Below are 229459 nucleotides of genomic sequence, written 5' to 3' on the forward strand. Positions count from 1 at the left end.
CCGGACCGACGACGACGAGCTCGATGCCGTTGTCGCTCGCGAAGTCGGCCACCAACGCCGGGTTCTCCGGGTCGAGGGAGATCGTCGTCACGTCGTCGGCGATGCCGGCGTTCCCGGGGGCGGCGATCACGTCGTGGTCGGCGTCCTCGGCGAGAAGGGCGGTCACGATGGCGTGCTCGCGCGCACCGGAACCGAGCAGGAGGATTCGCACCCCCACAGGCTACCGGCAGCGCTCGCCGCGCGTGTTCAGTTAACGTTGAGCGATGGGCAGGTCGAGGATCGTGGCTGAAGCCGGTGGGGCCGCCGTACTGGCGGTCCTCGAGCGCGGCAGTGGGGATCGCGACGCGACAGCGATGGCTGTGCGGTACCTGCTCCAGCTGCTGGCGGATGCCGCACCGGGCAACACGCTCGAGGTGCGGGTCCCTCCCTTCGGCGCCGTGCAATGCGTCGAGGGACCGAACCATACCCGCGGGACTCCTCCGAACGTGATCGAGATGGACGCGGAGACGTGGGTCGCACTCGCCACCGGCACGCTCGGATGGGCGGCGGCGGTCTCTGCGGATCGGGTGTCGGCATCCGGCTCGCGGGCGAGCCTGGACGGCATGCTTCCTCTCGAATGGAATGCGGGACAATAGACCCATGAGCGACTCACCGCGCGAGGCCGACGAGGAAGAGCGCACGACCGTCACGATCCGCCGTGCGCCGAAGTTCTCCGTCTTCGTCGTCGTCGGCGCGCTCGTCGGCATCATCGCCGCGCTCGTGCTCGCGTCGATCTACCCGGCCGATCCCGCCGTCGGGTTCGGCGCGACGTTCGGCCTCCTCTCCCTCTTCGGGATCGCGTTCGGCGGACTCATCGGAGCGGCAGTGGCGATCCTGTTCGACCGGAGGGCAAGTCGTCGGGCGACGCAGGTCATCGCCGGTAAACTGGCGGTGCGTGTCGACGACGAGCAGTCCGAGACAGAGGACGACGCTCCACAAGACGACGGATAGGGGCTTGGTTTTGGCCGGTGGCGATGGTCGGCTTGGTCACGAACTTCTCCCGGGGGAGAAGGGCCCTCAGGATGCCTGCGGCGTCTTCGGTGTCTGGGCGCCAGGCGAAGAGGTGGCGAAGCTCACCTACTTCGGCCTGTACGCACTGCAGCATCGCGGGCAGGAGTCCGCGGGAATCGCCACGAGCGACGGTTCGAAGATCCTCGTCTACAAGGACATGGGCCTCGTCTCGCAGGTCTTCACAGAGTCCTCGCTCAACACTCTCGTCGGCCACCTCGCGGTCGGCCACACCCGGTACTCCACCACGGGCTCGTCGAGCTGGCAGAACGCCCAACCGACCCTGGGGCGCACGGCAGGCGGAACGGTCGCACTCGGCCACAACGGCAACCTGACGAACACTGCGGAGCTGCTCGCACTCGTGCACGAGCGGCATCCGGAATCCGACGGCGAACTCGCCAGGGGGAACACGACGGACACCGCCGTCATCACCGCACTGTTCGCCGGCGACCTCGACCACACTCTCGAAGCCACTGCGCTCGAGGTGCTTCCGCTGCTGAAGGGCGCGTTCTGCCTCGTGTTCATGGACGAGACGACCCTCTACGCCGCGCGCGATCCCCAGGGAGTTCGCCCGCTCGTGCTCGGACGGCTGGAACGTGGATGGGTGGTCGCGAGCGAGACCGCCGCGCTCGACATCGTGGGCGCATCCTTCGTGCGCGAGGTGGAGCCGGGTGAGCTCATCGCGATCGACGAGAACGGGCTGCGGACGCAACGCTTCGCGCCGGAGAAGCGGGCGGGCTGCGTCTTCGAATACGTCTACCTCGCCCGGCCGGACACGACGATCGCCGGTCGCGGCGTGCACGAGGCGAGGGTCGAGATGGGGCGCCGTCTCGCGCAGGAGCATCCCGTGGAGGCGGATCTCGTGATCCCGACTCCCGAGTCCGGCACGCCGGCGGCGATCGGATACGCGGAACGCTCCGGAATCCCGTACGGCCAGGGACTCGTCAAGAACGCGTACGTGGGGCGGACGTTCATCCAGCCGTCGCAGACGATACGCCAGCGCGGTATCAAGCTCAAGCTCAACCCGCTGCGTGAGGTCATCAAGGGCAAGCGGCTCATCGTCGTCGACGACTCAATCGTCCGAGGGAACACCCAGCGGGCGCTCGTCGCGATGCTGCGCGAAGCGGGGGCCGCTGAAGTGCACGTGCGGATCTCGAGCCCGCCGATCACCTGGCCGTGCTTCTACGGGATCGACTTCGCGTCGCGTGCGGAGCTGCTGGCAACGGGTTTGAGCGTCGACGAGGTGCGCCAGGCGATCGGGGCCGACTCCCTCGGCTACCTGTCCGAGGACGGCATGATCGAGGCGACTGAGCAGCCGAGGTCTGCGCTGTGCACGGCCTGTTTCACGGGCGTGTACCCGATCCCGCTTCCGGATGCGAACCTCATCGGCAAGAACCTGCTCGAGCGGGTGTCGTCAGAGCCGGAGCTCGCCCCCGTCTTCGGCGACCCCGGGCGGCAGGAGTGACGAACGACGCCTACGCGGCGGCGGGCGTCGACACCCGCGCGGGCGACCTCGCGGTCGAGCTCATGAAGTCCGCGGTCGCGAAGACCCACGGTCCCGAGGTGCTCGGTGGCGTCGGAGGATTCGCCGGACTGTTCGACGCCTCGGCGCTCACCGCGTACCGGCATCCGCTTCTCGCCTCGTCGACGGATGGCGTGGGCACGAAGGTCGCGATCGCCCAGGCGCTCGACAAGCACGACACGATCGGGCAGGACCTGGTCGGCATGGTCGTGGACGACATCGTCGTGGTGGGCGCGAAGCCGCTGTTCATGACCGACTACATCGCGTGCGGACGGGTCGTGCCGGAGCGCATCGCGGCGATCGTCGCCGGGATCGCCCGCGCGTGCGCGGAGACCGGCACTGCGCTCGTCGGCGGAGAGACGGCAGAGCATCCGGGGCTCCTCGGCCCAGAAGACTACGACGTGGCCGGCGCCGCCGTCGGCGTCGTCGAAGCGGATGCGGTGCTCGGTCCGGAGCGCGTGCGCGGCGGCGATCTCGTGGTCGCGCTGGCCTCCTCCGGCCTCCACAGCAACGGATTCTCACTGGTGCGGCACATCCTTGCGGAGCGGGGCGTCGGGTTTCGCGACCGCACCGACGAGCTCGGGGTCGTCGGCGAGACGCTGCTCGAGCCGACCCGGCTGTACACGCGGGCGATCCTCGACGCGCTCGCGCAGCATCCGGATGCCGTGCACGCGCTCAGCCACGTGACCGGCGGCGGGATCGCGGCGAACCTCGCCCGCGTGCTCCCCGTCGGCTCGTGGGTCGAACTCGACCGGGCGAGCTGGTCACCTCCCGCGGTGTTCCGCGTGCTGGCGGAGTGGGGCGGGCTCGCGCTCGCGGAGACCGAGGGCACCTGGAACCTCGGCGTCGGCATGATCGCGATCGTGTCCCCGGATGCCGCGGATGCGCTCGCGGCGCAGTGGACGGCAGACGGCATCCCTGCCTGGGTCGTCGGCGAGGTCTCGACCACGCCACGCTCACTCGACGGCTTCGAGCAGGGTGCGAAGGGCGTGTCCGGCGGTGCCGTGCGCCTCGCCGGCTCCTACCGGGACTGACTCCGGCGCGCTACTTGCCGCCCTGTTCGGTGTCCTCGCCGGCGTGGCTGTATTCCGGCCACTTCTCCATGGCCTCGTTCTGCTCGGCATGAGTCAACTCGCGTTCGAGCGCGTCATAGTTGGTGTTGGGACTGAAATACTTCAACTCCCTGGCAACCTTGGTGTGCTTGGCCTTCTGGCGACCACGTCCCACGGGTGACCCCCTTACGATTCCAGCCTGAGTACACACGAAGATGCTCAGAATTCGCCTACAAGGATTCCAAAACTAACTTCCAACTTTAGCATGCAGGAGGTGACCCGCGGCGTCGGGCGGATGGCCGGGTAACGTAAGTGTGTGAGCCCCGCTTCGTCGCATCCTTCTGCCGTCGTCATCGGTGGCGGTCAGGCCGGCCTGTCCGTGGCGTACTACCTCAAACGACTCGGTCTGGAGCCGGGGAGCGACTTCATCGTCCTCGATCGCGGCCCGGGCACGGGCGGCGCCTGGCAGCTGCGATGGGAGGCCCTGCGAGTGGGCTCAGCGCATCGCATCAACGACCTCCCGGGGATGGACGCGCTCGGCTTGAGCTTCGAGGAGGCGGATCGAACCCTGCCCGCGAAGACCGTCGTGGCCGACTTCTACCGCCAGTACGAAGAGTTCTACGAGCTCGACGTGGTGAGACCGGCCGACGTGCAGTCGGTTGCGAATCGTGACCTCGACCTCATCGTGACGTGGGAGGACGGCGCGCGCGGGATGCACGAGGTCGTGACGGATGTCGTGGTGAACGCGACGGGTACCTGGGGTTCCCCCTTCATCCCCTGGTACCCCGGGAGGGATACCTTCGCGGGCCGCCACCTCCACACCGCGGACTACTCCTCCGCCGAAGAGCTGCGGGACAAGAGCGTGATCGTCGTCGGCGGGGGGACATCAGCGATCGGATTCCTCATGGAGCTCGAAGGGGTCGCCGCCGAGCTCACCTGGGTCAGCAGGAGTCCGATCGAATTCCTCGACGAGAGCGAACTCAACCTCGAGGCACGCAGCGCAGCGGTCGCCATGCAGGATGAGGCGGCGCGCTCGGGGCGCGCCCTTCCGAGCATCGTGAGCGGAACGGGAGTTCCCCGCACGCGTCGGATCCAGGCGGCCATCGACCGGGGTCTGCTGCAGGTGAAACCCATGTTCGCGTCGATCGAGCCGGATGGCGTTCGCTGGGCCGATGGTGCATTCCAGAGGGCGGATGCAATTCTCTGGTCCACAGGATTCCGCCCGGAGCTGCGCCATCTCGCCCCGCTCAGACTTCGCGAGAAAGAGGGCGGTGTCACCGTCGGCAACGGCTCGTCATGGAAGGACCCGCGTATATTCTTCGCTGGCTATGGGCCGCAGGCGAGCACCATCGGCGCGAACCGTGCCGGACGCCAGATCGCTCGCCAGGTGATCGCGACCCTGAGCAACCTCTGACCGGAGGGCCGGCCCGGCCGGCCCGATCAGGCCGCGAGGAAGGCGTCGAGGCTCGCGAGAAGCCGGTCGACGTCATCCGCATTGGTGTATGGCGCGAGGCCGACGCGCAGCCCGCCGGCGTCTCCGAGCCCGAGTCGCCGGCTCGCCTCGAGCGCGTAGAAGTTCGAGGACGGCGCATCGACGCCGCGTCCGGCCAGGAATTCATAGGCGTCCACGGTGTCGCGTCCCTCGATCGTGAGCAGCAGGGTGGGAGTGCGGTGTGCTGCGCGCGAGTGCACGCTCACGCCCGGCAGGGACCGGATGCCGTCCTCGAGCCTGGTGAGCAGCGCATCCTCGTACTCCTCGAGTCGGGCGAGCGAGGCGACGAGTTTCTCGCGACGCGTGCCGGCGGGGCCTGAGCCGCTCGAGGCCGGGTAGCCGATCGTGGACAGGTAGTCGACGGCGGCAGCGACACCGGCGAGCAGCTCGTACGGGAGCGTGCCGAACTCGAAGCGCTCCGGCACCGCGTTCGTCGACGGCAGCAGCTTGTCCGGGATCAGGGAATCCAGGAGTGCGGGGGACGCCGCGAGCGCGCCGAGGTGCGGCCCGAGGAACTTGTACGGCGAGCACGCGAAGAGGTCCGCGCCGAGCGCGGCCAGGTCGATGCTCGCGTGCGCGGTGAGGTGAACCCCGTCGAGGTACACGAGGGCGCCGGCGGCGTGCGCGGCCGCCGCGATCGACGCGACGGGCGGCTTCGTTCCGATGAGGTTGGATGCGCCGGTCACGGCGACGAGTCTGGTGCGATCGCTCAGGACCGTGGCGACGTCGTCGAGTTCCGAAGTCTCGGGGTCGAAGTCCAGCCAGCGCACCCTCGCGCCGGTGCGCTCCGCGGCCTGAACCCAGGGGCGGACGTTGGAGTCGTGATCGAGGCGTGTCACGACGACCTCGTCGCCCGCGCCCCACGAGCGGGAGATCCACCGGGAGAAGTCGTAGCACAGCTGCGTCGCACTCCGCCCGAAGACGACGCCGCCCGGGTCGCCGCCGACGAGGTCCGCGATCGCGCCCCGCGCATCCGCAACCGTCTGCTCAGCGCGGGACTCCCCGGCCGTCAGCGTCCCACGGTTCGACAGCGGGCCCCGCAGGGCGCCGGCGATGGCGTCGATCACGGGAGTCGGCGTCTGCGTTCCTCCCGGCCCGTCGAAGTGGGCGGAGCCGTCCGCGAGGGCGGGGAAGTCGGCGCGAACCGAGTCGATGTCGTAGGTCATGCCTCGAATCTAGCCGGATGCGCGGTGCCCGTCGGCCTGCACCTCCCGTCGGACGTCAGCGGACCTCGATCGTGGCACCCGACCCGTACGCGACTTCCCCGTCAGGTGTGACCCGCACCGACACGGAGTCCCCGCGGAATCGGATGCCGGAGACATCGAGCATGCCGACGACCCCGGAGGGCGACATCCGCAGCACGCCCTCCTGGGCATCCGGATCGAGTCCGAGCACACTCGCGAGGACGGACACGGATGCAGCAGCCGACCACGCCTGGGGACGGCAGGCGGCCGGATAGGGGACGGGGACCGCGAGACGGGTGGCCGTGTCGCCCGAGTGCAGCTCCGGCATGCGGAAGTCGAAGCCGGCTGCAGCGGCAAGGAGCCCGGCGACGAGCGTTCCCGCCTCCGCCGAGTGACCCTCGCGCACGAGACCTGCGATGGCGATCGCCGTGTCGTGCGTCCAGACGCTTCCGCCGTGATAGCTCAGCGGCCAGTACCCGTCGGAGTCGGTGGACATCGTCCGCAGTCCGAATCCCGAATTCAACTCGGGGGAGACGAGCCGTCGCGCGACAAGGCGGGACTGGCGTTCGTCGAGCAGGCCGGTTCCGAGGAGGTGGCCGAGGTTGCTCGTGACGGTGTCGACAGGCCGCTTGGCAGCATCCAGCGCGATGGCGGGGTACGCGCCTTCCGGCGAGTCGATCCAGAAGGATTCGTGGAACTTCTCCTTGAGGGCGGATGCCCACGAGCGCCACTCTGAGGCGCCCTCCAGACCGAAGTGGTCCAGCAGCTCGGCGGCGTGGGTCGCAGCCTCATAGGCGTACGCCTGCACTTCGCACAGGGCGATCGGACCCTCGGCGAGCGAACCGTCTCGCCACTGGACCGAATCGCCGGAATCCTTCCAGCCCTGGTTCGCCAGGCCGTGTCCGGTCCTGTCGACGTATTCGAGCAGACCGTCGCCGTCGGCATCCCCGTAGTCACGCATCCAACCGAGAGCTGCCACCATGTTCGGCAGGAGCTCGCGCACTCGCTCGTCGGGCAGGCCCCACTTCCAGGCGTCGAACAGGAGGCAGATCCACAGTGCCGTCGCGTCGACGGTTCCGTAGTACAGCGGAGGAAGAGCAATCGCTTCATCCGGGATGCGCAGGGTTTCTCGCCGGAGCTCGTGCATGATCTTGCCGGGCTGCTCCGCGCTCGCCGCCACGTCCCTCCTGCCCTGCAGGCCCGCGAGGACACGGAGGGTGTCGTCGGCGAGTTCCGTTCCGAGCGGGAGCATGAAACGCGCAGCCCAGATCGAGTCACGGCCGAAGAGGGTGAAGAACCATGGCGCGCCGGCGGCGAGGAACACGAGGTCAGGCTCATCGACTGTGGCCATCCGCAGCGCGTCGAGATCTCCCAGAGCGGTGTCCAACCAGCGCGGCAGGCGTTCGTCATCGGCGCCGATCTCCGGGGTCGACCACTTCTGCGGACCATCCACCCCGATGACGACCGCCTGGTCGTCGTGGGCACTGATCGTCCAGCTCACACTCGATTCGCCGTGGGGTGGTACCTCCAGTGGCCAGCGGAGCTCGACGCGTCCATCGACTGCGCTGACCGCCGCGCCGGGGGCATCCAGCCGAGCATGGACGGATTCGTTCGACCAGGATGCCGACTCCCCCCGGATCTCCACCGCCGGGTTCGCGGCGACGGAGACTCCGGCCTTGACGGAGTCCATGTCCGACAGGTCGGCGGTGAACCGGACAACCGCTTCGGTGGAGATGGGATCGTCGAGGTGGGAGGTGACGGAGAGCACACCCCGGATCGTCGTCGGTGTCGCTGTGCGGGTGTGGTTCAACCGCACCTTCGGGTCTGCCGCCCGATCGTCCAGGTGGCGGAGCAGTGTGACGAAGCTCGTCGAGTCTGCCGCGAGCGGTTCGGTGGCGATGTGCTCCCCCACCTGTCCGCCGACGAGAGCCGAGAGTTGCGAGACGACCCGCACATCCGAGAAGTACAGGCCGTGGATGGGGGCGCTTCCGATGGAGCCGTCGCGTGACGACCAGGCCTGGGTCGGCGCGCGGAGGACGACGTGCTCATTGTGCAGCAGCGGCTGCAAGGGTGCGGACATGTCTCGCTGCTCCTTGCTGTGCGTCGGTGACCATCGGAATCGAGTGCGCGCCGGAAAAGCATTGACAATCGATTCGCTTGAGGTAATGTAACACCAAGCATTTGAACGATCAAACCCCTGAAGAACCGAAAGCGTCCGGTGTTCCCGGGATCAACGCTTGAACGATCAAATCTCAACGGTGAGGAGGCGTGATGCAGCAGCTGCCCACAGTCGAAGACGTGGCGCGCGTTGCCGGAGTCTCTCGGCAGACGGTATCCAATGCCCTCAACTCGCCGCACATCGTCAAGCCGGAGACCATGACGAGAGTCAAGGCGGCGATTGCGGAACTCGGCTATCGTCCGCACGCCTCCGCCCGACGACTGCGCACCCGCAAGTCATCCACCATCGGCGTTCGCCTCGACCCGATGACCAACGGAATCTCCGGGTCGCTTCTCGACCGGTTCCTGCACGCCCTCACCGAGCAGGCGGCCGAGCGGGACCTGCGCATCATGCTGTTCACGGCGCAGGGCCCCGAGGGCGAGATCGAGGAGTTCCGTCGCCTCCGCGATGGAGCGGATGTCGATGCCTTCGTGCTGACCTCGACGATGCACGAGGATCCCCGCACAGCCTGGCTCCGCGATCACGAGTTCCCGTTCGTCACCTTCGGGAGGCCATCGGCAGCGGACGACCTCGGCGACCCCATCCACCCCTGGGTCGACGTCGACGGATTCAGCGGAGCTGAGCAGGCCACCCGCCACGCCATTGACGGTGGCGCACGCCGAGTCGGCTACATCGGATTCGATGACGACACGACGACGGCACGCGAGCGGCGAGCCGGCTGGGCTGCGGAGAGTGCGGCAAGGCTCGGACTCGGTTCCGCAGAACTCGACACTCTCGCGCGGGCGGTGGTCGACGGGGTTCCGCAGGGCATCGCGGCGGCATCCGCCCTGCTCGATCTTCCGAACGCCCCCGATGCCCTGGTCTGCGCCAGCGACTCACTGGCTCTGGGCGCGCTGATGGCGGCGGCGACCCTCGGCCGACCTGGGATTCCCGTCGTCGGTTACGACAACACCCCTGTTGCGGCGGCCATCGGCTTCTCGAGCGTCGATCAGCCGCTCGATCTCGTTGCCGCGAGCGCTCTCGAACTGCTGTTCGGAGACTCCGGCAGCTCCATCGTCGCCAGAAAGCATTCGGCAGCCGATCCCCTGTATCGGTTGCTCACTCCGACTCTCGTTGCGCGCACGTCCACGCAACTGACGCACATGGAGGAACCCGGTTCCCCCGTGGCCGGCAATCACAACGAAAGGTAGGCCAACCACATGAATACGAAGAAACTCGGGGCCGGCATCGCTGCCGTTGCCCTCGTCGCAGGTCTTGCGGCGTGCTCGTCGGGAGGGCCCGACACCTCCGGTGACATCTCGGGGCAGAAGCTCACGATGCTCATCGGGTCGAGCGGCGATGCGGAGACGGCGGCCGTCCAGGCCGCGGCGGATGCGTGGGCCAAGAAGAGTGGAAGCACCGTCGAGGTGGTCGCCGCGAGCGACCTCACCCAGCAGTTGAGCCAGGGATTCGCCGGTGGCAACCCGCCGGATGTCTTCTACATGGGCTGGGACCAGTTCGGCACCTACGCGCAGAACAAGTACCTCGAGCCCTACGCGAAGGATCTCCCCAACTCGGGTGATTTCTACAAGTCGCTCAAGGACACGTTCACCTACAAGGGCACGTTCACCTGCGATCCGAAGGACTTCTCCACGCTCGGTCTCATCATCAACACCGACATGTGGAAGGCAGCAGGCCTCACTGATGCGGACATCCCCACCGATTGGGCGGGCCTCGAATCCGCGGCGAAGAAGCTCACGACCGACAAGGTCGCTGGGCTCTCCTTCGGCCTCGAATATGCCAGGGTCGGCGTCTTCATGAATCAGGCCGGCGGGTCGCTCATCAGCGCGGACGGCAAGACTGTCACGGCCGACACCCCCGAAAATCTCGCGGGGCTCAAGGAGGTCCAGAAGCTCCACGATGACGGGGTTCTGAAGTTCCCGTCGGAGATCGATTCCGGATGGTCCGGTGAGGCGCTCGGCAAGGGCGCTGCAGCGATGGTCATCGAGGGTCCGTGGATCAAGGGCATCCAGGGCGACTTCCCCGACACCCACTACCAGGCGTACGAGCTGCCCGCCGGTCCCGGCGGAAAGTCCACCTTCACGTTCACGAACTGCTGGGGCATCCCGGCGGGATCGAAGACAACGGCCGCCTCGGAGGACCTCGTGAAGTTCCTGACGAGCGATGAGCAGCAGCTCAAGTTCGCCGACGCCTTCGGCGTGATCCCTTCGACGGAGTCCGCGGCGAAGGAATACGCGACGAAGTTCCCGGAGAACGCATCCTTCGTGAAGAGCAACGACTACGCGGTGAGCCCGGTGAACTTCGCCGGCTCCGCGACCGTGATCACCGATTTCAATGCTCAGCTTGCGAAGTTGATCGGCGGTGACGCCAAAGCGATTCTCGCGTCGCTGCAGACCACGTTGCAGGCGGCACTGGACGAGGCCAATTCGAAGTAGTCGATCGGTCCGGATGCCGGCCGCCCGTCGGCATCCGGACCCAACCACCAGGGGAGCGCCATGGCCAAGGGAATCCGGGGCGGTGAAGCCAGTCGCGGTTGGCTGTTCATCTCGCCGGCCCTCGTCATCATCGGCCTGTTCCTGGTCCTGCCGATCGTTCTCGCCCTGTGGGTCAGCTTCAGCGACTGGAACGGCCTCGGCTCCCCACTCGGCGGCAACACGAGTTTTGTCGGAACCAAGAATTACGAAAAGCTGATCCTCGACCCCGGGCTCTCCCAACGCGACTTCGGCACGTCGATCCGGAACAACTTCTATTACGTTCTCTTCGTCGTGCCGCTGCAGACCGCTCTCGCCCTGTTCCTCGCCGTTCAGGTGAACCGGCGCATTCTCAAGGCGCGCGGATTCTTCCGCACCGCTTTCTACTTTCCGTCGGTGACGAGCTCCATCGCCATCACCGGGATCTTCATCTTCCTGTTCTCCGCCTCCGGCGCGATCAACGCCCTGCTCGGCTGGCTCGGGATCAACGGGCCGAACTGGCTCGCGGATCCGAGCGGTGTCTTCCACAACTTCCTCACGCTGTTCGGAGTCAATTCGCCGCCTGCTGCCCTCGCCGCCGGCGGGCCGCTCGGAATCAGCTGGTGGGAGTGGTTGTCCGGCCCCTCCGTCGCCATGTGCATGCTCATCGTGCTCGCCGTCTTCACGACATCCGGCACGTTCATGCTGATCTTCCTCGCCGGCCTCCAGGGCATCGGCGCCGAGATCGACGAAGCAGCGCTCATGGATGGCACCGGCCCGTTCCGCAAGTTCTTCTCCATCACCCTGCCGATGCTGAAGCCCACCCTGTTCACGGTGATCACCCTCGGCCTCATCGGTACCTGGCAGCTGTTCGACCAGATCTATCTGACCGGTGGCGGGAAGCCAGGCAAGACTTTGCTCACTCCCGCCTACCTCTCCTACCAGACGTCATTCAACGAGTTGAACTGGGGTCCTGGCGCGGCCATGGCGTTCCTATTGTTCGTGCTCATCGTCCTGCTCACGCTCCTGCAGCGATATGTCCTCCGGGATCGGAACAAGGGCGAAAAGCTCGACAAGGAGCTGCAGCGCCAGATCGCCATCCAGGCCTCCATCAGGAGCGGGAAGACATCATGACGAGGCTCCGGGCGAGCGCGATCGCCAGCTACCTCATGCTCGTCATCCTGGCGCTCATCTACATCTATCCGTTCCTGCTGTCGCTGGCGGGCAGCTTCAAGACGGATGCCGACGCGACGAACAATCCGCTGTCGCTGCTTCCGCAGACCTGGTCGTTCGCCGCGTACGAGCGCCTGTTCACCCAGGTGCCCCTGCCGTTGTGGGCCATGAACTCGGTGATCGTCGCGGTCATCGTCACGCTGGGCCGGGTGTTCCTGGACTCGCTCGCGGGATACGCGCTGTCCCGGTTGCAGTTCCGCGGCCGCACCGTGGTGTTCGCGGGCCTCATCGCCGTCATGGCGGTTCCGAATGTCGTCCTGCTCATCCCCCGGTTCCTCATGATCAAGGAACTCGGGATCTACAACACCTACGCGGGCATGATCATCCCGCTGCTCGTGGACGCGGCGGGCATCTTCATCATGAAGCAGTTCTTCGAGTCGATCCCGGTGAGCATCGAAGAGGCGGCACGCATCGACGGGGCGGGCATCTTCCGCACGTTCTGGACGATCGTGCTGCCGATGGCGCGACCAGCACTCGTGACCCTCTTCATCCTGAGCTTCCAGGGTTCGTGGAACGAGTTCGCGCACTTCATCATCTCGAGACAGAGCACCGACCTGAACACGCTCACGACGGGCGTCGCGTCGCTGTTCTCTGGTCAGCTCGGGAGCGGCAACCAGTTCCCGCTCAAGCTCGCGGCGGCGGTGCTCATGACGATTCCCGTCGCGGTTCTGTTCTTCATCTTCCAGCGCAAGATCATGAGTACGACGGAGGGTGCGGAGAAGGGCTGACCGCATCCGGTACGCGGAGAGGGTCGGTGCGGGCCGAGGTCAGGCGGCGAGCAGGTAACCAGCGGTGCAGGCGCCGATCCCCACGACGAGGTTGAGCCCGACGCTCAGGCACGCGGCGCGCCAGCGGCCGTGCGTGAGGAGCTGGATGGTCTCGACGCTGAAGGTGCTGAACGTCGTCAGCCCGCCGCACACACCGGTCAGGACGATGAGCTGGATGTCGGGGGAGAGCGCGGCATGCCGGGCGAGCCCGAGAACGACGCCGCCCAGCCCCGATCCGACCACGTTGACGATGAGCACCGCCCACGGGAAGCTCTCCGCCTTCGACACGCGAGCGGTCGCGACGGAGAGGAGGTAGCGCGCGACGGCCGCGACACCACCCGCTGCCAGGGTCACGACAACGAGAGCCGGACTCATTCGTCGACCCAGTCGATCGGCGTCGAGACCCGCCCGACGCGCAGGCCGATCGCGGCGGCGCCGAAGCCGAGGACGAGCGAGAGCACGAGGTAGACCGCGGCGAGCAGCCAGAGCCCGGAGCCGGTGAGCGCGACGGCCGAGACCATGAGCGCCGAGAAGGTCGTGAAGGAGCCGAGGAGCCCTGTCCCCAGTCCCGCCTTCAACCACAGTGGGGCCGCCGACCAGAATCTCGCGACGATCAAGCCGAGCAGGAACGAGCCGAGCACGTTGATGATGAGCGTTCCGAGCGGTAAGTCGTCCGCGCCGTGCGGGAGTAACGTGTCCACCCCGAGCCGGATCCCCGTGCCGAGGATCCCGCCGACGAGCACCGCGAACAGCTGGCTCACGTCAGCGTCGACGGGTCGATGACATCCCGGCCGGTGGAAGCGGCTTGCGAATGACGGCGCGACGCACCGGTTCCCCGCGTCGCTCCTGGCCCGGGAGGGGGCGCCCAGGACGCGAGTACAACACCTTCGAGGAGTCGAGCAGCCACGGTACGAGGGCGATGGTGACTCCGTGGCACAACATGAGTTTATGGCGGATGCGTCGCGCCTTGTGGTTGTGAAGCAGGTTCTCCCACCAGTGCCCGACGATGAACTGGGGCATATAGACGGTCACGACTTCGGAGCCGTGCGATTCACGCCGCTTCTTGATGTATTTGATGAGCGGGAAACTGATGTCCCGATACGGCGACTGGATGACCCTCAGCGGCACCTCGATCTTCATCTTCTTCCACTGCTTGCGCAGGAGCGCCGTCTGGTCGTCGTCGATCGAACAGTGCACTGCCTCGATGCTCACGTGGCGGGCGGCGATCGCGTAGTCGAGGGCCTTGAGCGTGGGCTTCTGCAGCCGCCCGACGAGCACGATCGCGTGATCGCCGTTCGAGCCGAAGACCGTGATGTCATCGACCGTGAGGTCGCGTTCGACCTTGCCGTAGTAACGGTTCACCCCGAGCATGAGCACGAAGAGGATCGGCCCGATCACGAACACGAGCCAGGCGCCGTGCGTGAATTTCGTGACCGTCACGACGACGAGGACTGTCGCCGTGAGCAACGCCCCGAAGGTGTTGATCGACAGGCTCCGGATGATCTGGCTGCGCTTCATCGTCATCGGCGCGCCGCCCGCCCCCTCGCGCAGTGTGCGGAGCCAGTGCCTCACCATCCCGGTCTGCCCGAAGGTGAACGACACGAACACGCCGATGATGTAGAGCTGGATGAGCGCCGTGAGGTTCGCCTGGTAGACGACGAGCAGGATGCCTGCGCCGAGCCCGAGGACGAGGACACCGTTCGAGTAGACGAGGCGGTCGCCGCGCGTCGACAGTGACTTCGGAGCGTACCCGTCGCGGGCGAGGACGGAGCCGAGCAGAGGGAAACCGTTGAACGCGGTGTTGGCGGCGAGCAGCAGGACCGCAGCGGTCGCCCCCTGCAGCACGTAGAAGAGGATCTGGGTGTCGCCGCCGAACACGGCGGCGGCGAGTTGCGCCATGACGCTGCGTTGCGGCTGCGTCGCACAGTCCGCCATCCCGATGAGATTGCAGGGATCCTCCGCGTAGTGCACGCCGCTGATGAGCGCGAGTGTCGTGACGCCGATGAACAGCGTGATCGCGATTCCGCCCATGAGGAGCAGGGTGCGCTTGGCGTTCTGGATCTTCGGGATGCGGAATGCCGGCACGCCGTTGGCGACCGCCTCCACGCCGGTGAGGGCGCTGCATCCGCTCGCGAACGCTCGGAGGAGGAGCAGGACCATCCCCACCTGGGTGAACTGTTCGGCCTTGACCGCGTACTGCGCCGATTCGGCGACCGGTGCGTCGCCAAGCGCCATCCGGATGATGCCCACGACGATCATGACGAGCACGCTCGCAATGAAGAGGTAGGTGGGCAGCGCGAAGGCCTTGCTGGACTCGCGCACCCCGCGGAGGTTCACCGCCGCGAGCAGGATGATGAACCCGATGGCCATCTCCACGCGCCAGGTGTTGAGCACGGGAAATGCGGAGATGATGTTGTCGACGCCGCTCGCGACCGACACGGCGACGGTGAGGATGTAGTCGATGAGCAGTGCGCTTGCAACGATGAGTCCGGCCTTCTCGCCGAGGTTCTTGTGTGCGACCTCGAAGTCGCCGCCGCCGGACGGATACGCCTTGATGAGCTGCCGGTACGACGCGACAACGGTGACCAGGACCACCACGACCGCGGCGGCCACCCACGGTGCGAAGGTCAGGAAGCTCAAGCCTCCGAGGGTGAGGATCATGAGCAGCTCTTGCGGGCCGTACGCCACCGAGGAGAGCGCGTCGCTTGCAAAAATGGGTAGGGCGAGATGCTTCGGGAGTAGTTGGCCCTCGAGCTTGTCTGACGATAGCGGTTCGCCGATCAGCCAGCGTTTTGGCGACCGGACTTCGGTAGTCACGAGGAGCGACACTACTCCTCTCGCGCCACGGCGCAAGTCGGTGCCGTGGCGACGTGTCGATCAGTCGATTCGGAAGAAACTCTTTCGTACGCCGTCCAGCTGCACTTTGAGCTCGCCGACGAGTTCCGGCGTGAGTTCATCCCGTGCCGCCATGCTGCGAAGGTCGGCCCGGAGCTGGTGGCGGAAATCGTTGAGGGTGATCTCCGCGTCGCGCAACCAGCCGTTGCTGGTGTCGCGGAGATCAGAACGGACCGTCCTGGATGCTGCGCGGGATTCGTCGCGCGCCTCCCGGGCGGCGGCCGCGAGATCCGCCCGAAGGCTCTTCATCGCCTGGTTCACGCTCGAGCGCACTTCGTCGGCGAGCCGGCGCACAGAGTCGTTGAGATCGCTTTCGATCTCGTCCAGCTCGTGGGCGCGCGCGGCGAGCTCTGCGCGTCCGGCATCCGTGATCGCGTAGACGGTCTTGCGGCCATCCGCGGACTTCGTCACGAGGCCCTCTTCTTCGAGCTTGGCCAGGCGCGGGTAGATCGTCCCGGCGCTCGGAGTGTATGTGCCACCGAACTGCTCCTCGAGGGCGAGGATGATCTCGTAGCCGTGCATGGGCTCTTCGGCGAGAAGGCTCAACAGGTACAGGCGCAGATGGCCGTGAGCGAAGACCGGCGGAGTCATCGGCCCGACCCACCGTGTTCGGCAGCGTGGAGGACGCTCACGTTGCCGGATACGGTCTTCGCAGAGAACTCGAGCCACTGGCCGTGAAGGTCGCCGTATTTTCCGGTGTACTGGCCACGCACGCCCGAGATCCCGGTGTCGTCGAGCTGGAGCCTTCCGGAGACGCTGCTGATCCGGTACTGCGCGGGGACGCCGGCTTCGAGGCGCAGTGTGATGTCACCGGATACGGTCTTAATGGTCGCGCTGTCGGGTGTCCCCGTGACGTCCAGGAAGACATCGCCCGACACGCCTCCCGACGTGAACTTCATGATCTCGCCGCTCGCGGTGATGTCTCCGCTCACGGACTTCGAGGTGATGTTGCCGTAGTGGTTGCGCACGTTGATCTCGCCGCTCACCGAGCCGAGTTCGAGGTCGCCGTAGACGTTGTCGATCACGACGTCGCCGCTCACCGTGCTGATCTTCGCGTCCTCGGTGAGGCCGCTGATGAGGCCCGTCGCCGACACGACGCCGAACTTGAGCGCGACGTCGCGGGGGACCATGATGCTCACATCCGCCCTGGCGTTGTTGTTGAACGATTTGAACACGTCGATGAAGTTGTCCCACTTGAGCTGCGGATGATCGACCTCGAGAGTGTCCCCGTCGATCGATACCTTGAGCGGCTTGCTGCTCACCGAGTGGACTTCGACGCGCGCACTCGGCTCGTCGTGCCCGATGATGTCGACCTTGCCGCCGATGAGTCCTACCTTGAGCTTGCGAACCATGTCGATGTCGATGATCTTCTCACCTTCGATGAGCCACTTTTCGACTGCCATTGGTCTTTCCTTCCGCCGAGACGAGTTGTCGATTTCGCGTTATATCGCGTTGTCATTAATCAAGATATATCGCGTCTTGCGTTTGTGCAAGTGCTTTCGTCTTTCGGGAGGTTGTGCGGTCGGTCATGGCCGGTAGATTCGTGGGCATGACCGAAACGGCCCCGTCGCTTGATCCCGACACGCTGGATCCCGTGGCGCTGGCACAAGCGCTCATCCGCATCGACTCAGTGAATCCGGATCTCGTGCCCGGCGCAGCGGGGGAAGCCCAGGTCGCCGAATGGTGCGCCGCGTGGTTCGTGGCTCACGGATTCGAGGTGCGCCGGCTGGGTGCGCCGGATCGTCCGACGGTGGTCGGCGTGGCCAGGGGCAGCGGAGGCGGTCGCTCGCTCATGCTCAACGGTCACATCGACACCGTGGGGGTGGCAGGATACGACGGCGACCCGTTCGCGGCGACAGTGCAGGATGGCACAGTGTTCGGTCGGGGCGCATTCGACATGAAGACGGGCGTCGCAGCGATCATGGTGGCGGCCGCCCGTGCCACGGCAGCAGACCTCGCGGGTGATGTGATCGTGACGCTCGTGGCGGACGAGGAGTTCGGCAGCCGCGGCACCGAGGACGCGCTCGCCGCCTTCACCGCCGACGCCGCTATCGTCACCGAACCGAGCGAGCTGCACCTCGTGCTGGCGCACCGTGGCTTCGCGTGGTTCGAGATAGAGCTCACCGGTCTCGCGGCGCACGGGTCCATGCCGTACCAGGGTGTCGACGCGATCGCTCACGCCGGCCTCGTGATGTTGGCGATCGACGAGTTCCGGGCGCGCCTGGAGGCGGCCGCGGCGCATCCGCTGCTCGGCCACGGCGCCGTCCGTGTCTCCATGATCGCGGGCGGCACGGATGCTGCGACCGTGGCCGATTCGTGCACCATTACCGTCGAGCGGCGAACCATGCCGAGTGAGACGCCGGATGCGGTCGAGGCCGAGCTGCACGCGATTCTCGATGAGTTGGCCGCCGGCACGCCGGACTTCCGGTTCGAGCTGCGCCGACTGGTCGCGCGGGGCGCATTCGAGGCCGATGCCGACTGGCCGATCGTGCGTGCGGTGACCGCGAGCGCCGAACGGGTCTTCGGCGCTCCGCCCGCGACGCGCGGCGAGCCGTTCTGGACCGACGCGGGGCTGATCCTCGAAGCCGGCATCCCGTGCCTGCTCATCGGAGTGGACGGCGGCGGAGCGCACGCCGACACGGAGTGGGCGACCACCGCATCCGTCGAGCAGCTCACCGATGTGCTCGAGGGCGCGATCCGTGATTTCTGCGGATAGCGCGGATTCCGCTTGACATTGACGTTGCGTCAACCTCTACCGTGGTAGTCGAGCACGGAAGGAGGCCGACATGGACTGGTCGATCCAGGACATCGCGCGGCTGTCGGGGACGACGAGCCGTACCCTGCGGCACTACGACGACATCGGGCTGCTGAAGCCCAGCCGCATCGGTGGCAACGGATACCGCTACTACGACGAGGACGCGCTCGCGCGACTGCAGCGCGTCCTGCTGCTGCGCGAGTTGGGTCTCGGACTCCCGGCGATCGCCGACGTGCTCGAGGGCCAGACGCGACATGCGGATGCCCTGCTCACCCATCTGCACTGGCTGCGGAAGGAGCAAGAACGGCTCGACCGCCAGATCGGCGCCGTCGAGACCACGATCAGAAAACTGGAAGGAGGTGAACGACTCATGGCAGAGGAGATGTTCGACGGCTTCGACCACACGCGGTACAAGGATGAGGTCGAGGAGCGTTGGGGCAAGGATGCCTACGCGACGAGCGACGCCTGGTGGCGCTCGCAGACGGCGGAGCAGAAGGCCGGCTGGAAGGCCGCCATGCAGAAGCTCGGCGAGGACTGGATCGCGGCGGCGAAGGCCGGAATCGACCCGGACAGTGACGAGGCGCAGGCGCTCGCGCAGCGGCAGTTCGAGTGGCTGCGCGGCATCCCGGGAACGCCGGGCGGCGGCGCGTCAGGTCCCACGAAGGAGTACTTCACAGGACTCGGCGAGCTGTATGTCGCCGACCCGCGCTTCGGGGCGAACTATGGCGGCCAGGCCGGCGCCGAGTTCGTGCGGGATGCGATGGCCGAATACGCCGATCGCAACCTCTAGGCCCGCGAGAGGAACAGTTTGTAAAGGACACTTTACTTTTAGTGAAGTGTCCTTTACTCTGTTCCCATGGCCGAACCACGCATGAACCCCAATTTCCGCAAACGATACGCCGTGAGATTCGTCATCGGCATGATGAGCTACGCGATCCTGCTGATCATCGCGGTATTCGCCGCCAAGGCTGTCGCGGCGGGGCCGGGACAGGTTCTCTGGGGCTTGCTTCCCATCCCTGCAGTGCTCTTCGTCGCGTGGGCGGCGATCCGGTTCAGCCGGGAGGCTGACGAGTTCGCTCGACGTCAACTCACCGAGTCGCTCGCGATCGGATTCGCGGTCGGGTCAGCGCTCGTCGCGAGCTACGGCCTACTCGACAGTTTCGGTGCGCCGGCGCTGTCCTGGCTGTGGGCATTCGCCACCTACATGGCGTGCTGGGCAGTCGGGTCCCTCATCGTCAGCCTGCGGTACCGCTCATGAGGAATCGCGTGCGCGTCCTTCGCGCCGAATACGACCTGACCCAGGCCGACCTCGCGGAGAAGCTCAACGTCACGCGACAGACCGTCATCGCCATCGAAAGCGGAAAATACGACCCGAGCCTTCCGCTCGCGTTCGCCGTGGCCAGAACCTTCAACCAGTCGATCGAGGAGATCTTCCTTCCTGACTCACCGTAAACGGCACCGCCGCTCCTGACGAACGGGCGCACCCGATTGTGAAACGATGGCCACGTGCGCCACGTCGTCTTCGCCATCATCGCGGCGATCCTGTTCGGCACGACGGGCACCGCCCAGGCGCTCGGGCCGGATGGCGCATCCTCCCTGTCGGTCGGGTCCGCCCGCATCGTCATCGGTGGCGCATCCCTCGCCCTCGTCGCCTGGTGGCTCTCCCGCCGAGCGCGCAGGGTTCTGCGCGACTCGGCACCGGGGCGACCGACGACGGACATGCTCACCCTGCACATCCCGAACCTGCCGGGGCCGGATCTGCAATCGGCGCCGAGTCCCCGAGGCGGACGGAGGACCTGGCTCGTCGTCGCCGTCGGCGCGGCCGCGATCGTCGCATACCAGCCGACCTTCTTCCTCGGAATGGAGGTCAACGGCGTCGCGGTGGGTGCGGTCGTCGCGATCGGGTCCGGGCCGATCTTCACGGGCATGCTCGAGTGGCTGATGTCACGACGCTTTCCCGGATACGCGTGGCTGACCGCGACGGTCATCGCCGTCGTGGGCATCGCCCTGCTCGCCGGCGTCGGCGAAGCCGGGATGGGGGATCCGACCGGCCTGTTGCTTTCGCTCGGCGCCGGCGCCTGTTACGCCCTGTACGCGCTCTCGGCGAAGCAGCTCCTCATCTACGGATGGACTCCCACCGGTTCGGTCGCGGTGATCTTCGGCTGGTCGGCGCTCGGCGCGCTGCCGATCCTGGTGCTCTCGAATCCGACCTGGCTCGCCTCCGTCGACGGCCTCGTGCTCGGGTTGTGGCTCGGGATCGCGACCATCACGGTCGCCTGCCTCTTCCTCGCGAATGCGCTCAAAGCGCTCGCAGCGTCGACCGTCGCCACGCTCGGTTTGGGTGAACCGCTCACCGCGACGCTGCTCGGCGTGCTCGTGCTCCACGAGACGCTCACCGGTACCGCGATCGTGGGCCTCGTACTGGTGATCTTCGGGCTCGTGCTCATTGGCTCCCTGCGGGCACGGCGGACGACTCGGGCGTGACGCGCGGGTCCGGTACCCGCAGAATCGGCATGGTGACGTGCACGAGCGGGCCGACGAGGAGTGCGAACGCGAGCGTGCCGAACCCGACGTTTCCGCCGAGGATCCAACCGATCACGAGGACGACGACCTCGATCGATGTCCGTACGATCCAGATCCGCACGCCGTATTTCTTGTTGATGCCCGTCATGAGCCCATCCCTGGGGCCGGGCCCGAAGCGCGCACCGATGTAGAGGCCGGTCGCGATCGCGAGCAGAAGCAGACCTCCGGTGAACAGGACGATGCGCACCCAGATGTCGTCCTGCAGGGGGATGAGCCAGAGCCCGACCTCTGCACTCGGTCCGATGAGGAGGGCGTTGAGCACGGTGCCGATTCCGAGTCGTTGGCGCAGCGGGATCCACAACAGCAGCACGACGCCGCCGACGATATTGGTGACGAAGCCGAACGGGATACCGGTGCGCAGCGAGATGCCCTGGGCGAGGACATCCCACGGCGAGATGCCGATCGCGGCGCGGATCATCATGGCGATCGCGATGCCGTAGAGGAACAGACCCAGCAGGAGCTGGACCCATCGCCGGGTCATCACGAGTGCTGGAGTCATGAAAGTATCCAATATCTAAAGTGGCCTTATATCAAGAGGCCAATCTGCCTATAGTGGCCTTATGGCATCGCTCTCGGCGCGCGCCCTCGCCGCGCTCCTCGCGGACTGGCGGACAGCATCCGCCGGGCCCGCGTACGCCGTGCTCGCCGATCGCATCCGACTGCTCGTCCTCGACGGCCGCATCGCCTACGGCACCAGGATGCCGGCCGAGCGCGAACTCGCCGCCCAACTGGGTCTCAGCCGTACGACGATCACCGCAGCATACGCCGAGCTGCGCGATGGCGGGTATCTCGACAGCCAGCGCGGCTCCGGCAGTTCGGCCCGGATTCCACAGAGCAGCACCATCCCGGCGGAAACCGCCATCGCCGGTTACCTCGACTTCACGAAGGCGACCTCCCCCGCGAGCAGCGGGCTCGCCGACGCCGCACTCCTCGCCGCCGAGGAGTACCCTGCCTATCTCGGCGGCAGCGGATTCGACCTGGTCGGACTGCCCATCCTGCGCACCGCGCTCGCCACGCGCTTCACCTCTCGCGGTCTTCCCACCGAACCGGAACAGATCATGGTCACGGTCGGAGCCCAGCACGCCATCGCACTCCTGGCCCGCACCTTCCTCGGGCGCGGGTCGAACGCGATCGTCGAGTCACCGAGCTACCCGCACGCATTCGAGGCACTGCGCCTCACCGGGGCACGCCTCGCAACCGTGAATGTCACGACGGACGGAGGCTGGGATGTCGCCGCCCTCGACGATGAACTCCGGCGCTCGCATCCTGCGCTCGCCTACCTCATGCCCGACTTCCACAACCCGACGGGACGCACGATGGACGCCGAGCTCCGCCGACGCGTCACGGCCATGGCCGAGGCTGCCGGCTGCACGATCGTCGCGGACGAGACGACGGCGGAACTCGCGATCGACGGCCCGGAGCCGCTTCCGCCGCTCGCCGCGTTCGGCCCCGCGATCACGGTCGGGTCGCTCGCGAAGACGGTCTGGGGCGGATTGCGGATCGGTTGGATCCGCGCAGAGCGGGACACCATCCAGCGCCTCGCCCGCGCACGACCGGCCGGCGACCTCGGCACGCCGATCCTCGAGCAGCTCGTCGCGGCGCGGGTGCTCGACGACTTCGACACCGTTCTCGCGCAGCGCCGCGAGCAGCTTCGCGCCGGCCGCGACCGGCTCGTCGCATCGCTGCGGGGCCGGTTCCCGGAATGGCAGGTCCCGGATGTCGCGGGCGGGTTGGCGGTGTGGGTGGGCCTGGGTGCACCCGTGAGTTCGCGGCTCACGCTCGCCGCACGGAGCAACGGACTGCTCATTGCTGCGGGGCCGCGGTTCGGCGTGGACGGTGCATTCGAGCGTTTCCTCCGCATCCCGTTCAGCTACTCCGCGGAGGAGACCGACCGTGCGCTCGACGCGCTCGAGGCCGCCTGGAACTCCCTGGGCCAGAGCGCACCACAGGACTCCGCCTACCTTGCCGAGGTCGTCTGAGGGCCCTCCTCAGGGAAGGGATCTGGGCGCGGCGGGCTACTCCGCGCGCAGCGCAGCGGCGACGGCCGTCTCGACGATCGCCCGGACGGGTGCCTGCGGGTCGACCGTGATCCGGTGCAGCAGCAGCCCATCGCAGGTCGCCATGAGCAGGGCGGTGTGCGCTGCGGCGGCCTCGCCGCCGATACGGTGCAGGATGTCGCCGAGCCAGGTCGCGAGGGCTTCCCGGCCCGCGCGCAGCGGGAGGGAGGCATCCTCGTCGGCTTCCAGGAACAGGGCGTAGCGGGCTCTCGTTCGCGCCGCGAGCGGCCCGGACTGCACCTCGATCATGCGGACCAGGGCATCCCGGAGCTGTTCGCCGTTCGCGATCTCGGGGAGGCCGGCATCGGACCGGTCCTGGTCGGTGATCCATTCGATGACGCCGGCGAGGAGCGCCGCACGGGTTCGGTAGTGGTTCGAGGTCGACCCGGGCGGAAGGCCGGCTGCAGCATCCACGCGACCATGGGTCAGGGCGCGCATGCCCTCCGTGCCGACCAGTCCCACAGCGGCCTCGAGTGCCCGAAGACGGGTGCTGGTCATGCTCGAAGCCTACGCAACTACATTTCTCGTGACAATCCACTACGAACGTAGTAACGTATCGCGCATGACAGAGGCCGTCGGCATCCGCTCGCGCGTACTGACCGCGAACGGGCTGCGCATGAACCTGGTCGAAACAGGCGAAGGCGCCCCTGTACTGTTCCTGCACGGGTTTCCGCAGAGCTCGCGCGCCTGGGCGCCGGTGATGGCCTCCCTCGCGGAGCGGCATCACGCAATCGCCCCGGACCTGCGCGGCGCGGGTGCGACGGATGCACCACGCGGAGGTTACGACTCCGCGACCATACAGGCGGATGTGCTCGCGCTGCTCGACGAGCTGGGCCTGGCCCAGGTCGACCTCGTCGCCCACGACTGGGGCGCCCTCGTCGGGTTCGACCTGTGCCTGAACCATCCGGAGCGCATCCGCCGTTACGTCGCGATCGCGGTCCCCGCTCCGTACATCCGGATGTCGCGGGCCCTCATGGCGGGAATGCTCAAGGCGATGCCGCACCTCTGGTTCCAATACGTGGTCGCTACTCCGGGGCTCGGGCCGGCACTGCTCTCGCGGGGGCGACAACGACTGGCCCACTGGCTTCTGCGCGCCTTCGAGGTGCGGCCGATGAACGATGACGATGTCGCGGCGTACGTATCGACGCTCCGCGATCCCGCGCGCGCGAAGGCGGCGTCCAGGTTGTACCGGAAGCTCATCCTTCCCGGCTTCATGAAGATCATGGGAGGGGCGTACCGCGGGCGGGTCCTGCACACCCCGACGCTCGTGCTCTTCGGCGCGGACGACGCCCTGCTGCCGAAGGATGCTCTCGCCATCAGCCCGGACGACGCGCCGCACACGCGCGTGGAGTTCGTGCCCGGCGGCGCGCACTTCGTCGTGGACGACAATCCGGACGAGGTCGCCCGTCGCATCCGGGCGTTCCTCGAGTAGGCCGTCCCGCCCGCCGCCCCGACCGCCACCACACTGACAACGAGGAATGCCATGAGTCCTGTCGACGCCGACGCCGACGCCGACGCCGACGGCGCCGGATGCGCCACGGACGACCTGCTCATCGTCCACCGTCTGCTGCGCACGCTCTTCGGGAAGGCTCCTGCCCTTGTCGAGTCCTGCGACAGCGATCGCCGCCAGAAGCGGATCGACGAGCACCTGGACGAGATCACCGGTGCCCTGCACCGCCACCACCAGGGCGAGGACATCACGCTGTGGGATCGGCTGACGCAGCGTCGTCCGGCGTGCGCTCTGCACGTGGAGCTCATGCGGGCGCAGCATGCCGACATCTCCCAGCTCCTGGACGAGGTCGACGCGGCCCGGGCGGTGTGGCGTGCCGGTCGCCTCGGCGGCGGAGCGGCCCTGCTGGCCGCCCTCGACCGGCTGAACGAGGCCTTGAACGCCCACCTCACCGACGAGGAGCGATTCGTCCCCGAGGCCGCCGGCGCGCTGCTCACCCAGGCGGAGTGGGATGAGATGCGCGACCACGGGATTGCGACCATGCCGCGCGAGCGCCTGCTCATCCAACTCGGCTACCTGATGCGGGAGATGGATTCGGATGAGGAACGGGAGCGATTCTGGCGCGGGGTGCCGGTGATGGCGCGAGCGCTGTACCGACTGTTCGGCGCTCGTCAGCTCAGCAGGGAGCTCGCAGAGCTGTATGGAACCGCAGACTCGAGGCGGTGATCCGGCGGAGGCGGTGATCCGGCGGATGCGGTGATCCGGCTGGTGCGCAACCAGCCGACGTCGCGCACCGGGGCGATTACTCCCTCCGGAGTACGACCGTCCGTGCCCCGAGTGGAATACTTCTAACTGGCACGAGGTAGTGCGACACTTTCGTGCGCCGCCACGGGCGGTTCAATCACCAGGAGTCCCTTCGTGCATCTGCTTTCCGTGTTCAGCCTGCGCAACCGCGCGCTCATCGCCCTCGTGACGATCGTCGTCGGTGTGTTCGGTGCTCTGGCGCTCACCTCGCTCAAGCAGGAGCTCATCCCCTCCGTCTCCTTCCCGCAGATGGTCATTGTCACGAGCTATCCCGGTGCGGCACCGGATGTCGTCAACGACGATCTGAGCACGCCGATCGAGACCGCCATCCAGGGAGTGCCGGGGCTCGAGAGCACCACCGCGACGTCCACCTCCAACCTCTCCTCCGTCACGGCGAAGTTCGACTACGGCACGAACCTGGCGACCGCGGAGCAGAAGGTCCAGCAGGCGATCAACCGCATCTCGAACACGCTTCCAGCCGACTCGGACCCGAGGATCCTCACCGGGAGCATCGACGACTTTCCCGTGGTCCAGCTCGCTGTCACGAGCGACCTCGACGAGAACGACCTCGCGGCACTGTTGGAGTCCTCCACGATCGTGGATCTCCAGAAACTCGACGACGTTCGGGCGGCGAATCTGCAGGGCGCCGTCGGCCAGCGCGTGACGATCACCCCGGATGCGGACAAGCTGCGCGCGGCGGGGCTGACCGTTCAGGCCATCCGTGACGCCCTGAAGTCGAACGGGGTGCTGCTGCCCGGCGGCAGCATCACCGAGGACGGCAAGACCCTCACGGTCCAGTCGGGCTCGAAGATCCACACCGTGGACGAGCTCAAGCAGTTGCCGCTCATCGGCGCCGGCGCCGGCCCCGCTGTCGTCCTCCCGGGGATGCCGCCCGCTGCTCCACCAGCGCAGCAGACGATCGGAGACGTCGCCACTGTCGCTCTCGTCGACAATCCGGTGACGAGCATCTCCAGGGTCAACGGCGAACCTTCGCTCACGATCGGGGTGACGAAGACTCCGGATGGGAATACCGTCGCGGTCTCGAAGGCCGTCCACGACGCGATTCCCGGTCTGGAGGCGGCGCTCGGCAGCAACACGAAGTTCACCGTCGTCTTCGACCAGGCCCCGTTCATCCAGCAGTCCATCGACTCGCTCGCGAGCGAGGGACTCCTCGGACTCCTGTTCGCGGTCGTCGTCATCCTCATCTTCCTGATGTCGGTGCGCTCGACCCTGGTGACCGCGATCTCGATTCCGGTGTCGGTGCTCATCACGTTCATCGGGATGCAGGCCACCGGCTACTCGCTCAACATCCTCACCCTGGGCGCGTTGACGATCGCCATCGGGCGCGTCGTCGATGACTCGATCGTCGTGATCGAGAACATCAAGAGACACCTCGCGCTCGGCCAGGAGAAGGCCGAGGCCATCCTGACGGCCGTGAAGGAGGTCGCAGCCGCGATCACCGCCTCGACGGTCACGACCGTCGCCGTGTTCCTTCCCATCGCTCTCGTGGGCGACATCACCGGGGAACTGTTCCGGCCGTTCGCGCTCACGATCACCATCGCGCTCGCGGCGTCGCTGTTCGTCGCGCTCACGATCGTTCCTGTGCTCGCGTACTGGTTCCTCGGGCATCCGAAGCCGTCGGCGGTGGCGTCGGATGCCGAAGTCGACCCGCAGTCCATGGAGGTCGCGGACGGTCACGTCGTCTCGCGTCGCGAGCTGCGCGAGGGGATCGTCTCGGCCGAGGACGAGCTGGGCAAGCCGACCGGGCTTCAGCGTGCGTACCTTCCGGTCATCCACTGGACCCTGAAGCGCCCGGTCGCCACCATCATCGCCGCGTTCCTGGTGCTCGGCGGAACCGTGGCGCTCGTTCCGAGCCTCACCACGAACTTCATCGGCGAAAGCGGCCAGAACACGCTCAACGTGACCCAGACCCTGCCCTCGGGGACGAGTCTCGACGCGATGGACACCGCCGCGACGAAGGTCGAGAACGCTCTTCGCGACATCGAGGGCATCGACACCGTGCAACTGACCATCGGCGGAGGGTCGTCCCTCGCGACGGCCTTCGGAGGAGGCGGCGGGATCACCTTCTCGATCACCACCGATCCGAACGTGAACCAGGATGCGCTCAAGACGACCGTGCGGGACCGTCTGAAGGAGTTGACCGGCGTCGGCACGGCGTCGCTCTCGGGAGCCGGGTCGTCGTTCGCCTCGTCCGACATCGATGTGAACATCACCGCGACGACGCAGGACGACCTGCGGAGCGCGGCCGACAAGGTGCTCGCCGCGGTGCAGGATCTCCCGGAGACGGCGGAGGCGACGAGCAACCTCGCCAACTCTCAGCCGTACATCGCCGTGGTCGTCGACCGCGACAAGGCGGCAGAGGTCGGACTCAGTGAGATCGCGATCGGATCCCTGGTGTCCCAGGCCATGCAGCCCACGCTCGCCGGCACCGCCGTGATCGACGACAAGACGATGTCGATCTACCTCCAGACCGCGGATGCCCCGGTGACGATCGCCGAATTGAGGGACCTGAGTATCCCGACCAGGGCCGGCACCCAGAAGCTGTCCGACCTGGCCACCGTCGAGCAGTCGAACGGACCGGCATCCATCACGACCATCAAGGGGCTTCGTGCGGCGACCGTGAGCGTCACACCGAAGGTCGCCGACGTGACGACGGCCTCGATCGCGGTGCAGGAGGCCATCAACTCCCTCGACCTCCCCGGCGGTGCGACGACAGAGCTCGGTGGGGTCACATCGCAGCAGGCGGACGCGTTCAGCCAGCTCGGGCTCGCGCTTCTCGCCGCGATCCTCATCGTCTATGTCGTCATGGTGGCGACGTTCAAGAGCCTGCGTCAGCCTCTCCTGCTGCTCGTCTCCGTGCCGTTCGCGGCGACGGGAGGCATCATCCTGCAGGTTCTCTCGGGGATTCCGCTCGGGGTGCCTTCACTCATCGGCGTGCTCATGCTCATCGGCATCGTGGTGACGAATGCGATCGTGCTGGTCGACCTCGTGAACCAGTATCGGGAACGGGGGATGAAGGTCGGAGAGGCGATCGTGCACGGCGCGAGCCGCCGGTTGCGGCCGATCCTCATGACCGCGCTCGCGACGATCTTCGCGCTCCTGCCGATGGCGGTCGGGCTGACCGGGCACGGCGGGTTCATCTCGCAGCCGCTCGCGATCGTCGTGATCGGCGGCCTCGTCTCCTCGACACTGCTCACGCTCGTGGTGCTTCCGGTGCTCTACTACCTGGTCGAGGGCGCGAAGGAGCGGCGGATCGATCGCAGGGCGGCCAGGGCAGCAGCCGCCGCGGGTTAGCGACCGCCTGCTCCGCGACTGCCGGCCGGTTCGCGCGCTGAGCCGGCGACGAGAGCTGCGCCCAGGGCGAAGGCGAGTACGACCAGCAGGGCGTTGAGGATGCCGATCGCCTCGCCGATCACACCGATGAGTGGTGGACCGATGAGCGATGCCGCATACCCGATCGTCGCGACGACGCTGATGCGGGCGCCCGCGAGTTCCGGGTCATCCGCCGCGGCGGACATCCCGACGGGAAAACCGAGTGCACCGCCGAGACCCCACAGGATCGCGCCGAAGAATGCGACGGCGGGAACCGGGACGAAGATCACGAGGAGAAGCCCCGCGGCACAGACCGCAGCGGAGCCGCGGAGCACGGCGACCCGCCCGAATCGACTCAGGAGCGGCACTCCCACGAGTCGACCGGCCGTCCCCGCGAGGACGAATGCGGCGTAGGTGATCGCGGCGAAGCTGTTGGAGGTGTCGTGCCCGTCGACCATGGCAAGGGACAGCCAGTCGTTGCCGGAGCCGGCCGCGAACGAGGTCGTGAGTACGACCAGACCGATGAGGAGCGTGCGCCTCTCCAGCCACACGGAGAGCTGCGCCCGAACCGGATGCGGGTGCGCCGTCTCGGCCGCCGCGCGCTGGCTCTCCGTCATGGCCTGGGTCTCCACGAGGTGTGGCGCGACGACAACGGCACCGCTCGCGAGCAACAGCGCCGTGATCGAGAAGTCGACGGCGACACCGATGTGGAGCGCGGCTGCCGCCGCCGCGAGCGCTGCCCCGACGACACTGCCCGCACTGAACGACGCGTGGAAGAGCGGCATGATGGGGCGTGCGACGATGCGCTCGACTTCGGCTCCCTCCACATTCATCGCGACATTGCAGGTCCCCGTGCCGAATCCGAAGCAGAGGAGCGCGGCCAGCACGAAGACGTAGTTGTGCGCGATCGACGAACCGATGCCTGCGGCGACGAGCCCCAGCGCCGCGAGGATCAGCGAACCGACGATCGTCGCACGCGGTCCGAATCGCGCGACGATCTGTCCGGACAACACGAGCCCGAACACGGATCCGACCGAGAGGCCCAGCAGGAGAAGTCCCATCTCCGCGATGGAGATGCCGAGATCGTCGCGGAGGGTGGGGATGCGGGCCACGATCCCGGCGAGGCCGGCGCCGCAGACCGCGAAGATCAGGTAGACGGAGTTGCGCCAGGCGCGGATGCCGGGGCTGTCGATATTGCTGGCCGGACCGCGAGGGAGCCGGCCGTCAACCACGTTCCCCGCCCCGGTGGCCCGTCGACCCGAGGTCCGCCCAGGTGCTCACCTCGGTGAGGATCGGCTCCTCGGAGAGTGCGAGCCTCGTGGCGCCCAGCAGTGCGTCGCCCTCTCCCTGACGAAGGGTAGCCATGGGCGCGCGCTCGGACAGTTCACGGGCGAGCGAGTCCCAGAGAACGGCTCCCGCCCCGAACAGCCCTCCGGCGGTCGCGACCGTGAAGGGGGTATCGAGCAGGCCGGCGGCGCGTGCCGCGGCCACCGCGCCTTCCGCGAGGTCCCGCGCCGCGTTGTCCCAGATCGCCACGGCCGTCTCGTCGCCGAGTGCGGCGGCTGCGGCGACGCCGCGGCTGAACGAGGCGATGACCTTCGCCGGATTCTGGCTGGTGTACATCGCGCTGAGCGCCCCGGACACGCCACCGAACGACTTCTCGACCTGCGCCAGGATCAAGTCGGAGCCCTGCATCCCATCGGCGACGCGAAGCGCTGAGTCGAGCCCCCGCCTGCCGATGTCGTATCCGCTTCCCCTGTCGCCGCACAGCGGGCCGGAACCGTCGACCGGATGCGGCAGGCCGTCCTCGCCCAGTGCGAGGATGACCGACCCCGTTCCCGCGGCGATCACTACGCCGGGCGAGATGCCGAGGGCACCGAGATAGGACGTCACGACGTCGCTCGTCACGATGTAGCGCCGGGACTCGCACACCTCCTGGAGAGCCTCGAGCGCCAGGGCGGTGGGCTTCGGGCCCGCGCGGAGCACCCCGTTGAGACCGATGCACGCGGTGTGGAAGGATCTCTGCGCCCCGAGCCCCGCGATCGTCTCCCGGAGGCTGTCGGTGACCTCTCCCAGCCCGCCCGGCGTTTCGATGATGGCGAGCCCCGGCCCCGTCGATCGAGCCAGCTCGACTCCGTCCTCGTCGATGATGGCGGCGTGCGTCTTCGATTTTCCACCGTCGATGACCAGGCGCAGGGAGGATTCGCTCGTCGTCACCACAGTCGTCTCAGGCCGTCCTCAACTGATGATGAAGTGGGAGTTGGAGAAGCCACGGTGGGAGAGCGCACTCGAGGAGTCCCCATTGGCATCCGTGCCGGTCACCTTGTAGAACCGGTACTTGTCCCCCCGATAGATGGACTCGGTGTACTCGACGACCCGGTCGTCCTGGTCCGTCTTCGTCGTCGTCACGAAGAACGCCGGCGAATGGACGGGAACCCCCAGGAGCTTGGATTCGGCCTGGTCGACCGTCGCCGCCCTGAGGACCTGGCTCGACTGCGTCACCTTCACGTTGAACTGCGTCCGGTAGAGCTCGTTCACATCGAACAGGGTGAAATGCTCTGCCGTCAGGTCGGGGAAGATGTGGCTCGGAAGGTAGAGCCTTTCGATGGCGACCGATTCGCCGTCGACGAGGCACACGCGCACGACCTTCGTGACCGTCGCGGAGGGAGCCAGCTGAAGGCGAAGCCCGATGCGGGATCCGGTATCCTCCTGCACGATGTCGAGGGTCTGCGCCTCGGCGGTGGATGCGCCATCCACGGTGAAGTGCGCGAACGGGTCCGCACTGTTGGCGCGAAGCGCGTGCGATCGCGCGACGAAGGTGCCCTTCCCGGGGATGCGGCGAAGGTAGCCCTCGTCGATCAGGAGGTCCAGCGCCTTCCGCACCGTCATCCGCGCCGCCCCCAGACGCTCGGAGAGCGCTCGCTCCGGTGGAAGGCTCTCGCCGTCCTCGATCGTGGAGATCAGTTCCAGGAGGGAGTTCCGGATGAACTGGTGCTTCTGTGCGTTGGTTCGCTTGGGGTCGCCGAGGCTCACGGAGTCGTTCGCGGTGACCGGCGATTGCATACGGCAATTATGCACCAATGGTCTATCTAGTCAACCTGCGAATTCTGCACGATCGTGGGCCAGATTCATCCCATCGGCCTAGAGATTGCGATCGGATTCGCTGCGGATTCCAGAGAAATCCTTGCGCGAGCGGTGCCGGCCGGACTAGCATCACCGACAATGGCCTAAAGGTATAGACCGCTGGGACAAAACGCACTCAACGTAGTTGTTCTACCAAGCAATCACATGGATAAGAGGAGACGATGAAGTCAAGAATCGCCCCATTGGCCCTTGCTTTGGCAACGGCCATGATCGCACTCGCCGGTTGTTCGGGAGCTGGAAGCGGTGACCAGGTCACGCTCCAGTTCGAAAGCTGGCGACCAGAGGATGCAGCAATCTGGAACTCGAAGATCATTCCCGCGTTCGAGAAGGAGCATCCGGACATCAAGGTCCAGTTCTCTCCGACGAAGGCGACGGAGTATGACGCCGCACTCAAGACCCGCTTCCAGGGCGGCACTGCCGGAGACCTGATCACGTGCCGTTCCGGCGCGCTCAACCGGGAGAACATCAAGGCCGGCTATCTGGAGCCGCTGAAGGGTCTCGCAGGACTGTCCAACTTCGATGAGCTCTCCCAGTCGTTCTGGGCATCGTCCGAAGGCGACCCGTACTGCGTCCCCGTCGCATCCGTCATGGCGGCGTTCTTCTACAACAAGGACATCTTCAAGGAGCTGAACCTGCAGGTGCCCACCACGCAGGCCGAGTTCATGAGCGTCCTTCAGGCCATCAAGTCCAACGGCAAGTACGTTCCGCTGGCTCTGGGTGCGACTCCGGGCGACGCCTGGGTCCTCGCCTTCATGGGACTCTACAACGAGGGACCGAACTACTGGCACGGTGAAGACGGCCGCCAGGGACTGATCGATGGAACCAAGAAGTTCACGGATCCGGAGTTCGTCGAAGCGCTCGACTCGCTGAAGTCGTGGACGCCGTACATGCCGGATGGCCGGGCGAGCGTCACGTACTCCGACGCGACCCAGCTGTTCGCACTGGGCAAGGCCGCCATCTTCCCGAGCGGCTCGTGGGACATCACGGCCGTCACGGGTACGAGTGGGATCGACGTCGGTGTCTTCGCACCGCCGCTTCCCCAGGCAGGCGACCAGCTCTACATCCAAAGCCACCCGGACATGGGCATCGGCATCAACGCCGCGTCCAAGCACAAGAAGCAGGCGCAGGTCTTCCTCGACTGGGTCGCGACGTCCGAGTTCCAGACCCTGTACGCCAACGCCCTTCCCGGCTTCTTCGGAATGGGCAAGGATGCCGTGAAGCTGGACAACCCGCTCGCGCAGGCCTGGTCCGACCTCAAGACGGGCGCCCAGTTGACGCCTCGACTCGGGCAGGACATCCTGAGCGGTGGAAATCCGGACTTCGAGGTCACCATGGAGAACTCGCTGCAGCTGATGATGACGACCGACAAGACGGCCGCCGAGGTTGCCGACGAGACCCAGAAGGGTCTCGAGGCCTGGTACCCGCCCCAGATGAAGTAACCATCCCGGTGTCACGCTCGGCACGGAGTCCCGTTGCCGAGCGTGACACCGGCGTCAGGCGTCCGTTCGCAAGAGAAGGGTGAGTTCGTGGAAACGCGTAAGAACAATTCGTTCCACAACACCGCGGCGAAGTACCGTTACCTGCTGCTCTTCACGCTCCCCGCGCTGCTGTTCTACGTCGTGTTCGCGGTGTACCCGCTGTTCGCGACGTTCTTCATCAGCGTGTTCCAGACGGAGGGCGGCGAGCGCTCGTTCATCGGCCTCGACAACTACGTCTACCTGTTCACGGACCCGACACAGAGCGGCCAGTTCTGGCACGCGCTGCTCAACAACCTGGAGTTCTTCGCGATCCACCTGATCGTGCAGATCCCCGTCGCGTTGCTGATGGCCGCACTCATCACCTCCGATGCGGTGCGGCGACTGACCGGTTTCTACCGGACCATACTCTTCATCCCTGCGACGCTGTCGGTGGTCATCGTCGGATTCATCTGGCGGATGATCATCAGCCCGCTGTGGGGGATCGTGGGCTTCCCGCTCCTCGGTACCGAGGCGACGGCACTGCCGACACTGTCCTTCATGTCGATCTGGGAGTGGATCGGCATCCCGATGATCTTCCTCTACACGGCGTTGATCGCGATCCCGAAGGACATCCTCGAGGCCGCTCGCGTCGACGGCGCATCGGGGATGCGCACGTTCTGGGGCATCAAGTTCCCGCTCATCACTCCCCAGTTCGGTCTCATCACCATCCTGACGTTCATCTGGACGATGAACGGATTCGACATCATCTATTCCCTCATGGGCGGTGCGCCAGGGCCGAACTACAGCACAGACATCCTGGGGACGTTCTTCTTCAGGAGCTTCTTCGGATACAACAACATCATCGGCGACGCGGACTTCGGTGCCGCGGTCGCAACCGTGATCTTCCTGTTCATCCTCATCTGCACCGCTGGATACTTCGTCGTCCTCCAGCGCCGACTCCGGCCGCACGAGCTGTAGGGGGCTGACCATGACACAGACTTCGATCTCACGGCGCCGGTCGGCACCGGCCAACGGTGCGACGCGTCCATCGCCGCACCCGCGCAGGCACCTCCCGCCGAGCGCCTTCCTGATCCACGGCGTGCTGATGGTCTTCGTCGTCATTGCGCTCGGACCGATCTTCATGATCGTCATGAACTCGCTCAAGACGCAGCAGGGGATTTTCGGCGGCCCATTCGACCTGCCGAACGCGGAGACCTTCAGTTTCGACGGCTACTTCCGGGTGTTCCAGCTCGGCGATTTCGGCAACCTCTACTTCAACAGCGCGACGGTCACGATCGTCACGACGGTCTTGACCGTGGGGCTGGCCACGATCGCCGCCTTCGCCATCGTCGAGTACAAGATCCGCCTGGCGCCGGTGCTGAGCGCGTTCTTCATCATCGGGATCATGCTCCCCGTGCGGTTGGGAACCGTCAGCCTCCTGCAGATGATGTCGTCCTGGAACCTCGTCAACACGACGCTCGCACTCATCCTCGTGTACACCGGCATGAGCCTCCCGCTCGGGGTCGCCCTCATGGTCACCTATTTCCGTTCGATCCCGCAGGAGCTCAAGGACGCTGCGCGAATCGACGGCGCGGGCGAGTTCCAGACCCTCGGCGTCGTCACGCCCATGGTCCGCCCCGGCCTCGGCGCGGTCGCCGCGCTCACGATGCTTCCGATCTGGAACGACCTCTGGTTCCCGCTGATCCTCGCCCCGGGAAGGTCGACGCAGACCGTCACCCTCGGCGTACAACAATTCATGGGCCAGTACGACAGCGACTGGCCGGCACTTCTGGCAGCTCTCACACTGGGCGCGATCCCGCTGATCCTGCTGTTCCTGGTCTTTTCGAAGCAGTTCATCAAGGGTCTGAGTGAAGGGTATGGAAAGTGAGTTCATTTGATGCGGTATTCGAGGACGCCCGCGTCGTCACGCCGTCCGGGGTCATCGAGCGCGGCTGGGTCGGTGTATCCGGCGGCAGGATAGCCGCGATCGAAGCGGGCGACGTCCCCGATTCCGCGAGTGCGGCATCCGTTCACCGGCTCGACGGGGCATGGCTCGGGCCCGGTTTCATCGACGTCCACGTGCACGGTTCCGACGGGGTCGATGTCATGACGACCGACGAGGAGGGGATGCGGAACCTCGCGCGATTCTTCGCCCGGCACGGCGTCACGTCCTTCCTGGTCGGCACCTACACGCTCCAGCGCGAGAACATCCTGGCGACCCTGCAGCTCGTGAAGAAGGTGGGCAGGCGGGTCGAAGGCGGCGCCAACATCCTCGGCGTCTACATGGAGGGCCCGTTCCTGAACCCGGAGAAGAAGGGCGCGCATCGCGAAAAGCTCCTCCGTGCGATCGACCGCGAGGAGGTCACGGAATACCTGGACACCGGCGTCGTGAGTGCGCTCGTCGTCGCACCGGAACTGCCGGACGCCGACTGGCTGATCCACGAGCTCGTCCGACGGGGGATCACCGCCGTCGCAGGGCACACGAATGCCACCTACAGCCAGATCGAGCACGGGATGAAGCAGGGCGTGACGTCGATCACCCACACCTTCAACGGCATGCGGGGCATCCACCACAGGGAGCCGGGCGCTGCGGGGGCCGCTCTCCTGCTCGATGATCTCGCGTGCGAACTCATCGCGGATGGCATGCACATCGCACCGGAACTGTTCCGACTGTTCTGGCGGATGAAGGGCGCGGACAAGATCGCCCTGATCACCGACGCGAACCAGGCGGGCGGACTTCCGGACGGCGACTATCACAGCGGCGACCGCGACATCGTCGTGAAGGACGGCGTCGGGCGACTGCCGGACGGGACGATCAGTTCGAGCGCGAAGACGTATGACTACGACTTCGCCCTGTTCTGCAAGTACACCGGGGCATCGTTCGACGAGGCCTGGCCGGCGGCCAGTGGCACCCCCGCGAGAATCGCGGGCGTCTATGACAGCAAGGGGAGCATCGAGGTGGGCAAGGATGCGGACTTCGCCGTGCTGTCGGATGACGGAGCGGTGATCGGGACAGCGGTGAACGGTGAATGGCTGCCCGTGGACGGCAGCGCCTCGTGAGCCAGCGACGGGTGGGGATCATCGGCACCGGCTTCATGGGCGGTGTCCATGCCGAGGCTTGGCAGGGCACCAACGCGTCGCTCGTCGCAATCCTGGAGCGCAGTACGGAATCGAAGATCGGCGACATGGGCAGATACGGTGCCACCGTCTACACCGATCTGGACGAGTTCCTGGACGCGGTCGACGTCGTCGACATCTGCGTCCCGACATACCTGCACGCGCATTTCGCCCTCGCGGCCGCCGCGGCCGGAAAGCCTGCCATCTGCGAGAAGCCGCTCACTCTCACCGGCGAGGAGTCGCTCGAGGTGGTGGAGGCATTCAGCAGTCGCGGCCTGCTTCTCCAGGTCGCGCACGTCCTCCGATTCAGCCCCGAGTACTCCGCTGCCCGTGACGCCGTGCTCTCCGGCAAGATCGGGGATCTCGCCGCACTCCGGCTTCACCGCCTCTCCTTCGCGCCCAAGCGCGGCCGTTACAGCTGGTTCAACGACGAAGCGAAGTCGGGCGGGATCGTGTTCGACCTGATGATTCACGATCTGGATTACGCACTGTGGCTGGCCGGCGACGTCGCCTCGGTGTACGCGAAGTCGTCTGCGGGCGGGCCGGGCCACGCCATCGCGATCCTGCAGCACGCCAATGGAGTCATCAGCCACATCGAAGGCTCGTGGTCCGAACCGCAGCCGGTCTTCCGCACCAAGTCGGAGCTCGCCGGATCCACCGGCGTCATCAGCTTCTCGTCCGATGCGAGCTCGCCGCTGACCCTTCGGCTCCATGAGACCGGGCCGGAGGCCACGACGGGTGGAGGCGATGACGGGGTCGGTGACAATCCGTTCGAGCTGGAGCTGCAGCACTTCCTGGATCTCCTGGACGGTGAGGTGGAACCGGTGATCACAGCGTTCGACGGGCTTCAGGCGGTCAGGCTCGCCGAGGCCACCCGCCAATCGGTGAGTACCGGCCGCCCTGTTCGGCTTGCCGCGAGCGGAAGGGCCCAGTAGCCATGATCCGAATTGCCATTCTTGGAGTCGCACACCTCCACGTCGACTCGTATGTCGATAACTTCCGCGCGGCGGGAGCCGAACTCGTCGGCGTGTTCGACATCGACTCGACACGCGGGAGCAGTTGGGGCGCGAAGCACGGTGTCGAGTTCTACGAGAGTCTCGAGCGCCTGCTTGGAGCGGATCTCGACGGGGTCGTCGTCTGCTCCGAGACCTCCCGTCACCTCGAACTCGTCGAGGCTGCTGCGAACGCGAAGGTCGCGGTGCTGTGCGAGAAGCCGCTCGGTGTCTCGGTCGAGGAATCGCAGAGGATCGTGGATGTCTGCAGGGAGAACGGCGTCAACCTCATGACGGCATTCCCCAGCAGGTTCGAAGCATCCATGGCTCAGGCTCGCGATCTGGTGCGCTCGGGTGCGCTTGGTCGCATTCGCGCGTTCTCTGGTACCAACCAGAGCGTCATGCCCATGCGAGAGCGCTCCTGGTTCGTCGACCCCGCACTCGCAGGAGGGGGCGCGATCATGGACCACGTCGTGCACCTCGCCGACGTGTACTCCTGGCTGCTCGGCTCTGAGCCGCAGTCGGTGTACGCGGTCGACAATCGCATCGTGCACAGTGACGTGGTCTCGGTCGAGACATCCGGAATGGTCATGGTCACCTATCCGGGCGGCGTCTTCGGATCGATCGACTGCAGCTGGAATCGCCCCCTCAACTATCCGACCTGGGGCGGGTTCGCGCTCTCGATCGTGGGCGACGGAGGAAGCCTGGATGTGGAGCCGATGCGGCAGCGCCTCGTGGAGTTCGGTGGTGAGACGCGGTACTCCTGGATCCAGTGGGGTCCGGACTCGAACCAGTCGATGATCCAAGACTTCATCGACTCCACCGTCGATGGCCGGCCTCCGTTGTCCACCGGTGACGACGGGTTGCGGGCGACGCGCGTGGCCCTCGCTGCGCTCGAGTCCGTGCGCACGTTGGAGCCCGTCGAGTTGAGCGCGCCCTGAGCGGGTCGGCGTAGCCGTTTCCAGCGCGATCCTGTACTGTTGTCCAGTCGGCTCTAGACATCGCGTGCGCGCGAATGGGTTTGTAAGTCTGGTGGGCCGGTTCCCCTGGGTGCTTCCATAGGCATCCGATTGTGCGGGGATGACACGCAAGTGAACGGTCCTGGCCAAAGACTGCCCGGGTTCCCGCAGTAACGAAGAAGACCGCATCGTTCGACGGTGCTCCGTTCTTCCCTGCCATGCAATCGATACAACCCGGAAAGAATCATGCCGAATTACAAGAAGACCCCGTCGCGCCCCGTGCGCGGAGCTGCCCCTGCGCGCAAGCCGGGCAGCAAGAGCCCCAAGCACCGCGGATATCGCGCCGTCGAGGCGCCGGCCGCCCCGGTGAAGAAGCGGTGGAACGCGGATGACCGTGCCCGTCGCTCCGAGACGCCGTCGACGGATCGCCGGCCGGACTGGCAGCCGCGTGGCGCCGCCCAGCGCCCCGACCGCACTGACCGCACCGTCCGACCCGCCCGCGACGACCGCGCCGCGCGACATTCTCGCGATGACCGCGCCGCCCGCGACGACCGTCCCGCCCGCAGTCACCACGACGACCGCCCGGCTCGGGACCAGCGCCCCGCCCGTGACGACCGCGCCGCCCGCAGTTACCGCGACGACCGCCCGGCTCGGGACCACCGTCCTGCCCGTGACGATCGTCCCGCACGCCGTTACAGCGACGACCGTCCAGCCCGCGACGACCGTCCTGCCCGTGACGATCGTCCCGCCCGCAGTCACCACGAGGACCGCCCGCGCTTCGACTCCCGCAAGCCTCGAGTCGACCACGCCGAATCCCGTCCCCGCCGCGACTCGAGCTTCTACCCGTCGAAGGACCGCGAAGAGCGTTTCACCGCGCACGAGGACGTCGTCCTCGAGCGCCTCGAGGCCGACGCGATCCAGGCATCCGATGTCGAAGGAGTGACGTTCTCGGATCTCGGGCTCGGCTCCAACATCGTGCGCGAACTGTCGACGCTCGGCGCCGTCTCGCCGTTCCCGATCCAGGCCGCGACGATCCCGGATGTGCTCAAGGGCATGGATGTCCTCGGTCGTGGCAAGACCGGCTCCGGCAAGACGATCGCCTTCGGCGCGCCGCTCGTCGAGCGCCTCATGGAGAACGGCGGAGGCAAGGGCCGCAAGCCCGGTCGCAACCCGCGCGCCCTCATCCTCGCGCCGACCCGCGAGCTCGCGCTGCAGATCGACCGCACCGTCCAGCCGATCGCGCGCAGCGTCGGACTCTTCACGACCCAGATCTACGGCGGAGTCCCGCAGCACCGCCAGGTGACGGCACTCCAGCGCGGCGTCGACATCGTCATCGGAACTCCCGGCCGCATCGAGGATCTCATCGAGCAGGGCCGACTCGACCTCAGTGACGTCACGATCACCGTGATCGACGAGGCCGACCACATGTGCGACCTCGGATTCCTCGAACCGGTGCAGCGCATCCTGCACGAGACGGCGCCCGGCGGCCAGAGGCTTCTGTTCTCGGCCACGCTCGACCAGGGCGTCGCGTCGCTCGTCGACGAGTTCCTCGTGAACCCGAGCGTGCACGAGGTCGCCGGTGAGGACCAGGCGCACTCCACGATCGACCATCGGGTGCTCCTCATCGAGCAGTCCGACAAGCGCGCGATCATCGAACAGCTCTCGGCCGGCACCGGCAAGACGCTGATCTTCGCCAGGACCCGCGCATTCGCCGAACAGCTCGCCGACGACCTCGACGACGCCGGCATCCCCGCGGTGAGCCTCCACGGAGACCTGAACCAGGCGCGCCGGACGCGCAACCTCGAGAAGCTCACGAGCGGGCGAGTGTCAGTGCTCGTCGCCACGGATGTCGCTGCCCGCGGCATCCACGTCGACGACATCTCGCTCGTCATCCAGGCCGACCCGCCGGACGAGTACAAGAGCTACCTGCACCGCGCCGGTCGCACCGGGCGTGCCGGCAAGGCCGGTACGGTCGTGACCCTCGTCAACAACCGTCGCCGTCGCAAGATGGATGAGCTGCTCGGCCGCGCCGAGATCACTCCGACGTTCGACCGGGTTCGCCCCGGTGACGAGTTGATCAGCACTCTCGCGGCGCTCTGACCCTGTCGCGACGGCCATGACAAAACTGTGGCGGCCGTCGCGATAGCGTAATAGTGTGTCGGAATGACCGAGGCAACGACACACGAACGCGAGATCGAGTCCGAGATCGTCACGGACTTCAACGATCGGATGAGCTACGGGTCCTACCTGCAGCTCGACCGGCTGCTGTCGGCCCAGGTTCCGGTGAGCGACCCGGTGCACCACGACGAGATGCTGTTCATCATCCAGCATCAGACGAGCGAGCTCTGGCTGAAACTCATGCGCCACGAGCTGCTGTCCGCGCGCGAGCTCATCGCGCAGGACGAGTTGCAGGTCGCGCTCAAACGCATTGCGCGCGTCAAGCACATCCAGAAGCAGTTGACCGAGCAGTGGTCGGTGCTCGCAACGCTCACCCCGTCCGAGTACGCGCAGTTCCGCGGGTACCTCGGCAACGCATCCGGGTTCCAGTCGTACCAGTACCGCGCGGTCGAGTTCCTGCTCGGCAACAAGAATGCCGGGATGCTCAGGGTGTTCGAGTCGCATCCGGAAGCCCACGCGCTGCTCGAGACGCTCCTGCACGAACCGAGCGTGTACGACGAGTTCCTGCGCTATCTGGCCAGGCACGGGCACGCCGTTCCGGCGAGCGTCCTCGAGCGCGACGTGACCCAGGGGTACGCCATGCACGAGGAGCTCGTCGAGACCTTCCGGCTGATCTACAACGACCCGGAGAAGTACTGGCTCGAGTACGAGACGTGCGAGGAGTTCGTCGACCTCGAGGACAACTTCCAGCTGTGGCGGTTCCGCCATGTCAAGACCGTCCTGCGCATCATCGGGATGAAGCGCGGCACGGGTGGTTCGAGCGGCGTCGGCTTCCTCCAGAAGGCACTCGACCTCACCTTCTTCCCCGAACTGTTCGCGGTGCGGACCGAGATTGGGTGATCAGCCGCACCCTGGCGAGGCAGGGACGATGACCGTCTTCACGGTCGATGAGCTCTGGCTCGACGGGTGGCGTGGTCGCGCGGCGGTCGCCTCCGATGGCAGCAGTTGCCGTCTCGCACGGCCGGGTGACCCGCATCCGGAGGGCCACCTGGAGGGCACGGTCTTCCCGGGCTTCCGCGACTCCCACGTGCACCTGGGCCTCATCGACGGGACCCGTCTCATGGCGGGAGGCATCGCCGCTGTCGACGACTTCGGATGGTCGTTGGATGTCGCGCGCGGCTGGCCGGGGGCCGCGGGCCTTCCGATCGTCACGATGGCGGGGCAGCTCCTCACCGCCCCCGGTGGTTACCCGACGGCGAGCGGATGGGCGCCGCCCGGTGCCGCGCTCGAAATCGACGGCCCGGACGCCGCCGCCGCGGCGGTCGACGCCCAACTCGAAGCCGGAGCCGGCTTCATCAAGGTCGCGCTGAACTCCGACGCCGGACCCGTTCTCTCCGACGACACTCTGAACGCGGTGGTCGCTCGCGCCCACGAACGCCGCGTCATCGTGGCCGCGCACGCGCAGGGTGTCGGGCAGGCACAGCGGGCATTCGGGTCCGGAGTGGACCGGCTCGCGCACACACCCTGGTCGGAGCGACTCTCCGATGAGCTCCTGTCGGCCATGTCGCACAGCACCACGTGGGTGAGCACCCTCGACATCCACGGCTGGGGAGACTACGGCGACGACTTCGCCACCGCGAGCGACAACCTGCGGAGATTCCATGCCGCGGGCGGCCGCATCCGGTACGGCACCGATCTCGGAAACGGGCCGCTGCCCCTCGGTGTCAATAAGCGGGAACTCCTTTCCCTCGAACGTGCGGGACTCGACCCGGATGCGCTCGCAGCCGCCATCGCACCGGCCGGCGCGAGCGGGCTCGGCCGGTATCTCAGTCACATTCCGCCCGACGGCCGCGAACGGTCGGCGACCTGGATCTCCTCCGCCCGGCTCATCGACACACAGCACATCAAGGAGCACCTCACATGACCGACAATCGATCCAGCACTCTCGATGCGAACGATCCGCTCGCCGGGTATCGCGACCGGTTCTTCCGCGCCGACGACGTGCGTGCATACCTGGACGGCAACTCTCTCGGTCGTCCGACGAAGGCGAGCGCAGAACGCCTGTCGTCGTTCGTGACGGAGGAGTGGGGCACGCAGCTCATCCGAGGCTGGGATGACGGGTGGTACGAGCTGCCGCTCACGGTCGGAGATGAGATCGGCGCCGTGACCCTCGGTGCGGCGTCGGGGCAGGTCTTCATCGGGGACTCGACGACCGTCATCCTCTACAAACTCATCCGCGCCGCGATCGATGCGCGCCCGGACAGGAACGACATCATCGTCGACACCGACAACTTCCCCACCGACCGGTTCATCCTGCAGGGCATCGCCGCCGAGTGCGGAAAGACACTTCGATGGGTGACCCCGGATCCCGACGCCGGCGTCACTCCCGAGCAGGTCGCGGAGGTGCTCGGGCCGGACACCGCCCTCGTCGTCCTCAGCCACGTCGCCTACCGCTCGGGCTATCTCGCTGACGCGCAGGCGATCACCGCGCTCGCCCACGAAGCCGGCGCGCTCGTGCTCTGGGACCTGTGTCACTCGGTCGGCTCCGTTCCCGTGCAGCTCGATGCCTGGGGTGTCGACCTCGCGGCCGGGTGCACGTACAAGTACCTCAACGGCGGCCCCGGCTCGCCGGCGTTCGGCTATGTGCGGACAGAACACCAGGAGGCGTTCCGCCAGCCGATCCAGGGCTGGATGGGGACGAGCGAGCCGTTCACCATGGGCCCGGAGTATGAGCCGCACCACGGCATCCGGCGCTTCCTCAGCGGCACCCCTTCCGTCATCGGCATGCTCGCGATCCAGGACATGCTCGCGATCGTCGCCGAAGCGGGGATGGATGCGATTCGCGCGAAGTCGGAGAGGCTCACGGCGTTCGCCATCGACCTCGTCGACGACCTGCTCATCCCCCGAGGCGTCGCCCTCTCGTCGCCCAGGGATCCTTCCCGGCGCGGCAGTCATGTCACTGTCGACCACGAGTCCTTCGCCGAGGTCAACGCCCGCCTGTGGGCGAAGGGCATCATCCCCGACTTCCGACGGCCGCACGGGTTGAGGCTCGGCCTGTCACCACTCACGACCTCGTTCGAGGAGCTCGAGATCGGGGTCGAGGCGATCGCCGCGGAACTGCCATGATCCTCGATGACTTCGACGCGAGACCCGGAAGCGCCACCTCGCTCCTGCGCACGATCGTGGGGTCCTACCTCCGCGGGCTCGGTGGTGCGGTGTCGGTCGCGGAACTCATCCGGCTTCTGGATGCCGTGGGAGTCTCGAGTTCGCACGCGCGCACCGCCGTGCTGAGGGTCAAGAACAAGGGACTGCTGCTGCCCGTGACGGTGAACGGACAGGCCGGGTATCGCCTGAATCCGGATGCCGTTCCCATGCTCGAGCGCGGCGACCGGCGGATCTTCAACCTCCGCCAGCAGCGCAACGGAGGGCCGTGGTGCCTCGTGTCCTTCTCGCTGCCGGAGTCCGAACGTGCCGCCCGCCACCAGATTCGCAAGCGCCTGGCCTGGATCGGGTGCGGGATGGTCGCGACGGGCTTGTGGATCTGCCCGGCATCCCTCACCGACGAGGTCGAGGCGATCTTCCTCGACCTGCGGCTGCGTCATGCCGCGACATTGTTCATCACGGACACACCGCAACCGAACGGCCCGCTCGCGGATGCGGTGCGTCGCTGGTGGGATCTCGATGCTGTCGCGGACCTGCACCGGCGATTCATCCGGGAGTTCGGCGGGTGGGGGCCGGTGGGCGATCCGCGCAGCGCGTTCGCCAACTATGTGGTGATGCTGGACCGCTGGCGGGTCATCCCGTACCTCGACCCCGGACTCCAGCCGGCCGTACTCCCCGCAGACTGGCCGGGTTTCGAGAGTCTCGCCCTCTTCGATCGACTCCGGTGGGAGCTCGCGCCCGCGGCCGACCGCTTCGTCGGCGGCTGAAGGCGGCGCTCGTCAGGCGAGCGCGAGCATGGCGGCCGCGATGAGCGCGAGCACGAGCCCGACAACCTGCACGGGGGCAATCCGTTCCCGCAGCACAACGGCCGCGAGGATGATCGTGCCCGCCGGGTAGAGCGCTGTGAGCACGGAGATGACGGACAGGTTTCCGAGCCGCAGCCCCACGAGCAGCAGGGCATTCGCCGTCGCGTCGATCATCCCGCCGACCACCGCGAGCCAGAATCCGGCCTTCCAGCCTCGGCTCAGCATCCCGACGGTGCCGGACGGGGATGACGCGGGCGAACGGTCGCGGCGCCTCAGCGCGAGCGCGAGCACTCCGATCACCGCGAACATCACGACACCGTTGACGGCACGGTTGGCGATGAGCGGAACCACGCCAGCGTCGTCAGGCGTGAGATCGATGAGGATGAGGAACGCGCCGATCATCGCACCGGATCCGATGGCCATGAGCAGCGCCCTGAGGCTCGGCCTGACCGCCCCTTCCTCCTTGACGAAGCCGACGAGGACGACCGCGACGAGTGCGATGCCGATCGCGACGTATCCGAAGACCGGGAGACGCTCGCCGCGGATGACGCCGGCCATAAGCGGCACGAATGCGGACACGAGCGCTGTGAGCGGCGAGAGGATGCTCATCGGCCCGATCGCAAGGCAGGCATACAGGAGGGTGATCGCGATCGCACCGGTGATGCCGGAGATGCCGCCGTACAGCATCGCCTCCCACGACCAGCGGCCGCCGACGATCGCCTGGGCGACGAACAGGATGACGAGGCCGGACGCCGCGCCGATCGCGGTGACACGGATCGGACTGATGCGCTTGGACGCGATCCCGCCGATGAAGTCGGCCGAGCCGTAGACGAGCGCGGCGGTGAGGCCGATGAGAACAGTGAGCATGGGGACCAATCGCGGCGTGAACTTCCACTTTAGGGGTAGCCGGACGGAGCCTGAGAACGCGAGCAGATCTCGGTGATATGGTCAAAAATGCCTGCGCCGGCAGGCGGGACCAGATCGTCGATGCAGGATCAGGCGTGCGGTCGCCAGTGAGTTTCAAGGGAGCAGAAGATGAGTATCGCGCAGCGCATGGTGGAGACGAAGTGGGAAGGGGCACTGGCCACGGGGTCGGGAACCCTGAATGGCACGAGCGGCGCGCTCGACGGCCTGCCGGTCACCTGGGCGGCGCGCACGGAGAGCCCTGGCGGGAAGACCAGTCCGGAAGAGCTGGCGGCGGCCGCGCACTCGTCCTGCTTCTCGATGGCACTCGCACTCGTGCTCGGTGAGCACAAGCTCACACCAACGACCCTCGTGGTCGGTTCGACGGTGACCCTGGATGCCGTCGACGGGGTACCCACGATCGTCTCGTCGGCGATCACCGTCGACGGTGATGTGCCCGGCACGGATGCCGCCGGGTTCACTGCGCTCGTGGACGAGGCAGCGAAGATCTGCCCGATCTCCCGCCTGTTCACGGGTGCGAACATCACCGTCGAGGCGAAGTATCGCGGCGCGTGACGGTATAGGGGTTGGCCGGTCTCGACAGCGGTGGGCCCGCGAATCAGCGTTCGGCTTGTCCATCCCGCACGGGGAATTAACGTCGCGCAGCGAGGGCACCTACCGTTAAGGGGCAGAAGAGGAAGGAGTGCGGGATGACCGACACGAAATCCAGGGCGAGCACGACGAAGTCGGGAGTGCCGCGCTCCATGGACGCCGAGATCGATGGCCACATCGACTCCGCATCCACCGCGCACGGCGCACCAGCGGTCGTCGATGTCGCCGCGCTCGGCGACATCCTCATGGGAACGTGGGCGGACGTGCGCCGGGAGGCCCGCGAATTCGTGAAGGACCCCGCGCTGCACCGGCTCGACGGCCTCTCCCTGGAGGAGCAGCGCGAGCGAGCGCTGGCGCAACTGCACATCCTGGTGGAGCACGGCTCTGTGCACCGCGCGTTCCCCATCGAGGTCGGCGGGCTGGAGGACAACGGCGGCAACATCACGGCGTTCGAAGAGCTCGTCACCGCCGACCCTTCGCTGCAGATCAAGGGCGGAGTGCAGTGGGGTCTGTTCGGTTCGGCGATCGTGCAGCTCGGCACCCAGCGGCATCGCAGGCTCCTTCCGTCCGTCATGAGCCTGGAGCTGCCCGGCGCGTTCGCGATGACCGAGATCGGACACGGCTCGGATGTCGCGAGCATCGCCACGACGGCGACGTACGACCCGGATGCGCGTGAGTTCGTCATCAACACCCCGTTCCGCGCGGCCTGGAAGCAGTTCCTCGGCAACGCCGGGCGCGATGGCAGGGCGGCAGTCGTGTTCGCACAACTCGTGACGAAGGGGGTGAACCACGGCGTTCATGCGCTCTTTGTGCCGATCCGCGACGAGAACGGTTTCCTGCCGGGCATCCAGGGCGAGGATGACGGCTGGAAGGGCGGTCTCAACGGCATCGACAACGGTACGCTCGCGTTCGACAACGTGCGCGTGCCGCGGGAGAACCTGCTCAACAAGTACGGCGATGTCGCGGAGGACGGCACGTATTCTTCCCCGATCAGCAGTCCTGGCCGGCGGTTCTTCACGATGCTGGGAACGCTCGTGCAGGGACGGGTCTCCCTCGACGGGGCCGCGACGGCGGCATCCGCAGTCGGACTCGCGATCGCGGTGCGGTACGGAAACGAGCGGCGGCAGTTCACGGCGGGCACGAACGAGGAGGAGGTGCTCCTCGACTACCAGCGCCACCAGCGGCGGCTCATCACCCGCCTCGCGACCACCTATGCGCAGACCTTCGCGCACGACGAGCTGCTGCGGAAGTTCGACGCGGTGTTCAGCGGCGCTGCGGACACGGATGAAGACCGGCAGGACCTCGAGACGCTCGCCGCCGCACTCAAACCGTTGTCCACCTGGCACGCTCTCGACACCCTGCAGGAGGCGCGTGAGGCGTGCGGCGGCGCAGGCTTCATGGCCGAGAACCGACTCGTGGGCCTGCGAGCCGACCTCGACGTGTACGTCACGTTCGAAGGCGACAACAACGTGTTGCTTCAACTCGTCGCCAAGCGCCTGCTCACCGACTTCAGCTCCAAGTTCACGAACGCGGATGCCGGCGCGCTGGCCGCGTACGTCGTCGGGCAGGCGGCGGAGGCCGCATACCACGGAACGGGCCTGCGCACGGTGGCCCAGACCATCCGGGATTTCGGTTCGACCGCGCGCAGCGTGAAGGAGCTGCGCGAGACGAACGTGCAGCGCGAGCTCCTGACCGACCGCGTCGAACTGATGATCTCCGAACTCGCCGGCCGCCTCCGCCCGGCGTCCAGGATGTCGAAGAAGGATGCGGCCGAGCTGTTCAACTCGCAGCAGAACGAACTCATCGAGGCGGCGCGGGCGCACGGCGAACTGCTGCAGTGGGAGGCGTTCACGCGGGGGCTCGACAAGATCGAGGATGCGGGAACGCGGCAGGTGCTGGAATGGCTGCACGACGTGTTCGGGCTCGGTCTCATCGAGAAGCACCTGTCCTGGTACCTCATTCATGGGAGGCTCTCCCCGCAGCGGGCGCAAGCCATCACGGCGTACATCGACCGGCTGCTCGCTCGACTGCGCCCGCATGCCCAGGACCTGGTGGATGCGTTCGGCTACTCGCAGGAGCACCTGCGCGCGCCCATCTCCTCCGGGATCGAGGCCGAGCGCCAGGAGGAGGCGCGGGAGTATTACCGCGCGCTGGCGGCATCCGGGAATGCCCCGGTTCCCGAGAAGAAGGAGAAGTAGCGGCCGGCCGAAGACTCATCCGGCTTGCTACGCTGGCAGTACAACGAATTCACGGAAAGTGCGACGTGTCACCCTCAGACTCCCCCGGCCAGGGGACGGGCGATTCCACTTTCGCCCCGGTGAACGGCGAAATCCTGCAGGTCCTCATCCGGGCGCTGCGACAGCTCGGTGAGGCCGGCCGCGTCGACGATGCCAGTCGCCTCGCGGGGCGCGCATGGAAGGCGCTGCGTCACTCCGACCCGGCCGCGGCCGAGCGCATCAACGGCACGATGCACTTCCTCGCGCGGCTCCCAGACCCTGTGAACTCTCCGCACCATCACGGTGACACTGCGGATCCAACCCACGAAGAAGGAGTACACCATGACCGATAGCCAACTCGACGTTCGGGAAGAGATCCCCGCGCGACGCCACCAGCTCATCTTCGAGACGTATGGTGCGTTGGTGCCCGGCGACGGGTTCATCCTGGTCAACGATCACGACCCGAAGCCGCTGTACTACCAGTTCGAGGCGGAGCACACGGGTGAGTTCAGCTGGGACTACCTCGAGCAGGGTCCGGATGTCTGGCGCGTGCGCATCGGCCGGGTCGCCGCCCCCTGACCCCCGCTGCCGTCGCCGCGCCCTCCCCCTCTCGCTCTTCGTTGACTCGGGTCGTTCTGCGACCTGAGCACAGTCGTGACCCGCAGAATGACCCGAGTCAACGGTGAGAGGAGGAGGGAGGGGTCGCGGGTCGGGGAGGAGGAGGACGAGGGCGCTAGGCCTGGCCGTGCGTCGCGCGGGAGCGACGCGACAGCGCATCGATGATCACCGCGAGCAGGAGCACGGCGCCCGTGATCATGTAGCGGATCGACGAGTCCAGGTTTAGCAATGAAAGTCCGTTCGAGATCGACTGGATGACGAAGATCCCGAGCAACGCGGAGTAGGCGCTTCCGCGACCGCCGAACAGGCTCGTGCCGCCGATGACCGCCGCGGCGATCGCGACGAGGTTCGTGTCGCCGCCGCCGCTCGAGAGCGTCGCGGCCGTGAGTCGACCCGTGGCGAACAGTCCACCGATCGCCGCGAACAGTGTGCCAAGCATGAGCACCGAGATGACGATCCGATTGACCTTGATACCCGCGCGCCTGGCAGCCTCGACGTTTCCACCGACCGCGTACACCGCGCGCCCCCAGCGGGTGCGCATGAGGAAGAAGTTCATGATGACGACGAAGGCGACGAAGAGCACGAACATGACGCCGACTCCTCGCGTGGTGGCGAGGTACCAGACCACCACGAGCAGCAGGGCGAGGAGGAGGCCCGCCTTGATGAACATCACCGAGAGTGCTCCGCCGGTGAGCCCCGCGCGCACCCGCCGGCGCGAGCGGAACCAGTCGGAGAGGAACATCCCGAGCGCGGCGATGATCGCGAGAGCGTACGCGGCCCACGGCGGGAAGAACATCGACGTCCCGAGTTGGACGATCCACGACTCGTAGGGGAGGTTGATGGACCCGTTCGGGCCGAGCACCTTCAGTTGCAGCCCGAGCACGGCGAGCAGTCCGGCGAGCGTGATGACGAAAGTCGGCACACCGAACCGCGTGTACAGGATGCCGTAGAGCAGACCGATCACGAGCGCGGCGCCGATGGCGGCGAGAATGGCGAGCCAAATCGGCCAGCCCAGCTGCGTCATCCCGACCGCGAGGATCGCCGCGGAGAGACCGCTCACCGAACCGATGGACAGGTCGATCTGTGCGATCAAGAGCACCAGCACCACGCCGATCGCGATCGTGCCGGTCGCCGCGCTCTGCATCGTCAGGTCGACGAGGTTGTTCGATGAGAGGAAGTTCGGGTTCAGGATCTGGAAGATCGCCCAGATCAGCACGAGGCCGATGACGACCGGCAGTGAACCGAGGTCGCCACCGCGAACCCGCTGGATGAACGCGCGCACAGCGCCGCCGATACCCTCGTGGCGGGTGAGTCGCTCGTCGCGAATGTCCGCCGCGAGTTCGGCCGGGGTCTCGCTCGTGTTCCTGCTCATGAGTTGCTGTCCTCGTGTGATTCGTGGGCGGATGCGCGGCGCGTGACGGCGTTGTCCGTTGCGCCGGTGATGGCGGAGATGATCTCCTCGTAGCTGACATCGGGGATGCGGAAGTCGCCGTTGTTGCGACCGAGCCGGAGGACGACCACCCGGTCGGCGACCGCCTGGACGTCGGCCATGTTGTGGCTGATGAGCACGACGCCGAGCCCGCGCTCGCGCAGGTTCTCGATGAGATTCAGGACCTCGGCGGTCTGGGCGACGCCGAGCGCTGCGGTCGGCTCGTCGAGGATGACGACCTGCGGGTCACCGATGAGCGAGCGCGCGATCGCGACGGTCTGCCGCTGCCCGCCGGAGAGGGAGGCGACGGCGATGCGCACCGAGGGGATCTTCGCGGACAGCTGGCGGAGGAGGGTCCAGGAGTGCTTCTCCATCTCCTCTTCGTTGAGCGTGAAGTCGCCGACCTCGCGCCCGAGGAACAGGTTCGAGACGACGTCGAGGTTGTCGCAGAGGGAGAGGTCCTGGAACACGATGGCGAGGCCGAGGGCCCTCGCCGCGGCGGGGGTGGGAATCGTCACCCGGCGGCCGTCGAACACGATGGTTCCGGCATCCGGCCCGTGCACGCCGGCGAGGATCTTGACGAGGGTGGACTTGCCTGCGCCGTTGTCGCCGACGATGGCGACGACCTCACCGGCGAAGATGTCCATGTCGACATCGGTGAGCGCCTGGACGGCGCCGAAGTTCTTGGAAATGCCGCGGAGGCTGAGCACCGGCTCCTTGGACAGCGGGTGCTTGGCGGCCAGGGGGGCTTCCAGGGTCACGATATCTCCTTCGATACGGATGCTTTGCTCACCTCGGTGCGAACGTACACCCGGTCGGGGTCGCTGGCTAGCGGCCCCGACCGGGTGCGCGACTTACTTGACTCCTGCTTTGGCGCAGGCGGCTGCGTAGTCTGCTGTGCAGATCTCCGCTGCCGTGTAGAACCCGTCGGCGACGACGGTGCTCTCGATGTTGTCGATCGTCACGGCGACCGGGGTGAGCAGGAACGACTGGATGTCGGCTCCGCCCTTGGTCTTCACCGTGACATCGCCCTTGTCCGTCTTGCCGTTGACGAGGTCCACGGCCAGCTGGGCTGCGCGCTCTGCTTCGGGCTTCAGGGCCTTGTAGACGGTCATGAACTGGTCGCCGGCGAGGATGCGCTGGATGCCGGCGAGTTCGGCGTCCTGTCCGGTCACGGGCGGGATCGGGCTCACGCCGGCTGCCTTCAGCGAGGCGATCGCCGCGCCACCGGTGCCGTCGTTGGCCGCGTAGATACCCTTGATCTGGCTACCGAACTGCGTGATCTGGCTGGCAACCCAGTCCTGGGCCTTGGGCGGGTCCCATCCGGGGGTGTCGAACTCGGCGAGCACCTTGTAGCCGCTCGCGTCGATGACCTTGTGCGCGCCGGCCTTGAACTGGCTCGCGTTGTTGTCGGTCGGCGATCCGTTGACCATGAGGATGCCGCCGTCGCCCGGCTGTACTCCCTCATCCTTCAGCTTCTGGACGAGGGCGGTGGCCTGAAGCTCACCGACCTTCTCGTTGTCGAAGGAGATGTAGTAGCTGAGGTCGGCGCTGTTGATGAGCCGGTCGTAGGAGATGACCGGGACGCTCTTGGCCTTGGCGCTCGCGACGATGGCGGCGGCGGCTTCGCCGTCGAACGGGTCGAGAACGAGAACCTTGACGCCCTGGGTGAGCATCGACTCCGCCTGCTGCTGCTGCTTGGCGGCGTCGCCGTCAGCGTTCGCGTACAGGACTGAGCAGTCTGGGCAAAGGTCCTTGACCTTGGCCTCGAAGTAGGGCTTGTCCGCGCTTTCGTAACGAGCGGTGACCGAGTCGGGGAGGAGGAGACCGATCTTGGCATTTGCTGTGTTGCCGCCGGTGTCACCCCCCGTGTTGTCGGTACCGTTCGCACAACCGGCGAGGGTCCCAGCTGTGAGCAGGAGCGCGGCAGTGACTGCTACCGCTCTCATGGTGGCGATCTTCATCTAAAAACCTCCGTTGAGTTCCGCCTACGCTGGCGGCTGCACTGAGCATGACACCGGCGAAGTCTTGGCGTCAAGTCTTGAACGCAAGGATTTGCTAACTCTCAGTCAACTTTGTCATTCGGACCGATCGCGACCCGGTCGATGGCGAAGGCCACCGCGCCGAGTGTCGCGGCCCGCGCGCCGAGCTGTCCCTGGACGATATCCGGCATCGAATCCTCGTCGACGATCACCGATCGCTCGAGGGCATGGCGGATCGGACCGATCAGGATCTCGCCTGCCCGCGACAGCTCTCCGCCGACGACGAGCCTCTCCGGATCGAACAGGTTGCTGAGATTCGCGGCCGCCACGCCGATGTGCCTGCCGGCCTCCGCAAGGGCGCGCACGCATCCGGCATCCCCGCCCATGGCCTTCGTGACGATGTCGTTGAGTTTGAGGTTTCCGTGCGTGGGCTTGAGGTTCTCAAGGATCGCGTAGCCGCCGGCGATCGCTTCGAGGCATCCGCGATTCCCGCACCGGCACAGGGGCCCGTTCTCCTGGATCGTGGTGTGCCCGAACTCTCCCGCGCTGCCGTTGAACCCGCGGTAGACCTGGCCGTTGATCACGAGGCCCGCGCCGATTCCGTCGCCGACGTCGATGTAGACGGCATCCGATTTTCCGCGGGCGGCGCCGATGCGCAGCTCGGCGAAGGCGCCGAGGTTGGCCGAGTTGTCCACGAACACGGGGCGCTTCAGCCTGCGCTTCATGACCTCGGCGACGGGGATGCCGTCCCATCCGCGAAGGATGCCGCTGTGCGCGATCGTCCCGGTCTTCCGGTCCATCGGCGCTGGGATGGCGATGCCGACGGCGAGGACCTCGTTCATCGACGCCTTGAGGTTGTCGAGCATGTCGGCGATGAGCAGCGTCGTGCGGTCGAGTTCGTTGTCGGCGCGGTGGTCCTTCGCGAGCGGGAGGTGGTGTTCCGCGACCACCGTGTGGGCGACATCCGCGAGGGCGATGCGCATGTGCCGGGTGGAGAAGTGCACGCCGGCGACGAGGCCGAGAGCATGGGCGAGAGTGACGTATTGCGCGCGGCGACCGCTCTGCGTGGTGGGCGTCGTGTGGAGCACCTTGCCCGCCGACAGCTCCTTGACGATGTTGGAGACGGTGGCGGGAGACAGACCCGTCACTCCGGCCAGTTCGACCTGGGTCAGGCCGCCGTGCTTCTTGATGGCGTCGACAATTCTGGCCCGGTTGGCTTCACGTAATGAAGTCTGCGAGCCGGGAGTGCGCCTCTCGGATGCCACGAGAACACGATACAGGTTGACGTCGCCGGGGCCGCAAGGTTCGTTGTGTGACGGACGCGTTGAGCGGGGACGGCTGCCGCCGGTCAGTGGGTACGGCTATCGTTTCAGGGGATGACCGCCGCCGCCTCCACCGAACTCGAAGCCCTGCACCGGGTCTTCGGATACGACGCGTTCCGCGGCGACCAGGCCGACATCATCCGGCACGTCATCGACGGCGGCGACGCGCTCGTGCTCATGCCGACCGGCGGCGGAAAGTCCCTGTGCTACCAGATCCCGGCGCTGGTTCGCGAGGGAACCGGCGTCGTCATCTCGCCGCTCATCGCCCTCATGCAGGACCAGGTGGATGCCCTTGCCGCCCTTGGTGTGCGCGCCGCGTTCCTGAACTCGACGCAGGGACCGGAGGAGCGAGCGCGGGTGGAGTGCGCCTACCTCGCCGGAGAGCTCGACCTGCTCTATCTCGCGCCGGAGCGGATCACCGTCGCCTCGACCGCGGACCTGCTCGACCGGGGACGGATCGCGCTCTTCGCGATCGATGAGGCCCACTGTGTATCCCAGTGGGGCCACGACTTCCGCCCCGACTACCTCGCCCTGTCGATGCTGCACGAGCGCTGGCCGACCGTGCCGCGGGTCGCGCTCACGGCGACGGCGACGGAACAGACGCACCTCGAGATCCAGAAGCGCCTGCAGCTCGAGAACGCCCGACACTTCGTGGCGAGCTTCGACCGGCCGAACATCCAGTACCGGATCGTGCCGAAGGACCAGCCGCAGAAGCAGCTGCTCGAGTTGCTGCGCACAGAGCACGCGGGGGATGCCGGCATCGTCTACTGCCTGTCCCGCGCGTCGGTCGAGAAGACGGCCGAATTCCTCGTCGAGCAGGGGATCCTGGCGCTGCCGTATCACGCCGGGCTCGACGCGCGGGTGCGGGCTGCGAACCAGGCGCGGTTCCTGCGCGAGGACGGCATGGTCATGGTCGCGACGATCGCGTTCGGGATGGGGATCGACAAGCCGGATGTCCGTTTCGTCGCTCACCTGGACCTTCCGAAATCGGTTGAGGGCTACTACCAGGAGACCGGTCGCGCCGGTCGTGACGGCATGCCGTCGACGGCATGGCTCGCCTATGGCCTGCAGGATGTCATGCAGCAGCGTCGGATGATCGACCAGTCGGAGGGCGACCTCGCGCACCGCCGTCGGCTGAGCGCGCACCTGGATGCCATGCTCGCGCTGTGCGAGACGGTGCAGTGCCGGCGTATGCAGCTGCTGGCATACTTCGGCGAGAAGTCTTCGCCGTGTGGAAACTGCGACACCTGCCTGAACCCGCCGGAGTCCTGGGATGGAACGATTCCGGCGCAGAAGCTGCTGTCGACGGTCGTGCGGCTGCAGCGCGAGCGCAATCAGAAGTTCGGCGCCGGGCATATCATCGACATCCTCCTCGGCCGGCAGACATCAAGGGTCGATCAATACGGCCACGATGACCTCTCGACGTTCGGCATCGGCACCGAGCTTTCGGAGACCGAGTGGCGTGGTGTCGTTCGGCAGCTGCTCGCGCAGGGACTGCTCGCCGTGAACTCCGACGGCTTCGGCACCCTGGTCCTCACGGATGCGAGTGCGGGGGTTCTCGACAATTCGCGCACCGTGAATCTCCGCCGTGAGCCGGAGCGCACGACGCGCGCGACGCGCAAGGCGCGGAGCGCGGTGGCCGATCTGCCGGATGCGCTCCAGCCCGTCTTCGAGTCGTTGCGGGCGTGGCGCGCGGCGGCTGCGAAGGAGCAGGGCGTACCGGCCTATGTGATCTTCCACGACGCGACGCTGCGTGAGCTCGCGACCCGGCATCCGTCGACTCTTGACGAACTCGGCACCGTCACCGGAGTCGGAGAGTCGAAGCTGGCGAAGTACGGCGAGCAGTTGCTCGAGGTTCTCGCCGCGGTGCGCGCGGCATAGCCCGCCCACCACCCGCATTCACCATCCGCATCCGCCGCCCGTCTCCCTCCCTCCGTCCGTCGTCAGCCTTCGTTGACTCGGGTCAATCTGCGGGTGTGAAGACCGCGTAACCCACGGATTGACCCGAGTCAACGAAGAAAGAAAGAAAGCAGGGCAGGGAGGGGAGGGGCGGGGTCAGGGCGCAGGCGGGGCCGCGGATGCTGCGAGCTCGGACGAGGCGGATGGTTCGGCCGACTCGGGGCGCCGACTGTCGAGCCGCAGCGTGGCGAGCAGCCCGAATGCGAGGAAGCCCGCCGCGGCGAAGGCGGAGAAGCGGGTGCCGTCGCTGAACGCATCCCGTGCCGCCGCGTAGATCGTGGCGTCCCGTTTCTCGAGTCCGGGGATGGCATTGCCGGCACTGTCGACGACCGCATCGACGATCTGGCTCTTCACCGATTCGGGAACGGGGTTCTCGGCCAGCCGCGCCTCGAGCGATGTGCCGACGCTGGAGAAGAGGATCGTGCCGAGGACCGCGATGCCGAGCGCGCTTCCGATCTGGCGGGACGTGCTCTGCGTGCCGGAGCCCTGCCCGCTCTGCTCGACCGGCACATCCTTGAGCACGACGCCGGTCAGCTGTGCCGTCGCGAGGCCGATGCCGAACCCGTAGACGAACAAGCCGATGGCGATCAGCCACCACCGGGTGTCGGAGGAGATGACGAGCCCGACGATGACAATACCGACGATTTCCGCGAGGATACCCATCCGCACGATCCAGACCGGCGAGATCCGGTTTCCGAAACTGCCGGCGAAACCACTCGCCACGAACGATCCGATGGCGAGCGCAAGGATGACGTACCCGGTCTGCAGCGCGTCGTAGCCGAGCACGTTCTGAAGCCACAGTGGAAGGGAGAGGATGATGCCGTACTCGCCGAGCGAGACGATCATCGCCGCTATATTCCCGTTGCGGAATGAGGCGATGGAGAAGAGCCCGAACGCGAGCATCGTGCTCTTGCCCGCCCGCTCCCGGTGCACGCCCCAGGCGATGAAGCCGATGAGTCCGAGGAGGGCGATGAGGAATACGACGGGTATCGGCGAAAGGTCGAATGGCCACGTCCACGAACCGATGTCGGGAACCGTGTCGGCGAGCCACCACCCGTAGGTGCGCCCCTCGATGAGACCGAAGACGAGCGCGCCGCTCGCGATCACCGACAATGCCGCACCGACGAGGTCGATGCGCTGCGTCCCCTTTTCGCGGGACTCGAGGGCCCAGAGATACAGGCCGATGATGATGACGATGCCGAACGGCACATTGATTCCGAAGGCCCACCGCCAGGAGAAGTAGGTGGTCAGCCAGCCGCCGAGCACCGGTCCGACGGCCGCCATCCCACCGATCGTCGATCCCCACACGGCGAAGGCGATGGCGCGGTCGCGACCGCGGAAAGTGGCGTTGATGATGGAGAGCGTCGAGGGGAGGATCATGGCCCCGCCGACTCCCTGCAGCACGCGGAACCCGATGAGCAGGTCACCCGTCCAGGCGAGAGCGGCAAGCACGGACGATGCGCCGAAGATCGTCACGCCGATGACGAGGAGCCTGCGCCGGCCGATTCGGTCGGCGATCGTGCCGAACATGAGCAGGAGCGCCGCGAACACGAGCGTGTAGCTCTCCTGCACCCACTGCACCTGCGTCGAACTGATCCCCAGGTCGTCGACGATCGACGGGATGGCGACGTTCACGATCGTCGAGTCGACGATGATGAGCGACACGGCCAGGCTGATGACGATGAGCCCGTACCATTTGGCGCGCGGTGACTTCATGACTGTTGCTCCCCGGGATTGATAAGCCAGCTTAGTGAATAGTCAGCCTGCTGAGCAAATCATCAGCCGGCTGATTATGACCGGCGCGGGGCGCTATCCTGAACCCGTGGAGGAGATCCAGGAACCCGCAGAGGCCGAGCATGGTCCGATGGCGGAATGGCCGACCGGCCGGCTCCTGTCGACGGCAGCGCGGCTGGTCGAACACGCCTGGCTGGATGCGCTCGACGAACGAGGACTCTCCCACGCCGGCCTCATCGCCCTGCACCTACTGGGCGAGGAGCCGACGAACCAGACCGACCTCGCCGAGCGGGCCCGCGTCGAGAACCAGACCATGTCCCGCACGCTCGACCGGCTCGAACGCGAGGGCTACTTGCTGCGCGAGCGCGACCCGCGCGACAGACGCCGCCACATCGTGACCCGGACGGCGGCGGGCTCTGCGGTCTGGGAGTCGACGCGCTCACTCGAAAGCGACGTGTTCCCGGCGCTCACCGACCCGGATGGGCTCCGCCACGCGCTCCTCGAACTCATCAAAGCGGGTACGGCGCGTCGCTGGCGCCCGTAGTAACGTCAATCCATGACGTTCAACCCCGACTCCAACATCGGCTCAGGCAAGGTCAGCCGCCGCGGTCGCAACACCGGCATCGCCGTGGGTGGCGGCGGGGTCGTGGCGGTCATCCTCGCGCTCGTGTCCCCACTGCTCGGCGTCGACCTCACCCCGCTGGCGGGCATGTTCGGCGATTCGGGGCAGTCCCAGACCACGACATCCGACCACCTGGAACAGTGCCAGACCGGCGCCGATGCCAACAACGACGTCGAGTGCCTCATGAAGGGTGCCGCCGCCTCCCTCGACGCTTACTGGTCCGGCATGTTCGCGCAGGAGGGTCTCACCTACCGCTCCCCGGCCGACTTCGTCCTGTTCACGGGTTCGACGAGCACCGGATGCGGCACCGCCTCGAGCGCGACGGGCCCGTTCTACTGCCCGCCGGATGAGACCATCTACGTCGACACCGGATTCTTCGACGAGCTCCGCAGCCAGTTCGGAGCGACGGGCGGGCCGCTCGCCGAGATGTATGTCGTTGCGCACGAGTGGGGCCACCACATCCAGAACGTCCTCGGCACGATGGACAACCTGAACCTGCAGCAGACCGGGCCGACCTCGGACTCCGTGCGTCTCGAACTGCAGGCGGACTGCTACGGCGGATCGTGGGCGAAGGATGCCTCGACGGTCCCCGACTCGAGCGGTGTCCCGTTCCTGAAGCCGATCACGAAGCAGCAGATCAATGATGCTCTCAACGCGGCGCAGGTGATCGGCGACGACCGCATCCAGGAGCAGGCGACCGGCCAGGTCAACCCGGAGTCATGGACGCACGGTTCGAGCGCCCAGCGCCAGAAGTGGTTCTCGATCGGCTTCGACAAGGGGCCGACCGCCTGCAACACGTTCGACGTGAATCCGTAGAAGGCGGGCAGTGGTCCTGGAGCGCCTGCTCGGCTAGGTCGCCGGCGTCTCTTCCTTCATCGCCGCGATCTTCGCGTGCACCTCATCCATGTCGAGTTCGCGCACGGCCGTGATCACCTGGTCGAGTGCGTGGCCCGGCAGTGCTCCCGGCTGGGAGAACACGAGCACGCCGTCGCGGAAGGCCATGAGGGTCGGGATGGAGGTGATGCCCATCGCCCCGGACAGCGCCTGCTCGGCGTCGGTGTCGACCTTCGCGAAGGTCACGTCGGTGTTGGCGTCACTCGCCTTGTCGAAGATGGGGCCGAACTGGCGGCACGGGCCGCACCATGCAGCCCAGAAGTCGACGAGCGTGATTCCGGGTGCGGTGACAGTCGTCTCGAAGTCTTCGCCGGTGAGGTTCACGGTGGGCATGGCACATCCTTTGCTGTGTTCATCGATGTCAGTGTGACCAACGTGGCGAGTCGCCGCGGTATTCCTATGGTCGCCTCGACGGTCGGCGAAGCAAGTCCCGGGATCACGCCCGAGCTACCTCTTCTTCACGGCTGCCTTCATCGCCTTCTTCGCCTCGCGGACGAGCTTCAACGATTCGACATTCGTGACGTCGGCGATGGAGCGATGAGAGCCGGGGTCGCCGTAATGGCCGCTCGCCTCGCGCCAGTCGGCCGCGGTGAGGCCGAGCTGCTTGCCGAGCAGGGCCAGGAAGATCTTCGCCTTCTGCTCGCCGAAGCCGGGCAGCGCCTGCAACCGTCGGAGGATCTCTGCGCCGCTGGGGGCGCTGCCATCCTGGCCGGCGGATGTCCAGATCGCGGCCGTGTCGCCGCCCCAGTCGTCGCGCACCGCCGCGGCCAGCGCCTGCACGCGGGTGGCCATGGACGCGGGGAAGCGGTGGACGGCCGGCGACATCCGGAACGCCTCGAGGAAAGCATCCGGGTCGCAGCCGGCGATCGTGGCGGGGTCGATCGCGCCCAGGCGGTCGCGCAGTTTCGCGGGGCCGGCGAACGCGGTCTCCATGGGCACCTGCTGGTCGAGGAGCATGCCCACCAGGAGTGCGAAGGGGTTGTCGGTGAGGAGCGCGTCGGCGGAGTCGTCGCCGGTCAGGTGGAGTCCCATGCCGCCATTCTCGCACTCCATCCCGCGACGGTACCGGCGTCTTCGGCGCTGACGCGTGCGGCGGCTGCTTGCCGTTGTCGGTGCACAAGAGTAGGAACAGTAGCCATGAAGATGCTTCTCACCTCGTCCGGCATCCGGAACCGGAGCATCTCCGATGCGCTCGTCTCGCTGCTCGGCAAGCCGATCGCCGAGTCCACTGCCCTGTTCATCCCCACCGGGATCTACCCGTTCCCCGGCGGGCCCGAGCAGGCGTGGAAGGCGATCACCGGTGCGTCGGAGAATCCGCTGTGCGGGCTGGGCTGGAAGTCGGTGGGCGTGATGGAGCTCACGGCGCTGCCCAGCATCCGGGACGAGTATTGGGTGCCGGCGGTGCGGGAGGCGGATGCGCTGCTCGTGTGGGGCGGCGATGTGCTGTATCTGGTCCACTGGATGCGGCAGTCCGGGCTCGCCGACCTCCTGCCGTCACTGGATGACCTGGTCTACGTGGGGGTGAGCGCCGGCAGCATCGCGCTGACCCCGTACAACCCTGATTTCGAGTTCGATCTCGCGTTCGTTCCGGATGGCAGCGACATGGCGGTGGGCGGCGAGCGCGCGCTCGGGTTCGTTGACTTCACCCTGTACCCGCACCTGAATCATCAGGATATGGAGGACACGACGCTCGAGAACATCGGGAAGTGGGCGGCCGGCATCCCGGTTCCGACCTATGCGATCGACGACGAGACGGCCATCAGGGTCGTCGACGGCGTCGTCGAGGTTGTCTCGGAGGGGACCTGGAAACTGTTCGAGCCCTGAGGTCGTGGTTTCAGGGACCGCCCGGGCCGCGCCCCGACTCAGCCCGCCCTGACTCGGCCCGCTCCGACTCACTCCGCCTCGACTCACCCCACCCGTCCGCGATGCGCCGGTTCGAACATCCGCATCGCAGTCGACCTCAGCATTGTGCCCGCAGAATCAGATGTCGCCGTGCCGCGCCCGCCGGAACGGCGACACCGCCAGGATGATCGCGACGACGATGAGCCCGGCGATCCCGATCCACATCGCCTCGCGATAGCCGATCGTCTCGGCGAGGATGCCGCCGATCGGTGCTCCGACGACGATCATCGCGCGATTGATCGAGCGGATGGACGTGTTCATGCGCCCCTGGAGGGCATCCGGGGTCACGGACTGCCGGTAGCCGAGCGTATTCGCGTTCTCGAGGCCCATCCCGGCGCCGAAGATGAACTGGCCGAGGCAGAGGATGCCGACCACCATGACCACGGCACCCGGGTCGATGCCCGCGCCGGCACCCACGCCACCTGCCGCGACGCCGACTCCCGGCGCGAGCGCGACGACGACCCACCCGAGCGGCATGAGCAGGTTGGCGACGATCGCGGTCCGTCCGGCGCCCCACCGGATGCCGAGCCGGGTCGAGTAGAGGGCTCCGACGAGCGAGCCGAGGCCGGCCGTCGCGAGGGTGATGCCGAGGTGGAGGGCGTCCAGGTGCAGGCCCAGGAGCACGAAGGCGACGAAGGCGGTGCCCAGGATGCTGTTGAACAGGAACCACACGTGGGTCGCGATGGCGAGCGGGGCGAGCATCCGGTGCCGGTACACCCAGCGCAGGCCCTCGGCGAGCTCGGCGAACAGGCTGCGGCGCCCGTCGGGCGGGTTCGCTGCGGGTTCGCCGACCCGGATGCGCGAGAGCGTGAGCGCGGAGACCAGATAGCTGGCGACATCCACGAGGATCGCGATCGGCGCGGTCAGCGCGGAGATGAGCGCGCCACCGACGATCGGGCCGGTGGTCTGGGCGACCGCGCCGCTCTGGTCGATGCGGGCGTTGGCGGCGAGAAGGGCGCTGCGCGGGACGAGGCGCGGAAGGTAGGACTGCGAGGCGGAGTCGTTCATGAGGGTGAGGGTCCCGTACGCGAAGGCGATGGCGAGGACGGCGAGGAGGCTCAGCCATCCGAGCCACCAGAGCACGGGGATGAGTGCGAGCAGCACGGCGCATCCGAGGTCGGTGGCGATGAGGACGGGGCGTCGTCGCCTTCGGTCGATGAGCACGCCGAGGACAAGACCGAACAGCAGGTAGGGCAGCCAGCGGGAGGCACCCAGGAGCCCGACATCCACTGCCGTGCCGCCGAGCGTCGTGACGACGAGCACTTGCAGCGCGAGCACCGTGACGTAGTCGCCGAAGCCGGAGACGGTTTCCGCGGTCCAGAACCGCAGGAACCCCGGATGCCGGAACACGTCGCGCGGAGGCGGCGCCGCTTCTCGCTCGTTTGGGTCCGTCATGCGACTCGATCCGTTGGGGTCGTGTTCGAGTCTAGGAGCGCCGCTCATCGCTCCCGGCGAGATCTGCCGCACTCGTCATCCGATTTCCGGCAATCTGGTCCAGGATGTCGAAATGGCGCACCGTTCTTCGTGGTACCAGTGAGAGGCGGCCGACGGGGCCGCCCCGCGTGAAGGGAGAAAGCTCATGGCGCACTACTTTCTGGTGGTCTGGGGTCCGAGCGATTATGGCGAGTTCGACACGTACGGCACGCAGGAGGAACGCGATGCCCAGATGGAAGCCACCGGCGCCTTCAACGACAGGCTCAGGGAGGAGGGCAGCTTCGTCTACGCGAACGGCCTGACCGAGCCGTCGACCGCGACCGTCGTCGACGGCACCGGGGCGGAGCCGATCTTCACCGACGGGCCCTACCTCGAGTCGAAGGAGTACTTCGCGGGCCTCTGGATCGTCGACGTTCCGGATCTCGATGCGGCGCTCATGCTCGCCGCCGAGGGTTCGAAGGCGTGCGGACGCAAGGTCGAGGTCCGCCCGACGGGCAGCGTGTGACGGACGCCGTCGCCGAGGCGATCACCCGCGTCCACCGTGAGGAGTGGGCGCGGGTGGTTGCCTCGCTCACCCGTCGGTTCGGCGATCTCGGCCTCGCCGAGGACATGGCCGGCGAGGCCTTCGCGACCGCGGTCGAGAGGTGGCCTCGCGACGGCATTCCCCCGAACCCGGGTGCCTGGGTCACCTTGACCGCCAGCCGCAAGGCGATCGACCGGCTGCGGCGGGAGGCGCGGCGCGATGCGAAGCACCAGGAGGCGCTCATGCTTCACGACGACAGTCCGCCCGAGCCCGCGGGCGCGGTCGACGACGACCGGCTGCGCCTGCTCTTCACCTGCTGTCATCCGGCGCTCTCGATGGAGGCCCGCGTCGCGCTGACCCTGCGGATGGTCGGTGGCCTGACCGTGCCCGAGATCGCCCACGCGTTCCTCGTTCTGGAGGTCACGATGGGCCAGCGCATCACGCGCGCGAAGGGCAAGATCAGGGCCGCCGGCATCCCGTTCCGGGTCCCAGAGGCGCACGACCTGCCGGCGCGGGTCGCCGGGGTGCTCGCCGTGCTCTACCTCGTCTTCAACGAGGGCTACCTCGCTTCGGGCACCGAGTCCGAACCGGTGCGTCGCGAGCTCACGGCGGAGGCGATCCGGATGACGCGGCTCGTGCGGGAGCTTCTTCCGCACGACGGCGAGGTGGCCGGCCTGCTCGCCCTCATGCTGCTGACCGAGGCGCGGGCGGCCGCGCGCGTTTCGGCATCCGGTGAGCTCGTGCGACTCGATGAGCAGGATCGGGGCGCGTGGGACCACGCGCTCATCGTCGAGGGCATCGCTCTCGTGCGCGAGCGTGTGGATGCCGTGGCCCGCGGCGAGGCCGTGCCCGGTCGCTACCAGCTGCTGGCTGCGATCAACGCGGTCCACACGTCGGTGCCCGACGCGCGCGACACCGATTGGTCGCAGGTTCTCGCGCTCTACGATCAGCTCGCAGGCGTAAACCCGAGCCCGATCGTGGCGCTCAACCGTGCGATCGCGGTGTCTGAGCTCGACGGTCCGGATGTCGCCCTCGCCTCCGTCGAGCGCCTCGCGACCGCGCTCGACGACTACCACGCCTTCCACGCGACGCGCGCGGACCTGCTGCGACGCCTCGGACGCTCGGCCGACGCGCGCATTGCCTACGACCGCGCGATCGCACTCGCGGGCAACTCGGCCGAGGTCGCGCATCTGACGCGCCGCCGCGACCAGCTCGGCCACTGAGCCGCTGGGACCCTGGGCCGGTGGGCCATATCCGCCCTTCTTCTGCATCGCCATCCGGGGCTACCATTCGTCATGGCCACCAGCGAAGACGTCACGCGCAAAGTCCGGAAACCCGTTAGGCGCACGGCCGCAGAGTCGGAAACCTTCACGCTCAAGGAGTCCATGACCGGCCGGGCGAGCCCCGCGAAAGCGGCAGATGGCGACGAGCCCGTCTTCGACTACATCGCGCACCTGCCGCAGCCGCAGCGCGGCATCGCCGAGGCGATCGATGCGCTCGCAGCGAAGACGCTGCCTGGCCTCGAGCGTTCGGTCAAGTGGGGTATGGCCTACTACGGGGTGGGCGATGGATGGTGTTTCAGTAGCGGCGGATTCGCCGATAACGTGAAGCTCATGTTCGTGAACGGCGTGACGCTCGACCCCGTGCCGCCGGTGACGCCGGTCGGGATGGGCAAGGCGACGCGCGGAGTCGAGCTCGCATCCCTCGACGATCTCGACGAGATGCAGCTCGCAGACTGGATGAGGCAGATCACGTCCCGGCCGGGTGTCGGCGGCAGGAGGAAGTGAGTTCACCGCGAGATCCGGTGGTATCTCAGGGAAACTGAGGTTGCCCTGACCCTACTCGAGGAAACGAAGCCCCTGCTCTTGCAGGGCCGCCTAGAGGATACGGATGGCCTTGAGCCCGATCCCATGCAGAGCGAGGAGCTGCGATCGCGTGAGCGACGCAACCTGCTCCATCCGGATGATGCCCGCTTCGTGGAGCGCCCGTGTCGCAGGGCTGCCGATCGAGGGAAGGTCGCTCATGGGAGAAATGCTACGCAGTCGTCCCGGATACTGTGGTGGCTCCGACCGGCGTCGATCCGGTGACCTCACGATTTTCAGTCGTGCGCTCTACCAACTGAGCTACAGAGCCGTGCCCTCCCCGGAGGGAGGTAAGGCACAGCCACTGGCGAGAGTGGCCGTGCCTTGCGACCCTGACCGGACTTGAACCGGCGACCTCCGCCGTGACAGGGCGGCGCGCTAACCAACTGCGCTACAGGGCCTAGCTATTCAGTTACATGTCTGGTGACCCCAACGGGATTCGAACCCGTGCTGCCGCCGTGAAAGGGCGGTGTCCTAGGCCACTAAACGATGGGGCCAGGAAGTGTTGAACCTTCTTAGCTACCGACGTTCAAGCATAAGGGTGACCCCCGGTTTTGCCAAACGCGCAGATTCGGCCACACCGGCGACAATCCCCGCCATCCGGATGCCGGGAAGTAGGTTCAAGTGAAACTTGAGGCTTCGATGTGCTGGCCATGTCGCGAAAGCCTTGTTACTGTGGCAGATGTTAACAATGTTACTGGCGTGATCAGAGGGGTCGCGTGCCAGAAAGCTGGGGAATCATGTCGAACGCGCAGGTGGAGCGTCGTTCGCGTACTGCATGGTGGCGCAACCGCATCCTGGTGACGCTCGCCCTGCTCAGCATGGTGTTCACCGGCACGGTGGCATCGCCCGTCGCCGACACGGCCTGGGCGGCGGACTACCCGAGCTGGGGCGACGTGCTCGCCGCACGCCACAACGTCGCCAAGAAGAAGGCGGAGATCGCGAGGATCGAGAAGCTCCTCAAGCAACTCGACGCCAACCAGAAGGCCACCGAGGCGGATGCGATCGAGAAGGGCACCCTGTTCGCGAAAGCGCAGGATGCCTTCGACGAGCAGGACTACAAGACCCAGCAGTACCAGGCGCAGGCGGATGCCGCGCAGCTGAAGGCCGACGACTCGAAGAAGCGGGCCGGCCAGATGGCCGCGCGACTCGCACGCACGGGCGGCGAGGACTTCAGCGCGACCCTGTTCTTCAACGGGGACAACGCGAAGGACCTCCTCGCCCAGTTGGGAATGGCGACGAAGATCTCCGAACAGTCCAAGGGGCTGTACGACCGCGCAACGCAGGACCAGAACACGGCACAGTCGCTCACCGACCAGGCGAATGTCGCCAAGGATGCGCTTGAGGTGCTGCGGGATGCCGCCCAGAAGGCGCAGGTCGCGGCGCAGAAGGCGGCGGATGCGGCCGCAGCGGCCCTGCAGGAGCAGCAGGCCAACAACGCGACGCTGCAGGCTCAGCTGGCGACCCTGAAGACGGGCCAGCGGCACATCGAGGCGCAGTACGTCAAGGGCATCCAGGAGCAGTGGGGTGCCGGCGGCGGCGCGGTCGAGATCAGTTCGCAGGGGTGGGCGCGTCCGGCGTTCGGCCGCATCACGAGCGGCTTCGGTCCGCGAGTTCCCCCGTACCCCGGAGTGTCACCGTTCCACCGCGGCACAGATATCGGCGCGAGCTGCAACAGCCCGATCTATGCCGCCCACAGTGGCACCGTCACCTATGCCGGTTACTACGGGACCTACGGCAACTTCGTCCTCATCGACCACGGCGGCGGGATCGTCACCGGGTATGCGCACATTGTCAACGGCGGCACCAAGGTGCACTACGGCCAGGAAGTCGTCGTCGGGCAGGTGATCGCGAAGGTCGGTATGACTGGCGCGGCGACCGGATGCCACCTCCACTTCGAGGTGCGGATCAACGGCACCGCGGTCGATGCGGTTCCGTTCATGGCCGCGCGAGGCATCCGGCTGGGCTGATCGCGCTACCGCTGGAGAGCGGTGGGGAGTTTAACCCTCGACCTTGCGCTTCTCCAGGCCCGCGAGGACGATCGCCTCGGCCTCGGCGACATCCCCCCAGCCTTCGGTCTTGACCCACTTGCCCGGTTCGAGGTCCTTGTAGTGCTCGAAGAAGTGCTCGATCTCTTTGCGGGTGAACTCGGGGATGTCGGTGACGTCCTGGATGTGGTCCCAGCGCGGATCCTTGGCGGGTACAGCGATGACTTTCGCGTCGGAGCCGGCGTCATCCGTCATGTTGAACACGCCGACCGGGCGCACCGAGAGGCCGACGCCGGGGAAGAGCGGGTACTCGAGTAGTACGAGCACGTCGACGGGGTCGCCGTCGAGGCCGAGCGTGTTCTCGAAGAAGCCGTAGTCGGCGGGGTAGACGAAGCTCGTGTAGAGCACCCGGTCGAGGAACACGCGGCCGGTCTCATGGTCGACTTCGTATTTGTTGCGGCTCCCGCGCGGGATTTCGATGATGGCGTCGTAGTAGGCCATGGTGGGGGTCCTTTCGAGCGGGTTGCTGGAATAACGTTACTGGATGACCACACGTCCGAGATTGTCGCCAGCCATCGCGGATGTGCGCCGTGCTGTGCGTGGGGCGCTCGCCGTGCTCGGCCAGGCCGGCGAGGGCGCGGGTATCGCGGGGGCGGGACCAAGCTCGTCGCGAATGCACCCGGCTGCGACGAATGCGCCCGTTCGTCGGGGGGCAATCGCCGCGGGCGGGCGCAAAAGTGGTGGTGTCGGCGCTGCGGATGTGCTGGTCGCGCTGAGCGGCGGACCGGACTCCCTCGCGCTCGCGGCCGCCACCGCGTTCGAGGCGTCGCGGGCCGGACTCCACGCCGGTGCGGTCGTCGTCGACCACGGGTTGCAGGCAGGATCGGCGGATGTCGCGGCTCGGGCGGCGGAGCGGGCACGCGAGCTGGGGCTCGACCCGGTCGTGGTGCGACGCGTCGAGGTCGGCACAGACGGTGGCCCGGAGGCGGCCGCGCGGGAGGCGCGGTACGCCGCGCTCGCCGAGGCCGCGGCGGAGCTGGGCGCATCCGCTGTGCTGCTCGGCCACACGCTCGACGACCAGGCCGAGACGGTGCTGCTGGGGCTCGCCCGAGGGAGCGGTGCCGCGAGCCTGAGCGGGATGGCGCCAGTGAGTTGGCCGGACCGGGACGGGTATCTGCGCCCGGACGTCGCGAATGCGCCCGCGCGTCCGGGGGCAAACGCCGCGTCCGGGCGCGATCGTGAGGGAGGGGGGTCCGCGACGGCACCGGATGCGCGGTTCGCGTACCTGCGCCCGCTCCTCGGCATCCGCCGCGCGACGACCCTGCAGTTCTGCGTCGACTCGGGCCTCGAGCCGTGGCATGACCCGCAGAACGCAGATCCGACGTTCGCGCGGGTGCGGGTGCGAGAGACGATCCTCCCGATGCTCGAGGCGGAGCTCGGCCCCGGCATCGCCGAGGCGCTCGCCCGCACGGCCGAGCAGGCGCGCGAAGATTCAGAGGCCCTCGACCACTTCGCCGACGAGCAGGCCGAGGAGCTCGCCGAGCACGCTGAGGCCGGCCTCTCGCTGAGCGTCAAGGGTTTGGAGCACAACCCGGCGGCGCTGAGGCAGCGCATCATCCGGTTGGCGGTCGCATCCGAGTTCGGGGTGTCGTTGAGCCGCGCGCAGACGCTCGAGGTGGCGAGGCTCGTGACGGACTGGCACGGGCAGGGCGAGCTGCATCTGCCGGGCATTAGAGTGGTGAGACAGGGTGGCCTGATCGTGTTCTCCGCTGCGGAGGGCGGCGCGCAGGCCCGCGGGTGATCGAGCGAAGGAACACCACGGGCATGAAACTGGACGATGTCGCCGATGACCTCGAAGAGATCCTCCTCACCGAGGACGCCATCCATGTACGCATCGCCGAGCTGAGCCGCCAGGTCGAGAAGGATTACGCGGGCGAGCCGCTGCTGCTCGTGGGCGTGCTGAAGGGCGCCGTCATGGTCATGGCGGACCTGGCGCGCGAGCTCAAGCTGCCGATCAACATGGACTGGATGGCGGTGTCGAGCTACGGCTCTGGCACGCAGTCATCCGGGGTCGTTCGCATCCTCAAGGACCTCGACACCGATCTCACCGGCCGCCGCGTGCTCATCGTGGAGGACATCATCGACTCCGGCCTGACCCTGTCGTGGCTGCTGGCGAACCTGCAGAGCCGCGGGGCGGCATCCGTCGACATCCTGGCGCTGCTGCGCAAGCCGGATGCCGCGAAGGTCGACGTGCCGGTGCGGTACGTGGGCTTCGACATCCCGAACAAGTTCGTGGTCGGCTACGGCCTCGATTACGCGGAGCGCTACCGCAACCTGCGCGGTGTCGGCGTGCTCGCACCGCACGTGTATCAGTAGGGGTAGCGCCCCTACCCCACTTCATTCAGCCGCACCATAGCCTCGTACAACTGCTCGTCCGTCATCGGTGGCTCGGGAATCGGGTGTGCCCGCTCGGCACGGTACGCGTCGAGCATGAGGTGCAGGTTCCGCCGCCAGGCATCCGGAGCTGCGGTGCGGGTGGCGTCCATGATCCGGCCGTTGGACCAGATCAGGTTGACGATGTCGGCCTGGGTGATGTCGGGGCGGGCACGGCCGGCATCCTGCGCCCGGGTGAGCACGGTCTCGATCTGTTGACACATCTCGTCGTGGATGCGCTCGGTGTTCGCGTTGCCGGGGAAGCGGCGGGAGAGGAAGTCGTTGAAGCCGCGGTCGCCTGCCTGCATGCGGAACAGGTGCTCGAGGTAGGCGGCGAAGCCATTCCACGGGTCGGCCACGGCCAGCGCGGTGGTGGCGCCGTCGAGGAACTCCTCGAGGCGGGGCGTGAAGGCGGCCAGGAGCAAGTCGAGGCGGGTCGGGAAGTGGCGGTACAGGGTGCCGATGGCCACGCCGGCGTCGCGGGCGATCTTCTCGAGGGATGCGTTCACGCCCTGGGCGGCGAATTCGCGCTGCGCTGAGGCGATGAGTTTGTTGCGGCGTTCCTGGGCGTCGCGGCGCAGGGGGCGTCGCTGGTGCTGGATGGCGGGCACACTCACCCGCCCACGGTACCAAGTTTTCACGAAACTGAGGCAACCCTCCGGAATAAAGTGAGGGATACCTCCGTTGTGTTGGAGATCAGTGACCGGAGGGCTGCCTCACCTTGGCGTTCCCGTCGGCCGACACACAACGGAGGAGCACACATCATGAGTACCATCAGCATCATCGGCGCGGGCAACATGGCGGCCGCGATCGGCACCCGCGCGGCCCAGCACGGCTACAAGGTCGAGTTCATGAGCCGTGATGCCGTCAAGGCGGAGGCGCTGGCCAGGCAGGTCGGCGGTGCGGCCACGGTGGGCGAGTTCGGGGCGAGGCCGGCGGGTGACATCGTGATCGTGGCGGTTCTGTACGCCAGCGCGGTGGACGTGGTCAAGCGTTTCGGCGACGCGCTGGAGGGCAAGATCCTCGTCGACATCACGAACCCGTTCAATGCCGACGGTAGCGGGCTCGTGACCTCCGCGGGCGATTCGGTGACCGAGCAGCTGGCTGCGGTTGCCCCGGCGAGTGCCCACGTTGTGAAGGCGTTCAACATGCTCTTTCGGGGTGTCGTCGCGGACGGCAAGCCGGTGGATGTGTTCTTCGCCGGTAGCAGCGCCGAGGCGAGAGGTCGTGTCGCGACGTTCCTGGAGAGCCTGGACATGCGGCCGGTCGACGCGGGCGGGATCGAGTTGGCTCACGCGCTGGAGTGGGCGGGCCTCCTCCTGGTGGGACTGGCGCGCAATGGCTCAGGGTTCGATCTGGCCCTGAGCGCCGCGGTGCGCTGAGGCGGGTTTCGATGGCGGCGTATCGGCGACCGCCATCGGGCCGCCGGTCTACACTCCCCTTCATGACAATCCAACGCATGGACAACGTCGCCATCGTCGTCGATGACCTGGATGCGGCGGTCGCCTTCTTCACCGAGCTCGGCATGGAGCTTGAGGGCAGTGCCGAGATCGAGGGCCCCTGGGCGGACCAGACCGTCGGCCTGGAGGGCGTCGTGAGCGAGATCGCGATGATGAGAATTCCGGATGCCCCCGGCCGGCTTGAGCTGAGCGTCTACCGTCACCCTGCGGTCATCACGCCCGAGCCGTGGCCGATCCCGTCGAACACACTCGGCCTGCACCGCGTCACGTTCGCCGTCGATGACATCGATGACACCCTCGCCCGTTTGCGCCCGCATGGCGCCGAAGTCCTCGGAGAGGTGGCGCAGTACGAGAACATCTACCGGCTCTGCTACCTCCGCGGGCCGGCGGGCATCATCCTCGCGCTGGCCGAGGAGCTCGGGTGACCCGCCTCCGCTCCCGACTCAACGGTTGAGTAGCCGCCGCAGGCGGCGTATCGAAACCAAGCCCCAAGTGCCCCCAGATGACGGGCTACCCCAGCATCCCCCTGACTGGCAGGGTAGGTCCAGGAGATAGTTGACAGAGTGTCGAATCGAGGACTCACTCATGACCAATGGTGATAGCTCGGCGGGAGCTTCAGCGCGCCGCGAGTACGACCGCCGAAAGGCGAAGGATGAGGCCAAGATCCGCGCGAGCTGGGGCAGGTTCGGCAACATCGCCGTTGCCCTGACGCCGGAGCGCACGAGTACGCGAGTGTGGAGCACGGGTGCCGACGGTGAGGCGCGCGTGGGGGCGCGGCTCGACAGTATCGCGTCGGACAGCATCCGCGTTCTGCATGATCGCCGCATCCCGCGCACCAAGGCGAACATTGACCACCTGGCGGTCACCCCGTCGGGTGTGTGGGTGATCGACGCGAAGAAGTATTCAGGAGCCCCGAGCCTGAGGGTCGAGGGCGGGTTTCTGCGCCCGAGGGTCGAGAAGCTCATCGTGGGTGGGCGCGATAGGTCGAAGCTTGTCGATGGCGTGCTGTGGCAGATCGAGCGCGTGCGCGAGGTGGCGCCGGATGTGCCGGTGCGCGGCATCCTCTGCTTCGTCGAATCGGACTGGCCGCTTCTGGCTGGCCCGTTCCGCGTGAACGGCGTCGAGGTGCTCTGGCCGAAGAAGCTTGCGGGTCGGCTGAAGGAGTCTGCAGCCGGCCAGGTTGACGTGGCTGCGATGGCCGAGCTACTGGCGGCGCGGTTCCGCGCTGCGTAGTCGTCAATGGCCTAGGCCCAGCGAGCTCTCAGACATCGCTGGTGGGGACGATGGGTTTTAGTCCTCCGACTCATCCGCCAAGGCCTTTCAGCTGCAGGTCATTTCGCTGAGCACGCCGCCATCATTCACGTGCGTTCTGGCTCCTTCCTGTTATCACGCAACCGCTTCCTCATCGTCATCCTCTGCGTAGCTCTCAACTTCGATGTCTGCAGATTCGGGGATGACGGTTTTGCCCGTGGCCCCCTCGATGAGCTTGACCAATTCTGCCTGGCGAGCCCTCATGAAGTTCTCGAAGTCATCCGCCCTGAGCAATTTCGGATCTATCAGGTGTGTTCGCAATCGGATGTCCATCCCCTCGTGCTGATCCGCGGGCGTGTCGACCTCGTCCGATTCGAGTTCAGCCAAGTAGGCGCTGGGAGCGGATCCTCCAATGATGCGATTGGTCCTGGATGTCAGCGGAGTCTTATTGATGATGGAGTCATATACCTTGCTATCGATTCCCTGACTCTTACACCAGTCTTTGGGGAAGATGTGGTGAATATCGACGTTCTCATCGAAGAACACAGTATTGGTGAACGTTTGGTTCGTTCGGAAGTCTCTTGCCCCCACGTGCATCAGGAGGGCATTCACACCTTTGTACGCGGCAGACAGCCGCATCCTCATCGAACGAAGTCGATCGGCGCGAACCGTGGCGTCATGAACAGTGGCCGGCACTTCGCCGCCATCGACCCATTTGAGAACATCTATGAAATCCTTAGCGACACGAGTTTCCGTGGAAGATCCATAGAGCTCACCGAACACGCCATTCCAGTACCACTCAGTGAGCTTTGCCATGGTCTTTGGCAGCTCGGCTCGCGAACCAATCTCCGCAAGGATTGCGGCCAATGGAACAACCTGACTTTGGTAGGGAAGATCCTGAACTCTGAAAATTCCGTGATTGATGAGGAATTTGGCGGCTTCGTTGAAGCCGAGTTCTGCCTTGTCCTGATACTTCTTGTACGCCTCAAGTGGCAGGTTCAAGAGGGCCTGACGATTGATGGAGACTTGGGGAAGTTCCTTTCCGGTCTTCCCGGATGCCTCCGCGAGTACGCGCATATCCCTGGTATGAAACAGGGAAACGACTTGGAGGAAGTCGGTATTGCCGACACCTGCAAGCACGCCCTCCTGAGCTGAGGGCAGCCGAAGATGGTCTTTCAGTCGTCGTTGGCGGCCCGGGGTTGATGTTGTTCCGTACCAGTCCTTGCGAAGTTCATACCCGTCAGCCGCGTACATGGCAGTGATGAGTTCGAATGCATCCAAGGCTTTGCCGCCGGTGTTGACCTTTTCGAAAACGACACATACTGCTTCTTTGCTCGTCGTCTTGTCCAATTCGATGACGGGAACAAGATAGCCCGTGACGTTTTGAATGATGAAGTCGTGAAACTCGCTTATACGCGTGAATCGTTCCTCAAAGTCCGCCTGAGACATGAATCGATCAATGTACGCGCGCTGCCAGTCATGCCAGTTCAGAATCATCGATACTGGAAACATCATGTTGTCGATTTCGAGATCCCTGGTTGAGAGATCCAGGTCAACTGTTCGCCCAAAGTCGGACGTGACTCTCTTGTCCTCTGGGACGGAAATAACGGCTTCGTCCCGATCAATCGTGGAGTCGAGAGCTTTCTCGATGTCGATGTAGAACCACCGAGCAACCTTCTGCCTGCGTGGCGTAACCGTATGAATGACTTCATTCCGAAGAAGGACTTGGTACAAAGAAGTAAGTCGTTGCTGCCCGTCCAGGAGCAGGACATCGGGCTTGATCTTCGGATCCGGCGGATTGGCCCCCTCGATCATTCGCGGCTTGAACTCGACTGTACCTCCAGTAGCCAAAGTCATGACGGCGCCCACTGGGAACCCTCGAGACACCGAAGCGATGAGGCTCTTGATGCGCTCCTCGTCCCAAACCCAACTTCTTTGGAACTCAGGTAGTTGGAGTTGACCAGTGTGGCTGTCGTCAAGCAGCTTGGTCAGTTTCACCGATCCGGCTGTGAACATCGATCCCGTTGTGCTCAATTAGATTCTCCTTGAAATTGCGGTCATTACCGTGCCTTGAGCCCCTTCGGTAGGGCCCGATGGTAGATCACTGTCAACAGTCGGTTCGCTCGGGTGAGCGCAGTGTAGAGAACGCCCAGCCGTCCCGCGTTCTCGGGAAAGTCAGCAGGCTCGACCACGACAACCCCGTCGAACTCGAGGCCTCGCGCTCGTTCTGGTGGCAGGAGTCGCAGTCTTCGATCGCCCTTTCGCCATACGTAAGTGTCGGCGTTGTCCAGCAACCATCCACGCTTCTGAAGCGCACGCGAGAACGCCAGAGCGTCTGTTGTGATCACAGCGACGCTTCCCTCCCCGACGCGCGCGCAGAGATCTTCCGCTGCTCCGATGGCTGCCCCGATGAGCTCGCCCGCGGCAGGGATACGTGTGACAGTGGGCCGCTCTCCGTCCTGTTGCAGAGAGTAGAGGATGCGATCCTCCCGCGGGAGGAGTTGATTGGCAAAATGAATAATCTGTGCGGTTGAACGATAGCCGCGCTGAAGGTTCTGTACCGGGGCATGACCGTTCTCGTCCTCAATAGCGAGGAGGGTCGCAACGCGGTCCCAGCTACTGAACGTGTGGTCAGTTCGGCGTTGATTGAGGTCTCCGAGGATAGTCCAGCCTCCGGAGTTTCCGAGTCGGCCAAGAACCTCCCACTCAATGGGATGGAGATCCTGAGCCTCATCGATGATGATGTGGCCCGGATAGCGAGGTTGGCGCTCCGCCCTGATTCCGATGTAGGCGAGTAGGCCTCGGTGGCGGAACGTCTTCTGCCGTTGCAGTTCATCATAGGTTCCAGGCAGAGAGCGCAGGTAGGTGACCCACTCAGGGTTGAGGCCATCGTCAGGTGGATCCTGCAAGAGCCACACAAGTTCGGCATAGATGGTGGCCCTGTCCGGCCGCTCGCCGAGCTCTGAATTGCTCCTGGATCGCGAGTACGCGAGGTCGACGAGCTTCGCGAGTTCAAGGTCAACATCCTGGTAAGTCAACGTCTGTGTCGGCACGGTCGACGGTGGCAGCTCCGAAAGTTGTTCTAGCAGAGTGGGGATCGACGTGACTTCGTATCTTCGATCGTCGTCGATGAGGCCGCTCAAGGCTGTGCGGATGTGGTCGACGTATTCATTGGTCGGGCCAATTACTAGGACGTGACTACGTATCCTTTCATCATCGGGTGCCTCATCCCGCAAGAGATATGCCGCCCGATGTGCGGCGATGATGGTCTTTCCTGTTCCAGGGTGCCCCTGGAGTATCTGACTGGTGGTTCCGTTCTTGGTGATCGCCTCATATTGGTCGACTTGAAGTGTGGCGAGTACGGCCGACATTGCGGCCTTCTTCGGGGCCGCCAATTCGCGCCTTAGTAGCCCGGGGGCGCGGAGCGCCGGCCCAGGCATTTTGGTTGGGGGAAGCACCGTCGGAGGTTGGGAATCTTCACCATGCAAGGTGTCGGGGGTCTCAGGGGCGACCTCCACTGGGCTTTTCGAGCTTGACGGCGTTATGTCATCCTGCGTTGCAAAATCAACTGGGGTGCTGGCAATAGGCGGGCGGCTGGCAAAGCCGGGTGCTCGCGGTATCTGTAACACGCGCTTTGGGAAGAGATCGTCTGTCTCGGCGCCGAGGAACGCATCCTCGAAATCGGAGAGCTCGCCATTCCTATGTCCAAACACTCGGACTCCCGCCACGAGTTCGCTCATGACTTGGAGGTTCTCGCGGTCGGCCGGCTGACCGTAGAAGGTGCAGGCCGCGATCGATGCCGTCCAGTTGAAGACTTGGTAGTCCGCGGTCTCGTGCTTCGCCGTCCCCACATAGAATTCGCTCGCCCCGTCGATGTCCTCGCTCGGTGAATCGAGGGCTACTCGTCCCACAAGTTCGCCGTTCATGGGTGATTCAACGGATGGTGCAGTCGTCCAGGTGTTGTTGAGGCTCTCGTTGACTAGTCGTTGCGCTTCCTTGGTCTTTTGTTCGAGCGCCTTACTGTAGTCCCGCTCCGTAGCAGCCTCGTCCGCTACAACACGAGATCGTTCTTGCTCGTTCACGGCGTCACCTCCAACGCACACACGGCCAGATAGCGGAGCGCGACAGATTGTGGTTTACGGGTCTCGAGTTCCGCGACGAGGTTCTCGTACCGTTCCTGCTGGCGCCGCTTTTGGGCGTCCACCATTCGGAGCACCTTATGACCGCGATCGCGCTCCAATAAGGTCTGCATTCGACGTCGGATGCCCTTCATTCGACGCTCGTGTTGATCGGCCAGTATTATCTTTCGCGCTTCCGTCAATGCGCCTTCTTCGATATCGCGCCGGTCCTGCACCTCCCTGTGGCGCTGCTCGAGTTCTCGTTTCGCCCTTTTGGCGAGGCGGGGGAGTTCTGGAGCGTTGACAACTCTGCCCTCTTTGAGGGCGCCCCTAGCGAGTGCGGCGAGGACGGCATCAGCAGGAAACTCGCCTTTCGGCGTCCCGTTCATGTCGACTGCAGCACCCCAAATCTCATCACCACCGCGACTCGCGTGCTCAGCGTGTGCGAGGACGACGAGGTAGTTTCCGACAGGCACTTCCTCAGTTGCTCGCACGCAAACGGAAGCGAACCTCGCGTGGCGATGACCGGGGACCTCGGTTGCCGCTATCACCAGTGGGTGTGTGGCCGCGACGAGGTCAATACCCGAAGTGCGCGCGAGCTCTTGGTCGAGGGAGAGCTGAATAGGTACGTGAGTTTGCAGATCTGAGATGAGCGAACCCGTTTCGGTGCGTGTGCGACGCCCCAATTGAGTCAACTCGACGACTCGTGCCGCCATCGCCGTGTTGCCCTGCAGCTCGATCGACTTGCCATCGTCACTCCATCGAACGTTGTCAGCGCCGTCGGTGCGCGCCCAGTCATCGAGTAGGTGTGCGAGTTCCTCCTGGCCGAAATAACGCCCGCTCGCGATGAGTTCCTCCTCGAGACCGGCAACCTCGACGTCTCCAGAGATGATCAGCCCCGCTGCAGATTCGGCGACCTCGCGAAGTCCTGCACGCTGGGCTTCAATTGCGGTGACGTATTGGAGCGCCTTTTCTTCTTGCTGCGCGGGAGTGAGACTGAAGTCCATGGCGGCACGTAAGACGTCCATATGCTGCCCAATAATGGGCTCCAGTTCACCAATGGACCGCTCGAATATTTGGATTCGTTGAAGCACTCTGAACATGATCCGTGAGTCGATCGCTTCGTTGTTGTAGAAGTTTCGAATCAGGATCTTCTCTGATTGCTGACCAATGCGGTCGATTCGACCAATTCGTTGCTCGATCTCCATGGGGTTCCAGGGAAGGTCGTAGTTGATCACTGCCGAGCAGAATTCGAAGTCGAGCCCTTCGGAGGCGACGCGGTTGGCGAAAACGAAATCGTAGGCTCCCGCACGGAAGTCCTTCATGATCTTGCGACGTTGTTCGCGCCTGACGTCGCCGTTCAGGACGGCAATTCGGTAGTTGTCGGCGAACTTGTCCCTCAACTGGCGAAGCGTGGCCTTTGACCACGTGAACAGCAGGGCCTGACGGCCTAGCCCATGCAAGTCCTTCAATACTTCGCCGAGTTTGTCGATTTTGGTATCCGGCGTTTCGAGCACACGTTTTGCGGCCGCGACCAAGTCGGGATGCGGGTCAACCCAACTGGACTTCCGTTCCTGGTCGACGTCGCCTTCCCAAACTTCAGGGTCCGAGCGCAGAACTTCTCGCGCCGCCAGGTGCACGCTCGTGCTGGCAAGTCGGATCGGCATCTGCATCGAAAAGTACATCGGAGTGTTGGCGAGGTCGGCCCGTCGCTGACACCACGTCAAGTACTCCTCGTAAAATGCAGACTCGGCGCGATTCCAAACGACCTCAATGCCCGGTTCTGCATCTCGTATTGGCTTCTTCTCGTCGATTTCCACTCGTCGTGTGCGCGTCACCGTTGTGGACAGCATGTTGAGTTCGGCGATCAGTCGGCGTGCCGCTGCAACATCTGTCGGCGCGAGGGGTGCACGGGACAAGATGTCTTTGAGCTCCGCGAACTCTGGTCGTATCGTGATGGCCTTCTCGAAAACGAGTCCACGTAGATCAGAAAGAACTTTGTCAAAATCAGCGCGATGCACGTCCTGACGGCTGAGCATCTTCCCGATCTTATTCAGCACTTCATTGGGCTTGAGCCGCGCCTCAAGGTCCTCGATCGTGTCGAAGTCCGCAGGCTCAAGCAGTCCCAGCAAATGGAGAAGGTCGGTTTCACGGAGGTTGATTGGCGTTGCCGTGAGGAAAACCATGTTCGACCCAATGGTCCATTCCGACAGCTGCGTCCCTACTTGGTAACTCTTCGTGTCCGTATTGCGCATGGAGTGAGCCTCATCGACAATCACCAGGTCGAACACGGGAGGGTTATCCTCTAGCTCTTCCAGGGCTTTCCAGGTACGTAGGGTCTCGAGGGAGACCACGTACGCCTTGCGCTTGGGCAGTCGACCTTCCCGATGCTGCTCGAGGAACCGCTTGAGTTCGTCCTGATTGAGGTGAGTGAGGTCGAATCCGAATCGTTCCTGCATCTCATCTCGCCACTTGTCGATGAGGCCCGACGGGCACACCACGAGCACCCGGTCGACATCGTGGCGTGCTTCGAGTTCGGTCCAGATCAAGCCTGCTTCGATCGTCTTGCCGAGGCCGACTTCATCCGCAATGAGAATGCGAGCCTGGCCGCTCTGCAATAACTTCAGCACGGGTTTGAATTGGTACGGGCGGAAGACGGTTCGCGTAGCCCGGAACGAGTAGATGGTGTCGGCGAAGCGCCCCCGGAGCTTCGTGCGGGTGAGGGTTGCGCCGAACCGTGCTGCCGAGGACCGCTCTCCGAGGACCCACTCATCGGGCTGATCAGATGCCTCGATAGCAGCGAGCTTGTGCTCAAGTTCATTGCGAAGGCCACCGTCACCACGGACTTGATAGGACCAGCTGTTCGCATCAAAGGTGCGCGCGCGTACCTCGACATCGGCACCGCCTGGCACGGTGATTGCTCGGTCGCCAACGGCCAGTCTCGGTTCCGGGATGCCTCGCCCGGTGTCCCAGAGGTGCTCCGCCCACCGGAACGCTTCGGCGAGCGGGTGTTCGAGAGAGTCGTCCCAAGCGGCGACCGTCAGTTCATCGGACGTCCCGGTGGGCCCTGCTCCGACCTGCATGAGGAGAGGTTCCACGATGCCAATGAACCAATACACTCCTGCTGGGAGACCCGTCTCATTGACGGTCGCCACTCTAACCGATTCGACTGAATCGTAAAGACCACCCACCGCTTCATCGACAACGATGGCACGTGCGAATTCACTCTTCCCTAGCGCGACATCAAGGTCGTCGAACAGGGGGTGATAGCCAAATTGAATCACGGGTCTACCTTGCTTTCACATCCGGCGTCGAGGATGCGTCGATGACCGAATCTTTCGCGACGGGCTTCGTTGGTTTGGTCCCCTCAACTGCCATCCAGGCGATGAGGCGAACGTCTTCCAGGGCGATAACGGGAAGCGGTTCCACCTTTTCCGCCGGCTGAATTCCAAAGTCATCGAGAACGGTGATGATTGCCTCAATCACTGATTCGGACTCGCCCGGCGTACGCAAGGCCGCGCGCATCGCCTTCCTCGCCTTCGCCGTGGGTACCGTGTGAAGGCGCTTGATGGTTTCCATCTGCACGGCTCCCAAATGCCCGCCACTGTCTTTGACAAGTTCACGTGCGTCGCGGAACGATGCGGGGGGAGTGGCGACGAGGGCGTTCGGGTCCGTCGAGTGCATCCACTCTTCGTGTGCATCTGCCTGCGCAAGGGCCCAGGCTTCGTAAGCGGCCTGGAATGCTGAGGCGGGAAGCGACCGAGCACGATCCGGCTTGCCGGGATCCGCCGTGACGAGTGAGATCAGCGTGTCATCCACGACGATGCGCCCCTCCTCGTCGGGTGCGGGCTGCCATGACTCGTCAGTGTTGACGTTTCGGAACCAGGTGTGGCCGGTGTCGCCCATCTTCATGCAGAAGACGAAGGAGTGACCCGAAACGGCGGGGTTCACGAAGCCACTGCCGATTCCGTAGGGGAGGTCTTCAAGTTGTCCGCGAAGTGACGGGTTCGCGTCGAACGCGTTGACGAGGCGTCGACGATACTCCTCCCCCGAGCCGGCCGCGGATCCTCCGCTCTGTTCGATCAATTCCTCAATCTCGCCAACGATGTCGTCGGGGTCGTAATGCTCTTGTGGCGGGTAGTGCGAGACACCCGGGAGCACTTTGCCGGCGCCGATCGCAGCATCGGCTTGCTTGAGCTTGCGAACGAGAATCTGTTCCAGCCCAAGGAACTCGTCCAGATGCTCCGCCGGGAAGAAGACGTTCAGTTCGATTGCCTTGTGCTGGCTGCCGATGCGATCAACACGACCGTGCCGTTGGACGATCCGCATCGGGTTCCACGGCAGGTCGTAGTTCACAATGTGCCCGGCTTGTTGGAGGTTCACGCCTTCGGCAAGAACATCGGTAGTGAGCAGGAGGTCGTAGAGGTCGTCTTCGACCGGTGTGCCATCGTTGCGCATCCGCCCCGCTGTGCGCGGGGCAAAGTTGGCGACCGCTTTGGCGCGCGTCGGTTGGTCGATGCCGCCGCGTTTTCCCGACGCGAATTCGCCGATGATCGCGGGCGCGAGGCGGCCCCGGTACACGGCGAGCGGCGAATCGTCAGCCACTGCGCTGAGTGCGGTGGTGAGGCGTTCGTGCAGGTCGCGAATGGTGTCCGCGTAGGTGGAGAAGACGATGACTTTTCGCCGGTCTCCCGTGGGGGCGTTCGTCACGGCGGGCTTGGCCGCCTGGGTGACGATCCTCTTGAGTTCCGCGAGCAGGGCCTCGACCTTCGGCTCGCCGTCATGTGCCGCAGCAATGGCCAATGACTGGAGTTCCTTGATGAGGGCGAGGTCGCGCTCGACATCGGCCTTCAGCAGGTCAGCATCGTAGAGCGATGCCGGAGTCGCCTGATGTTCGGTGTCTTCATCGAGCCCTGCGATGATCTCCTCAAGATCCTCGGATTCGGAGTTGACATAGTCGCGCAGGGCGCCGCCGATCAGTACCGTGCCCTTGTCGAGCGCAGCGAGAAACGCGGAGTGTGTCTGGATGAGAACTCCGAGCGTCCCGGCCAGCGCCGTCGGCGACGACTCGAGTCGCTTGAGCAGTGCAGATCGGAGGAGGCCCATGTTGGACACCTCGGTCTTGTTCAGGTCTTCGGACTTCAGGTACCTGCTGGGTACGTATCGGGCGAGAAGGAGCCGCTTCGGGTCGCTCCGACGGATGCTGAAGGACGCGACGTGGGTTTCTTCTTCGGGGATGTCGAGTGCGTAGGTCACGGCGTCAACGAGATCGTCGCCCGGCCCGTCGAGTTGGTAATCGACGCGGCGCACATCCGCGTCGGGGAATTCGACGGGGATCTTCTTCCCTCCCGGGCCCATGATCGTCTCGCCCTTGTAGTTGTCTTTCACAAACTTTCGGGTGCGGCGGACGGCTACCTGGTCCATCAGATCGAAGAGGTGCGCGGGGGTGAGCGCTTCTGGGTCGAGCCCTTGGGCATCGCGAATGTATCGGCGAATCGAGGGAATCCCGATCGATGCGAATCGGGCGTCATCCCGGATGAAGTACTTCACCAGGGTTTCGAGGTCGATGAGTGAGTTGTTCACGGGTGTCGCCGTGAGCAGCACGACCTTCTTCGGGTGGCGTCCGGCAAGGATGATCCTGTCGAGCGCCTCGGACCGGGCTGCGCTTGCATTACGCAGGTTGTGCGCCTCGTCGACGATGACCAGAGCGGCGTCTTCTGCTTGATCGTAGAAGTTCTGGTGATCGGGATGCTCCGGGTCCATCCGGCTTCGGATCTCTTCGTAAGAATGGACCGTGACTCGGCGAGAGATGTCGTATTGGTCGATCACCGGATCCCAGACGGAAGCCTTCAGGGCGGCAGGTGTAGCGATGAGCACGCGCTGGCGCTGTTGCTCGGTGGCAGCGGCGATGACTTCGAGGGCGAGGTAGGTTTTTCCGAGCCCGACTTCGTCGGCGACGAGCACACCGCCGATCTCTTCGAGGAGCCTCCTCATTCGCTTTACACCGTCCGCTTGGAAGCGGGTGAGCTCGAAGCGTGTCGGCCCCGCCTGCTCGTCGTCGAGGTGTTCGCCGTAGCGGGCGAGCAGCATCCTGAGGAAGACGCTCCAGGGACTGTGCTCCGCCCAGAGGGGTTCGTAGAGGGCCGCGAGGTCGTAGGGTTCTGAGTCGGCCCAGCATTCGTCGAACCAGTCGATGACTTGTTGGGTGGACCCGTGGGTCCCTGAGGCGCCGACGTTCAGTTCGGCATTGCGGGTGAGCCCGGCGAGCGTGAGGTTGGACGAGCCGGCGAGGTACGCGGGGTGGGTGGGGTGGTTGCTGATGTAGGTCTTGCCGTGTAGGAATCCACCGGTGTAGCGGCGGATCTCGACGACGGGTTCGCCTTTGGTGTCTGCGGCACGGAGCCATTCGACGAGACGCTTGGCGGATGTCGTTGATTTGTGTTCGAAACCGAGCGCATCGCGTTCGGCCTTGAGCCATTTCGTGTGTCCGGTGAGGGCTTCGTTGATGCGTTGCTGCAGTGTCGTGTTGGTGTCCAGCGGTATCAGCGGGTCGGGGATGGGGTCGGCGCCGAGGAGGATGCGGATGCGCGGCATCTTCTCGAGTTCATCCGCGAGGAGGAGAAACCCAGCAGGGTTGATATAGGCGGTAGCTATGGCGGCGCTAGGGACATTCGCAAGCGCCTCACGGTTGACGCGGAAGAGACGCCGAACCTCTTCGCCGACAGTCATCTGGGGGGCGACCCGGTTGGTTGCGAAGACGGGAATCTGCTCGGTCATGCGACGGCCTTCCACTGCTCGTAGTAACCCAAGACTTTCTCGAGGCGGGCTTTGCAGTCCCAGCCACGATGGAAGGTCTCGAAGACGTGCGTCACTTGCGCCGCGCTCAGCCCGTAGAGGAGCGACACGAGTGCGTCGAGTTCTGCGATGAGCTCCGTCTTTGTCGTCTGATCGTTCGCTGTACCGACCTCGACGCCGACCTCGTCTGCCCAGGTTCTGTACCGTTCGTCGATAGCCGCGAGTCGACCTGCAATCGCGACAGTCCGACTGGCGAGACCGGAGTCGTACTTTGGCCACGGCACTGGCAGTCGAGTCAGAATGCCGAAGGTCAGGTGAAGCTCAACCCACCGACGTGCACTCCAGTCGAACGGTATCGAGGCCATCACTCCCAACAGAAATGCCTCGTGTCGCGCTGACCCTCGACGAGTGACAACCATGTGAGCGGGGTCGACGATTGCTCGCCCGGGCGGCGCAAGGCACGGAATGGAAGTTCGCGTATCCGTCGCACGCGCGATGCCTCGGTAAACGATCCGGGCCTGATCGAGTTGGAGGCGCCCTTCGGGCAGCGTCATGCCCGAGTATGCCGAACGCGAGGTTCGAGCAGCCCCTTCAAACTTCCGGCGAAGGTAAGGGCGTAAGACGTTCACCGGCGAGTACGCATACGGAACTCCCGCGTCCGGATTCCAGATGTTGAAGGAGGCGCCCGTGCCAACCGGAATACGACCGCGCGATTCCTCAACGTCGAACTCAAGAACAGGCTTGTCCTTTGTTGCGTTCAAGTCCCCTTGGATCAGGGCGAAGTCCACGCCCGACGGACTGTTGCGGAAAACTCCTGAGAGCATCATCGTTCGCAAGACTTGCGCGGCAGCCGTTCCGGGGATCAACGGGAATGCCGCAGTTTCGGACCACGATCCGAATTCCTCGGCAGGAACCTCGGCGGTGTTGACAGCTCCGGAAATGAACTCAGATTGGCTGAAGAATGGCCCTGCGAACCTCACCACATGATCTGTGCCGCGCTCGACAACAGTGAGACCCACCGTGTATTGAGGGTGGACGTTTGGGAATATCCACTGCATGTTGTTGGTCAGGAAGCACACATCTGCGAATGCCCCGTCTTTCAGAACGGATCGCCGCCATTCCGCGAGTGACGCGCCTGAGAGAGCGCCGCGGGGCAGGACAAGCCCCGCTCGTCCCCCTTCGCGCAACAAGCTCCAGTTCCTCCACCCAAACATCTGATACAGATCAAGATGTGCGGCGCCTACACCTGGGAACGGCCCTGCTGCGATTGCCCGACGTAGCGAATTGACTTGCTCAATTTCTGCCAGATATTGGGATTCAAGATCGGGCCGGCTCTGACGCAGCTCACGAAGCGCGACGATGCGCTTGGACTGCGGCATCGAGCGCAGACCCGGCAACCGGAGCCCCCACCAGTGATGCTCCGCTACGTGTAGCTCTTCCCAAGGCGGATTGCCGACCAGCACATCGAAGCCGGGCCGCTCGCGGAGGAACACCTCTGGGAAAAGGAACGGCATGTGCGCCGGCTGGAGCGGATCGACGGCTTCGCGCACCTCACGCATTGCAGCGAGAGTGACGAACTGTTCGGCGTCCCACGCCTCGTCAATCGTCACGCCGAGGCGCTTGGCGACGGCCACATCGAAGATCGCCTTCGCCGGGGCCGCTGCGTCGCGCGCTTTCGCCAGCGTCTCCGCACCGGCGGCGACCTCCGACTTGTCGGCCTCCGAAGCGTTCGCGTAGTCGATCAGAAGGTCGCGTGCGGCCGTCAGTGGCTCGCGAATGATCTGCTCAAACAGACCGTCAGCCATCAGGGCGTCCATAGCCTCGTCGATCGTGCCGATGCCGGTGAGGGAGTTGGCGAGGACGAGCCCGTGGTCCAGGCTCGACATCGGCAGGCCGGGGACAAAGGTGTGAATCCAGAGCGCGAGCTGCGACAGCTCGACGGCCAGCGGGTTGATGTCGAGCCCGTAAATGCAACGGCGTGCCACCTGACGGCGAAGGAGCTGACCGTCGGTGATCGCCTTCGCACCGTCCGTGTCGTGCCCGAGCGCCTCACGCGCCTTCTCCGCGAGGCGCGCGAGTTCGGCGCGCACGCCCGGCACCTCGGTGGCAGTGAGGAAGTCGCGCATGCCGCGCTCGATCTTGTCCACGGCGGCGACCAGGAAGTGTGCGGAGCCCATCGCTAGGTCGGCGACGCGGAAATCGAAGAACGCTTCTGCGGCTTGGCGCTCCCCGCCCTCGTCCACGAGCGTCTTGATCCGGTCGAGGTGGGCCTTCAGCGCAGGCTCGACCGAGCGCTCGATGAGGTGATCGACGACGATCTTCGGCGTGTAATAGGAGCCGGTCGCCTTCCGCTCCCCCGATGCCGAGTGGAAATACGGCCGGCCGGCGGGAGCGACGACCTCATCGTTCTCTCTCGCGGGGACGTAAGCGCCATTTCGGTCGACGGCGAGATCCTGCTCCGCGAGCGACAGGCTTGACTCCAGCAGGCCCTCGTAAATGGTGCCGAACTCACGTACCTGGAGACTCCGGAAATCAACCGGGCCGCGCATCCCGTCGACCGTCTCTTCGCTGAGGAGTGCCAGAAGTGCGGGACCCACCACGCTGTCGGGCAGCTCCAGCTTTTTCAGCAGCGCACCCTCTTCGGTGGTGGGGTCGAAGATACTGCCCCCGTACGCTGGAATCTCCCATCGGGTGTTCCCGTTGAAGATGACCTCCCACACTTGCGAGAGGTCAGACCAGATCGCCGACGATTCCGTCGCGAAGTTCTCTGGCTCGGTTGTCAGCTCGCGGCTGATGAAGGCCTGCAGTGAGTTCGCGTCAAAGTGATCGTTGCGCCCGGCCGGCAGCAACTCCGTCGCCTCCCCGTACGCTTGAAACAAGAGCCGGAACAGCACACGCATGGTCAAGCGGTACGCCATTTGGAGTCCGTCGGCGTTGAGCTTCAGGCCTAGCGATGGCAAGCGATCGGCGATCGCCAGCGACAGACCAGGGACCACGCCCTCGTAGACCCGGTCACGAAGGCGGGTTCCCAGATCGGCGGCGTACTTGCCGGAACCATCCAGGATCTGCTGAGTGGAACCTCCCGCATCCAGGGCATCGGCAGAAAAAATGAGGGTAAGCAGGGCGGCCTGTTCGGGGGCAAGCCAATCGAGGTCAAGCTCGAAGTAGGTCTCGGACTGGCCGCGTTGACCCACACCCACGCCGTCGCGACCAGGGTAGAGCCGCAGCGTCGACTTGCGCAGCGCAATGACCCATGGCACGTCCTCGCGACCGGCGATCTCCAGGGCCTTGGCAACCGGGGTGAGCTGATAGGTCGCAGATTTGCGGTCGAAGTTTTCGTCCTCGCGGAGGAGCACCGCGACGGCGCGCCGCGGGCCGCTTGACGTCCGAAGCACCAGGAGCCGGTCAGAGCCGGCAGCCTCCGATTCGAACCCGAGCGCGGCAACCAGCTCTGCTCCTCGTTTCGGCAAGATGGAGGTGGCCTTCTTGCCGGCCGCTTCCCAATCGGAGCGGCTCGGGACATCCCGGTTCAAGTAATACGTGGTGAAGAGGAACTGGTTGGAGAACGCAGCGCTACCCGCCGACGACATGATCTCCTGAATGGAACGGATGCGCCCGTGCGCCGCCAGGCCATTCGGTTCGTCGAGAACGGACTGAAGTTGGCGCTCCGCCTGACCCACCGTGATCGGTCCGATAGGTGGAGCGCTTGCAGTCGGGTAATGAATCCACACGCCTTCGGGTGCGACCGCAGCAACGATGAAGCCCATAGGAGATTTCGCGCCCCGAGACTTCCAGAGCTCATCGAGCATGCCCTTGGTCGGGCGGGTTGAGAGTCTTGCGATGCCGACTTGGATGGCTCCGACATCGGCGTCGTCCCGCCCGAACTCCACGACGGCATCCGCTGCACCTGCGGGGGCATCGGCCCACGCAACCGCACTCGACCCCTGAATCTGTAGCGCTGACATGCTCTCTACCTTCTCGACGTTCAATTCAGGTGCCCCTCAAACCACTCGGCCGGGGTGACGGTGGCCACTCGTTCAATGCCATCCGACTGGTCCACTGAGACTAGGTCGCCGTACGTTGTCATTCTGAGTGTTGTTCCGCTTTCGGCGCTAGTGGCGAATGGGCTCGCCATGTGCTCACCGGAATCCAGATCGATCACTTCCCCAGCCTGCGCAACGTAAAAATGGGAGGTGAAGAATCCGCGGGCGACTTCGCCTTCCGGGTCAGGACCGACGTAGCCGAGCAGCCGCGGGGTCGCTCCGATGAATCCACCGACCGCGCCGTCGGCATCGATCCACAACTCGCGCCCTCGGGGTTCGATCGCAGTCCACGCGCGGAACTTCTCAGCCGGGTGACCAGTGACCTCGCTGCTCACCGATTTCATGGTGTCGGGGTGGATGATGTCGCCGGTCTTCGTGACCCGATAGCGCAGTTCCGGGATCGGACCGGTCCAGGTACCACCGATCGGCGGGCGGGGGAGGTCTCCCGGAGTCTCAATCAGCTCGGGTTCGTTCACGGGAGCCGACGTGGGGGGTTCGGCTTCAGATCGCTCAGGCTCGGCTGGATAGCGACCAGTGCGAAGATCATCGAGACGACCGCTCAAGCGATCGATGCGATCACCGATGTGCATTCCATTTGAGGCGACGAACGCCTTCACGATCTTTGCGGCCTCGGCCAATTGCGCGAGGGTCGGATCGTCTCCGAAGTGAAACCAGGTGTTCCGCGTCCCCAGGATCTTGCGTGCTGCGGCCTGCTTCTGGATCTGCCCTCCGAACACGCCGAGGTATGGGGAGTCGGATTCGTGGATGTAGTCCCTGAGGATCACCGAAGGATCCTGAGGGTCGAAGCGGTGGGTCGGACGCCAATTCTTCGGATCGGACTGCTTGAGTTCGCTGATCCGGGCCGCGAACCAGTGCGGGCCGAGATCGGATTTCAGAGCGAAATGGGAGGTCACGTAGAGATCCCATCCGAACGCCCGCATCAAGGTGAAGTACCCCTTGACGAGCTCGCCGGGAGCGTCACTCTGTGGGAGCTCGATCGTGACGTCGAGGCCGGTCATGCGTTCGGCCCCTCGACCGCGGACTTGCCGTGACCCGTCATAATCGGCATGACGCGAGTCAGCGCGTAGACCGCAAACAACGCACGCGGGTCAGCGGCCAGGACCTCAATGGCCGGCTCCGACTTGAATCGCGTCGCGCTGGGGAGCAAGTCGCCATAGGTTCCGGTCGCCGTCGCACCGAGGTCGCGAAGAACCGTTGGAGCGTCAGCGTCTGCCCACCCGCCGATCTGGGCCCAGTCGGTGACGGCACCACTTGCCCGGCCGGCCTCACCGTATTTCAGTGCACGGATGCGGGCCACCAGTTTGTCGCCGACCGCCTTCGGAGAAATGAGGCCGGCATCCTCGAGGCGCTCGTAGTCAGCCGGTCCACCGAAAATCTCGGCGTGCCCGAGTGAAACCTCGTCGTCATCCGGCCATTTGACAAGGGCGATCCGAGCGCGGAGTCCGTCAGCTGCCTGAAGGTTGGCGAGGGTCGCATCCGCGACACGCTCTTTGCGGTCACCGTGCCACTGGCTCGGTGGGACTGCGGTTATCGCACGCGCACCGTCAAGAATCTCTACGGTGACCATGCCAATCGTGAAACTCGTCATGCCCACATCACCACCTTTCGCACCCGGCCCGGGAAAGTTTTCCAGGATACGAGCAGCCCCCGACATTCACGGAAATGAACGACGGCGACGTGAAGATGAAGTTCGGGTCGCCGTCGAGCAAACTCTCTGAGCCTGTCGAAGACGAAAAATCTTTCGCGTTCTCTTGTTGGTCAGGATATCGGGGTAGGCCATCACGTGGACGTCCCAGTACACCCCGTAAACAGGGCACGTAGTGACGGTCAGCTTCGCCTCCTCACTAGGGTGAGCACATGCCCCGCATGATCCCGCCCGAGCCGCGCCCAGGGGCGAATCGATCCGAGCGCGACCTGTTTCGCTCGTTCGAAGGCATCCTGGACCGGCCGGACTGGGTCGTCATCCACTCACTCGCGATCGGGCGGCACCAGGCCGGGCTGAGCGGCGAGATCGACTTCCTCGTGATCGTTCCCGGCCGGGGCATTGTCATCATCGAAGCCAAGTCGCCCGCCTACGTCGAATACAAGAGCGGCCGCTGGCACCTTGACCGCACACCTAAACCGGGCAAAGATCCGCTCCGCCAACTCGACGGCGCCCGCCGCAGCCTGCGCGGCCACCTCAAGGAGGCCGGTATCCTGCGCGGCGACGAGCCCATCGCGCGCCTGGTCTGGTTCACCTCCCTCGGCCGCCACCAGTTCGTCAACCGCACCCCGGGCGACCTGCAGTTCTTCGAGTGGGAGCTCGGCTGGCAGGAAGACCTCGACCGCCCCGCCCGGCTCATTGAAAAAGTGCTGGACGAACACCTCGCCTGGTTCAAACAAGTCGACGAGGTCGCCATCGATCCGGCGACCATGACCGCAGAGCACGTCTTCGAGATCTCCGACTCCCTCCTCGCCGATTTCACCGCGGGCCGCACCAAGGCCGACGACAAGCGCGACCGCACCACCCGCGAGGCGCGACTCCTCGCCGAGCAGCGCTTCGCACTCGAACTACTCCAGACCAATCCGCACGTCTACTTCGACGGGCCGGCCGGCACGGGCAAGAGCTTCCTACTCGTCGAGTCGGCCATCCGCTTCGCCCGCGACCTGCACATGCCCACACTGCTCACCTGCTGGAACGTGCTCATGGCCGACGAACTCCGGAGCATGGTGCGCGGCCGCACCCAGCTCATCGACATCGAGGACGTCAACTCATTCATGCTGCGCCTGTGCGGTTTGGCCGCCAACCCACCGGATGCCGACAACACCTGGTACCGCCAGACGCTTCCGCAGCGCGCGCTCGAAACCGTGCGCGAGCATCCGCACCTTGCCAGTTACCAGGCTCTGTGCATCGACGAGTTCCAAGACCTCGCCGACCAACCCGCGGTGCTCGACCTCGTGCTGGCACTCACCGCCTCGCCCATCGCACACTGCCCGGTCGTGCTCGCCGGCGACGACCGGCAGCGCATCCTGAGCACCAGCTCCGCGGCGCCGGGTTCGGTCTCGGTCGCGCGCTCGCGGCTGCCCGGCATCGTGCACGCGCGGGTGCGCCGCAACTGCCGGATGCTGCCCTCCATCGCCGACGGCGTCTCCCGCTACCTCGACCCAACCTTCACTTTCACCGGCCACCGGATGCCCGGCACGCTGCCCGGCGGTCTCAGTCGGGTCCCCGTTGGTGACGCCACCGAAACCGCTGCTTTGGCGACCGCGTTGCGCGAACTGCTCGTCGACTACGAGCCGGAGGACATCGTCGTGCTCAGCCCGTTCGGAGGGAAGAGCTCCCTTGCCGCACGGGTGCTGCGCGGTTCGGGGCGCACGCCGGACGAGACTTGGCTGCGCAAGCAACTCGCCCGCGAGGACGGCGCCGGGCGAATCCGCTGGTTCTCGGTCTCCAAGTTCAAGGGCCTCGACGCGGATGCCGTGGTCGTCACCGACCTCGACGCCGACGCCCGCGACTGGGTCGAGTCCACCGGTCACTCCTGGGACGATGTGCGCTATGTCGCCGAGAGCCGGGGCAAGTATCGCGTGGTGCTGCTGGAGGGGCCGTCGCTGGTTGAGTAGCCGACATCGGTGGCGCATCGAAGCCACCCAGAACGCTTCGCCGCCCGCTACCGTGTTCCCATGAGCGATAGCCACGTCTTCGTGACCCTCGGGGACATCACGCACCTCGAATGCGACGCGTGGATGCTTCCCACGGACAGCAACTACAGCATCCGGCCGGCTTGGCGCACAGCGGTTCCGGGGCTGACGGACGAGGTCATTGCGCGGTCGAAGGTGGAAGGATTCGGTGCCGGGGCTATCAAATCGACACCCATTGTGGATTGGCCGACGACCTCACCACTTCCGGTACTTAGCGCAGTGCCGCCGAAGGGTCTCCGCGGCCCGGATGACCTCGTCGAGCTGGGCGAAGCGGTTGCCGAATTCATCCGTGTTTCGGAGCGATCGACTCGAGCCCGCCCTCAGGAACGGAGGGCAAAGCGACTGTTCGCGATGCCCGAATTCGGCAGCGCCGGTGGAGGGGGCGCGCTGAAGAAGGGCGAGATCCTGGACGTTCTGCTTAGCCAGGCACGCGTCGCTGCGAGCGAGCACGACGTTGACGTGGTCATTGTGCTGCGAGACGAACGCACTTTCGCGTTGGCGCAACAGCTGCGCAAGAGCATGAATGGTCAATGGTCGACGCTCACACCGAATCAGCGAGAGGTCATCGAACGGTTGGCCGAGCTCGCTCGAAGCGGAAAGCTGGTGCCATTCATGGGCGCGGGAGTGAGCGTGAGCGCTGGAGGGCCGACGTGGCCTGACCTGATCGCCAAATTGGCTGATGGAGTCAGGATGACCGAGGCTCAGACGATCTCTCTCAACTCCCCGGGCCGGAGTGCGCTCGACCAGGCCGCCTACCTTCGCGAGGCGTATCGACGTGAATACGGTGACGTGTCGGCGTTTGGAAATGCCGTTGCCGACGCGGTCTCTACAGACCGTTACGGTTTGGCTCCCGCCCTGTTGGCGAGCCTGCGAACGGAGCAGGCGATAACACTCAACTACGACACCCAGTTCGAGACTGCATCTGTCGATGTCGAAGATCCCCGGACCATCATTCCAGCGGATGGCTCCCAAGGCGGTGTATCCGACAAGTGGCTTCTCAAGCTCCACGGGTCGATAAAGGACCCCAAGACAATAGTGCTGACGCGGGATGATTACCTCGGCTACAACGCCAATCGTGAAGCGCTCTCGGCGATTGTGAAGGCCAACCTCATCACCCATCACCTGCTGTTCGTCGGCTTCGGGCTCGCGGATGATCACTTTCATCAGATCGTCCACGATGTCCGGAAAGCCATTCCGACGTCAGAATCCAACAAACTGGGCACCGCGCTGACAATGAAAGCCGATGATCTGGACCAGGCCCTCTGGGGTGAGCAATTAGATCTCGTCGTCATGGGTTCAGCCGACGACCAACGTGAGGCTGGCAGGCAGTTGGAGATCTTCCTCGACGCCGTGCTCGCCCATGCCACAGATGGCCACTCGTACCTGCTTCACGAGAGTTTCGAGTCCTCGTTGACCGCTTCACAAGATCAACTTCGGAGGAAGCTCATGCAGTTCAGGGACACGCTGGACGAGCAGGACCGTGAGGATGCGAGCTGGCCCGTCATCGAGCGACTGTTCCAAGAGCTCGGTGGCTGACTCATGTACCTACTCGACGAAAACACGCTCGTGACGAGTGCGAGCGACCTCAAATTGGCGTCCGAATGTGAGTTCGCCTTCCTGCGGATGCTCGACTACCGACTTGGGCGGATCGACGCGGCCCCCACTGACGACGACCCCATGCTGCTCAAGGCCGGCGAACTTGGAGGAGTGCGGGAGCTTGCGCAACTGGCGCAGTACCGGGAGCAGTACGGCGACCGTGTGATCGAAATCGCGCACCCGGAACCACGCGACCGCGACACGTTGAGAATCGCCGCATCCTCCACTCTCGAAGCTCTACAGTCCGGCGCGCCCGTCGTCTTCCAGGGCACATTCTTCGACGAGACCGAGCCGAACCGCCCGTTTATCGGCTACGCCGACTTCATCGTGCTGCGACCCGACGGACGCTACCGCGTGCAGGACACCAAACTCGCCCGCTCCTCCAAGCCATACATGCAGGATCAGCTCGCGCTGTACCACGAGCAACTTGAACGGCTCGGCGTGCCCGTGGACGACATTGTCGAGATCCTGCTCGGCGACGGGACGAGCGTCGAGCACGACATCGCCGACCTCCGCGCGGGACTCGTCAAGCGCCGCGACCGGATGCGCGAGCTCGTCGCTGAACACCTCGCCGAGGCGGGTCCGGTCGAGTGGGGCGACGACCGCTACACCGCTGACCGGCGGTGCGTGCACTGCGTGCCCGAAGCTGAAGCGGTCAACGATGTCACGCTGGTGGCCAACCTTCTGGGCGCGCAGCGACTGAAACTGCGCGCAGTGGGCATTCGCACCGTGGCCGATCTCGCGGCCGCGATCCAGCAGCCAGCTGGTGGCGGCATTCCCGCGCGGACGTATGCGAAACTGCAGAACCAGGCACGCCTGCAGCACGCAGCAGCCCAGCATCCTGAGTCCCTCCCGCCGCTCGAGGTCGTCGATCCAGCACTGATCGCCGCCCTGCCACCGCACGATCCCGGCGACCTGTTCTTCGACTTCGAGGGCGATCCGATGTCCAGCGAAGGCAGCGGTGACACGATCGAGTGGGATCTCGACTACCTATGGGGCGTCATCGACGTGGAGGAGCAGTTCACGCCGTTCTGGGCGCACACGCTTGAGGAGGAGAAGGCCGCACTTCTCGACTTCCTGGAGCTCGTCGAATCGAGGCTCACCGCGTACCCGTCGATGCACGTGTACCACTATGCGAGCCACGAGATCACCCACCTCAAGAAGATCGCCGCGCGGCACGATGTCGGTGAGGGTCGGGTCGCCGCGCTCATCGAGGGCGGATTGTTCGTCGACCTGCTCAAGACCGTGCGGGGCGCATTGCAGATCGGGTTGCGGTCGTACTCCCTGAAGAAGATCGAGCCCCTCTACATGGGCGACGAGCTGCGGTCGGATGACGGGGTGACGACGGCGGTCGGCTCGGTTGAAGAGTATTGGAAGGCACGCGAGGCGATGGATGCCGGGAATGCCGCGGAGGCGCAGACGATTCTCGATCGCATTGCGGACTATAACCGCTACGACTGCGTGTCGACTCTGCGCTTGCGGAACTGGCTGAAGTCGCTGCCGGAGCCGGTTTCGATACGCCCGGCTGCGCCGGACTACTCAACCAGCGGGCACGGGGTTGACGCGTAGATAGAGCTCGGCCGGCTTCCCGCGAGCGCCCGTTCTCAGCTCACCCGTCGCGACGAGCCCGGGCAGCATCGTGCGACGGAACGTGTCCGGGTTGAAGCGCTTGCCGGCGATCGCCTCGTGCAGCAGGCGCAGGTCGCGCACGGTGAAAGGCTCGGTGCCGAGCAGCGCCCATGGGTCCGGTGCCGCGCGGTACTCCGCGCGCAGAGTCGCGGTGGCGGCCGCGACGATCTCCTCATGGTCGAACTGCAGCGCCGGCAGCTCGTCGACGGGGACGATGCGTGTGCGCTCGACGAGACGGATACGGTTGGCCGCCACGACATCCAGATGCGCCACCGACAGAACCCACCCGCGGTCATCGCGCTCAGGCTCATCGAAAACCCGAAGCTGCCGTGGGCGAAGGCCCTCGACGCCGGCCTTCTCGCGGAGCGACCGGAGCACTGCCTCGGCCAGTCTCTCTCCGTCGTGGAGGAAGGTTCCTGGCAGCCGCCACTGGGCGCCGTCATCTGCGATGGCGTCATTGGTCCTCGTCAGTAGCACGCTCAGTCGGCCAGAATCCGGCACAGTGAGCACCGCCGTGTCGACCGCCACAGATGGCCGAGGGTAGTCCTCGAGGGACTTTCCGGCGCTGTCGCGGTAGGGGTTCGTCATCCGTTGGGTCACAGAAGAAGATTAGCGCAGATTTCGCCAATGTCGTTGGGGAGGTGCATACTGATGACAGAAGCCATTTAGGCGAAATGTTAGCTAAAGGAGATTCTGATGTCAGATGAGATGCCCCAGTCCTTCAAGGACGGAGAGTTCGGCTACGCTCCGTGCGTCATGCTCGGCGGCCCACTCGACGGGAGGCGCTACAAGCTCCCCATCCTGCCGAACGGTACGGTGCCCGACGGGTTCGGCCACCCCCTGCAGCAGCCGCCCGAGAACAGCCCTCTCGCCTACTACTACCGGGCGTATGACGAGACGATCGGTGATTACTACGTCTTCATCTACCAGGGGACCCGTGGACCGGGTGGCAACCGTGCGCTCGTTGACACGCCCGTGATCGGTGAGAACACCTGTGAGGGCTACGGTGCCGGCCCGCGCACCGAATCGCGCATGGCCGAACGAGGAGAATGACCGAGATGAGTGAGAACGTGAACCCAGAAGCCCGAAAGGCCAGACAGCTGGATCGCGCGATCGGCGCCGTGCTGGCCTCCGCCGCTGGCGACGCCCTCGGATCGCAGTACGAGTTCGGTCGCGCCTTCGCCGACGACCGCCAGGTCGAGTTCGGGGTCGGCCACTTCGGGCACGCCCGCGGCGAGTGGACCGACGACACCTCGATGGCCATGCCCATCCTGCAGGCGCTCGCCCGCGGCGACTCGCTCAACGACGCCGCCACGCTGGGGCACATCGTCGAGGAGTGGTTCGAGTGGTCGCGCAGCTCGCGCGATGTCGGCGTGCAGACCTCGGCAGTGCTCGGGGCCCTCCACGGCGAATACACCGAGGAGCACGCGCGAACTGCAGCCCGCTCGGTGCACGAGCGGTCTGGGCGCAGCGCAGGCAACGGGTCGCTCATGCGCACCGGGCCCGTCGCCCTCGGATACCTGGGCGATGGCGAGGAGCCAGCGCTCATCGACGCCGCCGGGCGGCTCGCGCAACTCACCCACTGGGAGGACGACAACATCGACGCGTGCGTGCTGTGGTGCCTCGCGATCCGTCACGCCGTACGCACGGGCGAGCTCGACATCCGCGCTCAGCTCGACTGGCTGCTGGCCGAGCGGCGCGACCGATGGGCCGGGCTCATCGACGAGGCACTCGCTCCGGATGCCCACCCGCGCGACTTCACGGCGCAGAACGGCTGGGTCGTGCGCGCGTTCCAGGGTGCGCTCGCCGCTGTCGCCGGTGCCCGCGCTGCGGATGGCCGCACCCAGGTGGTGGACGTGCTCGAGCGGGCGGTGCGCGGCGGCAACGACACGGACACCGTGGCCGCCATCGCGGGATCGCTCGCCGGTGCGCTGTGGGGCGCGAGCCAGGTGCCGCTCGTGTGGAAGCGCATCCTGCACGGATGGCCCGGCGTCGATGCGAACGGGCTCACCGACCTCGCCTTCCTGGCGACGCGTGGCGGCAAGTCGACGAGCGATGGATGGCCAACGGCGGCACTCCTGCCGACAGCCCAGTTCGTGCACACGCCGGCGCGGAGGCATCCGCACGACGACGGCGTCTGGCTCGGATCGTTGAGTGCGCTCGCGGACCTGCCCTCCGAAATCGGGGTTGTCGTCTCACTGTCTCGTGTCGGAGCCGAGCAGGTGCCGGAGGGTCTGGAGAGCATCCGGGTATGGCTCGTCGATCAGCCCGGCCACAACGCGAACCTCGATGGGGTTCTCACGGATGCCGTGGACACCATCGCCGCTCTGCGCGCGGAGGGCACGCAGGTCTTCGTGCACTGTGCTGAGGCGCGCAGTCGCACGGCGGCCGTGGCGGCACTCTATGCGATCCGTCACTGCGGCGTCGCGCCCGCACAAGCTTGGTCGGATGTCGCTGCGGCGCTCCCGCACTTCGCCCCCGCCGCGGAGCTGCGGGAGGCGGTAGCGCGCGTCGCAGGCGGGCACGACGACTCACGTCACCGTTAGTTCCAATACGCCCGCTTCGCAGGCCACTCGATCACAGGAGAGTCGCTGGTTGAGTAGACGCCATCGGCGGCATATCGAAGCCACCTTGGAGTATCTCTGACAGGAATGATTGCCTCTTCAGATGCTTACGGTGTCAGAGGTTCGTGGTCTACTCTCGGTATCCAAGGGAGAGGTAGAGATGGGCACGGTACGGTATCCCACGAGCGAGGAGCTTGAGTCGCGGCGCGAGGAGATCATCGCGTCGATCGGTCGTTCCGAACGGGACCTTCGCGCGGCCGGTGAGTCTGGCACGATCTCGGGTGACGAGTATGAGGCGCTGTCCGAACTCGATGTCATCGGCTTTCTTCTTGGCGAGGACAAAGTCGAAGTCGCATAGTGCCGTCGGATTTGGCGACGCGGGCATCGTCATTCGCGGCCGAACTCGGAGCGATGCTGCAGGCATGCCTGCCGAAGGCTCCCGGCGTTGATGCCCGAGGCGCGGGCAATCGATTCGTTGTCCAGCCGACCGACAATGTGGGGCAACGGACTCAAGTCCCACTCTTCGTCGACGGAAAGCAACTAGCGTCGCTCGACTTCACCATGTATCTGGATCTTGATTGGTCGGACACCTACCTGAAGAACGTGCGGACCGACATTTCAGTGTTCTCGATTCTCGACCGGCAACCGCTGTTTCACCTCGACTACAGGGCCGACATGAGCAAAGCGCCCCGCGCACACTGGCAGTTCCACGCGGAGCGTGGATCGCTCACCCACCTGCTCACTCTCGCGCATGAGCATCGGCCTAAGGACGCCAAGAATCCGCACACGCTATCGAAGCTCCACTTTCCTGTTGGCGGTGAACGGTTCCGGCCTTGCCTCGAAGATGTGGTGCAATTTCTCATCGAGGAATGCGGTGTTGATCGTCGGAGAAGGTGGCGCGCCGCAGTAGATGCGGGGCGCGAGGAGTGGCGTCGGCTTCAGTTCCGTACCGCGGTTCGCGATCTTCAGGAAGATGCGGCCGAGGTCTTGCGTCGTGAAGGCTGGAAGGTTACGGCGCCGAAGACATTGACTTCCCAAGCCGCATCGACCTTGCGGAACTGGTGAGCCTATCCGCTGCCCACACCTCCCCGCCATAATGTCTTCAGGCTCGCAATCAAGGGCCGAAAAGGAAAAAGGGCGATGAGCGACGAGATTCAAATCATCAGCGACGGTGATGGTCTCGCGATCATCGGCGATCCGAAGGCAGTCGACACCTTTCTGCGCGCGGAAGGCCTCACGTCTCAGCAGTTGGACTTGCCGCGACTCAGCCAGGCACTGAGGGCCGGGTCTCAGGTTGCGAGCGCTGCCTCTGCTCTCGCTTCCGGTTCAGGTCGATGGGTGAAGCTGACGGAGGGGTCCGTTCAGAAGATCAATGCTTTTGGACTCATGAAAGGCTCGACGCCCGGCCTCAGCAGGGGTGTCGTCCAAGCAGGTAATGGAAAGATCAAGGGCATCGTCGAGTTCACGTCGGGCTCGCTCACCAATCCCGCCTTCCTCGCCGGCGTCGGCGGCCTGATGGCGCAGATGGCCATGCAGCAGGCCATGGACGAGATCACCGAATACCTGGCTACGATCGACGCCAAGGTGGACGACATTCTGCGCGCCCAGAAGGATGCCGTGCTCGCCGACATGATCGGCGCGGGAATGGCGCTCGACGAAGCCATGACCTTGCGCGCCCAGGTCGGACGGGTGTCGGAAGTGACCTGGTCAAAGATCCAGACGACGTCGATGATCGTCGCGCGAACGCAGGCCTACGCACTCCGCCAGCTCGATGCACTCGCGGACAAAGTAGAAAAGAAGAACAAGGCTGACGACCTTGCCAAGGCGTCGAAGAATGCCGAAGCGAAGGTTGTCGAGTGGCTCGCCGTTCTCGCCCGCTGTGTTCAACTTCAAGATGCCTTCACCGTCTTGGAGCTCGATCGAGTTCTGGACGCCTCGCCCGGCGACTGGGAGCAGCATCGGGTCGCCCTGAAGGACGCCCGCCAGACGCGCCTCGAGCTCATTGCGAACAGCACGCGCTCTCTCATGTCGCGGCTCGATGCGGCCGTTGGCGTCGCGAACGCGCAAGTTCTCCTCCATCCCATTGCACCGCGGGCGGTTGCAGTTTCGACCAACGAGGTGGGCCAGCGTGTCCTTGCGTTCAACGAAATCCTGGGAATCGAGTCAAGCCGGGACGCCTTGGAGGCAAAGCGCTGGCGCGAGGCGGCCACCGAAGTGAGGGACGGGGTAGTTGCCGCTGGCGCAGAGGGCGTGGAGACGGCAAGGCGCATCGGCGGTGCGACCTTCAATCGGGCGAGAACCTTGACGGAGAAAGTCGCGAAAGAGGTCTCCGACCGCACCCGGCCGCCTCGAGAGCGGTAGACACCCGTCAATGCTCCCTGACGACTGGATCGAGCACCGGCGCGAAGGCGACCACGAGCTGGTGGGGTGGATCGCGCCGGACGGCGACGGGTTTCGCGCGTACGACATCCTGGGGCGGCCCGTCGGCGACGGGGTGCTCGACTGGGTCGCCGCCGAAGAAGCGCTCGAGGTTCGCGGGATCGGGTTTCTTGCGGCGCGGCATCGGCTGCGGCTGGCCGACGGGAGTGAGCGGCCTGTGCGGATCAGCGAGGTCAACACCACTCGGGTCGTCGTGATCGCCGATGAGTGGGGGAGCGCGTCAGCGGTGGGGAGTGGGGCGGATGTCTTCGAACTGGGGTTTCCGGCGCCGGGGGAGCTGATGATCGAGTAGGCCGGGCTTGGTTTCGGTACGCGACCTTCGGCCGCTTCCCAACGAGCGAACGGGCGGTTACGCCCCCAGCAAACACTGGGCGAACCCCTAGAAACACTCCGGTAACCTTTACCGAAGAAAGGTGCCGGGACCATCGCCCGGATCGCTCATGGATTTCAAGCGTTTTCTTCGCGGCCCGCTCGTCTACATCGTGCTCGCGATCGTCGTGGTGTCCGTGGGCTTCAGCCTGCTCACCAGCTCGTCCTTCCACGAAGTCACCACCCAGCAGGGCCTCCAGCTGCTCTCCACGAGCAAAGTCGACTCCGCCACCATCGTGGATGGCGAACAGCGCGTCGACCTCGTCCTCAAGAAGGCCGGCACCGACGGCAAGCAGGTCCAGTTCTACTACGCGGCCCCCCGCGGCGCCGAAGTCGTCGCCGCAGTCAACGCCGCCGACCTCAAGAAGTTCGACGACCAGGTCGACAAAGGCAACTGGTTCACCTCGATGCTCGGCCTCATCATCCCGTTCCTCATCATCGGCGTCGTCTTCTGGTTCCTGCTCTCCAGCATGCAGGGCGGTGGCAACAAGATCATGCAGTTCGGCAAATCCAAGGCCAAGCTCGTCTCCAAAGAATCCCCGAAGGTCACCTTCGACGATGTTGCAGGGGCGGATGAAGCCGTCGAAGAGCTCCACGAGATCAAAGACTTCCTGAAAGACCCCACCAAGTTTCAGGCCGTCGGCGCGCGCATCCCCAAGGGCGTGCTCCTGTACGGCCCCCCCGGCACCGGCAAGACCCTTCTCGCCCGCGCCGTCGCCGGCGAAGCGGGTGTTCCCTTCTATTCCATCTCCGGATCCGACTTCGTCGAGATGTTCGTCGGCGTCGGCGCGAGTCGCGTGCGCGACCTCTTCCAGCAGGCGAAAGAGAACGCCCCCGCCATCATCTTCGTCGACGAGATCGACGCGGTCGGCCGCCACCGTGGCGCCGGCATGGGCGGTGGCCACGACGAGCGCGAGCAGACTCTCAACCAGCTCCTCGTCGAAATGGACGGATTCGACGTCAAGACCAACGTCATCCTCATCGCCGCGACCAACCGCCCCGACATCCTCGACCCCGCCCTCCTTCGTCCCGGCCGCTTCGACCGCCAGATCGGCGTGGACGCACCCGACCTCAAGGGCCGCGAGAAGATCCTCGAAGTGCACTCCAAAGGCAAGCCGATGGCCAAGGGCGTCGACCTCGAAGTGCTCGCCCGCAAGACCCCCGGCTTCACCGGCGCCGACCTCGCCAACGTGCTCAACGAGGCCGCGCTCCTGACCGCCCGCTCCAACGCGCAGCTCATCGACAACCGCGCCCTGGATGAGGCCGTCGACCGCGTCATGGCCGGCCCGCAGCGCCGTACCCGCGTCATGCGCGACCAGGAGAAGCTCATCACCGCCTACCACGAGGGCGGACACGCGCTCGCCGCCGCATCCATGCGCCACACCGACCCGGTGACCAAGGTCACGATCCTCCCGCGCGGGCGCGCCCTCGGCTACACCATGGTGCTCCCGCTCGAGGACCGCTACTCCGTCACCCGTAACGAGCTCCTCGACCAGCTCGCCTACGCCATGGGCGGCCGCGTCGCCGAAGAGATCGTCTTCCACGACCCGACGACCGGCGCCTCCAACGACATCGAGAAGGCCACCGCGATCGCCCGCAAGATGGTCACCGAATACGGCATGAGCTCGGATGTCGGCGCGATCAAGCTCGGACAGTCCAGCGGCGAGGTCTTCCTCGGCCGCGACATGGGACACCAGCGCGACTACTCCGAAACCCTCGCCGAAACCGTCGACGCCGAAGTGCGCAAACTCATCGAGCAGGCCCACGACGAAGCATGGAAGGTGCTCAACGACAACCGCGACATCCTCGACAACCTCGCCACCGAGCTGCTCGAGAAGGAGACCCTCGACCACAACCAGCTCGCCGAGATCTTCGCGAAGGTCAAGCGGCTGCCCGAGCGACCGCAGTGGCTCTCGAGCGCCGGCCGCCCCGTGTCGAAGCGCCCACCGGTCGCACTGCCGGAGAAGGCGCCGATCGACCAGGGCGTCGTGGACGGCGGAGTCGACTCCGATACGGGCAAGCCGAAGCGCGCCCCGCGCCGCAAGGCGCCCGGAATAGCAACGGCCTAGTAGGGCGGCACCGTGAGCATCGACACGGCGCGCATCCGTTCGGCCGTCACCGAACTCCTCGAAGCCATCGGCGAGGATCCTTCGCGCGCAGGGCTCGTCGAGACCCCGGCTCGCGTCGCCGAGGCCTACACCGAATACTTCGCCGGCATCGGCCAGGACCCGCTCGAACACCTCGCCCACACCGAGACCATCGCCGACGCCGGACATCAGCCCGGCGAACTCATCATCCTGCGCGACATCGACTTCCGCTCGATGTGCGAACACCACCTGCTCCCATTCGTCGGCATCGCCCACATCGCCTACGTCCCTCGCGACCGGGTGGTCGGCCTCGGTAAACTTCCCCGCGTGGTCGAAACACTCGCAGCGCGCCCGCAACTGCAGGAGCGGCTCACCGAACAGGTCGCCGACACGATCGAGCGCGGCCTCGACGCCCTCGGCGTTCTCGTCGTCCTCGACGCTGTGCACGGATGCGTCACCGCGCGCGGTGCACGCCAATCGCGCAGCTCCACGGTCACCCTCGCCGCACGCGGCACCCTCACCGACCCGGCCGCCCGCGCCGAAGCGGTCACCCTCATCGGGAAAGGCTGACCCATGGCCCGCGCACGCCGAACCCGAGACCCCATGAGCACCGGCCGCCCCTACATCATGGGCGTACTCAACGTCACCCCCGACTCGTTCAGCGACGGCGGAATGTTCCACAACTTCGACGACGCCGTCGACCACGCCGTGCACATGTTCGAGTCCGGTGCGAACGTCATCGACGTAGGCGGCGAATCCACCCGGCCCGGCGCCGAACGCCTCCCGGCCGACAAGGAGAAGGCGCGCGTGCTGCCGGTCATCCGCGAGCTCGTCGCCCGCGACATCCCGGTGAGCATCGACACCATGAACGCCGTCACGGCCGCCGCCGCGATCGAGGCCGGCGCAGCCCTCGTCAACGACGTCTCCGGCGGACTCGCCGACCGCGGCATGCCGCGCCTCATCGCCGAGACCGGCATCGAATACGTGGCCATGCACTGGCGCGGACACAGCGCCACCATGGACAACCTCGCCGTCTACACGGATGTCGTACGCGACGTCCGCAACGAACTCAAGCACCGGGTCGCCGAACTCATCGTCGCCGGAGTGCGCCCGGAGCGCATCATCCTCGACCCCGGACTCGGGTTCGCCAAGACCGCGCAGCACAACTGGCAGCTGCTCGGCCGGCTGCGCGAACTCGAGACGCTCGGGCATCGCATGCTCATCGGCGCATCGCGCAAGAAGTTCCTCGGCGAACTGCTTCCGGATGGCGCCCCCACGAGCGACCGCGACCCCGCCACCGCGACGATCAGCGCGCTCGCCGCGGAATCCGGCGTGTGGGGCGTCCGCGTGCACGACGTCGCAGGAACACTCGCCGCCCTCGAAGTCTGGGAGGCCTGGAACGCGGGGCGGGCGCCGGCGCCCCGCGCGCTGGGGAGCGGCAGATGACTCCCGACCTGCTCACCCTCACCGGCCTGCGCGCGACCGGACATCACGGCGTGTTCGACCACGAACGCCGCGACGGCCAGGAGTTCATTGTCGACCTGGCGATCTCCACCGACTTCGCCGCCGCATCCGCCACCGACGACCTCGGTGACACGATCCACTACGGGGTGCTCGCGGAGCAGGTGACCGCCGCGATCGAACGCGACCCGGTCGACCTCATCGAGACGCTCGCCGAGCGGATCGCCGCGCTCGTCCTGGAGTACCCGGCCGCGGCATCCGTCACCGTCACCGTGCACAAACCGCACGCCCCCATCACCGTGCCGTTCGACGACGTCGCCGTGACGATCACCAGGAGCCGCCGGTGAACGGCCGACACGCTGCGGCGGAACAGTCCGCCGTCATCGCGCTCGGCAGCAATCTGCCCATGGACGCCGAGGGCATCCACCACGGCCGCGAATCGCTGCTGCGGGATGCGGTGCGCGCGATCGACGCGCTCGACGGGGTGCGGGTGACCGCCGCATCCGGCATCGTGGAGACGCCGGCCCTCAAACTGCACGGCGTCGACGAGGACGCCCCCAGCTACCTCAACGCGGTCGTGCTCGCGGACACGACGCTCGACCCCGAGGACCTCCTCCAGCAGCTCCACGGCATCGAAGCGAGCCTCGGCCGCGTGCGCGAGGAGGTGTGGGGGGACCGCACGATCGACCTCGACCTCATCGACGTCGGCGGGATCACCCGCCACAACGACACGATCACGCTCCCCCACCCGCGTGCCTGGCAGCGCGCCTTCGTGCTCGAACCGTGGTCGCAGGTGCAGCCGGATGCCGTACTCCCCGGGCACGGACCGATCGCCGCCCTGCTCGCCGCCACCACCGACCGGGTGACGACGTATCCGGCCGAGCCGCTCATCGACGCGGGACCACCCCTGAGCGCTGAGCAGTGAAGCGCACCCGCATCACGACCCTCGTCATCCTCGGCGTCGTCGGCGCAGCGGGAGGCGCCATCCTCGAACTCCTGCTCGCCACGAACGGTCCACCGATCGTCAGTCTGCCCATCACGCTCGGCATCGCCCTCGCCGTCATCGGCGGCATCGTCGTCACGCTCGCCGTCCCCATCCGGCGCATGACGCGGGCGACGAGCGCGCCGCGCGTCGACCCGTTCTATGCGACCAGGATCGTCATGCTCGCGAAAGCCTGCGCCCTCACGGGCGCGCTCATCGCCGGCGTCGGGGCAGGGGTGCTCGCCTACCTCCTGACCAGGACCGTCATCGAGGTAGGCTCGGTGGCGCAGGCGATCACGACGATCGTCGGGGCCGGAGTCCTCCTGGCCGGGGGCCTGCTCGCCGAGCACATGTGCCGGATACCCCCTGGCGACGATGACAACGATCCCGGCAAGGAACCGGTGAAGGCCTGAGCGGCACGCCGCCGGACGACCACCGCACACGACCCGCGAGGAATCCCATGGCAGATCGACTTGAGCTCCCCGACGCCACCTGGCAGCGCGTGTCGCCTCGTCTCATCGTCTCCGAGTTCGTCGGCGCCGTCATCAGCACCGCCATCTTCATCGCCGCAGTGCTGACCCTCACGAACGTCGTCTGGTCGGGCGCGATCTGGGGGGTCGCGGTCGTCGGCGTCATCGCGATCATCGTGTTCGTCCTGATCCCCCGCCGCGTGCGGGCCATCGGCTATCAGCTGCGCGACGACGACCTGCTGTTCCGCCGCGGCATCCTGTTCCAGCGGTTCGTGGCCGTACCGTACGGCCGGATGCAGCTCGTCGACATCAACCGCGGCCCGCTCTCCCGCATGCTCGGCCTCAGCGAGCTCAAGTTCGTCACCGCCGCCGCCTCCACCGGAGTGACGATCCCCGGACTGCGCGAAGCGGATGCCGACGAGCTGCGCGACAAGCTCGTCGCCCTCGCCGAGACCCGCAGGGCGGGGCTGTGACCGTACCGCTCCCTGAGGAGGGCACCGAAGGCGCCCGTCACGAAGGGGGCTCTCCGCCACCTGCCGGTTCCCTTCGTGACGCCGACACCTCGGGGAACGGCAATCGCAACAGCCTTGCCGACGGCGAATGGCACCGAATGCATCCGGCATCGCCTCTGCTCAAGGGCGGGATCGCGCTCATCGCGATCCTCGGTGTCGTCGTCGCGAACCTCCGCGAGCGGATCTTCGACCTGTTCGTGCCGCACTTCCCGCAGGAGGGCGACCCGGTCGACTACATCCTCGACAACGGTCTCATCGGCTGGGCGCTGCTCGTCGTCGCGGTGGTCCTCCTCGCCCTCGTGATCGGCTTCTACATCTCCTGGCGCATGCACCTGTTCCGCATCACCGACGAGGTGGTGGAGGTGCGCAGCGGCATCCTGTTCCGCACGAACCGCAAGGCCCGGCTCGACCGCATCCAGGGCATCAACATCGTGCGGCCGTTCATCGCGCGACTCTTCGGCGCGGCGAAACTCGAGATCAACCAGGCCGGCCAGGACGCCAACGTGCAGCTCTCCTACCTCGGCTCCGCGTCGGCGGATGGCCTGCGGCGCGAGATCCTGCGCCTCGCCTCCGGCACCCACGTCTCCGCCGCATCCGGGGCCCAGGTCGCCGACCGCGTGGGCCTCGCGGACGAGAACGTCATCGAACGGCGCGTCAACGAGTTCCTCGCCCCGGAACTCGATCCGGATGCCGCCCCGCCGGAGTCGATCGTCAAACTGAACCTGGGGCGGCTGGTCGGCTCCCTCGCCCTCAGCGGCAGCACCATCTTCCTGCTCGTCCTCATCGCCGCCGGCGTGACCTGGATCGCGACGACCGGCGACTTCTTCGCCCTCTTCTTCGCGATCCCCGGCGCCATCGGCTTCGCGAGCTTCTACTGGCGCAGGTTCTCGAAGTCGCTGCGGTACAGCATTGCGGGCACGCCGGACGGCATCCGGGTCGGATTCGGCCTGCTCTCCACGAGCAACGAGACGCTGCCGCCGGGGCGCATCCACTCGGTCGAGGTGAGCCAGCCGCTGCTGTGGCGCGGGCCCGGATGGTGGGAGATAAAGGTCAACCGGGCGAGCCACTCGTCGACGAAGGGCGCGGGCGGCGAGGCGAACACGACGATCCTCCCGGTCGGCGACCGCACCGATGTGCGGCGCGTCCTCGAACTCATGCTGCCCGAACTGCTGGCGCAGGCGGGCGACGGCGACCTGTCGGCCGCGATCAGCGTCATCGAGTCCGGTCTCGAGTCGAAGGGCGGGCCGGATGACGGGTTCACGAACTCGCCGCGTCGGGCCGCCGTGCTGCGCTGGTTCTCCTGGCGGCGGAACGGTTTCGCCATCACGACCGGCTCGCTCGTGCTGCGGAAGGGCGCCATCTGGCGGCAGCTCGTCGTCGTGCCGCAGCCGCGGCTGCAGAGCGTCTCGCTGCACCAGGGGCCGATCCTGCGGGCGCTGCGGCTGGCCGACATCCACCTGCACACGGTTTCCGGGCCGATCAGCGCGGATCTGGGCGCCATCGACCAGGATGCCGCCATCCGCTTCTTCGAGGATGTCGCGCGCGTGGCCGTCTCCGCCGCCCAGTCCGACACGTCGCACCGTTGGCGCGCGGGGGAGCAGCCCGCGTGAGTGTTCTACGCCGGTCGAGTAGGCCGCGAAGCGGCCGTATCGAAACCACGGGGCTCGCGTCATGAGCGTGCAGGCCGGGCGCCTCGGCGTCGGCATCGTCGGTGCTGGGAAGGTCGGCCCGGTGCTCGGGGCGGCGCTCGCCGGGGCCGGGCACGCGATCGTCGGCATCTCCGCGGTGTCGCAGGAGAGTCGCGACCGCGCCGAGGCGATGCTGCCCGGCGCACCGATCCTGTCGGTTCCGGATGTCGTCGAGCGCAGCGAACTCGTCATCCTCGCCGTTCCGGCCGGTGAGCTCGCCGCGCTCGTCGAGGGCCTCGCGAAGGCCGGCGTCTGGCAGGCCGGACAACTCGTCCTCCACACGGTCGCAGGTCTCGGCGTCTCCGTGCTCGCCCCCGCCGCCGCGGCCGGCGCGATTCCGCTCGCACTGCATCCGGCACTCGCGTTCACCGGAACGAGCGTGGACCTCGCCCGGCTTCGCGAATCGTTCTGTGCCGTCACGGCCGCAGCCCCCGTGCAGCCGATCGGCCAGGCGCTCGCCGTCGAACTCGGCGCAGAGCCGGTGCTCATCGCGGAAGCCGATCGCGCAGCATACGGCGAGGCGATCGACACGGCGACCCGGTTCTCGGCGGCGATCATCGGCCAGGCGATCACGCTGCTCGACGGGATCGGCGTCGAGTCGCCCGGCGCCGTGCTCGCCTCCCTCGTACGATCGACAGTGGACAACGCACTCTCGGACGCCACCCTCCCGGTGTTCGAACCCCTTCCCGATGAGGATGACAGCGCATGACCGAAGTGTTCGAGACGATCGCGAGCCTGCGGCTGCGACTGGAGACGGCGGGCAGCATCGCGTTCGTCCCCACGATGGGCGCACTGCACGACGGACACCTGGCACTCGTCGCCCGCGCGGCCGACGTTGCGGAGACCGTCGTCGTGTCGATCTTCGTGAACCCGCTGCAGTTCGGCGCCGGAGAGGACCTCGACCGCTACCCGCGCGACCTCGAATCCGACCTCGCAAAGCTCCCGGATGACGTGCTCGTCTTCGCGCCGCCGGCCGGCGAACTCTACCCGTACGGCGCATCCGAAACGCTCGTCACAGCGGGGGGCATCGGCGCGCGATTCGAGGGGGCGAGCCGCCCTGGGCACTTCGACGGGATGCTCACGGTCGTCGCGAAACTGCTCAACATCGTGCGCCCCGACGTGGTCGTGTTCGGGCAGAAGGATGCGCAACAGGTGTTCCTCGTGCGCCGGATGGTACGCGACCTCAACGTGCCCGTCGTCGTGGATGTCGTGGAGACGGTGCGCGACGCCGACGGTCTCGCCCTCTCCTCCCGCAACCGCTACCTCGATGCGGACCAGCACCGCGCAGCACTCGCGCTCTCGCGTGCGCTCGCCGCGGCAGCGGCATCCGGGGAATCGCGGGCGGCGGCGCTCGCGGCTGCCCGGTCGGTGCTCGAGGCGGAGCCGGCGGTCGACGTGGACTACGTCGAACTCGTCGACCCGGCGACCTTCCTTCCCGTCGCCGATGACCACCGCGGCCCCACCACCGCGATCGTCGCCGCCCGCGTCGGCACCACCCGTCTCATCGACAACCGCCAGGTCACTCTCGCGCCGGCCGAGTAGCCGCAGCGCGAGGGAACACCTGTTTCCCGGGGCGGTCCCAGCGCATGGGCCCCGACGACCCTCGGTAAACTTGCCGAGACTCTAGGAGACCGATGACCGACCACACCGCCGACTCAGAACCCGCCGACCCCGAACTCACCGAGGCCGAAGTCAGCGAGCAGAAGGCCGTGCGGCTGGGCAAGCGCGAGCGGCTCATCGCATCCGGCGCCCAGGCCTACCCGGTGGAGCTCGCGATCACCGACACGATTCCGGCCGTCCGTGCGCGGTTCGGCGACCTCGAAGCGGATGCCGCCACGGGCGCGACCGTCGGCGTCGCCGGCCGCGTCGTGCACCTGCGCAACACCGGCAAACTGTGTTTCGCCTCGCTCCAGAGCGGTGACGGTTCCCGCATCCAGGCGATGGTATCGCTCGCCGAGGTGGGGGAGGCCTCGCTCGAGGAATGGAAGGAACTCGTCGACCTCGGAGACCACGTCTTCGTCTCCGGCGAGGTGATCTCGAGCAGGCGGGGCGAACTGTCGATCCTCGCGAAGGAGTGGCGGATCGCGGCGAAGGCCATCCGCCCGCTGCCGAACCTGCACTCGGAGCTGAACGAGGAGACGCGGGTGCGCCAGCGCTACCTGGACCTCATCGCCCGCCCCGCCGCGCGGGCGAACGTGCGGGCGAGGGCCGCGGTCAACGCGTCGCTGCGCGCGACGTTCACCGCGCACGACTACCTCGAGGTCGAGACGCCCATGCTGCAGACGATGCACGGCGGGGCGAGCGCTCGCCCGTTCGTGACGCACAGCAACGCGTTCGACACCGAACTGTACCTGCGGATCGCGCCGGAGCTCTTTCTCAAGCGCGCTGTCGTCGGCGGGCTCGAGCGGGTGTACGAGATCAACCGGAACTTCCGCAACGAGGGCGCGGATTCCACTCACAGCCCCGAGTTCGCGATGCTCGAGGCGTACCAGGCGTACGGCAACTACAACCAGATGGCCGAGTTGACGCAGGAGCTCGTGCAGAACGCGGCGCTCGCCGTCTCCGGCTCCCACGTCGTCACCTGGGCCGACGGCACGGAGTACGACCTCGGCGGCGAATGGGACTGGCTGTCGATGTACGAGTCGCTGAGTGAGGCGAGCGGCATCCCGATCACGCCGGAGACGAGCAAGGACGAGCTGCAGGATCTCGCCGACCGCCTCGAGCTGGAGGTGCAGCATCCGACCGCCGGCAAGCTCGTCGAGGAGCTGTGGGAGCATTTCGTGAAGTCGAAGCTCGAGCGGCCGACCTTCGTCGCCGACTTCCCCGTGGAGACCTCTCCCCTCGTGCGCGACCACCGGTCGAAGCCGGGCGTCGTCGAGAAGTGGGACCTGTACGTCCGCGGGTTCGAGCTGGCGACCGGATACTCCGAGTTGGTCGACCCGATCATCCAGCGCGAACGTTTCGTCGAGCAGGCGGCGCTCGCGGCGAAGGGCGATGTCGAGGCGATGCGTCTCGATGAGGAGTTCCTCACCGCGCTCGAGCACGGGATGCCGCCGAGCGGCGGGATGGGCATGGGCATCGACCGGCTGCTCATGGCGATCACCGGGCTCGGCATCCGGGAGACGATCCTGTTCCCGCTCGTGAAGTAGCGTAGAACCGTGCTGGAAGACTTTTGGGCGAACGCGATCTACTCGGTCGTCCCCACGATCCTCGTCGGCCTCCTGTTCTGGCTCGTGATGCGGGCGATCGTCCGCGCCGACCGCACGGAGCGCAAGGTGTATGCCGAGATCGAGGCGGAGGAGCGCAAGAGGGCCGGCCTCCCGCCCGTCGAGTGAGCGCAGCCGTGCGCATCCGAGCGATATAGCAGAATACTGCGACTACTCCTTTCGTTCTACCCCCATTTGGGGTACTGTCGACGACACCGCCGTCAACGTCGACTGCCGATCAGGAGCTCTCATGTCGCACGCGCCTCGCACAGGCTTGAAGTCTGTTTTCGCCTCACTACTCGGATTCGCTCTCGTGATTGCGCCGCTCGCGGTGCTTCCCGCGCAGGCGAACACCGCAGGGACCGGGGTGGTGATCAATGAGCTCTACCTGAACGGCGGCAGCAGCGGTGCCACCTACCTCAACAAGTTCGTCGAGCTCTACAACCCGACCGGCGCCGACATCGCACTGACCGGGATGTCGCTGCAGTACCGCTCGGCATCCGGGACCGCGAGCCCCACGTCCGTCGTGGCGCTGACCGGCGTCATCCCCTCGCACAAGACCTATCTGGTCAGCGGCGGATCCAATGCCTCCAACGGCGCTGCGCTGCCGACACCGGATCTCGTGGCACCGTCCATGAACATGTCGGGCTCCGGCGGCCAGGTCTTCCTCTCCAGCCAGACGACCGCGCTGACGCCCGGGACCGGCAACATGGTCGGCGTCGCCGGAATCGTCGACATGGTCGGCTACGGAACGGCGAACAGTTACGAGACCTCGGCGGCGTCCGCGGCATCCGTGACGACCTCGATCAACCGCGCTGGCGGAGTCGACACCGACATCAACTCGGCCGACTTCTCCACCGCCGCCCCGACCCCCACCGCATCCGGATACGTTCCGCCCGCCCCCGTTGACCTCGGGTTCAAGACCATCGAGGAGATCCAGGGCACCGGTGACGCCAGCCCGTTCGCGGGCGACGACACCCTGTCGACCAAGGGCATCGTGACGGCCGCATACCAGACGGGCGGCTTCAACGGGTTCTACATCCAGACGCCGGGTACCGGTGGCGCCATCGACATGACGAACCACACGGCATCCGACGGGCTGTTCGTCTACTCTGCGGGAACCGGTGCGGTGGGTGATGTCGAGGTCGGTGACTTCGTCGAGATTCACGGTTCGATCAGCGAGTACTACGGCCTGACCCAGATCACGCCCACCGACTCCTCGAGCGTGACGGTACTCACCGACACGGTCGCGCCCGTGACGCCGGCAACCATCGGCTGGCAGACCAGCGAGACCAAGCGGGAGTCCCTCGAGGGCATGCTCCTCGCGCCGCAGGGCAGCTACACGGTATCGGACACCTACTCCACCAACCAGTACGGGGAGATCCTGCTCGCCTCGGGGACGAGCCCGCTCCTGCAGCCGACCGAGGTCGCCGCCCCGGGCGTCGCCGCCTACGCCGCGGCACTCGCGGCGAACAAGAACATCTCGGTGACACTCGACGACGGCGCGACCACGAACTTCCTGAGCAGCGCGAACCAGGGCATCCCGCTCCCCTGGGTGTCGAACGACCACCCGGTGCGGGTCGGCGAAGCGGTGACGTTCACCTCGCCGATGATCTTCGACTTCCGCAACAGCGCGTGGAAACTCCAGCCGACGCAGCAGCTGACCGTCGCGAACGCGGCGACAGTGCAGCCGGCGACCTTCGCCGACAACCGCACGGCCGCGCCCGAGGACGTCGGCGGTGAGGTCAAGCTCGCCACCTTCAACGTGCTGAACTACTTCACGACGCTGGGTGAGGATGTCGCGGGCTGCACCCCGTACAACGATCGCGACGGCAACCCGATCACGGTGAAGTCGTGCACCACAGACAACGGACCGCGCGGCGCCTGGGATGCCGCGAACCTGCAACGCCAGCAGGACAAGATCGTCGCGGCCATCACCGCGCTCGGGGCGGATGTGGTCGGGCTCGAGGAGATCGAGGCGTCCACGTCGGTCGCGGGCGGCGGCACCGATCGCGACGCCGCGCTCAAGTCGCTCGTCGCCGCGCTCAATGCGAAGGCGGGCAGCGACGTGTGGTCCCCCGTCCTGTCACCGGCGACGGTGCCGGCGACGGAGGACGTCATCCGGACCGCCTTCATCTACCGGAATGCGACGGTGGAACCGGTGGGAGCCTCGACCATCCTGATCGGCTCCGCCGCGTTCGACAACGCGCGCGATCCGCTCGCCCAGGCGTTCAAGGCCAAGGGCGCACCGGATGCCGACAAGTTCCTGGCCATCGTGAACCACTTCAAGTCGAAGGGTTCGGCCGGTCCCCTGCCCGGTGATGAGGACATCAACGACGGCCAGGGAGCATCCAACGCCTCCCGCGTCGCGCAGGCTCACGCGCTCGTCGACTTCGCCGACGCGATGTCGACCTCGGCGGACACCGACCGGGTGTTCCTCATGGGCGACTTCAACTCGTACACGATGGAGGACCCGATCGCGGTCCTGACCGACGCCGGGTACATCGACCAGGGTTCGAAGACGGGCGAATACACCTACTCGTACGGCGGCAGCGTGGGGTCGCTCGATCACGTGTTCGCGAACACGGCGGCCGACAAGACCGTGAACGACGTGGACATCTGGAACATCAACTCGCCGGAGTCGGTGGCACTCGAGTACAGCAGGTACAACTACAACACCACGAACTTCTACCGGGCGGACATGTATCGGGCATCCGATCACGACCCGCTCATCCTCGGTCTGAACCTCACGCCGAACACGAAGGTCGACCTCAACCTGCTGAACATCAACGACTTCCACGGTCGGATCGACAGCAACACCGTGAAGTTCGCCGGAACGATCGAGCAGTTGCGCGCAGAGTACGGCGACGCGAACTCGCTGCTCGGGTCTGCGGGCGACAACATCGGCGCCTCGCTGTTCGCCTCCTCGAGCCAGAAGGACAAGCCGACCATCGATGTGCTCAACGCACTCCAGCTCCAGTCGTCGGTGGGCAACCACGAGTTCGACACCGGGTACGCCGACCTCACGGGCGAGATCGCCTCGTGGACGGACTGGAACTACCTCGGTGCGAACGTCTACTTCAAGGGCACGACCGACCCCGCCCTGCAGGAGTACGTCGTCGTCGACGTCGCGGGCGTCAAGGTCGGCGTCATCGGCGCCGTGACCCAGGAGACTCCGAGCCTCGTCACGCCGAGCGGCATCGCGATGCTCGACTTCGGTGACCCGGTCGACGCGGTCAACCGGGTTGCCGCCCAGCTCTCCGACGGCGATGAGTCGAACGGTGAAGCGGACGTCATCGTGGCCGAGTACCACGAGGGCGCCAGCGTCGGCACGGCCGGCGGAGGAACCCTGGAGAACCAGGTCGCGCTCGGAGGCGCGTTCGCGGAGATCGTGAACGACACGTCATCCGATGTCGACGTCATCTTCACCGGGCACACGCACCAGGCCTACGCCTGGGACGCACCGATCCCCGGTGACTCGACGCACACCCGCCCCGTGCTGCAGACCGGCAGCTACGGTGCGAACATCGGACAGGTCGTCCTGACGTTCGACACCGCGACCGACGCCGTCACCGGGTACACGATGCGGAACGTACCGCGCACCACGGTCGACGACGCGACACTCGTCGCCACCTACCCCCGGGCCGCGACGGTCAAGGGCATCGTGGATGCCGCGATCGCGCAGGCGGCCGTCATCGGCAACGTGCCCGTCGGGTCGGTCACCGCCGACATCACCCGCGCCTTCGCGGCGGGGGTCGAGGACCGCGGCGCGGAGTCGACGATCGGAAACCTCGTCGCGAACTCCCTCGTGGCATCCCTCGGAAGCGCCGACCGCGGCGGGGCGGAGATCGGCATCGTGAACCCCGGCGGGTTGCGCGCCGACCTCCTGTACGGCGATGACGGCGTCATCACCTATGCGGAGGCGAACGCCGTGCTGCCGTTCCTGAACAACCTGTGGACGACGACCCTCACCGGTGCTCAGTTCAAGCAGGTGCTCGAGGAGCAGTGGCAGCGCACGGCGGACGGTGTGCCGCTCACCTCCGGACGCACGTTCCTGAACCTCGGGCTCAGCGACAACGTGACGTACACGTATGACCCGAACCGGGCCATGGATGACCGGGTGACGGCCATCTACATCGACGGCCAGCCGATCGATATGACGAAGGACTACCGGATCGGTTCGTTCAACTTCCTCCTGGAGGGCGGTGACAACTTCTGGGAGTTCAAGAACGGGACGGACACCAAGGATTCCGGCCTCGTCGACCGGGACGCGTGGATCGACTACATCACTGCGAACAGCCCACTGTCACCGAACTTCGCCCGGCATGCCGTGCAGGTCACGGATGTCACGCCCGGCCCGGTCGCGCCCGGCGACACGGTGACGCTGAACGTGTCGAAGCTCGACCTCACATCGCTCGGCAGCCCGGCGAACACCGAGTTGACGCTCACTTGGGAGGGCAGCTCCGCCGTGCTCGGCACCGTGCCGGTCTCCGGGGGAGCCGCAGCCGTGTCGTTCACGGTGCCGGCGGATGCGAGCGGGTCGGGAACCCTCGTGATGACGGCAGCGCCATCCGGTACGACCGTCCGGGTGCCGATCAACATCGAGACCGTTCCCACCTTCACCTCGTCGACCGACCTGAAGCTCCAGGGTCCGATCGGGCTCTCGTGGAAGATGCCGCAGGTGAAGGTGACGGTGTCCACGGATGCGGGCTCGGCGCCGACCGGTCAGGTCATCATCTCGGTGAACGGCAGTGCGGTGACCACCGAGTCACTGACGGCCGAGGACAAGGGCAAGGTGAAGCTCGCGCTGCCGAAGCTGCCCAGCGGGATCTATCTCGTCACGGCGGAGTTCGTTCCGGATGCCGCCGACGTGGCGGGTTCGACCAGCGCCGGCAAGTACCTCGTGGTTCTCTTCTAGCGCGGGCGAAGACGGCCGAGCGGCAACTCCGGGGCAGGGAGCGCTCGGCCGTCATAGCCGTGGACCTGGCCGAATTGCCCATCAGGATCGGCGTGGTCGATGACCTCGGCCATCCAGCGGCTGCGCGAGGCGACGATCTCGTCGTGGCTGCGGCCCACGAAGTTCCACCACATGACGATCTCCTCCCCGAACGGCTCACCGCCGAGCAGGAGGAGGCGCGCGGCGTCTTCGCCGCTCGCGATCGTGAGCTGCGTCGCACCCGGTGCGCGATAGCCGACGTGGGCGGCAGGGACCGCGGTGCCGTCGAACTCGACGATGCCGGTGTCGACGAGGATGCCGTACTCGAACGTGGTCTCGACCGGCACCGTGACCGTCGTGTTCGCCGGCAGGTCGAACTGCGCGCCGACGATGGGGGTGAACGCGCTCGCGGTGGAGGTGCGCCCGAGCAGGCTCCCCAGGAAGACGCTCACGCTCGCCCCATCGTGGTCGAACACCTTGGGTACGAAGCGCTCGAACAGGGGCGCGCGGTGGCGGTCGGAGTCGGGCAGGGCCGTCCACAGCTGCACGCCGTGCAGCATCCTGGTCGCCGGCGTCGACACCTCCGAGTGCTGGATGCCCCTGCCCGCCGTCATGAGGTTCAGCTCGCCCGGCCGGACCATGGCGTGCGCTCCGGTCGAGTCCCTGTGCTCGATCTCGCCCGCGAAGAGCCAGCTCACGGTCTGCAGACCGGTGTGCGGATGCGGCGGCACTACCATTCCGCCCGTCGCGGCCACGTCATCCGGCCCGTAATGGTCGGCGAAGCACCAGGCGCCGATGAGGGAGCGGCCGCGCTGCGGGAGGGTGCGGCGCACGGTCATCGCGCGGGGGCCGCCGAGCGGCACGTCGCGCGGCTCGAGCAGCTCGATGGCGCCGGAGGCGGCAGGCTCGGCCTCGCACACGAGCTCCTGAGGGTCGACTTCGAGGTTGCTCATACCGGCATGCTAGCCCGAGGCTTCGAGGGAGTTGCGGATGTCCCGTGTGAGACCTAAACTTATTCAACCAAAAGGTAGAATAAGGTGGAGGATGACGGCACAGCTCGAACTCGTCGAGACGTTCGCGGCGCTCGGCGACCCGGTTCGGCAGTTGATCGTCGAGCGGCTCGCCGAGGGGGATGCGACGGTCAACGAGTTGGCCGCGCTGTTCCCGATCTCGCTGCAGGCGGTCTCGCGGCACATCAAGGTGCTCGAGGCGGCCGGCGTAGTCTCGCGAAGCCGGGTCGCGCAATCGCGTCCCGTGCACCTCGAGGCGGCGTCCCTCATCCGCACCGCCGATTGGCTCGAAGCGCACCGACTGCGCCTCGAATCGCGATACGAGCGGCTGGATGCCGTGCTCGAAGAACTCAAGGAGTCCTGAATGACCAGCAAGCGCACCGTGGCCGCCCTCCCCGGAGAGCTCACCATCGCCTTCACCCGCGAATTCGAGGCGCCCGCCGCGCTCGTCTTCCGCGCGCACACCGAGGAGGACCTCATCGGCAAGTGGATCGGCCCCATCGGAACGCACATGCGGATGCGCGAGTGGGATGCCAGGACGGGCGGAAGCTGGAGCTACGTCGTCGTCTCCGGAAGCGGAAACGGGGAGTGGGCCTTCCATGGCGCGTTCCACGAGGTGACGGAGCCGAGCCGCCTCGTGCAGACGTGGGAGTTCGAGGGCAACCCTGGGCATCCGAACCTCGAGATCCTGGAGTTCGCCGACCTCGACGGCGGCCGCAGCCGCCTGACCGGGCTCTCCGTCTTCCCGACGCTCGAGGACCGCGACGGGATGCTCGCCGACATGGACGGCGGCATGGACGAGAACTTCAACCGCCTCGACGGACTCATCGCCGCGGGCGAGCTCGGCTGAGCGATGCGTTCTCAGCGGGTCAGCCGTCGACGGTAATAACCTCGCAATACGCGGATGCCGCTCGTGCGAGACGCCGGTCTGCCGTGACCAGGGGCGCTGCGAGCCTCTCAGCGAGCGCGACGTAGGCGGCATCGTAGGACGAGATGTTCTCGCGGAGCTGCCAGATCCGAGGGAGCAGTGGGAGGTGTCGCGACCGCCGGATGGGTGTTGATGCCCACGTTTCGATGTAGCGGTCGGCGTTCGCCGCCGACAGTTCTCGTCTGCTCACGAACCTTCGGATCGCGCTCGCGTACTCGACGTCGATGAGCTCCGGTGCATAGAGGTTGGCGGGTGGGATGCGTAGCGGTTCCGCGCCATCGTGGATTGTCGCGATCGCAGCCGAGCAGTCGATGACGAGGTTCATGCGCGGTCACGCCTGCCTTCATGGATGATGTCGACGATGTCCTGCGCACCGAGGCTCTTGAGCCCAGGAAGTGGCCCACCGAGCATTGTCTGGAGGGTGGTCTCGTGTCCGGCGCGCTCTCGCACCTCGAGGTCGCGGGCGAGCTCCGTAAGCTCGCGTCGCAGGAATGCCGAAAGCGAAAGCCCTTCCTTCTCGGCGGACTTGCGGAGCCGCTCCTGAACTCCGGCGTCAAGATCGCGAACCTGCACCGTTACTCCCATGGATCGAGTTTAGCCGATATGCATGCGTTCCTGCGGATCTGCATGCACCCGGGCAGACCCTTCGATTCTCCCCGGTGCCGACGACGCGGCATCCGGCCCACCCTGCATGCTGTGGAGAACCGCCCGCGTCGCAGCCTGGGGAGGATCAGTCGCGCGCCAGCACGAGCAGGTCGCCGACCTGGCATCCGAGTGCGTCGCAGATCGCCCGCAGCGTCGAGAACCGGATGGCGCGCGCCCGGTCGTTCTTGAGCACCGAGAGGTTGACGATGCTCAAGTTCACGAGCTCGGCCAGCCGGGTGAGTGTCATCCCGCGCTCGTCCAGCAGCTCGTCGAGCCGACAGTGGATGCCGGTGAGCTCGACATCCTCACCCATCAGACCAGCCCTTCCGTGTCGCGCTGGAGGCGTTCGCTGTAGCGGAAGGCGATCGCGACGGCCGCGAGCGCAAGGCCGAGGAACAGCGGCCAGAAGTCGATCTGGACGGCCAGTGTCGGAGCGGGAAGGCCGCTGCCGGGCAGCACGGTGAAGACGTAGTCGCTGATCGCCTCGCTCGGGGTGTCGCCGCGCCAGCCGGTCGGCGCAAGCAGTTGATGCGAGGCGATGCTGTTGCCGACCCCGTAGCAGACCTGCCACACAAGGCCGCCGACGGCGATGAGTGCCGCCGTGCGCATGATCCAGCGTGTGAGCAGCGGCCGGAACGGGGACCCCGCGAGCAACCGGTGACAGAGGAGGGCGACCACGCCCGCGATGACCACGATGGTGATCCCCTGGATGAGGGTGCCGGCGGCGAGGAGCAGGCGCGCGTCCATCCCGAGGCCGGCGACCAGGACATCCGTTGTCGCGGTGCCACCACCGACCACGGATGCCGCAGGCGCCGGGTCGAGTGTGATCCACGGGAAGGTGGCCGGCAGGTAGAGCATGGGCAGCGACACTTGCACGCTGTCGCTCACGAGGGTGGTGATCGTGTTGACGACCGTGCCGACGAGGGCGACGCCGGCGTAGAGGAGCGCGAGGAACTGTCCGACCACGAGCACGGCCGGGCGGTGGTCCTGGCCGGCCTGGGCAGAGTTCCTGCGCACGATGACAACCGTCACCACGAGGCCCAGGATGACGACGAGGGCGGCGACGAACCACCAGGAAATGAAAGCCATCAGACGATTCCTTCCGTGCGATGCGACCGTTCGCCGGCCGACAGCGCGAGCGCGGCTGGCGGGATCCTGATCGCGAGGACGTCCGCGACGGCGGTGACCGAAGGGTGGATCGTCACGAGAGTGGTGGTGATCACGGAAGTCTACCTAACGTTTATCGATAACAACGATAAGCGTTAACATAACGACTCTCGATAGGAAGCGCAAGCGGTGATCTCGCTTGCACCGGGTCGGGTCAGGGAGACGGCGTCGTGGAGGGCTCCGGGTCGGGCGGGGTCGACGGTGCTGGCGTGCCGGATGGGGAGGGAGAGTCAGAAGGAGTCGGCTCGGGAGCCGATGGCGACGGCGCCGGTGGAGAACTCGGCTCCTCGGGGGGCGACTCCACGGGTGTCGGCGATGTCGACGGCGTCACGGATGGTGTCGGGCCGTTCGAGGGCATGACCACTGTCGTGGGCACCAGGTGCGGCAGGATGAGCACGAAGGCGATGAGGAGGACGAGTGCGAAGGCGCCGAGGACCCAGGGCAGGACCGCTCGGCGGCGCCGTGGCGGCGCTGCGGAGGCCGTGGGTGGGACGGCATCGCCTTCTGCTCCGGCGATGGGCACGTACGGGAAGAGCGGCTCCGTCGCCGCGGTGGTCGGCACCTCTGTTGCCGGCGCCGGGGCATCCGGCGTCCCGCTGGCCGGCAGGGGTTTCGTCGGCGTCGCGTCGGGGTCGGGATCGTGCGTTTCGTCGTCCATGATCTTCTCGTCGCACAGCGTAGTGACGATCCCTCCATGAACGGCTCGTTCTTCCAGCAGACTCCCAGTTCGTGACGCGGACCGCTAGCGTGAGGGAAGGGGGTACACGTGGGCAGAATTCTCGGTCTCGCAGCGAATCCGGTGCTCACGAAACTCACCGACGAGTTGAATCAGCGCGACGACGTCGCGACACGCGTCGACGAGGCGATGCGCAGTGCGGAGCTTGAACCGTTCACGCGGGAGTTCTCGGTGCAGTCCGGCGATGCCGGCATCCGCCAGACCAGCTTCGAGCGCACGCCCGTCGACTACGCCGCCGAGCTCGCGTATTGGGGTGCGATCGAGTCTGTCGTCGGCACTGGACTCACCATGACCTTGGGCGCCGACCGCTCGGGAGCGTTGCAGCGCATCCTGTCGACCCAGACGGATGCGACGGTCGCGACGCTCGCCGAGCACTACGACGACATCGTGGCGACGGTGCCGCCAGCGGGGGCCGAGACGATGTGGCGGCTGCCGGGGATCTTCGGCTACGCGGACTGGCTCGGCCCGCTGCCTGAGCGCAGCATCCTGAGTTTCATGGCGGACAGGGCGACCGTCACCGACCTGCTCGACGACTCGGTGCAGGAGATGCCACCGGGCTGCCCGCCTTCCAGGTCGCCGTGCAGAGCTATAGTGACGACACTGTTTACGAGGCCAACTTCCACGTGGGCGACTGCGCAGACGTGAACCCGCCGACCGCATCCGATCACGAGCTCGTCGCCGACCTCGCGGATGCCGGCATTCCGCTCCCGGATGGCGCCGCCGGCATCTGCCTCGCCTTCGCCACCCCGTAACGCCCTGCCCCCCCACGCATCCCCACCCATCCATCCGTCCGTCCATCCGTCCATGCGTTGACTCGGGTCATTCTGTGGGTTGGACGCCGTCGCAAGTCGCAGAATGACCCGAGTCAACGAAGGGAGAGGGCGAGGAGGCAGGGGGGAGGGTGAGGGTCGAGGGAGGCGGGCGCGCGGGCGGGCGACGGGGCATCACGCCGATGGCGAACAGGGGCAGTATCCCCGGGGTTCGCTCGTTACTCTCTTTGTAAGGCACCACACCTGCAGGGTGCCCAAGGAGATGTGACATGTTCGAACGCTTTACGGATCGCGCCCGCCGCGTGGTCGTCCTGGCCCAGGAAGAGGCCAAGATGCTCAACCACAACTACATCGGCACGGAGCACATCCTGCTCGGCCTGATCCACGAGGGCGAGGGGGTCGCCGCCAAGGCGCTCGAGTCTCTCGGGATCTCGCTGGATGCCGTGCGCGAGCAGGTGCAGGACATCATCGGCCAGGGCCAGCAGCAGCCCACCGGGCACATCCCGTTCACGCCGCGCGCCAAGAAGGTGCTCGAGCTGAGCCTGCGCGAGGCGCTGCAGCTCGGCCACAACTACATCGGCACCGAGCACATCCTGCTCGGCCTGATCCGCGAGGGCGAGGGCGTCGCCGCCCAGGTGCTCGTCAAGCTCGGCGCGGACCTCAACCGCGTGCGCCAGCAGGTCATCCAGCTGCTCTCCGGCTACCAGGGCAAGGAGCAGGTGCAGGTCGGAGCGAACGAGCAGGCGGGCGCACAGGCCGGCAGCCAGATCCTCGACCAGTTCGGGCGCAACCTCACGCAGGCCGCCCGCGACGGCAAGCTCGACCCGGTCATCGGGCGCGAGAAGGAGATGGAGCGGGTCATGCAGATCCTCTCCCGCCGCTCCAAGAACAACCCCGTCCTCATCGGTGAGCCGGGCGTCGGCAAGACCGCCGTCGTCGAGGGCCTCGCCCAGGCGATCGTGCGCGGCGACGTGCCGGAGACCCTCAAGGACAAGCAGCTCTACACCCTCGACCTGGGCAGCCTCATCGCCGGCAGCCGCTACCGCGGCGACTTCGAGGAGCGCCTCAAGAAGGTGACCAAGGAGATCCGCACGCGCGGCGACATCATCACCTTCATCGACGAGATCCACACGCTCGTCGGCGCAGGTGCCGCCGAGGGCGCGATCGACGCGGCCAGCATCCTGAAGCCGCTGCTCGCCCGCGGCGAGCTGCAGACGATCGGCGCGACCACGCTCGACGAGTACCGCAAGCACTTCGAGAAGGATGCCGCGCTCGAGCGCCGCTTCCAGCCCGTGCAGGTGCACGAGCCGACCCTGCCGCACACCATCAACATCCTCAAGGGGCTGCGCGACCGCTACGAGTCGTTCCACAAGGTGTCGATCACGGATGGCGCCCTCGTCTCGGCCGCGAACCTCGCCGACCGCTACGTGAGCGACCGTTTCCTCCCGGACAAGGCCATCGATCTGATCGACGAGGCCGGCGCACGCCTTCGCCTGTCGATCCTGTCGGCGCCGCCCGAGCTGCGCGAGTTCGACGACAAGATCGCCGAAGTGCGTGGCCGCAAGGAGGCCGCGATCGAGGAGCAGGACTTCGAGAAGGCCGCGAGCCTGCGCGACGACGAGAAGAAGCTGCTCGGTGAGCGGCTGCGTCTCGAGAAGCAGTGGAAGAACGGCGAGGCCGGCTCGACCGGTGTCGTCGATGAAGGCGTCATCGCCGAAGTCCTCGCCGCAGCCACCGGCATCCCGGTGTTCAAACTCACCGAGGAGGAGACCGCGCGTCTCGTCTTCATGGAGAAGGCGCTGCACGAGCGCGTCATCGGTCAGGAAGAGGCCGTCGCCGTGCTCGCGAAGACCATCCGCCGCACGCGCGCCGGACTCAAGGACCCGAAGCGGCCGTCCGGTTCGTTCATCTTCGCCGGACCGACGGGCGTGGGAAAGACCGAGCTCGCCAAGGCGCTCGCTGAGTTCCTGTTCGACGACGAGAACGCACTCATCTCGCTCGACATGAGCGAGTACGGCGAGAAGCACACCGTCTCGCGGCTGTTCGGCGCCCCTCCCGGGTTCGTCGGATTCGAAGAGGGCGGCCAGCTCACCGAGAAGGTGCGTCGCAAGCCCTTCAGCGTCGTGCTCTTCGACGAGATCGAGAAGGCTCACCCCGACATCTTCAACTCGCTCCTCCAGATCCTGGAGGAGGGCCGGTTGACGGATGGCCAGGGCCGCGTCGTCGACTTCAAGAACACCGTCATCATCATGACCACGAACCTCGGGACGAAGGACATCACCGGCGGCCCGGTCGGCTTCCAGGTCGAGGGCGACACCGCGACGAGCTATGACCGCATGCGCGGCAAGGTCGTCGAGGAGCTCAAGAAGCACTTCAAGCCCGAGTTCCTGAACCGCGTCGACGAGACGATCGTGTTCCCGCAGCTCAGCAAGCCGGAGCTCCTGCAGATCGTGGACCTGTTCACGAAGCGCCTGGCCGAGCGGATGCTGGACCGCGACCTGACCGTGGACCTCACGGTGTCCGCGAAGGAACGCCTCATCGATGTCGGGTTCGACCCGGCGCTCGGTGCCCGGCCGCTGCGCCGTGCCATGCAGCGCGAGGTCGAGGACCGGCTGAGCGAGCGCATCCTGCAGGGCGAACTCGTCGCGGGCGACCACATCCACGTCGACTTCGTCGAGGGGGAGTTCGTGTTCACGACGAGTCGGCAACTCGGCCGCGAGAAGCTCGACGAGCTCGAGGCGGCGGAGGTCGGCAGCAAGTAGTCCGCCGCCGCGGGTGACGCGGCGGAGCGCATCCGGTGTTGCCGCGTGCTGTGGGATGTCGCGTGGCGGACCACCTCGCGCGGGCGGGGCCGCACGCGCGATCGGCTCTAGGATCGACCCATGACCTTCCCGGTGCGCCCCGCCCGCACGAGCGACGTGTGGTTCATCCGCGAGCTCGTCGAGCCGCTCGTGCAGCGACGCATTCTGCTCGGCAAGGAGACCGTCGTGTTCTTCGAGGCCATCCAGGAGTTCCGGGTCGCCGAAGACGGCGAAGGGAACCCGATCGGATGCGGCGCGCTGCACGTCATGTGGGAGGACCTCGCCGAGGTGCGCACGCTCGCCGTGTCACCGGAGTGGCTGCATCGCGGGGTCGGCCGCGCGCTCATCGAGCAGCTGGAAGCGGACGCCCGCGCCCTCGGTCTCACCCGACTGTTCTGCCTCACGTTCGAGGTGGAGTTCTTCGAGCGGCACGGATTCGAGCACATGAGCGAGGACTCGATCGACCCGGCCGTCTACTCCGAGCTCGTGCGGTCTCCCGATGAGGGTGTCGCCGAGTTCCTCGATCTCGCGCGAGTGAAACCCAACACTCTGGGCAACTCCCGCATGATCAAACACCTCAACTGACGGCACGCCGACCGAGGGCGGCGGTTCCACGGGAGCGCCGTCTACCCTTGTGTCATGTCGACGTTCCGAAACCCCGTCGGCCCCCAGCCGAGCAGCGTGTACTGGCGGCGGCGCATCGTGGTCGGCCTCGCCGTGCTCGCCGTCATCGTCATCGTTCTGCTCATCTTCTTCCAGCCGAAGGGTTCGACACCGCCCGCGGATGTGAAGCAGACGACGCCTCCGCCCGTCGCCACCTCCAATCCGAGCGATGCCTGCGCACCGGGCGTCGTGGACGTGCTCGCGGCGACGGACAAGTCGACCTACGCATCGGGTGAGAACCCCAGAATCACGCTCACCCTCACGAACAAGGGTGCTGTGCCGTGCACGATCAATGCCGGAACCACGCAGCAGGAGTACAAGATCACGAGCGGCAGTGAACTGTACTGGGATTCGAAGGACTGCCAGAAGGACGCGGTCGACGCTCCCGTCATCCTCTTGCCGAACGAACCGAAGTCAACCGATCCCATCACCTGGGACCGCACGCGATCCTCGACGACGTGTGACTCGACCCGCAAGCAGGTGCCGTCTGGCGGCGCGAGCTACCACCTCAACATCACCGTCGGCGACCTGAAGTCGAACGACGTGCAGTTCATCCTGAACTAGAACGGCGCAGCATCCTCGGCAGCCGGCGCGCTCCGTGACCTCTTCGGCACGTATCGGGCCACCGCATCGGCCAGCTGGCCGGCCCCGGCATCCAGCACCGTATCGAATCCGAGTCGTTTCGCCTCAGCGATACGCTGCTTCCCGTTCGACGCGGGCCGGATCTCGCCGGCCAGGCTGATCTCACCGACCGCGGCGAGCGTCGGCGGCAGCGGCAGGTCGCGTTGTGCGCTCGCGAGGGCGAGGGCGATCGCGAAGTCGGCGCCGGGTTCGATGATCCGGATGCCGCCCACCGTCGACACGTACACGTCGAGCTTGCCGAACGGGAGGCCCGCGCGCCGCTCGAGAACCGCGAGAAGCATCGCGACGCGCGACGCGTCCACTCCGCTGACGACACGGCGCAGCTGCGGTCCGGATGCCGGAACGACCAGAGCCTGCACCTCGACCGGCAGCGGCCGGCGGCCCTCGACCGCGACGGTCACGCACGTTCCGCTCACCGTCTGGCGACTGCGACTGAGGAACAGACCGCTCGGGTCGGTGACCTCGGCGATGCCGTCCCCGGTCATCTCGAAACAGCCCACCTCGTCGGTCGGGCCGAAGCGATTCTTCTGCGCCCGGATGAACCGAAGCGCGGTCTGGCGGTCGCCCTCGAAGTGGCAGACGACATCCACGAGGTGTTCGAGCAGGCGGGGGCCGGCGATCGAGCCGTCCTTCGTGACATGCCCGACGAGAAGCACGGGAAGGTTGCGGTCCTTCGAGACCCGGATGAGCGTCGCCGCCACCTCCCGCACCTGGGAGGGGCCGCCTGCGAGTCCCTCGCTCAGCGAACTCGAGACGGTCTGCACAGAGTCGACGATGAGCAGTTGCGGTTCGATCTGGTCGATCTGGCCGAGCACGGTCGCGAGGTCGGTTTCTGCGGCGAGGTAGAGGTTGTCCTCGAGCGCGCCCGTGCGCTGGGCGCGCAGTCGCACCTGGCTGGCCGACTCCTCGGCCGTGATGTAGAGCACGCGCTGGCCGGTCCTGGCTGCGCGGCTCGCCACCTCGAGCAGCAGCGTCGACTTGCCGACCCCTGGCTCGCCGCTCAGCAGGATCGTCGCCCCAGGCACGATGCCACCGCCGAGCACGCGGTCGAACTCGCGGATCCCGCTCGGCCAGTGGGCGACATCCGCTGCCCCGATCTCGGTGATCGGACGCGCGGCCCGCTCGTCGGCGACTCGCACCGGCTTCATCGAGCGGATGATGCCGGTCGCCTCCGCGGTGTCGACGACCGTGCCCCAGGCCTGGCATTCGCCGCACCGGCCGACCCACTTGACCGACGTCCAGCCGCACTCTGTGCAGCGGAAGTCGGTCGTGGGGCGGGCCATGATGCCAGACTACGGCCGGCCGGTGTCACTGGCGCGACCCGGCGTCTTTGGACTCTCTCGCGGCAATCCGGTTGACTGGCGCCATGAAGATCGTCGAAGTCACCGTGGACGTCCGCAGCGCGGAGGATGCCGCAGCGTTCTACGGCACCGTGCTGGGGCTGCCGGTTTCGAGGGAGCCCGGCGCCGCTGTCGTAAAGGCCGGACGAACCCGCCTCGTGTTCCGCGACAACGCCGAGGCGCAGGGTTGCCATCACTTCGCGTTCACGATTCCGGCGAACTCCCTCACCGCGGCGAAGCACTGGGTGGCCGACCGCGCCGACATCCTGGCGAAGGGCGACGACGACGAGTTCGAGTACGGCGCCGGCTGGAACGCCCGCTCGTTCTACTTCGCAGGGCCGGAGGGCTCCGTGCTGGAGTTCATCATCCGGCGCGACCTGTGCAACGACTCGGATGGCGACTTCACCGCCGCCGACATCGAGTGCGTGAGCGAGGTCGGCGTTGCGGTCCCGCATGTCCTCGCCACCGTCGACCTGCTGGCCGGCGCCGGCATCGAACCGTACGGTCTCACGCCGCGCGACCGATTCGCGCCCGTCGGCACGATCGACGGGCTCATCATCCTCGTGACGCCGGACCGGCCGTGGTTCCCTGCCGACGACCTGCTGTCGAAGCAGTCGCGCATCCTCATCGACGCGACCGACGCGCACCCCGGTGTGTATCCGCTCGGTGAAGCGGCAGTCCTCACCGTGGGGAACGACTGACAACCGCCGCGACGATGCGCGGCTCAGGCCCCCGCCGCCTCGTCGGCGAGGAACTCGAGGGTGCTGAGCGCGGTGAGGTCGTCGGTGATGATGAGTGAACTCATTCCCGTGCGGGCGAGGCCGACGAGCGCTTTCACCTTCGTCTCCCCGCACAGGAGCGCGATCGATGTCTTCACGCGTTCGAGCTGTTCGAGGCTCACCGTGATGAGCCGCTCCGTCCACTCGTGCTGGACGATCTTGCCGTCGATGTCGTAGAGGTGCCCCAGGATGTTCCCGACGACACCGAGCTCGTTGAACTCCTTCGCGATCTTCGCGTCGTCGCTGCCCGTCCACGCGTAGGTGGAGGTCTGCAGCATCCCCGGGGCGCCGATTCCGTATACGGCCGCGTCGAGGTGGTCCCAGCGTTCGGTGGTGGCGCGCACGGTGTCGTTGAGCAGGATGGTCCTCCGCGATTCGACGGTGTCGCACAGGGCGGGGGCGTGAAGCGGGTAGCTCGTCGCCTGGAACCGCTCCGCCATTCCGCGCACGAGCGTATTGGCGTCCAGGTGCGGGTATGCGGCGTTCCAGCCTCCCATGAGCGGCAGGAGGCCGAGCCTCGGTCGTGGATCCTTCCCCAGGGATGCCAGCATTCCGTTGATCGTGTGGCCGGCCGACAACCCGACGATCCCGTCGTACGGCAGCCGTTCGAGGACCGTCGGCGCGGCTGCCGCGCCGCTGATCCGGCTCCGCTTGATCGAGTCGACGCGATGGCCGGGCGTGATGGCGAAGGGCGTATCGAGTTGCTCGCTCAGCCGCGCGGAGATGTCGTCGAAGTCGGAGTCATCCGCCGCCACGCTGATCGTGACGACCTTGCGTTCGCGCGCCAGCCGGTTCATCCGGGAGATCGTGGCGGGGGAGAGGGAGGTGATCTCGCTGATCTCCTTCAGGTTGAGTTCCCGGACGTAGTAGAGGTGCGCGACCAGGCGCAGCATCGAGTCCTCCTGCGTGCTCGCTTTGCGGCCCACGTTGAGGTCTCCTCTCTTTTCCCGCGCTGGTGTTGCCACTTTAGCCTCGGTTGGTGCCGACATTCCGCGTCGCCTTGACAACGATCTTCGACCACTGATAGACAAGCGTGAACTGAATGATTTTTAGTGAAAACTATTTCATATAGTAGCGCGAGACACGAGTGGGAGCAATGAAGATTCTTGTCGCGGGACACGGAGCACTTCCGGAAGCGTTGGTGAGCAGTGCCAGGATGATCGGCGGTGAACTCCCGGGTGTCGCGTCGATCGGCCTGTTTCCCGGCGATACGCCGCAGGATCTTCGCGACCGGATGCTGCAGCTCCTCGCCGACTTCCCCGCAGACCTGATTCTCACCGACCTCGCCGGCGGCACACCGGACAACGTGGCAAGCCTCGTCGCCAAGGGCGGCCAGGTGGCAAGCATCCGCCTCATCGTTGCGGGTGCGTCCCTGCCGCTCCTTCTGGAGTTCGCACTCTCCGGAACCGGAATCGAAGAACTGGATTCCGACGACGTCATTTCCGAAACGGGCGCCATCGTCCGATTCCGTGCGCCGGTCGACTGACCGGGCCGCACGCATACACCGCACCGAGTGCAAGGAGGCACGAAGTACATGACACTATCTCTCGTCAGGGTCGATGACCGGCTGATTCACGGCCAGGTCATCGCCGTCTGGTTGCGGGCTCTCGGCGCGGACGTCATCGTCGTCGCCGACGATGAAACCGCCGAAGACGAGTTCCTCAAAGACGTGTTGATCCTCGCCGCACCCTCCGGGGTCGAGGTCGAGGTCTACACCGTGGATGAAGCAGCGCCCCGCATCACGGAGCTCGCTGCCTCGTCACAACGCACCTTCGTGCTGGTCCGGAGCCCCATCTCGGTCCTGCGCATGGTGGAGCAGGGAGTACCCATCCCGCTGCTGAACATCGGCGGTATGGGTGCTGCGTCAAACCGTTCCAAGTTGTATCGCAACATCTCAGCCAGCACATCCGAAATCGACGCGATGCACGCTCTGGAACGGCTGGGAACCAAGGTGGAGATCCGCATCGTGGCGGATGACAGCGCGGTTTCCTTCTCATCAGTTGCCCCCCCGGCAACCAACTCGAATGGAGTCTGAACATGGTCAAGAATCCGAAGGGAGAGCGTCGGCTGTCACGCGGCGCGAAGATATCACTGGTGATATCGACCCTTGTCGTCATCATCGGGATCCCTACGGCGGTCCAGGCGATGACGTTTACCGAGACCGAGCCGTCATCGACGGTCACGATCTCACTGTTCCAGTCGATCCTCATCGGGCTCGGCTACTACCTCTCACAGTCGCCCTGGATCGCAGGCCTCAGCTTCTACACGCTGAACCGCCCGCTCGTCGCGGGACTCCTCGTGGGTATGATCCTCGGCGACCCGGGACAGGGCGCACTCATCGGTGCGGCCATCAACCTCATCTACCTCGGCTTCATCTCGGCCGGCGGTGCCATTCCGGGTGACCCGGGACTGGCCGGATGGGTGGGTACGACGATCGCGATCGCGGGCAACCTGAACTACGGTGCGGCCCTCGCCATCGCGGTTCCGATCGGACTCCTCGGAACCGTCGTGTGGAACGCCAGGATGACGGTCGACTCGGCCTTCATGCACATGGCGGACCGGGCGGCGGACAAGGCGGACATCGGCGGAGTCATTCGCGCGAACATCCTCTACCCGCAGGCGTGGCTGTTCCTCATCACCTTCGTGCCCGTGACGATCGCGGTCTTCATCGGCGCGAGCTTCATCGGTGATGTGATCAACGGATTCCCGGTGTGGCTGCTGGGCGGTCTCGCGATCGCCGGAGGCATCCTGCCCGCGATCGGCATCGCCATGAACATGAAGTTCATCTTCCTGGGCTCGGCGATTCCTTACTTCTTCGTGGGCTACCTCGTCATGGTCGTCCTCGGTAACGAGGTGTCGATCATGGTGCTCGCCGTCATCGGTGTCGCGCTCGCCTTCCTCCACGTGGTCTTCCTCGGTGACCGCGTGAGCAATGCCAGCAAACCCAAGTCCGAAAAGCTTCGCTCGGACAAGTCAGCAGAATCGGAGGCAGCACGATGAGCTCCACGGAAACCGCAACCAGCGGTGCGACCGCCGCAGGCGGCGAAAAGAGGATCACCCGTAAGGATCTGCTGATGTCGTGGCTGATCTGGACGTTCTTCTCACACTCCAACTACAACTACGAGCGGCTTCAGGCGTCGGCATTCGCCCACGCGATGACGCCGATCATCAAGCGGTTGTACGGCGGGGACAAGGAGCAGACGAGGGAAGCGCTCCAGCGCCACCTCGTGTTCTTCAACACCTCACCGGACTTCGGTGCGGTCATCCACGGCATCACGATCGCCATGGAGGAGCAGAAGGCCAACGGCGAGGAGATCTCCGACAACGCCATCACGTCGACCAAGACGGGCCTCATGGGCCCGATGGCCGGCATCGGTGACACGATCGGCCAGGGCATCGTCGTTCCGCTGCTCATCGCACTCGGGATCAGCATCACCGGTCTCGGAGCCCAGGCTCAGCAGAGCGGGGACCTGACCGGTATCACCGGCAACCCGCTCGGCCCGATCCTGTACTTCATCCTCGTGGCGGTGTTCAGCATCGGCGTGACGTATGTCATGTACACGCAGGGCTACAAGCAGGGTCGATCGTTCGTCACCTCGGTGCTCAAATCGGGGTTGATGGACAAGGTGATCCTGGGAGCGAGCGTTCTCGGAAACATCGTCCTCGGTGGCCTGACGGCACAGTTCGTCAAGGTGTACGTGGGATGGACGGTCAAGGCCGGCGAGACGTCGGTGCGCATCCAGCAGGACGTCCTCGACAAGATCCTGCCGGGGCTCCTCCCGCTGGCTCTCGTCGTGCTCACCTGGTGGCTGCTCAAGCGCGGATGGCACCCGATCAAGCTCCTCGTGATCTACGTCATCGTGTGCGTGCTCGGCGCGATCCCGTTCATGGGCCCGCAGCCGCAGTTCATCACCGACGCCTGTGGCTCGTCGATCCTGCAGCCGTACGGTCCGTGCGCGGATCCGGTGCCACCGGCTGAAGGGGAGTAAGGGATAACAATGTCGGATCAGCGACTCGCGACGGGGTGGGTGAGAACCCGCTCTGCAGCAAGCATCGGGGCTCTGCTCGCCTTGCTTGCGGCCGCGTCCTACGCGACGGTCAACGCACTTCTGCGTTCCGTTGCGGCGGATGTCGACCCCTTCGCGGGTTCGCTGATCCGGCAGATCCCCCTCCTGGTGATCGCCATGGCGGCGCTCATCATCCTGCGACCCGCCGCGCTCCGACCGCGGTCGGTCGACTTCATCGGGCCGAAGATGGTCATTGTCCTGATGGTCGCCGGGGTCGTGAGCTTCCTCGTCGGAAACGTGTTCCTCTTCTCGGGTCTCAACTGGGTGGGACTTGCGGTCGCCACGGCGGCGAGCCAGGGGGGCATCGTCCTCGGCGGCACGCTCGTCTCCGCTCTCGTACTGCGCGAGCCTCCCACCCGCTGGCAGCTCGTCGGCGTCATCGTCGTCGCGGTCGGCCTCGCGGTTGTCGCATCGCCCGGCTTCGGCAACGTGCAGGCCGGCCTCCTCGCCGTCATCGGATTCCTTCTGAGTCTTGCGGCGGGCGTCTGTTACACGATCAGCAATGCCGCCAGTCGCACGGTGCAGCGTCGCCCCCGCACCTTCATCACGGCGCTCGCGATGACGAACCTGGGCGGGATCATCGCTCTCACGATCGCCGTCGCCGTCCGCAGCGGTGGCCGCTTCGATCTCGTCTACAGTGCGCTCACCACTTCGCAGATCCTCGTACTCATCCTCGCCGGTGCCGTGAACGCTGTCGCCCTCGCGTCCATCACCCTTGCGGTCCGGTTCACGACCGTGACCGCGGTGAGCGCGCTGAGCAGCCTCGTCATCGTCTTCGGGATCATCATCGCGTGGCTCGTGTTCCACGAGAACATCGCCGTCGCCGTCATCGTCGGCGCGGCCATCATCATCGTCGGTGTCGTCATCGCCCAGGTTCGGCCGCGCGCAGCGGCGGCAGTTGACGCACCCGACCTCGACTTTCCCCTCGAAATCAATCACAGCGCAGACGCGATTCAAGTAATGGAAGAAGGCAGGAAATGACAACCACCGTGGACACCGAGGTGAAGACCACCTTTGTTGCCGGCGCGATCACTGGCGTGGGAAAGGTCGAACTCGTCGACATCCCCACGCCGACACCTGACTTCGGTGAAGCGCTCATCCGGATCGAAGCGACGGCCATCTGCACGTGGGAGCAGCGCACCTACAGCGGCGCGCAGTCCAACAAGTTCCCGTTCATCGGCGGCCATGAGGTCGCCGGGACGATCGTCTCCTTCGGCCCCGGATACCGCGGAACGCTCGCGATCGGCGACCGGGTCGCCCTCGGCGGGTCCGCGTGCGGCAGCTGCCACTGGTGCTACACCGGCAAGGATCGCGTGTGCGAGATGCACTACGACGGAGCGGTGGAATACGACGCCGGATGGGGCCCGGGCGGCTTCGCCGAGCTGAAGCTCCACCCGGCGGACGGCCTGTTCCCGATCGGCGACGTGCCGGCGGAGATCGGATGCCTCGCTGAGCCGCTCTCCTGCGCGCTGCACGCCGCGCGGCTGTCCGGTGCGGAGGTCGGGCAGGATGTCGTCATCCTGGGAGCCGGCGTCATGGGGCTCATGAACCTCATCGCCATGAAGAAGCGCGGCGCGCGCGTCATCGTCTCCGAGGTCGACGCCGCGCGGCTCGCGAAGGCCAAGGCCATGGGAGCGGACATCACGATCGACGCCTCGAAGCAGGACCCGGTCGCGGTCGTCAAGGAGCTCACCGACGGCCGAGGGGCGGACATCGTCCTCGCCGCCATCGGACACAGAGTCGCGAACGAGCAGGGCATGCAGATGATCGCGCAACGCGGGACGTTCGTCGTGTTCGCGTCCGCGCATCCGGAGACCCCGATCGAGGTCGGGCCCAACTCGCTGCACAACAACGAGCAGCGCGTCATCGGCGTCGTCTCGAGCGAGAAGCAGGACTTCTACCTCGCGGCGAAGCTCATCCGCCAGGGGCAGGTCGACCTGACTCCGCTCCTTCAGAACCGCTACCCGCTCTCGAACCTGAGCGGCGCGCTCGATGAGGCGATCCTGCCGGGCACCTACCGCATCGTCGTCGAGAGCTGACCACAGCCTCCCGACGCATCGACCAACAGTTCAGCAATCACAGCACAGAAAGAAACAGGAGAAACACAATGAAGCGCAGAATGAGACAGATCTTCGGGTCGGACGGACGCATGCTGATGGTCGCCATGGACCACACGGCCTTCCTTCAGGATCCGGTGGACGGCCTCGTGAACTACGGCAAGACGATCAGCGACTCCGTCGCGGCGGGTGCCGATGCGTTCCTCTCCCCGATCGGCTCCGCACAGCGGTATGACGAAGAGTTCGGCCGGTCCTCCGTCGTCGTGAGCGTCGACACCCGCGCCCCGTTCGGTGCGGAGGCCGTCGCCCGCGCGCTGGCGATCGGTGCCGACGGCATCAAGGCCATGGTCTACCCGTTCGCGAACGAGGACTGGGTCAACCAGTCCGCGGCGCTGGCCGCCCAGGCATCCGCCGTCGGCCTGCCCTACCTCGCCGAGCCGGTGCCGGGCGGATTCTCCGCGGCCGACATGCGCACGCCGGAGATCATCGCCGCCGGCGCACGTGTCGCGGCGGAGACGGGCGCAGACATGATCAAGACGTTCTACACGGGCGACGCGAAGTCGATGCGCAAGGTCGTCGACTACGCCGGTGTGCCGGTCATCATTCTCGGCGGCCACGCGAAGGACACGCTCGAGGAGTTCTACGGCCCGATCTGGGACGCCATCAACCACGCGGGGGTCGTCGGTGTCGCGGTGGGCACGAACATCTGGTCGTCCAAAAACCCGGGCGGTGTGGTCCGCGGGCTCAATGCGATCCTGCACGAGGGCGCGACCGTCGAGCAGGCTGTATCGGCGGCGAAGTAATGACGGACACGACTACTGATCCGCGGTGGGCGCTGTTCGACCAGACGCTGCCCATGCTCATCGGGGGCGAACTCATCACCGACGGTGAGACGTCGGACATCGTCTCGTCGCGCACGCGCGCCGTCGTGGGTCGCTTCGCGGTTCCGGATGAGGCGACGGTGGATCGCGCCGTCGCCTCGGCGAAGAAGGCTGCCCCGGGCTGGGCGGGCCTCACGGGCCTCGAGCGCGGCAAGTACCTGCTGAAGATCGCCGACATCATGGAGAAGCACGCGAAGGACTTCGAGTTCCTCGACGCGATCGACATCGGCAAGCCGGTCATGGGTGTTCGCTACAGCGACATGCCCGTGTCGCTGTCGGCGCTCGCCTACTTCGCCGGTCGCGCACAGGATCTCGGCGGGCGCAGCGTCGAGGTCGGCGATCCGATGGTCAGCCATCGTGCTCGCCTGGAGCCCTACGGGGTCGTCCTCGAGGTGTTGCCATGGAACGGTCCGCTGTGGACCGGTGTGCAGCGGATGGCCGCCATCCTCGCGGCAGGAAACGTCGCGATCATGAAGCCGTCCGAGCTCGCCTCGGCGTCGTTCACGTATCTGGCTTCGCTCGTCGCCGACGTGCTCCCACCCGGGGTGCTGACGGTGATCAACGGACGCGGCTCGAAGGTCGGCGCCCAGCTGGTGAAGCATCCGGATGTCGCCATGGTGTCGCTCACCGGCGGCATCGAGACCGGCGTGCGGGTCCTGAAGGACACCGCGGACCAGGTCAAGCGCGTCTCGCTCGAGCTCGGGGGCAAGAACCCGAACATCGTGCTCGACGATGCCGACCTGGACACCGCCGTCATGTGGAGTGCCATGGGTGCGTTCTCGAGCTCGGGCCAGATCTGCGTCTGCGGATCCCGCATCCTCGTGCAGCGCGGAATCTACGACGAGTTCAGCGCGCGGCTCGTGGCCGATGCGAAGTCCCGACGGGTGGGCGACCCCCTGCTCGAGGACACCGCGATGGGTCCCGTCGTCGGCGAGGACCACTACAACAAGGTGTGGGGATACATCGACAATGCGATCGCGAGCGGCGAGGGCGAGCTTCTCGCCGGCGGCGAGCGGTACACCGATGGCCCGCTCAGCGAGGGCTGGTTCGTCCCACCGACCGTGTTCGGGAACGTCGACTCGAGCTGCACGATCGCCAGGGAGGAGATCTTCGGCCCGGTGGTCACGCTGACGCCGGTCGACGACCTCGACGAGGCGCTCGCGATCGCCAACGACACCAGGTACGGCCTGGCATCCGGGATCTTCACCACCAGTGTGGATCACGCGGAGAAGGCGGCTCGCGAACTGCAGGCCGGTCAGGTGTATGTCAACCAGTGGTTCGCGCCCGGAGGCCTGCAGGCCCCGTCGCAGGGCTACAAGACCAGTGGAATTGGCGGGGTGGGTATCGAGAAGTATCTTCAGACGAAGAACATCTTCACCCGTTCAAGTGCGCCATCCAGCAACTAGTACCTCGGGGAGCAGTGAACATCAGTATGGAAACCAGTGAGGGCGTGGACGTGATCAGCGCAGAGGTCATCGTGGGATCGAAGTCGGGTCTCCACGCGAGGCCCGCCGCCATGGTCGTCGCACTCGCCGGCACCCTCGACCCGCCCGTGACGTTGCGGAAGCCGGATGGCTTGGCCGTCAACGCGCGGAGCATCGTCAAGGTGTTGTCCCAGAACTTCTGCTACGGCGATCTGGTCGTGGTGGAGGCGACCGGTGACGGCGCTGAGGATTCGGTCCGAGAGATGGCGGAACTGGTGGCGAGGGAGCTGGAAGAAGACGATGCCATTGTCGACGCCATCGAGGCATCCGATTAAGGCTGGTCGATCACTGTGAATTACCGGGGACTGGGCGTAGGGCTCGGGATCGTCGTCGGCCCGGTGCGACGGATGTTCACCGTCGTACCGGAGCCGGCGGACGAGGTCTCGGCGCTCTCCCTCAAGGATGAGCGGGTTCGAGCCAGGGAGGCCCTCGAAACGGTCGCCGTCGAACTGGAGTCTCGCGCGCGGCAGGCCGGTGGCGACGCCGCCGATGTGCTGGCCGCACAGGCGATGATGGCCCGTGACCCCGATGTCTGGGACGACATCGAGGCGCTCCTCGTTCAGCGGAAGACCGCGGAATGGGCCGTGTCCCAGGCCTTCAGCGCCTTCGTGGGGATGCTGAAGTCGCTCGGAGGGACCCAGGCGGAACGCGCGGCAGACCTGGTCGATGTCTCGCGGCGGACGGTCGCCATCATCATGGACGTCCCCTACGGCGAGATTCCGGAGTGCGACGAGCCGTACGTGCTGGTCGCGGAGGATCTCGCTCCGGCCGACACCGCGATGCTCGACCTGAGTTGTGTTCTCGCGCTCGTGACGTCCGGTGGCAGCCCGACGGCCCACACAGCGATTCTCGCGCGGGCGAAGGGTCTCGTCGCGGTCGTCTCCGCCGCCGGGGTCCTCGACATCCCCGATGGGGAGATCGTGGTCGTGGATGCCGCGGAGGGCACGATCGAGTGCGCCCCGGACGCCGACCGCATCGCCGAGGTTCGCGAACGGATGAGCCATGAAGACGACGAAGGCGACCTGAGCGACGGGCAGCTCTCCGACGGCACAGCGATCCCGCTGCTCGCGAACGTCGGCTCGCTCGGCAACGTGCAGAACGCGCTCGCGAAGGGAGCGGAAGGCGTCGGCCTGCTCCGCACCGAGTTCCTGTTCTTCGAGGAGGATGTCGCGCCGAGCGTCGAGGAGCAGACCGCACGTTACCGCGAGATCCTCGTGGCGCTCGACGGCAGGAAGGCCGTGGCGCGCACCCTGGACGCCGGGGCGGACAAGCCGCTCGCATTCCTCCCTCTCGGCAAGGAGGACAACCCTGCGCTCGGGGTACGGGGCATCCGGACCGTGCACAAGCACGAGCAGTTGCTGCGGGATCAGCTCGAGTCGCTGTCCGCGGCCGGGAGCGCAGTGCCCTCAGACCTGTGGGTCATGGCGCCCATGGTGGCCGACGCGACCGAAGCGGAATGGTTCGCCTCGATGGCCAGGGAGGCCGGCATCCGCACGGTCGGGGTCATGATCGAGGTTCCGTCGTGCGCTGTCGTCGCAGACCAGGTCTTCGACGCCGTCGACTTCGTGAGTATCGGAACGAACGACCTCACGCAGTACGCGCTCGCCGCAGATCGCCAGAACGGTGAGGTCGCCGCCTACCAGGATGCCTGGCATCCCGCGGTGCTGAGGCTCATCCGGATGGTGGGTGACGCGGCGACCGCCTCGAAGAAGCCGCTGAGCGTGTGCGGCGAGGCGGCATCCGACCCGCTGTTGGCGGTCATCCTCGTCGGACTCGGGGTCACCAGCCTGTCGATGGTGCCGAACGCACTCAGGGAGGTGCGGTCGACCCTCGCGAAATACAGCCTCGAGGAGGCCAGGGTGCTCGCCGCGATCGCACTCGACGCGCGCAGCGCCGCCGACGCGCGGAGCCGGGTGCGTGACGCGCTTCCCCGGTCGCCCCGCTGATCAGAGGAGGTCCTGAGAATGTCCGATCCGGATTCTGTCGCGACGGTCGTCGGCGTGCGCTTCGAGCTGTTCGTGCGGGACGTGGCGACCACGGTCGCCTTCTATGAGGCGACGCTCGGGCTCACGCCTCCCGACGGGTGGTCGCCCGACGGCTACGTCCCGTTGCGTTCCGGGGTTGCGACGATTGGCGTGCAGAGCCCGGAGAACCTCCACGCCGGCCACCACTTCAGCCCCGAGCGACTGGCCGGGCCGCGCGGCGTCGGTGTCGAGATCGTTCTCGAGGTGGACGATGTCGAAGCGGTCTACGCGGCGGCCGGCTCCCACGCGGATGCGCTCGGCGGCGTGTGCGAGCCGCTCAAGGCGCGGCCGTGGGGCACGAGGGACTTCCGGCTCGTCGACCCCGACGGATACTACGTGCGCGTGACCTCCGTCCGGCAGCGATAGCCGTCGGCATCCGATCGGAGAGCGCCCTGGTCGGTTCGAGGCCGAGCCGGGACCTGTACTAAACTCTCTCCCGGTACCGTGTCCGAGCGGCCGAAGGTGCAACTCTCGAAAAGTTGTGTGGGTGAGAGCCCACCGTGGGTTCAAATCCCACCGGTACCGCCAATCAAGTCGTCGTGATCAGGGGTTTCCCTGAACTCCCTGTGAGCAGGGCACGGTCGGCGTGACGTATAGCGCGCACGACGACATCGTGCAGGTTGATCGCCGGGCCGGGTCCCGAGGTCACCGCGCGCTCGGTCTCGTCAGCGGTCACGACATCCCAGAGGGCGGGATCGAAAAGTGCCGTGACCGCGTCGGCAGTGACGGTGGCCGCCGCGAGCGGCTCCGATCGAAGTTCCGCGGCGTGGCTCAGGACACCCGTTGAGATGTCGACCGCGGTGACGTGCCAGCCGCGAGTGGCAAGCCAGATCGCCTCGGACCCATCCCGCATCCTGCCTCTAACGCCGTGCCGGGATCCTAGTGCGCATCGCCGGCATTCCCAGCGCGCTCCCAACCGCCACTGTTACCGTGGCGACGCAATTGATGGGCCACATCCTGTCTCCGCAATAATCATGCAAAAGACACCCCGCCACTCCCTACCGTTGCACGTTCGCGATGCGAGCGTGCGATTGCGTGCAACCTGGCGGGCCAGGAAGAAACTCGCCATCGGTGCGAGCGTCCTCGCCTTCGCCTTCCTCGCGATCACCGTCATCGCACCGCCTGGGCCCGCGACGGCCAAGGAGATACTCGCCGGATACAACGACCTCCACGCGCAGACCGTCACCGTTCCCCTGAATGTCGAGCCCGCATCCGTCGTTCGCGACGACTACTCGATCATGCCGGGCGTTCCCCAACTGGCGAAGCACGGCACGAACTACGACTGGGCGAAGATCGTGCTCCTCGAAGGCGGTTGGCCCGTGACGGAGAACAACGTCACCGTCATCACGCGCTGGATGCGCCAGGAGAACGGACCCAACAACTGGTGGAACCGCAACAACCCCCTGAACAACGGATGGGGTTCGGGCGGTGGCGGCGGAACCGGCAGCTATGTGAGCCTCATTTCCGCCGCGCAGAACGCCGCCGAGGCGCTGCACTCCCACCCCGGGTACGCCGCGATCATCGCCGCGTTCGCCGCCGACGCGCCCACGGAGGTCACGGAGCACGCCATCTGGGCCTCGCCGTGGGCATCCGGCCACTACGCGAACGGCGGACACTGGCACTACACGCCGGTCGCCGAGTTCACCGCCCCGGCCAGCGCCTGGGGCCTGTGACGCCCCGGGGACTGCAGCCGTCACCGAGGTTCAGGTCACGCGCGCGAGCGCGAAGCCGTCCCACCCCTTGATGCCCACGGTCTGGATCGCCGTCGCCTCCAGTCGTGGATCGGCCCCCACGGCGTCGAGGAACGCACGGGTCCCGGTCACGGAGTCGTCTGAGCCGTCCTCCTCGAGCACCCGCCCGCCGCGCACCACGTTGTCGCACAGGATGACGCTGCCCGGCCTCGTGAGTTTCAGCGCCCACTCCAGGTAAACCGCGTTGTTCGGCTTGTCCGCGTCGATGAAGACGAGGTCGAACGGATCGGCGCCCTCTCGCACCAGCTGCGCGAGTGAATCCGCGGCTTCAGCGACGCGAACCTCCACCCGCTCGGCGACGCCGGCGCGCGCCAGGTTGCTGCGCGCGACTTCTGCGTGCTTCGGCACGACCTCCAGGGTCACGAGCCGCCCGCCCTCCGGCAGTCCCCGCGCCATCCAGATCGTGCTGTACCCGCCGAGAGTGCCGATCTCCAGCACGCGTCGCGCGTTCATCAGCCGCACGAGCAGCATGAGGAACTTCCCCTGCGCGGGGGAGACGTCGATGGACGGCAGGCCCGCCTCGGCGTTCGCGTGGAGCGCGCCCGTGAGGGCGTCATCCGGAGTGACGAGCAGTCGCGTGAAGAAGTGGTCGACGTCCGTCCAGGGTTCCTCGTTCATCACTCCATTGTGCGCCCGGGCCATGGGAACATGCGAGGCCGGCCGCCGCTGGTATAGTTTTCAGGTTGGCTTCGGCCGGCAGGACTGCGCCCGTAGCTCAGCGGATAGAGCAATTGACTACGGATCAATAGGCCGGGGGTTCAAATCCCTCCGGGCGCACTTCACCAGGCACCCCGCGGGAATCACGACATCCTGCGCGTGAACTTTCGCTTGCGGCCGTAGAGGTATAACATCATACAGATCACGTCCCCAGAGTTGCGGAGTAAAGAGATGAGCACAGCGTCCTCGGTTGACAAGAGCGCGGTCGGCCTCGGCGAGCGCCAGTTCCACATCGGAATCGCGCCAGGTGAAGTGTCAACGGTCGCCCTGCTGCCAGGAGACCCGTTCCGAGTGCCGCTCGTCGCGGAGTTCCTCACCGACGTGAAGGAAGTCGCGCACAACCGCGAGCACAAGACCATGACGGGGATGTACAAGGGCCGGATGATCACGGCCACCTCCACGGGGATGGGCTGCCCGTCGACGGCCATCGCGGTGGAAGAACTCATCCGCGTCGGCGTCACCTCCTTCATCCGGGTGGGGTCGTCCGCCGGCCTGCAGGCTGGAGTGAAGCCCGGTGACCTTCTCGTCAGCGAAGGCGCCCTCCGGAACGATGGAACGACTGCCGCATACGCTCACCACGGCTTTCCCGCCGTCCCGGATCTTCGCATCACGCTGGAACTCGCCGAGGCCGCGCGTGAACTCACGGCGGGGACCACCGCCTCCGTGCACTCGGGCATCAACGCGAGCGATGACGCCTTCTATGCCGAGACACCGGAGTGGATCGCGGAGCTCAACCAGCTCGGCGTGCTCAACGTCGAGATGGAGAGCGCCGCACTCTATGTCGTGGCGCGACTGCGCGGCGTGCGTGCGGGGATGATCTGCTCCACCTCGAGCAACCTCTTCGACGGCACGAGCCTGTACGACGGTGTCGACACCGCACTCAAGGACGGCTGGATGCGGAGCATCGAAGCTGCCCTCGAGGTCGCGGTCCGTCTGGAACTCTGACGTGCTCGTCAACCTGCACAGCCATCTCGAGGGGCGAGTGCGCCCCGCGACGGCAGCAGAGTTGGCCATCGAGGCGGGAGTGGTCGAGCCCGCAGGCGGCTGGGCCGGATCCATCCACCTCGACGGGCCCGCCGACCTCACCACGTATCTTGCGAAGGTCGCATCGACTTACCCGTTCTTCCGCGTCCCGGATGCCGCACGCCGCATCGCGCGTGAGGCCGTCGAGGATGCGGCAGCAGCCGGGCAGGACTACCTCGAGCTCCGATTCGGCCCCGCCACGCACGCCGACAGTGAGAGCGGCATCCGCGACGTGATCGAAGCAGTCGTCGACGGCATGCGCCAGGGCTCGGCCTCGACCGGGATACCGAGTGGCGCGGTCGTGGCGATCCTGCGCCATCACGACCCCGCGGTCAATGAGTCGGTGGCCAGGGTGTCGGCGAGCCTTGCGGGCGAGGGCGTTGTCGGCTTCGACCTGGCCGGCGACGAACTGCTCTTTCCCGCGATCGCGCCGCACGTGCCCGCGTTCCGGATTGCTCGGGATGCCGGGCTCGGCATCACCTGCCACGCGGCGGAGGCCGCCCCCGGCACTGCCGCGCTCGAAGCGGTGACTCTTCTCGGCGCGACCCGGATCGGACACGGAGCGCACATTGCGGACGATCCGGACGCCCTCGCCTGGATCGCCGATCGCGGCGTCGTCGTCGAGGTCTGCCCCACTTCGAATTGGTACACGGGGGCGATCCCGACCATTGCAACCCATCCCGCCCCGATCTTCCGCGGCGCAGGAGTGCCGCTGGTGCTCGGCGACGACAACCCGGCCCAGACGGGCAGCGATCTCCCGGGGGAGCGGATCGTGCTGGTCGAATCCCTCGGGTTCTCCGCGGAAGATCTCCACGCACTCGACGTGACCAGCATCGCCGCCGCCTTCGTCGACGACCGCACCAGATCCGCACTGAGCCGACGCCTCAGTCCACAGCTCCTCGACCCTCTTGCACAACGAGTCGAAGAGGTATAACTTCATACAACCCTTGCAATGATCCACCACGAAGAACCGGAGACACCATGCAGAGACGCACTACAGTCACCACCCTGATCTCGGTGGGCGTCCTTGTCGCGCTCGCCGTGAGCGGTTGCGGCGCGGCGCCAGACAGTTCCCCCTCGACGTCCCCCGCAGCCAGCAACTTCCTGCCCTGTGCGGTATCCGACCTCACCGGGTTCAAGGACAAGGACTTCAACGAACTCACCTACAACGGTGTCAAAGCCGCCGCCGACAAGCTGGGGGTGAAAGTCGCCACCGCAGAGTCCTCCGCCGAGGACCAGTACGCCGGAAACATCTCTGCGCTCGTCAATGAGGGCTGCAACCTCATCGTCACCGTCGGATTCGCACTGGCGAGCGCGACGCGCGACTCGGCGAAACTCAACACCGACGTCGACTTCGCACTCATCGACAGCGCATTGAGCAACGACGATTTCAGCCCGCTCGTGCTGCCCAACGTGAAGCCGGTGCTGTTCGACACCGCCCAGGCCGCCGTTCTGGCCGGCTACCTCGCGGCGGGTGCCACGAAGACCGGTGTCGTCGGAACCTTCGGCGGTATGCCCTTCCCGTCTGTCACCGTCTTCATGGACGGATTCGCTGACGGAATCGCCCACTACAACGAGGTGCACGGTGCCACCGTGAAGCTCCTCGGCTGGGACAAGGCGAAGCAGGATGGGCTGTTCGTCGGCAGCTTCGACGACCAGAACCAGGCGAAGACGATCACGGAGAACATGCTCGACCAGGGCGCCGACATCGTCATGCCGGTGGCAGGAACCCTGTTCAAGGCGTCGATTCAGGCCATGATCGACCAGAAGATCGACGGCGCGGTCATCGGCGTGAACTCTGATGTCTATATCAGCGCACCGGAGTTCAAGTCCTACTACCTCACCTCGGTGATGAAGAACCTGACCACCGCCGCTGAGGAGGTCACCCTCGCCGCCGCGGACGGAAAGTTCGACAACACCGCGTACATCGGCACTCTCGCGAACAACGGCGTCGGCATCGCGCCGGCGCACGACTGGGAGTCCAAGCTCGACCCGGCACTGCTCGCCGAGGTCGACAAGCTGAAGGCGGACATCATCTCCGGCGCCTTCGTCGTGGATTCCCCGTCATCGCCCAAGGGTTGACAGGGAAGGAGGGGGATCGCACGCGCGACGTGGCGGTCCCCCTCCGCACCGACATCCGGGCATTCGGTCGACTGGTCGGATGGGAGTACTTTCCCGTCGCGTTCCTCGGTCGATTGCCGTTCGCGATGATGATCGTGGGGATCCTGACGATCGTCACCACGGTTCGAGGGTCGGTGGCCGAAGCCGGAATCGCCGCAGCATGCGCGGGGCTCGGAACATCCGTTCTGGGGCCCACGATCGGCGCCATGGCCGATCGGTACGGTGAGCGACTCATCCTCATCGTCGTCTGCGGTCTGAGCATCATCTCGACGGTCGGTCTTCTCGCCGTCGTCCTCGCGGGAACGCCGTTCGCCGTCGTCGCGCTGGTCGCGGCCCTGGCCGGAGGCCTGACCCCTCAGGTCGCGCCGTTCTCCCGATCCCGCCTCGTGAAATTCGCCGGCATCCCGAGCGCGCCCGCCCGGCGACAGCGCGCCCTGTCCGCCGTGATGAGCTACGAGTCCGCCATGGATGAGGCATCGTTCGTGGCCGGTCCCGTGCTCGTCGGCATCCTCACCTCGTTCATCGCCCCCTGGGCGCCGCTGGCCCTCGGTTCCTTGCTGACGGCAGGAATCGTCGTGTGGTTCGCGCTGCATCCGAGCGTCAACCAGACCCACCGGCGCCACGAGGGGGCGGACCCGAAGTCGGGGCCGGTCTTCACCGTGAGGGTCCTGGTGCTGGCGGCCGCCATGCTGGCGGTGGGCGGCGTGTTCGGGTCCATCCTCACCGGCCTCACCGAATTCCTGCGCGCGATGGGTCACGCCGAGCAGACCGGAATCGTCTACGGCGCCATGAGCGGCGGGGCCATCGTCATCGCGATCGCCGTCGCAGCCCTTCCTCGCACGTTCGGGTTGAGCGCGCGCTGGATCACGTTCGCCGCACTCGGTGGAATCGGTGCCGTCCTGCTGGCCGTGGCCCTGAACCTGTCGACAGTCGTCGTCGCTCTCGTGCTGAGCGGATGCGGTGTGGGGGCCGTCCTCGTCGCGCTGTTCAGCCTCGGGGCGGACGAGGCGCCGAACGGACGATCCACAACTGTCCTCACCACCCTGCAGAGTGCCCTGGTCGTCGGGCAGGCGGCCGCGGCGGCAGTCGGCGGCTACGTGGCCCAGCAGGGTGGAGCATCCAGCACGTTCTGGATCACCGCGTCGTTGTCAGCCGTGCTCGTCGTGCTGGCGCTCGTCCATCGGCGACTGCACCGTCGCGATCGGGCGCGGGTGGCATCCGCTCCCTAGGCGGGTTTCCACTGCGTGATGGCCAGATGACCGAACGCCGGCGCGAGAGCACTCTTCGAGATGTACGCCGCGACACTGTTCAATCGGGCGGTCTGCGTGAGCACGAGAAGGGGGTCGCTGGACTTCACGTCGAGGTGGCCGGCTCTCGTCGGTCCGGCGATCGTCGCCGCCACGTCGCAGCTCTCGTCCGTGAACACCGGGCCAAGCCGCTGGGTGATGAAGTTCAGCAGTGTCGTCGCCGTATCGGCTGACTCTGGAAGGCAGGATGCCACCTCGGGGCTGAGCGCGGAGAGGTAGTGCTCATCCGGAACGTACTCCTGGACGAGCGCCATCCGCGCACCGTCCCTCGCGACCACCGACTCGCGGAACCAGAAGCTGGCGTCCACCGCCAGACCGAGATGCTCCGAGACGAAGTCGGTGACCGGCTGCCTGGTGAACTCCAGGACCTCGACAGCGATCGAGCGGCCGTGCCCGGAGAGCAGCTGTTCCAGGGACTGGAACTCTCCCAGCGTCTGGGCCGGTAGCGAGTTCGCGACGAAACGACCGACTCCGCGCTTCGTGGTGATGAGGCCGTCCTCCTCGAGGAGCATGAGCGCCTCACGCACCACGGTGCGACTGACGCCCAGGGAGTTTCCGAGTTCGATCTCGCGCGGAAGGAGCACGCCGGCCGGCAGAATCCCGTCACGGATGCCACCGGAGATCCTCGAATAGACCGCGACGCGCAATGGCTGGCCCGGTGAGGTCAGAAGCGGCTCTTCCAGGAAGTTCACGAGGCCGCTCACGGACCGGTCACCTGCGGAGCGAATCTCATGGGTTGAGCCTACTTGCTGAACCGTCCCGCGCCACGGCAGGACAAACTGAGTATCGTCTCGGCCGGCTTCGGCCCGGTGAGCGGCCTCGCGTGCGAGCTACCTCCTGCTGCCGGCGAACATCGGCCACATCGCCACGACCCCGCCCGCGGTGTCACCGGCGTGGCCGATGTGGCCCAGGTGCCAGTTGTCCTCGATCGTGGTCAACAGCGAATAGTGGTTGTAGGGGGTGTGGTCCACGATGTGGTGCGGGCCGGAACCCGTCACCACGATCGCCGGGATCAACCCGCCACCGTAGGTGCCACCGGTCCACGCCGGGCTGATGCGGGCATCCGCTGCCCCGACATACGGCGAGTCGCAGCATCCGGACGTGCTCTCCCAACCACCGTTGGTGGTATCGCCGGTGTAGTCGTTCTCGTCCGTGACGATGACGATCGCCGAGTGCTTCGTCCACGCATTCGAATCCATGATGGTGTCGACGGCCGTGTGCACGAACGCATCCGCCTTCTGCTTCAACGCGGCATCGTTGGCATCGTCCCTGACGCTGCCGTACGGGCACGGCGTCTCCGCGTAGCCCTCGATCGTGTCGTAGACGCCGCCGTGCATGTCATTGCACTGGTTCGGCGTGATCCAGACGAATTGCGGGGCATGCTGTCCATTGAGGTCCGCCGCCAGTTGCGAATAGTCCTTGACGTTCGCCATCCGCGCCGGGTTGTTCTTGATGTCGTCGAACAGCACGAACGGGTTGTGCTTCTTCGCATACAGCGACGCCGTCGCACCATTGGGCAGCACCGGGCCCGACCGGTCCAATTTGTTGGCCGGCAGCGTCTGCATGTATGCGCCCCAACTGATGTGGTGCGCCTCGAGCTGATCGACAAGGTTCACACGGTCGAGATTGACGACATTCTGGTCATTGTCATCCTGAATGCCGTAGTTGTCGCCCGCGATCGACGCGATGTAGTTCGGCATCGAGGGATGTGTCACGCCGTAGTAGTGGTCCGCCATCGAATAGGTGTTCGCGAGACTCGTGATGTACGGCGCGTTCACGTCGCCGATCACGCTCGACTGGGAGTGGTTCTCCAGCATGATCACGTAGATGTGGTCGAATCCACTCGACGAGGAATGCCAGGACTGGTTGCCGGGCGCGTGGTACGTGTCGGCAGCGACCGCGGAGGCGGCCGTCAACGCGATGGTGGCTGCGACGGCCAAAGCGCCGGCCGTGAGGCGGGATCGGAGTTGCATAGGGGGTAGTCCTTCCTTGTGAACCTGTTGCCTGTCTGGCAGGGCGGGAAGGTCGCCATCACGACATACACGGGGCGGCCTCGCGCCGTGTCACAGAACAAACCTTGACCCATTGCCACGCGATGTCAAGGTGTTCTACCCCCGAACTCGCTGTCAGATCGGATGTCGGATGATGGACCACAGCATCGGTCAGCGGTACTCCTGCCACACGGTGACCGGATACCCCGCCTCGGGGAGGATCGTGATGCGTCGCGCACCGTCCGGCTCGGTCACGATCTCCGGCTGCACCGTGAACCGTGAGCGCGCCCTGGCCGCCGCGAGAGCCTCGACGCTGCTGCCGCTCTCCGCGAGCCTGGCGAGGTTCATCATGGTGGGGAAGATGATGGGGCGCTCACCGGACTGGGCGAGTGCGAGCGCGACGGCGGGCGGCATCCACTCGGCGACGAGCGTCTCAGCGCCATCCGGGACGGCGACCGTGTCGGGCGACACTGCGGCGAGGAAGAAGTGGGTGTCGAATCGGCGCGCCTCGGCGATCGGGGTGATCCAATGCCCGAAGTGCGTGAGAGCGTCGAGCCGGATGCGCGCGCCGGCCGCCGTGACCGCGTCGCGGAATTCCCGGCCGTCGCGAACTGGCGCAGGGCCATCCGCGAGCAGGATGCCGGTCTCCTCCCAGACCTCCCGGACGGCTCCGATGCGCAGTGCACGCTCGTCGTCCGCGAGCTCATCGAAACCGGATGCCGACTCCCGCCAGGCCGGATCGTGGTCCCCCGGGTCGATCGCCCCGCCCGGAAACACGAGCGCTGAAGCGAATGCACCGCGAGCCGCCCGGGTCACCAGCAGCACCTCGAACGGGTCATCGCGCAACAGCAGTACCGTCGCCGAGCTGCGGGGGACGGGGTCCGCCGAATCCTCAGTCGTCACAGTCGCCATGATACGAGAGCGGCAAGGCACGGTTCGGCATCGCCTGCCTGTGCCCTCTGGTCAGGCCATGGCGCATCCGTTAGTCTCCCAGCATGCAGCAGGTCGCAGAATGCGTCATCCCGCCGCGCTCGAAGACGCTCGCCGAACCGCCGATCGTCGCGCGCATTCGGGAGTGCGTGATCGGCGACGACCGCCTCATGGACGGCCCGTACGGCCAGAAGCCCGTCACCTACGCCGACTACACCGCGAGCGGTCGCTCGCTCAGCTTCCTCGAGGACTTCCTCCGCGACGAGGTGCTCCCGCGCTACGCGAACACGCACACCGAGTCGAGCGGCACCGGCCTCCAGACCACCCGGCTGCGTGAGGATGCGAGGGACACCATCCGCCGGGCCGTGAACGGCGACGACGACACCATGGTGATCTTCACCGGGAGCGGATCCACGGGCGCCATCGACAAGCTCGTCGGCATCCTCGGCCTCCGCCTTCCGCGCGAGCTCGACGAGAAGTACGGCATCGACGCGCTCATTCCCAAGGACCAGCGCCCCGTCGTCTTCATCGGTCCGTACGAGCATCACAGCAACGAACTGCCCTGGCGTGAATCGATCGCGGATGTCGTGACCATTCACGAGGACGCCGACGGCCACATCGACCAGGCTCAGCTCGCCGACGAGCTGCGGATGTACGCGGGCCGGCCGCTCAAGATCGGATCGTTCAGCGCGGCGAGCAACGTCACGGGCATCCTGAGCGACACGCACGCGATCACCAGGCTCCTGCACGAACACGGCGCCCTCGCGCTCTGGGACTTCGCCGCGGCCGCGCCCTACATCGACATCGAGGTCGACCGGCGTACGGCCGACGGGAGCGTCGGCGATCCGCTCGAGCGCAAGGACGCCATCTTCCTCTCTCCGCACAAGTTCATCGGCGGTCCGGGGACGCCGGGCGTGCTCATCGTCGACCGGGCACTGCTGCGCAACACCGTCCCGGTCGTCGTCGGCGGAGGCACGGTCAGCTACGTCAACGAGAACACGCACCGCTACCTCAGCAACCCCGAGCACAGGGAGGAGGCGGGGACGCCCGCGATCATCGAGTCGATTCGCGCCGGACTCGTCTTCCAGCTCAAAGAGGCCGTGGGCGTCGAGACCATCGTCGCGCTCGAACACGACTTCCTGCGCCGCGCGATCACCGCGTGGAACGCGCATCCGTCGATCGAGGTGCTCGGCAACCCGGAGGCGGAGCGACTCTCGATCGTGTCGTTCGTCGTTCGTCGGCCGAGCGGACGATACCTGCACCACAACGCGGTCGTCGCGATGCTGAACGACGTGTTCGGCATCCAGAGCAGAGGCGGATGCTCATGCGCCGGGCCGTACGGTCACCGGCTTCTCGGCATCGACGAGCAGCGCTCGAGCGAGTTCGACGAGCAGATCCAGGGCGGATGCGAGGGCATCAAGCCTGGCTGGGTGCGGGTCAACTTCAACTACTTCCTGAGCGAGGAGGTCTTCCGCTACATCGTTCAGGCCGTCACCATGATCGCCGAACACGGCGCGAAGCTGCTGCCCGACTACCGGTTCGACGCGGCATCCGGTCTCTGGAGGCACAGGGCTGGACCGGTCGAGCCACCCCTGCGCCTCGCCCAGCTGACCTACGATGCGAATGGCCGACTCGGGTTTCCCCGACACGACGACCGTGCTCCGGCATCCGTCTATGCCGATTCTCTCGAGGCCGCGCGACGGCTCTTCGCGGATGCCCCGGATGCGCGGCCGGGCACGCCGAGCGTTGCTGAGGAGCTCGGCGACAAGTTCGAGCATCTGCGCTGGTTCGACCTCCCTGTGGAGTGCCTCGCCTGACGCCCTCGCGGGTAGAATCGGCACATCATGTCGTCTCCCATCGCCGTCTCCGCCGCCGTCGCGGATGCTCTCGCCCATCACCGCCCGATCGTCGCTCTCGAGTCGACGATCATCTCGCACGGGCTTCCACGTCCGCGCAACTTCGAGGCGGCGAAGGAGTTCGAGCAGATCCTTCTGGATGCCGGTGTGACACCGGCGACCGTCGCGGTTCTCGACGGTGTTCCGCACGTCGGGCTCGATGAGGAGGGCGTTCGTCGGATCGCGGATGAGGACATGGCGAAGGCGAGCGTTCGCGACCTTCCGATCCTCGCCGCGGCGAAGAGATCCGGTGCGACGACGGTTGCCGCCACCGCCCATCTCGCGGCGAAGGCCGGTGTCCGGGTCTTCGCGACCGGAGGGCTGGGCGGGGTCCATCGCGGCGCTTCCGCGAGCTTCGACGAATCGGCTGACCTCTCCACCCTCTCCGTGACCCCGATCACCGTGGTGTCGGCCGGCGTGAAGTCGGTGCTCGACATCTCGGCGACGCTCGAACGACTCGAGACGCTCAGCGTTCCGGTGGTCGGGTACCGCACCTCGATCTTCCCGAGCTTCTGGCTCACCGAATCCGCCTTCGAGCTGGACTGGTCTGTACAGGACGCCCACGAGATCGCCCGGATGATGAAGAGCCAGGACGAGTTGGGTCACGGCCAGGGCATCGTCGTCGCGAACCCCATTCCGCGCGACCAGCAGTGGGACCCGGCAGAACACGACCGAGTGCTCACGGAGGCGCTCGCGGCTGCGGATGCCGAGGGCATCCACGGCAAGGCCGTCACGCCGTTCCTGCTCAGCTACATCGTCGACGCATCCGGAGGGCGAAGCCTCGAGGTGAACCTCGACCTCGCGCGCAACAACGTGCGACTCGCTGCCGAGATCGCCGCGGCGTGGTCGGTACTGACGGCGTGAGCGGTCGAGTCGTGGTCTTCGGCGATGTCATCGACGACATCGTGGTGGTGCCATCCGGTCCGATTCGCGCCGACACGGACACTCCGAGTTCGATCCGTCATCGCGCCGGCGGCTCGGCCGCGAACGTCGCATCGTGGCTCGGCGACCAGGGGGCGGCCGTGGACTTCGTCGGCAGGGTCGCCACCGAGGACGTCACCCGGCACGACGTGATCCTCTCGGGTTTCGGCGTCACCCCTCACCTCGTGGCGGATGACGAGAACCCGACCGGTGCGATCGTCGTCCTCGTCGACGGCAACCAGCGCAGCATGCTCACCGAGCGGGGGGCGAATGCGTTCCTCACCGCGGATGCCGTGACGGACGCGCTCCTGGACGCCGCTGCGATCGTGCACTTCACCGGGTACAGCATCTACCACTCCCAGGACCACGCGCCACTGCGTCGCCTGTTCGAGCGGGCGGCATCGCGCAATGTCGTCGTGTCGGTCGATCCGGCATCCGCCGGGGATCTCGACGACTTCGGTGTCGACAGGTTCCTCGACCTCATCGACGGCGCGGGGATGCTCTTCCCGAACCTCGATGAGGGCAAGGCCCTCACAGGGCTCGACGACCCGTACCGGATCGCGGAGGTCCTCGGGGAGCGGTTTCCGCTCGTCGCGCTCACGCTGGGCGTCGGTGGGGTGGTCATCGCCGAGCGTGGCAAAGACCTCGTGTTCGTTCCGGCGGTCGAGTCCGCCGTCGTCGACCCGACCGGTGCCGGAGACTCGTTCACCGCGGGCTTTCTCGCGGCCTGGATGTCCGGCGCGGGTGCCGAAGCCGCGGCCAGCGCGGCTGTGGCCGTCGCCGCCCGCGCTGTCACCTCGGTCGGTGGGCGGCCGAGCCCGGCGAGAGCCTGAGCGCGGCGAGAGCCTGAGCGCCGTCAGGGCCCGGGCGCGATCAGTCGCCGCCGGTGCGCAGCTTGTCGCACAGTCTGGCGAGCTGGGCGAGTTCGTGCGCGGTCAGTGAGGTGCCGACGCGGCGATCGATCGACTCCATGTGTCGCACGGCCGCCCGCCGGAATGCGGCGAAGCCGGCATCCGTGAGCTCGACGATGACGCCGCGGCCGTCATCCGGATCGGGGTGCTTGGCAACGAGCGAGCGCGCGGCGAGGCGATCGATGAGTCGACTCACGCTGGGTTGGGAGATAAGGGTGCTGACGGCGAGTTCCCGGATGCGCAGGCTGCGCCCGGGAGCCCGGGACAGCGTGAAGAGCACGTCGTAGTCGCCCAGCGAGATTTCGCCGTCGGGGAACTCGGCGGCGAGCCGGCGCATGACAGACACCTGGGCGCGGAACAGTGCTTCCCACGCGGTCACGGCGAGCGTGGAATCATTCATCGCTGGCCTCCCTCTGGGCTCAACTCTACAAAGCCCTGCAAGGGTGCGTGCTGAAGGTCGACGTCAAGGGTGGCGCGAATCGGGCGGCAGTGTGATCCGGACAGACTGAGAGCCCGTCGCAGAGGCTAGCGACGGGCTCTCTTCCCTTGCACCAAGAGTGTCCTGCAATCACATTCCGCAGTAGCTGCCACAGCAAACAACTTCTGCACTTGAACCATATAACAGTTCGGTAACGGCCGTCTAGTTATACTTCCGTTATTTTCTTGCGAGTTTGCCCGAAACACGCACTCAATCGTCCCAGCCACGCTCATACCGCCCGCACGCGGGTTGTGCGGGGCGCAGGTCCTGGGCGCCGTTCTCCCAACTCAGGCCCGGCGCTCGCCGATCACGACAACCGAATTGAAGTGCTCGGATCGAGCGACGTACGGCGCGAGACTCGCACGGGCGAAGATCATGGATGCGGCATCCGCCTGCTCATCGGCCACCTCCACGAAGAGCATGCCACCGGTCGCCAGCCACAGGTGGGCCTCTCCCGCGACGCGGCGGAGGACATCGAGCCCGTCGACACCACCGTCAAGGGTTACTCCCGGCTCATAATCGCGGGCCTCAGGCGGCAGGAGCGCGATGGCTTCCGTCGGCACATACGGAACATTGGCGGTGAGGATGTCAACGTGTCCGCGCAGGGTGTCCGGAAGCGGATCGAAGAGATCGCCCTCGAAGACCCTGCCACCGGAGAGCTCGAAGTTGCGGCGGGCGTTGCGGACCGCGGCTGGCTCGATGTCTGAAGCGTAGAGCTCCGCTCCGTCGATGGCCGAACTGATGGCGATGCCGATCGCACCGCAACCGCAGCACAGGTCGAGGACGACGGAGCCGGAGCGCGCCCGCGCGATGGCCTCCCGCACGAGGAATTCGGTGCGGAGGCGGGGGACGAAGACGCCGGGATCGATGCCGATCCGCATGCCGAAGAACTCGACCCAGCCGAGGAGGTATTCGAGTGGCTGGCCCTCGGCGCGCTGCCTGACGAGATCGTCGAGCTCCGAGGTCGATGCCGCGGCCTCGATGAGAAGGCGGGCCTCATCCTCGGCGAACACGCAACCGGCGGCGCGCAGCGTGGCGACCACGGCATCCGTCTCGGCGGCGGAGAGGGCAACGGGCATTGCATCCCTTTCGTCACCCCACAGTAGCGGCCTCGAGCGGCGGAACGCGGGCGCATCCGGGCGGATGTCGTCGACGGTGCCGTGCCGAGCGGGCGCCGCTCAGAAGTCGGGAGAGGGGGTCGTCGCGTGCCGCACCGAGACATCCGCGTGGGGATCGAAACGATAGCCGACGCCACGCACCGTGCGGATGATGTCCTCGTATCCGTCGAGCTTCGACCGCAGCCTCCGGACGTGCACGTCGATCGTCCGTTCGTTCGGTGCGTCGACGTCGTCGGCTCCCCACAGACCGGCGATGAGTTCCGCCCGAGCGATCGTGCGGCCCACGCGCGTGACGAGGTACTGCAGGAGCCCGAACTCCTTGTAGGTGAGGGGTGCCGTGCTGTCGTCGATCGTGACGCGCTTGCGCGACAGGTCGACGACGACGCCCTCGGCCTTCTGCTCCGGCGACTGCTGGTCCTGGCGATGCCGGGCGAGCGCCGATGGGTCCTGGAGGGCAAGCCGAACGACGTCGAGGTCACGGCCGCCGGAATCGCGCGGGGCGAGCGCGACGGCCGCGTAGGTCTCCGCCGCCGGGGCGAGGTCGGTGGTCAGCTTGCGCAGCGCTGCCACCAGTGCGCCGAGGTCGGTACCGGATGCCGAGGCCTTCGCCTCGTCGATGCCGACGTAGAGCACGAAACCTCTGGCCTCAGGGCCGTCAGGGATGGCGCGGATGCGCGGCGAAGGCGCCGGATCCGGTGGGGGCGCAGTACGGAGAGCGCGCTGCTGGTCGGAGAAGTGGGGACGGTCAAGGTCGAGAGTTGCGAGCGACATGGTGTCGAATCCTCAGGGAACGGGTGAAGGCCCTCTGATGAGAAGGATGCGCCTTCGGTAACTGCAGTGCGTGACGGATGCGCGATCGCGATGATGATCGGCATCCGGGAACCGCGAAGCCGGACGGCAAGCGGTTCGGCGGAGAGTCGGCCGATTAGCCCTGCATTCGACAGCAGGTGACAGCGAAGCGCGGCATCGTCATGCCGGCAGTCCCACGAGCTCCAGGGGAGGTCACGGAAAGCGCGTTCACAGTCATGACGCAACTATCCTGCACGGACGCAACTTTTGTCAAACCGAGTCGCGCGAGCGACGGAATGCTCAGCCGACCGTGCCGTACAGCCGGTCGCCGGCGTCGCCGAGACCGGGGACGATGTATCCCACGTCGTTGAGCTTCTCGTCGAGCGCACCGAGCACGATCGTGACCTCGCGGCCCGCCGTCGCCTTCTCGATCGCAGCGAGCCCCTCCGGCGCGCCGAGAAGGCACACGGCCGTCACGTCGACCGCACCGCGATCGAACAGGTAGTTGATGGCCGCGAGCAGAGATCCGCCGGTCGCGAGCATGGGATCGAGCACGAAGCACTGGCGGTTGGAGAGGTCATCCGGCAGCCGCTCGGCATAGATCGCCGGTTGCAGCGTCTCCTCGTTGCGCACCATGCCGAGAAAGCCGACCTCCGCGGTCGGGACGAGCTTGACCATGCCCTCCAGCATCCCGAGCCCCGCGCGCAGGATGGGGACGACGAGCGGCCGCGGCTTGCTGATGGCGAGGCCGGATGCCTCCGAGACCGGCGTGCGCACGGTCACCTTCTCCACCCGGACGTTGCGGGTCGCCTCGTAGGCGAGCAGGGTGACGAGCTCCTCCGTGAGTGCACGGAACATCGGGGAGGGGGTCCTCTCGTCCCTGAGTACCGTGATCTTGTGGGTGATGAGCGGGTGGTCGGCAACGTGGACTCGCATAGGCTCAATCTACTTGACGGCGGAGGTGGTGACGGTGGCGGATTTCGATTCCTGGATGTCGGAGGCGCTCGCCGAGGCGCGTGCGTGCAGTGCGAGCGGCGATGTGCCGGTGGGGGCTGTCGTCGTCGACGCCGCAGGCACCGTTATCGGACGCGGCCGTAACGAACGCGAACTCACGAAGGACCCCACGGCGCACGCTGAGGTCCTCGCCATCCGCGCAGCAGCCGAATCCCTAGGCTCCTGGATGCTCGTGGGAACGACACTCGTCGTGACGCTCGAGCCGTGCGTCATGTGCGCCGGCGCCATCCTGGCCTCCCGCGTCCCGACCGTCGTGTTCGCGGCGTGGGATGAGAAGGCCGGAGCGGCAGGCAGCGTGCACGATCTCCTCAGGGACCGCCGCCTTCCGCACACCGTGGAGGTGCATCCCGGCATTCGCGAGGCCGAGAGCGCCGGGCTGCTCAGGGAGTTCTTCTCGGGGCGCCGCTAGCGGTCGAGGCCGTCGAGATACTCGCTGAACATGGCCCGGGAGGCGACCTGCATGGCCGGCTGGTGCTCGCGGCCGAGCGACCGCCATTCGTCGGCGTCGACGCCCTCCTCGGCGAAGAGTTCGTCGGAGTTCAGCGTCCACACCTCATGCATCTCGTCGGTCACCTCCGGGTGGAACTGCACCGCGAGCGCGAAGTCTCCGATCGCGAACGCCTCGTTGGGGTATGCGGACGAACTGCCCAGCAGCGTCGCATCCTCCGGAAGCGTGTAGTGATCGCCGTGCCATTCGAGCATCCCGACCCCCGCAACGTGACGCACCGGTGATGCGAGGCCGGCCTCGGTGAGGCGGATGTCCTGATACCCGAGGTCCGGTTTCTCGCCCTTGTAGTTGCGGCCGCCGAGCGAGCCGGCCATGAGCTGCGCTCCCAGGCACACCCCGAAGATCGGGCGGTGGACATCGATGCGCGCCCGGATGTAGCGGAGCTCGTCGAGCAGGAACGGGTGCGCATCGGTCTCATAGGCGCCGACCTCGCCGCCCAGCACGATGACGAGGTCGCCGTCCTCCGGGTCGAGCTCCGCCACCTCGCCATGGGCAGCGTCGATCATCCGGATGTCGTACCCGTACTCCCGCAGCACCGGCTGGAGGTTTCCGAGCGTGATGTGGTCATCGTGCTGGAGGACGACAGCGCGACGCGGAGGCCGACCGTCGCCGCCGACTGTCGCGCTCAATCCGACGCCTTGATGACGATCGAGTCGGTGGGCGGGTTGCCCTTGCGCGGCGAGTGGTAGATGTCCGGCTCGATGAAGATGACCCGCGCGATGGGAACGGCGGAGCGCACCCTGGACTCGAGCGAGTTGATGGCGCTGGCGACATCCTGGAGTTTCGACCTGGGTGCGAAGGCGACCTTCGCGGCGACGAGCAGTTCCTCCGGGCCGAGGTAGAGGGTCTTCATGTGGATGAGCGTCTCGACGGCAGGCTCCTCATTGATGGCGTTGCGGATGGCGGTCACGTCGGCAGGGTTGGCACCCTCCCCGACGAGCAGGCTCTTCGTCTCGATTCCGAGGACGACGGCGACGAGAACCAGGAGCGTCCCGATCGCGAGCGTCCCGATCGCATCCCACAGGCTGTTTCCGGTGATGACGGTGAGGCCGACGCCGAGGAATGCGAAGACGAGCCCGGTGAGTGCGGCGACATCCTCGAGGAGGACGACCGGCAGTTCCGGGGCCTTGGCATGCCGCACGAACTGCACCCACGACTGCTTGCCGCGGATGTGGTTGGACTCGCGCACCGCCGTGCGCAGCGAGAACGACTCGAGCCCGATCGCCACGACGAGTACCAGGATCGGGAGCCACGCGTTCTCGAGCGTGTGCGGGTGCGTGAGCTTGTCGATGCCCTCATAGATCGAGAACACGCCGCCGATGGAGAACAGGATGATGGCGACGACGAAGGCGTAGACGTAGCGCTCTCGGCCGTATCCGAACGGGTGCTCCTGGTCCGGCTTGCGTTTCGCCTGTTGCGATCCGAGCAGGAGCAGGCCCTGGTTGCCGGTGTCGGCGACCGAGTGCACGGCTTCCGCGAGCATCGAGGCGGAGCCCGAGACCGCCCAGGCGATGAATTTGGTGATGGCGATTCCGAGGTTCGCGAGCAGGGCCGCGATGATCGCCTTCCTGCCGCCACCCGTGCTCATCGTTCTCCTCGTTTCGTGTCCACGACTCAATCCTAGGATGGTCGCATGGTGACACTTCCAGCTGTGGCGATCCTCGGTGCCGGTTCGATGGGCGGGGCGATCCTCTCCGGGCTCGTCGCGCCGGGTGTCTCGGTCGACGGCGGCGTGCGGGTCACGAACCGCACGGAGTCGAAGGCGGCGGCCATCCGGTCGGATGCCGTGGCCAGTTTCTCGACGGAATCGGACCCTCGCGCGAACCTCGCCGCCGTCACGGGCGCGAAGATCGTGATCGCTGCCGTGAAGCCCCCGATGATCCCCGACCTGCTGCGCGAGGTGGGTGCCGCTCTCGACCCGGATGCCATGGTCGTGAGTGTTGCCGCCGGTGTGACGACCAGGACGATGGAGGCACTCCTCCCGCGGAGTGTCGGGGTTCTGCGGGCGATGCCCAACACTCCGGCGACGGTCGGTATGGGAGTGACCGGACTGAGCGCCGGCAGCCGTTCGACGCCGGAGCAGCTCGCACTCGCGACGACCCTGTTCGAGACCGTCGGCACGGTCGTCGTCGTGCCGGAGGACCGGATCGACGCCCTCAGCGCCATCTCCGGATCCGGCCCCGCGTATGTCTTCCACCTCATCGAACAGTGGACGAGCACCGCCGTGTCGATGGGGTTCAGTGCGCAGGATGCCGCGACGCTCGTCGAGACGACGTTCCGCGGCGCGAGCGAACTGCTCGCGGCATCCGGGAGCACACCGGAGGAACTGCGCAGGCGGGTGACGAGCCCGAACGGGACGACCGAGCGGGCGATCGCCGTGCTCGAGGATGCCGACCTGAAGGAGATCTTCGACCGCGCGGCGGCCGCGGCGCTCGCTCGCTCGCGCGAGCTCGCAGCGGGCGGCCGTGACTAGCTCTGCAGCGCGGAGAACCTCTCGATCGCGCTGGACTTGCCGCTCACGATGATGAGGTCGTGATTGGAGATCACGGTCTCCGCCGTCGCGTAGGTGAACTCCGCGCCGGGCGACTTGACCCCGACGACGGTCACTCCGAACTTCTTGCGGATGTCCGTGTCCGACAGCGGGACGCCACGGATCGACTTCGGCGGATACATTTTCACCATCGCGAAGTCGTCGTCGAACTCGATGAAGTCGAGCATGCGCCCCGACACCAGGTGCGCGACGCGCTCGCCGGCCTCCGCCTCCGGGTAGATGACGTGGTTCGCTCCGATGCGGGCGAGGATCTTTCCGTGCGACTGGCTGATCGCCTTCGCCCAGATCTGCGGGATCTTCAGGTCGACGAGGTTGGCGGTGATGAGCACGCTCGCCTCGATCGAGGATCCGACGGCGACGACGGCGACGGAGAAGTCCTCCGCGCCGATCTGGCGGAGTGCCTCGATGCTGCGGGCATCCGCCTGGACGGCGTGTGTGACGCGTTCGGCCCACTTCTGGACGAGCGCCTGACTCTCGTCCACGGCGAGCACTTCCCGGCCCAGCCGATCCAGTTGTCCTGCGGCACCGGCGCCGAAGCGCCCGAGACCGATGACCAGTACGGGCGCGTTGTGGGCAATCTTCTCAACCAACGATCGGCCTCTCCTCGGACAGTGTGAACAACTGCCGGCGCTGGCTGGCGGCCACCGCTGCGGCAAGGGTCACTGTACCAACCCGTCCTGCCCACATGGTGGCCGCGAGGATGTACTTTCCGGCATCCGGCATCTCTGCGGTGGCTCCCGTGCTCAGCCCGCAGGTTCCGAACGCGGAGATGACGTCGAAAAGTACCCGGTTGAGCGGTTGGTGCGACACCGTGAGCAGGGCGATGGTCGAAACGGCGACGATCGTCGCCCCCCAGAGCACGACGCTCACCGAGATTCGCAGGACATCCGGCGGAATACGACGACCGAAGACCTGGATGTCGTTGTCGCCCTTCGCCTCGGCGAGGGCGGCGAGGAACAGTACGGCGAGGGTCGTCACCTTGATGCCGCCTGCTGTCGAGGCGGAGCCACCGCCGACGAACATGAGCATGTCCATGACGAGAAGGCTCGAATCGTGCATCTGCCCGACGTCCACGGTCGAGAAGCCGCCGGACCTGGTCATGAGCGACAGGAACGTCGCCGTCATCGGCCGCACGACGGGGTCCTGCGCGCCGAGGGTCTTCGAGTTGTTCCATTCGAGTGCATAGATCGCGATCGCCCCGGCGACGATGAGGATGGCCGAGGTCGTCAGGGTCAGCTTCACGTGGATCGACATCCGGTGCCGGCCGCGCCAGCCCCTAGTGAGCGCGAAGATCACCGGGAATCCGAGGCTTCCGATGACGACGCCGAGGCCGATCACGCTGAGCATCCACGGGTCGGCGGCATAGGGCGCCATGCCCTCCACGCGCGGCACGAATCCCGTGTTGGTGAACGCGGACGTCGCGAAGTAGAAGCTCTGCCACACCGATGTCCAGGCGTCTTCTCCGCCCAGCAGCAGGCGCGGAACGAAGAGGAAGGTGAGGACCGCCTCGATCGAGAGGACGCTGATGGCGACGGTGGCCAGCAGGCCGCCGATCTCTCCCAGGCGGATGGCCTGCCCTTCCGCCACCGGACCGGCGTGGATGCGCAGCGGGTTGCTGTCGCTCGCGGCCAGCAGCTTGGCCTTGAGGCCCAGTCGGCGCGACACGATGAGACCCAGGATGCTCGCGAGGGTCAGCACGCCGATGCCGCCGACCTCCAGCCCGATCAGGATCGCCACGTTCCCGAATGTGGACCAGTGACTCGCCATGTCCACGGTCGCGAGGCCGGTGACGCAGATCGCGGACATGGCCGTGAAGAAGGCATCCGCCAGCGGGGTGACCGAGCGGTCGGTCGTCGCGATCGGCAGGGAGAGCACCGCGGTGAGGATGATCACGAGACCCGTGAAGATGATCAGCGCGAAGCGGGCAGGCGACGACCACGCGAAGAAGTCGGTGAAGTCGCGGATGCGCGCGAACGCGGAATTGTGGCCTGCGACCCTCGCACGCATCCTCGTCCCCCCTTGTGGATGGACCCGCTGCACGTGCATGCAGCAGCCTCACATGGTACTACTCGGCAGAGATCGGTACCCTGTTCGCATGGGAGACATCTTTGACGTCATCGCCGATCCGACCCGGCGCGAACTGCTTCACGTGCTCGCGGAGAAGCGGCTCGAGCGGCAGGAGAGCGGTGGCGAAGTGAGTGTCGGTGGACTCGTCGATGTCCTGGGGCTCAGCCAGCCCACGGTCTCCAAGCACCTCAAAGTGCTCCGCGACAGCGGGCTCGTGACCGTCCGCGAGGAGGGCCAGCACCGGTTCTACCGCCTCGAGACCTCGCCGCTGGAGACTGTGGAGGACTGGCTCATCCCCTTCCTGGGCGAGGATGCGACGGTCGGCGATGACGGCGGATCGACCGCGTTCGCCGCGTGGGCGGGCTCTTCCCTGCCGAAACCGTTCCGGAAGATGGTGGAGACGATCGACCATCCGACGGATGCCGGCAATGCCGTGGGGCGCACCGTCGCCGAGGCATCCCACCAGGTTCGAAGCGTCTTCGAGGGGGCGACGCACGCGATCGAGGGCGCTTCGGCGAAGGTCGAGAAGAAGGTCATCGATCCGCTTCGCGAGAAGCTCACGCGGCGAGGAGACGGCAACCGCTGATCGATCGGGGTACAGGACATGGACAAGTTGTCACACTGGCCCCTAAGGTATCGATTGAGCACTCTGTTAACACCCGGAGAGTGCGCCGAGCCAGGGGGATCCATCCGATGTCTCACGACCTGTCCGAGGTGAGGTTTCTCACCGTCGCGGAAGTGGCCGACATGATGCGCGTGTCGAAGATGACCGTGTACCGTCTCGTGCACTCCGGCGACCTCCCCGCCATCCGATTCGGCCGGTCGTTCCGGGTTCCGGAGTCCGCCGTGCAGGCCGCCATCGACACGCACATCTCCGACAGCGGTACCGCCGTCGGCTGATCCCGTCGCAACGGACCCGCATCGCAACGGATTCCGATCCGCTAGACTTGCCCGAGGCATTTTTCCGTGGTTCGCAGCGAGCCCGGTCGTCACGGTTCTTCACCACGGGACCACAATCAATGAGGTGTGTATGGGTTCAGTCATCAAGAAGCGTCGGAAGCGCATGGCGAAGAAGAAGCATCGCAAGCTCCTTCGCAAGACGCGCCACCAGCGCCGCAACAAGAAGTAGCCGCTCCACCCCGTGACCACCGTCCAGCTCACCATCATCGGGAAGCCAGAGTGCCACCTGTGCGATGTCGCCGCCGACGTCATCGGGGAGGTCGTCGCCGAACTGGGGACTGAGGCGCGCGTGGAGGTCGAGAAGCTCTCCATCCTCGAGGATGGGAGCCTCTACGAGAAGTACTGGGAGCAGATCCCGGTCATCCTCGTCAACGGTGTGGAGCACTCCCACTGGCGGGTAGATCCTGCCGGCCTTCGCGCAGCGATCCTGGAGGGGTGAGCATGCTCCGGCACATCGTGCTCATGCGGCTTGATGCCGAGACCGACGAGGTTCGCCTGGTGCGTTCCGCGCAACTCGCCGCCGCGCTCGCGGCCCTGCCGGACCGGATCCCGGAGATCAGGTCGCTCACCGTCAACGAGAATGTGCTGAACCGACAGGGCAACTGGGACCTCGCGCTCACCGTCGACGTCGACGACGAGGCCGACCTCCAGGTCTACCGGGAACATCCTGAGCACCGGAGAGTGCTCGCCCTCATCGAGGAGATCGTCGCCGACCGGTCCGCTGTCGACGTGATTGTTTAGGATGTTGTGAACCGCCATCGTGGGCGGGACGAAGGAGCGGGACCATGAAGATCCAGATCGTCAAGGGCAAGTCCACCAGCCAGCCGTACTTCTGGCGCATCGTCGCGAGCAACGGCCAGACGCTCGCGGTCAGCGAGAACTACGTCGCGAAGGCGTCCGCGAAGAGTGCCGCAGAGTCCGTCATCAAGAACGCGGGCGGCGCCAAGATCGAGGATCTCACCTAGACGGTCGTTCCCGTCGCTGCCCTCCCGGTGGAGTGCAGTGGCGCGGGCAGGATGCCCGCGTGCGGACGGCAGGAGGGGGTGCAGTATGAGCATCGGCATCCTCATCGCCGACGACGCACGTCGGCCGGGTACTCGCGAAGCTCGAGCTGCGCGATCGCGTGCAGGCCGTGAACTACGCATACGAGCACGGCATCGCGGAGCCCGCCCCCGCCCAGGACCAGGGTGTCGACACGAGTCCTGGTGCGACCACGCGAGTGAGGTGCCACGGCGAACCGCTCCCTGGCCTCTCGCCTCGGGAGTCGTTACGGCAGCAGCCGCGTCGGCCCGCGGAACAGGTAGGTGGCCTCGCGCAGGTTCGGCAGGCCGAGCAGGAGCATGAGCACCCGTGAGAGACCCATGCCGAACCCGCCGTGGGGCGGAACACCGTAACGGAAGAAGTCCAGGTAGAACGCCAGCTCTTCCGGGTCGAGACCCTTGTCGCGCGCCTGCGCCTCAAGCACCTCGATGCGGTGTTCGCGCTGCGCTCCGGTCGAGATCTCCACGCCGTTGAAGATGAGGTCGTAGCTCTTCGTGATGCCCGCATCCGCCTCGTGGCGCATGTGATAGAACGGCCGGATGCTCGAGGCGTAGTCGGTGAGGAACACGAACTCGTGCCCGAACTGCTCCTTCACGTATGCCGCGATCTGGCGTTCGCCCTCCGGGTCCATGTCGTCGTCGTGGCGGGGGACCTCGTAACCGCGCTCGGCGACGATGCGCTTCGCCTCGGCGAGCGGGATGCGCGGGAACGGTGTCGTCGGCACGGTCACTTCGATCCCGAAGGCGGCCTCGATCTCGGCGCCGTGCTTCTCCCTGACCGCGGTGAACCCGGCGACCATGAGCTCCTCGTGCAGGCGCATGACATCCTCGTGGCTGTCGATCCAGCTGAGCTCGGAGTCGACGCTCACGAACTCTGTGGCGTGCCGGCTCGTGAAGCTCGGGTCGGCGCGGAAGGCGGGGCCGATCTCGAACACGCGGCCGAACCCGGCCGGCTGCGCCATCTGCTTGAAGAACTGAGGACTCTGCGCGAGATACGCCTTGCCGTCGAAGTACTTCACCTCGAAGAGCTCCGCCTTCGACTCGCTCGCACTGGCCATGAGCTTCGGAGTGTGGATCTCGATGAAGTCGTGCTCGACCCAGTAGGTGCGCCAGGCGTGCTCGAGCGTCGTCTGGATGCGGAAGATCAGGTTGTTGCGCGGCACGCGCAGGTCGAGGAAGCGCCAGTCCATGCGCTTATCGACCCCGGTGTCTTCGGCGATGGGGGACTCGAGCGCCTCGGAGACGACCTCGATCTCGCCGATGAGCACCTCGATACCGCCGAGCTTGACCCGTTCGTCGTGCTTGAGGTCGCCGGTCACCGTGATGAAGCTGCCAGTGCCCAGCGCGGAGATCGTGTCGGCGATGGGGTCGGCGTCTTCCGCGCGGGGGTGCACGAGCTGCAGTGCGCCGGACTCGTCGCGCAGCACGACGAACTGCACCTTCTTCTGGTCTCGCACCGTGTCCACCCAGCCGGAGACCGTCACCGGCCCGTCGCTCGAGGCGGCAAGGTTCTTGATGAGGGTGCGTTCGGTCACCACAGAAGTTTACCGGGCTGGACTTACCTAGGATGGATGGGTGCCCGCATCGCTCGTCCACCTGGTCCGCCACGGGGAGGTTCACAACCCCGACGGCGTGCTCTACGGACGGTTGCCGGGCTATCCTCTCTCCGAGCTGGGCGAACGGATGGCGGCAGCGGCAGCGGCATCCGTCAAAGCAGACGGCCGACCCGTCACGAAGCTCGTGGCGTCGCCCCTGCAGCGTGCGCAGGAGTCCGCCCGTCCGTTCTCGGAACTGTTCGGCCTGCCGATCGAGACCGACGACCGTCTCATCGAGCCCACCAACCGATTCGTGGGCCGCACGTTCGAGTTCGGTCCGCAGGTGATCCTCCGCCCGCAGTCCTGGCAGTGGGTCGTGAACCCGTTCCGGCCGAGCTGGGGGGAGGCGTACCGTTCGATCGCGGATCGGATGCTCGCCGCCATCGAGGACGCCTGGTCGTCCACCGCATCGGGCGACGTCGTCCTCGTGAGTCACCAGTTGCCGATCTGGACGATCACGCGGGAGCTCGCGGGCGAGAAGCTCTGGCACGACCCGCGCAAGCGGCGCTGCAGCCTGTCGAGCATCACGACCCTCGAACGGCGCGAGGGGAAATTCGTCGAGGTCGACTACCGCGACCCCGCGCGGGAACTGCTCGACAAGGCAGTGGATACGGGGGCGGTCTGATGCGTCGCGCCATGATGGTCGGCTCTCTCGGTATCGCCGCCGTGCTTCTTCTCTCCGGGTGCTCCGCGCCGGATCAGCTCGCCATCGACTACGGCTCCGGTGGCAACAAGAACTACGTCGCGGGGGACGGCAGCATTCTGGAGATCCCGCCGGCGAACCGCAAGGATCCCATCGTGTTCAAAGGCGTCACTGACGCGGGTTCCGACGTGTCGAGCGGCGACTACCTCGGGAATGCCCTCGTCGTGAACTTCTGGGCCGGATACTGCGCTCCCTGCCGAGCGGAGGCGCCAGAGCTCGAGAAGCTGTCGGTGAAGTGGGCGGATCGCGGCGCGGCGTTCCTCGGTGTCAACACCTACGACGAGCCTGCGCAGTCGCAGGCGTTCGCCCGCAAGTACGGGGTCAGCTACCCCTCGGTCATCGATGTGCACTCCGGGACGGTTCAGCTGGCGTTCGCGGGAACAGTGGCACCGAGCGCGCTGCCGACGACGATCGTCCTCGACAGTTCCGGGAGGGTCGCCGCGCGCATCCTCGGCCAGATCGAGTCGGCGTCGATTCTCGACGCGATCATCAAGAGAGTCGTCGAGGGCGACGCGAAGTGACGAACCCGGTCGGCGAACTCGTTCTGAGCGGCAGTCTCATGGTGGCGATTCCGATCGCACTCCTCGCCGGGCTCATCTCCTTCGCGTCACCGTGCGTGCTTCCGCTCGTGCCCGGCTACCTGGGCTTCGTCGGAGGATTCGCCGGCGGGGACGGTGAAGGCGCGACCGCGCGTCGGAACCGGAACCGACTGCTTCTGGGCGTCGCCCTGTTCGTGCTCGGGTTCAGCGTCGTGTTCGTGACGTTCGGCCTCGTTTTCGGGGTCGCCGGACTGCTGCTCAAACAGTGGATGGACGTCATCACCCGGATCGCCGGCGTCGTCATCATCGTCATGGGGCTCGTCTTCATCGGGCAGTTCACCGTGCTGCAGCGCACTCTCAAACCGCGGTGGCGGATCGCGACGGGGCTCGCAGGCGCACCATTCCTCGGTCTCGTCTTCGGACTCGGTTGGGCCCCGTGCATCGGCCCGACCCTCACCGCGGTGCTCGCCCTGAGCCTGGATGGCGGCTCACCCGCCCGCGGAGCGCTTCTCGGCGCCGCCTATTGCCTCGGCCTCGGCATCCCGTTCCTGCTCGTCGCGCTCGGATTCGGCTGGGTAAGCGGCTCCGTGAACTGGTTGAGACGCAACATCCGGGTCGTCAACATCGTCGGCGGCGCCGTGCTCGTTCTCATCGGCATCCTCATGGTCAGCGGGCTCTGGCAGGCCATGATCTCCGCGTTCGGGGCGGTGATCGGCGCTTTTGTCACGCCCCTTTGACCACGTCGAGGGGTCAGGCCCCCCCGAACGGCCCGGCCCCGGCATCAACCAACCCGCGCTCGGAGTCACCGGATATCTGCGCTTCTTCTGGCGTCAGCTCACGAGCATGCGCACGGCCATCCTCCTGCTCCTGCTTCTGGCCGTCGCGGCCGTTCCGGGGTCGATGTGGCCGCAGCGCAGCTCGGACCCGAACGGCGTCATCCAGTTCTTCGACAAGAACCCGACGCTCGCGCCCGTGCTCGACCGGCTGCAGTTGTTCGACGTGTACACCTCGGTGTGGTTCTCGGCGATCTACATCCTGCTGTTCATCTCCCTCATCGGCTGCGTGCTCCCGCGCACGCTGCACCACCTGAAGGCGTTGCGGGCGAAGCCTCCGCGCACACCGGCCAGGCTCGAGCGGCTCGCGGCGTTCGCGTCGAAGGAACTCGATGCGGGCGACACGGTTGCGGATGCGGCCGGCGCCATCCAGGCGGCCCGCGCGCAGCTGCGATCGGGCGGTTACCGCGTCGCCCTCTACGAGAGCGGGAAGAACCTGTCCGTCTCGGCGGAGCGCGGCTACCTGAGGGAGACCGGGAACCTGGTGTTCCACACCGCGCTCATCGGCATCCTCTTCGCCGTCGGACTCGGCGGAGGATTCGGCTATACCGGCCAGAAGATCATCATCGAGGGCCAGTCGTTCGTCAACATCAAGGGCGCATACGACTCGTTCACACCGGGGCGATTCTTCACCGACGCCGCGTTGCAGCCGTACCGCCTCACGCTCGACGACTTCTCGGTCAAGTACGAGGAACAGAGCATCCAGGCCTATGGGCAGCCCATCGACTACACCGCGAAGGTGACGACCTGGCTTCCGGGACAGAAGGGCATCGACTCGACGATCAAGGTCAACGAGCCTCTCGCGCTCGGCGGCTCCGAACTGTACCTCCTCGGCAACGGTTACGCGCCGACCATCACGGTGCGCGACGGCAAGGGGAACATCGCGTACACCGCATCCGTTCCCTTCCTCCCGCAGGATGCCAACCTCACCTCGACCGGCGTCGTGCGGGTTCCGGATGCCCTCCCGGAGCAGCTCGCCTTCCGCGGGTTCTTCTACCCCACTGCCGGTGAACTCTCGACGGGGGCGCTCACCTCGATCCACCCCGACCTGCGGAACCCGGTTCTCACCCTGTTCGCGTACAAGGGCGACCTGGGACTCGACAACGGCATCCCGCAGAACGTGTACGCGCTGGATCCGACCGATCTGACCCAGATCGCGGGAGGCGACAGCGGTACGCCCGCGCTCGAACTGCGACCGGGGCAGACCGTCGAACTGCCGGACGACCTCGGATCGGTGACGTTCGACTCGGCTTCCCCGCCGACCGCGGCAGCCGACGACTGGTCCCAGAGCGTCCCTCGCTACATCTCGCTCGACGTCCACCGAGACCCGGCGCAACTGTGGGTCCTCCTGTTCGCGTGTCTCGCAACGGCGGGTCTCCTGACATCCTTGTTCGTCCCGCGGCGACGGGTCTGGGTCAAGGCGATCGAAGGCGAAGACGGTTCTCTCCGACTCGAATACGCCGGACTCGCCCGTGGTGAAGACCCCGGTCTCGACGCTGCGGTCGCGGCGATTGCCGAGCGTCACACCGAAGGTCTGAAGGCTTAGGCTGGAAGCCGTGACCGAAACCTTCGACTCGTTCGCACTCGTCGCGATCTACTCCGCGATGGGCGTGTACCTCATCGCCTTCGTCTTCTTCACTCTCGACCTCGCGAAACGGTCCGCCGACGCTCATGCCCATGCCGCCGCTCCAGTGTCGGTGGGCCAGAACGCAGCCGCGGCGAGCCGCGGCACGATCGCCACCCTCGAACGCGAAGCACCGGCTTCCTCCGCTGCGCCCCCACGCCGGATCGAGCGCGCGGCACTCGCGCTGACCGCTCTGGCCTGGGTCCTCCATGTGGCCGGTGCCGTGCTGCGCGGACTGGCGGATGGACACGTGCCGTGGTCCAACATGTTCGAGTTCTCCCTCGTCTCCTCCGCGATCGCCGTGGGGGTGTTCCTGTTCCTGCAGTTCTGGCAGGACCTGAGGTTCCTCGGCACCTACATCTCCGGTTTCGCGCTCATCGTGCTCGGGGTGGGCACCGTGAACTTCTACGTGCCGGTCACCCCGCTGCCGCCGGCGCTCCAGTCGTACTGGCTCATCATCCACGTCTTCGTCGCCACGCTCGGCACCGCGTTCTTCGCCGTCGGCGCAGGGCTCTCCATCGTGCAGTTGCTTCAGGCTCGCCGCGAAGCGGACAGGGTCAGTCGCCTGAGGTTCCTCGGCACGATGCCGAAGGCGGAGAAGCTCGAGAACCTCGCCTACCGGGTGATCGTCGTCGGGTTCGTGTTCTGGACCTTCACCCTCATCGCCGGGTCGATCTGGGCGTTCCACGCCTGGGGTCGCTACTGGGGCTGGGACACGAAGGAAGTCTGGACGTTCATCATCTGGGTGCTGTTCGCCGGCTACATCCACGCGCGCGCCACGCGCGGATGGCGGGGCAGCAGGTCTGCGTGGCTCGCCATCGTCGGATTCGGAGCCGTCGCGTTCAACTACACGATAGTGAACCTGTTCTTCAAGGGACTCCACGTCTATTCCGGCCTCTGACCGGCGCAGGCCGTCGGCCCTGCGAAGGTTCTTCTCGTGGCGCTGGTGGAGAGGCTGGCGGGGATGGCTGATATTCGTCGTGGTCGCATCGATCGTCAGCACGTTCGGCATCGTCGCCCTCGCGAAGATCTTCTCCGACCCTGCGGAGCCGTGGAGCCGATATCCGGGTGTGCCGCAGTTCTCCACTGACCAGATTCTGAAGAACGAGACCGTCGAGGAGCTGGAACCCCGCGTCGACGCGGCGATGGAGGATGTTCGCGCGGCCATCACGAAGGAGTTCGGTTTCACCTGGAGCGCGAAGGGGCAGGATGTCGTCGCCTACGAGTCGAACCGTTTCCACGGCACTTCGCTGCTGAACACCTACGACAGCGTGACCTGGCAGACGAGCAGGACACTGCGAACGGATGCCGACAAGCGTCGTGCGGTGAGCATTGTCGCCGCGATCATGGAGCGCCACGGGTTCGGAACGCCTGCACTGCTGAACGTCACCGGCCCGGACGGACTCCAGGACTTCGGCGGATTCACCCTCGAGGACCAGGGTAGGTGGGTGCTCGGCGGGCACCCGCCCGAGGTCAGCAGGGGCAGCCTGCAGTTCACGATCCTCGACCTGACGAAGGACCACACCGGTTCGCTCGCAGCCGCGTCGAGGGATGCGGTCGCGTCTCTCGGCTGGGAGCCCGAGTACCTCTCGATCGCCTATCACGGCGACTTCATGCTCAAGCAGGCCGACCGGGCGGAGTTCGAGCGGCGCGCGGAGATCTATCGCGGCCACATCCTGCCGGTGCCCGGCCGCAACAGGGACTAGCCGAGAAGCCTCCAGCAGCGCTCGAGCCTCGCACGCCACCAGTCGCGGCGGTCGTCGTCGGCAGAGTATCGGTCGAGGAGTTCGGGGTCCACCTGTACGCGCCGAACATCGATCGACCCGGCGACGGGACGCAACGGTGCGGCAGTGACATCCGCCGCGAGCAGCGCCGCCGTTCCGAGCCCGCAATCGAAGTCGAGGTCGGGGATGGCTGCCGCGAGCTGCGCACCCATGGCGAGACCGACGGAGGTGTCCAGTGCGCTCGACACCACGACCGGCAGCCCTGCCTCCGCGGCCATGCGGAGGGCGGCGTGCACCCCTCCGAGCGGCTGGGCCTTGATCACGAGAATGTCCGCGGCGCCCGCCCGCGCGACGGCGAGGGGATCGCTTGCCTTGCGCACGCTCTCGTCCGCGGCGATCGGGACCCCGAGGTCGGCGATCCTCGAGCGGAGCTCTCCGAGTTCCCGGATGCTCGCACACGGCTGCTCGACGTACTCGAGGTCGATCTCGGCGAGGGCCCGTATCGCGCGCTCGGCCTCATCGACGTTCCACAACCCGTTGGCGTCGACCCGGATGCGACCGACGGCACCGATGGCATCCCGTGCGGCCGCCACGCGGGCGATGTCGTCGGAGAGGGTCTGGCCGCGTTCGGCGACCTTCACCTTGACCGTGCGGCAGCCGGGGAAACCGGCCAGGACATCCGGCACCTCTGCCACGCTCACAGCGGGGAGCGTCGCATTGACCCGGATCGAGGAGCGGAGGGCGGCCGGCGGTTCTGACCATCCGAAGTCGATGGATGCCGCGAGCCAGGCCGAGGCCTCCGCATCCCCGTACTCGACGAACGGTGAGAACTCGGTCCAGCCCTGAGGCCCCTCGAGGAGAAGCGCTTCGCGCATATCGATGCCCCTGAACCGGCGGGCGAGAGGCAGGGTGACGACCCTGGCGGTCTGCAGCAGCTCGTCGAGGGTCGGATGCACGTGACCAGTCTGCCCGCACTCGCGTGCAATATCCTGAGGATGCGCGTGTCGCCCCGTCGCGCGCGGCGGACAGGAGGTGGCCAGGTGCTGGACGAGTTCCCTGGGTCGACCGGCGACGTCGCCGTCACACCGGAGAGACGTCCGCTGCCGATCGCCTCGACGGCGTTCGGGCTCGCCATTGTCGTCCTCGTCTTCGAAGGAGTCGCCATCTACCTCGCGAGCAGCGGGTCGGCTGGTGCGGCTACGACGCTCGGCCAGATCCTCGTCGTCGTGACGGCGATTCCGCTCGCCCTGGGGCTCATCGCCGCCATTCGCGGCCCGCATCGAGAGTGGGGGATCGCCGCCATGATCGTCTCCGTCATCGCCAACCCGCTCATCCTGCTCGGAGTGCTCTCGTTCTTCGGGTCGCTGTGATGGGCGGCGTATCGGAGCTCTTCGATCCCGAGCGGTGGGTCGACGTCGACGGATTCGGCGACCTCTCCGACATCACTTATCACCACGATCGTGCGGGGCGGGTCGCGAGGGTCGCCTTCAACCGCCCGGAGGTGCGCAACGCTTTTCGGCCGGGAACCGTGGATGAGCTCTACCACGCACTGGACGACGCGAGGCAGAATCCGCGCGTCGGCGTCGTCCTGCTCACGGGCAACGGGCCGAGTGCCAGGGACGGCGGCTGGGCATTCTGTTCCGGCGGCGACCAGAGGGTGCGCGGGCGCGGTGGGTACGAGTATCAGGATTCCGCCGCACCGGGCCGCCTCCACATCCTCGAGGTGCAGCGCCTCATCCGGTTCATGCCGAAGGTCGTCATCGCGGTCGTTCCCGGCTGGGCGGCAGGAGGGGGCCACTCGCTCCACGTCGTGTGCGACCTCACGATCGCGAGCGCGGAGCATGCCCGCTTCAAGCAGACGGATGCCGATGTCGGCTCGTTCGATGCGGGTTACGGCAGTGCATACTTCGCCCGCCAGGTGGGGCAGAAGTTCGCGCGCGAGGTTTTCTTCCTCGCGCGGGAGTATTCGGCGCAGCGCGCACTCGAGACCGGTGCCGTGAACGCCGTCGTGCCGCACGCCGAACTCGAGTCGACGGCGTATGAGTGGGCGCAGGAGATCCTGACCAAGTCGCCGACCTCCATCCGGATGCTGAAGTTCGCCTTCAACGCGGTCGACGACGGGCTCGTCGGCCAGCAGGTCTTCGCCGGGGAGGCGACGAGGCTCGCCTATGGGACGGATGAGGCGGTGGAGGGTCGCGACGCGTTCCTCGAGAAGCGGCCGCCGGACTGGTCCGCGTTCCCCTGGCAGTTCTGATGCGGCAGGGCTCGGTGCGCGCGAACCGCGCCACATTCGTGGTCACGCGCGCGGCGACTCCCCCACCGCCACCGTGGGCGAAGGCCTGATGATGTCCAGGACGCTCACCGTCGTGGAGGACGACCCCCAGCTGGTGTTCTCCGCCCTTCAGCGTGCGCTCGCCGGCGGCCCGGCCATCCTGCCGCTGCCGGAGGGGACGAGGCATGCGACCCCGCCCGGCGACGTGGACGACCGCATCGCCCTCGTCGTGCAGTCGAGCGGTTCCACGGGGACGCCCAAGCGCGTGGCACTCAGCGCCGGTGCGGTACTCGAGAACGCCCGAGCCTCCGAGAAGGCCCTGGGAGGCGCCGGCCAGTGGCTCCTGTGCCTGCCGACGCACTACATCGCCGGGATCAACGTCCTGGCCAGGTCGATCGTCGCCGGAACCGACCCGGTCGTCGCCCGCGGCGCGCACGGTGAGCCGCACTCGTTCGTCGAGGCGGCGTCCCGGATGGAGGATCCCGTGCGCTACACGTCGCTCGTGCCCGCCCAGCTCGCGGCGCTCCTCGGCATGGAGTCCGCGCTGGAGCCCCTGCGCAGCTTCAGCCGCATCCTCGTCGGCGGTCAGTCGACGCCTGTCGGGTTGCTGGCTCAGGCGCTCGAGCTCGGACTCAACGTCACCCGCAGCTACGGCTCGAGCGAGACGAGCGGCGGATGCGTCTACGACGGCGTTCCGATCGGGCGGACTGCCGTGCGCATCGTCGACGGCGAGGTCGTGCTCGGCGGGCCCATGCTCGCGGAGGGCTACCTGCTGGACGACGAGCGCACGGCGCGAGACTTCTTCACCGACGACACCGGCCGCTGGTACCGCACTTCGGACTCCGGGACACTCATCGACGGCGTGCTGCACGTGACCGGCCGGATCGACGACATCATCATCTCGGGCGGGGTGAAGGTCTCGCTCGCGGCAGTCGAAGGCGTCGTGGCATCTCTCGACGGTTTCGCGGATGCGGTCGTCGTCGGCCGTCCGGATGACCGCTGGGGCGAGGTTCCGGTCATCGTCACCGCGGGGTCCGGTTCACTGGCTGCTGCGCGGTCCGCCGTCGCGAGCGCGCTGGGCAGGGAGGCGCGGCCGGCGGGCATCCTCGTCGTCGATTCGATTCCACTCCTGCCGAGCGGCAAGCCCGACCGGATGGCGCTCGCGCGCCGGGCGGCGGCCGAGCCTCAGTAAGATCGTGTCGTGGCCAGGAACAGCAACCCGAAGATGCAGAGGATCGACCCGTCGAAGACGCCTGTGAAGGGCGCCGTGCGGGAACCGGTCAAGCAGTCGTCGAAACAACGCGCAGCCGAGACTCCCACCTACGAGAAGAAGAAGCCGGCGAAGCAGGCGAAGCGCAAGGGTGGACGCCCCGGCGGCCGGTCGCCGGTCCCCGTCGTCCACAAGGCCACATTCGGCGACTGGGTCGCCGGGGCACGCATCCGCACTCTGCCGCTGGCCATCGCCCCCGTCGCACTGGGCACGGCCGCGGCACACGCGGCAACCGGATTCGAGGACTGGCACTGGGTGCGCGCACTCCTGTGCCTCGCCGTCGCCCTCGGCTTGCAGATCGGCGTCAACTACGCGAACGACTATTCGGATGGCATCCGCGGCACGGACGCGCACCGCGTCGGCCCGTCGAGGCTCACCGGGTCCGGAGCGGCGAAACCGAGGACCGTTCTCGCGGTCGCCCTGTTCTTCTTCGCCGTCGCAGCACTCGCCGGCGTCGCCGTCGTGGTCCTCAGCGGCCAGTACTGGATGCTCGCGGTCGGTGCAGTATGCGTGCTCGCCGCCTGGTTCTACACCGGCGGGAAGCATCCGTACGGATATTACGGGCTCGGCGAGGTCTTCGTGTTCGTGTTCTTCGGCATCGTGGCGACGGCGGGCACGACCTTCGTGCAGGTCGGAACGGTGAACCTGGAGAGCTGGATCGCCGGTGTCGCCGCCGGGCTGCTGGCCTGCGCGGTGCTCATGGCGAACAACCTGCGCGACCTCGACCAGGACCGGTCGGCCGGCAAGCGCACGCTCTCGGTGCTCGTCGGCGGCCTGACTTCGCGCATCCTTTTCGCGGTGTTCGTGCTGCTGCCGTTCGTGCTGCTCGGCTTCTTCGTTCTCCTCTACCAGAACTCGTACCTCGTCTATTTCACACTGCTGCTCGCCATTCCGGCGGTCATCATCGTGCTCACGGCGAAGACGCCGAAGGAGTTCCTGCTCGCTCTGAAACTGACGAGCCTGACCGCGCTCATCTACGGAGTGTGGCTCGCCTGCACGATCGCGTTCTAGGGTCGATCCCCGTCGTCGGTGTTCGCTGAGTCCCGGTCGAGGGCCGCGTTCTCCAGGTCGTTGTCCGCATCGCGGTTCGAGCCCCTGCCCCACGATTGCACGACTGTCGCAACCTCATTCCGCTGCTGCGTGAGGAAGAGGTAGGAGAGGCAGGCTGCGATCACGGCGGCCACGAGGGCGGAAACCCACCACCAGATCCCGAGCACCATGAAGATCACGAACGGGACGGCGAACAGCAGGACCCTGAGGATCGAATAGACGACGATCCGGCGCGACGCACTCACCGTCCCAGTCTAGGTCGGCTCGTCGTGAGAACGCCCCGCGCTCGGCACCGGCACGGGATGCTGGCCTACAATCAGCACATGCGGGCCTTTCTGACTCTTGCCGTCGGCGCTCTGGCGATCGGCTTCTGGGTCTACGCCGTCATCGACTGCGCTCTCACGGATGCCCGACGTGCACGGGGCATCCCGAAGGGCGCGTGGGTCGTCGTCGTCATCCTGCTCAGTGTCGTCGGCGGCGCGCTCTGGTTCATCGTCGGCAAGGACCGCAGCGGCGGCCGTGGCGGAATCCGGGTGGATCGCGCTCCGGATGACGACCCGACGTTCCTGCGCAGCATCGCCGCCGACGCGGAGCAGGAGGAGCGCATCCGTCAGCTCGAGAAGGAGATCGCCGACCTCGACGACGATTCACGCGACACATGACGTCGACCGGTACGGCTTCCGAGTTCTCGGCGGCTGTGCTCGCGGAACTGGTGCGTGCGGGGGTTCGCCACGTCGTCGTCAGTCCCGGATCGCGCTCGCAGGCCCTGGCGCTCGCCGCCGTCGAGTTCGAGCGTGCGGGGCTCCTGACCGTCTCGGTGCGCATCGATGAACGCGGAGCAGGATTCCTCGCGCTCGGCCTCGCCGTCGAATCCGGCGTGCCGGCAGCGGTCATCACGACCTCCGGTACCGCGGTGGCCAACCTGCTGCCCGCCGTCCTGGAGGCGCACCACTCCGGCGTGCCGATGATCCTCCTGACCGCCGACCGCCCGGCGGAGCTCCGCGGCATCGGTTCGAACCAGACCACGACCCAGCTCGGGATGTTCGGGGACTTCGTGCGGTTCGCCCGCGAGGTCGAGGCTCCGAGCGTTGGCGGTTTCGACCCCGGGTTCCCCGGTGAACTCGCTCGTGCGGCGTATTCGGCGGCCGTCGGCCATTCCGGCAGCCCGGGGCCGGTGCAGGTCGATATCGCGTTCCGCGAACCGCTCTCCGGCAGGTTCGATGCGTCGATCCTCGACGGGCTCGCGGCTGGCGTGGATGTGGCAGCTGCAGTCGCTGCCCCGCCGGCGACGGGCTCCGCCGAGGCCCTGCGGATCGAACCGGGCACGGTCGTCGTGGCCGGGCACGGCGCCGGACCCGCGGCGGAGGACGCCGCGAGGGCCCTCTACGCACCGCTCATCGCCGAGGTGTCGAGCGGTGCCCGCTTCGGCCGCAACCTCATCGTCGCCTATCGGGAGCTGCTCGCGCGGCCCGAGTTCGGTGGAAGCATTCGCCGTGTGATCGTCTTCGGACATCCGACTCTCAGTCGCGAGGTGCCCGCGCTCATCGAGAGGGATGACGTGGAGACCATCGTCGTGCGCGGCATGACGGCGGAGGCCTACAACCCCGGGCATCGTGCGGCGAGGATCGTCGAGTCGATCAGCGTCGCGGAGCCCGTCGGTGCGGCCGATACGGGCTGGCTGGGCGGCTGGGTCATGGCGAGCAGGGCCATGCTGGCGGAGTCATCCGATGCAGGGTCATCCGGCGCTGCGGCGACCGGCGGCGACCCCGCGTTCGCCCGCACCGACGACCCCGCAGCGGTGAGGGAGTTCACGAAGACGCAGCTCGCCGTGTTCCGCGAAGCGGTGTCGCGCCGGATGCTCGTGGAGGCCGTGTGGCAGGCCACCTGGCCGCATGACCGCCTGGTCTTCGCCTCGTCGAGGCTCATCCGGGAGGCCGACCGCATCGTGGCGGGCAAGAACATCCGGGTGCATGCGAATCGCGGTCTGGCCGGGATCGACGGGACCATCGCGACCGCGATCGGGATCTCGCTCGCGAGCCAGTTCGCGGCGGATGCCGGGCGAGCGGATGCCGGTCACGCTGCGGCGGGCACGACGCGGGTGGTGCTCGGCGACCTTGCATTCCTGCACGATGTCGGCTCGCTGCTTGCCGCGCCGGGGGAACCGGAACCACGCATCCAGTTGATCGTCGGCAACGACGGAGGGGGAACGATCTTCGACTCCCTCGAGGTTGCGGCGACCGCGGACGGCGGCGCCTTCGATCGCGTGCTCTACACGCCGCACACGGCGAAACCCGCGGCGCTCGCCGAGGCGTACGGATGGAACTACCGCCTCGTGAACAATCGGGGGGAACTCGACGAGGCGCTCAGCAGCGGAGGCAGGACCGTCATCGAGATCCCGCTGGGGCGCTGACGGGCCACCTCTGAATCCCCATCGCGGCAGGCAAACGGCTACCATCGGCACATGTCGAAGCGACACTGGGAATCGGATCCGGCACCGTTGCTCGCGGTGAGCACCGGTTTCGACCTGTCGAAGGTCGACCCGTCCTCGACCCCGGCGTTCAGCGGCGACAAGCACGATGGCCAGAGCGTTCTCGCTGACGCATCCGACGAACTCTCCGAGCTGCAGGAGCGTCTCTACGCGGAGAGCCGCTCCGGGGGTGTCCGCAGGGTTCTGCTCGTCCTCCAGGCGATGGACACGGCAGGCAAGGGCGGCGTCATCCGGCACGTCGTCGGTGCGATCGACCCGCAGGGCTCGAAGGTGTACGGGTTCAAGAAGCCGACGCCGGAGGAGCTCGAACACGACTTCCTCTGGCGGATTCGACGGCAGCTTCCCGGTGCGGGTGTCATCGGCGTGTTCGACCGTTCGCACTACGAGGATGTGCTCATCGCCCGCGTGCGCAGCCTCGCCCCCGCGGAGGTGATCGAGGCACGGTACGGGCAGATCATCGCCTTCGAGAGCGAACTCGCTGCATCGGGCACGACCATCATCAAGGTCATGCTGCACATCAGTCCCGGTGAGCAGCGTGCGAGGCTCGCGGAGCGGCTCGAGCGCGCGGACAAGCACTGGAAGTACAACCCGGGCGATCTCGACGAGCGGGCGCTCTGGCCCGAATATCAGAAGGCCTACCAGGTCGCGCTCGAGCGCACGTCGACGGATGACGCCCCCTGGTACGTGGTCCCCGCGGACCACAAGTGGTACGCCCGCGTCGCCGTGCAGCGGCTTCTGCTCGACGCCCTTCGACGGCTCGATCCTCAGTGGCCCGCCGCGACCTTCGATATCGAAGAGGAGAAGAAGCGGCTCGCAGAGTCCTAGCGACCGCTAGCCGGCGAACGCCTCGACGATGGGGCGGAACTTGAGCGAGGTCTCTGCGAGTTCGTGCTCCGCAACCGACTCGGCGACGATGCCCGCTCCCGCATACGCGCGCACGGTGCCATCCGGCTCGACCTGGCAGCACCGCAGGGCGATCGCCCATTCGCCGTCGCCGTCGCCACCGACCCAGCCGACCGGCCCGGCATAGCGTCCGCGGTCGAACGGCTCCAGCTCCTCGATGAGCGCCACGGCTGCCGGTGTCGGCGTGCCGGCGACCGCCGCGGTGGGATGCAGCGCATCGATGAGGTCGAGCGAACTCGAGCCGTCGGCGACGGTACCCTCCACATCGCTTGCAAGGTGCCACAGGTTGGGAAGTCGGAGCGTGAACGGCTGCTCGCTCGATGTCACACCGGGGCTGTGCGGCCGAAGGGCGGCGAGTACGCTCTGCACGGCGTACTGATGCTCGTCCTGGTCCTTCGCCGACGTCGCGAGAGCGAGGGATGCCTGCTGGTCCGTCGCGGCATCCGTTCCGCGGGCGGCGCTGCCGGCGAGCACGCGCGCGGTCACCGTGCGCTTCGTCACAGCCACGAGGGTCTCCGGGCTCGACCCGAGGAAGTCGTCGACCGCGAACGTCCAGCAGTCGGGGTAACCGGTCGCGAGTGCGGAGAGCACAGCGGCCGTGTCGGCCGGCCCGGTGAGGCGACCGACGATCTCCCGCGCCAGGACGACCTTGCTGAGGCCGACACCGTCGATCCTGTTGAGTGCTGCATCGACCGCCGCGAGGAAGGCATCCGGGGGGAGGGCGCCGGCGGTGAACGCCACAGGGGCGGAGTGAACCGCGGAGCGCGTCGAGGGAACGGGTGCGTCGATGTCGTTCCCCGCCCGGATGCGCGTCAGCCAGGCACGCCCGTTCCGACGGCCCAGTACGACGGACGGGACCACGAGGACGCTCGTCGCCGGAGAGTGGTCGGAGAACGCGAACGCACCGAACGCGATGAGACCGGAGCCAGGCACCCCGATGCCGTCCTCGACGCTCGCGGCTGCGGCGACGCGGCGCCAGGCGGCCGCGGCATCCGTCATTCTCGTCGGCCCGGAGAATTCGAGTCTGGCCGCTTCGCCGAAACCTGCCATGCCGTCGCCGCGACGCAGCCAGAGGAGCTGCCGACGGGGGGGCAGCAGTTCGAGAGTCGACTCCACATCGTCGATGGCGACGGTCGACACCGTGAGGGCGGGGACAGTCTGCTCCGGCACGCTCACAGATCCAGCGTAGCCGTCGCCGCGGGCGCGGCAGGCGGTCGGGGTGGCCGAATAGACTGGGGGCATGGCCACGGCGGATCTCAGCAAGCAACCCGATGAGGTTGCCGCGATGTTCGACGAGGTCGCCCCGAAATACGACCGTACGAACGCCGTGCTCTCGGTCGGCAACTCGTGGCTCTGGCGTCTTCAGACCGTGCGCGCGATCGCTCCGCAGTCGGGCGAGCGGATTCTCGACATCGCCGCAGGCACCGGAACGAGTTCTGCGGCGATCGCCAGGTCCGGTGCCGAGGTGGTCGCAGCGGATTTCTCGCCGGGGATGATCGAGGTGGGCCGCAGGCGACATCCGAAGATCGAGTTCGTGCAGGCGGATGCGATGGCTCTTCCGTTCCGCACGGGCGAGTTCGACGCCGTCACGATCTCTTTCGGACTGCGCAACGTCAAGGATCCCCGCAAGGCGCTCAAGGAGATGTATCGGGTGATGAAGCCCGGCGGCCGGCTCGTCGTGTGCGAGTTCTCCACACCGCCGCACGCGCTCCTGCGCGCAGGCTACGGCGTGTACCTGAGGCACGTGATGCCGCGCGTCGTCGACCTGGCGAGCTCGAACCCCGAGGCATACAGCTATCTCGCCGAGTCGATCAGCGACTGGCCGGACCAGGGCACCCTCAGCCAGTGGCTGCGCGGCGCCGGATTCACCCGCGTCGCGTACCGCAATCTCACCTCCGGCATCGTGGCCCTCCACCGTGGGCACAAGCCGGAGCGCAAACAGAGGGCGAAAGCGTCCGTTCCGGAAGCGCCCCCGAGTTGAGTTCGCCGCAGGAGATTCAACAGCTTCGCCGCCGTCACAAACTTCAGTCGACGTTCGGTCTCGGCGAGACACTGTTCGCCTCCGCGGATGACCGTCGATTCGCGGTCGCGCTCGAGGAGGGCCTCAAGCAGGTCGAGTCCGGTCTGCTCGCCGAGATGGAGTTCGCCGACAACCTGGCGGACGTGACGGCCCGCTACCTGTTCGACGCCGGCGGCAAGCGCATCCGGCCGACGCTCGCTCTTCTCACCGCGCAGTTGGGGATCGGAAACACCCCGAAGGTGATCATCGCCGCGCAGGCGATGGAGATCACCCATCTCGCCTCGCTGTACCACGACGACGTCATGGACGATGCGGATGTGCGACGCGGGGTTCCGAGCGTGCAGACGGTGTGGGGCAACTCGGTTGCGATCCTCACCGGCGACCTTCTGTTCGCCAGGGCGGGCAGGCTCGTGGCGAGCCTCGGCGACAAGGCCGTCCAACTGCAGTCGGACACGTTCGAACGGTTGTGCCTCGGGCAGCTGCACGAAACGATCGGACCTGCGCCGGAGGATGACCCGATTGAGCACTACCTTCAGGTCCTGGCCGACAAGACCGGTTCGCTCATCGCAGCGGCCGCTCAGGTCGGGGTCATCTTCTCGAGTGCGCCGGAGGAGTTCGAGGATCCGGTGCGCGAGTTCGGGGAGAAGATCGGGGTCGCATTCCAGCTGATCGACGACGTCATCGACCTCTCCGGCGACCTGGAGGAGACCGGCAAGTCGCCGGGCACCGACCTGCGTTCCGGGGTGGCGACGCTGCCGCTGCTGAAGCTGCGGAAGCGTGCGGTCGGCAATCCGGATGATGCGGTCCTGCTCGCCAGAATCGATCACGGTGTGCGCAGCGGTGAGACGACGACCCTGGAATTCGATGAGGCGATTGCCGCGCTCAAGGCTCACGCGGTGACCCGCGAGACCCTCGATGAGGCGCACCGCTGGGCGCACGAAGGGATCGCCGCGCTGTCGGTGCTTCCGGATGGCCCGGTGCGCAGGGCCCTGACGAAGTTCGCGGACACGCTCGTCGAGCGTTCGAACTGAGGCGCGGCGTGAGCGAGCGGCAGAAACCGGTATTACGCGTGGCCATCGTCGGTGCGGGGCCGGCCGGCATCTACGCCGCCGATCTGCTGCTCAAGGCGGAGCGCCCGTTCCAGGTATCGATCGACCTCTTCGAGCAGCTCCCCGCTCCGTATGGGCTCGTCCGGTACGGGGTCGCGCCCGACCATCCGCGCATCAAAGGGATCGTCAACGCGCTGCGCGATGTTCTCGATGGCGGCAACATCCGCTTCTTCGGCAACGTCCGCTTCGGCACCGACATCACGCTCGATGACCTCAAACGGCACTACAACGCCGTGATCTTCACGACCGGGGCGATTCGGGATGCCGAGCTCGACATCCCGGGGATCGAGCTGCTGGGGAGCTTCGGGGCGAGCCAGTTCGTGAGCTGGTACGACGGGCATCCGGATGTTCCGCGCGACTGGCCGCTCGACCACACGTCCGCCGCGGTGATCGGCAACGGCAATGTTGCGCTCGATGTGGCGCGGATGCTCGCGAAGCACGCCGAGGATCTCCTCCCCACCGAGGTTCCCGCGAACGTCTACGACCGGCTCGTCGCCTCGCCCATCACGGACGTGCACATCTTCGGTCGGCGCGGACCGATCCAGGTGCGGTTCACGCCGCTCGAACTGCGCGAGCTCGGGGAGCTGCGCGATGTGGACATCATCCTCGACGACGCCGACTTCGGCGTCGACGAGTCGGATGAGCGGTCGATCGCGACGAGCAAGCAGTTGCTCGTCATCAACCGGATTCTCACCGAGTGGCGCTCCCGCGAGACCGGACGGGCCTCGCGCCGGATTCACCTTCACTTCTATTCGAGGCCGGCCGAGATTCTCGGGTCCGATCGCGTCACGGGGCTCCGCGTCGAGCGCACGGCGCCGGATGGCGAGGGCGGCGCCCACGGGACGGGCGAGTTCCGGGAGTTCCCGGTCGACGCGGTGTACCGGGCGGTCGGCTACTTCGGAAGCCCGCTGGACGGGGTGCCGTTCGACGACCGCCGCGGCGTCATCCCGAACCGTGCGGGCCGAGCGATCGACGACGAGGACGAGCGGGTGCACGGCGTCTACGCGAGCGGCTGGATCAAGCGCGGTCCGGTCGGTCTCATCGGCGCGACCAAGAGCGACGCCATGGAGACGGTGCAGGCGCTCCTGGGAGACCAGTCGGAGTGGTGGTCGCCCTCAGAGCCGGACACGGACGCCATCCCGCGCATGCTCGAGGCGCGAGGCATCCGGTACACGACGGTTCAGGGCTGGCACCGGCTGGATGCGCACGAGCGCGCCCTCGGTGAGGCTCAGCAGCGGGAGCGGGTCAAGGTCGTCCCGCGCGAAGAGATGGTGGAGATCTCCGACCCCCCGGCTACTGCACAGCCGACGTGAGCCTCGCGATGTTGTCGAGCACCTGGGAGAAGAACGGCCGCGCCAGCCACTCCTCGAGGTGCAGTTCGCGGCTGTTCTGCCGGTAGCTCTCCTCCAGCGTTCGCAACTTCCGCACGAACGAGTGGCCGCGCACCATGACGGAGATCTCCAGGTTGAGGCTGAAGGAGCGCATGTCCATGTTGCTCGAACCGATGACGGCCACCTGGTCGTCGATCGTGAAGTGCTTGGGGTGCAGCACGGTGGGCGACCGGTACAGCCAGATGCGAACTCCAGCCTTCAACAGTGCCTCGTAGTAGCTGCGCTGCGCGTGGTACACGACCGGCTGGTCCCCGATCTCGGAGACGAAGAGCTGCACGTCGAGCCCGCTCTGGGCTGCTGTGGTGATCGCATAGAGCATCGACTCGTCCGGCACGAAGTACGGGCTGCAGATGATGATGCGCTCCTGCGCCGCGTAGAGCAGTGAGTTGAACAACCGCAGATTGTTCTCGCCGTCGAAGGATGGCCCACTCGGCACGACCTGCGCGCCCACCCGGTCCTTGACCGTCAACTCACGGATCGGGTCGGTCTCCCGCGTCAGCAGCTCGTTGGTCTCGGCATACCAGTCGGTGACGAAGAGGGCGTTGATCCCGGCGACGATCGGCCCCTCGAACCGCACCATGAGGTCCTTCCAGTGCAGGCCCCTCCGCTTGTTCGACCGCTTGTTGTAGCTCGAGTCGATGATGTTCTGCGACCCCGTGAAGGCGACGAGGCCGTCCACCACGAGCAGCTTGCGGTGGTTGCGCAGGTCGAGTCGCTGGAATTTCCAGCGCAGGGGCTGGAACGGCAGCATGAGCCGCCATTGCACACCCATCGACTTGAGGCGACGGATGGTGCGCCGATACCCCGGATAGCGCAGCGATGCGACGTGGTCGAGCAGCACCCGCACCGTCACCCCGCGGGCGGCGGCCGCCTCGAGCGCGTCGAAGTACGGCGCCGTCGTGTCGTCCAGCGACATGATGTAGAACTCCGAGTGCACGTACCTCTTCGCCTTGCCCACGGCATCCGTCATCGCCTGGAGGGATTCGAGATAGTCGGGGTGAAGCCTGGCGTCGTTGCCGCCGACGAGCGGCATGGCGCCCAGGTTTCGGTTGAGTGTGGCGATCGGTTCGAGCCATTCCGGCCACGGATGCTCGTGGCTCAGCTGGTCGATGCCCTCCGTGGTGTCCAGGATGTAGCGGTTGATCTCGTCCTGCTTGTCGCGCCTGCCCTTCGGCAGGTGCCGGCTGCCGAGCACGAGGAACAGCAGGATCCCGATATAGGGGAGGAAGAAGATGGCGAGCAGCCACGCCATGGCGGTCTGGGGCCTGCGGTTGCGCGGGATGACGACGATGGAGACGACACGGATGACGAAGTCGATCGCGACGAGGATGCCCGCGATCCAGAACGCGAGGTTCGTACCTTCCACGGCACTCCGATCAGGATGCGGGGCGAGTCCTACCGAAAGTTGACGAACTGCAGGTCGACGTCGAGTTTCGCGGCCTTGAGCACGGCCATGGTGGCCTGCAGGTCGTCGCGACTCTTCGAACTGACCCGCAACTCGTCGCCCTGGATCTGCGACTTCACGCTCTTGGGCGCTTCGTCGCGGATGATCTTGCCGATCTTCTTCGCATCCTCCTGGGCGATGCCCTGCTTGACGCCGGCCTCGATCCGGTACTCCTTGCCGGACGCGTACGGGTCTCCGGCGTCGAGACTCCGCAGCGAGATGCCGCGCTTGATGAGCTTCGACTCGAACACCTCCAGCACGGCCTTCACCCGCTCCTCGGTGTTCGCCTTCATGAGCACCTTCTCGCCGCTGTAGTCGATCTCGGCTCCCACGTTCTTGAAGTCGTAACGCTGGGAGATCTCCTTCTGCGCCTGGTGGAGGGCGTTGTCGAGCTCCATCTTGTCCACTTTGCTGACGATGTCGAAGGTTGAATCTGCCATGCGCCCATGGTAGCCGCGCAGCCTCGGCCGAGCGATTCCGGGCTTCACGGGAAACTGTGGTGGGATTGCGGGGATGTCAACCCATTCCCGCGCGTTCGTCACGGTCGCGGCGATCGGCGTTCTCGCCGTGATCGCCGTCGTCGTCATGGTCGTGCTGAGTCCGCGGGTGACTCCTCCCGGTGGCGCACCGGGGCCGTCCGAGAAGCCCGGTCCGGACTATGCGCTCGCGGCCGACCCTCCGCCCGTCGCGGCAGAGCGCACCCGCCGCGGCGTGGCGGGGCTCGCGGATGCCGGCTGGGTCGACCGGGTCTCCGCGGCATCCGGTATTCCTGCGCGGGCGCTCGCCGCGTATGCGGGGGTGGCGATCGCGAAGGCGAGGGCGATGCCGGCGTGCGGGCTCGGTTGGACGACTCTCGCCGGGATTGGGCTCGTGGAGAGCGATCACGGCAGGCACGGTGGGTCGAGCGTCGAGGAGGATGGCACGGTGTCCCCGCCCATCTTCGGGATCGCGCTGGACGGTTCGGCGTCGTCGCACATCCCCGATTCGGATGGCGGCACGTTCGACGGGGACGCGAAGTTCGACCGTGCTGTCGGCCCCATGCAGTTGATCCCGCAGACCTGGCGGAACTGGCACGTCGACGGAAGCGGCGACGGCAAGGAGGACCCGCAGAACATCGATGACGCGGTGCTGGCGACCGCGAACTACCTGTGCCGTGCGAGCGGCGATATGGCGGATCGCGCCGGGTGGCGCGCGGGCATCCTGGCCTTCAACAGCTCGAACGCGTACGTCCAGTCGGTCGCGAACGCTGCGAACCGGTACGCCGCGGACGCCGGTGATTTTGTGGTGCCCTGAGGCACGCTATCCTTGTGTTCTGTCTCCGGTCAGATGAATACATGTGGCCGGAGCACCTGGCAAGTTACCCAAGCGGCCAAAGGGATCTGACTGTAAATCAGACGTCTCAGACTTCACAGGTTCGAATCCTGTACTTGCCACCCTCTGCCACCCTGCTCGCACCGCGCGAGTCCAGGCAGATGCCCGTCCGACGGGGGAGGATCGCATCCCAAATCGGGGCTGTTGTTTTCACAGCGTCTTGGGCTATTCTTTATGAGTTCGTTACCTGCGCGCCCACGGGCGTACAGGTGGCAACGGCCCGGCTTGCGTACCCCCGCCCATGCCGGCCGATCGTTGAGGAGCTCCTAGGAAATGTCGTCGATGCTGCATGCTGCGCGCGTCATGGACCTCCCCACTCGCTCGGGAAGGGCCTATCGGTAGCCCGTGACTGAGTTCAACTGGGATTTCGGTTCCGCGCCGACGGATTATCCTTCCACCGCCGACACCGGCAACGATTTCGCAGCCCTCGGTTTCGAGATTCGCGAGACCCTTCCGACTCCAGCCTCGGCTCCCGCTCCGTCCGCAGCACCGACGGCGGATGCTGCGCCGTTGACGCGCCGCGAGCTGCTCGCGCGCGAACGAGCCTCCACGCCTCCGGTCCCGCCGGCGGCGCAGCCGACGCAGACTTTCGTGAAGCCGACGATCGTGATGGCGCAGCCGATCGCCGACTCCGGGCGCAAGGCGAAGGCACCGAAGAAGCCGAAGGCGCTTCGTCCGGTGAAGCCGCCGCGTGGCACGTCGCGCCCGCGCAAGGCGGCGCCGACATCAGTGCGTCCCCCGGCTGCGGCGTCGAAGCGGATGCCGGTGAAGCGGAAGTCGTTCAAGCGGCGTCTGCTGTCGAAGCTGATGACTTTCGGGGCAATGGTCGGCGCCGGGCTCATGATGGTGTCGACGTCGCTTCCTGCGAATGCGTTCTATTCAGGAAACGATCTCTCCACCGCCGAGGGCGCGATTGCTGCCCCTGCGGAGGCAAAGGTCCAGGCGCTCATGTCGCAGCCTGCTGCGCAGTTGAGCGTGACGCGCGACGGGTACACCACGACCTCGTTCCGCGAGGAGATCTTCCTCCGGTACGGAAACCGCAACTTCTTCTACACGAACGATCCGAATGGCACCATCCAGTGGCCGTTCGCGATCGCGGTCCCGATTTCCGACGGGTACGGCCCGCGCGTCGCGCCGTGCCCAGGATGTTCGACCTTCCACCACGGTGTCGACTTCATCCCTGGCCTTGGTGCGCACATCCAGGCGATCGCGGACGGTGTCGTCGTCGGTGTCGACAGCGGTGACTGGAGTTACGGCGAACACGTCATCATCGCGCACGTCATCAACGGTGTGCACGTCGAGAGCCTTTACGCGCACATGGAGGTCGGCAGCATCAAGGTGAAGGTCGGCCAGGAGGTCAAGGTGGGCGATGAGCTCGGCCTCGTCGGTTCGACCGGTGAGTCCACCGGTCCGCACCTCCACCTGGAGATTCACATCAATGGTGTTCCGGTCGACCCGTTCGCCTGGCTCAAGGCCAACGCGAACTAGTTGTACAGCGCGGGTCAGACGTCGGTGAGGCGGTAGCCTTCGACAACGCGTGATTCCCATTCGTCGAAGGGGTCATTGGCGACCGCGTCGCGGGCGAGGTGAATGGATGCCTCCATCGCCTCCTGCGAGGACCAGATGGCCAGGCCGGCGAGCACGCCGGCATCTGCATCCTGCATCGTGTGGACACTGATGAGGCCGGGTGCCCCGGCGAGTGCAGCGCCGAAGCGGTGCATCGAGTCGATGACGGCGGTCTCGGCGCCGGGCTGCGGATGGTGGATGGTGAGGTGCATGAACATGCTGGTTCTCTCCCTCGATCACTCGGGTCGAACACGTCGAAACTACCCTGTCGGCGGATGCTAGTCTCTTACGGTGCCAATCCCACGCGTGTCGTGGTGTTTTGCGCGCCCCCTTAGCTCATTGGTAGAGCACTTCCTTGGTAAGGAAGAGGTAGTGGGTCCGATTCCCACAGGGGGCTCGGCCATCCGGTTTCCGGATGCCGTGGCTGGGTAGCTCAGTTGGTGAGAGCGCACGACTCATAATCGTGAGGTCGCGGGTTCGAATCCCGCCCCAGCTACTTCAGGAGGCCCGTGACTCTCGGCATCTTGCCCCGCTTTGGTTGAACTCTGGGCGCCCGCGGCGGGCGCTGCAGATTATCTGCGCATATTAAGAAAATGCAATAACTCACTATCAAGTTCCCTTAATACCTTGGTATGATGTTTTCTTGATAGGGGTGCCGCATGAAGCAGAATGAACTCGTTTGGCGCACCCTCGTCGATCGCTCGATCAAGGGGCATCGGCGATGGGACAGCTTCGCCGATCTCGCGTACGCATCCGGAGTGCCTTGGGCGACGGCGCGATTCGCGTGCCTGAAGTTGTTGGATATCGGAGCGCTCACCTCTTACAGGGGTGGGGGACTTTCTGTCGTGAGCCCCGAGAAGGTGCTCACAGTGGCCTGCGGCGCGCGCAATCTCTCGGCTGACACTGTGGCGTGGACATCTCAGGGCGCTCTAGACGGTCATTCCGTGGTGTGGGGAGGGCCAGATGCCGCAGTACATCACCTTGGCGGCGCAAACACTGTCGCCCATATCGACGCACGGGTTGCCTACATTTCTGCCTCAATCACTGATTTGCCAAAAGGTAAAGACGTGCGGGTGCTGCACATGGATGCGCGGGCCGCGCGTGAATGGGATGGCTTCTCGAGCGTCGCCCAAACGTTTGTCGACCTGTTCGCGACACCAGGCTGGCAAGCGTCTGAGTTTCGTTTTGCTCTCCGCGACAGGTTCTTCGCAGGTCGCGACTGGGACCAGGAGGCTGGGTAGTTGCCTCTCGTAACGGAAGATGAACTGGGGCGACTGCGTGCGCTCGTGGACAGCCTGGGGTACGACCTTGAACCATCCATTCTTATTGGCGGTTGGGCAACGCATCTTCGAGTTGGCGGCGACATCAGTCTCGACATTGACCTGATCATCAACAGTCCCGAGCTGCGCACGAAGCTGCGCGACGTTTTGCAGGACTATAGCGAGAACAGCCTCCACAGTGGTGGACGCAAAGTTCGTGGCACCGTGAACGGTGTGCATGTGGATGCCTATATTCCTCGCGAGTCGGCGCTCGGTAACAAGCTTCTCCTCGATGTGAATGTTTTGACCAGGTACACCGATGACGAGGTGATGCAAGGCTGGTTGCTGCTCACGCTCGAGGCGCATGTGGCGACGAAGTTTGCTGCGCTGCTGGATCGGCCCGACACGGAGAAGGGCGAGAAGGATGCCCGGGAGATCGTGGCACTGTTGAGGAAGGGCGCATCCGCCGAACGGGCAGTGGAAGTGCTTTACGCGGCAACGGCGGCCCGAAGAATGTCATTCTCGGGCACGTGAAGCACGTGTTCGAGTTGGTGGCCGACCGAGCGCGATTGAACAAGAAGGAGCGAATCTGGTGGGCAGGCCTGCGCCGCGAATGGGTGGATGAGGCTGAACTTCAGGGTCGCCGTTTCGCGCAAGACACCTGACCCGGATTGTTCGTGCCACAGTAGTCACGAGCGCCATCCCCAGTTCGCGTACGTCAGCGTCCCGCCTATCTTGTCAGGGGTTGGCGCTTGACTCGCTACTGTTGAGTAGAGCAGGCCGGGTTCTTCTCACCTTTTGACTCGTCATCCGGCCATGGAGTGAAGAATGGCCGGCAAGTCGAAGAAGTCTGCAGCCGCGAGCCTTGAGGCGTCGCTGTGGGATGCCGCCAACCAGTTGCGCTCCAACATGGACGCCGCCGAGTACAAGCACGTCGTGCTGGGCCTCATCTTCCTCAAGTACGTCTCCGACGTGTTCATGCGCCGCCACGCCCGCCTCGAGGCGCTCGTCAACGATGAGTCATCCGACTACTTCATGCCGACGGATGCCGCCAAGCGCACGATCCTGGAGTCCCGCGACGAGTACACCTCGGAGGGTGTCTTCTGGGTGCCGGAGGGGCACCGCTGGGACGACCTGCGCAACGCGGCCAAGCAGCCCGACATCGGGTCCCGCATCGATGCGGCGATGGATGCGATCGAGAAGGAGAACCCGAGCCTCAAGGGTGTGCTGCCGAAGACGTATGCCCGCCGCGAGCTCACCCCGCACACCCTCGGCGGTCTGATCGACACGTTCTCCAACGAGAACCTCGCCGCTGAAGAACACGACGGCATGGATGTGCTGGGCCGCGTCTTCGAGTACATGCTCAGCCAGTTCGCCAGCGCCGAGGGCAAACTCGGCGGCGAGTTCTTCACTCCGCGCCACGTGGTCAAGGTGATGGTGGAGATGCTGGAGCCGTTCAACGGCCGCGTCTACGACCCCGCCTGCGGCTCCGGTGGCATGTTCGTGCAGGCCGACCGCTTCGTGAAGGCGCACGGCGGGGTGCGCAACGACATCAGCGTGTTCGGTCAGGAGAAGAATCCGACCACCTGGCGACTCGCCAAGATGAACCTCGCCCTGCGCGGCATCGACGCGAACCTGGGGCCGCAGTGGGGCGACTCGTTCACCAACGACCTGCACCCGGATCTGCGCGCCGACTTCGTGATCGCCAACCCGCCGTTCAACATCAAGAACTGGGGCGGCGAGCAGCTGCGCGACGACGTGCGCTGGCAGTATGGCGCCCCTCCGGTGAACAACGCGAACTTCGCGTGGGTGCAGCACATGCTGCACCACCTCACGCCCACCGGGACCATGGCGACCCTGTTGGCGAACGGTTCCCTGTCGTCACAGTCCGGTGGGGAGGGGGATATCCGCAAGAATCTGATCGAGAACGACCTGGTCGAATGCATTGTGGCGTTACCGGGGCAACTGTTCTACACGACGCAGATTCCGGTGAGTCTCTGGTTCCTGACCAAGGACAAATCGGATCGCAAGATCAACAGCGAACGCCAGCAGCGGGCCCGCGCAGGTGAGGTGCTGTTCATCGATGCTCGGCAGCTCGGCACCATGGTCTCCCGCACCAACAAAGAATTGACGAATGCCGACATCGCCCTCATCGCCGGGACCTTCCACGCCTGGCGCGGTGAGGAAGGCGACTACGCCGATGTCCCCGGGTTCTGCGCCAGCGTCACTCTCGACCAAGTTGCCGAACACGGCCACGTGCTGACCCCTGGCCGCTACGTCGGCAGCGAAGAGGTCGAGGACGACGACGAGCCGCTCGATGAGAAGATCGCGCGGCTGACCGAGGAAGTTCGCAGTGGGTTTGAACGGCGCGCCGACCTCCAAGAACGCGTCCTCGGCTCATTTGAACGGTTGGCGGTTGTTCCAGATGGCGCATGATTGGGAGATACTCCGGCTTGGCGCCGTTGCCGAAATCTACGACGGACCACATGCGACTCCGCACAAGACCGACAGTGGGCCCTGGTACTTAAGTATCTCTTCGCTGATTCGCGGCAGGGTCCAACTAAGTGAGTCTGCACACCTATCTCCCGAAGATTTTCCCAAGTGGACTAGGCGGGTGCAACCAACGCCAGGCGACACGCTCTTTTCTTATGAAACAAGAATCGGAGACGCTGCGCATTGGTCAATTGATTCGCCTGCGGCTCTCGGTCGTCGAATGGGTTTACTTAGGCCGCGACCGAACGTTGACCCACGATTTCTGACATACGCGTATCTGGGTGATGAGTTCCAAGGGGAACTGCGAAGAAGGACGATTCATGGCGCAACAGTAGATCGATTGGCCATCAGTGAAATGCCGGACTGGCCGATCAGGATTCCGCCCATAGCAGAGCAACGGCGGATCGCGGGAGTCTTGGGTGCCCTCGACGACCTCATCGACACCAACGAGCAACTCAAAGAGTTACTGTCTGGTCTGCAAGATGCGCTGTTCTCTGAACTAGTTGAGGCCTCGCGTTCGTCGATCGACTTCGGCAGTCTGGCTGAGCAGGTCAAAGTGCGTGCGGGGGTGGACCCGGAGATCGCTTACCTGGGGTTGGAGCACTTTGCCGAGAACGGACGGGGCATTTCGACGGCGGGGCGCTTGGGCGATACCGTTAGCCAGCAGTATGCATTTGAGTCGGGTGATATTCTCTACGGTCGACTCCGACCCTATTTTCGCAAGGTAGATCGTCCCGGTTTCTCAGGGGCGTGCAGTGGCGAGATATGGGTTCTGAGACCTCGCAACGACGTGCCTTCATCGTTTCTACACTCTTTGGTTGCCTCTCAGCGGTTCACCGACTTTGCGATGGCTGGAAGTGGTGGAACGCACATGCCTCGGGCGCGCTGGGACCATGTTTCGACACTCTCAGTCCCTTTCCCCAGTGCCGAACAACTCGCTAGGTTCGACTCAATCGCTGAGCCACTGTGGGAACAGTCCGTGGCTTTGGCTGAAGAGATTGACGTCCTTCGCCGGACCCGCGACGAACTCCTCCCTCTGCTGATGTCGGGCAAGGTTCGTGTTAGTTCTGACGAGGTTGCCGACCAAGACGTTCAAGAGGGTGCCGAATGAACGCGTTCCTGATCGAAGCTGACGTCGAGAATCTGGTGCTTGAGGACCTCGCCAAGGAGGGCTGGGAGGTCCAGCACGGCGGGATGATCGCACCGGGAGAGTTGCACGCGGAGCGCGACGACTACCGGGATGTTGTTCTCGTGAAGCGGTTGCGGGTATCCGTCGTGCGCCTGAATCCCGACCTTCCGCCCGACGCGGTCGACGATGTCGTCAACACGGTGCTGCGCGCCGACTCACAAGTTGTGATGACGGAGAACTGGCGCGGCTACCAGCTGTTGACGCAGGGCGTTCCGGTCGAATACCGGGACGGTGGCGAGCTGCGCACGGTGCGGGCGCGGCTGGTCGACTGGCAGGATGCGGCATCCAACGACCTGCTGGCGGTGAACCAGTTCACCGTGCAGGGGGTGAGCGAGCGGCGGCCTGACGTGGTGCTGTTCCTCAACGGGCTGCCGGTGGTGGTGCTCGAACTGAAGCGCCCCGGCGAGGAGAACGCGACCGTGCGAGGTGCGTTCAACCAGATCCGCACCTACGTGCAGCAGATCCCCGACCTGTTCACCTGGAACCAGGTCACCGTCATCAGCGACGGGCACTCCGCCCGCGCTGGAACGTTCTCGGCGCCGTGGGAACACTTCGCCCCCTGGAAGACCATCCACGGCGAGCTCGCACCGGCTGCCATGCCGCAACTCGAAGTGCTCACCCGCGGGATGCTCAACCCCGCCCGTCTGCTCGACCTCATCCAGAACTTCGTCGTCTTCACCGGCGAGGCCGGCGTACTGCAGAAGAAGATCGCCAAATACCACCAGTTCTGGGCCGTCAACAAAGCAGTGTTCGCCACGGTCGAAGCCGTCGAAGGGGACGGTCGCGCCGGGGTGGTCTGGCACACGCAAGGCTCCGGCAAGAGCCTCGAAATGGAGTGGTACGCGGGCAAGGTGATGCGGCATCCAGCGATGGAGAACCCCACCATCGTCGTGCTCACCGACCGCAACGACCTCGACGACCAGCTCTTCGATGACACCTTCGCCGCCTCCATGCCCGGCGCCCCGCTGCCGGAGCTACCCGTGCAGGCAGGCACCCGGGCCGAGCTGAAAGAGTTACTGGCACAGCGAGCCGCCGGTGGGATCATCTTCAGCACCATCCAGAAGTTCGGGCTCAGCAAAGACGACAAGGATGCCGGCACTGCGTTCCCGCTGCTGTCGGCCCGCAACAACATCGTGGTGATGGTGGATGAGGCCCACCGCTCCAACTACGACTTCATCGACGGATTCGCCCGCCACCTGCGCGACGGCCTTCCCAACGCCACCTTCATCGGTTTCACCGGCACCCCCATCGAATCCACCGACCGCTCCACCAAGCAGGTGTTCGGCGACTACATCGACACCTACGACCTCACCCAGGCGGTCGACGACGGCGCCACCGTCAAGGTCTACTACGAGCCGCGCCTCGCCCGAGTCGAACTGCCACCGGATGCGCTCGGCGAGTTGGATGACGCTTTCGCGCAGGCCACCTCCGGGTCGGAGGAGGATGCGCGCGAGCGTTTGAAGTCTCGGTGGGCGAGGGTCGAGGCGATCGTCGGGTCGGAGCACCGCATCCGGGAGCTCGCCGCCGACATTGTTGCGCACTGGGAGGAGCGCCGTCAGGTGCTCCCCGGCAAGGCGATGATCGTCACCATGTCGAGGCGCATCGCCGCCGCGCTGTACGCGGAGATTGCGCGCATCCGACCCGACTGGGTCAGTGACGACGACGCGACCGGCAAGATCAAGGTCGTCATCACCGGGTCGGCGGCCGACGACGAACTGCTGCAGCCGCACATCCGCAACAAGGCCGCGCTGCGGGCGCTGAAGGCGCGGGCCAAAGACCCCGACGATGAGCTCGAGCTGGTGATCGTGCGGGACATGTGGCTGACCGGGTTCGACTCGCCCGCCATGCACACCATGTATGTGGACAAGCCGATGAAGGGCGCCAACCTGATGCAGGCCATCGCCCGCGTCAACCGCACCTTCAAGGACAAGCCGGCCGGGCTCGTCGTCGACTACCTGGGCATCGCCGAAGACCTCAAGTCGGCGCTCGCCGACTACACCAAGCGTGACCGGCAGCGGCAGGATCTCGGGCAGGACCTGCGCGACCAGGCCATCCCGGCGATGCTCGAAACCCGCGAAGTGGTCGACACGATCCTGCACGGGTTCGACTGGCGCTCCCTGGTCGCGGGCGGCGGTCCGCGGGCGTTTCTGAACGCGTTGACGGCGACGGTCGAGTATCTGCTGGCGACGCATCCGGGGCCGAGTGGGGCGTGCACGAAGGAGGCGCCGTGTGTGAAGCATCGCTTCCTGGCGCAGGCGTCGAGGTTGACGCGGCTGTTCACGATCTGTGTGCCGTCGGATGAGGCGCTCTCGATCCGCGATGATGTGGCCTTCTTCGAGGCGGTGCGCGGCCAGATCGCGAAGGTCGAGGGTGTGGATCGCGAGGGCGGTGACGGGGCCGAGCTGGACACGGCGATTCGCCAGATCGTGTCGGGGGCGATGACGGGTGTGGGTGTGATCGACATCTACTCGGAGGCGGGGATGGCCAAGCCGGACCTGTCGCTCATTGACGACAGTTTCGTGGAGAAGTTCACGAAGTCGTCGCACCCGAACCTGCAGCTCGAGTTGCTGCGCCGGTTGATCAATGACGAGATCACTCGGGTGGGCAAGCGCAACGTGGTGGCCGGCAAGCAGTTCTCGCAGATGCTGGCCGAGTCGGTGCTGCGCTACCAGAACCGAACGTTGGATGCCGCCCAGGTGGTGGCCGAGTTGGTGGCCCTGGCGAAGTCGCTGAAGGAGGAGGCGGAGCGGGGGGCGAACCTCGGGCTCACCGCCGACGAGTTGGCGTTCTACGATGCGATCCGGTCGAATGACAGCGCCGTGACCGAGTTGGGTGATGACACCTTGAAGAAGATCGCGCACGAGCTTGTGGAGATCGTGCGCCGAGATGCGAAGACCGACTGGAGCGTGAAGGAGCAGGTGCGGGCGAAGCTGCGCGCGACGATCCGTCGTCTGCTGCTGCGCTACGGTTACCCGCCCGACCAGGAGGAGCAGGCCACGCAACTGGTGTTGCAGCAGGCGGAGGTGTTGGCGCATGCTGCCTGACACATCGTTGAGGGTTTACTGACAGGAGAGCGAGATCATGCAAATTATCTACGCGGTAGATCTCGAAGTCGTTGGCGATTTGCCTGCTTTAGGTCGGCATGAGTTGCTCCTCGAGCACGTCGCTGACTGGCTAAGCGGCGGTTCGACTCGCGAGGTACTAGCCAGTGAATTACTGAACGCCAATGCGACCACGTTACCGCCGCGTCGTGAAGCAAATCGAAAACTTGTGCACCGGGATGCCTCATGGGAGGTCATCGGGATTCCGTCGGCTCAGTCGCTCCGGTTATCAGTTGCCCAAGATCTGGAAAGAGATGTCCAACTCACCACAAGGGTCACCGTAGCCACTATCGGCGAGGACACGAGCTTGCGGATCGAATTGAGTCGTGAACACCAGGGCGGCTACCTCAGTCCCGTTCGTGACACCCCGATTTTTCAGCCGGGCATTCTGCGAGAAGTCGTAATGGACGATCGTCTCCAGTTGCAAATTGGAAGCCAGAAGATCGACGGTAAATACCTGCCGATTCGGACGTCGTCAGATGTGGCGGTCTTGGTGGACGTCCTTGCAGCCTCTCACCGACTTCCCATCGTGCTCATTCACTTGCGTAGCCCTGAGTCTTGGGAAGTCGCGAGAGTTCTGTCTAAGAAACTTATTGGTCTCGCTCGAGTGATCACACTGAACTTTGCAACGAGCAACCAGGTCTTCGCACATGTTCCTCGAGCCAAGGTGCCGTTTGGTGGCGCTACCCTCGTTTGGTCGGACCTGACGTCACCTGGGCTGAGTTTCACTGAAGAGGAAATCGTGGCTCTTGGCCCCGAGGGAGTTCGCGCTCGACTCATGGGTCGCCTCGCGGCGATCTCGGGGCTTGCTCGAGGCCTCGACAAAGGCTGGCGCGCAGCACAGGCGAGGCTCCAAAATGAGGCACGGGTCGAGGCGGAGGCGAAAGTACAGGCCGCGATTGACTCCGAGAATCTTGGAGCCGAGAATACCGCCCTGCGAGAACAAGTATCTGCAAGCCAAAGTGAAGCTCACCTATGGCAGGGTTTGGCAGAGGAAGCCGAGGCAAAGGGCGCGGAAGCCGAGGCTCTTGCGTCGAGGGCAGAGGATGCTGAGCGAAGTGCCGAGTATTGGCGGGAACAGTATGAGTCGATAAGGCAGGGGGCGACGGCGGAAGAAGATATCGACCCGTGGGACCGTATTCCAAGGTTGATAGCGAAGACTGATCCAGCGCCGGCATTTCGTGCACTTGAAGACGCGGCTCAGGGTCGAATTGTTTTCACGGAAGCCGCGGAGCGCTCGTGGAAGAACATCTCCTACCCCGACCCAGATGACATGGCTGAGAAAGTCAGACGCTTAGCTATGGCTGCCGTCGAGTTGTACGGGGACAATCCTGGGCAGATCGGGCACCTTGACGACTGGTTCATGGAGAGGCACGGGCTCAAGGTGGCCATGTCTGACCAGGTAATTTCGCGTTCACCAAAACTCAGGGAGTTTCAGTTTGAAGATGTCACGTATAGCCAGATTCCGCACGTGAAGGTACGAGATGGTGTGAAGCCGAATGAGGTAGGTCGAATTCATTTTGACTTTGACAAGGAGAATCAGCGACTCGTCGTGAACCACGTCGCTTTGAAGCTCCATAGTCGTTAGTCCACCGTCTTAAGGGAGCACGTAAAGCAGCGCGGATCCGAGGCCCGTTACCTGTAAGGCGCCCGTGAGTGTGGTTTGCGTAACAGAAAAACTAGCCGGCCTGATGAGTTCGAGCCCTCGGGAGCTCAGGGTTGGTGCCACGCGCTGCGGAAGGCGGCGATCACTTTCCCAAGGGCCTTGGCGGCACTCGCAACTTTTGGAGCAGCTTCCTTGACCGCCTTGACCACGGTTGGATCCTTTGCAGCCGAATACAGACGGCCTACGATGGCGACAACGACGGTCCGATTGGGAAGTAGCTGGGCGGCGCTACCAAAAGACATATGAAGGCTCATCTCTTAGGTGGGATTAGTGGGAAGTCTAGAATCTCAAAAGCTAAATTAGCACTAAAATCGAGCATGTCAATCAATCACGATGTTTTAGCGCGTTAGAATGAGGCCATGGCACAAGATCACATCGGGGCTCTCGGTCAGATCGTGAAGGAACTTCGCAAGGCGAAGGGTTTGAACCAGAATGAACTCGGGACACGCGCCGGCTACGGCGCAGGTGCGGGTGTCGCGATTTCCCGTCTGGAGAATGGACTACTGAAGCCGGGGGTCAGGAAGCTTCAGGCGATCGCGCAAGTCCTCGATCTCACACTAGAAGAGTTGGAGGCACGCGCCTCAACTCAGTCGGGGGAGAACTCCCTCCCAACCAAGACGATTGCTAGCGACGAACGTGACCGCGAATCTCCTCAGGCTCGGGCAGCACGGATTCAACAGGAAATTTTCGCGCGGAAGAATTCCATCACGAGCCTCAGCGAGAAATTTGGCATCGCGCAGGATCGAGCCCGAGACGAGTTTTTCATGAGATTCATTGAGGTCGCGGAGCGCATTGAGGGAGCACAGAAGCCTGATACGATCCGACCGCAGATTCACAACGCAAGTGGCGCCGACGCAGACAATCTGGCTGATCGCCAACTGGAGGACACCTCTGACGGGTTCGCACAATTGCTTGCCGTTGGGGGTGGTGTGGCAACGAATCTTGCAATTTCTTGGCTAAGTGGTGGGGCCAGGGCAACTAAGGGTTTGACAGGTGTTGTGGCGGCGCCACTGTTTGCATTGGCCGCAGGCGGCCTTGTCATGATGATCAAGCGCAACCGTCAACAACAGCGGGAGCTTGCCGCACAGCTCGACGTAGCGGAAGCCCAGCTCAATGCCACGGAGCCCGGTTTCAAGGCCGTGAGGAAGTTGCTGCCACGAGCAACTGAGACTCTCGAGTACATCGCCGTGCATGCTGGTCACGCGGTGAACCGATGGGAAAACCAACTTGGGGCGGGAACAATGAGTTGGGAGCAACTCGGAAAAGAGGGGCGGCAGCGTTATGGAGACTTCATCGCAATCTCAGCCGCGCAAATCAGCCTCCTACAGATCGATGTTCAGCGCCTACTCACCACGCACGATAGAGAAGAGTTACATGAACTAATCGCCGACGCCGAGAATTGGTTGTCCGTATCTCGAGACGCCGTCGAAGCGCGCGTCTGAGTTCGGGATTTCCTGCGAAAGGCTAAGACTGGTAGGCACCGCTACTTCGTGCGAGCCGGTAAGTGGATGCGCTCGCCCTGCTTGCCGAACATTCTCAGGATCTCGACCGGGCCGTTGCCGGAGCTCCCGAACCAGTGCGGGTTCCTCGTGTCGAACTCGGCCGCCTCGCCCGCGCCCATGACGATGTCGTGCTCGCCCAGGATCATCCGCAGCCGACCCGGCAGGACGTAAATCCACTCGTAGCCGCCGTGCGTGCGCAGCTTCGGCTCACGCTCGGTTGCGGGAATAGTGTGCTCAAGCGCCCACGTCCTACTCGGCACGGAGTCGGCAAGCCTCGTGGGCGCTAGCGTTTGAGTGGAAGGTTCCGGGCGCTGTGCCCCTGACAAAGTGGAAGGACCGCATGGACTCCGTCTCGGGCATGATCGTGCTCATCACCGGCGCCGCAAGGGGCATGGGCAGGCTCTACGCCGAGCGCGCCGTCGCCGAGGGTGCGGCATCCGTCGTCCTGCTCGATGTCGACGCCGCGGCGCTCGAGGCGACGGCCGCCGAGCTCAGAGGCGCATCCGCAGCAGGAATTGGCGCGGTGTTCCCCTTCGTGGTGGACCTCTCCTCTCGGGAGGACATCGCCGCCGTCGCCGAGCGGGTGCGCGCCGAGGTCGGGAATCCGGATGTGCTCATCAACAACGCGGGAATCATCCGCAGCAGCATGTTCTGGGAGCACGACCCGGCGCGCGACATCGAGGCGACCATGCAGGTCAACACGCTCGCGGCGATGTACCTTACGCGCGAGTTCCTGCCGGCGATGATCGAGGGCGGGCGGCCGTCGCGCATCCTCAACATCGCCTCCGCGGCGGGCACGCTCGCGAACCCGCGGATGAGCGTTTACGCGGCATCCAAGTGGGCGATGATCGGCTGGAGCGACTCCCTGCGACTCGAGCTGCTGAAGTCCGGCCACCGGCACGTGATGGTGACCACGTTCACCCCGAGCTACATCAGCACCGGGATGTTCGCGGGCGCTCGCGGACCGGTCTGGACACCCATCATGACCCCGGAGAACGCATCGACCGCCGCCTGGAAGGCCATGCTCCGCGGCAAGCCGCTGCTCCGGAGGCCGTGGACGGTCGGCCTCTCGCAGGCGCTCAAAGGCATCCTGCCGGTCCGCGCCTGGGACTTCCTCGCCGGACGGGTCTTCAAGGTCTACAGCTCCATGGACGAGTTCACCGGGCGATCATAGGCAACATCCCCCTCCCGTTCTCGGCGGAGCGGACTATCCTCTGAGCCAGCAGCCGGCAATCAAGGGAATGGAGTAACGAAGCCATGCAAGACAACCCCATCATGCCCAGCGAGGTCTCCCCCGCGGTCGGCGCCTTCGACCGATTCGCCGAAGGCGCATCCCGGGTGGCGAGCCGAGCGTGGTTCTTCGCGTTCTGCGTACTCCTGGTGGTCGTGTGGGCCCCGTCGATCATCCTGCTGAGGGACATCGACACCTGGCAGCTGATCATCAACACGCTCACCACGATCGTCACATTCCTCATGGTCGCGCTTCTGCAGAACAGTCAGACGCGGGCGGACCTCGCGGTACAGCACAAACTCAATGCGATCGCCGACATGCTCGCCGACATGGCGGATGCGAGTGGTCTCGCCAAGGACGCAGAAGAGCTTCGCGACGCGGTCGGCCTCGAAGCGCGCGAGAGCACGAGCAACAACGCCGAAGACGAAGTGGAGCCCGCCGGCAGGACACCGGTGAAGGGCGCGGTCGCCAAGGGCACATCAACGAAGAAGTAGCCGGGAAGCCCGACTCACACGCCCACGTAGCGCGCGAGATGCTCACCGGTGAGCGTCGACCGGTCGGCGACGATCGCCGCCGGTGTGCCCTCGAAGACCACGCGGCCACCATCGTGGCCGGCACCGGGGCCGATGTCGATGATCCAGTCGGCGTGCGCCATGACGGCCTGGTGGTGTTCGATGACAATGACCGACTTGCCAGAATCGACGAGCCGATCGAGCAGGCCGAGCAGGTTCTCGACATCCGCGAGGTGCAACCCGCTCGTCGGCTCATCGAGCACGTACACGTCGCCCTTCTCCGCCATCTGGGTCGCCAGCTTGAGCCGCTGGCGCTCGCCGCCCGAGAGGGTCGTGAGCGGCTGGCCGAGCTGCACGTAGCCGAGCCCGACATCCGCAAGCCGGTCGAGGATGGCGTGCGCGGCCGGAATGCGCGCCCCGGCATCGTCGGCGCCGCCGAAGAAGTCCCTCGCCTCCGACACCGACATCGTCAGCACCTCGGAGATGTTGCGCCCACCGAACCGGTACTCGAGCACGGCCGGCTGGAATCGCTTCCCCTCGCACACCTCGCACACCGTCTCGACGCCCGCCATGACGCCGAGGTCGGTGTAGACGACGCCCGCACCGTTGCAGTTCGGGCACGCCCCCTCGGAGTTCGCACTGAACAGGGCCGGCTTCACGCCGTTCGCCTTCGCGAACGCCTTGCGGATCGGCTCCAGCAGACCGGTGTACGTCGCAGGATTGCTGCGCCTCGACCCCCGGATGGCGCCCTGGTCGACCGAGACCACACCATCTCGGCCGGTCACCGAGCCGCCGAGCAGCGAACTCTTCCCCGAGCCGGCGACGCCGGTCACGACGGCGAGGACACCGCGCGGGATGTCGACATCCACGTCCTTCAGGTTGTGGGCGTTCGCGCCGCGCACCGGGATCGCGCCGGAGGATTCGCGCACCGACGGCTTCACTGTCGCGCGATCGTCCAGGTGCCTGCCGGTCACCGTGCCGCTCTCGCGGAGACCGTCGACGGAGCCCTCGAACATGACCTCGCCACCATTGCCGCCGGCCCCCGGGCCGAGGTCGATCACATGGTCGGCGATCGCGATGAGCTCCGGCTTGTGCTCGACGACGAGAACCGTGTTTCCCTTGTCCCTCAGTTGCAACAGCAACTCGTTCATGCGCTGAATGTCGTGCGGGTGCAGCCCCACCGTCGGCTCGTCGAACACATACGTGACGTCGGTGAGCGAAGAGCCCAGGTGCCGCACCATCTTGGTGCGCTGCGATTCGCCGCCCGAGAGCGTGCCGGACGGGCGGTCGAGCGACAGGTAGCCGAGCCCGATCCCGACGAAGGAGTCGAGGGTCTGCCGCAGGGTGCCGAGCAGCGGCGTGACCGAGGCGTCGTCGATGCCGCGCACCCACTCGGCGAGATCGCTGATCTGCATCGCACAGGCATCCGCAATGCTGATTTCCCCGATCTTCGAGGAGCGAGCCCCCTCGTTCAGCCGGGTGCCGTCGCACTCTGGACACGTCGTGAACGTGATCGCCCTCTCGACGAACGCGCGGATGTGCGGCTGCATCGCCTCCTTGTCCTTTGACAGGATCGACCGCTGAATCCTCGGAATGAGCCCCGAATAGGTGAGGTTGATGCCCTCGACCTTGATCTTCGTCCCGTCGCGGTAGAGAAGATCATCGAGTTCCCGCTTCGTGAATTTCGAGATCGGTTTGTCCACGTCGAAGTAGCCGCTGCCCTTGAAGATGCGGCCGTACCAGCCGTCCATGCTGTAGCCGGGGATCGTGATCGCGCCCTCCGCGATCGACTTGCTGTCGTCATAGAGGGCGGTCAGGTCGAAGTCGGTGACGTTGCCTGTGCCCTCGCACCTCGGGCACATGCCGCCCGTGACGGAGAACTCCCGCCGCTCCTTCACCTTCTCGCCACCGCGCTCGAACGTGACGGCGCCCGCGCCGCTCACGGACGCCACATTGAACGAGAACGCCTGAGGGGAACCGATGTGCGGCTGCCCGAGCCGGCTGAACAGGATGCGCAGGAGCGCGTTCGCGTCGGTGGCCGTTCCGACCGTGGAGCGCGGGTTCGCGCCCATCCGCTCCTGGTCCACGATGATCGCCGTGGTGAGACCGTCGAGCACGTCGACATCCGGTCTCGCCAGGGTCGGCATGAACCCCTGCACGAACGAGCTGTAGGTCTCGTTGATCATCCGCTGGGACTCCGCCGCGATCGTGTTGAAGACGAGGGAGCTCTTTCCGGAGCCGGAGACGCCGGTGAACGCGGTGAGCCGACGCTTCGGGATGTCGACGCTCACGTTCTTGAGATTGTTCACGCGCGCGCCCTGCACGCGGATCCTGTCGTGCCCGTCCGCGGCGTGGACCCCCGCATCATCCCTCGGCGTCATGGCCTGCCTCTCCCTGCAGTGTGCGAGCTACAAGGTTAACCGAACGCGCACGCGGCGCGGCAGGAATCGTTGCGGGGCTCATCGGCCCTGCGACACGTCGACCCGATCGGTGATCCGGTGAACCGCCATCGTCGGAATGGGCAGCCAGGACGGGCGATTGCGTGCCTCGTACACTACCTCGTAGAGGGCCTTGTCCAGCTCGAAGGCGTCGAGCAGGACACGATTCCTCCGCACATCGCGCTCCGACCGGTCGATGTAGCCGTCGACGAAGGCGGCCCGACACGCGTGAGCCCACTCGGCCACGCCGGCCGACGACGCCTGCGCGCCCGCCGCATAGTCGAAGCTCCGCAGCATCCCGGCGATGTCGCGAAGCGGCAGGTCCGGCAGGCACCGATCCGCGAGCGGCCGCAGCGGTTCGCCCTCGAAATCGATGATCGCCCAGGTGTCGCCCGCGCCGGCGAGGACCTGCCCGAGGTGGAGGTCGCCGTGAATGCGTTGCAGTCGCGGCCACGGCACCCGGGACGCCCGCTCGTAGAGGATCTCGATCGACTCGCGGAGCGGGGCGAGCTCCGGCACCTCGACGATGGCGGCATCGCGTCGCGCCCGCCACGCGGCGACGATGTCCCGGATGTCGCTCTCGCCGGCCTCCCGTGTCGGCAACGCTGCGGCGAGCGTGGCGTGCACGTCGGCCGTCGCGATGCCGATCTGGCGGGCGCTCGCGGTGAAGTCGGACAGGGTGGCTCCCGCCGCGAGCGCGAGTCCCCAGGCATCCACTGCCCCGGTGAGGAATCGTTGCGCGAAGGCGAGGTGGCCGGTGGCTCGACCGGGCTCTCCCGTGTCTCCGGCCCTGGTCTCATCCGGCCATTCGCCGACGACACTGCCGAAGAGCTCGGGGACGGACTTCGACCCCGCGCCGAACAGGGCCGACTGCAGCACGACATCCGGATTCTCGCCGTCGTGCAGCATGCGGAACAGCTTGCAGATGACGCTCGTTCGGTACGGATCGTCCCCGCCGGGCGAGTACACGATCGAGGTGTTGGACTGTTCGCCGCCGAGAACCGTCGAGGTCATGCCGGCCGGCCAGGGTGAGACCGGGATGCCGCGGAGGGACGCTGCACCGGCTCCGCAGGATTCCCCGTCCGCGATGACCTCGGCGAGTCGCCTCGTGAACGCCGGATCGCGGGGGCCGTCGTAGACATGCCACGTGTCGCCTGCATCGTCGGAGACCGTGCCGATGAAACCAGAGTTCTGTGCATCGACCGGGACGCGGCGGAGGACGACCGGCACCTGGTAGACGACGGTCGGCGCCTCCGTCCGGTCCTCCACGATCGCGATCGACACCCTCACGAGCGGGTCCTCGTGAAGGTCGATCGACGCGACACGCCGCAGGGAGGGCTTCGCGTCCTTCCCGACGAACCAGCGCTGGCGGCCGACCCACTCGGCAAGGGCGTCCGTGACCTCCAGCGCCGCTGCCATGGTCCCGAGGGTAGTCCGACCCGCTGGTGAACTGCAGGGAGCCCGGCGAAATCGCGGCGTCGGGCGGCCCGAGACCGGGCGGCAGTCGCGGTGGTCCCCCAATCAAGGGGAGACTATCCCTATGACTGATTCCGACGCCGCCGGCGAGGCCGTGGCAGATGAGCCGGAACCGGAAGAGCCGAGCTACGACGACATCCGGTACCCCGCGAGGCCGAAACGCCTGCGTCCGCGGGAGCAGTTGCGCTACAGCGGGGTCCGCCATTCGATCACCGACCCGCGCTCGGCGGTCGCATCCAACCCCTCGTACATCTCCTGGCTCAAGCGGCAGTCCATGCTGCGGGATGCCGACGCGCTGAGCCGTGCCCTCTCCGGCCAGCCGAGCATGTGGCGCAACCCCTACGCCCGCCCGGATGCGCGCAAGGCCATCCGTACGGCATCCGTATGGTTCACCGCGTACCCGATCTCGCTGATCACGCGACCGGGGCAGTCCTACCTCGATGCCCTCGGAAGTGGAGAACTGTGGGATGCGTTCGAGTCGATCGGCATCAGCGCCGTCCACACCGGGCCGGTGAAGCTCGCGGGCGGCCTCACCGGCTGGAACCAGACGGCGAGCGTCGACGGCCACTTCGACCGGATCAGCACCCAGATCGACCCGGCGTTCGGGTCCGAAGACGAGTTCCGCGCCCTGTGCGACGTCGCGGAACAGCACGGCGGCAGTGTCATCGACGACATCGTGCCCGGTCACACCGGCAAGGGCGCCGACTTCCGCCTCGCGGAGATGGCGTACAAGGACTTCCCGGGGATCTACCACATGGTGGAGATCCCGGAGGAGGACTGGGGACTGCTCCCGGATGTGCCCGCGGAAAGGGATGCCGTCAACCTCGATGCGGAGACCGAACTGGCGCTCGCCGACCGCGGTTACATCATCGGCCAGCTGCAGCGCGTCATCTTCTACTCGCCAGGGGTCAAGGAGACAAACTGGAGTGCGACGGGGCCGATCCTCGGCGTCGACGGACGGACCCGCAGGTGGGTGTACCTCCACTACTTCAAGCAAGGGCAGCCGTCGATCAACTGGCTGGACCCGACGTTCGCCGGCATGCGACTCGTCATCGGCGACGCCCTGCACTCGCTCGGGGATCTCGGTTCGAGCGCGCTGCGCCTCGACGCGAACGGCTTCCTCGGCGTCGAGAAGAGCACTGAGGGCCAGCCGGGCTGGTCGGAGGGGCATCCGCTCTCCGAGGCGGCGAATCATCTCATCGCGAGCATGGTCCGCAAGGTGGGCGGCTTCTCATTCCAGGAGTTGAACCTCGGAATCGAGGACATCAAGGACACCGGGCGGGTCGGGTCCGACCTCTCATACGACTTCATCAACCGTCCCGCGTACCACCACGCGCTCGCGGTGGCCGACACCGAGTTCCTGCGGCTGACGCTGCGCACCTCGCTCGAGTTGGGCGTCGAGCCGGCGAGCCTCGTCCACGCACTTCAGAACCATGACGAACTCACCTACGAGCTCGTGCACTGGGCGAACCGTCACCACCTCGACACGTACTCGTTCCGAGGGCTGGAGGTCACCGGGGTGGAGCTCGCGGAGACGATCAGGGCCGACCTCATCACGACCCTCACGGGGGAGCGGGCGAGCTACAACCGGGTCTTCACGACCAACGGCATCGCCTGCACCACCGCATCGGTCATCGCCGCCGCACAGGGGTTCACACAGCTCGACGCGATCACCCAGCAGGATGTCGACCCGATTCGCGAAGCGCATCTCGTTCTCGCGTGCTTCAACGCCTGGCAGCCCGGCGTCTTCGCGCTCTCCGCGTGGGACCTGCTCGGCATGCTGCCGGTGCCGGAGACGTCGGTGGCCGAACTCATCGCCGGCGGCGACACGCGCTGGATCCACCGTGGAGCCCACGACCTCATCGACGCAGACCCCGACGCGACGGCGTCGAGTTCCGGAATGCCCCGCGGGCGGTCGCTCTACGGATCGATCACGAGCCAGCTGGCCGACGAGCGCTCGTTCGCGTCGCGGCTGAAGGGGATCCTCCGCATCCGAGAGGCTCACGGCATCGACGTCGCGACCCAGGTCGACATCCCCGAGGTCGCGCATCCGGGCATGCTCGTGATGGTGCACCGCCTCGACGAAGGGGACCAGTCCCTCGAGGACCCGCGCATGCAGGTGACGGTGCTGAACTTCAGCGGAGAGGCCGTCGAGGGCACCGTGCGCTCGGACCACCTCACCCCCCGCCGTTCGGTCACCAACGTCGAGAGCGGCGAGAAGATCGGCTACGTCGACGACCTGAGCAGTTTCTCGGTGCAGCTGCCGCCCTATGCGCGGCTGTTCCTCGTCATCGGGGGACCGGATGACGTCGTGCCGCCGTACACGCGCCCGATCGACATCATCACCGCCGCCGGCCAGGGGCCGATGCCGTGACGCGTGCTGAACCGGCCCGCGCAACACCCCGCCGTCGCGCGGGGAGTTCGACGAAGGGCGCCGCCAAGCGCGAAGCGATCCTGGATGCCGCCCTCGAGGTGTTCGGCGAGGTCGGCCTGCACGGGGCGTCGCTGCGGGAGATCGCGGGCCGCGTGGGCGTGAGCCACCAGTCGCTCATGCACTACTTCCCGACCAAGAACGAGCTGCTCATGGCGGTGCTGCGGCGTCGAGACGAGCGGCTTCGCCGGCACTTCGCCGACGCGGGCGGCATGTCGATCGGCGAGCTCATCGCGGTCGCCAGGGACAACGTGCGGATGCCGGGCGTCATCGAGCTCTACAACATGGCGTCGGCGGAGGCGACCAACACGGAGCATCCGGCGCACGCGTACTACGCCGAGTTCTACGAGAGCATCATCGCCTCGAACGTTCGGTACCTGCAGCTGGCGGCGGATCGGGGGCTTCTGCGCGACGGCTGGACGCCGGAATCCGCTGCCCGCGCCATCCTCGGGATGATGGACGGACTGCAGCTGCAATGGCTCTACAACCGGGATGACGTGCACGTGGCGCAGAGCATGGAACTGCTGGTCGGGGCCCTGATTGCGGTTCCCCTCGACACGTTGGACGAGGCGAGAAAATAAACTTGCCACTTGGCAAGGTTTTGGGTCTATTCTGAGACCATGGCCAAGACTTCCGCTGCTTCAGCGCGCCCGCCGCGCGCGGTACAGAACACCACTCCCGCCCTCCCCGCGACGATCGGCGACGACGCCGTCGAGCTCGCCCGCACCTGGGCGAAGCGCGGCGCCGCCGCCGGATCGAGCGGCTCCGCCGCCCTCCTTGCCCAGGTGCTCAAAGACCAGAACGGGCTCGACTTCACGATCGGATTCGTCGACCGGGTCATCCGCCCCGAAGACCTCCGCGTCGCCGCCCGCAACCTCGCCGACCTCGCGAAGCGCACCCCGTCCTTCCTGCCCTGGTACATGCGGTTCGCCATCCGCCTCGGCGGGCTGGTCGCTCCCATCCTGCCCTGGCCCGTCGTCCCCATCGCGCGCGCGGTGCTGCGCCAGATGGTCGCCCACCTCATCGTCGATGCGCGGCCGGCCAGGCTCGGACCGGCGATCGCGCGCCTGAAGAAGCCCGGCATCCGGTTGAACATCAACCTGCTCGGCGAGATCGTGCTCGGCAAGGCCGAGGCCGAGCGCCGCCTCGAGGGGACCAGGAGGCTGCTGCAGCGCCCCGACGTCGACTACGTGTCGATCAAGGTCTCCTCGATCGAGAGCCAGCTCAACATGTGGGCATTCGATGAGACCGTCGAGCGCGTCACCAAGCGGCTCACGCCGCTCTACGAGCTCGCCGCCGCATCCGCGACCCCCAAGTTCATCAACATGGACATGGAGGAGTACCGCGACCTCGACCTCACGATCGCCGTGTTCGAGAGCATCCTCGACCAGCCGCAGCTCCTGAAGCTCGAGGCCGGCATCGTGCTGCAGGCCTACCTTCCGGATGCCCTCGGCGCCTACCAGCGCATCGTCGAGTGGTCGACAGCGCGCGTCGCCCGCGGCGGTGCGCCCGTCAAGATCCGCCTCGTCAAGGGTGCGAACCTCGCCATGGAGACCGTCGAGGCGACCATGCACGGCTGGGAGCTTGCCACCTGGCCGAGCAAGCAGGCCACCGACACGAACTACAAGCGCGTACTCGACTGGGCGCTCACGCGCGAGCGGACGACCGCCGTGCGCATCGGCATCGCCGGCCACAACCTCTTCGACATCGCTTTTGCGCACCTGCTCGCCGAAGCGCGCGGCGTCTCCGACCACGTCGAGTTCGAGATGCTGCTCGGCATGGCCGAGGGTCAGGCGGATGCCGTGCGCGCCGACGTCGGCGGCCTTCTGCTCTACACACCCGTCGTGCTGCCGCAGGAGTTCGACGTCGCGATCGGCTACCTCATCCGGCGCCTGGAGGAGAACGCGAGCCAGGAGAACTTCATGTCCGCGGTCTTCGAACTCGTCGAGAACGAGGAGCTGTGGAACCGGGAGCGCGACCGCTTCCTCGCCTCGCTCGCAGATGTCGACGTGGAGGTGCCTGCACCGAATCGCCGGCAGTCGCGACTTGCGGCGCACACCGCTTTCGTCGGTGGATTCGCGAACACCCCCGATACCGACCCCGCTCTGCCTGCGAACCGGGCCTGGGGTTCCAAGGTGCTCGGCGCCGTGGAGAAGAGCCCGCTCGGGCTCGACATCGTCGCCGCGGCCGCCGTGAATGACGAGAAGCAGCTCGACGCGGTGTTCGCGCGGGTGCTGCCCGCGGCGAAGGGCTGGGCTGCGCTCAGCGGGAAGGGGCGCGCGGAGATCCTCCGGAGGGCCGCCGACGTTCTCGAGGAGACCCGGGGCAACCTCATCGAGGTCATGGCCACCGAGGCGGGCAAGACGATCGCCGAGGGCGATGTCGAGGTGAGCGAGGCGATCGACTTCGCCCGCTACTACGCGCAGCTCGCCGAGGAGCTCGACGCGGTCGACGGGGCGAAGTACACGCCGTCGACGCTCATCGTCGTGACCCCGCCGTGGAACTTCCCGGTGGCGATCCCCGCCGGCTCGACGCTCGCCGCGCTCGCCTCCGGCGCATCCGTCATCATCAAACCGGCCAAGCAGGCGCAGCGCTCCGGCGCGGTCATGGTGGACGCGCTCTGGCGCGCCGGCGTGCCGCGCGACGTGCTCGCCCTCGTCGACCTCAAGGACCGCAGCCTCGGCGAGAAGATGGTGTCGCATCCCGAAGTCGATCGCGTCATCCTCACCGGCGGCTACGAGACGGCGGAGTTGTTCCGGTCGTGGCGGCCGGAGCTCAACATCCTCGCCGAGACGAGCGGCAAGAACGCGATCATCGTGACGCCGTCCGCCGACCTCGACCTCGCGGTGGCGGATGTCGTCAAGAGCGCGTTCGGGCACGCCGGCCAGAAGTGCTCGGCGGCGAGCCTCGTGATCCTCGTCGGGTCGGTGGCCCGCTCGGAGCGGTTCGAGAAGCAGCTCGTGGATTCGGCGACGACGCTGCGCGTCGGCTACCCGAGCGACCCCACGACCCAGATGGGCCCGATCATCGAGGCCGCGAACGGCAAACTCCAGCGTGGTCTCACCGAACTCGAACCGGGCGAGCGCTGGCTGCTCCAGCCGGAGCAGCTCGACGAGACCGGGCGACTGTGGTCTCCGGGCATCCGCACCGGGGTCGCCGCAGGCAGCGACTTCCACCTGACCGAGTTCTTCGGACCGGTGCTCGGCATCATGCGGGCGGCGACCCTCGAGGAGGCGATCCGCCTGCAGAACCAGGTCGATTACGGTCTCACAGCGGGGCTGCACTCGCTCGACCCCGACGAGCTCGCCACCTGGCTTGCCGAGGTTCAGGCAGGAAACCTGTACGTGAACCGCGGGATCACGGGCGCGATCGTGCGGCGGCAGCCGTTCGGTGGCTGGAAGCGCTCCGTCGTCGGCGCGAGCACGAAGGCCGGCGGACCGAACTACCTCGTGCACCTCGGGTCATGGGCGCGCACGAAGGCGACGGCGAAGGCGACGGTGACGGATGCCGTAGCGCCGATCATCGCGGCGGCAGGCTCCGAGTGGGTCGGCCGCGCAGCGCAGAGCGACCAGGCCGCGTGGGAGCACGAGTTCGGTGTCGCCAAGGACGTCTCGGGCCTCGGCGTGGAGCGGGACGTGTTCCGCTACCGGTCGCTTCCCGTCACGGTGCGGCTCAACGCCGGCGGCTCGGTCGACGAGCTCGCACGGGTCGTCGCGGCCGGAGTGCGGGCCGGCGGCCTGCACGACGACGGCAGCGCGGCGCGCACCTCGGAAACGGGCCGCAACGTCTCCGTGAGCGCGGCGGAGCAGCTGCCTGCGGAACTTGCCCGTGCGATCGAGGCGACCGGGGCATCCGTCGTCATCGAGAACGATGAGGCCTGGCTCGCGCGCGCCGGCGCGGGGAGCCTGCGAACCTCGCGGGTGCGACTGGTCGGCGGCGGGCACGTGGACCTCGCGGTCGCGCTCGGCGGCAGCCCCGACGTGGCGATCTACTCGGAGGCGGTGACCGAGGCCGGTCGCATCGAACTGCTTCCGTTCCTCCGCGAGCAGGCGATCGCGATCACAGCGCACCGCTTCGGCAACCCGGACCACTGGTCGGAAGAGGTTCTGCCGCTGTAATGGCGGTTCTGTCGCGGCAGCGCGTCACTCGGATTCGGGGCGGGGATAGGTGATCGCCCCGTCGTGCACCCGCGCGAACTCGGTCAGTTCTGCGGGCGTCGTCGAGGTCGGCGACATGATGTCGAAGACCTCGACCCCTGCGACGATGAGCGCGTCGGTGATGAGCCGCCGGTGACACCGCCACGGCACCGCCTCGCTGCACATGATCGCCGGGACCGACACCGCCGCGACATCCATCAACTCTGCAAGCCCGGAACGGAATCCGTCGGTCGCCATGTAATCGGCATAGTCGCGAAACGCCTTGACCCTCCACCCGCCGTTCACGCTGGGAACGCCTGCCGGTGTGTGCCGGCGGCCGCCGAGGTCCTCGATCCATCGGTACCGGATGTCGTCGGGCAGCGCGTGCTGAATCGCGGCCTGGTTCCACTGCGGAAACTTTCGGGACGAGGGAAACGACCGCACGTCGGCGAGCTCGTCGACGCCGTTCTCCTGCAGCATCGCCAGCACTTCGTCGAAGGCACGGGTGGAATGGCCGATGGTGAAGACTCGAAGCGTCGCCCGGTCGGCTGCACTGTTCTCAGACATTCGTCCTGACCCCCCAGGTCAGGACTCTAGGCGATGCGCCCAGAGAATGGGGTCGGAATGTCGGTGGTCGCACCTAATCTTGAGAAATGGCGCGACACGCCGAAAACACTATATGTAGGGGAATGACACAGGTGTGATTCCCGTTATATAGTAGGAGACCACGCAGGGGCTGGATATCCGGTTTCTGGGGGATATTCGCTTCGAGAAGACTTAAGGAGGTCATCATGGAGAACGACACCGACACCGTCGGCGGCTACGCAGTTCCCGTCGACCCGATGGATCTTCTGCAGTGCGACAGCTGCCAGTAGGCAGCCGCACGACAGGGTTCTAGAAGCCCCGGACACCACGACGGTGACCGGGGCTTCGTCGTTTCCGTCTCGCCTTCTTCCGCGAAACCGCGGTCTCGCGGCACATGAGAAGATGGGCGGATGGGAGTGAATCCTGACATCGCCGGCCGCGTCTTTCCGCCGGCCGAGCCGTACCTCGTGGGCCGCGAGAAGATCCGCGAGTTCGCCCGGGCCGTCTTCTCCGAGAACCCGGTCAACCTCGATCCGGATGCCGCCCGCGCCCGCGGATACGCGGACATCGTCGCCCCTCCCACCTTCCCCATCGTGGTGCAGGAGCGCACGCTCGCCCAGCTCCTCGCCGAACCGGATGCCGGCATCGACTTCACGCGCGTCGTCCACGGTGACCAGCGTTTCAAGTATTCGCGGCCCATCGTGGCGGGCGACGAGCTCACCGCGACGCTCACCGTGACGAGCGTCAAGTCCCTCGGAGGGCACTCGATGGTCACCTCCGAGTCGGCCATAGTCGACGCGACCGGCGCGCACGTCGTGACCGCGACATCCACCCTCGTCGTGCGGGGGGACGAATCATGACCGGATTGACCGCCACACTGGACTTCGCCAATCTCACTGTGGGCATGGTCGTCGCCGAGCGCGAGTTCCACCTCACGCGCGACTCCCTCGTGCGGTATGCGGGGGCGAGCGGCGACTTCAACCCCATCCACTACCGCGACGACGTCGCGACGAGCGTCGGGCTGCCCGGTGTGCTCGCCCACGGGATGCTGACGATGGGCATCGCCGCGCAGCCCGTCGTCGACTGGATCGGCGACCCTGGGCTCGTGTCCGACTACCAGGTGCGCTTCACGCGCCCCGTGCTCGTCGATGCGACGGAAGGCGCGCTCGTGCGGGTGGTCGCCAGGGTCGGCGCCATCGACGCCAGTGCCGACGGGCACAGTGAGGCCCGCGTCGACCTCACCGTGACGTCGGCCGACGAGACCGTGCTCGGCAAGGCTCAGCTGCGGATCCGGGCGGCTTCGGCGTGATGCAGGTGGCCGCGTGAAGTTCGCCGAACTCACGACGCTGCGGGTGGGCGGCGAAGCGCGGGAAGTGCTCTCGCCCGCGACCGCCGACGAGCTGGTCGTCGCCGCCCGCGAGGCCTGGGAGAGCGGCGAGCAGTGGCTCGCGCTCGGCGGCGGCTCGAACCTGCTCGTGGCGGACGATGGCTTCGATGGCACGGTCATCCGGGTGTTGACGCGCGGCATCGAGGAGGTCACGGGATCGCGTGCAACGCTGCGGGTGGCAGCCGGCGAACCCTGGGACGCCGTCGTCGCCTTCGCCGTCGAACACGGGCTCTCCGGCATCGAAGCGCTCTCCGGAATTCCGGGTTCTGCCGGCGCGGCCCCCGTGCAGAACATCGGCGCGTACGGCCAGGAACTCTCCCACGTGCTCGAGGCGATCGACTTCCTCGACGCCGGGACGGGCGAGCGGATGCGGCTCGCGGCATCCGACCTCGACCTCGGATACCGCAGCTCCGCGCTCAAAGACTCCCCGGAGCGGCGGGGTCGTCGTGGCATCGTCCTCTCCCTCGACCTCAGGCTCGAGGTGAGCGAGCTGAGCGCGCCCATCGCCTACGACCAGCTCGCCACCGCGCTGGGCGCAGCCGGCGGCGACCGGGTGCCACTCGCCGCCGTGCGCGCCGCCGTGCTGACGCTGCGCGCATCCAAGGGCATGCTCCTCGACCCCGCCGACCCGGACTCGGTGAGTGCCGGCTCGTTCTTCACGAACCCGATCGTCTCCGAGAACTTCGCCCGCGGGCTCCCGGATGCCGCCCCGCGCTGGATCCTCGACCCGGACGCCCCGGAGTCGCCGGTGAAGCTTAGCGCGGCATGGCTCATCGAGCGCGCGGGCATCACGCGCGGATTCTCGCTCCCCGGCTCCGGCGCCGCAGTGAGCAGCAAGCACACGCTCGCGCTCGTGAACCGCGGCGGCGCGACCGCGAACGCCATCGCCGAGCTGGCCCGCTACATCCACCTGCGCGTCCTGAGCGAGTTCGGCATCCGCCTGCAGGCGGAGCCGCAGCTCGTCGGCGTCAGCCTCTGACGCTTCTCACTACCGACATCCGCGAGCGAGCCCGGCGCCCGCCTAGGAGTCCTTGCGGATCCAGCGGAACGTCATCCGGCACAGGAACAGGCCGACGACGAACCAGACGCCCATGATGATCGCCACCCACGGCAGGTTCCAGTCGCCGGTCTGCTCGAGCGCCGCGAACGATTCGGGCAGGAACACCGCGCGCATCCCCTGAGCCATCCACTTGAGCGGGAAGATGCTCGCGACGTTCTGCAACCACTCCGGCAGCATGCTGAACTGCAGGTAGACGCCGGAGATGAACTGCAGCAGGAGCACGATCGGGATGACGACCGCCGTCGCGCTCTTGCCGCTGCGGGGGAGCGCGGACAGCGCGATGCCGAGCACGCAACTCGTGACGACCCCGAGCAGGAATACCCACACGAACAACAGCCACTTCTCCGGGCCGGTCGGCAGGTCGACGCCGAAGGCGAACCGCGCGACCACGAGGAGGAGCGCCGCCTGCAGCACGGCGCTCACCAGGACCATGCCGATCTTGCCGATGAAGTACGAGATCACCGGCAGGGGAGAGCCGCCGAGACGCTTGAGCGTTCCGTCGCCCTTCTCGCCGGCGATGTCGACGCCGAGGTTCTGCACGCCGCTCAGGAGCATGCCCGCCGCGACCATCCCTGGCAGGTAGAAGGCCGCCCAGGTGATGCCGCCCGTGCCGTCGGGCGCCGCGCCGATGTTGCCCGCGTTGCTGAACGCGACCGCGAAGATCGAGAGCATGAGGATCGGGAACAGGAACGTGAAGAACACCGAGTCGCCCTGGCGTGCGTAGACCTTGAGCTCGTAGCCGACCCGGGAGAGGCCGAGGCGGATGCTGCGCCCGAGCGAGTGGATGCGCGGGGCGGGCTCCGTGGTCGGCGGCTGTGCCGTGGTCGTCGTCGTCATGCGCGTGCTTCCTCTGCGCTCGTCGTGTCGGTATCGGGGGAGGCGGTATCGAGGGGGTCGGTCCCGATGCGGCTGGCGCCGACGAGGTCCAGGTAGATGTCCTCGAGGCTCGGACGGATGACCTCCAGCCCGTCCGGCTCTCCGCCGTGCTCGGTGTGGAGTTTCGCCACGAGTGCGGCCGGTTCGGTCGTGCGCTCCTCGCGCAACGCGCCCCGCTCACGCCAGCGGACGACGGGGATGCGCGCATCCGCCCCACCGAGCTCGTCGATCCGGCCGATGTCGACGATGACTCCGCCGTTGATGACCGCCGCCCGGTCGGCGAGGTGTGCTGCCTCGTCGAGGTAGTGGGTCGTGAGCAGGATGCTCGTACCATCCGCTTTGAGCCCGTCGATGAGCTCCCAGAACTGCCGCCTGGCCTCCGGGTCGAAGCCCGTCGTCGGTTCGTCGAGGAAGAGGAGTTCCGGCCGTCCGATGATGCCGAGGGCGACATCCACGCGCCGTCGTTGCCCGCCGGAGAGGTTGCCGATGCGGGTCTTCGCCTTGCTCGTGAGCCCCACCGCCTCCATGACCTCGCCGACGGGGCGGGGGTTTCGGTAGTACCCGGCGAAGTGGGTCAGCTGCTCGAGGACAGTCACGTTGCCGCTCTCGCCCGTGTTCTGCAGCACGATGCCGAGCCGTGCCTTCCAGTCGATACCGCCGTGCTGCGGGTCGACGCCGAGCACACTCGCCTCACCGCTCGTGCGGTCGCGGTAACCCTCGAGGATCTCGATCGTCGTGGACTTGCCCGCGCCGTTCGGCCCGAGCAGGGCGAAGGTCTCGCCGCGTCGGATGTCGAATGTCACGCCGGCGAGGCCGGTCGCAGTGCCGTAGGTCTTGCGAAGGTCGCGTACGCTCACGACGTTGTCGGGATCGGTCATTGCACCATGGTCGCGGCATCCGGGTCATCCGCGTGCTCGACACGCGAATCTCCCGCTCCCGGCCTGCCGGAGCAGACGGACAACGGGCGATCGCGCCAGAGCGCCCATGGCCGGGTGGTCACCGCCGCCGGAACAGCACGCCGACGAGTCCGCCGACGATGGCGAGACTGCCGATCCCCAGTACGATCCAGGTGATGACGACTCCGGGGGACACATCACCCAGGTCGATCTGGGAGAACGCGAAACTCCAGACGGCGACGGCGATGAGGATGAAGCCCCAGACGACCGTGGGGACCTGGACCGCGCGAGGCGCATCCTTCTCAGGGGTGTTGGACATGGTGTTCTCCTATCTCGTTGCCTGGCGGACCGAGAGGTCGCCGCTGATGACCCAGATCTCGACGGTGATCTCGAGGTCGGGGTCGGTGCCGTCAAGCGGCTCGAACGACTGGTTGAGACGGACGACCGCTCCGTCGCGACTGCGCTGCGGGTCGGTGTCGAATGTCACGGAGCCGGCCACGGCGTGGCCCCGCACGTCGGTCGACGCATCGGCGGGCACGATGACGTCGGCGTTGCCGGCAATGACCGTGAGCGAGATGAGCCCGTCGTCATCCTCGGATGCCGACGACGCGCCCGCGAAGTAGTCCCTGAGGTCGAGTTCGGCGTCGCCGCTGATGACGGTGCGGTGCTGCGAGTCCCCGTCCGAGTAGGACGGCGACCATGCGGTGTCGCGGTCGACCAGGACTGGCCCGCCGACCCATCCGAAGAAAGACGTGAAGATGAGCGCGAACACGACGAGCACGGCGACGCCGCTCGACCCGCCGCTGGTGCGGCCGGAGAATCCGTTGAACACGATGGCGAGACCGAGCACGCCGAGGGTGACGGCCAGGCCCGTGATGGTCGCGACCGGGGTCCATTCGCCCGCCCCGACTGCGAGGGCGGTCGCGGCGCCGGCTACGAGGGCGACACCGATCGCGACCGCCGTGAACAGCGGGTTCGACCGCGTTCGGATGTGCTTCCGTTCCCACTCCGCACGCCGCTCGGCGTGGTCGTGGTTGCGGATGCGGCGCTGCTCGAGCCACGCTGCACGCGACGCCTCGCTCTGCTGCGCTCGCCACGCGGCGTGCTCGCGCCGCCAGGCGGCCTGCTGCTCCTTCCAGGCCGCGAGTCCGTCGGGGTCGGATGGCGGAGCAGGCGGGGCGATCGGTTCGGGGATCGCAGTCGCGTCGGTCGTGGCCGCAGCAGCGGCCGTCGCGCCGGCATCCGTCTCGCTCGCATCCGTAGCGTCCGCGCTCGCCGGGGCCGGCGATGCGGTGGCGGATGCCGCACCCATCGGCCGGGCTCCCGGCCGCTGGTTCGCGCGCATGGCCAGCCAGATGACGAGCCAGATCGCGCCGCCCACGATGGCGAGGGTCCACAGCACCCGCAAGACCGAGGCGCCCCAGTACGGGCCGTCCCAGAACCAGGGGCCGGAGAACCAGAAGCCCTGCGAGATGGGCAGGAGTGCGAGCAGCACCACGACCCCGATCCCCGCGACGGCGCCGTAGAACTCGCCGCGGAAGACCCGCTCGAGGTGGATGCGGTTGTCCGCATCCGGAAGCAGGAGCCACGCGGCCGCGTACAGGAGGAGCGCCGGCCCGCCGAGCACGGCGACGACGACGGCGATGCCGCGGACAATGATCGGGTCGATGCCGAGGCGGGCGGCGACGCCGGCGCACACGCCGCCGATCCAGCCGGGCTCGCGCGTGACGCCGAGCCCCCGCATCCAGTCGAAGAATCTGCTGGATGCCGTGGGGGCAGGAGGTGGGGGCGGTGCGGTCTTGGTCTTGGTTGGCATGACTTCATCGTCGCGAACGGGGGCGCTGGCCGCCATGGGGGTCTACCCTGATCGAACCCTGATTTCGCGTTCGCGACCCTCGCATCCGTGTCAGGGTCTGGTTGGATTCAAACATGACCACAACGTTCGCGCCCGCCCTCACCCGGCCTCGGCGGATGGCGGTCGCCGGCGTGTGCGCGGGCCTCGCGACGCACCTGGGCTGGCGCGAGAGCACCGTGCGACTCGTCGTCATCGGGCTCACGGTCCTGGGCGGGGCCGGCATCCTGCTCTACCTCTGGTTGTGGGCGTTCGCACCGGTCGATGAGGCGCAGGGCCCGGATGACGCGGTGAGCAGGAGCGTCCCCGTCGCGGCGATCCTGCTCGGGCTTGGCGCCGTCGCAGCCATCGTCGCTGTCACTCTCGCAAACGTCGCCGCGAGTCCCTATGCGGCCGTGGCGATCACGGTCATCCTCGGGGGCGGCGCCGTCGCCTGGAACCTCGCATTCGACCGCGACGACGACATCCGCAGCCCCCGCTATCGCATCCTCGTCCGCTCGTTCGGCGCGGCGCTCCTCACCATCACCGGTGTGCTGCTCCTGCTGTCGAGGGGGGCCAGGCCGGATGCCGTCACCGCCGTCCTGGCGGTCTTCATGATCGTCGTCGGGGTCGCCGTGGCGGCGCTGCCCGGGATCGTCCGGCTCTGGACGGAGCTGCTGGCTGAGCGCGCCGGCCGCGTGCGGGAGGAGCAGCGCGCGGAGATCGCCGCGCACCTGCACGACTCCGTGCTGCAGACGCTCGCGCTCATCCAGAACCGTGCAGGCCCCTCGAGCGAGGTCGCCCGGCTCGCGAGGGCGCAGGAGCGCGAGCTGCGCGACTGGCTCTTCGCAGGCTCTGGGCCTGTCGGGGAAGACCTCGCGACGGAGCTGCGGCGGGTCGCTGCCGCGATCGAACTCGACTACCCCGCGCGCGTCGAGGTCGTGGCGACGGGCGAGCCCGCTGCCGCGCACACCGCCCTCGTGGCCGCCGCCCGCGAGGCCATGCTCAACGCGGCCCGGCATGCGGGCGGGGAGGTCTCGGTGTACCTCGAGACCTCGCCCGACGGGATCGACGTGTTCATCCGCGATCGAGGGCCGGGCATCGATCTCGCGACGCTCCCTGCCGACCGACTGGGCATCCGGGAGTCGATCATCGGGCGGATGTCGCGCGCCGGCGGCAGCGCGACCGTCGCCCCCGGCGCCGGCGGCGGTACCGAAGTCCACCTGCATCTCGACACCGAACCGGGAGGGTCGGCATGATCGGCATACTCATCGTCGACGACCACTCGATCTTCCGCTCGGGGCTTCGAGCGGATCTGGGTGACGCCATCGACGTCGTCGGCGAAGCGGCGGACGTCGACTCGGCCGTCGCGCAGATCGCCACCCTCGAGCCGGAGGTCGTCCTGCTCGACGTGCACCTGCCTGGGGGCGCGGGAGGCGGAGGGGCTGAGGTCATCCGGAGGAGTGCCGCGCTGCTCGACCGGGTGCGCTTTCTCGCGCTGAGCGTGTCGGACTCGGCGGAGGATGTCGTGGGCGTGATCCGCGCCGGCGCTCGCGGGTACATCACGAAGGGCAGCTCAGGGGCGGAGGTGAGCGCGGCGGTCGCCTCGGTCGCGGGAGGGGACGCGGTCTTCTCGCCCCGGCTCGCCGGCTTCGTGCTGGATGCGTTCGGCGCCGTCGCCGGGGAGCAGGCCGTCGCCGACGACGAGCTCGACCGGCTTTCCGCCCGCGAGCGCGAGGTCATGCGGCTCATCGCCCGCGGCTACGCCTACAAGGAGGTCGCCGCGGACCTCTATATCTCGATCAAGACCGTCGAGACGCACGTCTCCGCCGTGTTGCGCAAGTTGCAGCTCTCGAGCCGCCACGAGCTCACCGCCTGGGCGCTCGAGCGCAAGTTGCTGTGAGGTCGCACTCGCTGACTTGCGCCTTGCGGCCCTTCCATGGCCACCGTAAGGGCCGCAAGGCGCGAGTCAGTGCGCACTGCGGCGCCCGGCAAGCACGAGCGTGAGGCGCGCGACCAGCTCTGGTGCCCCATCCAGGTCATCCCTGTTCACCTGCATCACGAACCAGCCGTCGGCCTCGAGCCTCGAGGTCCGCGTCATGTCGGCCCGAAACTCCGCCGAACCGTCATGGAACCTGCTCTGATACTCGACGATCACCTTGCGGTCGGGGATCGCGAGGTCGGCCCGGTAGCGGAACCCGCCTGAGGTCGTGATGGGCAGATTCGCCACAATGCCTCGGATGCCGCCGATCACGAGGATCACGCGGAGGCGGGACTCCTGCGGAGACTCAGCGCGGTCGTCGAGCAGGGGGAGCGCCTGCCGGAGCATCCGCAAGCCGCGCCGTGCGGGACCGCCCTCCACCGCCGCCGCCAACAGCTCGCGGGTCGTGAACGGCAACCGGTGGTGGACCAGGAAGTCCCCGGCGGCGACCAGGTCTGCGAGTCCGAGCATCGCACCGAGTTGGCGCCAGGTGGTCTCTGGCCCGCTGATGCGCAGCCCATTCCAGCGGCGGATGTCGCCGGGTTCGACTCCCAGGGTGTGACCCCGGATACCGCGTCCGGCCGGTGCGCGGCGACCGACAGGCACTGCGACGTGCAGGAGGTCCGACTGTTCGAACGGCAACGGGAGCGGTACGCCCATGATGCGCGCGGCAGTGGGGCCGCAGAAGAAGGCGGACGGAGGCATCCGGAGCTGGTATGCGAGGCAGCGCTCTTCGAACGTGAGCGGGCGACCGGTGTGCACGCGGACGCCACGGAACGGCCGCTGCAGGTCTCTACCGCGCATCCGCTTGGCACCGAGGCCCGCCTCTTCGCCCTGCCGGATTGTGAAGGGGCCGGATGCGAAGCGTGCGGGAAGGGGGATGCGTGGCATCGGGACAGGATGCCGTACGCGCGTACCTGCGTGCACCCACTCTCCACAGGCGCGCGACCGGCCACGCGACTTGCGCGGTTCGGTCCTTCCCGGGGGCGCGGAAGGGCCGCACGGCGCAAGTCGCAGCGGGCGCACCGCTGACGGACCGACGATCAGGAACTCAGGCGAAGAGCTGCTGCAACCTCTGGATGCCCTCGAGCAGTGGCTCGTCGCCGAGCGCGTAGGAGAGCCGCAGGTATCCGCTCGGCCCGAACGCCTCACCAGGAACGACAGCCACCTCGGCCTGTTCGAGGATGAGGTCGGCCAGCTCGAGCGAGGACGTCGCGATGACGCCGCCCCAGCTCCGGCCGAGCAGTGCCCGCACGTCCGCGTACGCATAGAACGCGCCATCCGGCATGGGAGCGACGACCCCGTCGATCTTGTTGAGCTCCTCGATGATGACATTTCGCCGCCGCTGGAACGCCTGCCGCATGAGCTCGACCGTCTCCTGAGGACCGGTCAGGGCTGCGAGCGCCGCGCGCTGCGAGATGTTCGACACGTTCGAGGACAGGTGCGATTGCAGGTTCGCAGCGCCCTTGATCGCATCCGCGGGACCGACCATCCAGCCGAGCCGCCATCCGGTCATTGCGTAGCTCTTCGCAACGCCGTTGACGAGGATGGCCTGGTTCGCCAGGTCCGGCACCGCCTCGACGATCGAGACCGCTTTGACCGGCGGGGAGTCCGGGGAATCGGCGGGCGAGTAGACGAGGTTCTGGTAGATCTCATCCGTGATGACCCAGATGCCGTGCTCGAGCGCCCACTGCCCGATGGCGGCGGTCTGCTCCGGCGAGTAGACCGCACCGGTGGGGTTCGACGGAGACACGAACACGAGGAGTTTCGTCTTCGGCGTCCTGGCGGCTTCGAGCTGCTCGACGGTCACGAGGTAGCCCTGGTCCGCGCCGGCGAAGACCTCGACCGGCACGCCGCCTGCGAGCTTGATCACCTCGGGATACGTTGTCCAGTACGGCGACGGCAGGATGACCTCGTCCCCGTCGTCCACGAGCGTCGCGAAGGCCTGGTACACCGCCTGCTTGCCGCCGTTGGTGACGACCACCTGAGACGCGTCCACGGCGAGACCGCTGTCCCGGAGGGTCTTCACGGCGATCGCTTCGCGCAGTTCGGGGAGTCCTGCCGCGGGCGTGTAGCGGTAGTTCCTGGGGTCGAGCACGGCGGCGGATGCTGCATCCACGACGTTCGACGGTGTCACGAAATCGGGTTCGCCGGCCGCGTAGGAGATGACGGGACGACCCTGCGCCTGCAGGGCCTTCGCCTTGGCGTCGACTTTGAGCGTCGCGGACTCGGCGATGGCGGCGATGCGGCGGGAGATGCGCGAGGGTTCAGAGGTCACGAGCACCAGCTTAATCCACGCTCCCGGGCGGACGGATAGCCGCGAACGCGGCCGGGATCAGGTCACCCGGCCGCGCCGCATCCGACGGACGCTTCTATGGTTCGAGCGTGGGGTGGTTCCGTCGGTGGCCTTCGCGGGCGAGCCACGCACCGAGGGTCAGGAGTGCGATGAGGACCCCGACGATGATCGCGAGGGAGACCCCCGTGAACGCGAGGTTGCCGGTGTGCACACCGCCGTCACCGATGTCTCCGGCCGGGGTGTTGCCGCCGCCGTCGCCTCCCGCGCCCGAGCCTCCATCCGGATCGCCCGGGGTTCCGGGCCCTCCCGACCCGGCGGTGACCACCGGTGCGACGGATGCCGCGGCGACGTTGAGCGTGGTGAGTCCGGAATCCCCTGCCCCCCGCGCGACGGCGACGCGCAGTGCGGTCTGCGTGAAGACCGTGTTCGTGGCGACACCAAGTCCGCCGCCTCCGAGCGTCGTCTCCTGCAGGTTGACCCGAAGGGACAGGATGTCGGAAAGAATCCCGGTCAGCCCGACCGACCCGAGCAAACCGGTGTTCGCCTGCGCGAGCAGTGGTCCGTCGAGTGCCGCCGTGATGCCGCCGAGGATTCCGGATGTCCCGAACACCCTGTCGCCGAGGACTCCCCCGAGCGCGGAGAGCAGCTTCGCGGAGCTCATCGTCAACGGGACGCCGAGGACCTTGGCGGTCACCGTCGCCGGCGAGATCCCGTCGAGCACCTGGCCGAGTGTGCCGTGGACATCCACCGACGCCGACGTCTCCAGCTTCGGGAGCGCAGTGGATGTCGTGGTGCAGACGAGCGTACCGAGAAGCTTCCCGACGAGCTCGCCCAGGATGTTCCCGTTCGAGTCCTCGTACTGGCAGATCTTCCCGATGACCGGAGCCTGTTCCGTGAGCAGCTTCAGATCGGCATCGACATCCAGTCGGACCGAGCGCAGCGACTGGTCCAGGCGCGTGGTGAGTTGCCGCGTGAACTCGTCGAGCTGGCCGGTGATGGTGGAGATGACGCGCGATACGACGGCTGGTGAGAGCAGTTCGGTGTTGACCGGCAGGTTGTTGAGGTCACCGCCGATCAGGGTTTCGAGGTCGAGTGCGACCTTCCCGGTCTTGAGGTCGATGCTGACGCCGCTGCCGCCCCACGACTTGCCGAGAAGGCTTGTGACCACTGCGCGCAGGTCATGGGTGATGACGACGGAGACGTCGGCGTTCGCACCGAGGTCCAGCGCGGGGTTCGCCGCGAGGAGAAATCCCTTGAGCGCTATGCCGAGTCGGCCGTCCTTTCCTCCGAGCGCATCGAGTTTCGCGTCGGCCGCGGATGCCGCTGCCGTGGCGAGCGAGGCGACCTTCGCGATCGCGGGGCTCGTGAACGTGAGCGTCAGCCCGTCGAGGTAGTAGTCGCCTGCGACGGTAGACGGGCTTCCCGTCGCCTGGGCGGCCACGGCCTGGAGGCGAAGGGCCAGGTCGGTGACCGCCGCGGCGTAGCGGTCTCCGAGCAGGCGATCGAGGGAGAGCGTCATCGCTCCGGCCGGATGCGAGGCGTTGGGCCCGATCGCCCCGCCGGACCCGACCGTGCCGCTCGCGCCGAGCGCACTGCCGTCAGGTGCCGCCATGGCGTACTGGGAGAGCACTCCGCCCTTCGTCGCGGTGTCGACGATGGCATCCGGACTCACGCGCGTGCTTCCGACGGTCAGGGGCGCACTGCCCAGCAGGCTGACGGAGAGCGGGTCGACGACCTCCTGGGTGCTCTGGCGGCCGCTGTTGCGGGCCGTTGCCGGGGTGAGTGAAGCAAAGGAGTCGAGGCTCATTCCGGCGAGCGATCCGGAGAGAAACTGCCCCTGGGCCCAGGACCCATGGTCGGTTGCGGCGTTGGCCGTCGCCGGAGCGGCGATGAGGAGCGCGCCGACCATGGCGGCGGTCCCCAGCATCGCGGCCGGCGTGAGGAGGCGTGGAGCGTGCGGGCGCTGTCCTGCCCGTCGGTGATGGTGAGTGAACACGGCTGGTACCTCTTTCCTTGATCCGAATGGATTCGGAATGAGCCGGCCAGGCAGTTGCTCGCAGCAACTCGGGTGATGAGAGCGAGGGGCGCTGCCTGATTCAGCGTTCCGGAGTCCTGTTGAGTTGTGACCGAGCGGATCGGCGAAGGCGGTAAGGGGGCCGTGGCCCTTCGTCGATCTGCCCTGTTATGAGAAGAGACTCGGCCCGGCGCGGTTCATGACGCGATTCTGCGAAACATCGATGCCGGATGCTGCGCTCGCACGGGATTGCGGCTTTGCGCGAGGGTCGCCCGGTCGCTTACACTGGGTCGAGGTAGTTGAAATCTGCCATACTTTCGTGCGCCCATTTTTGGCAGAAATTCCGAGTGTGACCGCGAGATGATGGTTGTTTGGTACTGCTGAGGGCGGTGGCTCAATTGGTAGAGCAGCGGTCTCCAAAACCGCAGGTTGCAGGTTCGAGTCCTGTCCGCCCTGCAGCTGAAAGCGAGCATCCGCTCGTGGCAGCATTGCTCGGCCGGAAGTAGTTTTCGGCCCGGCTCCATCCGGAAGGTAGAAATCGTGGCGAGAAAGATAGTCGACGAGCCGAGTGAGGACATCGTCGCCAACGCCAAGATGGACCGTGCCCAGCGGCGGGGTCCGTTCGCGCGAATCGCGCTCTTCCTTCGTCAGGTGATGGTCGAACTGAGGAAGGTCATCACCCCGACCCGTAAGGAACTGATCAGCTACACGGGCGTCGTGCTCGTCTTCGTCGTCTTCATGATGGCGATCGTGTCGTTGCTCGACCTGCTGTTCGGCACGGGAGTGGGAATCATCTTCGGAAACGGCCCGACCCGGTAACGATCTTGCGCGAGAGCGCGACACCAGCCTTGTGACCCGCAACCGGGCCACCGGATAAATATGAGCGGCGAATCACGTCGCACGCCAGAAAACGGAATGAGAATCAGTGTCTGACAGGGAGTTCGAAGAGCTCGAGGATCTCGACCTCGCGACCGCCGCGGAACAGTCTTCAGAGGAGGACGAGGCGCAGGAGGGCGACGTGCTCGAGGAAGAGGTCGAGTCCGATGTGCCGTCGGAGGAGCGTGCCATGCACGTCCTGTCCGACGATGCGGATGTCGAGGCCGGTATCGAGGCGGCGCTCGACGCCGTCCAGGCTGCTGCAGACCCGGAGGCCGACGCCGTGGTGAACGAGGCGGAGGCGGAGATCGAGCAGGACGAGATCGATCCGTATGCGGAGTTCCGCGCCGAGCTCAAGGCGAAGCCGGGCAAATGGTACGTCATCCACTCCTACGCCGGGTTCGAGAAGCGCGTGAAGTCGAACATCGAGAACCGCCGCGTGAGCATGGCCATGGAGGACTACGTCTTCGAGGTGCAGGTTCCCATGGAGGACGTCGTCGAGATCAAGAACGGCCAGCGCAAGCTCGTGAACCGGGTTCGGATTCCCGGCTACGTGCTCGTGCGCATGGACCTGAATGAGGACAGCTGGTCCGTCGTGCGGCACACGCCGGGCGTCACCGGCTTTGTCGGCAACTCGCACAATCCGACGCCGCTGCGGTTCGAGGAGGCGTTCTCGATGCTGCAGAGCCTCGTGCAGATCGTCGAAGCACCCGCGAAGGCCGGCGGCAAGGGCGGCAAGACCACTGCCCGTTCGATCCCGCAGGAAGTCGACTTCGAGGTCGGAGAGACCATCACGATCAAGGAGGGCTCGTTCGCGGGCCTGCCAGGGTCGATCAGCGAGATCAAGCCGGAGAGCGGCAAGCTCACCGTCCTCGTCTCGCTCTTCGAGCGCGAGACCCCCGTCGAACTGTCGTTCGACCAGGTCACCAAGCTCTAGACACCAGCCACCGCCCCGGAGATACCGGACGCGGGAGAGCCGGGCATCCGCTCGGTTCGACAGTAAAGGAAGAACAATGGCACCCAAGAAGAAGGTCACGGGGCTGATCAAGCTCCAGATCCAGGCCGGCGCCGCGAACCCTGCACCGCCCATCGGGCCGGCGCTGGGCCAGCACGGCGTCAACATCATGGAGTTCTGCAAGGCGTACAACGCGGCCACGGAGTCGCAGCGCGGCAACGTCATCCCGGTCGAGATCACCGTGTACGAGGACCGCTCGTTCACGTTCATTCTCAAGACCCCGCCTGCCGCGGAGCTCATCAAGAAGGCTGCCGGAATCCCGAAGGGTTCCGGAACGCCCCACACCGTCAAGGTCGGCAAGCTCTCGAAGGATGCCCTTCGCCAGATCGCCGAGACCAAGATGACCGACCTCAACGCGAACGACGTCGAGGCTGCAGAGAAGATCATCGCGGGCACCGCCCGTTCGATGGGGATCACGGTGGAGGCGTAATCATGGCGACCAAGTCCAAGGCATACCGCGCCGCCGCCGAGAAGATCGAGGCAGGCAGGTTCTACACGCCGAGCGAGGCGGTGGGCATCGCCCGCGCGACCGGCTCGAGCAAGTTCGACTCCACGGTCGAGGTCGCGCTGAAGCTCGGCGTCGACCCGCGCAAGGCGGACCAGATGGTGCGCGGCACCGTCATCCTTCCGCACGGTACGGGCAAGACCGCCCGCGTCATCGTGTTCGCGACCGGGCCGGCCGCTGAGGCCGCGATCGCCGCTGGCGCTGACGAGGTCGGCGGCTCCGACCTCATCGAGAAGGTCGCCGGGGGTTACACGAACTTCGACGCCGCCGTCTCGACGCCGGAACTCATGGGCCAGGTCGGTCGACTCGGAAAGGTGCTCGGCCCCCGCGGCCTCATGCCCAACCCGAAGACCGGCACGGTCACCCCGGACCCGGCGAAGGCCGTCTCCGACATCAAGGGTGGAAAGATCGAGTTCCGCGTCGACAAGCACTCCAACGTGCACTTCATCGTGGGCAAGGCCTCCTTCACGGCCGACCAGCTCGCCGAGAACGCGAAGGCGGCGCTCGATGAGATCAACCGCGCGAAGCCGAGTTCATCGAAGGGCCGCTACGTCCTGAAGGGTACGGTGTCGACGACGTTCGGCCCCGGTATCCCGCTCGACGTGACCGCGATCTGAGTCGCATTGTCGTAACAATGAGGAAGGCCCCGCTCCGGCGGGGCCTTCCGCGTTTCGTTCGGATGCTCCAACGGAGCGCGCCGATCAGGGTGCGCCGAGCAGGATGCGTCACCCCTGGACGTTGAGCACGAGCTTCCCGCGCGTGTGACCCTTCTCGAGCTCCCGGTGCGCTTCGGCCGCGTCGGCGACCGGGAACTCCCGGTCGACGTGGACGGCGAGTTCGCCCGAGTCGATGAGTTCGGCGATCGCCGTGAGCGTCGCCGTGTCGGAGAGCGCCTTGATGTCGGTCGCGCGCATGCCGCCGGCAGCGGCATCCGCTCTGAATTCCGGCCAGCTTCCCGTGGGAACGCTCACGAGCAAACCGCCAGGGCGCATGACCCTGAGCGAGCGGGTCCCGGTGTCATCCTTCACGTTCCCGATGAGATCGACGACGATATCGATGTCGCCCGTCACGTTCTCGAACCGCTCCTCGCGGTAGTCGATGACCTCATCCGCTCCGAGTTCGCGCAGCCATGCCGCGTTGCGTCCGGATGCCGTGGCCACGACGTACGCGCCGGCCCGCTTCGCGAGTTGCACGGCGATGTGTCCGACACCGCCCGCCGCGGCGTGGACGAGCACGCGATCGCCGCGCTTCGCAGCGCCGACGGTGACGATGCAGCCCCACGCGGTGAGCGCGGCACACGGAACGGCAGCCGCCTGGGTGGGTGTGAGAGTGCGCGGACTCCGCGCGATCGCGATGACCGGAACGGTGAGGAACTGAGCATAGCTGCCGCTCAGGCGCGGGACGGACACCATCCCGTACACCTCATCCCCCGGCTGGAGCGGGTGCGTGTCGAAGGCGGGCCGAACGATCGTCCCGCAGAAGTCGACGCCCAGAACGGCCGGGAACTCGCGGATGAGAGCAGAAGCTCCGCCGCCGGCACGCGTCTTCGCGTCGATCGGATTGACCCCGGCAGCCGCCACCCGCACGACGGCCTCGCCGATCGCAGGGACGACCATCGGCACATCCCGCTCGACGAGCACCTCCGGGCCGCCCACACCGTCCATCACCGTCGCACGCATCATGGTCATGCCTCAACGCTAGCGCGACGCCCTAACATGGTCACGTGACCGACTTCTCGCCTACAGCCGGACGCGTCGGTCGCGATGCCGTGTTCGCCGTCACCGGATGCCTGCTCGTCGCCGGAGCACTCGTCATCATCTGGGCTGCGCGGCTCACTGTCGATCGGGAGATCTACGTGAGCGAGCTCGGTGCGACGGGGGAGCCGACGGCGGACTGGTTCAGGGTGGCCCTGCTGCTCATCGTCGCCGGTGGGAGCCTCATCGCGTTCGCGGGGCGTCGCATCCGTTCGGCTGCCCCACTCCTGCGTGCGACCACCCCCGCGATCTCACTGTGGGTGGGGTGCGGATTCTTCCTCGTCGCCTCGCAGGTGACCTGCACCGCCGGATGCCCGCTGCCGTACGGCCCCACCTTCACCTGGCAGGACTTCATCCACACCTCGGTGGCCGTGCTCGCGTTCGCGGCCGCGTGCTGGGCGATGCTTCAGGTGTCGTTCGCGGTGGGGCATCGCGCGCTGCGCTCGTTCTCGCTCACCTGCGGGATCGCCGTGGCCGTCGTGGCGGGCGCGGGCGGCATCCTGTCCCTCGCGCGGTTCGGGACCGACGTGGGCAGCGTCCTCGAACTCGTCGCGACGACGATCGCACTCGGCTGGCTCGCGGTGTTCGGGCTCGCCGTCCGGGGATCGTCAGCGGTGGAGGAACGCCAGCAGCGCGTCGGCGAGTCCGATGAGCTGATGGATCTCGTTGTCGTCCCTGTCGACCCACCGCACTCTGGGCTCGTCGCCGATGGGCACGAAATCCCGGTGCTCCTCCCACACGACGAGGGTGCGTTCGGCACCTAGGACGTACTGCTGCCACCACACCTGCCGCAGGTAGCTGCGCGGGATGCTGTGCCACGGCTTCGCGGTCGTCTTGATCTCGGCGAGCTCGATGCCCCTCTCGGTGACCCGGATGCCGTCGGGCGTGGCGAGGTGCAGCGGGTTGCCGTCCGCGTGGTACAGGTCCAGGCTCGGCAGGATGCCGTACACCGAGCGCACCCAGCGTGCGATCTCCGGCTCGCGGGCCCTGCCGTGGTCCGTGTAGGCGTTGCCGGTGAACGAACTGCCGAGCACCTTGTCCCTGGCCACCGCCGTGACTGCTCGGCTGCTGGACAGCCGCGCGACGTCGGTCGCGGTGACTCCGCGGCTTCTCGCTCTCAGCCATTCGACGCGGTCGGTCGACCGGGCGACGATCCGGGTGCGGTGGTCCCTGGGCGGGTCCGTCCACAGCGCCGGTTGGATGCTCACCAGACCATTCTCCCCGAGCACACCGACTCCGGCGTGCCACGCGCCGTACGCGCCCGCTGTCTTCGCACGGTCGTCGCCGTTGAGGTGACAGACTTGGGGGAACCCCCGAGACTCGAAGGACCCGACGTGAGAGTGCCGATGCTGGTGAGCACGCTGGCCGTGTCTGCCGCCACCGTGCTCAGTCTCCTGACCGGCACGGCGGCGAGCGCCGTCCAGCCTCCCGTCGTCCACGCCTCCGGAGTGCAGCCGAGCGCGACGAAACCGCCCGTGACGCCGCAGCCGGTTGCGGCATACTTCGCGGACGGCCTCATCCCGAGGCTCATCGACCTCTACGGCTCCGGAAACGGGGTGACGACGGGGATCGATTTCGATGCGACCACCCTGGTCGGTCCCATCTCACGCGTCATGGAATGGACTCCGGACTTCCTCGCCGGGCATCCGTCCAGCGACCCCACGCGCCTCACGAACAACTGGGTTGCACCGGTGAGCCTTCGCGGCGACCTGATCGGGCTCGCCACGGTCTGGATCAACCCGGCGGATGACCAGCCGGAACTCGCCTCCTTCGATTCGGCGGCACTGGCCCAGAAGGTCGCCGCGGCGCCCAGGGGATCGATCCTCGTTCACGATCCGCCCAGAAACGCCTGGTTCGCCCTGTCGGAGGATTCGCTCATACCTCTCGTCCGGGGCACCTCCACCGTGAGCTCCCCCACGACACCGGAGGCATACCAGCAGATCATCGCCAATCCGACCTCCGAGGTGACACGAGGACCATCCGGAGTCGCCATCGCAGCGCTCGTGCTGGGAATCGTCATCCTCGGTGTCGCGGTGTTCGTACTCCTCCCGATCCGCAAGCGGACTCCGCGTGCCCGGGACAACGAGGGCGAAGACGAATTCGGTGAGGATGCCGAGGGCGATGACGCAGGGGCCGCCGGCGATCCGGATGCCGCATCCGGCAGCTGAGTTTGCGCGGCGAACATCCGATCACGTAGTCTTGTCGGAGCCAAAGACCGCTGGTTCGGCGTGCCCGTAACGGCACGCTGCGAAGGATCGTGAAAGCGAACGCCCGCGCAGGTGTGTGAAGTAGTCCTCCGAATCTCGGAATTCCTGCTCCGTGCGCGTGCGCCGGAGCTTTTTCTTTTGCCTCCTCGCCCAGTGGTCACCAACAAATGAGGAGTGCCATGGCGAACAAGGAAGCAGCGGTCGCCGAGCTCACGGATCTGTTCCGGAACTCGAACGCCGCCCTGCTCACCGAGTATCGCGGTCTCACCGTCGCTCAGCTCAAGCAGCTGCGCGTATCCATGGGTGAGCACGCAACATACGCCGTGGTGAAGAACACGCTGACCAAGATTGCGGCGAATGCCGCCGGCATCAGTTCGTTTGACGACGAACTCGCCGGCCCGTCCGCCATCGCCTTCGTGCACGGGGACACCGTCACCGTCGCCAAGGCTCTTCGTGACTTCGCCAAGGCCAACCCACTGCTCGTCATCAAGGGTGGTTACTTCGACGGTAACGCCCTGAGTGCAGCAGAGGTCACCAAGCTCGCCGATCTCGAAAGCCGGGAGGTGCTGCTGGCCAAGCTGGCCGGCGCCTTCAAGCAGTCGCTGTTCGGAGCGGCGTACCTGTTCAACGCACCGCTGTCGAAGGCCGTTCGCACGGTCGACGCGTTGCGCGCGAAGCAGGACGCCTGAGTCGAGACAACCTCCGCCGGGCAGGCTCGGCGGATCAGAACCACAACGTGAACAGAAGGAGAAAATCATGGCAAAGCTGACCACAGACCAGCTGCTCGACGCATTCAAGGAGCTCACGCTCATCGAGCTCAGCGAGTTCGTGAAGAAGTTCGAGGAGACCTTCGAGGTCACCGCCGCTGCGCCGGTTGCGGCCGCTGCTGCTCCCGCCGCCGGTGGCGCGGGTGCCGGTGCGGAAGAGGTCGAGGAGAAGGACTCGTTCGACGTCGTTCTCGAGGCCGCCGGCGACAAGAAGATCCAGGTCATCAAGGAGGTCCGCGCGCTCACGAGCCTCGGCCTCGGCGAGGCCAAGGCGCTCGTCGATGGCGCACCGAGCACCGTGCTCGAGGGTGCCAACAAGGAGAACGCGGACAAGGCGAAGGCCCAGCTCGAAGAGGCCGGCGCAACCGTCACGCTCAAGTAGTCGCGGGCGGGCTCCTGCCCGACACGATCGACGGCGCCGTCCCGATATCGGGGCGGCGCCGTCGCATGTGCTCTTCGGGGAGCGACGCGGAGCGCCCCGTAACCACGAGGAGCGCTCCGCGCCTATACCGTCTCAGCCGGGAAACTCGGGATCAGGGACGAGAAGCCCGACTGTCAATTCCGGGACATACGACGGTATGACATCCCGGGACCATGGGTAAGGGGGCAACTACCGATTCAAGCACAGCGCGCCACCCCAGGGGGTGGTGAGAGCGGGTTAAGCCGGGGTGATCTTGCCCGTGAGACCGAGCTCGCGTGTGCGGCGGACGGCCTCCTTGCGGTTGCTGGCTTCCAGTTTCCGGTAGATGCTTCGCACGTGGGTTTTGACGGTGTTCGTCGAGATGTACAACTCCGCAGCGATCTCCCCGAGCGTCTTGTCGAGGTGCAGGTGCTGGGCGATGTCCTTCTCGCGCTCGCTCAGGGACTCCGTCGGTCGATACGGCACGCCGCCGAGTCCTGCACGAAGGTCGGCGAGTATCGAGTGCACGACGGGCGGCTGGGGTCGATCCTCGGCTCGCGCGAGCATCCGCTGCATCGTCGGCCCGGGCACGAGCGTGAACGGTGTACGGATCTGCGTGCGGGCGACGAGCAGGAGCGCCCGGTCCGTGGCGACATCGGCGGCGATCGGATTGCCCAGGTCGTAGTGGGCGGCAGCGGTCAGCAGCAGGACATCGATGAGCGTGCGCGGCGAGTGGTGCTCGCGCAGGCTCTCGCAGTCGCGAAGCGCGGAGAGGCAGCCGACGCTGTCTCCCGCCTTGAACCGGATGCCGGCGATGAAGCGGGCGGGGCAGTTGGCGTGGTTCTGGGTCGGTTCGACTCGTTCGATGACGGCGACTGCCTCGTCCAGCTCACCGAGATGCATGAGCAGAGTGCCGCGCATGCCATCGCACAGGGTGCGCACCACGACGCGGCCCGTCCATCCGCGGCTCAGCCGGAGTGCCATCTCGAGATGATCGAGCCCCTGGACGTGACCGCCGTCGATGATGGCGATCGATGCCACGGCGTAGTGGGCAAGCGGTCCCCAATCGGTGCGCTCAGCGACCGCGGCGACCCTCCTCGCGACCACATTCGCCGCGGTGACGTGGTTGCGCTCCACGGCGATGAGCAACTCGGCGATCGAACCGAGTACGCCGAACTGGCTGTCGATGACCTCCTCGGGCGCCACATCCGCCACGCGGGCGAGATAGCGCTCAGCCTCCGGGAATTCACCGCGGGTGTAGGAGACGAAGGCGAGCGCAGACAGGCACTCG

Annotated in this window: 221 protein-coding genes, 9 tRNA genes and 2 pseudogenes (2 of these 232 only partly in view); 152 read left to right on the forward strand and 80 right to left on the reverse strand. The window is 66.4% G+C overall.

Going from position 1 to position 229459, the window contains the following annotated elements:
- Positions 1–211 carry the 5' end (the start) of a phosphoribosylamine--glycine ligase gene (purD, locus tag BKA04_RS07365; protein WP_104095834.1) on the reverse strand. The gene continues 1040 nt to the left of window position 1, outside the view, so only the first 211 of its 1251 coding nucleotides appear in the window; it begins with the start codon at positions 209–211; its stop codon lies off the left edge, out of view.
- A 52-nt stretch (positions 212–263) separates the two neighbouring features.
- On the opposite strand from purD, the gene BKA04_RS07370 reads away from it, so the two are divergent.
- From BKA04_RS07370 to purM, 4 genes are read left to right on the forward strand one after another with little or no spacing between them, the layout of a single operon-like run.
- Positions 264–635 carry a sterol carrier family protein gene (locus BKA04_RS07370; RefSeq protein WP_104095835.1) on the forward strand — a complete coding sequence of 124 codons (372 nt, stop codon included), beginning with the start codon at positions 264–266 and terminating at the stop codon, positions 633–635.
- A gap of 4 nt (positions 636–639) precedes the next feature.
- Positions 640–990: a hypothetical protein gene (locus tag BKA04_RS07375; RefSeq protein ID WP_104095836.1), complete on the forward strand. Its 351-nt coding sequence runs from the start codon at positions 640–642 to the stop codon at positions 988–990.
- Between the two features lie 10 nt (positions 991–1000).
- Positions 1001–2512 carry an amidophosphoribosyltransferase gene (gene purF / locus BKA04_RS07380; RefSeq protein WP_104095837.1) on the forward strand — a complete coding sequence of 504 codons (1512 nt, stop codon included), beginning with the start codon at positions 1001–1003 and terminating at the stop codon, positions 2510–2512.
- Positions 2509–3603: a phosphoribosylformylglycinamidine cyclo-ligase gene (purM, locus tag BKA04_RS07385; protein ID WP_104095838.1), complete on the forward strand. Its 1095-nt coding sequence runs from the start codon at positions 2509–2511 to the stop codon at positions 3601–3603. The genes purF and purM overlap by 4 nt, the downstream gene beginning before the upstream one ends.
- Positions 3604–3613: 10 nt before the next feature.
- On the opposite strand, the gene BKA04_RS07390 is transcribed toward purM, so the two are convergent.
- Complete coding sequence (locus tag BKA04_RS07390; protein WP_104095839.1) at positions 3614–3796, reverse strand: DUF3073 domain-containing protein; 183 nt, start codon at positions 3794–3796, stop codon at positions 3614–3616.
- A gap of 141 nt (positions 3797–3937) precedes the next feature.
- On the opposite strand from BKA04_RS07390, the gene BKA04_RS07395 reads away from it, so the two are divergent.
- A complete protein-coding gene (locus BKA04_RS07395) occupies positions 3938–5035 on the forward strand; it encodes an NAD(P)-binding domain-containing protein (protein ID WP_104095840.1) in 1098 nt (365 codons plus the stop codon).
- Between the two features lie 26 nt (positions 5036–5061).
- Here the strand turns inward: BKA04_RS07395 and BKA04_RS07400 are convergent, their stop codons facing one another.
- Together BKA04_RS07400 and BKA04_RS07405 are read right to left on the reverse strand one after the other, a co-directional pair.
- The gene (locus BKA04_RS07400; protein ID WP_104095841.1) at positions 5062–6279 is read right to left on the reverse strand and encodes a cysteine desulfurase-like protein; all 1218 of its coding nucleotides are present in this window, start codon (positions 6277–6279) and stop codon (positions 5062–5064) included.
- Positions 6280–6334: 55 nt separating this feature from the next.
- On the reverse strand, positions 6335–8377 hold the full coding sequence (locus BKA04_RS07405; RefSeq protein ID WP_104095842.1) for a glycogen debranching N-terminal domain-containing protein: 2043 nt from the start codon (positions 8375–8377) through the stop codon (positions 6335–6337).
- A gap of 191 nt (positions 8378–8568) precedes the next feature.
- Here BKA04_RS07405 and BKA04_RS07410 point away from each other — a divergent pair, with 191 nt between their 5' ends.
- The 4 genes from BKA04_RS07410 to BKA04_RS07425 are packed head-to-tail and all read left to right on the forward strand — an operon-like array spanning position 8569 to position 12887.
- Positions 8569–9666, forward strand: a complete 1098-nt coding sequence (locus tag BKA04_RS07410) for a LacI family DNA-binding transcriptional regulator (RefSeq protein WP_104095843.1) — start codon at positions 8569–8571, stop codon at positions 9664–9666.
- Between the two features lie 9 nt (positions 9667–9675).
- The gene (locus BKA04_RS07415) at positions 9676–10911 is read left to right on the forward strand and encodes a sugar ABC transporter substrate-binding protein (protein ID WP_104095844.1); all 1236 of its coding nucleotides are present in this window, start codon (positions 9676–9678) and stop codon (positions 10909–10911) included.
- 60 nt (positions 10912–10971) lie between these two features.
- The gene (locus BKA04_RS07420; protein ID WP_104095845.1) at positions 10972–12060 is read left to right on the forward strand and encodes a carbohydrate ABC transporter permease; all 1089 of its coding nucleotides are present in this window, start codon (positions 10972–10974) and stop codon (positions 12058–12060) included.
- Positions 12057–12887 (forward strand): carbohydrate ABC transporter permease, encoded by an 831-nt coding sequence (locus BKA04_RS07425; RefSeq protein WP_104095846.1) that lies wholly within the window; start codon positions 12057–12059, stop codon positions 12885–12887. Before BKA04_RS07420 ends, BKA04_RS07425 begins: the two co-directional genes overlap by 4 nt.
- Before the next feature lie 39 nt (positions 12888–12926).
- On the opposite strand, the gene crcB is transcribed toward BKA04_RS07425, so the two are convergent.
- The 5 genes from crcB to BKA04_RS07450 are packed head-to-tail and all read right to left on the reverse strand — an operon-like array spanning position 12927 to position 17224.
- On the reverse strand, positions 12927–13301 hold the full coding sequence (gene crcB / locus BKA04_RS07430; protein ID WP_104095847.1) for a fluoride efflux transporter CrcB: 375 nt from the start codon (positions 13299–13301) through the stop codon (positions 12927–12929).
- On the reverse strand, positions 13298–13687 hold the full coding sequence (locus tag BKA04_RS07435; RefSeq protein ID WP_104095848.1) for a fluoride efflux transporter FluC: 390 nt from the start codon (positions 13685–13687) through the stop codon (positions 13298–13300). Before BKA04_RS07435 ends, crcB begins: the two co-directional genes overlap by 4 nt.
- A 1-nt stretch (position 13688) precedes the next feature.
- Entirely contained in the window at positions 13689–15743 is a 2055-nt protein-coding gene (locus BKA04_RS07440) for an APC family permease (RefSeq protein ID WP_232841998.1), read from the reverse strand.
- Positions 15744–15803: 60 nt separating this feature from the next.
- A complete protein-coding gene (locus BKA04_RS07445) occupies positions 15804–16412 on the reverse strand; it encodes a PadR family transcriptional regulator (RefSeq protein ID WP_104095849.1) in 609 nt (202 codons plus the stop codon).
- Positions 16409–17224: a DUF4097 family beta strand repeat-containing protein gene (locus tag BKA04_RS07450; protein WP_104095850.1), complete on the reverse strand. Its 816-nt coding sequence runs from the start codon at positions 17222–17224 to the stop codon at positions 16409–16411. The genes BKA04_RS07445 and BKA04_RS07450 overlap by 4 nt, the downstream gene beginning before the upstream one ends.
- Positions 17225–17370: 146 nt before the next feature.
- On the opposite strand from BKA04_RS07450, the gene BKA04_RS07455 reads away from it, so the two are divergent.
- From BKA04_RS07455 to BKA04_RS07475, 5 genes are all read left to right on the forward strand, one after another.
- On the forward strand, positions 17371–18537 hold the full coding sequence (locus BKA04_RS07455) for a M20/M25/M40 family metallo-hydrolase (RefSeq protein ID WP_104095851.1): 1167 nt from the start codon (positions 17371–17373) through the stop codon (positions 18535–18537).
- A 70-nt stretch (positions 18538–18607) separates the two neighbouring features.
- Positions 18608–19366: a MerR family transcriptional regulator gene (locus tag BKA04_RS07460; protein WP_104095852.1), complete on the forward strand. Its 759-nt coding sequence runs from the start codon at positions 18608–18610 to the stop codon at positions 19364–19366.
- A gap of 66 nt (positions 19367–19432) precedes the next feature.
- Positions 19433–19834, forward strand: a complete 402-nt coding sequence (locus BKA04_RS07465; RefSeq protein ID WP_104095853.1) for a hypothetical protein — start codon at positions 19433–19435, stop codon at positions 19832–19834.
- A gap of 8 nt (positions 19835–19842) precedes the next feature.
- The gene (locus BKA04_RS07470) at positions 19843–20028 is read left to right on the forward strand and encodes a helix-turn-helix transcriptional regulator (protein WP_325052430.1); all 186 of its coding nucleotides are present in this window, start codon (positions 19843–19845) and stop codon (positions 20026–20028) included.
- A 54-nt stretch (positions 20029–20082) separates the two neighbouring features.
- The gene (locus BKA04_RS07475) at positions 20083–21060 is read left to right on the forward strand and encodes a DMT family transporter (protein WP_104095855.1); all 978 of its coding nucleotides are present in this window, start codon (positions 20083–20085) and stop codon (positions 21058–21060) included.
- Here the strand turns inward: BKA04_RS07475 and yczE are convergent.
- Positions 21020–21658: a membrane protein YczE gene (gene yczE / locus BKA04_RS07480; protein ID WP_104095856.1), complete on the reverse strand. Its 639-nt coding sequence runs from the start codon at positions 21656–21658 to the stop codon at positions 21020–21022. The two genes, BKA04_RS07475 and yczE, sit on opposite strands and share 41 nt — an antisense overlap.
- A 61-nt stretch (positions 21659–21719) precedes the next feature.
- On the opposite strand from yczE, the gene yczR reads away from it, so the two are divergent.
- Positions 21720–23138 carry a MocR-like transcription factor YczR gene (gene yczR, locus BKA04_RS07485; protein WP_104095857.1) on the forward strand — a complete coding sequence of 473 codons (1419 nt, stop codon included), beginning with the start codon at positions 21720–21722 and terminating at the stop codon, positions 23136–23138.
- A 36-nt stretch (positions 23139–23174) separates the two neighbouring features.
- Here the strand turns inward: yczR and BKA04_RS07490 are convergent, their stop codons facing one another.
- Entirely contained in the window at positions 23175–23714 is a 540-nt protein-coding gene (locus tag BKA04_RS07490; RefSeq protein ID WP_104095858.1) for a TetR/AcrR family transcriptional regulator, read from the reverse strand.
- 64 nt (positions 23715–23778) lie between these two features.
- Here BKA04_RS07490 and BKA04_RS07495 point away from each other — a divergent pair, with 64 nt between their 5' ends.
- The 3 genes from BKA04_RS07495 to BKA04_RS07505 all read left to right on the forward strand — a co-directional run bounded on the left by BKA04_RS07495 (position 23779) and on the right by BKA04_RS07505 (position 28785).
- On the forward strand, positions 23779–24648 hold the full coding sequence (locus BKA04_RS07495; RefSeq protein ID WP_167309696.1) for an alpha/beta fold hydrolase: 870 nt from the start codon (positions 23779–23781) through the stop codon (positions 24646–24648).
- A 51-nt stretch (positions 24649–24699) separates the two neighbouring features.
- Complete coding sequence (locus BKA04_RS07500) at positions 24700–25392, forward strand: hemerythrin domain-containing protein (RefSeq protein ID WP_104095860.1); 693 nt, start codon at positions 24700–24702, stop codon at positions 25390–25392.
- A 192-nt stretch (positions 25393–25584) separates the two neighbouring features.
- Positions 25585–28785, forward strand: coding sequence for an efflux RND transporter permease subunit (locus BKA04_RS07505; RefSeq protein WP_104095861.1), 3201 nt, complete (start codon positions 25585–25587; stop codon positions 28783–28785).
- Here BKA04_RS07505 and BKA04_RS07510 read toward each other — a convergent pair.
- Genes BKA04_RS07510 through BKA04_RS07520 form a run of 3 tightly spaced genes read right to left on the reverse strand, consistent with a single transcriptional unit; the run spans position 28782 to position 31866 of the window.
- On the reverse strand, positions 28782–30035 hold the full coding sequence (locus tag BKA04_RS07510) for an MFS transporter (protein ID WP_104095862.1): 1254 nt from the start codon (positions 30033–30035) through the stop codon (positions 28782–28784). The genes BKA04_RS07505 and BKA04_RS07510 overlap by 4 nt on opposite strands.
- Positions 30028–31020, reverse strand: a complete 993-nt coding sequence (locus BKA04_RS07515) for an N-acetylglucosamine kinase (RefSeq protein WP_167309697.1) — start codon at positions 31018–31020, stop codon at positions 30028–30030. The genes BKA04_RS07510 and BKA04_RS07515 overlap by 8 nt, the downstream gene beginning before the upstream one ends.
- Before the next feature lie 21 nt (positions 31021–31041).
- Complete coding sequence (locus tag BKA04_RS07520) at positions 31042–31866, reverse strand: GntR family transcriptional regulator (protein WP_104095864.1); 825 nt, start codon at positions 31864–31866, stop codon at positions 31042–31044.
- Positions 31867–32108: 242 nt separating this feature from the next.
- On the opposite strand from BKA04_RS07520, the gene BKA04_RS07525 reads away from it, so the two are divergent.
- The 11 genes from BKA04_RS07525 to BKA04_RS07575 all read left to right on the forward strand — a co-directional run bounded on the left by BKA04_RS07525 (position 32109) and on the right by BKA04_RS07575 (position 44519).
- Positions 32109–33386, forward strand: coding sequence for an ABC transporter substrate-binding protein (locus BKA04_RS07525; protein ID WP_104095865.1), 1278 nt, complete (start codon positions 32109–32111; stop codon positions 33384–33386).
- Between the two features lie 87 nt (positions 33387–33473).
- On the forward strand, positions 33474–34382 hold the full coding sequence (locus BKA04_RS07530; protein ID WP_104095866.1) for a carbohydrate ABC transporter permease: 909 nt from the start codon (positions 33474–33476) through the stop codon (positions 34380–34382).
- Positions 34383–34392: 10 nt separating this feature from the next.
- Entirely contained in the window at positions 34393–35292 is a 900-nt protein-coding gene (locus BKA04_RS07535; RefSeq protein ID WP_104095867.1) for a carbohydrate ABC transporter permease, read from the forward strand.
- Positions 35289–36464 carry an N-acetylglucosamine-6-phosphate deacetylase gene (gene nagA / locus BKA04_RS07540; protein ID WP_104095868.1) on the forward strand — a complete coding sequence of 392 codons (1176 nt, stop codon included), beginning with the start codon at positions 35289–35291 and terminating at the stop codon, positions 36462–36464. Before BKA04_RS07535 ends, nagA begins: the two co-directional genes overlap by 4 nt.
- The gene (locus tag BKA04_RS07545; protein WP_104095869.1) at positions 36434–37456 is read left to right on the forward strand and encodes a Gfo/Idh/MocA family protein; all 1023 of its coding nucleotides are present in this window, start codon (positions 36434–36436) and stop codon (positions 37454–37456) included. Before nagA ends, BKA04_RS07545 begins: the two co-directional genes overlap by 31 nt.
- 2 nt (positions 37457–37458) lie before the next feature.
- Complete coding sequence (locus tag BKA04_RS07550) at positions 37459–38454, forward strand: Gfo/Idh/MocA family protein (RefSeq protein ID WP_198413304.1); 996 nt, start codon at positions 37459–37461, stop codon at positions 38452–38454.
- A 264-nt stretch (positions 38455–38718) separates the two neighbouring features.
- Entirely contained in the window at positions 38719–40572 is a 1854-nt protein-coding gene (locus BKA04_RS07555; RefSeq protein WP_104095870.1) for a DEAD/DEAH box helicase, read from the forward strand.
- Positions 40573–40635: 63 nt separating this feature from the next.
- Positions 40636–41490 carry a tryptophan 2,3-dioxygenase gene (gene kynA, locus BKA04_RS07560; protein ID WP_104095871.1) on the forward strand — a complete coding sequence of 285 codons (855 nt, stop codon included), beginning with the start codon at positions 40636–40638 and terminating at the stop codon, positions 41488–41490.
- Between the two features lie 28 nt (positions 41491–41518).
- Positions 41519–42514 (forward strand): amidohydrolase family protein, encoded by a 996-nt coding sequence (locus BKA04_RS07565; RefSeq protein ID WP_104095872.1) that lies wholly within the window; start codon positions 41519–41521, stop codon positions 42512–42514.
- Complete coding sequence (locus BKA04_RS07570; RefSeq protein ID WP_104095873.1) at positions 42511–43716, forward strand: kynureninase; 1206 nt, start codon at positions 42511–42513, stop codon at positions 43714–43716. Before BKA04_RS07565 ends, BKA04_RS07570 begins: the two co-directional genes overlap by 4 nt.
- Positions 43713–44519, forward strand: coding sequence for a PaaX family transcriptional regulator (locus BKA04_RS07575; protein WP_104095874.1), 807 nt, complete (start codon positions 43713–43715; stop codon positions 44517–44519). The genes BKA04_RS07570 and BKA04_RS07575 overlap by 4 nt, the downstream gene beginning before the upstream one ends.
- Before the next feature lie 12 nt (positions 44520–44531).
- Here the strand turns inward: BKA04_RS07575 and BKA04_RS07580 are convergent, their stop codons facing one another.
- A complete protein-coding gene (locus BKA04_RS07580) occupies positions 44532–45425 on the reverse strand; it encodes a DMT family transporter (protein ID WP_104095875.1) in 894 nt (297 codons plus the stop codon).
- Between the two features lie 168 nt (positions 45426–45593).
- On the opposite strand from BKA04_RS07580, the gene BKA04_RS07585 reads away from it, so the two are divergent.
- The 4 genes from BKA04_RS07585 to BKA04_RS07600 all read left to right on the forward strand — a co-directional run bounded on the left by BKA04_RS07585 (position 45594) and on the right by BKA04_RS07600 (position 48868).
- Entirely contained in the window at positions 45594–46037 is a 444-nt protein-coding gene (locus tag BKA04_RS07585) for an OsmC family peroxiredoxin (protein WP_104095876.1), read from the forward strand.
- A gap of 134 nt (positions 46038–46171) precedes the next feature.
- Positions 46172–48271 (forward strand): acyl-CoA dehydrogenase family protein, encoded by a 2100-nt coding sequence (locus BKA04_RS07590; protein WP_104095877.1) that lies wholly within the window; start codon positions 46172–46174, stop codon positions 48269–48271.
- Between the two features lie 65 nt (positions 48272–48336).
- Positions 48337–48642 carry a hypothetical protein gene (locus tag BKA04_RS07595; RefSeq protein WP_134542260.1) on the forward strand — a complete coding sequence of 102 codons (306 nt, stop codon included), beginning with the start codon at positions 48337–48339 and terminating at the stop codon, positions 48640–48642.
- Entirely contained in the window at positions 48632–48868 is a 237-nt protein-coding gene (locus BKA04_RS07600; RefSeq protein WP_104095879.1) for a DUF2249 domain-containing protein, read from the forward strand. Before BKA04_RS07595 ends, BKA04_RS07600 begins: the two co-directional genes overlap by 11 nt.
- A 154-nt stretch (positions 48869–49022) precedes the next feature.
- On the opposite strand, the gene BKA04_RS07605 is transcribed toward BKA04_RS07600, so the two are convergent.
- The 4 genes from BKA04_RS07605 to BKA04_RS07620 all read right to left on the reverse strand — a co-directional run bounded on the left by BKA04_RS07605 (position 49023) and on the right by BKA04_RS07620 (position 53583).
- A complete protein-coding gene (locus BKA04_RS07605; RefSeq protein WP_104095880.1) occupies positions 49023–50279 on the reverse strand; it encodes a sugar ABC transporter permease in 1257 nt (418 codons plus the stop codon).
- The gene (locus tag BKA04_RS07610; RefSeq protein ID WP_174719823.1) at positions 50276–51097 is read right to left on the reverse strand and encodes an ATP-binding cassette domain-containing protein; all 822 of its coding nucleotides are present in this window, start codon (positions 51095–51097) and stop codon (positions 50276–50278) included. Before BKA04_RS07610 ends, BKA04_RS07605 begins: the two co-directional genes overlap by 4 nt.
- A 93-nt stretch (positions 51098–51190) precedes the next feature.
- Positions 51191–52285: a sugar ABC transporter substrate-binding protein gene (locus tag BKA04_RS07615; RefSeq protein ID WP_232841999.1), complete on the reverse strand. Its 1095-nt coding sequence runs from the start codon at positions 52283–52285 to the stop codon at positions 51191–51193.
- Between the two features lie 116 nt (positions 52286–52401).
- Entirely contained in the window at positions 52402–53583 is a 1182-nt protein-coding gene (locus tag BKA04_RS07620; protein WP_104095882.1) for an ROK family transcriptional regulator, read from the reverse strand.
- A gap of 111 nt (positions 53584–53694) precedes the next feature.
- On the opposite strand from BKA04_RS07620, the gene recQ reads away from it, so the two are divergent.
- Positions 53695–55521 carry a DNA helicase RecQ gene (gene recQ, locus BKA04_RS07625; RefSeq protein ID WP_104095883.1) on the forward strand — a complete coding sequence of 609 codons (1827 nt, stop codon included), beginning with the start codon at positions 53695–53697 and terminating at the stop codon, positions 55519–55521.
- 174 nt (positions 55522–55695) lie between these two features.
- Here the strand turns inward: recQ and BKA04_RS07630 are convergent, their stop codons facing one another.
- Complete coding sequence (locus BKA04_RS07630) at positions 55696–57315, reverse strand: MFS transporter (protein ID WP_104095884.1); 1620 nt, start codon at positions 57313–57315, stop codon at positions 55696–55698.
- A 106-nt stretch (positions 57316–57421) separates the two neighbouring features.
- Between BKA04_RS07630 and BKA04_RS07635 the strand changes: the two genes are divergently transcribed.
- The gene (locus BKA04_RS07635; RefSeq protein ID WP_232842000.1) at positions 57422–57877 is read left to right on the forward strand and encodes a MarR family winged helix-turn-helix transcriptional regulator; all 456 of its coding nucleotides are present in this window, start codon (positions 57422–57424) and stop codon (positions 57875–57877) included.
- A gap of 12 nt (positions 57878–57889) precedes the next feature.
- Complete coding sequence (gene ypfJ, locus BKA04_RS07640) at positions 57890–58771, forward strand: KPN_02809 family neutral zinc metallopeptidase (RefSeq protein WP_104095885.1); 882 nt, start codon at positions 57890–57892, stop codon at positions 58769–58771.
- A gap of 33 nt (positions 58772–58804) precedes the next feature.
- Here ypfJ and BKA04_RS07645 read toward each other — a convergent pair whose 3' ends face one another.
- Together BKA04_RS07645 and BKA04_RS07650 are read right to left on the reverse strand one after the other, a co-directional pair.
- Positions 58805–59182, reverse strand: a complete 378-nt coding sequence (locus BKA04_RS07645) for a thioredoxin family protein (protein ID WP_104095886.1) — start codon at positions 59180–59182, stop codon at positions 58805–58807.
- A gap of 114 nt (positions 59183–59296) precedes the next feature.
- Positions 59297–59881 (reverse strand): HhH-GPD-type base excision DNA repair protein, encoded by a 585-nt coding sequence (locus tag BKA04_RS07650; protein WP_104095887.1) that lies wholly within the window; start codon positions 59879–59881, stop codon positions 59297–59299.
- 105 nt (positions 59882–59986) lie between these two features.
- On the opposite strand from BKA04_RS07650, the gene BKA04_RS07655 reads away from it, so the two are divergent.
- On the forward strand, positions 59987–60673 hold the full coding sequence (locus BKA04_RS07655; protein WP_104095888.1) for a Type 1 glutamine amidotransferase-like domain-containing protein: 687 nt from the start codon (positions 59987–59989) through the stop codon (positions 60671–60673).
- 156 nt (positions 60674–60829) lie between these two features.
- Here BKA04_RS07655 and BKA04_RS07660 read toward each other — a convergent pair whose 3' ends face one another.
- Entirely contained in the window at positions 60830–62146 is a 1317-nt protein-coding gene (locus tag BKA04_RS07660) for an MFS transporter (RefSeq protein WP_104095889.1), read from the reverse strand.
- Between the two features lie 184 nt (positions 62147–62330).
- Here BKA04_RS07660 and BKA04_RS07665 point away from each other — a divergent pair, with 184 nt between their 5' ends.
- The 3 genes from BKA04_RS07665 (at position 62331) to BKA04_RS07675 (ending at position 64495) form a co-directional block, all read left to right on the forward strand.
- Complete coding sequence (locus BKA04_RS07665) at positions 62331–62690, forward strand: YciI family protein (protein ID WP_104095890.1); 360 nt, start codon at positions 62331–62333, stop codon at positions 62688–62690.
- Complete coding sequence (locus BKA04_RS07670) at positions 62687–63931, forward strand: RNA polymerase sigma factor (protein ID WP_104095891.1); 1245 nt, start codon at positions 62687–62689, stop codon at positions 63929–63931. Before BKA04_RS07665 ends, BKA04_RS07670 begins: the two co-directional genes overlap by 4 nt.
- Positions 63932–64003: 72 nt before the next feature.
- Positions 64004–64495, forward strand: coding sequence for a DUF1801 domain-containing protein (locus BKA04_RS07675; RefSeq protein WP_104095892.1), 492 nt, complete (start codon positions 64004–64006; stop codon positions 64493–64495).
- 90 nt (positions 64496–64585) lie between these two features.
- Here the strand turns inward: BKA04_RS07675 and BKA04_RS07680 are convergent, their stop codons facing one another.
- From BKA04_RS07680 to BKA04_RS07695, 4 genes are all read right to left on the reverse strand, one after another.
- Positions 64586–64732 carry a DNA-binding protein gene (locus BKA04_RS07680; protein ID WP_104095893.1) on the reverse strand — a complete coding sequence of 49 codons (147 nt, stop codon included), beginning with the start codon at positions 64730–64732 and terminating at the stop codon, positions 64586–64588.
- 33 nt (positions 64733–64765) lie between these two features.
- A tRNA-Phe gene (locus BKA04_RS07685) sits at positions 64766–64841 on the reverse strand.
- A 56-nt stretch (positions 64842–64897) separates the two neighbouring features.
- Positions 64898–64971 (reverse strand) — tRNA-Asp (locus tag BKA04_RS07690).
- A gap of 20 nt (positions 64972–64991) precedes the next feature.
- Positions 64992–65067: transfer RNA gene (locus tag BKA04_RS07695), tRNA-Glu, on the reverse strand.
- Positions 65068–65289: 222 nt separating this feature from the next.
- Between BKA04_RS07695 and BKA04_RS12260 the strand changes: the two genes are divergently transcribed.
- On the forward strand, positions 65290–66540 hold the full coding sequence (locus tag BKA04_RS12260; protein WP_134542261.1) for a peptidoglycan DD-metalloendopeptidase family protein: 1251 nt from the start codon (positions 65290–65292) through the stop codon (positions 66538–66540).
- A gap of 30 nt (positions 66541–66570) precedes the next feature.
- Here the strand turns inward: BKA04_RS12260 and ppa are convergent, their stop codons facing one another.
- Positions 66571–67059 (reverse strand): inorganic diphosphatase, encoded by a 489-nt coding sequence (ppa, locus tag BKA04_RS07705; protein WP_104095895.1) that lies wholly within the window; start codon positions 67057–67059, stop codon positions 66571–66573.
- A 43-nt stretch (positions 67060–67102) separates the two neighbouring features.
- Between ppa and tilS the strand changes: the two genes are divergently transcribed.
- Entirely contained in the window at positions 67103–68359 is a 1257-nt protein-coding gene (gene tilS / locus BKA04_RS07710; protein WP_104095896.1) for a tRNA lysidine(34) synthetase TilS, read from the forward strand.
- A gap of 23 nt (positions 68360–68382) precedes the next feature.
- Positions 68383–68934, forward strand: a complete 552-nt coding sequence (gene hpt / locus BKA04_RS07715; RefSeq protein ID WP_104096691.1) for a hypoxanthine phosphoribosyltransferase — start codon at positions 68383–68385, stop codon at positions 68932–68934.
- Between the two features lie 11 nt (positions 68935–68945).
- Here the strand turns inward: hpt and BKA04_RS07720 are convergent, their stop codons facing one another.
- Complete coding sequence (locus tag BKA04_RS07720; RefSeq protein WP_198413305.1) at positions 68946–69608, reverse strand: TetR/AcrR family transcriptional regulator; 663 nt, start codon at positions 69606–69608, stop codon at positions 68946–68948.
- A 147-nt stretch (positions 69609–69755) separates the two neighbouring features.
- On the opposite strand from BKA04_RS07720, the gene BKA04_RS07725 reads away from it, so the two are divergent.
- The 3 genes from BKA04_RS07725 (at position 69756) to BKA04_RS07735 (ending at position 71684) form a co-directional block, all read left to right on the forward strand.
- Positions 69756–70373, forward strand: coding sequence for an NADPH-dependent F420 reductase (locus BKA04_RS07725; protein WP_104095897.1), 618 nt, complete (start codon positions 69756–69758; stop codon positions 70371–70373).
- A gap of 62 nt (positions 70374–70435) precedes the next feature.
- On the forward strand, positions 70436–70876 hold the full coding sequence (locus BKA04_RS07730) for a VOC family protein (RefSeq protein WP_104095898.1): 441 nt from the start codon (positions 70436–70438) through the stop codon (positions 70874–70876).
- A gap of 160 nt (positions 70877–71036) precedes the next feature.
- Positions 71037–71684: a nuclease-related domain-containing protein gene (locus tag BKA04_RS07735; RefSeq protein WP_104095899.1), complete on the forward strand. Its 648-nt coding sequence runs from the start codon at positions 71037–71039 to the stop codon at positions 71682–71684.
- A gap of 153 nt (positions 71685–71837) precedes the next feature.
- Here BKA04_RS07735 and BKA04_RS07740 read toward each other — a convergent pair whose 3' ends face one another.
- Genes BKA04_RS07740 through BKA04_RS07770 form a run of 7 tightly spaced genes read right to left on the reverse strand, consistent with a single transcriptional unit; the run spans position 71838 to position 88267 of the window.
- Positions 71838–73736 carry a GmrSD restriction endonuclease domain-containing protein gene (locus tag BKA04_RS07740; RefSeq protein WP_198413306.1) on the reverse strand — a complete coding sequence of 633 codons (1899 nt, stop codon included), beginning with the start codon at positions 73734–73736 and terminating at the stop codon, positions 71838–71840.
- A 26-nt stretch (positions 73737–73762) separates the two neighbouring features.
- Positions 73763–75784 carry an AAA family ATPase gene (locus tag BKA04_RS12265; RefSeq protein ID WP_134542262.1) on the reverse strand — a complete coding sequence of 674 codons (2022 nt, stop codon included), beginning with the start codon at positions 75782–75784 and terminating at the stop codon, positions 73763–73765.
- Positions 75781–79104 carry a helicase-related protein gene (locus BKA04_RS07750; protein ID WP_104095902.1) on the reverse strand — a complete coding sequence of 1108 codons (3324 nt, stop codon included), beginning with the start codon at positions 79102–79104 and terminating at the stop codon, positions 75781–75783. Before BKA04_RS07750 ends, BKA04_RS12265 begins: the two co-directional genes overlap by 4 nt.
- A 4-nt stretch (positions 79105–79108) precedes the next feature.
- Entirely contained in the window at positions 79109–82597 is a 3489-nt protein-coding gene (locus BKA04_RS07755; protein ID WP_104095903.1) for an SNF2-related protein, read from the reverse strand.
- Positions 82594–86604 (reverse strand): Eco57I restriction-modification methylase domain-containing protein, encoded by a 4011-nt coding sequence (locus BKA04_RS07760; protein WP_134542263.1) that lies wholly within the window; start codon positions 86602–86604, stop codon positions 82594–82596. The genes BKA04_RS07755 and BKA04_RS07760 overlap by 4 nt, the downstream gene beginning before the upstream one ends.
- A complete protein-coding gene (locus tag BKA04_RS07765) occupies positions 86601–87677 on the reverse strand; it encodes a hypothetical protein (RefSeq protein WP_104095905.1) in 1077 nt (358 codons plus the stop codon). Before BKA04_RS07765 ends, BKA04_RS07760 begins: the two co-directional genes overlap by 4 nt.
- Positions 87674–88267, reverse strand: a complete 594-nt coding sequence (locus tag BKA04_RS07770; RefSeq protein WP_104095906.1) for a hypothetical protein — start codon at positions 88265–88267, stop codon at positions 87674–87676. Before BKA04_RS07770 ends, BKA04_RS07765 begins: the two co-directional genes overlap by 4 nt.
- 269 nt (positions 88268–88536) lie before the next feature.
- Between BKA04_RS07770 and BKA04_RS07775 the strand changes: the two genes are divergently transcribed.
- From BKA04_RS07775 to BKA04_RS07785, 3 genes are read left to right on the forward strand one after another with little or no spacing between them, the layout of a single operon-like run.
- Positions 88537–90279 (forward strand): nuclease-related domain-containing DEAD/DEAH box helicase, encoded by a 1743-nt coding sequence (locus BKA04_RS07775; RefSeq protein WP_104095907.1) that lies wholly within the window; start codon positions 88537–88539, stop codon positions 90277–90279.
- Between the two features lie 9 nt (positions 90280–90288).
- Positions 90289–91893: an SIR2 family protein gene (locus BKA04_RS12270; RefSeq protein WP_134542265.1), complete on the forward strand. Its 1605-nt coding sequence runs from the start codon at positions 90289–90291 to the stop codon at positions 91891–91893.
- Positions 91894–91896: 3 nt separating this feature from the next.
- Positions 91897–93522, forward strand: coding sequence for a TM0106 family RecB-like putative nuclease (locus BKA04_RS07785; protein ID WP_104095909.1), 1626 nt, complete (start codon positions 91897–91899; stop codon positions 93520–93522).
- Here the strand turns inward: BKA04_RS07785 and BKA04_RS07790 are convergent.
- Positions 93493–94182, reverse strand: coding sequence for an NUDIX hydrolase (locus BKA04_RS07790; protein ID WP_232842001.1), 690 nt, complete (start codon positions 94180–94182; stop codon positions 93493–93495). The genes BKA04_RS07785 and BKA04_RS07790 overlap by 30 nt on opposite strands.
- A 96-nt stretch (positions 94183–94278) precedes the next feature.
- Here BKA04_RS07790 and BKA04_RS07795 point away from each other — a divergent pair, with 96 nt between their 5' ends.
- The 19 genes from BKA04_RS07795 (at position 94279) to BKA04_RS07885 (ending at position 114278) form a co-directional block, all read left to right on the forward strand.
- On the forward strand, positions 94279–94635 hold the full coding sequence (locus BKA04_RS07795; protein ID WP_104095911.1) for a hypothetical protein: 357 nt from the start codon (positions 94279–94281) through the stop codon (positions 94633–94635).
- 5 nt (positions 94636–94640) lie between these two features.
- Complete coding sequence (locus tag BKA04_RS07800) at positions 94641–96128, forward strand: ADP-ribosylglycohydrolase family protein (RefSeq protein ID WP_167309698.1); 1488 nt, start codon at positions 94641–94643, stop codon at positions 96126–96128.
- A 178-nt stretch (positions 96129–96306) separates the two neighbouring features.
- Positions 96307–96504, forward strand: a complete 198-nt coding sequence (locus BKA04_RS07805) for a hypothetical protein (protein WP_104095913.1) — start codon at positions 96307–96309, stop codon at positions 96502–96504.
- Entirely contained in the window at positions 96504–97211 is a 708-nt protein-coding gene (locus BKA04_RS07810; protein WP_104095914.1) for a hypothetical protein, read from the forward strand. Before BKA04_RS07805 ends, BKA04_RS07810 begins: the two co-directional genes overlap by 1 nt.
- Positions 97212–97286: 75 nt before the next feature.
- Positions 97287–98507, forward strand: coding sequence for a hypothetical protein (locus BKA04_RS07815; protein ID WP_104095915.1), 1221 nt, complete (start codon positions 97287–97289; stop codon positions 98505–98507).
- Positions 98508–98517: 10 nt separating this feature from the next.
- Positions 98518–98877 (forward strand): hypothetical protein, encoded by a 360-nt coding sequence (locus BKA04_RS07820; protein WP_104095916.1) that lies wholly within the window; start codon positions 98518–98520, stop codon positions 98875–98877.
- Between the two features lie 148 nt (positions 98878–99025).
- The gene (gene ftsH, locus BKA04_RS07825; protein ID WP_104095917.1) at positions 99026–101023 is read left to right on the forward strand and encodes an ATP-dependent zinc metalloprotease FtsH; all 1998 of its coding nucleotides are present in this window, start codon (positions 99026–99028) and stop codon (positions 101021–101023) included.
- A 12-nt stretch (positions 101024–101035) separates the two neighbouring features.
- Positions 101036–101611, forward strand: coding sequence for a GTP cyclohydrolase I FolE (gene folE, locus BKA04_RS07830; protein WP_104095918.1), 576 nt, complete (start codon positions 101036–101038; stop codon positions 101609–101611).
- 3 nt (positions 101612–101614) lie between these two features.
- A complete protein-coding gene (folP, locus tag BKA04_RS07835; RefSeq protein ID WP_232842183.1) occupies positions 101615–102487 on the forward strand; it encodes a dihydropteroate synthase in 873 nt (290 codons plus the stop codon).
- The gene (gene folB, locus BKA04_RS07840) at positions 102484–102849 is read left to right on the forward strand and encodes a dihydroneopterin aldolase (RefSeq protein ID WP_104095919.1); all 366 of its coding nucleotides are present in this window, start codon (positions 102484–102486) and stop codon (positions 102847–102849) included. Before folP ends, folB begins: the two co-directional genes overlap by 4 nt.
- The gene (folK, locus tag BKA04_RS07845) at positions 102846–103427 is read left to right on the forward strand and encodes a 2-amino-4-hydroxy-6-hydroxymethyldihydropteridine diphosphokinase (protein ID WP_198413307.1); all 582 of its coding nucleotides are present in this window, start codon (positions 102846–102848) and stop codon (positions 103425–103427) included. The genes folB and folK overlap by 4 nt, the downstream gene beginning before the upstream one ends.
- On the forward strand, positions 103424–103897 hold the full coding sequence (locus BKA04_RS07850) for a DUF3180 domain-containing protein (RefSeq protein ID WP_104095921.1): 474 nt from the start codon (positions 103424–103426) through the stop codon (positions 103895–103897). Before folK ends, BKA04_RS07850 begins: the two co-directional genes overlap by 4 nt.
- Positions 103898–103944: 47 nt before the next feature.
- A complete protein-coding gene (locus BKA04_RS07855) occupies positions 103945–104427 on the forward strand; it encodes a PH domain-containing protein (RefSeq protein ID WP_104095922.1) in 483 nt (160 codons plus the stop codon).
- Positions 104424–106076 (forward strand): PH domain-containing protein, encoded by a 1653-nt coding sequence (locus BKA04_RS07860; protein ID WP_232842003.1) that lies wholly within the window; start codon positions 104424–104426, stop codon positions 106074–106076. The genes BKA04_RS07855 and BKA04_RS07860 overlap by 4 nt, the downstream gene beginning before the upstream one ends.
- 61 nt (positions 106077–106137) lie before the next feature.
- Entirely contained in the window at positions 106138–106863 is a 726-nt protein-coding gene (locus tag BKA04_RS07865; RefSeq protein ID WP_104095924.1) for a DUF2520 domain-containing protein, read from the forward strand.
- Positions 106860–107696: a pantoate--beta-alanine ligase gene (gene panC, locus BKA04_RS07870; protein ID WP_104095925.1), complete on the forward strand. Its 837-nt coding sequence runs from the start codon at positions 106860–106862 to the stop codon at positions 107694–107696. The genes BKA04_RS07865 and panC overlap by 4 nt, the downstream gene beginning before the upstream one ends.
- A 92-nt stretch (positions 107697–107788) precedes the next feature.
- Positions 107789–109303 (forward strand): lysine--tRNA ligase, encoded by a 1515-nt coding sequence (gene lysS / locus BKA04_RS07875; protein WP_104095926.1) that lies wholly within the window; start codon positions 107789–107791, stop codon positions 109301–109303.
- A gap of 9 nt (positions 109304–109312) precedes the next feature.
- Positions 109313–109489: a hypothetical protein gene (locus BKA04_RS07880; protein ID WP_167309618.1), complete on the forward strand. Its 177-nt coding sequence runs from the start codon at positions 109313–109315 to the stop codon at positions 109487–109489.
- A 121-nt stretch (positions 109490–109610) separates the two neighbouring features.
- Complete coding sequence (locus BKA04_RS07885) at positions 109611–114278, forward strand: ExeM/NucH family extracellular endonuclease (protein ID WP_104095927.1); 4668 nt, start codon at positions 109611–109613, stop codon at positions 114276–114278.
- Here the strand turns inward: BKA04_RS07885 and BKA04_RS07890 are convergent.
- Complete coding sequence (locus tag BKA04_RS07890) at positions 114275–115249, reverse strand: pirin family protein (RefSeq protein ID WP_104095928.1); 975 nt, start codon at positions 115247–115249, stop codon at positions 114275–114277. The genes BKA04_RS07885 and BKA04_RS07890 overlap by 4 nt on opposite strands.
- Before the next feature lie 91 nt (positions 115250–115340).
- Between BKA04_RS07890 and BKA04_RS07895 the strand changes: the two genes are divergently transcribed.
- Together BKA04_RS07895 and BKA04_RS07900 are read left to right on the forward strand one after the other, a co-directional pair.
- Positions 115341–115670, forward strand: coding sequence for an ArsR/SmtB family transcription factor (locus tag BKA04_RS07895; RefSeq protein WP_104095929.1), 330 nt, complete (start codon positions 115341–115343; stop codon positions 115668–115670).
- Positions 115671–116156, forward strand: a complete 486-nt coding sequence (locus BKA04_RS07900; protein ID WP_104095930.1) for an SRPBCC family protein — start codon at positions 115671–115673, stop codon at positions 116154–116156.
- 19 nt (positions 116157–116175) lie between these two features.
- Here BKA04_RS07900 and BKA04_RS07905 read toward each other — a convergent pair whose 3' ends face one another.
- The 6 genes from BKA04_RS07905 to BKA04_RS07925 form a co-directional block, all read right to left on the reverse strand.
- On the reverse strand, positions 116176–116559 hold the full coding sequence (locus BKA04_RS07905) for a type II toxin-antitoxin system VapC family toxin (protein WP_104095931.1): 384 nt from the start codon (positions 116557–116559) through the stop codon (positions 116176–116178).
- Positions 116556–116819: a hypothetical protein gene (locus BKA04_RS07910; RefSeq protein WP_104095932.1), complete on the reverse strand. Its 264-nt coding sequence runs from the start codon at positions 116817–116819 to the stop codon at positions 116556–116558. Before BKA04_RS07910 ends, BKA04_RS07905 begins: the two co-directional genes overlap by 4 nt.
- A gap of 145 nt (positions 116820–116964) precedes the next feature.
- Positions 116965–117192 (reverse strand): helix-turn-helix domain-containing protein, encoded by a 228-nt coding sequence (locus BKA04_RS07915; protein WP_104095933.1) that lies wholly within the window; start codon positions 117190–117192, stop codon positions 116965–116967.
- On the reverse strand, positions 117192–117968 hold the full coding sequence (locus BKA04_RS07920) for a hypothetical protein (RefSeq protein WP_104095934.1): 777 nt from the start codon (positions 117966–117968) through the stop codon (positions 117192–117194). The genes BKA04_RS07915 and BKA04_RS07920 overlap by 1 nt, the downstream gene beginning before the upstream one ends.
- Positions 117968–118102: a hypothetical protein gene (locus tag BKA04_RS12165; protein ID WP_267898940.1), complete on the reverse strand. Its 135-nt coding sequence runs from the start codon at positions 118100–118102 to the stop codon at positions 117968–117970. The genes BKA04_RS07920 and BKA04_RS12165 overlap by 1 nt, the downstream gene beginning before the upstream one ends.
- Positions 118103–118200: 98 nt before the next feature.
- Complete coding sequence (locus tag BKA04_RS07925) at positions 118201–118704, reverse strand: hypothetical protein (protein ID WP_134542266.1); 504 nt, start codon at positions 118702–118704, stop codon at positions 118201–118203.
- Between the two features lie 108 nt (positions 118705–118812).
- Between BKA04_RS07925 and BKA04_RS07930 the strand changes: the two genes are divergently transcribed.
- From BKA04_RS07930 to BKA04_RS07945, 4 genes are all read left to right on the forward strand, one after another.
- Positions 118813–119427 (forward strand): hypothetical protein, encoded by a 615-nt coding sequence (locus BKA04_RS07930; protein ID WP_134542267.1) that lies wholly within the window; start codon positions 118813–118815, stop codon positions 119425–119427.
- 394 nt (positions 119428–119821) lie between these two features.
- Positions 119822–122314 carry an ATP-dependent Clp protease ATP-binding subunit gene (locus BKA04_RS07935; protein WP_104095937.1) on the forward strand — a complete coding sequence of 831 codons (2493 nt, stop codon included), beginning with the start codon at positions 119822–119824 and terminating at the stop codon, positions 122312–122314.
- 120 nt (positions 122315–122434) lie between these two features.
- Entirely contained in the window at positions 122435–122938 is a 504-nt protein-coding gene (locus BKA04_RS07940; protein ID WP_104095938.1) for an amino-acid N-acetyltransferase, read from the forward strand.
- A gap of 54 nt (positions 122939–122992) precedes the next feature.
- Entirely contained in the window at positions 122993–123580 is a 588-nt protein-coding gene (locus BKA04_RS07945; protein WP_104095939.1) for a hypothetical protein, read from the forward strand.
- Here the strand turns inward: BKA04_RS07945 and radA are convergent.
- Positions 123577–124941 carry a DNA repair protein RadA gene (gene radA, locus BKA04_RS07950; RefSeq protein ID WP_104095940.1) on the reverse strand — a complete coding sequence of 455 codons (1365 nt, stop codon included), beginning with the start codon at positions 124939–124941 and terminating at the stop codon, positions 123577–123579. The two genes, BKA04_RS07945 and radA, sit on opposite strands and share 4 nt — an antisense overlap.
- Before the next feature lie 83 nt (positions 124942–125024).
- Between radA and BKA04_RS07955 the strand changes: the two genes are divergently transcribed.
- Positions 125025–125699 (forward strand): VOC family protein, encoded by a 675-nt coding sequence (locus BKA04_RS07955; protein ID WP_104095941.1) that lies wholly within the window; start codon positions 125025–125027, stop codon positions 125697–125699.
- A 23-nt stretch (positions 125700–125722) separates the two neighbouring features.
- On the opposite strand, the gene BKA04_RS07960 is transcribed toward BKA04_RS07955, so the two are convergent.
- Complete coding sequence (locus BKA04_RS07960; protein ID WP_167309699.1) at positions 125723–126703, reverse strand: sugar-binding transcriptional regulator; 981 nt, start codon at positions 126701–126703, stop codon at positions 125723–125725.
- Positions 126704–126873: 170 nt separating this feature from the next.
- Here BKA04_RS07960 and BKA04_RS07965 point away from each other — a divergent pair, with 170 nt between their 5' ends.
- From BKA04_RS07965 to BKA04_RS08020, 12 genes are all read left to right on the forward strand, one after another.
- Entirely contained in the window at positions 126874–127263 is a 390-nt protein-coding gene (locus BKA04_RS07965) for a PTS sugar transporter subunit IIA (protein ID WP_104095943.1), read from the forward strand.
- Between the two features lie 48 nt (positions 127264–127311).
- Positions 127312–127812: a PTS sugar transporter subunit IIB gene (locus BKA04_RS07970; RefSeq protein ID WP_104095944.1), complete on the forward strand. Its 501-nt coding sequence runs from the start codon at positions 127312–127314 to the stop codon at positions 127810–127812.
- 2 nt (positions 127813–127814) lie between these two features.
- The gene (locus BKA04_RS07975; RefSeq protein ID WP_104095945.1) at positions 127815–128777 is read left to right on the forward strand and encodes a PTS mannose/fructose/sorbose/N-acetylgalactosamine transporter subunit IIC; all 963 of its coding nucleotides are present in this window, start codon (positions 127815–127817) and stop codon (positions 128775–128777) included.
- The gene (locus BKA04_RS07980) at positions 128774–129766 is read left to right on the forward strand and encodes a PTS system mannose/fructose/sorbose family transporter subunit IID (protein WP_104095946.1); all 993 of its coding nucleotides are present in this window, start codon (positions 128774–128776) and stop codon (positions 129764–129766) included. The genes BKA04_RS07975 and BKA04_RS07980 overlap by 4 nt, the downstream gene beginning before the upstream one ends.
- A gap of 9 nt (positions 129767–129775) precedes the next feature.
- Positions 129776–130825, forward strand: a complete 1050-nt coding sequence (locus BKA04_RS07985; RefSeq protein WP_104095947.1) for a DMT family transporter — start codon at positions 129776–129778, stop codon at positions 130823–130825.
- Positions 130822–131883: a zinc-dependent alcohol dehydrogenase gene (locus BKA04_RS07990; RefSeq protein ID WP_104095948.1), complete on the forward strand. Its 1062-nt coding sequence runs from the start codon at positions 130822–130824 to the stop codon at positions 131881–131883. The genes BKA04_RS07985 and BKA04_RS07990 overlap by 4 nt, the downstream gene beginning before the upstream one ends.
- Positions 131884–131951: 68 nt before the next feature.
- Positions 131952–132704 (forward strand): class I fructose-bisphosphate aldolase, encoded by a 753-nt coding sequence (locus BKA04_RS07995; protein WP_104095949.1) that lies wholly within the window; start codon positions 131952–131954, stop codon positions 132702–132704.
- Positions 132704–134188, forward strand: coding sequence for an aldehyde dehydrogenase family protein (locus tag BKA04_RS08000; RefSeq protein ID WP_104095950.1), 1485 nt, complete (start codon positions 132704–132706; stop codon positions 134186–134188). The genes BKA04_RS07995 and BKA04_RS08000 overlap by 1 nt, the downstream gene beginning before the upstream one ends.
- A gap of 44 nt (positions 134189–134232) precedes the next feature.
- Positions 134233–134541, forward strand: a complete 309-nt coding sequence (locus BKA04_RS08005; RefSeq protein ID WP_167309701.1) for an HPr family phosphocarrier protein — start codon at positions 134233–134235, stop codon at positions 134539–134541.
- Positions 134542–134556: 15 nt separating this feature from the next.
- On the forward strand, positions 134557–136212 hold the full coding sequence (ptsP, locus tag BKA04_RS08010; protein ID WP_104095952.1) for a phosphoenolpyruvate--protein phosphotransferase: 1656 nt from the start codon (positions 134557–134559) through the stop codon (positions 136210–136212).
- Positions 136213–136230: 18 nt separating this feature from the next.
- The gene (locus BKA04_RS08015) at positions 136231–136656 is read left to right on the forward strand and encodes a VOC family protein (RefSeq protein ID WP_104095953.1); all 426 of its coding nucleotides are present in this window, start codon (positions 136231–136233) and stop codon (positions 136654–136656) included.
- A gap of 72 nt (positions 136657–136728) precedes the next feature.
- A tRNA-Ser gene (locus BKA04_RS08020) sits at positions 136729–136818 on the forward strand.
- A gap of 1 nt (position 136819) precedes the next feature.
- Here the strand turns inward: BKA04_RS08020 and BKA04_RS11915 are convergent.
- Entirely contained in the window at positions 136820–137143 is a 324-nt protein-coding gene (locus BKA04_RS11915) for a methyltransferase domain-containing protein (RefSeq protein ID WP_198413309.1), read from the reverse strand.
- Between the two features lie 172 nt (positions 137144–137315).
- Between BKA04_RS11915 and BKA04_RS08035 the strand changes: the two genes are divergently transcribed.
- Entirely contained in the window at positions 137316–137963 is a 648-nt protein-coding gene (locus tag BKA04_RS08035; protein ID WP_134542268.1) for a hypothetical protein, read from the forward strand.
- Between the two features lie 30 nt (positions 137964–137993).
- Here the strand turns inward: BKA04_RS08035 and BKA04_RS08040 are convergent, their stop codons facing one another.
- Positions 137994–138659, reverse strand: a complete 666-nt coding sequence (locus BKA04_RS08040; RefSeq protein WP_104095955.1) for an O-methyltransferase — start codon at positions 138657–138659, stop codon at positions 137994–137996.
- Positions 138660–138745: 86 nt separating this feature from the next.
- On the opposite strand from BKA04_RS08040, the gene BKA04_RS08045 reads away from it, so the two are divergent.
- The 5 genes from BKA04_RS08045 to BKA04_RS08065 all read left to right on the forward strand — a co-directional run bounded on the left by BKA04_RS08045 (position 138746) and on the right by BKA04_RS08065 (position 143131).
- Positions 138746–138818 (forward strand) — tRNA-Arg (locus BKA04_RS08045).
- Between the two features lie 111 nt (positions 138819–138929).
- The gene (locus BKA04_RS08050; RefSeq protein WP_104095956.1) at positions 138930–139703 is read left to right on the forward strand and encodes a nucleoside phosphorylase; all 774 of its coding nucleotides are present in this window, start codon (positions 138930–138932) and stop codon (positions 139701–139703) included.
- 1 nt (position 139704) lies between these two features.
- Complete coding sequence (gene add, locus BKA04_RS08055; protein WP_167309702.1) at positions 139705–140715, forward strand: adenosine deaminase; 1011 nt, start codon at positions 139705–139707, stop codon at positions 140713–140715.
- Between the two features lie 47 nt (positions 140716–140762).
- A complete protein-coding gene (locus tag BKA04_RS08060; RefSeq protein ID WP_104095958.1) occupies positions 140763–141863 on the forward strand; it encodes a BMP family lipoprotein in 1101 nt (366 codons plus the stop codon).
- A gap of 29 nt (positions 141864–141892) precedes the next feature.
- Entirely contained in the window at positions 141893–143131 is a 1239-nt protein-coding gene (locus BKA04_RS08065) for an MFS transporter (protein WP_104095959.1), read from the forward strand.
- Here the strand turns inward: BKA04_RS08065 and BKA04_RS08070 are convergent.
- The 3 genes from BKA04_RS08070 to BKA04_RS08080 form a co-directional block, all read right to left on the reverse strand.
- Positions 143128–143913 (reverse strand): GntR family transcriptional regulator, encoded by a 786-nt coding sequence (locus tag BKA04_RS08070; protein ID WP_104095960.1) that lies wholly within the window; start codon positions 143911–143913, stop codon positions 143128–143130. The two genes, BKA04_RS08065 and BKA04_RS08070, sit on opposite strands and share 4 nt — an antisense overlap.
- A gap of 126 nt (positions 143914–144039) precedes the next feature.
- On the reverse strand, positions 144040–145182 hold the full coding sequence (locus BKA04_RS08075) for an alkaline phosphatase family protein (RefSeq protein WP_104095961.1): 1143 nt from the start codon (positions 145180–145182) through the stop codon (positions 144040–144042).
- 189 nt (positions 145183–145371) lie between these two features.
- Positions 145372–146103, reverse strand: coding sequence for an NUDIX hydrolase (locus BKA04_RS08080; protein ID WP_198413310.1), 732 nt, complete (start codon positions 146101–146103; stop codon positions 145372–145374).
- Between the two features lie 92 nt (positions 146104–146195).
- Here BKA04_RS08080 and BKA04_RS08085 point away from each other — a divergent pair, with 92 nt between their 5' ends.
- The 3 genes from BKA04_RS08085 to BKA04_RS08095 are packed head-to-tail and all read left to right on the forward strand — an operon-like array spanning position 146196 to position 149779.
- The gene (locus BKA04_RS08085) at positions 146196–147947 is read left to right on the forward strand and encodes an aminotransferase class V-fold PLP-dependent enzyme (RefSeq protein ID WP_104095963.1); all 1752 of its coding nucleotides are present in this window, start codon (positions 146196–146198) and stop codon (positions 147945–147947) included.
- A gap of 27 nt (positions 147948–147974) precedes the next feature.
- On the forward strand, positions 147975–148889 hold the full coding sequence (locus BKA04_RS08090; protein WP_104095964.1) for a pseudouridine-5'-phosphate glycosidase: 915 nt from the start codon (positions 147975–147977) through the stop codon (positions 148887–148889).
- Positions 148886–149779 (forward strand): carbohydrate kinase family protein, encoded by an 894-nt coding sequence (locus tag BKA04_RS08095; protein ID WP_167309703.1) that lies wholly within the window; start codon positions 148886–148888, stop codon positions 149777–149779. Before BKA04_RS08090 ends, BKA04_RS08095 begins: the two co-directional genes overlap by 4 nt.
- Before the next feature lie 40 nt (positions 149780–149819).
- On the opposite strand, the gene BKA04_RS08100 is transcribed toward BKA04_RS08095, so the two are convergent.
- The 4 genes from BKA04_RS08100 to upp form a co-directional block, all read right to left on the reverse strand.
- Positions 149820–150257, reverse strand: coding sequence for a MarR family winged helix-turn-helix transcriptional regulator (locus BKA04_RS08100; RefSeq protein WP_104095966.1), 438 nt, complete (start codon positions 150255–150257; stop codon positions 149820–149822).
- A gap of 365 nt (positions 150258–150622) precedes the next feature.
- Positions 150623–151414, reverse strand: a complete 792-nt coding sequence (locus tag BKA04_RS08105; RefSeq protein ID WP_104095967.1) for a putative protein N(5)-glutamine methyltransferase — start codon at positions 151412–151414, stop codon at positions 150623–150625.
- 99 nt (positions 151415–151513) lie between these two features.
- On the reverse strand, positions 151514–152224 hold the full coding sequence (locus tag BKA04_RS08110) for a winged helix-turn-helix domain-containing protein (RefSeq protein ID WP_104095968.1): 711 nt from the start codon (positions 152222–152224) through the stop codon (positions 151514–151516).
- Positions 152225–152542: 318 nt separating this feature from the next.
- On the reverse strand, positions 152543–153178 hold the full coding sequence (upp, locus tag BKA04_RS08115) for a uracil phosphoribosyltransferase (RefSeq protein ID WP_104095969.1): 636 nt from the start codon (positions 153176–153178) through the stop codon (positions 152543–152545).
- Positions 153179–153233: 55 nt separating this feature from the next.
- Here upp and BKA04_RS08120 point away from each other — a divergent pair, with 55 nt between their 5' ends.
- On the forward strand, positions 153234–153665 hold the full coding sequence (locus BKA04_RS08120; RefSeq protein WP_104096694.1) for a nucleoside deaminase: 432 nt from the start codon (positions 153234–153236) through the stop codon (positions 153663–153665).
- Here BKA04_RS08120 and BKA04_RS08125 read toward each other — a convergent pair.
- Positions 153662–154393 carry a glutamine amidotransferase-related protein gene (locus tag BKA04_RS08125; protein ID WP_232842004.1) on the reverse strand — a complete coding sequence of 244 codons (732 nt, stop codon included), beginning with the start codon at positions 154391–154393 and terminating at the stop codon, positions 153662–153664. The genes BKA04_RS08120 and BKA04_RS08125 overlap by 4 nt on opposite strands.
- Complete coding sequence (locus BKA04_RS08130) at positions 154390–155352, reverse strand: cation diffusion facilitator family transporter (protein ID WP_104095970.1); 963 nt, start codon at positions 155350–155352, stop codon at positions 154390–154392. The genes BKA04_RS08125 and BKA04_RS08130 overlap by 4 nt, the downstream gene beginning before the upstream one ends.
- Before the next feature lie 45 nt (positions 155353–155397).
- Between BKA04_RS08130 and proC the strand changes: the two genes are divergently transcribed.
- Entirely contained in the window at positions 155398–156237 is an 840-nt protein-coding gene (gene proC / locus BKA04_RS08135) for a pyrroline-5-carboxylate reductase (protein WP_104095971.1), read from the forward strand.
- Here proC and BKA04_RS08140 read toward each other — a convergent pair.
- Both BKA04_RS08140 and BKA04_RS08145 read right to left on the reverse strand, forming a co-directional pair.
- Positions 156234–156905 carry a potassium channel family protein gene (locus tag BKA04_RS08140; RefSeq protein WP_104095972.1) on the reverse strand — a complete coding sequence of 224 codons (672 nt, stop codon included), beginning with the start codon at positions 156903–156905 and terminating at the stop codon, positions 156234–156236. The two genes, proC and BKA04_RS08140, sit on opposite strands and share 4 nt — an antisense overlap.
- Positions 156898–158322 (reverse strand): TrkH family potassium uptake protein, encoded by a 1425-nt coding sequence (locus tag BKA04_RS08145; protein WP_104095973.1) that lies wholly within the window; start codon positions 158320–158322, stop codon positions 156898–156900. Before BKA04_RS08145 ends, BKA04_RS08140 begins: the two co-directional genes overlap by 8 nt.
- A gap of 88 nt (positions 158323–158410) precedes the next feature.
- On the opposite strand from BKA04_RS08145, the gene BKA04_RS08150 reads away from it, so the two are divergent.
- From BKA04_RS08150 to BKA04_RS12035, 7 genes and pseudogenes are all read left to right on the forward strand, one after another.
- Positions 158411–158968: an ArsR/SmtB family transcription factor gene (locus tag BKA04_RS08150; protein WP_104095974.1), complete on the forward strand. Its 558-nt coding sequence runs from the start codon at positions 158411–158413 to the stop codon at positions 158966–158968.
- A gap of 107 nt (positions 158969–159075) precedes the next feature.
- On the forward strand, positions 159076–159282 hold the full coding sequence (locus tag BKA04_RS08155; RefSeq protein WP_104095975.1) for a helix-turn-helix domain-containing protein: 207 nt from the start codon (positions 159076–159078) through the stop codon (positions 159280–159282).
- Positions 159283–159412: 130 nt separating this feature from the next.
- On the forward strand, positions 159413–159511 hold the full coding sequence (locus tag BKA04_RS08160; RefSeq protein ID WP_003792170.1) for a 30S ribosomal protein bS22: 99 nt from the start codon (positions 159413–159415) through the stop codon (positions 159509–159511).
- A gap of 12 nt (positions 159512–159523) precedes the next feature.
- A complete protein-coding gene (locus BKA04_RS08165; RefSeq protein ID WP_104095976.1) occupies positions 159524–159781 on the forward strand; it encodes a glutaredoxin family protein in 258 nt (85 codons plus the stop codon).
- Positions 159782–159783: 2 nt separating this feature from the next.
- A complete protein-coding gene (locus tag BKA04_RS08170; RefSeq protein WP_104095977.1) occupies positions 159784–160083 on the forward strand; it encodes a Dabb family protein in 300 nt (99 codons plus the stop codon).
- Between the two features lie 44 nt (positions 160084–160127).
- Positions 160128–160307 carry a YegP family protein gene (locus tag BKA04_RS08175; protein ID WP_104095978.1) on the forward strand — a complete coding sequence of 60 codons (180 nt, stop codon included), beginning with the start codon at positions 160128–160130 and terminating at the stop codon, positions 160305–160307.
- 110 nt (positions 160308–160417) lie between these two features.
- A pseudogene (locus BKA04_RS12035) lies at positions 160418–160510 on the forward strand (DNA-binding response regulator); the annotation flags it as partial.
- Between the two features lie 99 nt (positions 160511–160609).
- Here the strand turns inward: BKA04_RS12035 and aspS are convergent.
- Entirely contained in the window at positions 160610–161917 is a 1308-nt protein-coding gene (gene aspS / locus BKA04_RS08180) for an aspartate--tRNA(Asn) ligase (RefSeq protein WP_104096696.1), read from the reverse strand.
- 40 nt (positions 161918–161957) lie between these two features.
- On the opposite strand from aspS, the gene BKA04_RS08185 reads away from it, so the two are divergent.
- The 6 genes from BKA04_RS08185 (at position 161958) to BKA04_RS08210 (ending at position 167382) form a co-directional block, all read left to right on the forward strand.
- Positions 161958–162602, forward strand: coding sequence for a histidine phosphatase family protein (locus BKA04_RS08185; RefSeq protein ID WP_104095979.1), 645 nt, complete (start codon positions 161958–161960; stop codon positions 162600–162602).
- 11 nt (positions 162603–162613) lie between these two features.
- Positions 162614–163201 (forward strand): TlpA family protein disulfide reductase, encoded by a 588-nt coding sequence (locus tag BKA04_RS08190; RefSeq protein ID WP_232842005.1) that lies wholly within the window; start codon positions 162614–162616, stop codon positions 163199–163201.
- Between the two features lie 38 nt (positions 163202–163239).
- Positions 163240–163956, forward strand: coding sequence for a cytochrome c biogenesis CcdA family protein (locus tag BKA04_RS08195; RefSeq protein ID WP_104096697.1), 717 nt, complete (start codon positions 163240–163242; stop codon positions 163954–163956).
- A 106-nt stretch (positions 163957–164062) separates the two neighbouring features.
- The gene (gene resB / locus BKA04_RS08200; protein ID WP_232842184.1) at positions 164063–165598 is read left to right on the forward strand and encodes a cytochrome c biogenesis protein ResB; all 1536 of its coding nucleotides are present in this window, start codon (positions 164063–164065) and stop codon (positions 165596–165598) included.
- Between the two features lie 10 nt (positions 165599–165608).
- Positions 165609–166577 (forward strand): c-type cytochrome biogenesis protein CcsB, encoded by a 969-nt coding sequence (ccsB, locus tag BKA04_RS08205; protein ID WP_232842006.1) that lies wholly within the window; start codon positions 165609–165611, stop codon positions 166575–166577.
- Positions 166578–166656: 79 nt separating this feature from the next.
- On the forward strand, positions 166657–167382 hold the full coding sequence (locus tag BKA04_RS08210) for a hypothetical protein (protein ID WP_104095982.1): 726 nt from the start codon (positions 166657–166659) through the stop codon (positions 167380–167382).
- On the opposite strand, the gene BKA04_RS08215 is transcribed toward BKA04_RS08210, so the two are convergent.
- Complete coding sequence (locus tag BKA04_RS08215; protein ID WP_104095983.1) at positions 167379–168356, reverse strand: o-succinylbenzoate synthase; 978 nt, start codon at positions 168354–168356, stop codon at positions 167379–167381. The two genes, BKA04_RS08210 and BKA04_RS08215, sit on opposite strands and share 4 nt — an antisense overlap.
- An 84-nt stretch (positions 168357–168440) precedes the next feature.
- Between BKA04_RS08215 and BKA04_RS12040 the strand changes: the two genes are divergently transcribed.
- From BKA04_RS12040 to BKA04_RS08235, 4 genes are all read left to right on the forward strand, one after another.
- Positions 168441–168770, forward strand: a complete 330-nt coding sequence (locus tag BKA04_RS12040) for a hypothetical protein (protein ID WP_104095984.1) — start codon at positions 168441–168443, stop codon at positions 168768–168770.
- Positions 168770–169654 (forward strand): 1,4-dihydroxy-2-naphthoyl-CoA synthase, encoded by an 885-nt coding sequence (locus BKA04_RS08225; RefSeq protein WP_167309704.1) that lies wholly within the window; start codon positions 168770–168772, stop codon positions 169652–169654. The genes BKA04_RS12040 and BKA04_RS08225 overlap by 1 nt, the downstream gene beginning before the upstream one ends.
- 73 nt (positions 169655–169727) lie before the next feature.
- On the forward strand, positions 169728–170864 hold the full coding sequence (locus tag BKA04_RS08230; RefSeq protein ID WP_333473436.1) for an AMP-binding protein: 1137 nt from the start codon (positions 169728–169730) through the stop codon (positions 170862–170864).
- Positions 170865–170873: 9 nt separating this feature from the next.
- A complete protein-coding gene (locus BKA04_RS08235; protein WP_232842007.1) occupies positions 170874–171953 on the forward strand; it encodes a 1,4-dihydroxy-2-naphthoate polyprenyltransferase in 1080 nt (359 codons plus the stop codon).
- On the opposite strand, the gene BKA04_RS08240 is transcribed toward BKA04_RS08235, so the two are convergent.
- The gene (locus tag BKA04_RS08240) at positions 171950–172237 is read right to left on the reverse strand and encodes a DUF4229 domain-containing protein (RefSeq protein WP_104095987.1); all 288 of its coding nucleotides are present in this window, start codon (positions 172235–172237) and stop codon (positions 171950–171952) included. The genes BKA04_RS08235 and BKA04_RS08240 overlap by 4 nt on opposite strands.
- Positions 172238–172315: 78 nt before the next feature.
- On the opposite strand from BKA04_RS08240, the gene BKA04_RS08245 reads away from it, so the two are divergent.
- The 3 genes from BKA04_RS08245 to BKA04_RS08255 are packed head-to-tail and all read left to right on the forward strand — an operon-like array spanning position 172316 to position 175305.
- Positions 172316–172654, forward strand: a complete 339-nt coding sequence (locus BKA04_RS08245; RefSeq protein WP_104096700.1) for a PLDc N-terminal domain-containing protein — start codon at positions 172316–172318, stop codon at positions 172652–172654.
- A complete protein-coding gene (menD, locus tag BKA04_RS08250) occupies positions 172651–174402 on the forward strand; it encodes a 2-succinyl-5-enolpyruvyl-6-hydroxy-3-cyclohexene-1-carboxylic-acid synthase (RefSeq protein WP_104095988.1) in 1752 nt (583 codons plus the stop codon). The genes BKA04_RS08245 and menD overlap by 4 nt, the downstream gene beginning before the upstream one ends.
- A gap of 51 nt (positions 174403–174453) precedes the next feature.
- Positions 174454–175305, forward strand: a complete 852-nt coding sequence (locus BKA04_RS08255; protein WP_104095989.1) for a PPK2 family polyphosphate kinase — start codon at positions 174454–174456, stop codon at positions 175303–175305.
- Between the two features lie 6 nt (positions 175306–175311).
- Here the strand turns inward: BKA04_RS08255 and BKA04_RS08260 are convergent, their stop codons facing one another.
- Entirely contained in the window at positions 175312–176553 is a 1242-nt protein-coding gene (locus BKA04_RS08260) for an isochorismate synthase (RefSeq protein ID WP_333473437.1), read from the reverse strand.
- A gap of 70 nt (positions 176554–176623) precedes the next feature.
- Here BKA04_RS08260 and ubiE point away from each other — a divergent pair, with 70 nt between their 5' ends.
- Genes ubiE through BKA04_RS08275 form a run of 3 tightly spaced genes read left to right on the forward strand, consistent with a single transcriptional unit; the run spans position 176624 to position 179825 of the window.
- Positions 176624–177364, forward strand: coding sequence for a bifunctional demethylmenaquinone methyltransferase/2-methoxy-6-polyprenyl-1,4-benzoquinol methylase UbiE (gene ubiE / locus BKA04_RS08265; protein WP_104095991.1), 741 nt, complete (start codon positions 176624–176626; stop codon positions 177362–177364).
- The gene (locus tag BKA04_RS08270; protein ID WP_232842009.1) at positions 177361–178434 is read left to right on the forward strand and encodes a polyprenyl synthetase family protein; all 1074 of its coding nucleotides are present in this window, start codon (positions 177361–177363) and stop codon (positions 178432–178434) included. Before ubiE ends, BKA04_RS08270 begins: the two co-directional genes overlap by 4 nt.
- Positions 178435–178442: 8 nt before the next feature.
- A complete protein-coding gene (locus BKA04_RS08275) occupies positions 178443–179825 on the forward strand; it encodes an FAD-dependent oxidoreductase (RefSeq protein WP_104095992.1) in 1383 nt (460 codons plus the stop codon).
- On the opposite strand, the gene cls is transcribed toward BKA04_RS08275, so the two are convergent.
- Positions 179806–181269, reverse strand: coding sequence for a cardiolipin synthase (cls, locus tag BKA04_RS08280; protein ID WP_104095993.1), 1464 nt, complete (start codon positions 181267–181269; stop codon positions 179806–179808). The genes BKA04_RS08275 and cls overlap by 20 nt on opposite strands.
- Positions 181270–181298: 29 nt before the next feature.
- The gene (locus BKA04_RS08285) at positions 181299–181787 is read right to left on the reverse strand and encodes a YajQ family cyclic di-GMP-binding protein (protein WP_104095994.1); all 489 of its coding nucleotides are present in this window, start codon (positions 181785–181787) and stop codon (positions 181299–181301) included.
- Between the two features lie 73 nt (positions 181788–181860).
- Between BKA04_RS08285 and BKA04_RS08290 the strand changes: the two genes are divergently transcribed.
- The 3 genes from BKA04_RS08290 to BKA04_RS12275 all read left to right on the forward strand — a co-directional run bounded on the left by BKA04_RS08290 (position 181861) and on the right by BKA04_RS12275 (position 184206).
- Complete coding sequence (locus tag BKA04_RS08290; RefSeq protein ID WP_104095995.1) at positions 181861–182640, forward strand: lytic transglycosylase domain-containing protein; 780 nt, start codon at positions 181861–181863, stop codon at positions 182638–182640.
- Between the two features lie 58 nt (positions 182641–182698).
- A tRNA-Tyr gene (locus tag BKA04_RS08295) sits at positions 182699–182780 on the forward strand.
- 283 nt (positions 182781–183063) lie between these two features.
- Positions 183064–184206, forward strand: a complete 1143-nt coding sequence (locus tag BKA04_RS12275) for a M23 family metallopeptidase (RefSeq protein ID WP_104095996.1) — start codon at positions 183064–183066, stop codon at positions 184204–184206.
- A 14-nt stretch (positions 184207–184220) separates the two neighbouring features.
- Here BKA04_RS12275 and BKA04_RS08305 read toward each other — a convergent pair whose 3' ends face one another.
- Positions 184221–184502 carry an antibiotic biosynthesis monooxygenase gene (locus BKA04_RS08305; RefSeq protein WP_104095997.1) on the reverse strand — a complete coding sequence of 94 codons (282 nt, stop codon included), beginning with the start codon at positions 184500–184502 and terminating at the stop codon, positions 184221–184223.
- A 107-nt stretch (positions 184503–184609) separates the two neighbouring features.
- Here BKA04_RS08305 and BKA04_RS08310 point away from each other — a divergent pair.
- The 9 genes from BKA04_RS08310 to BKA04_RS08350 all read left to right on the forward strand — a co-directional run bounded on the left by BKA04_RS08310 (position 184610) and on the right by BKA04_RS08350 (position 195434).
- Positions 184610–184681 (forward strand) — tRNA-Thr (locus tag BKA04_RS08310).
- A 25-nt stretch (positions 184682–184706) separates the two neighbouring features.
- Positions 184707–184780 (forward strand) — tRNA-Met (locus BKA04_RS08315).
- A gap of 163 nt (positions 184781–184943) precedes the next feature.
- The gene (locus tag BKA04_RS08320) at positions 184944–185525 is read left to right on the forward strand and encodes a hypothetical protein (RefSeq protein WP_104095998.1); all 582 of its coding nucleotides are present in this window, start codon (positions 184944–184946) and stop codon (positions 185523–185525) included.
- Positions 185526–186077 (forward strand): hypothetical protein, encoded by a 552-nt coding sequence (locus tag BKA04_RS08325; protein ID WP_232842010.1) that lies wholly within the window; start codon positions 185526–185528, stop codon positions 186075–186077.
- Positions 186078–186371: 294 nt separating this feature from the next.
- Positions 186372–187979, forward strand: coding sequence for a class I SAM-dependent DNA methyltransferase (locus tag BKA04_RS08330; protein WP_104095999.1), 1608 nt, complete (start codon positions 186372–186374; stop codon positions 187977–187979).
- Positions 187969–189147: a restriction endonuclease subunit S gene (locus BKA04_RS08335; RefSeq protein ID WP_104096000.1), complete on the forward strand. Its 1179-nt coding sequence runs from the start codon at positions 187969–187971 to the stop codon at positions 189145–189147. Before BKA04_RS08330 ends, BKA04_RS08335 begins: the two co-directional genes overlap by 11 nt.
- Positions 189144–192269 carry a type I restriction endonuclease subunit R gene (locus BKA04_RS08340; protein ID WP_104096001.1) on the forward strand — a complete coding sequence of 1042 codons (3126 nt, stop codon included), beginning with the start codon at positions 189144–189146 and terminating at the stop codon, positions 192267–192269. The genes BKA04_RS08335 and BKA04_RS08340 overlap by 4 nt, the downstream gene beginning before the upstream one ends.
- Positions 192270–192306: 37 nt before the next feature.
- A complete protein-coding gene (locus BKA04_RS08345; RefSeq protein ID WP_134542272.1) occupies positions 192307–193914 on the forward strand; it encodes a hypothetical protein in 1608 nt (535 codons plus the stop codon).
- Positions 193915–194351: 437 nt separating this feature from the next.
- Positions 194352–195434, forward strand: a complete 1083-nt coding sequence (locus BKA04_RS08350; protein ID WP_104096003.1) for a helix-turn-helix domain-containing protein — start codon at positions 194352–194354, stop codon at positions 195432–195434.
- A 41-nt stretch (positions 195435–195475) separates the two neighbouring features.
- Here BKA04_RS08350 and BKA04_RS12170 read toward each other — a convergent pair whose 3' ends face one another.
- On the reverse strand, positions 195476–195754 hold the full coding sequence (locus tag BKA04_RS12170; protein WP_198413311.1) for a cupin domain-containing protein: 279 nt from the start codon (positions 195752–195754) through the stop codon (positions 195476–195478).
- A gap of 80 nt (positions 195755–195834) precedes the next feature.
- Here BKA04_RS12170 and BKA04_RS08360 point away from each other — a divergent pair, with 80 nt between their 5' ends.
- The gene (locus BKA04_RS08360) at positions 195835–196668 is read left to right on the forward strand and encodes an SDR family NAD(P)-dependent oxidoreductase (RefSeq protein WP_104096004.1); all 834 of its coding nucleotides are present in this window, start codon (positions 195835–195837) and stop codon (positions 196666–196668) included.
- Between the two features lie 83 nt (positions 196669–196751).
- Complete coding sequence (locus tag BKA04_RS08365) at positions 196752–197219, forward strand: low affinity iron permease family protein (RefSeq protein ID WP_198413312.1); 468 nt, start codon at positions 196752–196754, stop codon at positions 197217–197219.
- A 14-nt stretch (positions 197220–197233) separates the two neighbouring features.
- On the opposite strand, the gene BKA04_RS08370 is transcribed toward BKA04_RS08365, so the two are convergent.
- Both BKA04_RS08370 and BKA04_RS08375 read right to left on the reverse strand, forming a co-directional pair.
- Positions 197234–199618: an ATP-binding cassette domain-containing protein gene (locus BKA04_RS08370; RefSeq protein ID WP_104096005.1), complete on the reverse strand. Its 2385-nt coding sequence runs from the start codon at positions 199616–199618 to the stop codon at positions 197234–197236.
- A gap of 78 nt (positions 199619–199696) precedes the next feature.
- Positions 199697–201094 carry a maltokinase N-terminal cap-like domain-containing protein gene (locus tag BKA04_RS08375; RefSeq protein WP_104096006.1) on the reverse strand — a complete coding sequence of 466 codons (1398 nt, stop codon included), beginning with the start codon at positions 201092–201094 and terminating at the stop codon, positions 199697–199699.
- Between the two features lie 121 nt (positions 201095–201215).
- Between BKA04_RS08375 and treS the strand changes: the two genes are divergently transcribed.
- Genes treS through BKA04_RS08390 form a run of 3 tightly spaced genes read left to right on the forward strand, consistent with a single transcriptional unit; the run spans position 201216 to position 207700 of the window.
- Positions 201216–203525, forward strand: a complete 2310-nt coding sequence (treS, locus tag BKA04_RS08380; RefSeq protein WP_104096007.1) for a maltose alpha-D-glucosyltransferase — start codon at positions 201216–201218, stop codon at positions 203523–203525.
- On the forward strand, positions 203522–204163 hold the full coding sequence (locus BKA04_RS08385; RefSeq protein ID WP_104096008.1) for a TetR/AcrR family transcriptional regulator: 642 nt from the start codon (positions 203522–203524) through the stop codon (positions 204161–204163). The genes treS and BKA04_RS08385 overlap by 4 nt, the downstream gene beginning before the upstream one ends.
- 39 nt (positions 204164–204202) lie before the next feature.
- Positions 204203–207700, forward strand: a complete 3498-nt coding sequence (locus tag BKA04_RS08390) for a bifunctional proline dehydrogenase/L-glutamate gamma-semialdehyde dehydrogenase (RefSeq protein WP_104096009.1) — start codon at positions 204203–204205, stop codon at positions 207698–207700.
- Between the two features lie 24 nt (positions 207701–207724).
- On the opposite strand, the gene BKA04_RS08395 is transcribed toward BKA04_RS08390, so the two are convergent.
- Positions 207725–208285, reverse strand: a complete 561-nt coding sequence (locus BKA04_RS08395; protein ID WP_104096010.1) for a DUF488 domain-containing protein — start codon at positions 208283–208285, stop codon at positions 207725–207727.
- Positions 208286–208713: 428 nt separating this feature from the next.
- On the opposite strand from BKA04_RS08395, the gene BKA04_RS08400 reads away from it, so the two are divergent.
- From BKA04_RS08400 to BKA04_RS08410, 3 genes are read left to right on the forward strand one after another with little or no spacing between them, the layout of a single operon-like run.
- Complete coding sequence (locus tag BKA04_RS08400) at positions 208714–209163, forward strand: FAS1-like dehydratase domain-containing protein (RefSeq protein WP_104096012.1); 450 nt, start codon at positions 208714–208716, stop codon at positions 209161–209163.
- Positions 209160–209612 carry a MaoC/PaaZ C-terminal domain-containing protein gene (locus BKA04_RS08405; RefSeq protein WP_104096013.1) on the forward strand — a complete coding sequence of 151 codons (453 nt, stop codon included), beginning with the start codon at positions 209160–209162 and terminating at the stop codon, positions 209610–209612. The genes BKA04_RS08400 and BKA04_RS08405 overlap by 4 nt, the downstream gene beginning before the upstream one ends.
- Before the next feature lie 13 nt (positions 209613–209625).
- Entirely contained in the window at positions 209626–210669 is a 1044-nt protein-coding gene (locus BKA04_RS08410; RefSeq protein WP_104096014.1) for a UDP-N-acetylmuramate dehydrogenase, read from the forward strand.
- A 42-nt stretch (positions 210670–210711) separates the two neighbouring features.
- Here the strand turns inward: BKA04_RS08410 and BKA04_RS08415 are convergent, their stop codons facing one another.
- The 4 genes from BKA04_RS08415 to BKA04_RS08430 all read right to left on the reverse strand — a co-directional run bounded on the left by BKA04_RS08415 (position 210712) and on the right by BKA04_RS08430 (position 214338).
- Entirely contained in the window at positions 210712–211587 is an 876-nt protein-coding gene (locus BKA04_RS08415; RefSeq protein ID WP_104096015.1) for an ABC transporter permease, read from the reverse strand.
- On the reverse strand, positions 211584–212504 hold the full coding sequence (locus BKA04_RS08420; RefSeq protein ID WP_104096016.1) for an ABC transporter ATP-binding protein: 921 nt from the start codon (positions 212502–212504) through the stop codon (positions 211584–211586). The genes BKA04_RS08415 and BKA04_RS08420 overlap by 4 nt, the downstream gene beginning before the upstream one ends.
- Before the next feature lie 118 nt (positions 212505–212622).
- The gene (locus tag BKA04_RS08425; RefSeq protein ID WP_104096017.1) at positions 212623–212841 is read right to left on the reverse strand and encodes a hypothetical protein; all 219 of its coding nucleotides are present in this window, start codon (positions 212839–212841) and stop codon (positions 212623–212625) included.
- A 9-nt stretch (positions 212842–212850) separates the two neighbouring features.
- Positions 212851–214338: a PspC domain-containing protein gene (locus tag BKA04_RS08430; RefSeq protein WP_167309705.1), complete on the reverse strand. Its 1488-nt coding sequence runs from the start codon at positions 214336–214338 to the stop codon at positions 212851–212853.
- Positions 214339–214451: 113 nt separating this feature from the next.
- Between BKA04_RS08430 and BKA04_RS08435 the strand changes: the two genes are divergently transcribed.
- Together BKA04_RS08435 and BKA04_RS08440 are read left to right on the forward strand one after the other, a co-directional pair.
- Positions 214452–215612, forward strand: a complete 1161-nt coding sequence (locus BKA04_RS08435) for an ATP-binding protein (RefSeq protein WP_104096019.1) — start codon at positions 214452–214454, stop codon at positions 215610–215612.
- Positions 215609–216256: a LuxR C-terminal-related transcriptional regulator gene (locus BKA04_RS08440; RefSeq protein ID WP_104096020.1), complete on the forward strand. Its 648-nt coding sequence runs from the start codon at positions 215609–215611 to the stop codon at positions 216254–216256. Before BKA04_RS08435 ends, BKA04_RS08440 begins: the two co-directional genes overlap by 4 nt.
- Positions 216257–216322: 66 nt before the next feature.
- On the opposite strand, the gene BKA04_RS08445 is transcribed toward BKA04_RS08440, so the two are convergent.
- From BKA04_RS08445 to BKA04_RS08455, 3 genes are all read right to left on the reverse strand, one after another.
- Complete coding sequence (locus BKA04_RS08445) at positions 216323–217225, reverse strand: endonuclease domain-containing protein (RefSeq protein WP_104096021.1); 903 nt, start codon at positions 217223–217225, stop codon at positions 216323–216325.
- Positions 217226–217385: 160 nt separating this feature from the next.
- The gene (locus BKA04_RS08450) at positions 217386–218612 is read right to left on the reverse strand and encodes a pyridoxal phosphate-dependent aminotransferase (RefSeq protein WP_104096703.1); all 1227 of its coding nucleotides are present in this window, start codon (positions 218610–218612) and stop codon (positions 217386–217388) included.
- Positions 218613–218706: 94 nt separating this feature from the next.
- On the reverse strand, positions 218707–220626 hold the full coding sequence (locus BKA04_RS08455; protein WP_134542273.1) for a choice-of-anchor G family protein: 1920 nt from the start codon (positions 220624–220626) through the stop codon (positions 218707–218709).
- A 401-nt stretch (positions 220627–221027) separates the two neighbouring features.
- Between BKA04_RS08455 and BKA04_RS08460 the strand changes: the two genes are divergently transcribed.
- From BKA04_RS08460 to rplA, 5 genes are all read left to right on the forward strand, one after another.
- Positions 221028–221100, forward strand: a tRNA-Trp gene (locus BKA04_RS08460).
- An 84-nt stretch (positions 221101–221184) separates the two neighbouring features.
- A complete protein-coding gene (secE, locus tag BKA04_RS08465) occupies positions 221185–221463 on the forward strand; it encodes a preprotein translocase subunit SecE (protein WP_104096023.1) in 279 nt (92 codons plus the stop codon).
- Positions 221464–221569: 106 nt separating this feature from the next.
- On the forward strand, positions 221570–222457 hold the full coding sequence (nusG, locus tag BKA04_RS08470) for a transcription termination/antitermination protein NusG (RefSeq protein ID WP_104096024.1): 888 nt from the start codon (positions 221570–221572) through the stop codon (positions 222455–222457).
- A gap of 76 nt (positions 222458–222533) precedes the next feature.
- On the forward strand, positions 222534–222965 hold the full coding sequence (rplK, locus tag BKA04_RS08475; RefSeq protein WP_104096025.1) for a 50S ribosomal protein L11: 432 nt from the start codon (positions 222534–222536) through the stop codon (positions 222963–222965).
- A gap of 2 nt (positions 222966–222967) precedes the next feature.
- Positions 222968–223657, forward strand: a complete 690-nt coding sequence (gene rplA / locus BKA04_RS08480) for a 50S ribosomal protein L1 (protein ID WP_104096026.1) — start codon at positions 222968–222970, stop codon at positions 223655–223657.
- A 108-nt stretch (positions 223658–223765) separates the two neighbouring features.
- Here rplA and BKA04_RS08485 read toward each other — a convergent pair whose 3' ends face one another.
- Positions 223766–224728, reverse strand: a complete 963-nt coding sequence (locus tag BKA04_RS08485; RefSeq protein WP_232842011.1) for an NADP-dependent oxidoreductase — start codon at positions 224726–224728, stop codon at positions 223766–223768.
- Between the two features lie 80 nt (positions 224729–224808).
- Between BKA04_RS08485 and BKA04_RS12280 the strand changes: the two are divergent.
- Positions 224809–225375: pseudogene (locus BKA04_RS12280) on the forward strand (DUF998 domain-containing protein); the annotation flags it as partial.
- 27 nt (positions 225376–225402) lie between these two features.
- Here BKA04_RS12280 and BKA04_RS08490 read toward each other — a convergent pair.
- Positions 225403–226002, reverse strand: coding sequence for a YqaJ viral recombinase family protein (locus tag BKA04_RS08490; RefSeq protein ID WP_325052432.1), 600 nt, complete (start codon positions 226000–226002; stop codon positions 225403–225405).
- Positions 226003–226128: 126 nt separating this feature from the next.
- On the opposite strand from BKA04_RS08490, the gene BKA04_RS08495 reads away from it, so the two are divergent.
- The 3 genes from BKA04_RS08495 (at position 226129) to rplL (ending at position 228150) form a co-directional block, all read left to right on the forward strand.
- Positions 226129–226962 carry a hypothetical protein gene (locus BKA04_RS08495; RefSeq protein ID WP_134542274.1) on the forward strand — a complete coding sequence of 278 codons (834 nt, stop codon included), beginning with the start codon at positions 226129–226131 and terminating at the stop codon, positions 226960–226962.
- 218 nt (positions 226963–227180) lie between these two features.
- Positions 227181–227690, forward strand: coding sequence for a 50S ribosomal protein L10 (gene rplJ / locus BKA04_RS08500; protein WP_104096028.1), 510 nt, complete (start codon positions 227181–227183; stop codon positions 227688–227690).
- Positions 227691–227757: 67 nt separating this feature from the next.
- A complete protein-coding gene (gene rplL / locus BKA04_RS08505) occupies positions 227758–228150 on the forward strand; it encodes a 50S ribosomal protein L7/L12 (RefSeq protein ID WP_104096029.1) in 393 nt (130 codons plus the stop codon).
- A gap of 276 nt (positions 228151–228426) precedes the next feature.
- On the opposite strand, the gene BKA04_RS12285 is transcribed toward rplL, so the two are convergent.
- Positions 228427–229459 carry the 3' portion of a helix-turn-helix transcriptional regulator gene (locus BKA04_RS12285; protein ID WP_134542275.1) on the reverse strand. It continues 590 nt past the right edge of the window, so the window shows 1033 of its 1623 coding nt (coding positions 591–1623); its start codon lies beyond the right edge, outside the window — the gene reads right to left on this strand; its stop codon occupies positions 228427–228429.

It is taken from the genome of Terrimesophilobacter mesophilus (genome assembly GCF_014200375.1).
Taxonomy (GTDB): domain Bacteria; phylum Actinomycetota; class Actinomycetes; order Actinomycetales; family Microbacteriaceae; genus Terrimesophilobacter; species Terrimesophilobacter mesophilus.

Bases quoted from the DNA above. Each gene is read 5' to 3' on its own strand.
- yczE (WP_104095856.1), bottom strand. From the start codon at position 21,658: ATGACTCCAGCACTCGTGATGACCCGGCGATGGGTCCAGCTCCTGCTG.
- BKA04_RS07905 (WP_104095931.1), bottom strand. From the start codon at position 116,559: ATGAACCTCGTCATCGACTGCTCGGCTGCGATCGCGACAATCCACGAT.
- BKA04_RS07370 (WP_104095835.1), top strand. From the start codon at position 264: ATGGGCAGGTCGAGGATCGTGGCTGAAGCCGGTGGGGCCGCCGTACTG.
- BKA04_RS07920 (WP_104095934.1), bottom strand. From the start codon at position 117,968: ATGGCTTTCATTTCCTGGTGGTTCGTCGCCGCCCTCGTCGTCATCCTG.
- BKA04_RS07500 (WP_104095860.1), top strand. From the start codon at position 24,700: ATGAGTCCTGTCGACGCCGACGCCGACGCCGACGCCGACGGCGCCGGA.
- BKA04_RS07910 (WP_104095932.1), bottom strand. From the start codon at position 116,819: ATGGGAGTAACGGTGCAGGTTCGCGATCTTGACGCCGGAGTTCAGGAG.
- BKA04_RS07865 (WP_104095924.1), top strand. From the start codon at position 106,138: ATGAGCGTGCAGGCCGGGCGCCTCGGCGTCGGCATCGTCGGTGCTGGG.
- hpt (WP_104096691.1), top strand. From the start codon at position 68,383: ATGAAACTGGACGATGTCGCCGATGACCTCGAAGAGATCCTCCTCACC.
- BKA04_RS07980 (WP_104095946.1), top strand. From the start codon at position 128,774: ATGAGCTCCACGGAAACCGCAACCAGCGGTGCGACCGCCGCAGGCGGC.
- BKA04_RS08360 (WP_104096004.1), top strand. From the start codon at position 195,835: ATGGACTCCGTCTCGGGCATGATCGTGCTCATCACCGGCGCCGCAAGG.
- BKA04_RS08415 (WP_104096015.1), bottom strand. From the start codon at position 211,587: ATGACGACGACGACCACGGCACAGCCGCCGACCACGGAGCCCGCCCCG.
- resB (WP_232842184.1), top strand. From the start codon at position 164,063: ATGCGCACGGCCATCCTCCTGCTCCTGCTTCTGGCCGTCGCGGCCGTT.
- BKA04_RS07775 (WP_104095907.1), top strand. From the start codon at position 88,537: ATGCCCCGCATGATCCCGCCCGAGCCGCGCCCAGGGGCGAATCGATCC.
- BKA04_RS08365 (WP_198413312.1), top strand. From the start codon at position 196,752: ATGCAAGACAACCCCATCATGCCCAGCGAGGTCTCCCCCGCGGTCGGC.
- BKA04_RS08170 (WP_104095977.1), top strand. From the start codon at position 159,784: ATGCTCCGGCACATCGTGCTCATGCGGCTTGATGCCGAGACCGACGAG.
- BKA04_RS07400 (WP_104095841.1), bottom strand. From the start codon at position 6,279: ATGACCTACGACATCGACTCGGTTCGCGCCGACTTCCCCGCCCTCGCG.
- BKA04_RS07405 (WP_104095842.1), bottom strand. From the start codon at position 8,377: ATGTCCGCACCCTTGCAGCCGCTGCTGCACAATGAGCACGTCGTCCTC.
- BKA04_RS07815 (WP_104095915.1), top strand. From the start codon at position 97,287: ATGAGCGACGAGATTCAAATCATCAGCGACGGTGATGGTCTCGCGATC.
- BKA04_RS08105 (WP_104095967.1), bottom strand. From the start codon at position 151,414: ATGCCCGTTGCCCTCTCCGCCGCCGAGACGGATGCCGTGGTCGCCACG.
- BKA04_RS07545 (WP_104095869.1), top strand. From the start codon at position 36,434: ATGGCTGCCCGTGGACGGCAGCGCCTCGTGAGCCAGCGACGGGTGGGG.
- BKA04_RS08060 (WP_104095958.1), top strand. From the start codon at position 140,763: ATGCAGAGACGCACTACAGTCACCACCCTGATCTCGGTGGGCGTCCTT.
- BKA04_RS07915 (WP_104095933.1), bottom strand. From the start codon at position 117,192: ATGGGTGAGGATGTCGAGCTCACCGGCATCCACTGTCGGCTCGACGAG.
- BKA04_RS07450 (WP_104095850.1), bottom strand. From the start codon at position 17,224: ATGGCAGTCGAAAAGTGGCTCATCGAAGGTGAGAAGATCATCGACATC.
- BKA04_RS07465 (WP_104095853.1), top strand. From the start codon at position 19,433: ATGGCCGAACCACGCATGAACCCCAATTTCCGCAAACGATACGCCGTG.
- BKA04_RS08345 (WP_134542272.1), top strand. From the start codon at position 192,307: ATGCAAATTATCTACGCGGTAGATCTCGAAGTCGTTGGCGATTTGCCT.
- rplJ (WP_104096028.1), top strand. From the start codon at position 227,181: ATGGCGAACAAGGAAGCAGCGGTCGCCGAGCTCACGGATCTGTTCCGG.
- BKA04_RS07375 (WP_104095836.1), top strand. From the start codon at position 640: ATGAGCGACTCACCGCGCGAGGCCGACGAGGAAGAGCGCACGACCGTC.
- BKA04_RS07735 (WP_104095899.1), top strand. From the start codon at position 71,037: ATGACCAATGGTGATAGCTCGGCGGGAGCTTCAGCGCGCCGCGAGTAC.
- BKA04_RS07805 (WP_104095913.1), top strand. From the start codon at position 96,307: ATGGGCACGGTACGGTATCCCACGAGCGAGGAGCTTGAGTCGCGGCGC.
- BKA04_RS07445 (WP_104095849.1), bottom strand. From the start codon at position 16,412: ATGACTCCGCCGGTCTTCGCTCACGGCCATCTGCGCCTGTACCTGTTG.
- BKA04_RS07420 (WP_104095845.1), top strand. From the start codon at position 10,972: ATGGCCAAGGGAATCCGGGGCGGTGAAGCCAGTCGCGGTTGGCTGTTC.
- BKA04_RS08405 (WP_104096013.1), top strand. From the start codon at position 209,160: ATGACCGGATTGACCGCCACACTGGACTTCGCCAATCTCACTGTGGGC.
- lysS (WP_104095926.1), top strand. From the start codon at position 107,789: ATGACCGACCACACCGCCGACTCAGAACCCGCCGACCCCGAACTCACC.
- BKA04_RS08110 (WP_104095968.1), bottom strand. From the start codon at position 152,224: ATGTCGCTCGCAACTCTCGACCTTGACCGTCCCCACTTCTCCGACCAG.
- BKA04_RS07725 (WP_104095897.1), top strand. From the start codon at position 69,756: ATGAGTACCATCAGCATCATCGGCGCGGGCAACATGGCGGCCGCGATC.
- BKA04_RS07645 (WP_104095886.1), bottom strand. From the start codon at position 59,182: ATGCCCACCGTGAACCTCACCGGCGAAGACTTCGAGACGACTGTCACC.
- BKA04_RS07460 (WP_104095852.1), top strand. From the start codon at position 18,608: ATGGACTGGTCGATCCAGGACATCGCGCGGCTGTCGGGGACGACGAGC.
- BKA04_RS07410 (WP_104095843.1), top strand. From the start codon at position 8,569: ATGCAGCAGCTGCCCACAGTCGAAGACGTGGCGCGCGTTGCCGGAGTC.
- BKA04_RS07945 (WP_104095939.1), top strand. From the start codon at position 122,993: ATGTCGACGTTCCGAAACCCCGTCGGCCCCCAGCCGAGCAGCGTGTAC.
- BKA04_RS07755 (WP_104095903.1), bottom strand. From the start codon at position 82,597: ATGACCGAGCAGATTCCCGTCTTCGCAACCAACCGGGTCGCCCCCCAG.
- BKA04_RS08320 (WP_104095998.1), top strand. From the start codon at position 184,944: ATGAAGCAGAATGAACTCGTTTGGCGCACCCTCGTCGATCGCTCGATC.
- BKA04_RS07590 (WP_104095877.1), top strand. From the start codon at position 46,172: ATGACCGACACGAAATCCAGGGCGAGCACGACGAAGTCGGGAGTGCCG.
- BKA04_RS07615 (WP_232841999.1), bottom strand. From the start codon at position 52,285: ATGAGAGCGGTAGCAGTCACTGCCGCGCTCCTGCTCACAGCTGGGACC.
- upp (WP_104095969.1), bottom strand. From the start codon at position 153,178: ATGCGAGTCCACGTTGCCGACCACCCGCTCATCACCCACAAGATCACG.
- BKA04_RS07680 (WP_104095893.1), bottom strand. From the start codon at position 64,732: ATGAGCGACCTTCCCTCGATCGGCAGCCCTGCGACACGGGCGCTCCAC.
- BKA04_RS07580 (WP_104095875.1), bottom strand. From the start codon at position 45,425: ATGCTCACTGTTCTCATCGGCCTCACCGCCGCGCTCGTCTACGGCTCG.
- BKA04_RS07820 (WP_104095916.1), top strand. From the start codon at position 98,518: ATGCTCCCTGACGACTGGATCGAGCACCGGCGCGAAGGCGACCACGAG.
- BKA04_RS07995 (WP_104095949.1), top strand. From the start codon at position 131,952: ATGAAGCGCAGAATGAGACAGATCTTCGGGTCGGACGGACGCATGCTG.
- tilS (WP_104095896.1), top strand. From the start codon at position 67,103: ATGACCACACGTCCGAGATTGTCGCCAGCCATCGCGGATGTGCGCCGT.
- ypfJ (WP_104095885.1), top strand. From the start codon at position 57,890: ATGACGTTCAACCCCGACTCCAACATCGGCTCAGGCAAGGTCAGCCGC.
- BKA04_RS07925 (WP_134542266.1), bottom strand. From the start codon at position 118,704: ATGGACGACGAAACGCACGATCCCGACCCCGACGCGACGCCGACGAAA.
- BKA04_RS08430 (WP_167309705.1), bottom strand. From the start codon at position 214,338: ATGCCAACCAAGACCAAGACCGCACCGCCCCCACCTCCTGCCCCCACG.
- rplA (WP_104096026.1), top strand. From the start codon at position 222,968: ATGGCGACCAAGTCCAAGGCATACCGCGCCGCCGCCGAGAAGATCGAG.
- menD (WP_104095988.1), top strand. From the start codon at position 172,651: ATGACGTCGACCGGTACGGCTTCCGAGTTCTCGGCGGCTGTGCTCGCG.
- BKA04_RS08160 (WP_003792170.1), top strand. From the start codon at position 159,413: ATGGGTTCAGTCATCAAGAAGCGTCGGAAGCGCATGGCGAAGAAGAAG.
- BKA04_RS08330 (WP_104095999.1), top strand. From the start codon at position 186,372: ATGGCCGGCAAGTCGAAGAAGTCTGCAGCCGCGAGCCTTGAGGCGTCG.
- BKA04_RS07535 (WP_104095867.1), top strand. From the start codon at position 34,393: ATGACACAGACTTCGATCTCACGGCGCCGGTCGGCACCGGCCAACGGT.
- BKA04_RS07600 (WP_104095879.1), top strand. From the start codon at position 48,632: ATGACCGATAGCCAACTCGACGTTCGGGAAGAGATCCCCGCGCGACGC.
- BKA04_RS08195 (WP_104096697.1), top strand. From the start codon at position 163,240: ATGGTGGCGATTCCGATCGCACTCCTCGCCGGGCTCATCTCCTTCGCG.
- BKA04_RS08290 (WP_104095995.1), top strand. From the start codon at position 181,861: ATGTCAACCCATTCCCGCGCGTTCGTCACGGTCGCGGCGATCGGCGTT.
- recQ (WP_104095883.1), top strand. From the start codon at position 53,695: ATGACCGCCGCCGCCTCCACCGAACTCGAAGCCCTGCACCGGGTCTTC.
- BKA04_RS07765 (WP_104095905.1), bottom strand. From the start codon at position 87,677: ATGACCGGCCTCGACGTCACGATCGAGCTCCCACAGAGTGACGCTCCC.
- BKA04_RS07895 (WP_104095929.1), top strand. From the start codon at position 115,341: ATGACGGCACAGCTCGAACTCGTCGAGACGTTCGCGGCGCTCGGCGAC.
- BKA04_RS07660 (WP_104095889.1), bottom strand. From the start codon at position 62,146: ATGACGGACCCAAACGAGCGAGAAGCGGCGCCGCCTCCGCGCGACGTG.
- BKA04_RS07965 (WP_104095943.1), top strand. From the start codon at position 126,874: ATGAAGATTCTTGTCGCGGGACACGGAGCACTTCCGGAAGCGTTGGTG.
- BKA04_RS08255 (WP_104095989.1), top strand. From the start codon at position 174,454: ATGTCGAAGCGACACTGGGAATCGGATCCGGCACCGTTGCTCGCGGTG.
- BKA04_RS07795 (WP_104095911.1), top strand. From the start codon at position 94,279: ATGTCAGATGAGATGCCCCAGTCCTTCAAGGACGGAGAGTTCGGCTAC.
- BKA04_RS07970 (WP_104095944.1), top strand. From the start codon at position 127,312: ATGACACTATCTCTCGTCAGGGTCGATGACCGGCTGATTCACGGCCAG.
- BKA04_RS08285 (WP_104095994.1), bottom strand. From the start codon at position 181,787: ATGGCAGATTCAACCTTCGACATCGTCAGCAAAGTGGACAAGATGGAG.
- BKA04_RS07900 (WP_104095930.1), top strand. From the start codon at position 115,671: ATGACCAGCAAGCGCACCGTGGCCGCCCTCCCCGGAGAGCTCACCATC.
- BKA04_RS07565 (WP_104095872.1), top strand. From the start codon at position 41,519: ATGACCGTCTTCACGGTCGATGAGCTCTGGCTCGACGGGTGGCGTGGT.
- BKA04_RS08040 (WP_104095955.1), bottom strand. From the start codon at position 138,659: ATGAACGAGGAACCCTGGACGGACGTCGACCACTTCTTCACGCGACTG.
- BKA04_RS07785 (WP_104095909.1), top strand. From the start codon at position 91,897: ATGTACCTACTCGACGAAAACACGCTCGTGACGAGTGCGAGCGACCTC.
- yczR (WP_104095857.1), top strand. From the start codon at position 21,720: ATGGCATCGCTCTCGGCGCGCGCCCTCGCCGCGCTCCTCGCGGACTGG.
- BKA04_RS08090 (WP_104095964.1), top strand. From the start codon at position 147,975: ATGTCGTCTCCCATCGCCGTCTCCGCCGCCGTCGCGGATGCTCTCGCC.
- BKA04_RS07525 (WP_104095865.1), top strand. From the start codon at position 32,109: ATGAAGTCAAGAATCGCCCCATTGGCCCTTGCTTTGGCAACGGCCATG.
- BKA04_RS07490 (WP_104095858.1), bottom strand. From the start codon at position 23,714: ATGACCAGCACCCGTCTTCGGGCACTCGAGGCCGCTGTGGGACTGGTC.
- ftsH (WP_104095917.1), top strand. From the start codon at position 99,026: ATGGATTTCAAGCGTTTTCTTCGCGGCCCGCTCGTCTACATCGTGCTC.
- BKA04_RS07605 (WP_104095880.1), bottom strand. From the start codon at position 50,279: ATGAGCAGGAACACGAGCGAGACCCCGGCCGAACTCGCGGCGGACATT.
- BKA04_RS07800 (WP_167309698.1), top strand. From the start codon at position 94,641: ATGAGTGAGAACGTGAACCCAGAAGCCCGAAAGGCCAGACAGCTGGAT.
- BKA04_RS08400 (WP_104096012.1), top strand. From the start codon at position 208,714: ATGGGAGTGAATCCTGACATCGCCGGCCGCGTCTTTCCGCCGGCCGAG.
- BKA04_RS07570 (WP_104095873.1), top strand. From the start codon at position 42,511: ATGACCGACAATCGATCCAGCACTCTCGATGCGAACGATCCGCTCGCC.
- BKA04_RS08420 (WP_104096016.1), bottom strand. From the start codon at position 212,504: ATGACCGATCCCGACAACGTCGTGAGCGTACGCGACCTTCGCAAGACC.
- BKA04_RS07555 (WP_104095870.1), top strand. From the start codon at position 38,719: ATGCCGAATTACAAGAAGACCCCGTCGCGCCCCGTGCGCGGAGCTGCC.
- radA (WP_104095940.1), bottom strand. From the start codon at position 124,941: ATGGCCCGCCCCACGACCGACTTCCGCTGCACAGAGTGCGGCTGGACG.
- BKA04_RS08445 (WP_104096021.1), bottom strand. From the start codon at position 217,225: ATGCCACGCATCCCCCTTCCCGCACGCTTCGCATCCGGCCCCTTCACA.
- proC (WP_104095971.1), top strand. From the start codon at position 155,398: ATGGTGACACTTCCAGCTGTGGCGATCCTCGGTGCCGGTTCGATGGGC.
- BKA04_RS08120 (WP_104096694.1), top strand. From the start codon at position 153,234: ATGTCGGAGGCGCTCGCCGAGGCGCGTGCGTGCAGTGCGAGCGGCGAT.
- BKA04_RS08435 (WP_104096019.1), top strand. From the start codon at position 214,452: ATGACCACAACGTTCGCGCCCGCCCTCACCCGGCCTCGGCGGATGGCG.
- BKA04_RS08390 (WP_104096009.1), top strand. From the start codon at position 204,203: ATGGCCAAGACTTCCGCTGCTTCAGCGCGCCCGCCGCGCGCGGTACAG.
- BKA04_RS07940 (WP_104095938.1), top strand. From the start codon at position 122,435: ATGACCTTCCCGGTGCGCCCCGCCCGCACGAGCGACGTGTGGTTCATC.
- BKA04_RS07575 (WP_104095874.1), top strand. From the start codon at position 43,713: ATGATCCTCGATGACTTCGACGCGAGACCCGGAAGCGCCACCTCGCTC.
- BKA04_RS08440 (WP_104096020.1), top strand. From the start codon at position 215,609: ATGATCGGCATACTCATCGTCGACGACCACTCGATCTTCCGCTCGGGG.
- BKA04_RS07730 (WP_104095898.1), top strand. From the start codon at position 70,436: ATGACAATCCAACGCATGGACAACGTCGCCATCGTCGTCGATGACCTG.
- BKA04_RS08130 (WP_104095970.1), bottom strand. From the start codon at position 155,352: ATGAGCACGGGTGGCGGCAGGAAGGCGATCATCGCGGCCCTGCTCGCG.
- BKA04_RS08245 (WP_104096700.1), top strand. From the start codon at position 172,316: ATGCGGGCCTTTCTGACTCTTGCCGTCGGCGCTCTGGCGATCGGCTTC.
- BKA04_RS07855 (WP_104095922.1), top strand. From the start codon at position 103,945: ATGGCAGATCGACTTGAGCTCCCCGACGCCACCTGGCAGCGCGTGTCG.
- BKA04_RS07425 (WP_104095846.1), top strand. From the start codon at position 12,057: ATGACGAGGCTCCGGGCGAGCGCGATCGCCAGCTACCTCATGCTCGTC.
- BKA04_RS07665 (WP_104095890.1), top strand. From the start codon at position 62,331: ATGGCGCACTACTTTCTGGTGGTCTGGGGTCCGAGCGATTATGGCGAG.
- BKA04_RS08145 (WP_104095973.1), bottom strand. From the start codon at position 158,322: ATGCGTGCGAGGGTCGCAGGCCACAATTCCGCGTTCGCGCGCATCCGC.
- BKA04_RS08155 (WP_104095975.1), top strand. From the start codon at position 159,076: ATGTCTCACGACCTGTCCGAGGTGAGGTTTCTCACCGTCGCGGAAGTG.
- BKA04_RS08425 (WP_104096017.1), bottom strand. From the start codon at position 212,841: ATGTCCAACACCCCTGAGAAGGATGCGCCTCGCGCGGTCCAGGTCCCC.
- BKA04_RS07985 (WP_104095947.1), top strand. From the start codon at position 129,776: ATGTCGGATCAGCGACTCGCGACGGGGTGGGTGAGAACCCGCTCTGCA.
- BKA04_RS08075 (WP_104095961.1), bottom strand. From the start codon at position 145,182: ATGCAACTCCGATCCCGCCTCACGGCCGGCGCTTTGGCCGTCGCAGCC.
- BKA04_RS07585 (WP_104095876.1), top strand. From the start codon at position 45,594: ATGAGTATCGCGCAGCGCATGGTGGAGACGAAGTGGGAAGGGGCACTG.
- BKA04_RS08335 (WP_104096000.1), top strand. From the start codon at position 187,969: ATGGCGCATGATTGGGAGATACTCCGGCTTGGCGCCGTTGCCGAAATC.
- BKA04_RS07955 (WP_104095941.1), top strand. From the start codon at position 125,025: ATGAAGATCGTCGAAGTCACCGTGGACGTCCGCAGCGCGGAGGATGCC.
- BKA04_RS07885 (WP_104095927.1), top strand. From the start codon at position 109,611: ATGTCGCACGCGCCTCGCACAGGCTTGAAGTCTGTTTTCGCCTCACTA.
- crcB (WP_104095847.1), bottom strand. From the start codon at position 13,301: ATGAGTCCGGCTCTCGTTGTCGTGACCCTGGCAGCGGGTGGTGTCGCG.
- BKA04_RS11915 (WP_198413309.1), bottom strand. From the start codon at position 137,143: ATGCGGGATGGGTCCGAGGCGATCTGGCTTGCCACTCGCGGCTGGCAC.
- BKA04_RS07935 (WP_104095937.1), top strand. From the start codon at position 119,822: ATGTTCGAACGCTTTACGGATCGCGCCCGCCGCGTGGTCGTCCTGGCC.
- rplL (WP_104096029.1), top strand. From the start codon at position 227,758: ATGGCAAAGCTGACCACAGACCAGCTGCTCGACGCATTCAAGGAGCTC.
- BKA04_RS08150 (WP_104095974.1), top strand. From the start codon at position 158,411: ATGGGAGACATCTTTGACGTCATCGCCGATCCGACCCGGCGCGAACTG.
- BKA04_RS08000 (WP_104095950.1), top strand. From the start codon at position 132,704: ATGACGGACACGACTACTGATCCGCGGTGGGCGCTGTTCGACCAGACG.
- BKA04_RS08485 (WP_232842011.1), bottom strand. From the start codon at position 224,728: ATGACCATGATGCGTGCGACGGTGATGGACGGTGTGGGCGGCCCGGAG.
- BKA04_RS07890 (WP_104095928.1), bottom strand. From the start codon at position 115,249: ATGAGCAACCTCGAAGTCGACCCTCAGGAGCTCGTGTGCGAGGCCGAG.
- BKA04_RS08225 (WP_167309704.1), top strand. From the start codon at position 168,770: ATGGGCGGCGTATCGGAGCTCTTCGATCCCGAGCGGTGGGTCGACGTC.
- BKA04_RS08305 (WP_104095997.1), bottom strand. From the start codon at position 184,502: ATGTTCATGCACCTCACCATCCACCATCCGCAGCCCGGCGCCGAGACC.
- BKA04_RS08015 (WP_104095953.1), top strand. From the start codon at position 136,231: ATGTCCGATCCGGATTCTGTCGCGACGGTCGTCGGCGTGCGCTTCGAG.
- BKA04_RS07770 (WP_104095906.1), bottom strand. From the start codon at position 88,267: ATGACGAGTTTCACGATTGGCATGGTCACCGTAGAGATTCTTGACGGT.
- BKA04_RS07550 (WP_198413304.1), top strand. From the start codon at position 37,459: ATGATCCGAATTGCCATTCTTGGAGTCGCACACCTCCACGTCGACTCG.
- ubiE (WP_104095991.1), top strand. From the start codon at position 176,624: ATGGCCACGGCGGATCTCAGCAAGCAACCCGATGAGGTTGCCGCGATG.
- rplK (WP_104096025.1), top strand. From the start codon at position 222,534: ATGGCACCCAAGAAGAAGGTCACGGGGCTGATCAAGCTCCAGATCCAG.
- panC (WP_104095925.1), top strand. From the start codon at position 106,860: ATGACCGAAGTGTTCGAGACGATCGCGAGCCTGCGGCTGCGACTGGAG.
- BKA04_RS07990 (WP_104095948.1), top strand. From the start codon at position 130,822: ATGACAACCACCGTGGACACCGAGGTGAAGACCACCTTTGTTGCCGGC.
- BKA04_RS08175 (WP_104095978.1), top strand. From the start codon at position 160,128: ATGAAGATCCAGATCGTCAAGGGCAAGTCCACCAGCCAGCCGTACTTC.
- BKA04_RS07675 (WP_104095892.1), top strand. From the start codon at position 64,004: ATGGCCACCAGCGAAGACGTCACGCGCAAAGTCCGGAAACCCGTTAGG.
- BKA04_RS08350 (WP_104096003.1), top strand. From the start codon at position 194,352: ATGGCACAAGATCACATCGGGGCTCTCGGTCAGATCGTGAAGGAACTT.
- ppa (WP_104095895.1), bottom strand. From the start codon at position 67,059: ATGGCCTACTACGACGCCATCATCGAAATCCCGCGCGGGAGCCGCAAC.
- BKA04_RS07495 (WP_167309696.1), top strand. From the start codon at position 23,779: ATGACAGAGGCCGTCGGCATCCGCTCGCGCGTACTGACCGCGAACGGG.
- BKA04_RS07630 (WP_104095884.1), bottom strand. From the start codon at position 57,315: ATGAAGTCACCGCGCGCCAAATGGTACGGGCTCATCGTCATCAGCCTG.
- kynA (WP_104095871.1), top strand. From the start codon at position 40,636: ATGACCGAGGCAACGACACACGAACGCGAGATCGAGTCCGAGATCGTC.
- BKA04_RS07975 (WP_104095945.1), top strand. From the start codon at position 127,815: ATGGTCAAGAATCCGAAGGGAGAGCGTCGGCTGTCACGCGGCGCGAAG.
- BKA04_RS08395 (WP_104096010.1), bottom strand. From the start codon at position 208,285: ATGTCTGAGAACAGTGCAGCCGACCGGGCGACGCTTCGAGTCTTCACC.
- BKA04_RS07655 (WP_104095888.1), top strand. From the start codon at position 59,987: ATGAAGATGCTTCTCACCTCGTCCGGCATCCGGAACCGGAGCATCTCC.
- BKA04_RS08370 (WP_104096005.1), bottom strand. From the start codon at position 199,618: ATGACGCCGAGGGATGATGCGGGGGTCCACGCCGCGGACGGGCACGAC.
- BKA04_RS07455 (WP_104095851.1), top strand. From the start codon at position 17,371: ATGACCGAAACGGCCCCGTCGCTTGATCCCGACACGCTGGATCCCGTG.
- BKA04_RS08190 (WP_232842005.1), top strand. From the start codon at position 162,614: ATGATGGTCGGCTCTCTCGGTATCGCCGCCGTGCTTCTTCTCTCCGGG.
- folP (WP_232842183.1), top strand. From the start codon at position 101,615: ATGGCCCGCGCACGCCGAACCCGAGACCCCATGAGCACCGGCCGCCCC.
- BKA04_RS08375 (WP_104096006.1), bottom strand. From the start codon at position 201,094: ATGGCAGCGGCGCTGGAGGTCACGGACGCCCTTGCCGAGTGGGTCGGC.
- BKA04_RS07415 (WP_104095844.1), top strand. From the start codon at position 9,676: ATGAATACGAAGAAACTCGGGGCCGGCATCGCTGCCGTTGCCCTCGTC.
- BKA04_RS07650 (WP_104095887.1), bottom strand. From the start codon at position 59,881: ATGGGACTCCACCTGACCGGCGACGACTCCGCCGACGCGCTCCTCACC.
- folB (WP_104095919.1), top strand. From the start codon at position 102,484: ATGACTCCCGACCTGCTCACCCTCACCGGCCTGCGCGCGACCGGACAT.
- BKA04_RS08340 (WP_104096001.1), top strand. From the start codon at position 189,144: ATGAACGCGTTCCTGATCGAAGCTGACGTCGAGAATCTGGTGCTTGAG.
- BKA04_RS08100 (WP_104095966.1), bottom strand. From the start codon at position 150,257: ATGAATGATTCCACGCTCGCCGTGACCGCGTGGGAAGCACTGTTCCGC.
- BKA04_RS08085 (WP_104095963.1), top strand. From the start codon at position 146,196: ATGCAGCAGGTCGCAGAATGCGTCATCCCGCCGCGCTCGAAGACGCTC.
- BKA04_RS08050 (WP_104095956.1), top strand. From the start codon at position 138,930: ATGAGCACAGCGTCCTCGGTTGACAAGAGCGCGGTCGGCCTCGGCGAG.
- BKA04_RS07520 (WP_104095864.1), bottom strand. From the start codon at position 31,866: ATGCAATCGCCGGTCACCGCGAACGACTCCGTGAGCCTCGGCGACCCC.
- treS (WP_104096007.1), top strand. From the start codon at position 201,216: ATGACTGATTCCGACGCCGCCGGCGAGGCCGTGGCAGATGAGCCGGAA.